Source organism: Streptomyces sp. NPDC088554 (assembly GCF_044752945.1).
In the GTDB taxonomy this organism is placed as follows: Bacteria; Actinomycetota; Actinomycetes; order Streptomycetales; family Streptomycetaceae; genus Streptomyces.
The window spans coordinates 55,103-258,891 of record NZ_JBIVMF010000007.1; the positions used below are offsets into that span (position 1 = coordinate 55,103).

174 protein-coding genes, 8 pseudogenes and 1 riboswitch (1 of these 183 cut by a window edge) are annotated in these 203,789 nt (G+C 71.8%); of the genes and pseudogenes, 90 read left to right on the plus strand and 92 right to left on the minus strand.

Annotated features, from left to right (window positions below; all coding sequences use genetic code 11):
• The 6 genes and pseudogenes from ACIP8W_RS10605 to bioB form a co-directional block, all read right to left on the minus strand.
• Positions 1-756, minus strand: the 5' portion of a protein-coding gene (locus tag ACIP8W_RS10605) for a hemolysin family protein (RefSeq protein WP_401948449.1). The gene continues 258 nt to the left of window position 1, outside the view; only the first 756 of its 1,014 coding nucleotides appear in the window; its start codon is at positions 754-756; the stop codon falls past the left edge of the window.
• The gene (locus tag ACIP8W_RS10610) at positions 756-2,096 is read right to left on the minus strand and encodes a hemolysin family protein (protein WP_401947595.1); all 1,341 of its coding nucleotides are present in this window, start codon (positions 2,094-2,096) and stop codon (positions 756-758) included. The genes ACIP8W_RS10605 and ACIP8W_RS10610 overlap by 1 nt, the downstream gene beginning before the upstream one ends.
• A gap of 72 nt (positions 2,097-2,168) precedes the next feature.
• Positions 2,169-2,645: pseudogene (locus ACIP8W_RS10615) on the minus strand (GNAT family N-acetyltransferase); the annotation flags it as partial.
• A gap of 71 nt (positions 2,646-2,716) precedes the next feature.
• Positions 2,717-3,418: a dethiobiotin synthase gene (gene bioD / locus ACIP8W_RS10620; protein WP_401947598.1), complete on the minus strand. Its 702-nt coding sequence runs from the start codon at positions 3,416-3,418 to the stop codon at positions 2,717-2,719.
• A 1-nt stretch (position 3,419) separates the two neighbouring features.
• Complete coding sequence (locus ACIP8W_RS10625) at positions 3,420-4,709, minus strand: adenosylmethionine--8-amino-7-oxononanoate transaminase (RefSeq protein ID WP_402150784.1); 1,290 nt, start codon at positions 4,707-4,709, stop codon at positions 3,420-3,422.
• On the minus strand, positions 4,702-5,865 hold the full coding sequence (gene bioB, locus ACIP8W_RS10630; RefSeq protein ID WP_401947603.1) for a biotin synthase BioB: 1,164 nt from the start codon (positions 5,863-5,865) through the stop codon (positions 4,702-4,704). Before bioB ends, ACIP8W_RS10625 begins: the two co-directional genes overlap by 8 nt.
• A 148-nt stretch (positions 5,866-6,013) precedes the next feature.
• Here bioB and ACIP8W_RS10635 point away from each other — a divergent pair, with 148 nt between their 5' ends.
• Both ACIP8W_RS10635 and ACIP8W_RS10640 read left to right on the plus strand, forming a co-directional pair.
• Positions 6,014-7,261 carry an 8-amino-7-oxononanoate synthase gene (locus ACIP8W_RS10635; RefSeq protein ID WP_402202663.1) on the plus strand — a complete coding sequence of 416 codons (1,248 nt, stop codon included), beginning with the start codon at positions 6,014-6,016 and terminating at the stop codon, positions 7,259-7,261.
• 403 nt (positions 7,262-7,664) lie between these two features.
• Positions 7,665-8,105 carry an ATP-binding protein gene (locus ACIP8W_RS10640; protein ID WP_401947609.1) on the plus strand — a complete coding sequence of 147 codons (441 nt, stop codon included), beginning with the start codon at positions 7,665-7,667 and terminating at the stop codon, positions 8,103-8,105.
• Between the two features lie 176 nt (positions 8,106-8,281).
• Here ACIP8W_RS10640 and ACIP8W_RS10645 read toward each other — a convergent pair whose 3' ends face one another.
• The 3 genes from ACIP8W_RS10645 to ACIP8W_RS10655 form a co-directional block, all read right to left on the minus strand.
• Positions 8,282-8,755: a C40 family peptidase gene (locus ACIP8W_RS10645; protein WP_401947611.1), complete on the minus strand. Its 474-nt coding sequence runs from the start codon at positions 8,753-8,755 to the stop codon at positions 8,282-8,284.
• A gap of 2 nt (positions 8,756-8,757) precedes the next feature.
• Positions 8,758-8,961, minus strand: a riboswitch (cyclic di-AMP (ydaO/yuaA leader).
• Positions 8,962-9,279: 318 nt separating this feature from the next.
• Positions 9,280-9,585 (minus strand): hypothetical protein, encoded by a 306-nt coding sequence (locus ACIP8W_RS10650; RefSeq protein WP_401947613.1) that lies wholly within the window; start codon positions 9,583-9,585, stop codon positions 9,280-9,282.
• A gap of 7 nt (positions 9,586-9,592) precedes the next feature.
• The gene (locus ACIP8W_RS10655; RefSeq protein ID WP_401947616.1) at positions 9,593-10,216 is read right to left on the minus strand and encodes an ATP-dependent Clp protease proteolytic subunit; all 624 of its coding nucleotides are present in this window, start codon (positions 10,214-10,216) and stop codon (positions 9,593-9,595) included.
• Positions 10,217-10,322: 106 nt separating this feature from the next.
• Between ACIP8W_RS10655 and ACIP8W_RS10660 the strand changes: the two genes are divergently transcribed.
• From ACIP8W_RS10660 to ACIP8W_RS10695, 8 genes are all read left to right on the plus strand, one after another.
• Positions 10,323-10,628: a type II toxin-antitoxin system Phd/YefM family antitoxin gene (locus ACIP8W_RS10660; RefSeq protein WP_401947619.1), complete on the plus strand. Its 306-nt coding sequence runs from the start codon at positions 10,323-10,325 to the stop codon at positions 10,626-10,628.
• A 288-nt stretch (positions 10,629-10,916) separates the two neighbouring features.
• Positions 10,917-11,219 (plus strand): urease subunit gamma, encoded by a 303-nt coding sequence (locus ACIP8W_RS10665; protein ID WP_401947621.1) that lies wholly within the window; start codon positions 10,917-10,919, stop codon positions 11,217-11,219.
• Between the two features lie 16 nt (positions 11,220-11,235).
• Complete coding sequence (locus ACIP8W_RS10670; protein ID WP_401947623.1) at positions 11,236-11,547, plus strand: urease subunit beta; 312 nt, start codon at positions 11,236-11,238, stop codon at positions 11,545-11,547.
• Entirely contained in the window at positions 11,540-13,261 is a 1,722-nt protein-coding gene (locus tag ACIP8W_RS10675) for an urease subunit alpha (protein ID WP_402202666.1), read from the plus strand. Before ACIP8W_RS10670 ends, ACIP8W_RS10675 begins: the two co-directional genes overlap by 8 nt.
• Positions 13,261-13,977, plus strand: a complete 717-nt coding sequence (locus tag ACIP8W_RS10680) for an urease accessory protein UreF (RefSeq protein ID WP_402202668.1) — start codon at positions 13,261-13,263, stop codon at positions 13,975-13,977. The genes ACIP8W_RS10675 and ACIP8W_RS10680 overlap by 1 nt, the downstream gene beginning before the upstream one ends.
• 54 nt (positions 13,978-14,031) lie before the next feature.
• Positions 14,032-14,709, plus strand: coding sequence for an urease accessory protein UreG (gene ureG, locus ACIP8W_RS10685; RefSeq protein WP_401947631.1), 678 nt, complete (start codon positions 14,032-14,034; stop codon positions 14,707-14,709).
• On the plus strand, positions 14,706-15,440 hold the full coding sequence (locus ACIP8W_RS10690) for an urease accessory protein UreD (RefSeq protein ID WP_402202671.1): 735 nt from the start codon (positions 14,706-14,708) through the stop codon (positions 15,438-15,440). Before ureG ends, ACIP8W_RS10690 begins: the two co-directional genes overlap by 4 nt.
• Positions 15,441-15,640: 200 nt before the next feature.
• Positions 15,641-17,218, plus strand: coding sequence for an alpha/beta hydrolase (locus ACIP8W_RS10695; RefSeq protein WP_401947636.1), 1,578 nt, complete (start codon positions 15,641-15,643; stop codon positions 17,216-17,218).
• A 78-nt stretch (positions 17,219-17,296) separates the two neighbouring features.
• Here ACIP8W_RS10695 and ACIP8W_RS10700 read toward each other — a convergent pair whose 3' ends face one another.
• The 5 genes and pseudogenes from ACIP8W_RS10700 to ACIP8W_RS10720 all read right to left on the minus strand — a co-directional run bounded on the left by ACIP8W_RS10700 (position 17,297) and on the right by ACIP8W_RS10720 (position 20,038).
• The gene (locus ACIP8W_RS10700) at positions 17,297-18,340 is read right to left on the minus strand and encodes an NAD-dependent epimerase/dehydratase family protein (protein ID WP_402202770.1); all 1,044 of its coding nucleotides are present in this window, start codon (positions 18,338-18,340) and stop codon (positions 17,297-17,299) included.
• An 85-nt stretch (positions 18,341-18,425) separates the two neighbouring features.
• Positions 18,426-18,599: pseudogene (locus tag ACIP8W_RS10705) on the minus strand (1-acyl-sn-glycerol-3-phosphate acyltransferase); the annotation flags it as partial.
• Positions 18,595-18,708: pseudogene (locus tag ACIP8W_RS10710) on the minus strand (1-acyl-sn-glycerol-3-phosphate acyltransferase); the annotation flags it as partial. The pseudogenes ACIP8W_RS10710 and ACIP8W_RS10705, both read right to left, overlap by 5 nt.
• Before the next feature lie 122 nt (positions 18,709-18,830).
• Complete coding sequence (locus tag ACIP8W_RS10715; RefSeq protein WP_401947639.1) at positions 18,831-19,232, minus strand: DUF6221 family protein; 402 nt, start codon at positions 19,230-19,232, stop codon at positions 18,831-18,833.
• Between the two features lie 173 nt (positions 19,233-19,405).
• Positions 19,406-20,038 carry a class I SAM-dependent methyltransferase gene (locus ACIP8W_RS10720; RefSeq protein WP_401947641.1) on the minus strand — a complete coding sequence of 211 codons (633 nt, stop codon included), beginning with the start codon at positions 20,036-20,038 and terminating at the stop codon, positions 19,406-19,408.
• 612 nt (positions 20,039-20,650) lie between these two features.
• Here ACIP8W_RS10720 and ACIP8W_RS10725 point away from each other — a divergent pair.
• From ACIP8W_RS10725 to ACIP8W_RS10755, 7 genes are all read left to right on the plus strand, one after another.
• A complete protein-coding gene (locus ACIP8W_RS10725; RefSeq protein WP_401947644.1) occupies positions 20,651-21,850 on the plus strand; it encodes an SfnB family sulfur acquisition oxidoreductase in 1,200 nt (399 codons plus the stop codon).
• A gap of 13 nt (positions 21,851-21,863) precedes the next feature.
• Positions 21,864-23,057, plus strand: coding sequence for an acyl-CoA dehydrogenase family protein (locus ACIP8W_RS10730; protein WP_401947646.1), 1,194 nt, complete (start codon positions 21,864-21,866; stop codon positions 23,055-23,057).
• A 44-nt stretch (positions 23,058-23,101) separates the two neighbouring features.
• Positions 23,102-24,448, plus strand: a complete 1,347-nt coding sequence (locus ACIP8W_RS10735; protein WP_401947649.1) for an ABC transporter substrate-binding protein — start codon at positions 23,102-23,104, stop codon at positions 24,446-24,448.
• Positions 24,445-25,335, plus strand: a complete 891-nt coding sequence (locus tag ACIP8W_RS10740) for a carbohydrate ABC transporter permease (protein WP_401947651.1) — start codon at positions 24,445-24,447, stop codon at positions 25,333-25,335. Before ACIP8W_RS10735 ends, ACIP8W_RS10740 begins: the two co-directional genes overlap by 4 nt.
• The gene (locus ACIP8W_RS10745; RefSeq protein WP_401947654.1) at positions 25,332-26,204 is read left to right on the plus strand and encodes a carbohydrate ABC transporter permease; all 873 of its coding nucleotides are present in this window, start codon (positions 25,332-25,334) and stop codon (positions 26,202-26,204) included. The genes ACIP8W_RS10740 and ACIP8W_RS10745 overlap by 4 nt, the downstream gene beginning before the upstream one ends.
• A complete protein-coding gene (locus ACIP8W_RS10750; protein WP_401947657.1) occupies positions 26,201-27,634 on the plus strand; it encodes an LLM class flavin-dependent oxidoreductase in 1,434 nt (477 codons plus the stop codon). Before ACIP8W_RS10745 ends, ACIP8W_RS10750 begins: the two co-directional genes overlap by 4 nt.
• A 113-nt stretch (positions 27,635-27,747) precedes the next feature.
• The gene (locus tag ACIP8W_RS10755; protein ID WP_401947660.1) at positions 27,748-28,002 is read left to right on the plus strand and encodes a DUF5133 domain-containing protein; all 255 of its coding nucleotides are present in this window, start codon (positions 27,748-27,750) and stop codon (positions 28,000-28,002) included.
• Here the strand turns inward: ACIP8W_RS10755 and ACIP8W_RS10760 are convergent.
• The 5 genes from ACIP8W_RS10760 to ACIP8W_RS10780 all read right to left on the minus strand — a co-directional run bounded on the left by ACIP8W_RS10760 (position 27,996) and on the right by ACIP8W_RS10780 (position 32,594).
• The gene (locus ACIP8W_RS10760; RefSeq protein WP_401947662.1) at positions 27,996-28,154 is read right to left on the minus strand and encodes a hypothetical protein; all 159 of its coding nucleotides are present in this window, start codon (positions 28,152-28,154) and stop codon (positions 27,996-27,998) included. The two genes, ACIP8W_RS10755 and ACIP8W_RS10760, sit on opposite strands and share 7 nt — an antisense overlap.
• A gap of 58 nt (positions 28,155-28,212) precedes the next feature.
• Positions 28,213-29,166, minus strand: coding sequence for a cytochrome c oxidase assembly protein (locus tag ACIP8W_RS10765; protein ID WP_401947664.1), 954 nt, complete (start codon positions 29,164-29,166; stop codon positions 28,213-28,215).
• A gap of 223 nt (positions 29,167-29,389) precedes the next feature.
• A complete protein-coding gene (locus ACIP8W_RS10770; RefSeq protein ID WP_401947667.1) occupies positions 29,390-30,415 on the minus strand; it encodes a 6-phosphofructokinase in 1,026 nt (341 codons plus the stop codon).
• Positions 30,416-30,577: 162 nt separating this feature from the next.
• Positions 30,578-31,306 (minus strand): type 1 glutamine amidotransferase, encoded by a 729-nt coding sequence (locus ACIP8W_RS10775; protein WP_401947670.1) that lies wholly within the window; start codon positions 31,304-31,306, stop codon positions 30,578-30,580.
• 49 nt (positions 31,307-31,355) lie between these two features.
• A complete protein-coding gene (locus tag ACIP8W_RS10780; protein WP_401947672.1) occupies positions 31,356-32,594 on the minus strand; it encodes a MurT ligase domain-containing protein in 1,239 nt (412 codons plus the stop codon).
• A 277-nt stretch (positions 32,595-32,871) separates the two neighbouring features.
• Between ACIP8W_RS10780 and def the strand changes: the two genes are divergently transcribed.
• Complete coding sequence (gene def / locus ACIP8W_RS10785) at positions 32,872-33,444, plus strand: peptide deformylase (RefSeq protein ID WP_401947675.1); 573 nt, start codon at positions 32,872-32,874, stop codon at positions 33,442-33,444.
• A 58-nt stretch (positions 33,445-33,502) separates the two neighbouring features.
• Here def and ACIP8W_RS10790 read toward each other — a convergent pair whose 3' ends face one another.
• Entirely contained in the window at positions 33,503-34,147 is a 645-nt protein-coding gene (locus ACIP8W_RS10790) for a TetR family transcriptional regulator (RefSeq protein ID WP_401947677.1), read from the minus strand.
• Positions 34,148-34,311: 164 nt separating this feature from the next.
• On the opposite strand from ACIP8W_RS10790, the gene ACIP8W_RS10795 reads away from it, so the two are divergent.
• Complete coding sequence (locus tag ACIP8W_RS10795) at positions 34,312-35,541, plus strand: acyl-CoA dehydrogenase family protein (protein WP_401947680.1); 1,230 nt, start codon at positions 34,312-34,314, stop codon at positions 35,539-35,541.
• Positions 35,542-35,735: 194 nt separating this feature from the next.
• On the opposite strand, the gene ACIP8W_RS10800 is transcribed toward ACIP8W_RS10795, so the two are convergent.
• The 3 genes from ACIP8W_RS10800 to ACIP8W_RS10810 all read right to left on the minus strand — a co-directional run bounded on the left by ACIP8W_RS10800 (position 35,736) and on the right by ACIP8W_RS10810 (position 37,963).
• Complete coding sequence (locus ACIP8W_RS10800) at positions 35,736-36,380, minus strand: PASTA domain-containing protein (protein WP_402202677.1); 645 nt, start codon at positions 36,378-36,380, stop codon at positions 35,736-35,738.
• 144 nt (positions 36,381-36,524) lie between these two features.
• Positions 36,525-37,079: a class IV adenylate cyclase gene (gene cyaB / locus ACIP8W_RS10805; protein WP_401947686.1), complete on the minus strand. Its 555-nt coding sequence runs from the start codon at positions 37,077-37,079 to the stop codon at positions 36,525-36,527.
• Between the two features lie 14 nt (positions 37,080-37,093).
• Positions 37,094-37,963: a helix-turn-helix domain-containing protein gene (locus tag ACIP8W_RS10810; protein WP_401947689.1), complete on the minus strand. Its 870-nt coding sequence runs from the start codon at positions 37,961-37,963 to the stop codon at positions 37,094-37,096.
• Positions 37,964-38,044: 81 nt separating this feature from the next.
• Between ACIP8W_RS10810 and ACIP8W_RS10815 the strand changes: the two genes are divergently transcribed.
• The 3 genes from ACIP8W_RS10815 to ACIP8W_RS10825 all read left to right on the plus strand — a co-directional run bounded on the left by ACIP8W_RS10815 (position 38,045) and on the right by ACIP8W_RS10825 (position 39,241).
• Positions 38,045-38,518, plus strand: a complete 474-nt coding sequence (locus ACIP8W_RS10815) for a hypothetical protein (RefSeq protein ID WP_401947692.1) — start codon at positions 38,045-38,047, stop codon at positions 38,516-38,518.
• A gap of 211 nt (positions 38,519-38,729) precedes the next feature.
• Positions 38,730-39,077, plus strand: a complete 348-nt coding sequence (locus ACIP8W_RS10820) for a DUF6415 family natural product biosynthesis protein (protein ID WP_402202679.1) — start codon at positions 38,730-38,732, stop codon at positions 39,075-39,077.
• The gene (locus ACIP8W_RS10825) at positions 39,077-39,241 is read left to right on the plus strand and encodes a hypothetical protein (protein WP_401947698.1); all 165 of its coding nucleotides are present in this window, start codon (positions 39,077-39,079) and stop codon (positions 39,239-39,241) included. Before ACIP8W_RS10820 ends, ACIP8W_RS10825 begins: the two co-directional genes overlap by 1 nt.
• 130 nt (positions 39,242-39,371) lie before the next feature.
• On the opposite strand, the gene ACIP8W_RS10830 is transcribed toward ACIP8W_RS10825, so the two are convergent.
• Complete coding sequence (locus ACIP8W_RS10830) at positions 39,372-39,860, minus strand: glutathione peroxidase (RefSeq protein WP_402202681.1); 489 nt, start codon at positions 39,858-39,860, stop codon at positions 39,372-39,374.
• A 59-nt stretch (positions 39,861-39,919) separates the two neighbouring features.
• On the opposite strand from ACIP8W_RS10830, the gene ACIP8W_RS10835 reads away from it, so the two are divergent.
• Positions 39,920-40,135 carry a DUF6011 domain-containing protein gene (locus tag ACIP8W_RS10835; RefSeq protein WP_401947702.1) on the plus strand — a complete coding sequence of 72 codons (216 nt, stop codon included), beginning with the start codon at positions 39,920-39,922 and terminating at the stop codon, positions 40,133-40,135.
• Between the two features lie 9 nt (positions 40,136-40,144).
• Here ACIP8W_RS10835 and ACIP8W_RS10840 read toward each other — a convergent pair whose 3' ends face one another.
• A complete protein-coding gene (locus ACIP8W_RS10840) occupies positions 40,145-41,932 on the minus strand; it encodes an FAD-binding dehydrogenase (protein WP_401947705.1) in 1,788 nt (595 codons plus the stop codon).
• Between the two features lie 182 nt (positions 41,933-42,114).
• On the opposite strand from ACIP8W_RS10840, the gene ACIP8W_RS10845 reads away from it, so the two are divergent.
• Positions 42,115-43,281, plus strand: coding sequence for a helix-turn-helix domain-containing protein (locus tag ACIP8W_RS10845; RefSeq protein ID WP_402202683.1), 1,167 nt, complete (start codon positions 42,115-42,117; stop codon positions 43,279-43,281).
• 14 nt (positions 43,282-43,295) lie between these two features.
• Here the strand turns inward: ACIP8W_RS10845 and ACIP8W_RS10850 are convergent, their stop codons facing one another.
• Positions 43,296-44,171, minus strand: a complete 876-nt coding sequence (locus tag ACIP8W_RS10850; protein ID WP_401947711.1) for an acyl-CoA thioesterase — start codon at positions 44,169-44,171, stop codon at positions 43,296-43,298.
• A gap of 31 nt (positions 44,172-44,202) precedes the next feature.
• A complete protein-coding gene (locus ACIP8W_RS10855; RefSeq protein ID WP_401947714.1) occupies positions 44,203-46,716 on the minus strand; it encodes a DEAD/DEAH box helicase in 2,514 nt (837 codons plus the stop codon).
• A 158-nt stretch (positions 46,717-46,874) separates the two neighbouring features.
• Between ACIP8W_RS10855 and ACIP8W_RS10860 the strand changes: the two genes are divergently transcribed.
• Positions 46,875-47,666 carry a metal-dependent hydrolase gene (locus ACIP8W_RS10860; protein WP_401947716.1) on the plus strand — a complete coding sequence of 264 codons (792 nt, stop codon included), beginning with the start codon at positions 46,875-46,877 and terminating at the stop codon, positions 47,664-47,666.
• A 47-nt stretch (positions 47,667-47,713) separates the two neighbouring features.
• On the opposite strand, the gene ACIP8W_RS10865 is transcribed toward ACIP8W_RS10860, so the two are convergent.
• The 3 genes from ACIP8W_RS10865 to ACIP8W_RS10875 form a co-directional block, all read right to left on the minus strand.
• The gene (locus ACIP8W_RS10865) at positions 47,714-49,495 is read right to left on the minus strand and encodes an ABC transporter ATP-binding protein (protein ID WP_402202686.1); all 1,782 of its coding nucleotides are present in this window, start codon (positions 49,493-49,495) and stop codon (positions 47,714-47,716) included.
• Complete coding sequence (locus tag ACIP8W_RS10870; protein WP_402202688.1) at positions 49,492-51,318, minus strand: ABC transporter transmembrane domain-containing protein; 1,827 nt, start codon at positions 51,316-51,318, stop codon at positions 49,492-49,494. The genes ACIP8W_RS10865 and ACIP8W_RS10870 overlap by 4 nt, the downstream gene beginning before the upstream one ends.
• 132 nt (positions 51,319-51,450) lie before the next feature.
• The gene (locus tag ACIP8W_RS10875) at positions 51,451-51,894 is read right to left on the minus strand and encodes a MarR family winged helix-turn-helix transcriptional regulator (protein ID WP_401947722.1); all 444 of its coding nucleotides are present in this window, start codon (positions 51,892-51,894) and stop codon (positions 51,451-51,453) included.
• A gap of 139 nt (positions 51,895-52,033) precedes the next feature.
• Between ACIP8W_RS10875 and ACIP8W_RS10880 the strand changes: the two genes are divergently transcribed.
• Positions 52,034-53,887, plus strand: coding sequence for an ABC transporter ATP-binding protein (locus ACIP8W_RS10880; protein WP_401947725.1), 1,854 nt, complete (start codon positions 52,034-52,036; stop codon positions 53,885-53,887).
• 172 nt (positions 53,888-54,059) lie between these two features.
• On the plus strand, positions 54,060-54,905 hold the full coding sequence (gene mltG / locus ACIP8W_RS10885; RefSeq protein ID WP_401947727.1) for an endolytic transglycosylase MltG: 846 nt from the start codon (positions 54,060-54,062) through the stop codon (positions 54,903-54,905).
• Between the two features lie 33 nt (positions 54,906-54,938).
• Here mltG and ACIP8W_RS10890 read toward each other — a convergent pair whose 3' ends face one another.
• Positions 54,939-56,048, minus strand: coding sequence for an NAD(P)-binding domain-containing protein (locus ACIP8W_RS10890; RefSeq protein WP_402202690.1), 1,110 nt, complete (start codon positions 56,046-56,048; stop codon positions 54,939-54,941).
• Between the two features lie 24 nt (positions 56,049-56,072).
• On the opposite strand from ACIP8W_RS10890, the gene ACIP8W_RS10895 reads away from it, so the two are divergent.
• A complete protein-coding gene (locus tag ACIP8W_RS10895; protein ID WP_402202692.1) occupies positions 56,073-57,749 on the plus strand; it encodes an ABC transporter permease subunit in 1,677 nt (558 codons plus the stop codon).
• 11 nt (positions 57,750-57,760) lie between these two features.
• On the opposite strand, the gene ACIP8W_RS10900 is transcribed toward ACIP8W_RS10895, so the two are convergent.
• Together ACIP8W_RS10900 and ACIP8W_RS10905 are read right to left on the minus strand one after the other, a co-directional pair.
• Positions 57,761-60,586 (minus strand): beta-L-arabinofuranosidase domain-containing protein, encoded by a 2,826-nt coding sequence (locus ACIP8W_RS10900; protein WP_401947736.1) that lies wholly within the window; start codon positions 60,584-60,586, stop codon positions 57,761-57,763.
• Between the two features lie 59 nt (positions 60,587-60,645).
• Positions 60,646-62,052 (minus strand): family 43 glycosylhydrolase, encoded by a 1,407-nt coding sequence (locus ACIP8W_RS10905; RefSeq protein ID WP_402202771.1) that lies wholly within the window; start codon positions 62,050-62,052, stop codon positions 60,646-60,648.
• Positions 62,053-62,379: 327 nt separating this feature from the next.
• On the opposite strand from ACIP8W_RS10905, the pseudogene ACIP8W_RS10910 reads away from it, so the two are divergent.
• Positions 62,380-62,682 (plus strand): annotated as a pseudogene (locus ACIP8W_RS10910) (MFS transporter); the annotation flags it as partial.
• 159 nt (positions 62,683-62,841) lie between these two features.
• On the plus strand, positions 62,842-63,906 hold the full coding sequence (locus tag ACIP8W_RS10915) for a LacI family DNA-binding transcriptional regulator (RefSeq protein ID WP_401947739.1): 1,065 nt from the start codon (positions 62,842-62,844) through the stop codon (positions 63,904-63,906).
• 25 nt (positions 63,907-63,931) lie between these two features.
• Here the strand turns inward: ACIP8W_RS10915 and ACIP8W_RS10920 are convergent, their stop codons facing one another.
• Positions 63,932-65,389 (minus strand): amino acid permease, encoded by a 1,458-nt coding sequence (locus ACIP8W_RS10920; RefSeq protein WP_402202694.1) that lies wholly within the window; start codon positions 65,387-65,389, stop codon positions 63,932-63,934.
• Positions 65,390-65,584: 195 nt separating this feature from the next.
• On the opposite strand from ACIP8W_RS10920, the gene ACIP8W_RS10925 reads away from it, so the two are divergent.
• Positions 65,585-66,061 carry a VOC family protein gene (locus ACIP8W_RS10925; RefSeq protein ID WP_401947745.1) on the plus strand — a complete coding sequence of 159 codons (477 nt, stop codon included), beginning with the start codon at positions 65,585-65,587 and terminating at the stop codon, positions 66,059-66,061.
• Between the two features lie 129 nt (positions 66,062-66,190).
• Here the strand turns inward: ACIP8W_RS10925 and ACIP8W_RS10930 are convergent.
• Together ACIP8W_RS10930 and ACIP8W_RS10935 are read right to left on the minus strand one after the other, a co-directional pair.
• Positions 66,191-66,417, minus strand: a pseudogene (locus tag ACIP8W_RS10930) (histidinol-phosphatase); the annotation flags it as partial.
• Positions 66,418-66,997: 580 nt separating this feature from the next.
• Positions 66,998-68,917, minus strand: a complete 1,920-nt coding sequence (locus ACIP8W_RS10935; protein ID WP_401947748.1) for a LamG-like jellyroll fold domain-containing protein — start codon at positions 68,915-68,917, stop codon at positions 66,998-67,000.
• Between the two features lie 477 nt (positions 68,918-69,394).
• On the opposite strand from ACIP8W_RS10935, the gene ACIP8W_RS10940 reads away from it, so the two are divergent.
• Positions 69,395-70,495 (plus strand): trypsin-like serine peptidase, encoded by a 1,101-nt coding sequence (locus ACIP8W_RS10940; RefSeq protein ID WP_401947751.1) that lies wholly within the window; start codon positions 69,395-69,397, stop codon positions 70,493-70,495.
• A 48-nt stretch (positions 70,496-70,543) separates the two neighbouring features.
• Here the strand turns inward: ACIP8W_RS10940 and ACIP8W_RS10945 are convergent, their stop codons facing one another.
• The gene (locus ACIP8W_RS10945; RefSeq protein ID WP_401947754.1) at positions 70,544-71,227 is read right to left on the minus strand and encodes an HAD family hydrolase; all 684 of its coding nucleotides are present in this window, start codon (positions 71,225-71,227) and stop codon (positions 70,544-70,546) included.
• 36 nt (positions 71,228-71,263) lie between these two features.
• Positions 71,264-72,769: a SulP family inorganic anion transporter gene (locus ACIP8W_RS10950; RefSeq protein ID WP_402202697.1), complete on the minus strand. Its 1,506-nt coding sequence runs from the start codon at positions 72,767-72,769 to the stop codon at positions 71,264-71,266.
• Positions 72,770-72,993: 224 nt separating this feature from the next.
• Between ACIP8W_RS10950 and ACIP8W_RS10955 the strand changes: the two genes are divergently transcribed.
• Complete coding sequence (locus tag ACIP8W_RS10955) at positions 72,994-73,416, plus strand: MerR family transcriptional regulator (RefSeq protein ID WP_401947759.1); 423 nt, start codon at positions 72,994-72,996, stop codon at positions 73,414-73,416.
• Positions 73,417-73,556: 140 nt separating this feature from the next.
• Here the strand turns inward: ACIP8W_RS10955 and ACIP8W_RS10960 are convergent, their stop codons facing one another.
• The 4 genes from ACIP8W_RS10960 to ACIP8W_RS10975 all read right to left on the minus strand — a co-directional run bounded on the left by ACIP8W_RS10960 (position 73,557) and on the right by ACIP8W_RS10975 (position 77,230).
• The gene (locus ACIP8W_RS10960) at positions 73,557-74,477 is read right to left on the minus strand and encodes a sirohydrochlorin chelatase (protein ID WP_401947762.1); all 921 of its coding nucleotides are present in this window, start codon (positions 74,475-74,477) and stop codon (positions 73,557-73,559) included.
• Between the two features lie 95 nt (positions 74,478-74,572).
• The gene (locus tag ACIP8W_RS10965) at positions 74,573-75,565 is read right to left on the minus strand and encodes a BadF/BadG/BcrA/BcrD ATPase family protein (RefSeq protein WP_401947764.1); all 993 of its coding nucleotides are present in this window, start codon (positions 75,563-75,565) and stop codon (positions 74,573-74,575) included.
• A 48-nt stretch (positions 75,566-75,613) separates the two neighbouring features.
• Positions 75,614-76,291, minus strand: coding sequence for a uracil-DNA glycosylase (locus ACIP8W_RS10970; RefSeq protein ID WP_401947767.1), 678 nt, complete (start codon positions 76,289-76,291; stop codon positions 75,614-75,616).
• Positions 76,292-76,387: 96 nt separating this feature from the next.
• Positions 76,388-77,230: a (2Fe-2S)-binding protein gene (locus tag ACIP8W_RS10975; RefSeq protein WP_401947769.1), complete on the minus strand. Its 843-nt coding sequence runs from the start codon at positions 77,228-77,230 to the stop codon at positions 76,388-76,390.
• A gap of 371 nt (positions 77,231-77,601) precedes the next feature.
• Between ACIP8W_RS10975 and ACIP8W_RS10980 the strand changes: the two genes are divergently transcribed.
• The 8 genes from ACIP8W_RS10980 (at position 77,602) to ACIP8W_RS11015 (ending at position 86,757) form a co-directional block, all read left to right on the plus strand.
• The gene (locus ACIP8W_RS10980) at positions 77,602-77,787 is read left to right on the plus strand and encodes a hypothetical protein (RefSeq protein WP_402202700.1); all 186 of its coding nucleotides are present in this window, start codon (positions 77,602-77,604) and stop codon (positions 77,785-77,787) included.
• A gap of 82 nt (positions 77,788-77,869) precedes the next feature.
• On the plus strand, positions 77,870-79,042 hold the full coding sequence (locus ACIP8W_RS10985; RefSeq protein WP_401947775.1) for an acetyl-CoA carboxylase biotin carboxylase subunit family protein: 1,173 nt from the start codon (positions 77,870-77,872) through the stop codon (positions 79,040-79,042).
• Positions 79,039-80,823, plus strand: a complete 1,785-nt coding sequence (locus ACIP8W_RS10990) for an IucA/IucC family protein (protein ID WP_401947777.1) — start codon at positions 79,039-79,041, stop codon at positions 80,821-80,823. The genes ACIP8W_RS10985 and ACIP8W_RS10990 overlap by 4 nt, the downstream gene beginning before the upstream one ends.
• Complete coding sequence (locus ACIP8W_RS10995; protein ID WP_402202702.1) at positions 80,820-82,076, plus strand: MFS transporter; 1,257 nt, start codon at positions 80,820-80,822, stop codon at positions 82,074-82,076. The genes ACIP8W_RS10990 and ACIP8W_RS10995 overlap by 4 nt, the downstream gene beginning before the upstream one ends.
• Positions 82,076-83,821, plus strand: coding sequence for an IucA/IucC family protein (locus tag ACIP8W_RS11000; protein WP_402202704.1), 1,746 nt, complete (start codon positions 82,076-82,078; stop codon positions 83,819-83,821). Before ACIP8W_RS10995 ends, ACIP8W_RS11000 begins: the two co-directional genes overlap by 1 nt.
• The gene (locus ACIP8W_RS11005; protein WP_401947785.1) at positions 83,818-85,068 is read left to right on the plus strand and encodes a type III PLP-dependent enzyme; all 1,251 of its coding nucleotides are present in this window, start codon (positions 83,818-83,820) and stop codon (positions 85,066-85,068) included. The genes ACIP8W_RS11000 and ACIP8W_RS11005 overlap by 4 nt, the downstream gene beginning before the upstream one ends.
• Before the next feature lie 160 nt (positions 85,069-85,228).
• Positions 85,229-85,777 carry a DUF402 domain-containing protein gene (locus tag ACIP8W_RS11010; protein WP_402202706.1) on the plus strand — a complete coding sequence of 183 codons (549 nt, stop codon included), beginning with the start codon at positions 85,229-85,231 and terminating at the stop codon, positions 85,775-85,777.
• Between the two features lie 209 nt (positions 85,778-85,986).
• Complete coding sequence (locus ACIP8W_RS11015; RefSeq protein WP_402202708.1) at positions 85,987-86,757, plus strand: DUF6214 family protein; 771 nt, start codon at positions 85,987-85,989, stop codon at positions 86,755-86,757.
• A 40-nt stretch (positions 86,758-86,797) separates the two neighbouring features.
• Here the strand turns inward: ACIP8W_RS11015 and ACIP8W_RS11020 are convergent, their stop codons facing one another.
• Complete coding sequence (locus tag ACIP8W_RS11020; protein ID WP_402202710.1) at positions 86,798-87,475, minus strand: DUF305 domain-containing protein; 678 nt, start codon at positions 87,473-87,475, stop codon at positions 86,798-86,800.
• Positions 87,476-87,652: 177 nt separating this feature from the next.
• Here ACIP8W_RS11020 and ACIP8W_RS11025 point away from each other — a divergent pair, with 177 nt between their 5' ends.
• A complete protein-coding gene (locus ACIP8W_RS11025) occupies positions 87,653-89,149 on the plus strand; it encodes an LVIVD repeat-containing protein (RefSeq protein ID WP_402202712.1) in 1,497 nt (498 codons plus the stop codon).
• A gap of 103 nt (positions 89,150-89,252) precedes the next feature.
• Here the strand turns inward: ACIP8W_RS11025 and ACIP8W_RS11030 are convergent, their stop codons facing one another.
• The 7 genes from ACIP8W_RS11030 to ACIP8W_RS11060 form a co-directional block, all read right to left on the minus strand.
• A complete protein-coding gene (locus ACIP8W_RS11030; RefSeq protein ID WP_402154605.1) occupies positions 89,253-89,963 on the minus strand; it encodes an HAD family hydrolase in 711 nt (236 codons plus the stop codon).
• Positions 89,964-89,982: 19 nt separating this feature from the next.
• Positions 89,983-90,672, minus strand: a complete 690-nt coding sequence (locus ACIP8W_RS11035; protein WP_401947800.1) for a phosphatase PAP2 family protein — start codon at positions 90,670-90,672, stop codon at positions 89,983-89,985.
• A gap of 135 nt (positions 90,673-90,807) precedes the next feature.
• Positions 90,808-91,743, minus strand: coding sequence for a M56 family metallopeptidase (locus ACIP8W_RS11040; RefSeq protein WP_401947802.1), 936 nt, complete (start codon positions 91,741-91,743; stop codon positions 90,808-90,810).
• Positions 91,744-91,841: 98 nt separating this feature from the next.
• Positions 91,842-92,399, minus strand: coding sequence for a DUF5134 domain-containing protein (locus ACIP8W_RS11045; RefSeq protein ID WP_401947804.1), 558 nt, complete (start codon positions 92,397-92,399; stop codon positions 91,842-91,844).
• Between the two features lie 222 nt (positions 92,400-92,621).
• Positions 92,622-93,713 (minus strand): Gfo/Idh/MocA family protein, encoded by a 1,092-nt coding sequence (locus tag ACIP8W_RS11050; RefSeq protein ID WP_401947806.1) that lies wholly within the window; start codon positions 93,711-93,713, stop codon positions 92,622-92,624.
• Positions 93,698-94,363 carry a ThuA domain-containing protein gene (locus tag ACIP8W_RS11055; RefSeq protein ID WP_401947808.1) on the minus strand — a complete coding sequence of 222 codons (666 nt, stop codon included), beginning with the start codon at positions 94,361-94,363 and terminating at the stop codon, positions 93,698-93,700. The genes ACIP8W_RS11050 and ACIP8W_RS11055 overlap by 16 nt, the downstream gene beginning before the upstream one ends.
• 123 nt (positions 94,364-94,486) lie before the next feature.
• Positions 94,487-95,137, minus strand: a complete 651-nt coding sequence (locus ACIP8W_RS11060) for a glycerophosphodiester phosphodiesterase (protein WP_401948457.1) — start codon at positions 95,135-95,137, stop codon at positions 94,487-94,489.
• Positions 95,138-95,427: 290 nt separating this feature from the next.
• Between ACIP8W_RS11060 and ACIP8W_RS11065 the strand changes: the two genes are divergently transcribed.
• The 4 genes from ACIP8W_RS11065 to ACIP8W_RS11080 all read left to right on the plus strand — a co-directional run bounded on the left by ACIP8W_RS11065 (position 95,428) and on the right by ACIP8W_RS11080 (position 99,383).
• Positions 95,428-96,822: a DUF6421 family protein gene (locus ACIP8W_RS11065; RefSeq protein ID WP_401947810.1), complete on the plus strand. Its 1,395-nt coding sequence runs from the start codon at positions 95,428-95,430 to the stop codon at positions 96,820-96,822.
• Between the two features lie 26 nt (positions 96,823-96,848).
• Positions 96,849-97,607 carry an SDR family NAD(P)-dependent oxidoreductase gene (locus ACIP8W_RS11070; protein WP_401947812.1) on the plus strand — a complete coding sequence of 253 codons (759 nt, stop codon included), beginning with the start codon at positions 96,849-96,851 and terminating at the stop codon, positions 97,605-97,607.
• The gene (locus ACIP8W_RS11075) at positions 97,586-98,677 is read left to right on the plus strand and encodes a threonine aldolase family protein (RefSeq protein WP_401947815.1); all 1,092 of its coding nucleotides are present in this window, start codon (positions 97,586-97,588) and stop codon (positions 98,675-98,677) included. The genes ACIP8W_RS11070 and ACIP8W_RS11075 overlap by 22 nt, the downstream gene beginning before the upstream one ends.
• Positions 98,678-98,768: 91 nt before the next feature.
• Positions 98,769-99,383, plus strand: coding sequence for a transglutaminase family protein (locus ACIP8W_RS11080; RefSeq protein WP_402202773.1), 615 nt, complete (start codon positions 98,769-98,771; stop codon positions 99,381-99,383).
• A gap of 206 nt (positions 99,384-99,589) precedes the next feature.
• Here the strand turns inward: ACIP8W_RS11080 and ACIP8W_RS11085 are convergent, their stop codons facing one another.
• Both ACIP8W_RS11085 and ACIP8W_RS11090 read right to left on the minus strand, forming a co-directional pair.
• Positions 99,590-100,318, minus strand: coding sequence for a lysophospholipid acyltransferase family protein (locus ACIP8W_RS11085; RefSeq protein WP_401947818.1), 729 nt, complete (start codon positions 100,316-100,318; stop codon positions 99,590-99,592).
• 136 nt (positions 100,319-100,454) lie between these two features.
• Positions 100,455-100,934 carry a DUF4395 domain-containing protein gene (locus tag ACIP8W_RS11090; RefSeq protein ID WP_401947821.1) on the minus strand — a complete coding sequence of 160 codons (480 nt, stop codon included), beginning with the start codon at positions 100,932-100,934 and terminating at the stop codon, positions 100,455-100,457.
• Positions 100,935-100,990: 56 nt separating this feature from the next.
• Between ACIP8W_RS11090 and ACIP8W_RS11095 the strand changes: the two genes are divergently transcribed.
• The 5 genes from ACIP8W_RS11095 (at position 100,991) to ACIP8W_RS11115 (ending at position 105,847) form a co-directional block, all read left to right on the plus strand.
• Complete coding sequence (locus ACIP8W_RS11095) at positions 100,991-101,425, plus strand: TlpA family protein disulfide reductase (protein WP_401947823.1); 435 nt, start codon at positions 100,991-100,993, stop codon at positions 101,423-101,425.
• Positions 101,426-101,595: 170 nt separating this feature from the next.
• Complete coding sequence (locus tag ACIP8W_RS11100) at positions 101,596-102,141, plus strand: flavin reductase family protein (protein ID WP_401947826.1); 546 nt, start codon at positions 101,596-101,598, stop codon at positions 102,139-102,141.
• 194 nt (positions 102,142-102,335) lie between these two features.
• Positions 102,336-103,121 (plus strand): electron transfer flavoprotein subunit beta/FixA family protein, encoded by a 786-nt coding sequence (locus ACIP8W_RS11105; protein WP_401947829.1) that lies wholly within the window; start codon positions 102,336-102,338, stop codon positions 103,119-103,121.
• Between the two features lie 84 nt (positions 103,122-103,205).
• Positions 103,206-104,168 (plus strand): electron transfer flavoprotein subunit alpha/FixB family protein, encoded by a 963-nt coding sequence (locus ACIP8W_RS11110; protein WP_401947832.1) that lies wholly within the window; start codon positions 103,206-103,208, stop codon positions 104,166-104,168.
• 398 nt (positions 104,169-104,566) lie between these two features.
• Entirely contained in the window at positions 104,567-105,847 is a 1,281-nt protein-coding gene (locus ACIP8W_RS11115) for a DUF6986 family protein (RefSeq protein WP_401947835.1), read from the plus strand.
• 7 nt (positions 105,848-105,854) lie between these two features.
• Here the strand turns inward: ACIP8W_RS11115 and ACIP8W_RS11120 are convergent, their stop codons facing one another.
• On the minus strand, positions 105,855-106,898 hold the full coding sequence (locus ACIP8W_RS11120; protein ID WP_401947837.1) for a LacI family DNA-binding transcriptional regulator: 1,044 nt from the start codon (positions 106,896-106,898) through the stop codon (positions 105,855-105,857).
• Positions 106,899-107,099: 201 nt separating this feature from the next.
• On the opposite strand from ACIP8W_RS11120, the gene ACIP8W_RS11125 reads away from it, so the two are divergent.
• Positions 107,100-108,059 carry an ROK family protein gene (locus tag ACIP8W_RS11125; RefSeq protein WP_402202718.1) on the plus strand — a complete coding sequence of 320 codons (960 nt, stop codon included), beginning with the start codon at positions 107,100-107,102 and terminating at the stop codon, positions 108,057-108,059.
• Positions 108,060-108,100: 41 nt separating this feature from the next.
• On the opposite strand, the gene ACIP8W_RS11130 is transcribed toward ACIP8W_RS11125, so the two are convergent.
• A complete protein-coding gene (locus ACIP8W_RS11130) occupies positions 108,101-108,517 on the minus strand; it encodes a hypothetical protein (RefSeq protein WP_401947843.1) in 417 nt (138 codons plus the stop codon).
• 188 nt (positions 108,518-108,705) lie between these two features.
• Between ACIP8W_RS11130 and ACIP8W_RS11135 the strand changes: the two genes are divergently transcribed.
• Positions 108,706-109,743, plus strand: coding sequence for an NUDIX domain-containing protein (locus tag ACIP8W_RS11135; protein ID WP_402202720.1), 1,038 nt, complete (start codon positions 108,706-108,708; stop codon positions 109,741-109,743).
• Between the two features lie 17 nt (positions 109,744-109,760).
• Here the strand turns inward: ACIP8W_RS11135 and ACIP8W_RS11140 are convergent, their stop codons facing one another.
• Positions 109,761-111,125 (minus strand): dipeptidase, encoded by a 1,365-nt coding sequence (locus ACIP8W_RS11140; RefSeq protein WP_402202722.1) that lies wholly within the window; start codon positions 111,123-111,125, stop codon positions 109,761-109,763.
• Between the two features lie 149 nt (positions 111,126-111,274).
• Between ACIP8W_RS11140 and ACIP8W_RS11145 the strand changes: the two genes are divergently transcribed.
• On the plus strand, positions 111,275-112,609 hold the full coding sequence (locus ACIP8W_RS11145) for a geranylgeranyl reductase family protein (RefSeq protein ID WP_401947851.1): 1,335 nt from the start codon (positions 111,275-111,277) through the stop codon (positions 112,607-112,609).
• Positions 112,610-112,678: 69 nt separating this feature from the next.
• Here the strand turns inward: ACIP8W_RS11145 and ACIP8W_RS11150 are convergent, their stop codons facing one another.
• Positions 112,679-113,128 carry a nitroreductase family deazaflavin-dependent oxidoreductase gene (locus tag ACIP8W_RS11150; RefSeq protein WP_402153762.1) on the minus strand — a complete coding sequence of 150 codons (450 nt, stop codon included), beginning with the start codon at positions 113,126-113,128 and terminating at the stop codon, positions 112,679-112,681.
• Between the two features lie 177 nt (positions 113,129-113,305).
• Between ACIP8W_RS11150 and ACIP8W_RS11155 the strand changes: the two genes are divergently transcribed.
• The 3 genes from ACIP8W_RS11155 (at position 113,306) to ACIP8W_RS11165 (ending at position 116,227) form a co-directional block, all read left to right on the plus strand.
• Entirely contained in the window at positions 113,306-114,007 is a 702-nt protein-coding gene (locus tag ACIP8W_RS11155) for a TetR/AcrR family transcriptional regulator (RefSeq protein WP_401947857.1), read from the plus strand.
• 316 nt (positions 114,008-114,323) lie between these two features.
• Positions 114,324-115,526 carry a sensor histidine kinase gene (locus ACIP8W_RS11160; RefSeq protein WP_401947860.1) on the plus strand — a complete coding sequence of 401 codons (1,203 nt, stop codon included), beginning with the start codon at positions 114,324-114,326 and terminating at the stop codon, positions 115,524-115,526.
• A 35-nt stretch (positions 115,527-115,561) separates the two neighbouring features.
• Entirely contained in the window at positions 115,562-116,227 is a 666-nt protein-coding gene (locus ACIP8W_RS11165; RefSeq protein ID WP_402202725.1) for a response regulator, read from the plus strand.
• Here the strand turns inward: ACIP8W_RS11165 and ACIP8W_RS11170 are convergent.
• Positions 116,188-116,451: a DUF6332 family protein gene (locus ACIP8W_RS11170; protein WP_401947865.1), complete on the minus strand. Its 264-nt coding sequence runs from the start codon at positions 116,449-116,451 to the stop codon at positions 116,188-116,190. The genes ACIP8W_RS11165 and ACIP8W_RS11170 overlap by 40 nt on opposite strands.
• 58 nt (positions 116,452-116,509) lie before the next feature.
• Positions 116,510-117,724: an MFS transporter gene (locus ACIP8W_RS11175; RefSeq protein WP_401947868.1), complete on the minus strand. Its 1,215-nt coding sequence runs from the start codon at positions 117,722-117,724 to the stop codon at positions 116,510-116,512.
• A 166-nt stretch (positions 117,725-117,890) separates the two neighbouring features.
• On the opposite strand from ACIP8W_RS11175, the gene ACIP8W_RS11180 reads away from it, so the two are divergent.
• Positions 117,891-119,117 carry an ROK family protein gene (locus tag ACIP8W_RS11180; RefSeq protein ID WP_402202727.1) on the plus strand — a complete coding sequence of 409 codons (1,227 nt, stop codon included), beginning with the start codon at positions 117,891-117,893 and terminating at the stop codon, positions 119,115-119,117.
• 32 nt (positions 119,118-119,149) lie between these two features.
• On the opposite strand, the gene ACIP8W_RS11185 is transcribed toward ACIP8W_RS11180, so the two are convergent.
• Positions 119,150-119,650: an ATP-binding protein gene (locus tag ACIP8W_RS11185; protein ID WP_401947873.1), complete on the minus strand. Its 501-nt coding sequence runs from the start codon at positions 119,648-119,650 to the stop codon at positions 119,150-119,152.
• 247 nt (positions 119,651-119,897) lie between these two features.
• Positions 119,898-120,215: a hypothetical protein gene (locus tag ACIP8W_RS11190; protein ID WP_401947875.1), complete on the minus strand. Its 318-nt coding sequence runs from the start codon at positions 120,213-120,215 to the stop codon at positions 119,898-119,900.
• 273 nt (positions 120,216-120,488) lie between these two features.
• Here ACIP8W_RS11190 and ACIP8W_RS11195 point away from each other — a divergent pair, with 273 nt between their 5' ends.
• Positions 120,489-121,631: a PLP-dependent cysteine synthase family protein gene (locus tag ACIP8W_RS11195; RefSeq protein ID WP_401948460.1), complete on the plus strand. Its 1,143-nt coding sequence runs from the start codon at positions 120,489-120,491 to the stop codon at positions 121,629-121,631.
• A gap of 201 nt (positions 121,632-121,832) precedes the next feature.
• On the opposite strand, the gene ACIP8W_RS11200 is transcribed toward ACIP8W_RS11195, so the two are convergent.
• Complete coding sequence (locus tag ACIP8W_RS11200) at positions 121,833-122,651, minus strand: DeoR/GlpR family DNA-binding transcription regulator (protein ID WP_402202730.1); 819 nt, start codon at positions 122,649-122,651, stop codon at positions 121,833-121,835.
• A gap of 217 nt (positions 122,652-122,868) precedes the next feature.
• Here ACIP8W_RS11200 and ACIP8W_RS11205 point away from each other — a divergent pair, with 217 nt between their 5' ends.
• Entirely contained in the window at positions 122,869-125,253 is a 2,385-nt protein-coding gene (locus ACIP8W_RS11205) for a hypothetical protein (protein WP_401947880.1), read from the plus strand.
• Here the strand turns inward: ACIP8W_RS11205 and ACIP8W_RS11210 are convergent.
• The 4 genes from ACIP8W_RS11210 to ACIP8W_RS11225 form a co-directional block, all read right to left on the minus strand.
• Positions 125,223-127,676, minus strand: coding sequence for a right-handed parallel beta-helix repeat-containing protein (locus ACIP8W_RS11210; RefSeq protein WP_401947882.1), 2,454 nt, complete (start codon positions 127,674-127,676; stop codon positions 125,223-125,225). The two genes, ACIP8W_RS11205 and ACIP8W_RS11210, sit on opposite strands and share 31 nt — an antisense overlap.
• Positions 127,677-127,831: 155 nt before the next feature.
• Positions 127,832-128,431: a hypothetical protein gene (locus ACIP8W_RS11215; RefSeq protein WP_402149924.1), complete on the minus strand. Its 600-nt coding sequence runs from the start codon at positions 128,429-128,431 to the stop codon at positions 127,832-127,834.
• A gap of 176 nt (positions 128,432-128,607) precedes the next feature.
• Positions 128,608-129,465: an MOSC domain-containing protein gene (locus ACIP8W_RS11220; protein ID WP_402202732.1), complete on the minus strand. Its 858-nt coding sequence runs from the start codon at positions 129,463-129,465 to the stop codon at positions 128,608-128,610.
• A gap of 51 nt (positions 129,466-129,516) precedes the next feature.
• Complete coding sequence (locus ACIP8W_RS11225; RefSeq protein ID WP_401947890.1) at positions 129,517-130,008, minus strand: DUF6643 family protein; 492 nt, start codon at positions 130,006-130,008, stop codon at positions 129,517-129,519.
• Between the two features lie 237 nt (positions 130,009-130,245).
• On the opposite strand from ACIP8W_RS11225, the gene ACIP8W_RS11230 reads away from it, so the two are divergent.
• Positions 130,246-131,514 carry a TerD family protein gene (locus ACIP8W_RS11230; RefSeq protein ID WP_402149922.1) on the plus strand — a complete coding sequence of 423 codons (1,269 nt, stop codon included), beginning with the start codon at positions 130,246-130,248 and terminating at the stop codon, positions 131,512-131,514.
• A 17-nt stretch (positions 131,515-131,531) separates the two neighbouring features.
• On the opposite strand, the gene ACIP8W_RS11235 is transcribed toward ACIP8W_RS11230, so the two are convergent.
• On the minus strand, positions 131,532-132,761 hold the full coding sequence (locus ACIP8W_RS11235) for a glycosyltransferase (RefSeq protein ID WP_401947897.1): 1,230 nt from the start codon (positions 132,759-132,761) through the stop codon (positions 131,532-131,534).
• Between the two features lie 58 nt (positions 132,762-132,819).
• Here ACIP8W_RS11235 and ACIP8W_RS11240 point away from each other — a divergent pair, with 58 nt between their 5' ends.
• Positions 132,820-133,617 (plus strand): glutamate racemase, encoded by a 798-nt coding sequence (locus ACIP8W_RS11240; protein WP_402149919.1) that lies wholly within the window; start codon positions 132,820-132,822, stop codon positions 133,615-133,617.
• A gap of 78 nt (positions 133,618-133,695) precedes the next feature.
• Entirely contained in the window at positions 133,696-134,274 is a 579-nt protein-coding gene (locus tag ACIP8W_RS11245; RefSeq protein WP_402149917.1) for a hypothetical protein, read from the plus strand.
• Positions 134,275-134,299: 25 nt separating this feature from the next.
• Here the strand turns inward: ACIP8W_RS11245 and ACIP8W_RS11250 are convergent, their stop codons facing one another.
• Positions 134,300-135,391 (minus strand): O-antigen ligase family protein, encoded by a 1,092-nt coding sequence (locus tag ACIP8W_RS11250; protein WP_402202735.1) that lies wholly within the window; start codon positions 135,389-135,391, stop codon positions 134,300-134,302.
• Positions 135,392-135,668: 277 nt separating this feature from the next.
• On the opposite strand from ACIP8W_RS11250, the gene lnt reads away from it, so the two are divergent.
• Complete coding sequence (gene lnt, locus ACIP8W_RS11255; RefSeq protein WP_401947906.1) at positions 135,669-137,273, plus strand: apolipoprotein N-acyltransferase; 1,605 nt, start codon at positions 135,669-135,671, stop codon at positions 137,271-137,273.
• A 10-nt stretch (positions 137,274-137,283) separates the two neighbouring features.
• Positions 137,284-137,760, plus strand: coding sequence for an NUDIX hydrolase (locus tag ACIP8W_RS11260; protein WP_401947908.1), 477 nt, complete (start codon positions 137,284-137,286; stop codon positions 137,758-137,760).
• Positions 137,761-137,826: 66 nt separating this feature from the next.
• Here the strand turns inward: ACIP8W_RS11260 and ACIP8W_RS11265 are convergent, their stop codons facing one another.
• A complete protein-coding gene (locus ACIP8W_RS11265; RefSeq protein ID WP_402202737.1) occupies positions 137,827-138,696 on the minus strand; it encodes a hypothetical protein in 870 nt (289 codons plus the stop codon).
• Positions 138,697-139,023: 327 nt separating this feature from the next.
• On the opposite strand from ACIP8W_RS11265, the gene ACIP8W_RS11270 reads away from it, so the two are divergent.
• Complete coding sequence (locus ACIP8W_RS11270) at positions 139,024-141,108, plus strand: beta-galactosidase (RefSeq protein WP_402149909.1); 2,085 nt, start codon at positions 139,024-139,026, stop codon at positions 141,106-141,108.
• A 30-nt stretch (positions 141,109-141,138) separates the two neighbouring features.
• Here the strand turns inward: ACIP8W_RS11270 and ACIP8W_RS11275 are convergent, their stop codons facing one another.
• Genes ACIP8W_RS11275 through ACIP8W_RS11285 form a run of 3 tightly spaced genes read right to left on the minus strand, consistent with a single transcriptional unit; the run spans position 141,139 to position 143,675 of the window.
• Positions 141,139-142,146, minus strand: a complete 1,008-nt coding sequence (locus ACIP8W_RS11275) for a 1-aminocyclopropane-1-carboxylate deaminase (protein ID WP_401947916.1) — start codon at positions 142,144-142,146, stop codon at positions 141,139-141,141.
• A gap of 54 nt (positions 142,147-142,200) precedes the next feature.
• Positions 142,201-142,920 (minus strand): GntR family transcriptional regulator, encoded by a 720-nt coding sequence (locus ACIP8W_RS11280; protein ID WP_401947918.1) that lies wholly within the window; start codon positions 142,918-142,920, stop codon positions 142,201-142,203.
• A gap of 32 nt (positions 142,921-142,952) precedes the next feature.
• On the minus strand, positions 142,953-143,675 hold the full coding sequence (locus ACIP8W_RS11285) for a helix-turn-helix transcriptional regulator (protein ID WP_402202739.1): 723 nt from the start codon (positions 143,673-143,675) through the stop codon (positions 142,953-142,955).
• Between the two features lie 182 nt (positions 143,676-143,857).
• Between ACIP8W_RS11285 and ACIP8W_RS11290 the strand changes: the two genes are divergently transcribed.
• From ACIP8W_RS11290 to ACIP8W_RS11325, 8 genes are all read left to right on the plus strand, one after another.
• A complete protein-coding gene (locus ACIP8W_RS11290; RefSeq protein WP_402202741.1) occupies positions 143,858-147,106 on the plus strand; it encodes a bifunctional cytochrome P450/NADPH--P450 reductase in 3,249 nt (1,082 codons plus the stop codon).
• A gap of 195 nt (positions 147,107-147,301) precedes the next feature.
• Positions 147,302-147,766, plus strand: a complete 465-nt coding sequence (locus tag ACIP8W_RS11295; RefSeq protein WP_401947927.1) for an SPW repeat protein — start codon at positions 147,302-147,304, stop codon at positions 147,764-147,766.
• 160 nt (positions 147,767-147,926) lie between these two features.
• Positions 147,927-148,571 (plus strand): peptide deformylase, encoded by a 645-nt coding sequence (locus ACIP8W_RS11300; RefSeq protein WP_401947929.1) that lies wholly within the window; start codon positions 147,927-147,929, stop codon positions 148,569-148,571.
• A gap of 216 nt (positions 148,572-148,787) precedes the next feature.
• Positions 148,788-149,537 carry a FadR/GntR family transcriptional regulator gene (locus ACIP8W_RS11305; RefSeq protein ID WP_401947931.1) on the plus strand — a complete coding sequence of 250 codons (750 nt, stop codon included), beginning with the start codon at positions 148,788-148,790 and terminating at the stop codon, positions 149,535-149,537.
• On the plus strand, positions 149,534-151,024 hold the full coding sequence (locus ACIP8W_RS11310; RefSeq protein WP_401947933.1) for an amino acid permease: 1,491 nt from the start codon (positions 149,534-149,536) through the stop codon (positions 151,022-151,024). Before ACIP8W_RS11305 ends, ACIP8W_RS11310 begins: the two co-directional genes overlap by 4 nt.
• Before the next feature lie 3 nt (positions 151,025-151,027).
• A complete protein-coding gene (locus tag ACIP8W_RS11315; RefSeq protein ID WP_402202744.1) occupies positions 151,028-152,146 on the plus strand; it encodes an asparaginase in 1,119 nt (372 codons plus the stop codon).
• Positions 152,147-152,164: 18 nt separating this feature from the next.
• Positions 152,165-152,548 carry a DUF5060 domain-containing protein gene (locus tag ACIP8W_RS11320; protein ID WP_401947939.1) on the plus strand — a complete coding sequence of 128 codons (384 nt, stop codon included), beginning with the start codon at positions 152,165-152,167 and terminating at the stop codon, positions 152,546-152,548.
• Positions 152,506-152,859: a hypothetical protein gene (locus ACIP8W_RS11325; protein ID WP_402202746.1), complete on the plus strand. Its 354-nt coding sequence runs from the start codon at positions 152,506-152,508 to the stop codon at positions 152,857-152,859. Before ACIP8W_RS11320 ends, ACIP8W_RS11325 begins: the two co-directional genes overlap by 43 nt.
• Here the strand turns inward: ACIP8W_RS11325 and ACIP8W_RS11330 are convergent.
• On the minus strand, positions 152,822-154,417 hold the full coding sequence (locus ACIP8W_RS11330; protein ID WP_402202748.1) for an alkaline phosphatase D family protein: 1,596 nt from the start codon (positions 154,415-154,417) through the stop codon (positions 152,822-152,824). The two genes, ACIP8W_RS11325 and ACIP8W_RS11330, sit on opposite strands and share 38 nt — an antisense overlap.
• A gap of 424 nt (positions 154,418-154,841) precedes the next feature.
• Here ACIP8W_RS11330 and ACIP8W_RS11335 point away from each other — a divergent pair, with 424 nt between their 5' ends.
• The 5 genes from ACIP8W_RS11335 to ACIP8W_RS11355 are packed head-to-tail and all read left to right on the plus strand — an operon-like array spanning position 154,842 to position 164,817.
• Positions 154,842-157,649 (plus strand): family 78 glycoside hydrolase catalytic domain, encoded by a 2,808-nt coding sequence (locus tag ACIP8W_RS11335; RefSeq protein ID WP_401947946.1) that lies wholly within the window; start codon positions 154,842-154,844, stop codon positions 157,647-157,649.
• Positions 157,646-158,953, plus strand: coding sequence for an extracellular solute-binding protein (locus ACIP8W_RS11340; RefSeq protein WP_401947948.1), 1,308 nt, complete (start codon positions 157,646-157,648; stop codon positions 158,951-158,953). The genes ACIP8W_RS11335 and ACIP8W_RS11340 overlap by 4 nt, the downstream gene beginning before the upstream one ends.
• Positions 158,950-159,927 carry a carbohydrate ABC transporter permease gene (locus tag ACIP8W_RS11345; RefSeq protein WP_401947950.1) on the plus strand — a complete coding sequence of 326 codons (978 nt, stop codon included), beginning with the start codon at positions 158,950-158,952 and terminating at the stop codon, positions 159,925-159,927. The genes ACIP8W_RS11340 and ACIP8W_RS11345 overlap by 4 nt, the downstream gene beginning before the upstream one ends.
• Positions 159,924-160,748, plus strand: a complete 825-nt coding sequence (locus tag ACIP8W_RS11350; RefSeq protein ID WP_401947953.1) for a carbohydrate ABC transporter permease — start codon at positions 159,924-159,926, stop codon at positions 160,746-160,748. Before ACIP8W_RS11345 ends, ACIP8W_RS11350 begins: the two co-directional genes overlap by 4 nt.
• Before the next feature lie 10 nt (positions 160,749-160,758).
• Positions 160,759-164,817, plus strand: coding sequence for a hypothetical protein (locus ACIP8W_RS11355; protein ID WP_402152604.1), 4,059 nt, complete (start codon positions 160,759-160,761; stop codon positions 164,815-164,817).
• Here ACIP8W_RS11355 and ACIP8W_RS11360 read toward each other — a convergent pair.
• The 3 genes from ACIP8W_RS11360 to ACIP8W_RS11370 are packed head-to-tail and all read right to left on the minus strand — an operon-like array spanning position 164,797 to position 168,197.
• Positions 164,797-166,269, minus strand: coding sequence for an FGGY family carbohydrate kinase (locus ACIP8W_RS11360; protein ID WP_401947958.1), 1,473 nt, complete (start codon positions 166,267-166,269; stop codon positions 164,797-164,799). The genes ACIP8W_RS11355 and ACIP8W_RS11360 overlap by 21 nt on opposite strands.
• A gap of 55 nt (positions 166,270-166,324) precedes the next feature.
• A complete protein-coding gene (locus ACIP8W_RS11365; RefSeq protein WP_401947961.1) occupies positions 166,325-167,341 on the minus strand; it encodes a 2-hydroxyacid dehydrogenase in 1,017 nt (338 codons plus the stop codon).
• Positions 167,342-167,378: 37 nt separating this feature from the next.
• Positions 167,379-168,197 carry a DeoR/GlpR family DNA-binding transcription regulator gene (locus tag ACIP8W_RS11370; RefSeq protein WP_402152608.1) on the minus strand — a complete coding sequence of 273 codons (819 nt, stop codon included), beginning with the start codon at positions 168,195-168,197 and terminating at the stop codon, positions 167,379-167,381.
• Between the two features lie 259 nt (positions 168,198-168,456).
• On the opposite strand from ACIP8W_RS11370, the gene ACIP8W_RS11375 reads away from it, so the two are divergent.
• The 4 genes from ACIP8W_RS11375 to ACIP8W_RS11390 all read left to right on the plus strand — a co-directional run bounded on the left by ACIP8W_RS11375 (position 168,457) and on the right by ACIP8W_RS11390 (position 171,984).
• A complete protein-coding gene (locus tag ACIP8W_RS11375; RefSeq protein WP_402202775.1) occupies positions 168,457-169,923 on the plus strand; it encodes an FGGY-family carbohydrate kinase in 1,467 nt (488 codons plus the stop codon).
• Complete coding sequence (locus ACIP8W_RS11380) at positions 169,920-170,534, plus strand: histidine phosphatase family protein (RefSeq protein WP_401947965.1); 615 nt, start codon at positions 169,920-169,922, stop codon at positions 170,532-170,534. Before ACIP8W_RS11375 ends, ACIP8W_RS11380 begins: the two co-directional genes overlap by 4 nt.
• 57 nt (positions 170,535-170,591) lie before the next feature.
• Positions 170,592-170,858, plus strand: a complete 267-nt coding sequence (locus tag ACIP8W_RS11385; protein WP_401947967.1) for a hypothetical protein — start codon at positions 170,592-170,594, stop codon at positions 170,856-170,858.
• 244 nt (positions 170,859-171,102) lie between these two features.
• Positions 171,103-171,984: a trypsin-like serine peptidase gene (locus ACIP8W_RS11390; RefSeq protein ID WP_401947970.1), complete on the plus strand. Its 882-nt coding sequence runs from the start codon at positions 171,103-171,105 to the stop codon at positions 171,982-171,984.
• 97 nt (positions 171,985-172,081) lie between these two features.
• Here ACIP8W_RS11390 and ACIP8W_RS11395 read toward each other — a convergent pair.
• From ACIP8W_RS11395 to ACIP8W_RS11420, 6 genes and pseudogenes are all read right to left on the minus strand, one after another.
• Positions 172,082-173,296, minus strand: a pseudogene (locus tag ACIP8W_RS11395) (immunoglobulin-like domain-containing protein); the annotation flags it as partial.
• A 420-nt stretch (positions 173,297-173,716) separates the two neighbouring features.
• Positions 173,717-175,783 carry an RICIN domain-containing protein gene (locus ACIP8W_RS11400; protein WP_401947973.1) on the minus strand — a complete coding sequence of 689 codons (2,067 nt, stop codon included), beginning with the start codon at positions 175,781-175,783 and terminating at the stop codon, positions 173,717-173,719.
• 87 nt (positions 175,784-175,870) lie between these two features.
• The gene (locus ACIP8W_RS11405; RefSeq protein WP_402202753.1) at positions 175,871-177,901 is read right to left on the minus strand and encodes a beta-galactosidase; all 2,031 of its coding nucleotides are present in this window, start codon (positions 177,899-177,901) and stop codon (positions 175,871-175,873) included.
• A gap of 115 nt (positions 177,902-178,016) precedes the next feature.
• Positions 178,017-179,363, minus strand: coding sequence for an ABC transporter substrate-binding protein (locus tag ACIP8W_RS11410; protein WP_401947977.1), 1,347 nt, complete (start codon positions 179,361-179,363; stop codon positions 178,017-178,019).
• 92 nt (positions 179,364-179,455) lie between these two features.
• Positions 179,456-180,400: a carbohydrate ABC transporter permease gene (locus ACIP8W_RS11415; RefSeq protein WP_401947980.1), complete on the minus strand. Its 945-nt coding sequence runs from the start codon at positions 180,398-180,400 to the stop codon at positions 179,456-179,458.
• A 2-nt stretch (positions 180,401-180,402) separates the two neighbouring features.
• Positions 180,403-181,326, minus strand: a complete 924-nt coding sequence (locus tag ACIP8W_RS11420; RefSeq protein WP_401947983.1) for a carbohydrate ABC transporter permease — start codon at positions 181,324-181,326, stop codon at positions 180,403-180,405.
• 314 nt (positions 181,327-181,640) lie between these two features.
• Between ACIP8W_RS11420 and ACIP8W_RS11425 the strand changes: the two genes are divergently transcribed.
• Positions 181,641-182,630: a LacI family DNA-binding transcriptional regulator gene (locus tag ACIP8W_RS11425; RefSeq protein WP_401947986.1), complete on the plus strand. Its 990-nt coding sequence runs from the start codon at positions 181,641-181,643 to the stop codon at positions 182,628-182,630.
• Positions 182,631-182,696: 66 nt separating this feature from the next.
• Here ACIP8W_RS11425 and ACIP8W_RS11430 read toward each other — a convergent pair whose 3' ends face one another.
• Genes ACIP8W_RS11430 through ACIP8W_RS11445 form a run of 4 tightly spaced genes read right to left on the minus strand, consistent with a single transcriptional unit; the run spans position 182,697 to position 185,415 of the window.
• Positions 182,697-182,900: a hypothetical protein gene (locus ACIP8W_RS11430; RefSeq protein ID WP_401947989.1), complete on the minus strand. Its 204-nt coding sequence runs from the start codon at positions 182,898-182,900 to the stop codon at positions 182,697-182,699.
• A gap of 34 nt (positions 182,901-182,934) precedes the next feature.
• A complete protein-coding gene (locus ACIP8W_RS11435) occupies positions 182,935-183,240 on the minus strand; it encodes a hypothetical protein (protein ID WP_402152894.1) in 306 nt (101 codons plus the stop codon).
• A gap of 53 nt (positions 183,241-183,293) precedes the next feature.
• Entirely contained in the window at positions 183,294-183,926 is a 633-nt protein-coding gene (locus ACIP8W_RS11440) for a methyltransferase domain-containing protein (RefSeq protein ID WP_402152892.1), read from the minus strand.
• Positions 183,927-183,951: 25 nt separating this feature from the next.
• Positions 183,952-185,415 carry an MFS transporter gene (locus ACIP8W_RS11445; protein WP_402202757.1) on the minus strand — a complete coding sequence of 488 codons (1,464 nt, stop codon included), beginning with the start codon at positions 185,413-185,415 and terminating at the stop codon, positions 183,952-183,954.
• A gap of 142 nt (positions 185,416-185,557) precedes the next feature.
• Between ACIP8W_RS11445 and ACIP8W_RS11450 the strand changes: the two genes are divergently transcribed.
• Positions 185,558-186,142 (plus strand): helix-turn-helix domain-containing protein, encoded by a 585-nt coding sequence (locus ACIP8W_RS11450; RefSeq protein WP_402202758.1) that lies wholly within the window; start codon positions 185,558-185,560, stop codon positions 186,140-186,142.
• Between the two features lie 29 nt (positions 186,143-186,171).
• Here the strand turns inward: ACIP8W_RS11450 and ACIP8W_RS11455 are convergent, their stop codons facing one another.
• Complete coding sequence (locus ACIP8W_RS11455) at positions 186,172-187,242, minus strand: NAD(P)/FAD-dependent oxidoreductase (protein WP_402202759.1); 1,071 nt, start codon at positions 187,240-187,242, stop codon at positions 186,172-186,174.
• A 492-nt stretch (positions 187,243-187,734) separates the two neighbouring features.
• On the opposite strand from ACIP8W_RS11455, the gene ACIP8W_RS11460 reads away from it, so the two are divergent.
• Positions 187,735-188,403 carry a recombinase family protein gene (locus ACIP8W_RS11460; RefSeq protein WP_402202761.1) on the plus strand — a complete coding sequence of 223 codons (669 nt, stop codon included), beginning with the start codon at positions 187,735-187,737 and terminating at the stop codon, positions 188,401-188,403.
• Here ACIP8W_RS11460 and ACIP8W_RS11465 read toward each other — a convergent pair.
• Entirely contained in the window at positions 188,397-188,711 is a 315-nt protein-coding gene (locus tag ACIP8W_RS11465; RefSeq protein WP_402152882.1) for a hypothetical protein, read from the minus strand. The two genes, ACIP8W_RS11460 and ACIP8W_RS11465, sit on opposite strands and share 7 nt — an antisense overlap.
• A 23-nt stretch (positions 188,712-188,734) precedes the next feature.
• Positions 188,735-194,947 (minus strand): DNRLRE domain-containing protein, encoded by a 6,213-nt coding sequence (locus tag ACIP8W_RS11470; protein ID WP_402202763.1) that lies wholly within the window; start codon positions 194,945-194,947, stop codon positions 188,735-188,737.
• 467 nt (positions 194,948-195,414) lie between these two features.
• Here ACIP8W_RS11470 and ACIP8W_RS11475 point away from each other — a divergent pair.
• From ACIP8W_RS11475 to ACIP8W_RS11485, 3 genes and pseudogenes are all read left to right on the plus strand, one after another.
• Positions 195,415-195,600: pseudogene (locus ACIP8W_RS11475) on the plus strand (short-chain dehydrogenase); the annotation flags it as partial.
• Between the two features lie 616 nt (positions 195,601-196,216).
• Positions 196,217-197,158 carry a phospholipase D-like domain-containing protein gene (locus tag ACIP8W_RS11480; RefSeq protein ID WP_402151775.1) on the plus strand — a complete coding sequence of 314 codons (942 nt, stop codon included), beginning with the start codon at positions 196,217-196,219 and terminating at the stop codon, positions 197,156-197,158.
• Between the two features lie 107 nt (positions 197,159-197,265).
• Positions 197,266-198,519, plus strand: a complete 1,254-nt coding sequence (locus ACIP8W_RS11485) for an IS256 family transposase (RefSeq protein ID WP_402151772.1) — start codon at positions 197,266-197,268, stop codon at positions 198,517-198,519.
• A 52-nt stretch (positions 198,520-198,571) separates the two neighbouring features.
• Here ACIP8W_RS11485 and ACIP8W_RS11490 read toward each other — a convergent pair whose 3' ends face one another.
• Positions 198,572-199,084: an AAA family ATPase gene (locus ACIP8W_RS11490; RefSeq protein WP_402151768.1), complete on the minus strand. Its 513-nt coding sequence runs from the start codon at positions 199,082-199,084 to the stop codon at positions 198,572-198,574.
• A 407-nt stretch (positions 199,085-199,491) separates the two neighbouring features.
• Between ACIP8W_RS11490 and ACIP8W_RS11495 the strand changes: the two genes are divergently transcribed.
• The gene (locus tag ACIP8W_RS11495) at positions 199,492-200,349 is read left to right on the plus strand and encodes an SMP-30/gluconolactonase/LRE family protein (protein ID WP_402202766.1); all 858 of its coding nucleotides are present in this window, start codon (positions 199,492-199,494) and stop codon (positions 200,347-200,349) included.
• On the opposite strand, the gene ACIP8W_RS11500 is transcribed toward ACIP8W_RS11495, so the two are convergent.
• The 3 genes and pseudogenes from ACIP8W_RS11500 to ACIP8W_RS11510 form a co-directional block, all read right to left on the minus strand.
• Entirely contained in the window at positions 200,346-200,624 is a 279-nt protein-coding gene (locus ACIP8W_RS11500) for a hypothetical protein (protein WP_402202768.1), read from the minus strand. The genes ACIP8W_RS11495 and ACIP8W_RS11500 overlap by 4 nt on opposite strands.
• Positions 200,625-200,662: 38 nt before the next feature.
• The gene (ltrA, locus tag ACIP8W_RS11505; protein ID WP_402202777.1) at positions 200,663-202,375 is read right to left on the minus strand and encodes a group II intron reverse transcriptase/maturase; all 1,713 of its coding nucleotides are present in this window, start codon (positions 202,373-202,375) and stop codon (positions 200,663-200,665) included.
• A gap of 723 nt (positions 202,376-203,098) precedes the next feature.
• A pseudogene (locus ACIP8W_RS11510) lies at positions 203,099-203,701 on the minus strand (IS630 family transposase); the annotation flags it as partial.
• Positions 203,702-203,789: the final 88 nt, after the last annotated feature.

The window sequence follows — 203,789 nt, forward strand, 5'->3', positions numbered from 1 at the left end:
CACCGGGAAGCGCGAGAAACCCGACTCGGCCGACAGCCGCTCCAGCCCCTCCGGGGTGATCCCGAGCCCGGTGGACACCACCCGTTCCAGCGGCAGCACCACATCGCGCACCGGACGGCGCCCCAGCTCCAGGGCGTCGTGCAGCCGCGCCGCCGCGCGGTCGTCGAGCAGCCCCGCGTGGCCCGCGTCCGTGACCAGCCGGGCCAGCTCGTCGTCGGAGAACGTGGCGGATACCTCGTCCTTCGTCTCGACCCGGAGCAGCCGCAGCAGCGTGTTGGCGAAGGCGTTCACCGTGAAGATCACCGGACGCAGCGCGCGGGCCACGGCCACCAGCGGCGGCCCGAACCGCAGCGCGGTACGGACCGGACCGGCCAGCGCCACGTTCTTCGGCACCATCTCGCCCAGCAGCATGTGCAGATACGTCGCCACGGCCAGCGCGATCACGAAGGAGATCGGATGCACCAGCCCGCGCGCCACCCCCACGGCGTCGAACAGCGGCTCCAGCAGATGCGCGAGCGCCGGCTCGGCGACGATCCCCAGCACCAGCGTGCACAGGGTGATACCCAGCTGCGCCGCCGCCAGCAGCGCCGACACATGCTCAAGCCCCCAGAGCACACTGCGCGCCCGCCGGTCGCCCGCCTCGGCCTCCGGCTCGATCTGGCTGCGGCGCACCGAGATCAGCGCGAACTCCGCCGCCACGAAGAACGCGTTGACGACCAGGGTCAGCAACGCCACGAACAGCTGGACCGCGATGATCATCCGGCCTCCCCCCGGTCCGGGGAACCGGTGGGCCCGGTGGGCGCCCGCAGCAGCAGCCGCGCCGCCCGCCGGCCCGTGGCGTCCACGACCTCCAGCTCCCACCCGGCCAGGGTGATCCGGTCGCCCTCGACGGGGATCCGGCCCAGCCGCGCGGCGACCAGCCCGGCGAGCGTCTCGTACGGCCCCTCGGGCATCCGCACCCCCGCCGCCAGCAGCTGATCGGCGCGCGCGGCGCCGTCCGCCGACCACAGCGCCCGGCCCGCCGCGTCCGTCCCCACGGGGGCGAGATCGGACATCTCGTGCGGATCGTGCTCGTCCCGTACCTCGCCGACGACCTCCTCGACGATGTCCTCCAGCGTCACCACCCCCGCCGTACCGCCGTACTCGTCGATCACGACGGCCATCGTGGACCGGCCGGACAGCCGGTCCAGCAGCACGTCCACCATCAGGGACTCCGGCACCAGCAGTGGTTCGCGCAGCAGCGAGGCCACCGGATACCGGAGCCGCTCCGCGGCGGGCAGCGCCAGGACGTCCTTGATGTGCACGACACCGACGACCGAGTCGAGACCGCCCCGGTACACGGGGAAGCGCGACAGCCCGGAGGCGCGGGTGGCGTTGGCGACGTCCTGGGCCGTCGCCCGTACGTCGAGGGCCATCACCTGCACCCGGGGCGTCATCACGTTCTCCGCCGTCAGCTCCGACAGGCTCAGCGTGCGGACGAACAGCTCGGCGGTGTCCGCCTCCAGCGCGCCCTCCTTCGCCGAGTGGCGTGCCAGCGCGACCAGCTCCTGCGGACCGCGCGCGGACGCCAGCTCCTCGGTGGGCTCCAGCCCGAGACCGCGGACGATCCGGTTCGCCGTGCTGTTGAGATGGCCGATGAACGGGCGGAAGGCCGCGGTGAACCACCGCTGGGGCGTCGCCACCACCTTGGCCACGGCCAGCGGTGACGAGATCGCCCAGTTCTTCGGCACCAGCTCGCCCACCACCATCAGTACGACGGTCGACAGCGCCGTACCGATCACCAGCGCCACCGAGGACGCCACGGAGGGCGAGAGCCCCAGCGCCTCCACCGGGCCACGGATCAGCTTCCCGATGGACGGCTCGGAGAGCATGCCCACGACCAGATTGGTCACGGTGATCCCGAGCTGTGCCCCCGAGAGCTGGAACGTCAGACTCCGTACCGCCTTCAGAGCGCTCGGGGCACCCCGTTCCCCGCGCTCGACCGCCCGCTCCAGCTCGCCCCGCTCGACGGTGGTCAGGGAGAACTCCGCCGCGACGAAGACACCGCACACGAGCGACAGCAATACCGCCACGACGAGCAGCAGCACCTCGGTCATCGGCTCACCTCGGGTCCCATGATCGGGCATCCGGGGCGGGACCGCGCGGCATCGGCCGGCGCCGCGTCGTGTTCAGCGCCCCGCCGCGCCCGTACGCAAGGACTTCACCCAGCGCCGCCAGTGGTCCTCGCGGTGGTACCCGGCCGAGGCCCAGGTGTGGCGCGCCTGCTCGTTGGCCTCCAGGACCATGGCGTCGACCCGGCGCCCGCCCAGCGCGGCGAACCGCTGCTCCGCCGCTTCCATCAGGGCCGAGGCGATGCCCCGGCGACGGTGGTCCGGATGGACGGCCAGCCGGTAGGCGGAGCACCGCCAGCCGTCGAAACCGGCGATGACGGTGCCCACCGGACGGCCGTCCCGCTCCGCGAGCAGCAGGGCGCCGGGGTCCCGGGAGAGGAGCAGGGTCATCCCCTCGCGGTCGTCGCTGATGCTCGTGCCTTCCGCGGCTTCGCGCCAGAACCGCAGCACGGCGTCGATGTCGGAGGGCTCGGCACAGCGGATGGGGAGATCGCTCATGAGGACGAGCCAAACAGATCGGCGGCGTCTTCGGCCAACGGTTTTCCGGCCGGCACCGGCGAAGGGCCGAGGAGTACGGCACCGGCGAACGGCATCCGCGAACCCGCTCACCCCAGCGCCGCCACCTCCCACCGCCCGCCCAGCGACGGCGCGGTCCAGCCCGGCGCCCGCTCCCGGAACACCCCCGGCGCCAGCGCGCCCGCGCCCTCGGGGACCGCGCCCAGCAGGGGCGCGCCCGCCGCCTCCGGAAGGTCCGCCAGATTGCAGCGGGCGGCCAGGTCCGGCGCGGTGGGCCAGCTGCCGATCACCACGCCGAGGAGCGCCAGCGACCGGGCGCGCAGGGCCTCGGCGGTGAGCGCGGTCGCGTTGAGGGTGCCGAGTCCGGCGGGGGCCACCACCAGGACCGGCGCCGCCAGCAGCCGCGCGGCGTCCGCGAGGGTGGCACCGGTGTCGTCGAACCGTACGAGCAGCCCGCCCGCTCCCTCGACCAGCACCAGATCGTGTTCGGCGGCCAGCTTCCCGGCGGCGTCCGCGATCTCCTCGGGTCCCACCGGCGCGGCCCCGGCCCGCCGCGCCGCCGTCGCGGGCGCCAACGGGTCGGGGAACCGGGCGAGTTCGACGGCGGTCACCGGACCGGCCAGCCGCGCGGCTTCCGCCGCGTCCCCGGGCTCGCCGGGGGCCAGCCCGGTCTGGGCGGGTTTGAGCACGGCGACGCTGCGGCCCCCGGCCAGCGCCGTCGCGGCGAGCGCCGCCGTGACGACGGTCTTGCCGATCTCCGTACCGGTGCCCGTGACCACGATGACCGGCATCTCAGCCCTCCCTCGACGCGGCGACGACCGCGCGGCAGATGGCGGCGAGATCGTCGTCGCCCGTCACATACGGTGGCATCGTGTAGACGAGGTCGCGGAACGGCCGCAGCCAGACGCCCTCGCGCACCGCCGCCGCGGTCGCGGCCGCCATGTCCACCTCGTGGTCGAGCTGGACGACGCCGATGGCGCCCAGGACCCGGACCTCCCGTACCCCCGGCAGACCGGCGGCCTCGGCGAGCCCCCGGGACAGGCCACCGGATATCCGCTCGATCTCCCGCGCCCAGTCCTGGTCGAGCAGCAGGTCGATCGAGGCGCAGGCGACCGCGGCGGCCAGCGGATTGCCCATGAAGGTCGGCCCGTGCGCGAGGACGGGGACCTCGCCCCGGGAGATGCCGTCCGCGACCCGCGAGGTGCACAGCGTCGCCGCCATACTGAGATAACCGCCGGTCAGGGCCTTGCCGATACACATCACATCGGGCGCCACCGCCGCGTGCTCCGCCGCGAACAGGGTGCCCGTACGGCCGAAGCCGGTGGCGATCTCGTCGAAGATCAGCAGGACGCCGTACGCGTCGCACGCCTCGCGCAGGACCCGCAGATACGCGGGGGAGTGGAAGCGCATGCCGCCCGCGCCCTGGACCACCGGCTCGACCACGACCGCCGCGAGTTCGTCGGCGTGCCGGGCTATCAGGGCGCGCAGCCCGTCCGCGTACGTCTCCTCGTACGCGACCGGCGGCGCGTCCGCGAAGATCTGGCGCGGCAGCACCCCCGACCACAGGTCGTGCATCCCGCCGTCCGGGTCGCACACCGACATCGGCTGCCAGGTGTCGCCGTGGTAGCCGCCGCGCCAGGTCAGCAGCCGCTGCTTGGCGGGGCGGCCGACCGAGCGCCAGTACTGGAGGCACATCTTGACCGCGACCTCGACGGAGACCGAGCCCGAGTCGGAGAGGAAGACATGGCGCAGCGGCTCGGGGGTGATCTCGACGAGCCGGGCCGCGAGCCGTACGGCGGGCTCATGGGTGAGCCCGCCGAACATCACATGGCTCATCCGGCCGAGCTGGTCGGTCGCCGCCTCGTTGAGCACCGGGTGGTTGTAGCCGTGGACCGCCGACCACCAGGACGACATGCCGTCGATCAACTCGCGGTGTCCGTGGGCGGGTTCGGCCAGCCGCAGCCGTACCCCGGACGCGGACTCGACGACCAGCGGTTCGGCGCGGCCCGGCATGGGCCCGTACGGATGCCAGACATGGGCCCGGTCCAGGGCCAGCAGTCCGGCGGTGGCCCGCTCAGGCATTGGGGGCGAGATCGGTGCCGGCGCCGCGCCGGCGTACGGAGACCAGGTCCGTACGGGGGGAGGGAAGCTCGGCGGCGACGGGCTCGGCCGGTGCGGATTCGGCCGGTACGGGCTCCGCGTCGGCGCAGCCACCGCCGCCTCCGCACCCGCCGGCCCGGTGCTCGGGCAGCGTCGTGGTGTCCGCGCCCTCCACCTCGAAACCGGCGTCCGCGATCATGTCCAGGTCGGCCCGGCCCTCCTGGCCCTCGCTGGTGAGGTAGTCGCCGAGGAAGATCGAGTTGACCAGGTGGAGGGCGAGCGGCTGCATCGAGCGCAGATGCACCTCACGGCCGCCCGCGAGCCTGACCTCGATGTCCGGGCAGACGAACCGCGTCATCGCGAGGATCCGCAGACAGCGCTGCGGGGTGAGGTTCCACTCCTTGGCGAGCGGTGTGCCCTCGAACGGGATCAGGAAGTTGACCGGCACCGAGTCCGGGTCCAGCTCGCGCAGCGAGAAGACCACGTCGACCAGGTCCGCGTCGCTCTCGCCCATGCCCGCGATCAGCCCCGAGCAGGCGGAGAGCCCGGCGGCCTGCGCCTGACGCACGGTGTCGACGCGGTCGTCGTAGGTGTGGGTGGTGGTGATGGCGCCGTAGGTCGCCTCGGAGGTGTTGAGATTGTGGTTGTACGCGTCGGCGCCCGCGGCCCGCAACCGCTCCGCCTGCCCGTTCGAGAGCAGCCCGAGACAGGCGCAGACCTCGACGCCCTCGTTCTCCTCCTTGATCGCCTCGATGGTCCGCGAGACCCGGTCGACGTCCCGGTCCGTCGGCCCCCGGCCGCTCGCGACCAGACAGACCCGCTTCGCCCCGCCCGCCACTCCGGCGGCGGCGGCCTTCGACGCCTCGTCGGGCTTCAGCCAGGTGTACTTGAGGATCCCTGCCGTGGAACCGAGCCGCTGCGAGCAGTACGAGCAGTCCTCGGGGCACAGGCCCGACTTCAGATTGACCAGATAGTTCAGCTTCACCCGCCGCCCGAACCACTGACGGCGCACCTTCCCGGCAGCGGCCACCACGTCGAGCAACTCGTCGTCGGAGGTCGCCAGCACGGCGAGCGCTTCTTCGCGGGTCGGCAGCTCACGCCGCAGACCCTTTTCCACCAGTGTGCTCAGCAGGTCCATGCTGCCGATCCTGACTCACGGGGGACCCCGGGGCAAAGGAGGAACCCCACAAGACCGCTCGATCGAGGTGTGTGCATGGCCACACTTCGACCGGGCTGGTCCACGGTTAAGGTCTGTGCGCTGCCTACAAAACCAAAGGACCGGGCCCATGGAGCAGGATCCCCCCGACCCGACTTCTCCCGACGGGTTTTCCCCCAACAGGGCTTCCGCCAAAGGGACTTCTGGCAACGGGACTTCTCCCGACCGGACCGCGCCCGGCTGGTCGCCCTTCGACTGGACCGACGAGGAGGTGCGCCACCGCGAGCGGTCCGGTCTGGTCCGTACGATCCGGCCGCGCCCGGCCGATTCCGGTCTGCTGGATCTGGCGGGCAACGACTATCTGGGCCTGACCCGGCATCCCGCCGTGACCGGCGCCGCGGCGGACGCGGCCCGCCGCTGGGGCGCGGGCGCCACCGGTTCCCGGCTGGTCACGGGCAGCACCGAGCTGCACGCGGAGCTGGAGCGCGAACTCGCCGCGTTCTGCGGCTTCGAGGCGGCGCTCGTCCTGTCGTCCGGTTACGCGGCCAACCTCGCGGCCCTCACCGCGCTCACGGCCCGGGGCTCGCTGCTGGTGTCCGACGCGGGCAACCACGCCTCGATCGTGGACGGTTGCCGGCTCTCCCGGGCCGAGACCGTCGTCGTACCGCACGCGGATCCGGACGCCGTCGCCAAGGCCCTCGACGCGCACGCCGGGCGGCGGGCGCTGGTGGTGAGCGACGCGGTGTTCTCGGTGGACGGCGACGCGGCGCCGCTGGCGCAGCTGGCCGGGGTCTGCCGTCCCCGGGGCGCGGCGCTCCTCGTCGACGACGCGCACGGCCTCGGGGTGCTCGGCGCGGGCGGCCGGGGCACGCTCGACGCGGCCGGGCTCGCGGGGGCGCCCGGGGTGGTGGCCACGCTCACCCTCTCCAAGGCCCTGGGCAGCCAGGGCGGCGCGATCCTCGGCCCGGCGCGGGTCATCGGCCATCTGGCCAACACCGCGCGGACGTTCATCTTCGACACCGGGCTGGCCCCGGCCGCCGTGGGCGGCGCGCTGGCGGCGTTGCGGCTGCTGCGCGGGGAGCCCGCGCGGGCTCTGCGGGCGCGGGAGGTCGCCGCCGCGCTGCACCGGCTGCTGACCGGGGCGGGGCTGACCGCCGTACGGCCGGACGCCGCCGTGGTCTCCGTACAGGCGCCGTCGCCGGAGGCGGCCGTGCGCTGGGCGGCGGACTGCCGGGCGGCGGGGCTGGCCGTGGGGTGCTTCCGGCCGCCGTCGGTGCCGGACGGGATCTCCCGGATCCGGCTGACCGCGCGTGCCGATCTGACGGATGACCAGATCGGCACGGCGGTACGTACGGTGGTGGCGGCCGCCCCACGGTGAGCCGGGGCGGTGGGGCGGCAGCGGCCGGGGTGGTCCGGCCGCCGGTCGCTCCCGTACTCCGGTGGCGGCCCGCGCCGTCTGCACCGGGCCCGCGTCGACGGACCGCTGGAATATGCCATGGACCGCCGGAATATGCCGCATGGCCGGATCCTCATCTCCGGATTTCTCCGTCACGCTTGTCCCCCCCGGGCGTCGCGGCGGAGAAGATGTCTTTCCGGCGGCCAAATACGGTCTCGCGTTGCAGAGTTCACCGCTTCGAGCGACAGATATATGCAGATCTCGATGGATCGGGCTGTGCCCGGCGCGATCGGTGGCAGTGTGTCGCGAAGCACAGTCCGAGCCGGCCGCGCAGTCATCCGCTCTCTGTCGGAGTGCGGTCCGGTGGGAAAGGGACGGCATCGTCATGGCAGACCATCAGGAAGCATCCATCACCCTGCCGAGCGATCCCGCGTCGGTACCGACGGCGCGAAGATATGTCGCGGACCTCCTGGCCGAGTGGGGGCTGCCCGGCGAGGCGGACATGGCGGACACGGTCCGGCTCATCGTCTCCGAGCTGGTCACCAACGCCGTCCAGCACACCTTCGGCCGGTCTCCCACCTTCACGGTGGAGGTCCGGCTGGAGCGCGAGGAACTGCTGCGGCTGGGGGTGACCGACAGCCATCCGCGGTGGCCGCAGCGGCTGCCGGCGGCCGTCCAGCAGGACAACGGCCGGGGGATGGTCATCATCCGCTCGCTGACCGCCGAACACGGCGGGCGGCTGGCCATCACACCGACGCCGGAGGGCGGCAAGACGGTGTGGATCACACTGCCCTGGAGGGCGCCGACGGCTCCGGTCCGGAGCTGAGTTCATCCGTACGTACGGGGTACGGGCCCGAGGCCCCGTCAGAAGCCCCGGAGGCGGCAGGGAGCGGCCGGCCCGGCCCGGCCTGCATCCCCGCCTGGTCCCACGGTGTAGCGCGCTTTCACTCGGACGTACCCTCGGCACCCGCCCGCTCCGGGCCTACGGGCGGGGCGCGGTCGCTACTTCACCCGTCCGTACCAGACGCTCTTCGACCAGATCTTCTCCAGCCGCACCAGGGATCCGGTCTTCGGCGAGTGCCAGATCTTGCCCGCGCCGGCGTAGATGCCGACGTGGTAGACGTTGCTGCCCGAGTGGAAGAACACCAGGTCTCCCTTGCGTCGTTGGGACGACGAGACATGCTTCGTCTTGTTGTACTGCTGCTGGGCCGTGCGGGGGAGCTTCTTACCCGCTTTCTTGAACGAGTACACCGTCAGCCCCGAGCAGTCGAAGCGGGACGGTCCCGTGGCTCCGTACTTGTACGGTGAGCCCTTCTTCGACGCGGCGACCTTCAGCGCCTTCACCCCGTGCGTAGCGGCTTCGGCCTCCGACGCGGCGCCAGGCACCAGCATCGTGCTGCCTATCGCGGCGAGCGTGAGGACCGATACGGCTCCGGTCCGGGACAGCAAAGACGGGACATATGTCTGCGCAGACATGCGCAACCCTTCGTCAGCCGCCTGTGAAGGATGACCTGTCGGGTTCGGGCTGGCGAAGTTGCCCGGCCATGAGGTCCTGTCACAGACCCCGTGGCTTCACCCCAAGGGACGATCACCGTCACGTGTCATCCCGTACTGCTTGGGTCCTCCACTCCTGCCGATCCACTCCTGTCGACTCAGTCATCCGGATACAGCGGCAGGACTCGGCGTCCGTCCGGACCGCCCCGCCGTGGGTGGCGGGGGCTTGTCGTCCCAGGGATCTTGACATCAGCCGGCCGTGGATTTCCGACTGAAACGACGATATGTGAACTTACTCACGGCTGGCCCGTATGAGTGGCGAGCGGGATTTTCATACCGGTTCACGGGGGCGGGGTGAGGGCCGTACCTGCGGGGAATTCGAGGCGCGCCATACGGGTTCGGGCGCTCCGCGCAACTCGACTCCCCGTGTCTGTCCAGCGAGTTCATCCACCGATCGGGTGAGGCGTTCCCGTACGGACGCGTCCATTCGAGAGCGCCTCGCTGCCTCAAGTCCGTTCCTCGGGAGGCATGGTGACCCTCCCAGCACGCCTCTCGCCGTCGAGCACCCGGAGCGCGCGGGCCAGCGTCGCCGAGTGCAGTTCGGTCTCGCCCCGGGAGTGCATCGCCGTCAGGGCGGCGCGGAGCGCGAGCGCCTGGGCGGGCAGCGCCTGCGCGGCCCGCAGCGCGTCATAGGTGTCCGTGCCCCTGGCCGGATTGATACGGCCCAGCAGGTCGACGATCCGAAGATAGGTGTCGACAACGTCACACTCGGCGCGGGTCAGCGCGGGCAGCGGTGGCAGCTCCGGAATCATCGGCCCCTCACCGCCCGCCGGATGCCCCGCGGCTCCGGATCACATGGTCGACCAGCCCGAACGCCTGCGCCCCGGCCGCGTCGAAGACCGTGTCCCGCTCGATGGCCCCGGCGATCCGCTCCGGGCTCCGCCCGGTGTGCCGCGTCAGCATCGACGCGACCAGCGAGCGCTGCCGCGGCAGCTCCTCCGCGTGGATCAGCAGATCGGACGGCTGTCCCTGTACGCCCCGGTCGAGAGCGGGCTGCCGGAGTACGACCCGGGCGCCGGGCAGCGCCATCCGCTTGCCCGGGGTGCCGCCCGCCAGCAGGACGGCGGCGGTGGAGACCGCCTGGCCGAGAACGGTCGTCTCCACGTCGCACATGACGAGCTGCATGGTGTCGTAGATCGCGGTCATGGCGTCGATCGGACCGCCGGGGGAGTTGATGTAGACCCGGATGTCCTGATCGGGCGCGGCGTATTCGAGATGGACGAACTGCGCGATCACATCGTTGGCCGTGGTCTCGTCCACGGCGGTGCCGAGAAAGATGATCCGGTCCTCGAAGAGCTTGGAGTACGGATCGAGACTCCGGGTCCCGTGGGACGTCCGCTCGGTGAATTCGGGCAGGACGTAGCGGGCCGAAGGACGGTTCATGGGCGTACCTCTCCTCATACGGGTGCGAGCTCCGCGCACGGTTCCGCCGCGAGCTCTGTGCGCTCCGTAAAAAATGTACAGGACGTACAGACTTAGAATGGTGGTCATGGCGTACGAGATTCCGGTGACGCAAGCCCGGGCAGAGCTGGCCGAACTGATCAACCGCGTGGTCTACGGCGGTGAACGAGTGGTCGTGACCCGGCACGGCAAACCCCTGGTCGCCCTGGTCTCCGCCGCCGACCTGGAACGGCTCGAAGCGGACCGGGAGCCGGCCGAGGAGCGGGTGATCAGCACGGTCTCGGGGGCGGCGGGGCCGGTGACGTCCGCGGCGGGCGAACGGCGGAGGTTCGGGATCGCGGCCGAGCACCTGCCCCCGGGGCATCCGCCCGACGGGCGCGTACGGCGCGAGTGAGCGCGGCCCCCGGGGATCGCGCCCCGGCCGCTCCGTATACGACCCGCCCCCCGGCCACCGGGCGGACCTTTCCCTGTGGAGCGGGACAAGGCGCCCCCATATTCAAAGGCGCAGTTAACGTCCCGGAAAAACTTCCGTCCTAACGTGCGACGCCAGTGCGTGTCCCGGTGGGGCCGCGGTCACGGATGCCCGACCGTTGGTTCGGCGTTCCGCCGATGCCGGCCGGGCGCGCACCCGCGCCCGGTCGCCATCGGGCCGTGGGATGTTCCGGAGACGAGAGGTGGAAGTGTGCAACTGACCCCGCACGAACAGGAGCGCCTGCTCATCCATGTGGCCGCGGATGTGGCGGCCAGGCGCAGGGCGCGGGGGCTGAGGCTCAATCACCCCGAGGCCATCGCGCTGATCACCTCGCACCTCCTCGAAGGCGCCAGGGACGGCCGTACCGTCGCCGAACTCATGGCCTCGGGACGGCGGGTCCTCGGCCGGGACGAGGTCATGGAGGGCATCCCGGAGATGATCCACGACGTGCAGGTCGAGGCCACCTTCCCGGACGGCACCAAGCTCGTCACCGTCCATGACCCGATCGTCTGACAGGGAGCGGGCCACGATGATTCCCGGAGAGATCCTGTACGCCGAGGAGCCGGTCCCCCTCAACGAGGGGCGCCCGGTGACCCGGCTGACCGCGCTCAACACCGCCGACCGGCCCATCCAGGTCGGCTCCCACTACCACTTCGCCGAGGTCAACCCCGGGCTGGAGTTCGACCGTGCCGCCGCCCGGGGCCGGCGGCTGCACATCGCCGCCGGCACCTCCGTACGCTTCGAGCCCGGCATCCCCGTCGACATCGCACTCGTCCCCCTCGCCGGTCTGCGCGTCGTCCCGGGCCTGCGGGGAGAGACCGGAGGAGCCCTCGATGACTGAACTGTCCCGCGCCCGGTACGCCGACCTCTTCGGCCCCACCACCGGCGACCGGATCCGGCTCGCCGACACCGCGCTGCTCGTCGAGATCGAGGAGGACCGCTCCGGCGGGCCCGGACGCGCCGGGGACGAGGCGGTGTTCGGCGGCGGCAAGGTGATCCGCGAGTCGATGGGCCAGGCCCGTACGACCAGGGCGGAGGGCGCGCCCGACACCGTGATCACCGGTGTGGTGATCATCGACCACTGGGGCATCGTCAAGGCCGACCTCGGCATCCGGGACGGCCGGATCGCCGCGATCGGCAAGGCCGGCAACCCCGACACGATGGACGGCGTCCACCCCGCGCTGGTCATCGGCCCCGAGACCGAGATCATCGCGGGCAACGGGAAGATCGTCACCGCCGGCGCGGTCGACGCGCATGTGCACTTCATCTCGCCGACCATCATCGACCAGGCGCTCTCGGCCGGGATCACCACGATCGTCGGCGGTGGTACGGGACCGGCCGAGGGGACCAAGGCCACCACCGTCACCCCCGGCTCCTGGCATCTCGCCCGGATGTTCGAGGCGTTGGAGACCTTCCCCGTCAACATCGGTCTGCTCGGCAAGGGCAACACGATGTCGCGCGAGGCGATGTACGCCCAACTCCGGGGCGGAGCACTGGGATTCAAGATTCACGAGGACTGGGGCGCCACCCCCGCCGTCATCGACGCCTGCCTCGGTGTCTGTGACGAGACCGGTGCCCAGCTCGCCATTCACACCGACACACTGAACGAGGCGGGCTTCGTCGGTGACACCCTCGCCGCCGTCGCCGGGCGCACCCTGCACGCGTATCACACCGAAGGCGCGGGCGGCGGGCACGCTCCGGACATCATCACCGTCGTCTCGGAGCCGTATGTACTGCCCAGCTCCACCAACCCGACCCGGCCGCACACCGTCAACACCATCGAGGAACACCTCGACATGCTGATGGTGTGCCACCACCTCAACCCGTCGGTGCCCGAGGACCTCGCCTTCGCGGAGTCCCGGATCCGGCCCTCCACGATCGCGGCCGAGGACATCCTGCACGACCTCGGGGCCATCTCCATCATCTCCTCGGACTCCCAGGCCATGGGGCGCGTCGGCGAGGTGATCATGCGGACCTGGCAGACCGCGCACGTGATGAAGAAGCGCCGGGGCGCACTGCCCGGCGACGGCCACGCCGACAACCACCGCGTCCGCCGTTATGTCGCCAAGTACACCATCAACCCGGCGGTCGCCCAGGGCCTCGACCAGGAGATCGGCTCCGTCGAACCCGGCAAGCTCGCCGATCTGGTGCTCTGGGACCCGGCGTTCTTCGGGGTGAAACCCCAACTCGTCATCAAGGGCGGGCAGATCGCGTACGCGCAGATGGGCGACGCCAACGCCTCCATCCCCACGCCCCAGCCGGTCATGCCCCGGCCGATGTTCGGCGCGCTCGGCAGGGCCGCCGCGTCCGGCTCGTTCAACTTCGTGACACGGACGGCGCTCGACGACGGGCTGCCCGAACGCCTCGGGCTGGCGAAGAAGTTCGTCCCGATCACCTCCACCCGCCGGATCACCAAGGCGGACATGCGGGAGAACGACGCGCTGCCCCGGGTCGAGGTCGACGCCGACACCTTCACCGTGACCATCGACGGCGAACCGGTCGAGCCCGCGCCCGCCGTCGAACTCCCGCTGGCCCAGCGCTACTTCCTCTTCTGATGAGCGGATTCCGAGAGGAGGAGCGGACTGTGCCGAGCGGTACGGGCCGGGCGGCCCTGCTCGTCCTCGCCGACGGCCGGTTCCCGGCCGGCGGCCACGCGCACTCGGGCGGCGCCGAACCGGCCGTCCGGGCCGGCCGGATCCGCGACGCCGGGGAGCTGGCCGCCTTCTGCCGGGGCCGGCTGCACACCACCGGGCTCACCGCGGCGGCGCTGGCCGCCGCGGCGGCCCGGGGGCTGGACCCGCTGGAACTCGACGCGGCGGCCGACGCCCGTACCGCGTCGCCCGCGCTGCGCGCCACCGCCCGCAAGCTCGGCCGGCAGCTGATGCGGGCCGCGCGGGCCACCTGGCCCAGCGCGGAGCTGGCCGCGCTCGCCGCGGCCCGGCCGCGCGGCGCCCACCAGCCGGTGGTGCTCGGCCTCACCGCGCGCTCGGCGGGCCTGACCCCCGGGGACGCCGCGCACTGCGTGGTGTACGAGACGGTCAGCGGCCCGGCGACCGCCGCCGTCCGGCTGCTCAGCCTCGACCCCTTCGAGGCCACCGCCGTCCTCGCCCGCCTCGCGCCCGAGATGGACGCCGTCGCGCAGCGCGCCGCCGATGCGGCCGGGCGGGCGGCGCACGAGGGGACCGACGCGCTGCCCGCCGCCTCCGCCCCGCTGCTCGACATCATGGCCGAGACGCACGCCGCCTGGCCGGTACGGCTGTTCGCCTCGTAACACCGCTTTTCCCCCGGGCGCTCCCGCCCTCCCGCACCGACAGGAGCCGCACCCATGCATCTCGACCACAGCCACGAAGGGCCCGCCGCCGTCAGCGCCGATGCCGTACGCCCCGACGGCAGACGGCGTGCCCTGCGGATCGGCCTGGGCGGTCCGGTCGGCTCCGGCAAGACCGCGACCGTCGCCGCGCTCTGCGCCACCCTGCGCGACCGGCTCTCCCTCGCCGTCGTCACCAACGACATCTACACCCGCGAGGACGCCGAATTCCTGCTCCGGCACGCCGTCCTGCCGCCCGAGCGGATCCAGGCCGTCGAGACCGGGGCCTGTCCGCACACCGCGATCCGCGACGACATCTCCGCCAACCTCGAAGCCGTCGAGGACCTGGAGGACGCCGTGGGGCCGCTCGACCTGATCCTCGTCGAGTCGGGCGGCGACAACCTCACCGCCACCTTCTCCAAGGGGCTGGTCGACGCCCAGATCTTCGTCATCGACGTGGCGGGCGGCGACGACATCCCGCGCAAGGGCGGCCCCGGGGTCACCACCGCCGACCTGCTCGTGATCAACAAGACGGACCTCGCGCCGTACGTCGGCTCCGACCTCGGCCGGATGGCCCGCGACGCCAAGGAGCAGCGCGGCGAACTCCCCGTCGTGCTGACCTCCTTGAAGGGCGAGGGCGGAGTGGAGCCGGTCACCTCCTGGGTGCTGGCCCGGCTCGCCGACTGGACCGCATGAGCGTCCACGCCACCGCCCGGATCGTCGCCACCCCCGCCGGACTCCCGGTCCTGGCGGGCGAGGGCCCCCTCGCGCTGCGCCGTACCCGGGCGGCCGGACCGGGCAGCCGGGTCACCGTCGTCGGCGCGATGAGCGCACCGCTCGGTGGCGACCGGCTCGCCATCGAGGCGACGGCAGAGGACGGGGCCACCCTGACCGTGGACGCCGCCGCCGCGACCGTCGCGCTGCCCGGCCGTATCCCGGAACCGTCCCACTACGACGTCCGCCTGACCGTCGGCGAGAACGCCACACTGAACTGGCTGCCCGAGCAGCTCATCTCGGCGTACGGCAGCGAGCTGCGCATGCGCACCCGCGTCGCACTCGCCGCCACCGCCCGGCTGGTGCTGCGCGAGGAACAGATCCTCGGCCGGTACGGCGAGGAGCCCGGCACCCTGCTCAGCCGGCTCACCGTCCACCGCGCGGGCCGCCAGCTCCTCGACCAGGAGCTGGGGTACGGGCCCGGCGCACCCGGTGGCTGGGACGGCGGGGCGGTTCTCGGCGGACACCGGTCCGTGGGACAACTGCTCTGCGTGGGAGCCGAGTTCGAGGAGAAGCCCGCGCGCGTGGAGCTGCTGGGCGACACCGCCGTACTCACTCCGCTCGCCGGAGCCGGGCTGCTGGTCACGGCGGTCGCCCCGGACGCGCTGCTGCTGCGGCGGGTGCTGGACGGAGTGCTGGAAAGGCTGTCATAAGCTCCTCGGGCAGAGGCCGCGGGGGAGCGGTGCCGCTGAGCGGTACCGAACTCTCCGGTTATGGGTTGGGCAAAGAAAGACCCGCCCGGCCTGTTCACCGGAGCCTCACAGCGACAAGGATCATGCGGGGTCCGACCGGACCCCCACATCGGACACATCGCCGTGCTGTCACAAGCGGCGCGGAAGCAAGGGGGGCTCAGATGAGACGTACCGCAGTGCTCGGCTCGGCCGGCACTCTGGTCGCGGGCGCGCTCATAGCGGGCGCGATAGCGGCTCCGGTCGCGAACGCCGACATCCGCACCGGGACCGACCGGGCCGCGCGCGGTGCGGCGGTCGCCGCCGAGCGGGCCGCGAAGCAGGGCATCGACTGGCAGGACTGCCCGGCGGACTGGGCGTTGGCCAAGCCCATCCAGTGCGGCTTCGTGACGGTCCCGCTCGACTACACCAAGCCGAACGGCAGGCAGATCGAGATAGCCGTGGACCGGATCGGCTCCACCGGCACCCCGGGCGAGCGCCAAGGCTCCCTGCTCTACAACCCGGGCGGCCCCGGCGGCTCCGGACTCTCCTTCCCGCGCCGGGTCGTCACCAAGAACGCGATCTGGGCCGACGCGGCCAAGGCGTACGACTTCGTGGGCTTCGACCCGCGCGGGGTCGGCCACTCGACGCCCATCTCCTGTATCGACCCGCAGGAGTTCGTCAAGGCCCCGAAGGCCGACCCGGTCCCCGACAGCGAGGCCGACAAGCGCGCCCAGCGCAAGCTGGCGGCCGCGTACGCGGACGGCTGCAAGAAGCGCAGCGGCTGGATGCTGCCGCACATGACCACCCCGAACACCGCCCGCGACCTGGATGTCGTCCGGGCCGCGCTCGGCGACCGGAAGCTCAACTTCGTGGGCGTCTCCTACGGCACCTACCTCGGCGCGGTCTACGCCACCCTCTTCCCGACGCATGTGCGGCGCATGGTCGTCGACAGTGTGGTCAACCCGTCGAAGAAGAAGATCTGGTACCAGGCCAACCTGGACCAGGACATCGCCTTCGAGACCCGCTTCCAGGACTGGATGAAGTGGGTCGCCGACAACGACGCGACGTTCCACATCGGGAACACCGTCGCCGCGGTCGAGAAGCAGTGGGACACCCTCCGCGCCACCGCCAAGAAGGCGCCGCTGGGCGGGGTCGTCGGACCGTCCGAGCTGCTCGGTGTGTTCCAGAGCGCCCCGTACTACGACTCCTCGTGGGTGCCCACCGCCACCCTCTGGAGCAAGTACCTCGCGGGTGACCCCCAGCCGCTCATCGACGCCGGGTCCCCCGACCTCTCCGACCTCGCGGGCAACGCCAAGTCGGAGAACAGCAACGCGGTCTACACCGCCGTCGAGTGCGTCGACGCCAAGTGGCCGACCAGCTGGCAGCGCTGGGACCGGGACAGCACCCGGCTCCACCGCGACCACCCGTTCCTGACCTGGTCCAACACCTGGATGAACCTGCCCTGCGCCACCTGGGGCGTCAAGCAGCAGACCCCCGTCGAGGTGAAGACCGGCAAGGGCCTGCCGCCGGTGCTGATCGCCCAGTCCACCCGGGACGCGGCCACGCCGTACGAGGGCGCCGTCGAACTGCACAAGCGGCTCAAGGGCTCGCGGCTGATCACCGAGAAGGACGCCGGTTCGCACGGCATCACCAACCTGGCCAACCCGTGTATCAACGACCGGGTGAAGACCTACCTGCTGACCGGCGCGCTGGACAGCGCCGATGTGACCTGCGGCCCGCACGCCACACCCAAGCCGTAGGGTCGGCAGAAGTTACGGTACGGGGGGCGGCCGGAGTCAACGGCCGCCCCCTTCCCGCTGGTTGGGTCGAGGGGGCGGTCAGCCGGTGGCCCCGCCCCGGTCGTACCGCTCCAGCCAGGCGTCCTCCGCCGCGTACCCGAAGAGCGCGTCCGCGCCGTAACTCGCGACCATCTCGGGGAAGCTCTCCTCCCAACTCCGCCCGTGCAGCCGCCGGGTGAGATCCTCGACGGTCGCGGGCAGCGATTCGACGTATCCGGTGACCGGCCGATATCCCAACTCCCGCTCCGCCGCGGTCATGTCCAGGACGGCCGGGTGCTCGATCGCCCAGGGATGGTCCCCGATCCCCCCGTCCGGCGGCGCGCCGTCCACCAGCACCGTCTCGGTCTCCCGGCCCATCACCGCGTCGATCGCCGCCCCGATCTCCGCGACCGTCGGAGCCTGCGGATCCCCGGCATTGAGGACCCGTACGCCCGGCTTCCGGGCCGCCAGTCTGATCAGCTCGGCGAGGTTGGACACATGCACCGGATGGAACCTGCTGAGCCCGCCGAACGCCAGCACCCTCCGCCGCCGCCCGTCCACCAGCCGCTTCACGAAGTACAGTTCGCGCGGTGTACGGCTGTACGGGCCATGGACCGCGCCCGCCCGCAGCAGGGTCACCGGCGGCGCGCCCCCGCCCGCCGCCAGCAACTCCCGCTCCAGCAGGGCCTTTCGCCGGGCGTAGGTCGTGTCGCCGGGCTCCACCGTCCGCTGGCTCTCCGGCAGCGGCACGGGATAGCGCGGCGCGCCGTCGGGTTCGCCCTGGGTGTCGGAACCACGGCCCCGGTCGTCCTCGTACACCGCCGCCGAGGAGATGACGACCGCCGATCCGATCCGGTCCGTGAGTCCGGCGAGCTGCCGGGCGTGCGACCGCTCGAAGGCGACCAGGTCCACCAGCACCTCGCACCCGTCGCCCACCACGGCGGCCAGCGCGGCGTCGTCCTCCCTGGCCAGCGGCGCCGCCCGCACCTCCGCGGGCCACCGCCCGTCCCGCCCGCCGCCCCGCGAGGCAGCGCACACCTCCCAGCCGTCCTCGGCGAGCGCCCGCACCGCGGCCCGCCCGATCTGCCCCGTGGCCCCGATCACCACTGCTCTTCCCTTGGTCATACAGGGGAAGTTAGAGGGACGGGGACGGCGCGCCCAGCGGTTTTCGCCGGTGGCGGATCCGCTCTCAGCGACGCGGCCGGGGGAACTTTCCCGGCCGGGCCCGCGTCCGTCCGGCCTTCGCCTCGGCCGCGTAGCGGTCCACGTACTCCTGCCCGGACAGCTCCAGGATCGCGTACATGATCTCGTCGGTGACCGCGCGGACCGCCGCCTTCTGGCCCTCCAGCCCGGCGTACCGCGACGATCGCCGCGCCCCGCGCCGCAACGTGTTCGAGCCCCTCGATCCGGGGCCGGAACACCAGCCGCAGCACCGGCCCCCGCAGGACGAATTTGAGCACGTAGGAGAACACGCGGAACGCTCCTCACTGGCCTGCCCGGCTCCAGGGACCCCGTTGTCCCAGGTGAACCGGCGTCCCGGTGGGTGCCAGCGCAAGCGCGGCCCGGCCCGCGGGCCCGGCCGCGACGGCCCGGGTCACCGCGAGAACCTCGGCAGCCAGCTCGCCCTGTACGCGGGGTGGCCCGCGTGTTCGGCGGCCAGCTGCCGGACGACGAACCCGAGCCCCACGGCGCGCCCCGACGCGAAGTCGTGCACGGGCCGGTCGGTGTCCAGGCCGGCCACCTCCGTGTACTCGTCGAGCAGCACCCGGCTGGTCTCGATCCGGCGGAGGACACGCGTCGGGTGCTGGTGCGCGATATGGCCGTCGTAGCCGAAGCCCTTCATCGTGAACGCGACCGCGCCCCCGGCGTCGTGGATCTCCCCCGGCAGGCCGGACGGGCACCGCCAGGTGTCCCCGCCCGCCGCTCGCGCGAGGCTCTCCTCCTCGTCGAGGCGGGCGCGTACGAAGGCCACGAGGGCGGCGTTCTGGTCTGTCATCAGGGGTGCGGTCCTTTGCGCGCTCACCGGCCGCCGGGAGCCGGTTTCCGTTCGTCGTGCTCAGGATGCCGTACGGCGACGGGGTGCCGCCTCCCCGGACCGGCCACGGGCACGGGGTACGCGGGCGCGGGGCCGGATAGGACCGGGCGGCGGACCGAGGAGACCGGGCGGTGTCAACGGCCCGCGCCGTTGCGGAACACCAGCAGGAAGCGCCAGAACAGCAGCCGGCGGACGGCGGCCCCGGGCAGCAGCGCGGCCGCTTCCCGCCGTACCTCGGCCAACGGCATGTACGGCTCCCGCACCGGCGCCCGGACAACTCCCCGCCGGGCGGCCCGGGTTCCGCGCGCCGTCTCCCGCGCGGCGACCACGAGCCGCGCGACGGTGTTCGCCGGGACGGCCGCCAGCTCCCACGCCAGGTCGACGGGTGTCCGCCGCGGGTAGCAGCCCAGCACGACCAGCACACCGCCGGGCGCCAGGGCGTCCCGCAGCCGTTCCACCGTGGCGAACGGCATGTGGTGGAGGCTGGCCAGACACGAGACGAAGTCGTAGTGCCCGCGCGGCAGTTCGGTCCGGGTGAGGTCCGCGTGCCAAAAGCGCGGTGGCGTACTCCCGGCGGATACGGCCATGGCGCGGGCCGCCGCGATCGCCTCCCGGGCCGGATCGACCGCGTCGACCTCGATCCCGCGCTCCGCCAGCAGCCGCGCGAAGCGGCCCGTCCCGCAGCCCACGTCCAGCGCCGTCCGGCAGTCCGGGGGGAGGTGGCGCAGCAGGAGCCGGTGGTAGTGGTCGTTGTGGTCGAAGGACATGACGGGACCCTGCCACACACCGGGCCGCCGCACCCTCCGCCCCTGCTCAGGGCGGGGGACCGGCCGGGAGCGCCGATACGGAACGTCTCGCTCCGGTGCAAGGGCAACCCTATCGGGGCGTCGCGGATGCCGACTCCCCCCGGGGCGGCCGGGCTGGCTATCCTCCGAGCAGCGGAACCGTCGTCCGACGGTTCCCAGGACGGGACTCCAGGCCGCCTCCGGCCGGACTCCCCGGTGCGGGGACGGGCGGTGTGAAGATGCGGCAGGACCTCACGCGACGGCGCCATGTCGACTTCGGCCATGTCTCCAGCGCCTTCTGTCGCGATTCCGCCTGACGGTACGCGCGGTTCCCCCGTACTCCCCGTCGGCCCCGTGAACCATCCGGGCCCGGCGTGTCCCCGTGGCCGCCATGGCCCGGTGTCCGCGCGTACCGCCCGCCCCGGATCCCTCGGCTGACAGCCCGGCCCCGCCCTGTCGCACCGCCCTGTCACGCGGTGCCGTCACCGCACGCCGGCCGCAGCCTTCCCGGCACCCCCTCACCCCCCGGGCACCGACGACGCCGCCCGAGCGCCCGCACCTGTCCGGCCGTACCGCGCCGATCGGAGAATCCGTATGCCCCTTTCCTCCCCCGCGCATGTGATCACCAGCGACGCCGAGGCGATCGAGACCGCCGCCGCGCTGGGCGCCTCGTTCGCCCATGGCTCCGTCGCACGGGACGCCGGGCGGATCCTGCCCCACGCCGAGCTGGACGAGCTGTCCGGCTCGGGGCTGCTGGGCATCACCGTGCCCCGCGCGTACGGTGGCGCCGAGGTGAGCGCCCGTACGCTCGGCGAGGTGGTCCGGCTGCTGTCGGCGGGCGACTCCAGCATCGGCCAGATCCCGCAGAACCACTTCTTCTTCGTCGAGGTCCTCAAGGAGAACGGCACCCCCGAGCAGCGGGAGTTCTTCGCCGCCGAGCTGCTCGCCGGCAAGCGCTTCGGCAACGCCCTCGCCGAGAAGGGCGCCACCCACGCCCTGGAGTTCGCCACCCGCCTGGTGCCCCACCCCGACGGCGGCTACCTGCTGACCGGCACCAAGAACTACGCCACCGGCGCCCTCTTCGCCCACTGGATCCCGGTGTTCGCCCGCGGCGAGGAGGACAGGATCACGGCCGCCTTCCTGCCGCGCGACGCGCCGGGGCTCACGGTCGTCGACGACTGGGACGGCATCGGCCAGCGCACCACCGCCAGCGGCACGGTGCTCCTGGACGGTGTACGGGTGGCGGCGGACCGGGTCGTACCGCACCACCTCACCTTCGAGCGGCCCGAGGTCTTCGGCGCCTTCGGCCAGTTCATCCACGCGGCCGTGGACACCGGGATCGCCCGTGCCGCGCTGGAGGAGGGCGGCGAGCTGGTCCGTACCCTCGCCAGACCCTGGGGCGAGGCCGGCGTCGAGCGGGCGAACGACGAGCCCGACGTGATCCAGAAGTACGGCGAACTGGCCCTCCTGGTCCGCTCCGCCGAGGCCCTGCTCGCCCACGCGGGCGACGCCGTCGACGCGGCCCGCGCCCGGCCGGGCGACCCGTCGGCCGCCGCCGAGGCGTCGCTCGCCGTCGCCGCCGCCCGCGCCCAGGCGGACACCGCCGCGCTCACCGTCGCCGGCGAGGTCTTCGCCCTCATCGGCGCCCGGTCGGCGCTGCGCTCCCAGGGCCTCGACCGGCACTGGCGCAACGCCCGTACCCACACCCTCCACGACCCGCGCCGCTGGAAGGTGCGGCACCTCGGCAACCACGCGCTCAACGGCGTCACCCCGCCCGCCAACGGCATCGTGTAAGGACACCCCACCCATGACCACATCCGTTCACCCCGGCCACGACCGCTGGGTGGCGACCGCCAGGACCGTCGCCGCCGGCCTGGCCGAGGACGCCGTCGCCCGCGACCGGGCCAACCTGCCGCCCTTCGACGAGATCGCCCGCCTCCGCGAGGCCGGGCTCCTCACCCTGCTGATCCCCGCCGACCGGGGCGGCGCGGGCGCCGACTGGCGTACCGCCTACGCCGTGATCCGCGAGATCGCCGCCGGGGACGGCTCCATCGGCCAGCTCCTCGGCTACCACTACCTGCTGTCCTGGAACGTCCGCTTCTTCGGGGACGCGGCACACACCGAACGGCTGGAGCGCGCCGCCGCCGAGGGGCGATGGCTGTGGGGCGGCGCCTTCAACCCCCGCGACCCCGATGTCCTGCTCACCCCGGACGGCGACGGCTTCCTGCTCGAAGGGCGCAAGAGCTTCGCCACCGGAGCCCGGGTCGCCGACCGGCTGGTCGTCGGCGCCACCCGCGCGGACACCGGCGAGCCGCTCGTCGTCCTCGTGGACCCCGGCCACCCCGGCGTCGTACGCCACGACGACTGGGACAGCTTCGGCCAGCGGCTCTCCGCCAGCGGCAGTATCGAGTTCCACGCCGTGCCGGTCGCCGCCGACGCCGTCATCGGCTCGCTCTCCCAGGAGGAGGGCGCGCTCTCCCCGTTCGCCACCCTGGTCACCCCGACCATCCAGCTGATCTTCGTCCACTTCTATCTGGGCATCGCCGAAGGGGCGCTGGCCGCCGCCCGCGACTACACCAGGACCACCACCCGGCCCTGGGCGCTCTCCGACGTCGAGGCGGCCGTCCAGGACCCGTACACCCTTGCGGCCTACGGCGAGCTGACCGTCGCCGCCCGCGCCACCGCCGCGCTGGCCGACGTGGCCGCCGCGGCCGTCCAGCGCGGACTGGACCTCGGCCCCGCCCTGACCGAGGAGGAACGCGGCGAGATCGCCGTCACCGTCGCCACCGCCAAGGTCTCCGCCACCCGCTCCGCCCTGGACGTCACCAGCCGGATCCTCGAACTCACCGGAGCCCGCTCCACCGCCTCGCACCTGGGCTTCGACCGCTTCTGGCGCAACGCGCGCGTCCACACCCTGCACGACCCGGTCGCCTACAAGCTCCGCGAGGTCGGCGACCACTTCCTCAACGGCGCCCACCCGCCCTTCACCCTCTACACCTGATCCGCGCCCACCACCGCCGTACCCGATCCCCGGAGAGTCCCGACATGTCCCCGCTTTCCCGCAGACAACTCCTTCGCGCGACCACCGGCGCCGCCGCCCTGGCTGCCGCCGGGCCGCTCCTGACCGCCTGCGGCTCCTCCGAGGGATCCGCGCTCGACCCCACCGCCAAGCCCGACCTGGAGGGCGTCACCCTCAAGATCCTGGCCAACCAGCCCAACGCCCTGTCGTTCCAGTACCTCAGCGAGCCCTTCCGCCAGGCGACCGGTGCCAAGATCGACGTCACCCCGGTGCCGTACGACAAACTCACCGCCAAGGCCGTCCTCGATGTCCAGTCGGGCGCGGGCCAGTTCGATGTCTTCATGTACTGGTACGCGGCCGTCGGCACCCTCGCCCAGGGCGGCGTCATCGAGGACCTCACCGCGTACATCAAGGCGCACAAGGACATCGAGGAGTCCGACTTCCTGCCCTCGCTCTACGACACCTACACGCGCTACGACGGGAAGCGCTGGGGACTGCCGTACGACGGCGACACGCACATCCTCTTCTACAACACCGAGATCTTCGAACGCCACAAGGTCGAACCGCCCACCACCTGGGACGACTACAACGAGATCGCCAAGAAGATCACCCAGGACGCCGGAGGAAAGTACTACGGCGCCATCATCGAGGCCCAGCAGGTGCCGGTGATCCTCGGCTGCGCCTTCGCCAACCGTCTCGCCGGATACGGCGGCACCTTCCTCGACAAGGGGGCCTCCGGCGTCCCCACCCTGGACACCCCCGAGGCGCTCGCCGCCGCCCAGGCGCTCTTCGACGGCGCGCCCTACGCCCTGCCGACCCCGCTCCAGGTCGGCTTCGACCAGGCGACGCCCGCCTTCCTCGACGGCAAGGGCGCCATGCTCGACTTCTGGACGGACTTCGCCAAGCGAGCCGAGGACCCCCAGCAGTCCAAGATCGTGGGCAAGTGGGGCGTGACGACCCTGCCGGTCGGCGGCGACAACACCAAGCCCCGCACCTCGCTGGACGCGGGCTTCGGCCTCGCCGTCTCCACCGCCTCCAAGAAGAAGGAGGCCGCCGCCGCGTTCATCGCGTGGGCCACCGCCGCGCGGCAGAACCTGCTGGTGCTCGGCAAGCCCGACGCGGGAGCCGACCCGATCCGTACCAGCACCCTGAACGCGCCGGGCTTCCGGAAGGCGTCGCCCGCGTCGTACGACGTCGTACGCACCGGGCTCGCCGGTGACCCGCTGCCCTGGCCGACCGTGCCCAAGGCGCCCCAGCTCCTCCAGACCCTCGTGGACGAACTGGCGCTCGGCCTCCAGGGCAAGCAGACGGCGAAGCGGTCGCTGGAGAACACCCAGCGGTCCTGGACCGCGGCCCTCAAGGAGACCGGGTGAAAGCCGCCCCCCACGGGCGGGGGCCCTCCCGGGTCCCCGCCCTGCTCGCCGCGCCGTCGGTCGCCTTCCTGCTGGTCTTCGCCGCGTACCCGCTCGTCTACCTGGTGGGCCTGGCCTTCACCAGCTCCACCCTGGCCAGACCGCTCCAGCGCTGGACCGGATTCGACAACTTCCGTGCCGCGCTGGAGAGCCAGTCCTTCGGCGGTTCGCTGTGGCGCTCCGCTCTCTTCGCCCTGCTCACCTCCGCCGTCCAACTGGTGCTGGGGGTCGCGCTCGCCCTGCTGCTGCGGGCGCGGGCCCGGGGACTCGGCGGCCTCGGCGCGCTGCTGCTGCTCCCGCTGATCACCCCGCCCGTCATGGTCGGGGTGGCCTGGAAGCTGCTGCTCGCCCCGGTCGGCGGCGCCCTCAACGGCGCGCTGCACCTGGCCGGGCTGAGCGGTGTCAACCCGCTGGGCAGCTCCACGGGCGCGTTCACCACCCTGGTGCTGATCGACAGCTGGCAGTGGACCCCGTTCGTGGCGATCCTGGTGTACGCGGCGCTCCTCGGCGTCCCCGAGGAGCTGCGCGAGGCCGCGACCGTCGACGGCGCGAGCCGCTGGCGGACCGTCCGCTCGGTGGTCCTGCCCTTCATCGAACCGACCCTGCTGTCCGTGCTGGTGCTCAAGCTGGTGATCGGCTTCAAGGTGTTCGACATCGTGTACGTCGTGACTTCGGGCGGCCCCGGCTTCGCCACCACGACCAGCACCTTCGACATCCAGCGCACCGCCCTGCAGAACTTCGACGTCGGCACCGCCGCCGCCGAGACGATCCTCTTCTCCCTGCTCATCGGGGTGGTCACCACCCTGGTCACCCTGCGCGGGCGACGGACCGAGGAGGCAGCCGTATGAGTACGGCCCAACCGATCCGCCGCACCGATCGCGCCGCCCCCACCGGCCCCGCCGCGCCGGGCCGCCGCCGCTCCCGGGCCCTCACCGCGCTGCTGGCCGTCGTCGTCGCCGTACTGGCCCTGCCGATCGCGTACGTCGTCTCGCTGTCCCTGCGCTCGCGCGACGACGTCCTCAACGGCGGGCTGCTGCCCTCCGCCCTCTTCTGGCGGAACTGGCCGGACGCCTTCCACGCCATCGACCTGGGCCGCTACATCGCCAACTCCTGGATCGTGGCGTCCGGTTCGGTCGTCCTGACCCTGCTGATCGCGCTGCCGGGCGCCTACTACACCGCCCGCGCCGGACGCCGGGGCAAGCGGCTCGCCTCACTCGTGCTGGCCGCCTACTGCGCGCCGCCCGTCGTCGCGATCCTGCCGCTGTTCTTCCTGCTGCGGAACCTGGAGCTGAACAACACCCTCACCGGACTCGTGCTGGTGGACGGGCTGGCCAATGTGCCGGTGGCGATCTGGCTGCTCGACGGATTCGTCCGCCGGGTCCCGCGCGAGATCGAGGAGGCCGCCTGGCTCGACGGGCTCGGCAGCTGGGCCTCACTGCGCCGGATCGTCCTGCCGCTGGTGGCGCCCGGCCTGGTCGCGGCGGCGCTGATCTGCTTCTTCCTCAGCTACAACGAGTTCCTGTTCGCACTCAGTTTCGCGCAGGACAACTCCTCCCAGACCCTGCCGGTCGCCCTCTCCCTCTTCCAGGGCGACAAGAACGTCGAGTTCGGCCAGCAGGCCGTCGTCTCGCTGATCGGCATCGCCCCCGTGTACGTCCTCGCCGTCGTCGCCCAGCGCCGGCTGGTGGCCGGCCTCTCCTCCGGAGCAGTCAAATGACCCAGACCCCGCCCGACCCCCGGGGACCTGCCCGGCGCATCCACCTCAACGCCTTCGACATGGCCTGCGTGGGCCACCAGTCGCCCGGACTCTGGCGCCACCCGGACGACCAGGCACACCGCTACACCGATCTGGAGTACTGGACCGGACTGGCCAGGCTGCTCGAACGCGGGCGCTTCGACGCGCTGTTCATCGCCGATGTGCTCGGGGTGTACGACGTCTACCAGGGATCCCGCGACGCAGCCGTCCGCCAGGGCGCGCAGATCCCGCTCTCCGACCCGCTGCCCGCCGTGTCCGCGATGGCCGCCGTCACCGAACACCTCGGCTTCGGGGTCACCGTGTCCCTGACGTACGAGCAGCCGTACAAACTGGCCCGCACCCTCACCACGCTGGACCATCTCACCAAGGGCCGGGTCGCCTGGAACGTCGTCACCTCCTATCTGGAGAGCGCCGCCCGCAACCTCGGCCTCCCCGAACAGCTGCGCCACGACGACCGGTACGCGGTCGCCGAGGAGTTCCTGGAGGTCTGCTACAAGCTCTGGGAGTACTCCTGGGACGACGACGCGGTGGTCCGCGACCCCGAGCGCGGGCTCTACACCGACCCGTCCCGGATCCGCGACATCGCCCACAAGGGCGCCCACTTCGAGGTGCCCGGGGTCTTCCTCAGCGAACCCTCCCCGCAGCGCACCCCGGTGGTCTTCCAGGCCGGGGCCTCCCCGCGCGGACGCGCCTTCGCGGCCCGGCACGGCGAAGGCGTCTTCATCAACGCCGTCACCCCCGCCGCCACCCGCCGGGTCGTCGACGACATCCGGGCCAGGGCCGCCGAGCAGGGCCGGGACCCGGCCAGTGTCAAGATCTTCATCCTGCTCACCGCGATCACCGCGCCCACCGACGAGGAGGCACGGGCCAAACACGCCGACCTGCTCTCGTACGCCTCGTACGAGGGAGCGCTCGCGCTGTACGGCGGCTGGAGCGGGCTCGACCTCTCCGCGCTCGATCCGGACCAGCCGCTGGAGTACGTCGACACCGACGCCGTACGGTCCGCGCTGGAGATCTTCTCCACCGCCGACCCCACCCGCCGCTGGACCCCGGACCAGGTCGCCCAGTACCTCGGCATCGGAGGGATCGGACCGGTCGTCGTCGGCTCCCCGGCCACCGTCGCCGACGAACTCGAACGCTGGGTGGAGGAGGCCGACATCGACGGCTTCAACCTGGCGTACGCGACCACCCCCGGCACCTTCACCGACTTCGTCGACCTGGTGGTCCCCGAACTCCAGGCGCGCGGCCGGGTCCCGTACGCGTACGAGGGCGCCACCCTGCGCGAACGGCTGGGCGGCCCCGGTGACGCGAGGCCGCGCGAGGACCACCCGGCGGCCCACTACCGCAGGCTGCGGCAGGAGGCGGCCGGGCGCGGCGAGGCGGCCGGGTGACCCGTTCAGAGGCGGCCGGGTGACCCGTTTCACAGACGGGCACCCCCGGCCGGGGCGCATGGGCCGACGGATCGCGGGAAGGCGTTCACTACCCTCCGCGTGCCACCCCCCGCGTGTACAGCCCGATCGTCGCCCCGACCCCCGTAAGGGAGCTTGCCGTGCTGATGGCCCACCCCGTGACCCTGCGCAGACTGGTGGAGCGGTACGAAACACTCCGGGCGCTCCACGCCGAACAGGACTCCGCCGGAACACGGCGCAGGCTGGAGGACGTCACGTACACCCTCTGTGTCTCGACGGGCACCAGGACGGCCGACGAGGCCCTCCACACCGCCCGCCGGCAGATCGGCGGCGCCCCGGGAGGTCAGTGACCCTTCGAGGCCGCCAGTACGAGCGTGATCAGCCCCAGCACCACCCAGCCGAACCACAGCCAGCCGTTGCTGCCGAGCGCCGCCGTGTAGCCCGTCACCACGATCAGCGCACCGACGGTCGTGACACCCATGGTCTTGGTGGAATCGGACATCCGCGTCTCCTCCGGGCCGGGCCTCGAATCCCATCGTCGCCCCGGACCGGCGGTTTGGCTACCGGCCCCCGGTCCGGAGCGAGGCCAGATAGGCGTTGTACTCCGCCAGCTCCTTGTCCCCGTCCCGGTCGGCGGCCCGGTCGACGCGCCGCGCCTGGCGCTGGTCCGAGTGGTACCACTGGTAGACCAGCGCCACCAGCACCAGCACCGAGGGGATCTCGCTGAACGCCCAGGCGATCCCGCCCGCCATGTTCTGGTCCGCGAGCACGTCGATACCGAGCGAGGCCGGCGGGTCGCGGTACGCGTCGACCATGGGCTCGCTCGCCATCATCAGGGCGATCCCGAAGAAGGCGTGGAACGGCATCCCGGCGAACAGCTCCAGCATCCGCATCAGATACCCGGGACGCTTGGGCCCCGGGTCGACGCCCATGATCGGCCAGAAGAAGACCAGCCCGACCAGGAGGAAGTGCGTCATCATCGCGAGATGCCCGACCGTGGACCCCATCAGGGAGTCGAAGATCGGGGTGAAGTAGAGCCCGTACAGGCTCGCGATGAAGAGCGGGATCGTGAACGCGGGGTGCGTGACGATCTGTACGTACCGGCTGTGCAGCAGCGCCAGCAGCAGCTCGCGAGGGCCCTTGCGGCCCCGCTCGGCGGAGGTCGGCAGCGCGCGCAGGGCGAGTGTCACCGGAGCGCCGAGCAGCAGCAGGATGGGGGAGACCATGCTGATCACCATGTGCTGGACCATGTGCACGCTGAACATGACCATGCCGTAGTCGTTCAGCCCGGTGCACGTCACCAGTGCCACGGTCAGCACCCCGAGCGCGAACGCGACCACGCGCCCCGTCGGCCAGCTGTCACCGCGCCGGCGCAGCCGCGCCACGCCCCAGCCGTACAGCGCGAGCGCCGCCAGGCAGCCGAAGAGGAAGAAGAGATCCGGAGAGAACTCCAGCGCCCGTCCCAGTGTGAACGGCGGCAGATCCATGGTCGTGCCGTGCTCGCCGTGGTCCATCCGTGTGCTCCTGGTGCGCCCCGGGGGGACGCCTGTGACCCGTCCCCGCCCGACCGGCGATTCGCGCCGGTTGTCCGCACCAGACTAGCCAGGGCGCGTCACGCGGCTGAACCGAGGGGTTCCTACGGCGTCACGCCCGTACGAATGAGGAGGAAGCGGAGACGGAACAGAACCGCCCCCGGCCGCGACGGCGACCGGGGGCGGTTCTGGTGGAGCTCGAGGATCAGAGCACGCACTCCGCCTCGGCGTAGCGCTCGGCGGGCACCGTCTTGAGCGTCTGGACCGCCTCGCCCAGCGGCACCATCACGATGTCCGTACCGCGCAGCGCCGTCAGCATCCCGAACTCGCCGCGGTGCGCCGCCTCGACGGCGTGCCAGCCGAAGCGGGTCGCCAGGACCCTGTCGTACGCCGTGGGGGTGCCACCGCGCTGGACATGGCCGAGTATCACCGGCCTGGCCTCCTTGCCGAGGCGCTCCTCCAGCTCGGTGGAGAGCTGCCGGGCGACGCCCGCGAAGCGCTCGTGGCCGTAGATGTCCTTGCCGCCGACATCGAACTCCATGGAGCCCTCGCGCGGCTTCGCGCCCTCCGCCACCACCACGATCGCGAACCGCTTGCCCGCCGAGAAACGCCGCCCGACCAGCTCCGTCAGCTCGCCGATGTCGAAGGGCCGCTCCGGTACGACGATGGCGTGGGCGCCCGCCGCCATGCCGGAGTGCAGGGCGATCCAGCCGGTGTGCCGGCCCATGACCTCGACGATCAGCACCCGCTGGTGCGACTCGGCGGTGGTCTTCAGCCGGTCCAGGGCCTCGGTGGCCACACCGACGGCCGTGTCGAAGCCGAAGGTGACATCCGTCGAGGCGATGTCGTTGTCGATGGTCTTCGGTACACCGACGATCGGCAGCCCGGCCTCGGAGAGCAGGTGGGCGGCCTTGAGGGTGCCCTCACCGCCGATCGGGATGATCGCGTCGAGGCCCAGGTCGGCGACGTGGCCCCGGGCGCGCTCCACACCGTCGCGCAGATGCGCGGGCTGGACGCGGGACGAGCCCAGGATGGTCCCGCCCCGGGCCAGGATGCCGGCCACCGCGTCCAGGTCGAGCTTGCGGTAGTCACACTCCAGCAGGCCCTTCCAGCCGTCGTGGAAGCCGATCACCTCGTCGCCGTGGTCGACGACGGCACGGTGCACGACGGACCTGATCACGGCGTTGAGGCCGGGACAGTCGCCGCCTGAAGTGAGCACACCAATTCTCATAGCCCGGATTACCTTTGCAACGTGGGCCGACGGCCGGACACCGTTGTCCCGCCAGATCGCCGCCACCCTACCGGCGGGCAGTGGGGGGACCGAAACCCCGCGTCCGCCTGCTGGACACACCACAGGCAGCCGCGGGAGCTCATCGGACCACGTCAGAGCCGGTCAGGCGGGCTGGACAGCCGCCGCGACGCGTTCCGCGCGCAGCGCGTCGTACCACCGGTCGTCGGTCGGCGGCAGCGCGTTCACATCGAGGGCCAGCTTGAGCAGCAGGTCCGCGATCTGCGGGTTGCGGGCCATCACGGGGCCGTGCATGTACGTACCGAAGACGGTGCCGTTGTACGCGCCCTCCGTGCCGTCCCCCGTGCCGTTGCCCCGGCCGAGCCGGACCCGGGCGAAGGGCCGGGCCGTCTGGCCCAGATGCGTGATGCCCTGGTGGTTCTCGAACCCGGTCAGCTGCGGCAGGTTCAGCTGCGGGTCGATGTCGGCCAGTACGTCGCCGACGCACCGCGCGCCCTCGCCGCGGGTGGAGACCACATCAAGCAGCCCGAGCCCGGCCTCGCGCTCGCCGAGGTCGTTGATGAACTCGTGGCCCAGGATCTGGTAGCCCGCGCAGACCGAGAACACGATGGCGCCGTTGGACACCGCGCGGCTGAGCCCGCCGTCGCGGCGCAGCCGCTCCGCCGCCAGCCGCTGCGGCCGGTCCTCACCGCCGCCGATCAGATAGATGTCGCCCGAGGTCGGCACCGGCTGGTCGCTGCGTACATCCACCCGGGTGACGCCCAGGCCGCGCTGGCGGGCCCGGCGCTCCACCACCAGGGCGTTGCCCTGGTCGCCGTAGGTGCTCAGCAGGTCGGGGTAGATCCACACCAGACGCAGGCTGTTGTCGCTCATTCTCTCTCGTCCTCCGGGGGTCCGAGGGGTCCAGGATTCAGACATGGCGTCAGTTCCCCACTCTGCGGCGCAGGTCCTGGAAGGAGGTGTAGTTGGCGATGGCCTCGATCCGTCCCGGCGGCGCCAGTTGTACGGCCTCGTCGGCGGTCTCGCAGACCCGGAACTCCAGACCCGCGACCTCCAGGCGTACGGCGAGGTCCATCTTCCGGTCCCCGATGACGAAGATCGGATGACCGGCCAGCCGGGTGTAGTCGACGTCCCAGAGCCAGGAGGTGTCCGTGCCGTCCGCGCCGCGCGCGTTGACCGCCAGGATCACCGGGGCGGGCGCCGGATCGATCAGGGAGAACGTCTCCAGCCAGCCCGCGGGGTTCTTCGCGAGCAGCAGCCGCAGATCCCGGCCGAGGAACGACACCACGTCGTACCGCCCGGCCACCGCCTGCACTTGGTACATCCGCTCCAGCGCCACCTGCGGCGGCACCCCGAAGGTCGCCACGACGGCGGCCGAGGTGGCCGCGTTCGCCTTGTTGGCGCGCCCCGGCAGCTGGAGGTGGATCGGCCAGGCCGAGCCGTGCGGGTCGAGGACGTGGTCGCCGTGGAGCGCCCAGCTCGGCGGGGGCCTGCGGAAGCCGCACTCGCCGCAGAACCAGTCGTCGCCGGGGCGCTGCATCACACCGCCGCAGGACGGGCAGGACCAGGCGTCGTCCTTCCACTCCTGGCCCGCCGCCACCCACACCACATTGGGTGAGGAGGAGGCGGCCCAGACGATCAGTGGGTCGTCGGCGTTGGCGATGACGACGGCCTTCGTGCCGGCCAGGCCCTCACGCCAGGTCTCGGCGAGCATCCGGGTCTCCGCCGCGCGGTCGAGCTGGTCGCGGGAGAGGTTGAGCAGCGCGATGGCCTTGGGCGTGGTGTCCCTGGCCACTCCGGCGAGGTACTTCTCGTCCACCTCGATCACGCCGTACTTGGCGTCGGAACCGCCCGCGAGGGCCGAGGTGATCCCGGCCGGCATGTTGGCGCCGAGCGCGTTCGAGACGACGGGTCCCGCGGCCCGCAGGGCCTCGGCGATCAGCCGGGTGGTGGTGGTCTTGCCGTTGGTCGCCGACACGAGGATGACGTCCAGGTGTTGCGCGAGCCGTCCCAGCAGATCCGGGTCGAGCTTGAGCGCCACCTTCCCGCCGATCACCGATCCGCTGCCGCGGCCTGCCGCGCGCGACACCGCCGCGGCGGCTCTGCCCGCCGTCACGGCCAGCTTGGCCCGTGGCGTCAGCGGGTCCGTGTTGCCTGACATCGCCTTGATCCTCCTTGCGTCGGTCCGTGGGTCAGCCTATCGAGATCCGGCCAGGGGCCCGAACCGTGGCACTGGACAGAAGGCGGTGGGTGCGCGGCCGGGCGCGCGGACGGGGTGCTGCGACGGGTCGAGGGGCGCCGTCCGGCGGCGTCGCCGAGGGCAGACGGCCCGTCGAGCCGCCTGCCTCCTCCGCCTTGCCGGACTTGTCCCTCGTCCGTCCGTTCACCCGCCCCGCCTGCGCGCGTGGCCTCGTACCGTGGACCGTACCCTGATCGTTATGCGAAACCGTTCGATCCCCGGCAGTTCCGGGCGAGTACGAGCCATGAGGCTGCTCGGCGATCCCGGGCTGCACGCCCCCTGCGAGCCCGTCACCGACTTCGGTCCCGGCCTGGGCGAACTGATCGAGGATCTGTACGCGACGATGTACGCGGCCCGGGGCGTCGGTCTCGCGGCCAACCAGATCGGTGTGCCGCTGCGGGTGTTCGTGTACGACTGCCCGGACGACGACGAGGTCCGCCACCTCGGACACCTCGTCAACCCCCGGCTGGCGACGGCGGACGACGACATCGTGCTGCGCGGCCCGGAGGGCTGTCTCTCGCTGCCGGGGATCGAGGCGGGGACGGAGCGGTACGACCGCGCGGTGGTGGAGGGCGTCGACCGGCACGGCGAGCCCGTACGCGTCGAGGGGAGCGGGTTCTTCGCGCGCTGTCTCCAGCACGAGTGCGACCATCTGGAGGGCCTGGTGTACCCCGACCGGCTGACCGGCCGGCGGCGCGCCAAGGCGCTGCGGGAGGCCGGCCGGGCGTCCTGGGCCGGGCTGCGTTCCCGCGTACCGGACACGTACTCCTGACGCGCCGCCGATCCGTACCCGCTCCTGATCCCGTCCCCGTTCAGGAGCCTCAGGAACCTCAGAAGCCCGGGCCGCCCGCGCGGTCGTCGGCGGCGGCCAGCCTGCCCCAGAGCAGGTCCGCCAGGCTGCGGACCAACTGGGCGCGGGGGCAGGGGCGTTCGCCGAGCCACCAGTCGCCGGCGCCGTGCATCATGCCGACGATGCCGTGGCCCCAGACCCGGGCGAGCTGCTCGCTGTCCGGGCCGAGATCGACGCGTTCCTCTATGACTTTGGCGAGTTCCTCACCCAGCCGGCGCAGCAGGGGGGCCGAGTGGCGGCCGACGTCGAAGCCCTGCTCGGGCAGCTGGGTGTCCTCGGCGGGGTGCATCAGGAAGCGGTAGACCTGCGGCCGCGCCTCGATCGCGGCGAGATACGTGTCGAGGGTGGCCTCCACCCGTTCGCGCCGGCCGGCGGGGGCGTCCAGCGCCGCCCGCAGCGCGTCCAGCAGCGCGTCGGTGTGGCGCTTGGCGAGCGCCCGGTACAGCCCGCCCTTGTCGCCGAAGTGGCGGTAGAGGATCGGCTTGGTGATGCCGGCCTCCGCCGCGATGGCGTTCATGGAGGCGTGCGGGCCGTCCCGGAGCACCACCCTGTCGGCGGCTTCCAGCAACTGGCGGCGGCGCTGCCGCGCGGACCGCTGCTGCTCGGCCTGCTGTGTGCTCTCCATCGGTGTTTCTCCCCGCCCGTGCGATTGCCTCACGCTCCGGCAACGTAACACCCCGGCCGCTGTCAATGCTGATCGGAAGGTGGCTGGTTGACATCTCCTACTTACGAGTAACAGACTGCTGTTACCGCAAGTAACAATGGGTCGACGCCATGCCGGAGGGAAACATGACCGAGTTCACGCTCGATCTCAACGAGGACCAGAAGCAGGTCCGTGACTGGCTGCACGGCTTCGCCGCGGACGTCATCCGTCCTGCCGCCGCCGAGTGGGACGAGCGTGAGGAGACACCCTGGCCGGTGATCCAGGAGGCCGCCAAGACCGGCATCTACTCCCTCGACTTCTACGCCCAGCAGTACTTCGACCCCACGGGCCTCTCCATCCCGATGGTGATGGAGGAGTTGTTCTGGGGCGACGCCGGCATCGCGCTGTCGATCGTCGGTACGGGCCTGGCGGCCGTCGGCGTGCTCGCCAACGGTACCGACGAGCAGATCGGCACCTGGATTCCGCAGATGTACGGCGACGCGGGCGATGTGAAGCTCGCCGCCTTCTGTTCGTCCGAACCCGACGCGGGCTCCGACGTGTCGGCCATGCGCACCCGCGCGGTCTACGACGGGGCCAAGGACGAGTGGGTGCTCAACGGCACCAAGACCTGGGCGACCAACGGCGGTATCGCCAACGTCCATGTGGTGGTCGCCGTCGTGGACGCGGACCTGGGTTCGAAGGGGCACGCCTCCTTCATCGTGCCGCCCGCCACCCCCGGGCTCTCCCAGGGCCAGAAGTTCAAGAAGCACGGCATCCGCGCCTCCCACACCGCCGAGGTCGTCCTCGACGACGTCCGGATCCCCGGCCACTGCCTGCTCGGCGGCAAGCAGAAGCTGGACGAGCGCCTCGCTCGCGCCCGCGAGCGAGCGAGGACGGGCGGTGGCGAGCGCGTCAAGAACGCGGCCATGGCCACCTTCGAGGCATCGCGCCCGGCGGTCGGCGCCATGGCGGTGGGCACGGCCCGCGCGGCGTACGAGGTCGCCCTCGACTACGCCGTCACCCGCAGCCAGTTCGGCCGCCCGATCATCGACAACCAGGGCATCGCCTTCCAGCTGGCCGACATGCGCACCCGGATCGACGCCTCCCGGCTGCTCGTGTGGCGCGCCTCCTGGATGGCCGCCACGGGCAAGCCGTTCACCGCCGCGGAGGGCTCCATGTCCAAGCTCTTCGCCAGCGAGACGGCCAAACAGGTCACCGCCCAGGCCGTACAGATACTCGGCGGCAACGGCTTCACCCGGGAGTACCCGGTCGAGCGCATGCACCGGGACGCCGCGATCTACACGATCTTCGAGGGCACGAGCGAGATCCAGCGCCTGGTGATAGCCCGCGCCCTGTCCGGCGTACCGATCCGCTGATCATTCACGCAGGCGAGGGGCGGTTTTCCCGGCATGACGACGCCCTCAACGCAGAGTGCCGAGGGCGTCGGGGGCGAGCTTGGGCTTTTCCGGACGGCAGCCCCGTCGGGAACCTCCGCCGCATCCGGCGAGCGTGACCGCCGGCAGAGCGACAGCGGGTATTACTCGACGGGAGGCGACGGGAGATGACGAGACTACGGGCAGCTCTCCTCGAACTTGACCGCGGTCAGCTCGACCGGCTGCCCGTTGAGGGCCTTGCCCGGCGCGGGATCCTGCGTGCACACCTGCCAGTTGCTCTCCATCAGCACCATCCGGCTGTCGGCGCTCGCGTCGGTCACCGTGATCGACGTGCTCGGCTCCAGTGCACCGCGGGCCGCCTTCACCGACGTGCCGCCAAGGTCGGGCATCTTCCCGCCCTCGGCCTCGGGCTCCTTCTCGTCGGCCGCAGGGCAGTCCTCCGCCAGCTTGACGGTGCCGAAGTCGAGTGTCGTGTCGACGGGCACGGTGGTGCCGGCCCGTACGTTCTGGCCGCACACCTTCCAGTTCCGGTCGAATGCCTGGAGACGCGCCCGGCCGGTGCTGTCGTGGGACTTCAGGCTGTGGAAGCCCTTGGCCTGCGCGGCGTCCTGTGCGGACTGGAGGCCCATGCCGACGAAGTCGGGCAGAACGGCCGACTTGGCTTCCTCGCTCTCCGTGGCGCCAGGAGCTGGGCTGGTCGCTTCTACGGATGGTGCCTCGACGGCGGCACCTTTGCTGTCGTCGACGACTTGCGGGTTGCAGCCGGCGAGCGTGAGGCCTGCGGCGCAGACGAGTACGGCGATGCCGATTCCGGTCTTCATGTTCCCCCCTGGGCGGTACGTGAGTGATGACCGTAACGGGCGATGTAGGGGGAGCGTCGCGGGTGTGCGCGGTCGGTAACCGAGTTGTGACCGGAGCGGGGATCCGGGGTCGGATTGGTTACCGGCCGGGCGAGGTCCCGTTCGTCATGTCCGGGCGCTCCGGACGGCGTCTGTGTACTTCTCGCGTGTCAGATCCTCGTCCGTGATGCCGAGACCGGCCAGGACGGCCCGCACGTCGGACAGTGCTGAGTCGATGTCGGGCTCCTCTGCGAGGGTCTCCAGCTCGATGAACGTGCCGCGGAGCTCGGGCACACGGGCGAGGGTGGCGAGCATCTGCCGCCCCCTGGCCTCGAAGCTGTAGTTGCGGCATCGCTTCTCGAACGCGATCACGGGAACGTACCCGAGCCCTCGCATGATTGCGTGTACGGCCTCGGCATTGTCGACGTGTGTCTCATACTCCGGCTTCGACCCCGAGTCCTCGTCAACCGGCGCGTCCTTGAACGTGAGGACGGTTCGGGTGTCGTCCTGCCCGTGGACGGTCCGCACGCGCAGCTCCTGGTCCCCATCCTCCAGTGCTCCGGCCGGGCGGTCGTAATACGTGTCCCGATAGACCTCGGCCCGCGCGGTGGCCAGACGGTCCAAGGCACGCAGCACAGCCTCGGGTTCATGGACACGGGCTTTCAGCTCCGCCTCGATCATGCTGATCCTCTCTCTCAGACGGTGCGGTCCGCCGTCTCGATGATCGCTTCGAACATGCGGCGGAATCCCCGGAAAAGGGGGCCACTGGCAGTCTCCATCACCTTGTACGTCGCCGACTCGTGCCCTTCCCAGCCTGCGTCGAACGCCCCGACGAACATGGTGTCGTCGGTGCGGATGATCCGCCACGTCGGCAGCATGCCGTACCGGTACACCCGCACGTCGGCGCTATCCGCGATCTCCCGCAGCCGAGCCTCGGCCAGCCGCACACCACCAGCCAGCGACTCGGCCGACTCGCCGATCTCCGCCGCGCGGCGAGCGAGCACCGCCGAGTCCGGATCCAGCAGCAACACCCTGAGCCTCAGCCCTTTTCCGCCCTGCTCGCGCGACAGGCAGGTCCGCAACAGCGAGTCGTTGAGGCCGATGAGCCCGAGGCCACGCACAGCGAGGATGTCCAGTTCGGTGGCGGCACATGCTTGTTGCCGGATCTCGTCCCGTGCCGCTGCCTGTGCAGAGTAGACACGGACCACCTCGGGGAACGCCGCCAGGTCGAAGGCGGCCCCGCCCGAGTGCTTCTCCCGGCCGGCCGCCAGCCCGAGCAGGTGCCGCGCGTCATCGGGCATGCCGAGGCCGTCAGCGATCCTCTCGTACACATCCAGTCGGGATACTTCCCGGCGCCGGTTGATGATCTCGTTGACGCGGGACTGCGTCATATCGACCGCCGCCGCGATCCGCGCCTGGCTGACACCGCCGTACTGCTGGACGTGGCGGAAGACAGCCGCGATATCCCGGGCCCGCAGCGCCTGGCGGATATCGGCACGTTCCCATGCCCGGTCGGACAGTTCGATCGATGGCACCATCGACATCGTGCGGCCCCCGGGATCCACGAACGGGATGGAACTTCATCTCACGGTGAGATTACCGGGTGGGTATCGAATCTCAATGCCGTGTAGCAAGAGCCTGGCGGAATGACGACGCCTATTACAGAGAACACCTCTCCCCGATGGCTGATCTCAGCCGCCGATGATCCCGATGAGGCCCGGCGGGACTGGCAGGCCGGCCGCCCTGCTGTCCTCCGTACCGGGATCATCTTCGACGCGGTGAAAATCCACCCGACCGTCATCCACGCGGCCGTCCGCAGCACCACCGAGACGGCCGTCTCCACCACCCTGGCCGAGACCCTCGACGGCCCGGTCGTCTGCCACTACGGCCACTGGTACTACGCGCTCGTACCCCCACAGACCACGGAGACGTGGATGTCCCCGCACGCGACCGTCCGGGGCCGGGGTGCCTGGGTCGGCGTACCCCCGATCGAGATCACCGCACGGGAGCTCCTCCACTGGTCGGTCCCCGTCGTCCGGGCCGGCAAACTCTGCGCGCCGGGCGACGTCGCCGAGGTACTGCGCATCGGCGCCGCCCGCCTCGAAGGGATCCTCCTGTGATGCCGGTCCGCCCCACCAACGGCACCCAGCACCCCACGCCCGGCCCCACCCCGTCCGGCTGGTGCCACTGGCATCGCGGGCCGGCCGATACCGCCCTCCCCGTACGAACCATCACCCGACCCTCCGCCCCCGAAGGCCCGGCAGCCAAGCTGTACGCCTGCGCGCCATGCAGGGAACACCGCCACCTGGCCCCGCTCACAGGTGAAGTCCGGTGAACGCCCCCACCGACACCACAGCCGCGATCCAGGCCGCCATCGACGAGGCCACGGCACTCGCCGGCCAACGGCCGTCGCTCGCCGAACTGGCGGAAGTCACCGACCGACTGCGCGCCCATATCGAGACGCTGCTCCCGGCCGCCGAGGCAGCCGCCGCCGGCATGTGGCAGGGCAGCAGGGAATGGTCAGCGCTCCGGTGGCACCTGGACGGGGTACGCGAACGCGCCGCCACCGACATAGAGCCACGCCCGTTCACCGCGCACGTCCATGTCGATGCCCTCCGCCGCGACTGCGCGTGGCTGCTGGAACGGTACGGCCCCGGCCACGAACGGGAGGACCACTGATGCTCTGCGCCCACTGCGACCACCAGATCCTGCCCGGCCAGCCGTACACCACCGACACCGTCGAGACCGGTACGGGCGCCGCCCCGGACGTACACCGCCACCTGGCCTGCCGCCAGGACCCCGGAGCCCAGCCCAACCGGACCCCGGTCCCCGCGTGCCACTGAGACTCCCGTACGCCGCTGCCGTCGTCACCCGCGGCGTACGGGCCGGGCGCGCCCCGGCGTTGCGTCGCCGGGGCGCGCACCAGGCCCCGTCCACTGCCGGCGGCGAACCGTAGTGGACGGGCGGAAGGCGTCAGACGGGGAGCTGGGCCTCGATCGCGGCCACGACCGCCGGGTCCTCCGGCTCGGTGCGCGGCCGGATGCGGGCGACGACCTCGCCCTGGGGGGAGATCAGGAACTTCTCGAAGTTCCACTGCACATCACCGGCCGTGCCCTCCGCGTCCGCGCTCTTCGTCAGCTCCGCGTAGAGCGGGTGCCTGGCCTCCCCGTTCACCTCCGTCTTCTCCAGCATCGGGAAGCTGATCCCGTAGGTCGCCGAGCAGAAGGTCCGGATCTCCTCGGGGTCGCCGGGCTCCTGCCCCGCGAACTGGTTGGAGGGGACGCCGAGGACGGTGAACCCCCGGTCGCCGTAGCTCTGCTGGAGGCGCTCCAGGCCGGTGTACTGCGGGGTGAGACCGCACCTGGACGCGACGTTCACGAGCAGGACGGCCTTGCCCTCGTACGCGCCCAGGGAAGTGGGCTCACCGGTCAGGGTCTTCAGCGGAATGTCGTACAGAGTCATCGGGATCTCCGTAAGTCGTCGGGAGGGTCGGGTCCGGATTCTTCTGTCATTGTGGACCCGTGGGAGATCACCCCGGCGACCGGCTGCCCGGTCCCGAACCCGACGGCACCTCCCTGCGAGAGGTCCGGTGCCGGATGTGCGGCAGAGCGCTGACCGGTACGGCCTCGCGCCGTACCGGCCTCGGGCCCGCCTGCGACGCCAAGCTCCATCCGCCCGCGCCGGAGATCAGGACCCGGCGGCGCGAGGCCGACCAGGAGCCGATCCCCGGCATCTGACGGGCCGCGTCAGCTCCCGGTGGCCGCCGCGGCCGCGCGGCCCGCCGCGCGGCCGGAGAAGAGGCAGCCGCCCAGGAAGGTGCCCTCCAGCGACCGGTATCCGTGCATCCCGCCGCCGCCGAACCCGGAGACCTCCCCGGCCGCGTACAGCCCGGGGACCGGGGTGCCCGACACGTCCAGGACCCGTCCCGAGAGATCGGTCTGGAGCCCGCCGAGGGTCTTGCGGGTCAGGATGTTGAGCCGTACGGCGATCATCGGCCCGGCGCCCGGGTCCGTGATCCTGTGTACGGAGGCGGTACGGCTCAGGAAGTCCCCCGGGTAGGCGAGCGCGTTGCGGATACCCATCACCTGGGCGTCCTTGGTGTACGGGTTGGCGATCTCGCGGTCCCTGGCGTCGATCTGCCGCTTCAGACCGGCGAGGTCGATCAGGCTGGTGCCGGTCAGCCGGTTCATCCCGGCGACCAGCTCGGGCAGGGTCGTGGCGACGACGAAGTCGACACCGTTCTTCTTGAACCTCTCGACCGGCTCGGGGGTCTGCCAGATCCGCGAGAGGGTCAGCGGGATGTCCTTGTTGGTGAGATCCGGGTTCTGCTCGGAGCCCGACAGCGCGAACTCCTTCGCCATGATCTTCTGCGTCGTGACGAACCAGGAGTAGTCGTACCCGGTGTCGGTGATCGCCTTCAGGGTGCTCAGGGTGTCGTATCCGGGGATATCCGGGGCCGCGAAGCGTTTACCGGTGGCGTCGAACCAGAGCGACGAGGGACCGGGCAGGATGCGGATGCCGTGCTTGTCCCAGATCGGCGCGTAGTTCCGCAGCCCCTCGGTGTAGTGCCACATCCGGTCGGGGTTGACGATCCGCCCGCCCGCCCGCTCGGTGATCGCGAGCATCCGGCCGTCCACGTACTCGGGCACACCGGTGATCATGTTCGCGGGCGCCAGGCCGAGCCGGGCGGGCCAGTTCCGCCGGATCAGCTCGTGGTTGGCGCCGATGCCCCCCGAGGTGACGATCACGACCGGGGCGCGCAGCTCGAAGTCGCCGACGACCGTACGCGAACTGCGCTTGCCGCGCGCCGCGTCGCTCGGCTCCAGGACCGCGCCGCGCACCCCGGTGATGGCGCCGCCCGTCCGTACCAGCTCGTCCACGCGGTGCCGGAACTTGAACGTCACCCTCCCCCGGGCGACCGCCGCCCGTACCCGCTTCTCGAACGGCTCCATCACGGCCGGGCCGGTGCCCCAGGTGACATGGAAACGCGGGACCGAGTTGCCGTGGCCGTCCGCCAGCCCGCCGCCGCGCTCGGCCCAGCCGACGATCGGGAACCAGCGCACCCCCTGCTGATAGAGCCAGGACCGTTTCTCCCCGGCGGCGAAGTCGACATACGCCTCGGCCCACTTGTACGCCCAGTAGTCCTGGCCGCCCGGTTCGGCGGTGCCCCGGTCGAAGCCCGCCGCGCCCTGCCAGTCCTGCCAGGCCAGCTCGCGGGTGTCCTTGACACCCATGAGCCGCTGCTCGGCGGAGTCCACCAGGAACAGCCCGCCGAACGACCAGAACGCCTGACCGCCCAGATTGCTCTCCGGTTCCTGGTCCAGCAGAAGCACCTTGCGCCCCGCGTCCGCCAGTTCGGCCGTCGCGACCAGGCCGGCCAGTCCGCCGCCGACGACGATCGCATCCGCGTCGGACGACCCGGCGGCGAACGCCGGTGGGATATGGGGGAGCGCGGTCGCGCCGGCAAGGGCGCCTCCCGCCACCGTCAGCGCGCGGCGTCGGCTGAACAGGGCCGGATCTGCGGGCTTTTCCATCGGTTACCTTCCGAGGGGGAGTGCGGGCATGAGGGTGCCATCCCGAAAGCGCTGCTGTTACTGTGCGGTAGCTCACATCTCATCAGATCGACACAGGACCGCGGTAGTGGCCGGACGCCAACACGTCCGCCCCGCCGTTGTACGCCGGTAACAGCGCTCGGCCGGAAAGGACGGGGCCCGCGATGACGGTCACGCACCACCGCGAGCCGGTCGCCGAGATCCTGCGGGCCATGGCCGTCGACCCGGAGGTCTGCGGCGAACTGGTCCGTACCGCCGGGGCCCACTCGCCCGCGGCGGCCCCGCTCCCCGAACCGGAGTGCCGCCGCCAGGTCGCCGCGATGATCACCGCGGCCGGGGAGTGGTTCGCCACCTTCGGCGGGGTCGAGGAACAGGACTTCGCCGCCGCGCGGCTGCTCGGCGCCGACCGGGCCGGCCGGGGCGTTCCGATGACCGCCCTGCTCCGCGGCGTACAGGCGGCCCTCACCCGCGCGGCGGAGATCACCGTCGACCGCTGCCGGTCCGCCGGCGTCCCCGACGGGGCGCTGATCACCGCCGTACTGCGCCTCAAGGAGTACGGCGACGCCCTCGAACGCCAGGTGATCAGCGGATACCGCGCCGCCGAACGGGGCACACCGCACACCCCGGACGCGATCCGGACCCGGCTGCTCCGGCGATTACTGGTGGACGGCGCGCCCCCGGCCACCGAGGACATGGCGAGCGCCGGGATCCGCCAGGACGGGCCGCGCCACTGCTTCGTCTCGGACATCGCCGACCCGGCGCGCACCCGCTTCCTCGCCCGCGGGCTCTCGTCCCCCGACGGGATCTTCGGACCGGTCGACGGACGGCTGGCGGGCCTGTGTCTCCGGGTCCCCGGGGACGAGGAGATCGGCCCCGGCGCCCTCGCCGTGCTCTCCCCGCCCACCCCGCCGGGCGAACTGCGCCCGGTCTACCGGCTCTGTCTGCGCGCCCTGGACATCGGCGGCCGGCGCGGCCTGCGTGGAGTGCGCGACCTCACCGACTTCGCCGCCGAGATCGCCCTCGCGGGCCAGCCGCTGCTCGGCTCGTACCTGAGCGGCAGACTGCTCGGCTCCCTCGACCGGACGGACGGCTTCCACCAGCAGCTCGCCCTGACCGCGCTGGCCTTCCTCGACCACGGGCGGCGCCTCGACCAGACCGCCGCGAGCCTGTTCACCCACCCCAACACCGTCCGCTACCGGCTCGGCAGGCTCCACCAGATCACCGGGGAATCCCTGCCCGACGCGCCCTCGGGCCCGCTGGGCACCCTGCACTGGTGGTGGGCGCTCACCACCTGGTTACGGCAGGACACGGAGCCGGCCGCCCCCGGATGACAGCCGGGACGGCCTCAGCCGGTGGGCAGCTTGCGGAAGAGGCCCTCCTGCACCACCGACACCAGGAGCGTGCCCGCCCGGTCGTAGATCCGGCCCCGCGCCAGCCCCCGGCCGCCGGTCGCGATGGGGGACTCCAGGTCGTACAGGAACCACTCGTCCGCCCGGAACGGGTGGTGGAACCACATCGCGTGGTCCAGCGACGCCATGTCGAAGCCCCGCGGCCCCCACAGCGGCTCGACCGGGATCCGTACCGCGTCCAGCAGGGTCATGTCGCTCGCGTACGTCAGCGCGCAGGTGTGCACCAGAGGGTCGTCGCCCAGCGGGCCCACCGCGCGCATCCACACCGCGCTGCGCGCGTCCGTGCCCCGGACCTCCTCCCGCGTCCAGCGCAGCCGGTCGACATAGCGGATGTCGAAGGGCTGCCGCCGGGCCATCCGCTCCAGGGACTCCGGCAGCGCGCCCAGATGCTCGCGCACCTCGTCGGAGACCGTGGGCAGCGACTCCGGGTCGGGGAACTCCAGCCTCGGCGGCAGCTGGTGCTCGAAGCCGCCCTCCTCCGGACGGTGGAAGGAGGCCGTCAGATTGAAGATGGTGCGGCCCTGCTGGACCGCCGTGACCCGGCGGGTGGTGAACGACCGCCCGTCCCTGACCCGCTCGACCTGATAGACGATCGGCACACCGGGCCGGCCCGGCCGCAGGAAGTAGGCGTGCAGCGAGTGGACCGGACGCTCCCCGTCGGTCGTACGGCCCGCCGCCACCAGCGCCTGGCCCGCCACCTGGCCGCCGAAGACCCGTTGCAGGGACTCCTCGGGGCTGAGCCCCCGGAAGATGTCGACCTCGATCCGCTCCAGATCGAGCAGATCGACCAGTCTCTCGGCGGGGTTCGTCATGTGCGTGCTCACTCTCGTTCGTGCTTCCTGCTCAGAGCTGGCCCACGGCCGTGAGCCGTACGACGGCCAGCCCCTCCTCGTCGGAGGCGGCGAGATCGACCTCCGCGCTGATGCCCCAGTCATGGTCGCCGTTCGGGTCGGCGAACGCCTGCCTGACCCGCCACAGACCGTGCGCCGGATCCTCCTCGATGGAGAGCAGCTTCGGCCCCCGGGCGTCGGGACCGGTGCCCAGGTCCTCGTACTCGTCCCAGTACGCGTCCATCGCCTCGCCCCAGCGGTCCGCGTCCCAGCCCGAGTCGCCGTCCAGCTCGCCCAGGTCGTAGAACCTGTCCAGCGCGGCCAGCTCGACCCGGCGGAACATCGCGTTGCGCACCAGGACCCGGAAGGCGCGGGCATTGGCCGTGACCGGCCTGACCTGGTCGGCCTTCTCCTGCGCCTGCTCGGCGGTCTCCACCTCGGGGTTGGCCAGCTGCTCCCACTCGTCGAGCAGACTGGAGTCGACCTGACGGACCATCTCGCCGAGCCAGGCCGTGAGGTCCTCCAGGTCCTCCGACTTGAGGTCGTCCGGAATGGTGTGTTCCAGCGCCTTGTACGCCCCCGCCAGATAGCGCAGCACGATCCCCTCGGTGCGCGCCAGCTCGTAGTGCGAGGTGAACTCGGTGAAGGACAGCGCCCGTTCGTACATGTCACGGATCACGGACTTCGGCGAGACGGGGTGGTCCCCGACCCACGGATGGCTCGTGCGGTAGACGTTGTACGCGTGGACGAGCAGCTCCTCCAGTGGCTTGGGGTAGCTGACCTCCTGGAGCCGCTCCATCCGCTCCTCGTACTCGATCCCGTCCGCCTTCATCGCGCCGACCGCCTCGCCGCGCGCCTTGTTCTGCTGGGCGGCGAGGATCTGGCGCGGATCGTCCAGCGTGGACTCCACGACCGAGACCATGTCCAGCGCGTACGACGGGGACTCGGGATCCAGCAGCTCGAACGAGGCCAGCGCGAAGGTGGACAGCGGCTGGTTGAGCGCGAAGTCCTGCTGGAGGTCGACGGTCAGCCGGACGATACGGCCCTCCGCGTCCGGTGTCGCCAGCCGCTCCACCACCCCGCCGTCCAGCAGCGAGCGGTAGATGGCGATGGCGCGCCGGATGTGCCGCAGCTGCTGTCTGCGCGGCTCGTGGTTGTCCTCCAGCAGATGGCGCATCGCCTCGAAGGCGTTGCCCGGCCGGGCGATGACCGACAGCAGCATGGTGTGGGTCACCCGGAAACGCGAGGTCAGCGGCTCGGGATCGGAATCGATCAGCTTGTCGAACGTGGTCTCCGACCAGGCGACAAAACCCTCGGGTGCCTTCTTGCGCACCACCTTGCGACGCTTCTTGGGATCGTCGCCCGCCTTGGCGAGCGCCTTCTCGTTCTCCACGACGTGCTCCGGCGCCTGCGCGACGACCAGCCCCGCCGTGTCGAACCCGGCCCGGCCCGCCCGGCCCGCGATCTGGTGGAACTCCCGGGCGCGCAGGGTGCGTACCCGTGTGCCGTCGTACTTGCTGAGCGCGGTGAACAGCACCGTGCGGATCGGTACGTTGACCCCGACCCCGAGGGTGTCCGTACCGCAGATGACCTTCAGCAGACCGGCCTGGGCCAGCTTCTCCACCAGCCGACGGTACTTGGGCAGCATGCCCGCGTGGTGCACACCGATCCCGTGCCGTACATAACGTGAGAGATTGCGGCCGAACTTGGTGGTGAAACGGAAGTTGCCGATCAGGTCGGCGATCTTGTCCTTCTCCTCGCGCGAGCACATGTTGATGCTCATCAGCGACTGCGCCCGCTCCACCGCGGCGGCCTGCGTGAAGTGCACGATGTAGACGGGCGCCTGCCGGGTCTCCAGCAGCTCGGTCAGCGTCTCGGTGATCGGCGTCAGCCGGTACTCGTAGCTGAGCGGCACCGGACGGGTCGCGGAGCGGACGACCGAGGTCGGCCGGCCCGTGCGCCGGGTCAGGTCGTCCTCGAAGCGGGAGACATCGCCGAGGGTCGCCGACATCAGGACGAACTGCGCCTGCGGCAGCTCCAGGATGGGGATCTGCCAGGCCCAGCCCCGGTCCGGCTCCGCGTAGAAGTGGAACTCGTCCATCACGACCTGGCCGATGTCGGCGTGCTTGCCGTCGCGCAGCGCGATCGAGGCCAGCACCTCCGCCGTACAGCAGATCACCGGCGCGTCGGCGTTCACGGAGGCGTCGCCGGTCAGCATGCCGACGTTCTCGGTGCCGAAGAGCTTGCACAGGTCGAAGAACTTCTCCGAGACCAGCGCCTTGATCGGCGCGGTGTAGAAGGTGACCTTGTCCTGCGCCAGCGCGGTGAAGTGCGCACCCGCCGCGACCAGACTCTTTCCCGAACCGGTCGGGGTGGACAGAATCACGTTGGCCCCGGAGACCACCTCGATCAGCGCCTCCTCCTGAGCCGGATAGAGCGTGATGCCCTGGCCCTCGGCCCAGGAGGAGAAAGCCTCGAAGAGGGCATCGGGGTCGGCATCCGGCGGCAGCTGATCAATAAGGGTCACGCCCCCCATCTTGCCTGTCTTCCGGCCGGATCAGGGAACCGGACAGCCGGACGAAGATCATGGGCGATACGCTGCCCTGTCAACTGGCGTCAGGACACCGGGCTTCCGGGCACGCGGGGCACTGGCTCCACCACCACCGCAAGAGGACGGGTACGACCATGATGGGACCGGCACACTCTCTGTCAGGGGCAGCGGCCTGGCTGGGGGTGGGCGGCGCCGCCGCGGCCGCCGGCCATGCCATGCCCTGGCCCGTCCTGGTCGCCGGCGCCCTGATCTGCGCGGGAGCCGCGCTCGCCCCCGACCTCGACCACAAGGCCGCGACGATAAGCCGTGCCTTCGGCCCGGTCTCCAAGACGCTCTGCGAGGTCGTCGACAAGCTCTCGTACGCCGTCTACAAGGCGACCAGGAAACCCGGTGACCCGCGCAGGACCGGCGGCCACCGCACCCTCACCCACACCTGGGTCTGGGCGGTCATGATCGGCGCGGCCGCCTCCGGGGTGGCGTACGCGGGCGGGCGCTGGGGGGCGCTCGCCATCCTCTTCGTCCATATGGTCCTCGCGGTGGAGGGGCTGCTGTGGAAGGCCGCCCGGGTCTCCAGCGATGTCCTCGTCTGGCTGCTCGGCGCCAGCAGCGCCTGGATGCTGGCGGGCGTCCTGGACCAGCCGGGCAACGGCTCGAACTGGCTGTTCACCGACCCCGGACAGGAGTACCTCTGGCTCGGCCTGCCGATCCTCCTGGGCGCGCTGGTCCACGACATCGGCGATGCCCTGACGGTGTCCGGCTGCCCGGTGCTCTGGCCCATCCCCATCGGCCGCAAGCGCTGGTACCCGATCGGCCCGCCGAAGGCGATGCGCTTCCGGGCCGGCGCCTGGGTCGAGGTGAAGGTGCTGATGCCGGTCTTCATGCTGCTCGGCGGGGTCGGCGCGCTGTTCGCGCTCAACCTGGTGTGACGGTGGTACGGGTACGGGGGCGGCGCCCCCGTACCCGTACCACCGCGCTATCCGTGCCAGGACCGCCACAGGGCCGCGTACGCGCCGTCCGCCGCCACCAGCTCGTCGTGGCTGCCCAGTTCGCTGATCCGGCCCCGCTCGACCACCGCGATCACATCCGCGTCGTGCGCGGTGTGCAGCCGGTGGGCGATGGCCACGACCGTACGGCCGTCGAGGACCCGGGCGAGCGAGCGCTCCAGATGGCGGGCCGCCCTCGGGTCCAGCAGGGACGTCGCCTCGTCCAGCACCAGGGTGTGCGGATCGGCCAGCACCAGCCGGGCCAGCGCGATCTGCTGCGCCTGGGCCGGGGTGAGCGCCGTACCGCCGGAGCCCACCGCGGTGTCCAGGCCGTCGTCCAGCGCCCGCGACCAGCCGTCCGCGTCGACCGCCCCGAGGGCCGCCCACAGCTCGGCGTCGTCCGCGCCCGCGCGGGCCAGCAGCAGATTGTCGCGCAGCGACCCCACGAAGACATGGTGCTCCTGATTGACCAGGGCGACCTGCTCCCGTACCCGCTCGGCGGGCATCCGGGACAGCTCGGCCCCGCCCAGGGTGACGCTGCCCCGCCGGGGACCGTGGATCCCCGCGAGCAGCCGGCCCAGCGTCGACTTTCCGGCACCGGACGGGCCGACCAGCGCCAGCCGGGTGCCGGGGGCGACCGCGAGGGTGACCCCGTGCAGCACGTCGACCCCCTCGCGGTAGCCGAAGGCGACCCCGTCCGCGCCGACCTCCCGGCCGTCCGGGACGACCGACGGGTCCCCCGCGTCCGGCTCGATGTCGCGCACCCCGACGAGCCGGGCGATGGACACCTGGGCGACCTGCAACTCGTCGTACCAGCGCAGGATCAGACCGACCGGGTCCACCAGCATCTGCGCCAGCAGCGAGCCCGTCGTCAGCTGCCCCACCGTGATCCAGCCCTGGAGCGCGAACGCGCCGCCCATCACCAGCACCGACAGGAAGACCGTCACATGGGTGATGTTGACGACGGGGAACAGGACCGACCGCAGGAACAGCGTGTACCGCTCCCAGCGGACCCACTGGAGGATCCGCCGCTCCGAGAGCGCCACCCGACGCCCGCCCAGCCGGTGCGCCTCCACCGTCCGGCCCGCGTCGACCGTCTCGGCGAGCATCGCGGCGACGGCCGCGTACCCGGCGGCCTCCGAGCGGTACGCCGAGGGCGCCCGCTCGAAGTACCAGCGGCAGCCGAGGATCAGCAGCGGCAGCGCCACCAGCACCGCGAGCGCCAGCGGCGGCGCGGTCACCGTCAGCGCGCCGAGCAGCAGCACCACCCAGACGACGCCGATCGCGAGCTGCGGCACGGCCTCGCGCATCGCGTTGGCCAGCCGGTCGATGTCCGTGGTGATCCTGGACAGCAGATCGCCGGTGCCCGCCCGCTCCAGCACCCCGGGCGGCAGCCCCACCGCCCTGACGAGGAAGTCCTCCCGCAGATCCGCGAGCATCTCCTCGCCGAGCATCGCCCCGCGCAGCCGCACCATCCGTACGAACACGGTCTGGACGACCAGCGCGATCGTGAACAGCAGCGCGACCCGTTCGAGACGCGGCTCGCGCGCGCCGGAGGACAGGTCCTCGACGATGCCGCCGAGCAGATAGGGGCCGACCATCGAGGCGATCACCGAGACCGCGTTGACGGCGACGAGCACGACGAACGCCCGCCGGTGCCGGGCCAGCAGCTCGCGCACATAGGCCCGTACGGTCGCGGGGGTGCCGACGGGCAGGGTCGTCGCCGACTCCGGGGCCGCCGGGTCGTACTCCGGGGGCGCTACGCCGATCATGCTGATTCCTCGCTCTCTTCCCGGGCCGCCGCCGAAGCCATGACCTGTTCCTTCGCGGTCTCTTCCGCTTCCCGCTCGTCCTCCGTCTCACGGGTGACGACCGCCCGGTAGGCCGGGTCGGCGCCGAGCAGCTCGCGGTGCGAACCCACCGCCACGACCGTGCCCCCATGGACGAACGCCACCCGGTCCGCGTGGTCCAGCAGCAGCGGCGACGAGGCGAACACCACGGTCGTACGCCCGGCCCGCAGCTCCTTGACGCCCTGGGCGATCCGCGCCTCCGTGTGCGAGTCCACCGCGGACGTCGGCTCGTCGAGCACCAGCACCTGCGGATCGGCGACCAGCGACCGCGCCAGCGCGAGCCGTTGCCGCTGCCCGCCGGAGAGCGACCGGCCGCGCTCGGTGATCCGGGACCGCATCGGGTCGCCGCCGCCGTCCACCGACGCCTGGACGAGCGCGTCGAGCACATCCCCGCACTCCGCCGCCGCCAGCGCCTTCCCCGGATCGACGGCGCCCGAGGCGGGGACGTCCAACAGCTCCTCCAGGGTCCCGGACAGCAGCACCGGATCCTTGTCCTGTACGAGCACACAGGCGCGCGCCGCGTCCAGCGGGAGATCGTCCAGGGCCACCCCGCCGAGCAGCACGGACGGGCTCTTCTCCGCCTCCGCCGCATGCCCGCCGAGCCGCTCCGCCAGCCGGCCCGCCGCGTCCGGATCGCCGCACACCACGGCGGTCAGCCGCCCCGCCCGTACCCGCAGCCCGGTGGCCGGGTCGTACAGATCGCCGGTCGGCCGGGCGTCCGCGAGGCCGCCGCGCTCGTCCTCGTACGCCGTCCTGCGCAGGGCCAGTACCCGGGCCGCGCGCTTGGCGGACGGCCGGGAGAAGGAGTACGCCATGGCGATCTCCTCGAAGCGCTGCAACGGGACCATCAGCAGGGTCACCGTGCTGTAGACGGTCACCAGCGAGCCGACCTCGATCCGGCCGTCCAGGGCGAGCCGGGCCCCGTACCAGATGACCGAGATCAGCAGGGCGCCCGGCAGCAGCACCTGTATCGCCGAGATCAGCGCCCACATCCTGGCGCTGCGCACGGCCGCCCGGCGCACCTCCTGCGAGGCGGCGCGGTAGCGGTCGAGGAACAGCTCCTCGCCGCCGATCCCGCGCAGCACCCGCAGTCCGGCGACGGTGTCCGAGGCCAGCTCGGTGGCCCGGCCCGCCTTCTCGCGCTGGATGTCGGCCCGCCGGGTGGCGCGGGGGAGCAGCGGCAGCACGGAGAGGGCGAGCACCGGTACGGCGACGGCGATCAGCGTCCCCAGCTCCGGCAGATAGAGGACCAGCCCGACACAGATCAGGACGACCGCGATGAGCGCGGCCAGGAAGCGCGAGAGCGCCTCCACGAACCAGCCGATCTTCTCGACGTCACCGGTGGACACCGCCACGACTTCCCCGGCGGCCACCCGCTGGGTCAGCGCGGAGCCCAGCTCGGCGGTCCGGCGTGCGAGCAGCTGCTGTACGCGCGCGGCGGCGGTGATCCAGTTGGTGATGGCGGCGCGGTGCATCATGGTGTCGCCGACGGTGATGGCGGCGCCGAACAGGGCGATCAGCCCGCCGGCGAGTGCGAGCCGGCCGCCCGAACGGTCGACGACCGCCTGGACGGCGAGCCCGGCGCCCACCGGAAGCCCGGCGATCCCGCTGTGCTGGAGCAGGCCCCAGCACAGCGCCTTGAACTGGCCGCCCAGCTGGTGACGGCCGAGCCACAGCAGGAACCGGGGGCCCGACCGAGTATCGGGAACCCCGGGATCGGGGTAGGGAAGGTCGCGGATCTGCATGATGCCCCATGACTCGTGGAGTGGCTCAAACCGTGCAAGGTTCGCTCTGTCCACGGGTCGGGGGCAACGGGTTTTCCGCGAGGAGAGCCGGTTCGAGCCGGCGGAGCCGTGTTCGGGGACCGGGCGGCGGGCTCAGCGGGGAGGCTCGGCGCCCGGGGCGAACAGCACCGCGAGCAGCCCGCCCAGCGTCTCGCGCTGATCCGCGGTCAGCGGCGCGAGAACATCCTCGGCGGCCGATCTGCGCGCCCCGCGCAGCGCCCGCAGGATGCCCCGGCCGGTGTCGGTCAGCTCGATGCGGACGACCCTGCGGTTGGTGGGATCCGGCGCGCGGCGCACCCGGCCGCTCGCCTCCAGCCCGTCGACCAGGGTGGTCACGGCGCGGGGGACCACTTCGAGCCGGGCGGCGAGATCCGCCATGCGCGGCGGGGTGTCGTACAGCGCGACGGTACGCAACAGCCTGGCCTGCGCGGGGGTGATGCCGATCGGCTCCAGCTGGCGCTGCTGGACGCGGTGGAGCCGTCGGGTCAGCCGCAGGAGCTGCTCGGCCAGCAGGCCGTCGGCGTCGGGGGTGCTCATGTCGGAATAATATCAGGACAAAGTTCATTGTGAGTGTAGGTAACAGTGAGCTATGCTCTTCGATGTTCACCGGTCACTTCTCCGATCGCCCGACCAATCCGATCGCGCGACGGAATCCGATCGCCCAACGAAGGAGCCCATGAGACCCGAACAAGCCATCTGGACGCCCTCGCCCCGCCCCGAGGGGCCGGAGCCGCCCGCCCAACTGCGGCGTATCCTCGCCCTCTTCCGCCCCTACCGGAGCCGGCTCGCCGTCGTCGGACTGCTGGTCGGCGCGTCGTCGCTGGTGACGGTCGCCTCGCCCTTCATGCTCCGCGAGATCCTCGACACCGCGATCCCCCAGGGCCGTACCGGACTGCTCACCCTGCTCGCGCTCGGCATGATCCTCACCGCCGTCGTCAACAGCGTCTTCGGTGTGCTCCAGACCCTGATCTCCACGACGGTCGGCCAGCGCGTCATGCACGATCTGCGCACCGGTGTGTACACCCAGCTCCAGCGTATGCCGCTCGCCTTCTTCACCCGGACCAGGACCGGGGAGGTGCAGTCCCGGATCGCCAACGACATCGGCGGTATGCAGGCGACCGTCACCTCCACCGCCACCTCCCTGGTCTCCAACCTCACGGCCGTGATCGCCTCGGTCGTCGCGATGCTCGCCCTGGACTGGCGGCTCACCGCCGTCTCGCTGCTCCTGCTGCCGGTGTTCGTCTGGATCAGCCGCCGGGTCGGCCGCGAGCGCAAGAAGATCACCACGGAGCGCCAGCGCCAGATGGCCACGATGGCCGCGACCGTCACCGAGTCGCTCTCGGTGAGCGGCATCCTCCTCGGCCGTACGATGGGCCGCGCCGACTCGCTCACCACATCCTTCGCCGACGAGTCCGAGCGGCTGGTCGATCTGGAAGTGCGCTCCAACATGGCGGGACGATGGCGCCTGTCGACCATCGGAATCGTCATGGCAGCCATGCCCGCCGTCATCTACTGGGCCGCGGGCATCGCGCTGGGCGCCGGCGGTACGGCGGTCTCGATCGGGACGCTGGTCGCCTTCGTCTCGCTCCAGCAGGGTCTGTTCCGGCCCGCGGTGAGCCTGCTCTCCACCGGGGTGCAGATGCAGACCTCGCTCGCGCTCTTCCAGCGCATCTTCGAGTATCTGGACCTGCCCGTCGACATCGCGGAGTCCGAGCACCCGGTCAGGCTCGACCGGATCCGTGGCGAAGTGCGGTTCGACGGAGTCGACTTCAGCTACGAGGGCAAGGCCGTCGAGGCCGACAAGGACGGCCGGGACGACCGGACGCTCCGGGGGATCGATCTGACGGTCCCGCCCGGCGGCAGCCTCGCCGTCGTCGGGCCCACGGGTTCCGGCAAGTCGACGCTGAGCTATCTCGTCCCCCGGCTGTACGACGTGACCGGCGGCCGGGTCCTGCTCGACGGGGTGGACGTACGCGACCTGGACTTCGACACCCTCGCGCGCGCGGTCGGCGTGGTCTCCCAGGAGACCTATCTGTTCCACGCCTCGGTCGCGGACAATCTGCGCTTCGCCAAGCCGGACGCCACCGACGAGGAGTTGGAGCAGGCCGCCAGGACCGCCCAGATCCACGACCACATAGCCGCCCTCCCCGACGGCTACGACACCCTGGTCGGCGAGCGCGGATACCGCTTCTCCGGTGGGGAGAAGCAGCGGCTGGCGATAGCCCGCACGATTCTGCGCGACCCGCCCGTGCTGATCCTCGACGAGGCGACCAGCGCGCTGGACACCCGCACCGAACACGCCGTCCAGCAGGCCATCGACGCGCTCTCCGAGGGCCGCACCACGATCACCATCGCGCACCGGCTCTCCACCGTCCGGGACGCCGACCGGATCGTGGTCCTCGACGCGGGCAGCGTCGCCGAGAGCGGCACCCATGAGGAGCTGATCGGGGCGGACGGCCGCTATGCCGCGCTCGTCCGCAGGGACAGCCGCCCGGCGGGCGCGGACGGCCTGGTGCCGGTTCCGATGTGAGCCGCCGCTGTGCGTCCTGTGCGTACGGGTGGGGTCCGTACCGTACGTCCGTACCGCGTCCGCATCCCGCGCGTACCCCGTTCGTATGCCGTTCGTATGGTCCCCGGGGGCTGTCCGTGTCGCTGGGCCTCGGCTACCCGGATAGGCGATCACTCCGGGTTAGCGTGCCCGCATGAGCAGACCCCGCCTGACCCGCCGCGGCCGGCTTGTCGTGATGGTGACCGGAGCCCTCGCCGCGGTGTCCGCGGTCCTGGTGCCGGTGTCCGTGCTGACCGGAGGGGACGGCGGCGGACGGCCGACGGCGCTGACCATCCCCGAGGGGCTGCGCGCGGTCCAGGTGTACGAGTCCGTCGACCGGATCCTGGACGTCCCCGCCGGGACCACCCGCGATACGGTCGCCGCCGCCCGGCTCGGACTGCCGAAGAGCGCCCGGGGCAACCCCGAGGGCTTTCTCTTCCCGGCCACCTATCCGATCGACGCCACCACGACCCCGGCCGGTCTGCTGACGTACATGGTCACCACCGCGCATCAGCGGTTCGCTCCCGGTGGCGGCACGGCGGCCCCGGACGCGAAGTCCGGCGGTGCCCCGGCAGGTACCGCCGATCCGGCGCTCTACCGGACCATCACCATCGCGAGCATCGTCCAGGCCGAGGCCGCTACGGCCGCCGACATGGGCAAGGTCGCCCGGGTCGTGCACAACCGGCTCGCGCTGGACATGCCGCTCCAGATGGACTCGACCGTCAACTACGCGCTGAACCGCTCCACGCTGGACACCAGCCACGCCGACACGAAGACCAACAGCCCGTACAACACCTATGAGCACAAGGGCCTGCCGCCCACACCGATCGGCAACCCGGGGGAGGAGGCGATGAAGGCGGCGCTCCACCCCACCCCCGGGGACTGGCTGTACTTCGTCACGGTGAAGCCCGGGGACACCCGCTTCACCCACCGGTACGCCGAACACCACGAGAACGTCCAGGAGTTCAATCGCAACCGTGGCGGCGACGCGAAAAGCTGACCCCCGGCCCACCCCCCCGGCCCACCCCTCGGCTCAGCCCGAGGGCACCGCGGCCGGATCGCGCTCCAGCAGCCGTACGATCTCCCGCGCCGCCGCCCGCCCGGCCCGGTTGGCGCCGATGGTGGAGGCCGAAGGCCCGTACCCGACCAGATGGATCCGCTCGTCCCGTACGGCACGGGTCCCCTCGACCCGGATGCCGCCGCCCCGCTCCCGCAGCCCCAGGGGCGCCAGATGGCCGATGGCCGGGCGGAACCCGGTCGCCCAGAGGATCACATCGGCCGCCACCGCCCGCCCGTCGTCCCAGGCCACGCCCTCCGGGGTGATCCGGTTGAACATCGGCAGCCGGTCGAGCACCCCCGCCGCGCGGGCCCGCGCGATGTCCTCGGTCACCGGCAGCCCGGTCACGGAGACCACGCTGCGCGGCGGCAGGCCCTTGCGGACGCGTTCCTCGACGAGGGCGACGGCCGCCCGGCCCAGCTCCTCGTCGAACGGCCCCTCGCGGTAGACCGGGGGCCTGCGGGTCACCCAGGTGGTGCCGGCCGCCACCCGCTCGATCTCCATCAGATGCTGGATGCCGGAGGCCCCACCGCCCACCACGACCACCCGCAGCCCGGCGAACTCCCCTGGCCCCGGATAGTCCGCCGTGTGCAACTGACGGCCCCGGAAGGTCTCCTGCCCGGGACAGCGCGGCCAGAACGGCCGGTCCCAGGTGCCCGTCGCGTTGATCAGCGCCCGCGCCGACCAGGCCCCGGCGGACGTCCCGACCAGCAGCCGCCCGGCGGCGCCCTCCCGTACCGTACGGACATCGACCGGCCGCCGGACACGGAGGCCGAAGCGCTTCTCGTACGCCGTGAAGTACCCGCCGATGACCTCGGCGGACGGCCGCGCGTCGTCGGCCCGCACCGTGGTCAGCTCCATGCCGGGCAGCGCGTGCATGCCGTGGACCGCGCCGTAGGTCAGCGAGGGCCAGCGGAACTGCCAGGCGCCGCCGGGGCGTGGCGCGTGGTCGAGTACGACGAAATCGCGGTCGGGCCCGAGCCCCAGCCGCCGCAGATGGTAGGCGCCGGACAGCCCCGCCTGCCCGGCGCCGATGACCACCACATCGATGTCCCGCACCCCGTCTCGCGCCCCAAAGTCGTTCACGGTTCTACTAACGGCCCTGGCGAGGTGAATCTTCTGCCCCGGCTGTCCGGGACCGACCCCGCGCTGACGGTGCTGCGGGCCCGCTCCGCCGACCAGGACCCGACCCCCGAGCAACTCGCCGCCGTACGGGAACAACTGGGCCTGGAACAAGGGGCGTTCACGCATTTCGCGCAGTGGCTCGGCGGACTGCCGCGCGGTGACGCGGGCACCTCCTGGGTGTCGGGCGAACCGGTCCTGCCCCAGGTGGCGGACGCCTTCGCGGTCTCCCTCACCCTGATGTCCGGCGCCCTCGCCGTGACGATCGCCGTGGCCGCGCTGGTCTGCGCCCGCACCCTCCACCTCGGCTCCCGGCGGCGGCTGCGGCGGACCCGCGCGGGCACGGGGGCCGCCGTCCTCGCCGCGCTGCCCAAGTTCCTGCTCGCCTCGCTGCTCGCCACCGTGTGCGGGGTATGGCTGGGCTGGTTCCCCTCCAGCGGCTGGGAGGGGCCGCGGTCCATGGTGCTGCCCGCGCTCGCCCTCGGCGTACCGTCCGGGGCGATGCTCGGCGGCCTCCTCGACCAGGCGCTGCCCGCCGCTTTCCACGAACCGTGGGCGCGGACCTGGCACGCCTTCGGTTTCTCGCCCGGCCTCACCGCCCGCAACGCGCTGCGCCGCACACTGCCCGGGGTGCTCCCGCAGCTCCTGCCGACCGTCGTGGCCCTGGTCGGCGGCGCGGTCGCGGTCGAGAAGATCTTCAACATCCCGGGCCTCGGCCGGCTCGCCCTGGACGCCGCCATGACCCAGGACCTCCCACCGCTCCAGACCGCGACCCTGGTCCTCGTCCTGCTCGGCATCGTCGTCGGGATGCTCCTCCAGGCCCTGCGCCATGTCCTCCTCGGCCCCGCGCTGAGGGACGGCGCCCTGCCCGCGCTCCACGCGCCGGCCCTCCCGCGCCGCCGCTCTCTGCTCCCGGTCGCCGTACTCTGCGCCGCCGCCCTGCTCGCACTGGTCGTGGCAGGACTGCTGCGCGACCCCTTGTACGTGGACACCGCGGCGCGGCTGCTGCCGCCCTCGGCCGCACACCCGCTGGGCACCGACCCGCTCGGCCGCGATCTGCTGGCCCGCCTCGGCCACGGCGCGCTGCGCACCGCGGGGGTGGCCCTCGCGGTGACGGCGGTCTGCGCCGTCACCGGGCTGCTGCTCGGCATGTCGGCACGGGTGGGTCTGGGGCTGACCGAAGTGGTGTCGACCCTGCCCGCAGTCCTCGCCGGACTGCTGACGACCGCGGTGACCGGGCCGTCGGTCTGGGGCGCCGCCTGCGCGGTGTGTCTGGTCGGCTGGACCCCCTACGCCGCCCAGACCGCGGCGCTGCTCGAACAGGAACGGGCGAGCGGCCATATGCTCGCGTCGATCCTGTTCGGCGCCGACCGGTGGTATCTGCTGCGCCGCCATCTGCTGCCCGCGGTGCTGCCCGCCGTACTGCGCAACGCGCTGCTGCGGCTGCCCACCACCGTCCTCGTCCTGGCCTCCCTCGGCTTCCTCGGGCTGGGCGAGCAGCCGCCCACCCCGGAGTGGGGCCGCCTCCTGTCGGAGAACCAGCCGTACGCGGAGCTGGCGCCCTGGACCGTACTCGGCCCGGCCTGCGCGCTGGTCCTGCTCTCCGTTCTCGCCGTGTCCGGCGCGGCGTCGGGACGGAACCGGTCCCGACGCCGTATGGCCTGAGCGGTGTGCGCTCAGGCCGCGTACGAGGCGGCGCGCGCCGTGTCCACCACCGTCCGGCCGTTGGCCGCGCCGAGCAGCCCCGCCGACACCCACGCGTCCACCGTGCTCCGTACCCGGGCGACCAGCGCGTCCTTGGTGGCGAAGGGGGCCGCCGCCCAGATCTCGTCGAGCAGGGTGGTGCCGTCCGCCTTCGCCGGGTTCGCGACACCGGAGTCGGTGCCGCCGAAGACCACCCGCGGCTCGGTCCGCCGGAAGTACGCGTGGGTCGGGTCCTCGGTGCCTTCGAAGAAGGGGGCGAACTCGGTGCCGTCCAGTGTGAAGTGGAGCGGTTTGCCGGCGACCGGGGTGAGGGTCGGCAGCAGATCGCCGGAGAGGGCCGCGTTGCGGTGGAGCCCGAACGGCAGCTGGCTCCGGGACGCGTTGCGGGCGACCAGGTTGACCGGCCCGTAGAACAGGGTCTGGAGCCCCCGGTCGTCGAGGGCGCTCTCGGTACGCAGACGGAACGGCAGGGCGATCCGCACGGTGTCCCCCGCGCGCCAGGTCCGGGAGACGCCGAAGTAACTGCCGGGGACCGGAGTCCCGGACACCGCACGGCCGTTGACCGTCACCTGGAAGCCCCGGGTCGCCCAGGACGGCACCCGCAGCCGTAGCTCGAATCCGCCCTCCCGGCCCCCGAAGGTGAGCGTCGAGCCCTGCTCCCTCGGGTAGTCGGTGGTCTGGGTGACGGTGACACCCTTCTCCCGCCAGTTCAGTGTGGTCGGGCTGTACAGGTTGACGTACAGCGCGCTCCCGTCCGACTCCGTGAAGTACACCGAGTCCTGGTACTTGGTGGCGCTCTCCATGCCCGTGCCCTCGCAGCAGGTGGTGCCCGCCTTGGGGGTGTAGTCGCGGACATGGCCGGGCGTCAGCCCGATGAAGTACGTGACCAGCGGCTTCTCGGCGTCGGCCCGGTCCTGCTTCGAGCCGAGGACCTGGTTGTACAGGGTCCGTTCGTAGTAGTCCATGTACGCCGGGTCCTGCTCGTGCCAGAAGAGCATCCGGCTGAGCTTGAGCATGTTGTACGCGCAGCAGGTCTCGGCGGCGGTGTCGCCGATCGACCCGGCGATCACACCGCGGGCCTTCCAGAACTCGTTGGTGCTGGTGCCGCCGATCCCGTACATCCGGGTCGGGACGACCATGGACCAGAAGTTCCGGGTGGCGTCCAGATAGCGCCGCTCGCCCGTCTCGTCGTACAGCCGCAGCAGTCCGGTGAAGATGGGGATGTGCTGGTTGGCGTGGAGCCCGTCGAGGATGTCGGTGCCCGCCGCGCAGGAGTCGATGAGCCGGTCGAGGTCGAAGAGGCGGGCCAGCGCGAGGTGTTCGGCCTTGCCGGTGAGCGCGTACAGATCACAGATCGCCTCGACGATGCCGCCGAACTCGCCGCTGGAGAAGATGCCCCACATGCGCTGCCGGGTCGAGTCGGGCAGTACGGAGAGCCGGGAGTGCATCCAGTCGCACATCCCGGAGGCCAGATCGAGGGCGCGCGCGTCCTCGGTGTGGAGATACGCGTCCAGCAGACCCCGGAGGATCTTGTGCGCGGTGTAGTACGGCGCCCACACCTTGGTGTAGTCGGCGCCGGTCATCGACTCCAGCGCGATGAACTGCGTCTCCGGATAGGCCGCGAGGAACCCGGGATGGCTCGGCCTGCCCCAGGTGCGGCGCAGTGTGGCGTGCAGGCCACGGCCGGAGGCGTCGGCGAAGGTGGAGCCGGTGGTCTCACCGAAGGCGTACGACACGAGGTTGCCCGTGCCCGCGGGGGAGCCGGCGGCCCGGGTGGTGCGCAGCGCCGCGATCTCGGTGGCGGTCAGCACCCGCGACCAGATGTTGAACTCGCCGAAGGCTCCCGCGAACACCGGGTCGCTGTCGAAGTTCGAGCGGCCGAGCCAGTGGTTCCTGAGTGTGCCCAGCGCCGCCGGGGTGAGGTTCATCGCGGTGTTCCGCGCCACCTCGGTGCCGTTGACGTAGAGGATGCCGGTGGTGCCCGAGAGGGTCACCGCCAGATGGCTCCACCGGTTCAGCGGCAGCGCGGCGGTGCCGTTGAGGCCCTGCTCGCCGCCGGGGCCCCCGGTGGTGAGGGCGAAGCGCGGGACGCCGTCCGCGTTGCGGGCGGCCAGATAGAGATAGCGGGTGGTGTCGTTCCCGAAGTCGAGGATCCGGCTCCAGAGGGCGTCGTGGGTGGGCTTCACCCAGGTCGACAGGGTGATCGCCGAGGCGCCGCCGAGCACCCCGGCCGGCAGGTCGGCGTACTGGTAGGAGCCCCGGACGTTTTCCACGGCGGTGCCACCGAACACACCGGGGACACCGAGCGCGGACGGCTCGCGGCGCAGTGTTTCGCGCACCTCGGCCAGCGCCCCGACCATGTACCGGATCCGGTCGGCGTACACCTGCTCGCCGGTGGAGCCGTACGCCTGGGCGAGCATGCTCAGGAAGTGGCCGGTGTAGTGGCCGCGCAGATTGCCGTTGGCCTCACCGTCGAGGCCCTCCCAGCCGCCGGGGGCGACCGCGCCACGGGTGGAGAGCCCGGCGTTGGCGCGGAAGACCTGGAGCAGCCGGTCGACATCGTAGCCACGGCCGTGATCGAGCATCAGAGCGCTTTTGTCGGCGAAGAGACCCTTGCCGAGGGAGACGTCCTTGAGCGGGAACGGCCGGAGTTTTCCGGTGGCCAGAGCAGCCCGAGCGGTTGGCAGGGAGGGTGCGGCGGCGGCCGGTCGGCCGGTGGCCGCGTACGCGAATCCCGGTGCGGACAGGGCGAGTATCGAGGTCCGGAGAAGAGCGCGTCTGGACAGGGGCGGAGCCATGGGCCGGGGTTCCTTGTCTCTGTGGGGTGACAGGCGGGACGGTGGTGCCATGGGGCGTGTTACTGGGTGTGGAACGTCGCGTCCGCCCGTGCGGTCGCCGTGGTGACCGGCTGCACGAACATCTCGTACGCGTAGTGCCGGAGATAGCGGCCGGGCGAGCCGTACGACTCGAAGGAGACCCCGGCGGCCGTGTCGGCCAGCCCCGCCCGCTGCTGGAAGCTCGCGGCGGTCCGGAAGACGGCGGATCCGTCGTCCTTCTCCACCCACACCTCGTCGCCTCGGTCGTGGAGGTAGTAACCGGGGTAGTTCGCGGATTCCAGCGAGACCGTGCCACTGCCCGCGAGCCCCGGGACCACACGGAACTGCGAGTCGGCGAGGTTGGTGACATCCGGTTCGAGCTTCGCCCGGAACTCCCAGTGGCGGAGGTAGCGGTCCGGGTAGTTGTACGAGGAGAGGCGGACCGGTGTGACACCGTCGGCGACGGGGATGCCGAAGTTGGGGGTGCCGTCGGCGTTCCAGTACAGCTTCTGGTAACGGGTGCGGCGGTTGGGGTCGTTGAGCGGATCGCCGCTGATGTCCTTGTAGCCGCGGTCGTGGTACACGAGGATGTCGCTCGCGCCGTCCTCGGAGACCGTGAAGGAGTTGTGTCCGGGACCGTACTGCGAGGTCGCGGCGTTGCTCCGGAAGACGGGCTGGGGGTTCTTCACCCAGGAGGCGGGGTCGAGCAGATCGGCCGAGGCGGAGGCGGTGAGCAGACCGAGGCAGTAGTTGCTGTCGGTGGCGCTGGCCGAGAAGGACATGAAGACCTTCCCGTTGCGCTGGATCACCGCGGGTCCCTCGTTGACGGTGTGACCGATCTTCTCCCAGGCGTTGGTGGGCCGGGAGATCATCACGGGCGCGGTGCCGATGGTCCAGGGGTTGGACATCTTGGCGAGATAGAGGTTGGTGCCGTCACCGACGGCCGGGTCGTTCTGGGCCCAGCTGAGATAGCGGGTCCCGTTCACCACGAAGGTGGTGGCGTCGAGGGAGAAGGAGGACAGCGGGGTGGCGATCCGCCCCTTCTCGGTCCAGGTACCGGTGAGGGGGTTGGCGGCGTCGGTCTCCAGGACGTACATCCGGATCGCCCACACGTCGTTGGTGGCACCGGCGGCGAAGTAGACGTACCACTTGCCGTCGATGAAGTGGATCTCCGGGGCCCAGATGTGGGCACCCATCTCCCCGCTGGTGTGCTTGGACCAGATGGTGGTCTCGGGGGCGCTGGACAGGCCCTGGAGGGTGGTGGCCCGGCGCATCACGATCCGGTCGTACGCGGGCACGGTCGCGGTGAAGTAGTAGAAGCCGTCGGTGTGTTTGAAGATGTGCGGATCGGCGCGCTGTTCGGCGACGGGGTTGGTGAACAGCGCGGCGGGCGAGGCCGGGGCGGCCGCGTGGGCGGGTGCCCCGGACACCGTCACGAGCACACTCATCGCGACGAGTACGGCCAGCGCGGCCCGGATCAGGAGCGGCCCGAGCAGGGCCGGAAGGGCCGTTCCCGGGACGGACCGGTGACGAACACGGAGCATGGCGAGTCCCCTTTGACGGCCATCGGTTGTTCGGAGTATCGAACGCTGTGCGGAGCTTCGACCAGAAGATAAGTTTCGGGCAGGGGCACGTCAATGTTTCCGGCATGTTCCACGGCGACCGGTTTCCCGGTGCGGCGTCGGCCCGGGATCTTGACGGGGTGGATGTTACCGGTAACATTCCCGGTCGTGTCCTTGCCCGCGAGTCGCGGGCCGTCCTCCGGGAGAGCGTGTGTCGCGCCCTACGCGTACGCCGGTGTCGGCCTGTTCATCGCGCCGGTCTTTCCCACCGGACTTACCTGGCTCAACCGGGCCGCCCCCAGGGCCCGTCGGGCCGGGGCGCTGGTCATCGCCGCGTCGATGGTGGGCGGTGTGGTGGCGGGCCCGGCGCTCGGCAAGGCCATCGAGTGGTCCGGGATCCGCGCGGTGCCGCTCCTGCTCTGCGGTGTGTCCGCGCTCTGTCTGGCGGCGACCCTCTGGCTGATCCGCGCCACCCGCCCCGCCCCGGCGGGCCGGCCCGCCGCCGTACGTACGTAACACACTGCCCGTTCGCCGGCCCCGGCCCCGGCCCCGGACCGGGGCTGCCCGAGGGCGCCCGGTGTATCCGCCGGGGCCGGTCCCCCCGGCCCTGGGCCTATCCTGTGGGCTGCCGGGCGGCGCAGGACCGCCGGGGCCGGGCCGGAGGAAGCGCACGCCATGACACGAAGCACCGCCGGGGGCGCTGTCTCCCCCGGACGCAGCCGGCGCGGCTTCGCGGGATCGCGCCCGGTGATGGACGATGTGGCCCAACTGGCCGGTGTCTCCAAGCAGACCGTGTCCCGGGTGCTCAACGAGCATCCGGCGGTCCGTCCCGCGACCCGCGAGGCGGTTCTCGACGCCATCAGGACCCTCGGCTACCACCCGAGCCGCAGTGCGCGGTCCCTCGCCAGCGGCCGGACCCGGATGCTCGGTGTGATCTCCTTCGACGCGGCGCGCTACGGCCCCGCCTCCACCCTGACCGCCATCAACACCGCGGCCAGGGAAGCCGGTTACCTGGTCAGCTCGATCGCCGTCGACACGGCCGACCGGGACACCGTGGTACGCGCCACGGACCGGCTGTCGGCCGAGGGCGTCGACGGTGTGATCGCCATCGCCCCGCAGAGCCGGGTGGGGAAACCCCTGGCGGCGGCGCGGCTCGGGATCCCCCTGGTGGTGCTGGAGAACGACCTTGAGGACGGCACCCCGCGCATCACCACGGACTCCCCGGCCGGGGCCCGTATCGCCACCGAACACCTTCTGGCCCTGGGCCATGCCACCGTCCACCACATCGCGGGCCCCACGGGCTGGACGCCCGCCGACCGGCGACTGGCGGGGTGGCGGGCGGCGCTGGAGGCGGCGGGCCGGGAGGTCCCCGTGCCGCTCATCGGTGACTGGAGCGCCGACTCCGGGTACGCGCTGGGCCGGCGGCTGGCCCGGCGCGCGGAGGTCACCGCCGTCTTCGCCTCCAACGACCAGATGGCCCTGGGCGCGCTGCGCGCCTTCCACGAAGCCGGCCGTCCCGTCCCCGGCGAGGTCAGTGTCATCGGCTACGACGACATCCCCGAGGCCGCCCACCTGCTGCCCCCGCTCACCACCGTACGTACCGACTTCGTCGACATCGGCAGGCGCTCCGTGTGGCTCCTGCTGTCCCGCATCGACGGGCCGACGGGCCCCCCGGTCGAGCCGGTGGTCCCCGTCGAACTCATCGTCCGTGACAGCACCGGCCCGGCCCCCCGCACCTGAGCGCATGGGCCGGGCTCAGCCGCGCTTACGCGCGCCGGGCGCGCAGCTCCCGTACCCCCGCCACCGCCAGTACGAGCACGGTGGCGCCCAGGGACCACAGCAGCTGCGGGCGGGCCGTGTCGTCGGTCAGCATTAGGACGACCACGGCGGCGATGGCGGCGAGCGTCGCCCAGGTCAGGCCGGGGAAGAGCCACATGCGCAGCACGAGAAGCTGCGGGGTCTCCCGTTCGAGCTGGGGGCGCAGCCGGAGCTGGGAGACGGCGATCAGGGCCCAGACGAAGAGAAGGACCGCGCCCACCGCGTTGAGCATGTACAGGAAGATCGAGTCGGGCCATTTGAGATTGAGCAGCACCGAGACGAATCCGAACGCCACGGACGCCAGGACCGCGCGCCTCGGCACGCCCCCGGGACCCACGGCCAGCAGGGACTTCGGGGCCTCGCCGCGCTCGGCCAGGGAGAAGATCATGCGGGACGAGCCGTAGAGGTTGGCATTGAGCGCGGACAGCAGGGCGACGAACACCACGATGTTCATGATCTGCCCGGCGGACGGGATGCCGATCGCGTCGAGGACGGTGACATACGGGCTCAGACCGGCCTGCTGGGCCGTCCACGGCAGGACCGTCACCACGATCAGCATGGAGCCGACGTAGAAGAAGATGATCCGGAACACAGCACTCCGTACGGCCCGTGCCACCGAACGCGCCGGGTCGTCGGACTCGGCCGCCGCGATCGTGACGACCTCCAGTCCGCCGAAGGCGAAGACCACGGCCAGCAGCCCGGAGATCACGCCCTGCCAGCCGCCCGGCAGGAAGCCGCCCGCCTGGCCGGTGAGGTTGGTGAGACCGACGGGGTCGGTGTCGGGCAGCAGCCCGAAGACCGCGAGCAGCCCGAGGACCAGGAACGCGATGATCGCGAAGACCTTCAGCGCGGCGAACCAGAACTCGGTCTCGCCGAAGTTCTTCACCGCGGCGAGGTTCGTGCCGGTGAAGACCAGCATGAAGAGCAGCACCCACGCCCACTGCGGGACGCCCGGCACCCAGCCGTTCGCGATCCGCGCCGCGCCCGTCGCCTCCACGGCGAGCACGACGACCAGCAGGAACCAGTACAGCCAGCCCGCCGTGAACCCGGCCCACCGGCCGAGCGCCCGCTCCGCGTGCACGGAGAACGACCCCGACGCGGGCATCGCGGCCGACATCTCGCCCAGCATCCGCATCACACACAGGGCGAGCACACCCGCGATCAGATACGAGAGGACGATGCCGGGCCCGGCCACCGCGATCCCGGCCCCCGACCCGACGAAGAGCCCGGCCCCGATGACCCCGCCGAGGCCGAGCATGGTCAGATGCCGCTGTTTGAGCCCTCCGGCGAGCGGCTCCCCGGCTGTTCCTGCCTGTGGTGGTGTGCCGGATGCGCCGGGTACGTCCGGCGCGCCCTTCGGTAGGGATATGCCGGGAGAAGCGTCGGGTGGAAGCTGGTCACTCATGGGCGATTCAGACTGCTTTCGGGGTCGATGGGGGGCGCCGGGCCCCCACAGTCTCCACAGCGGGCCCCTTCCAGGCAAAAAGATTCCCGGGTTGTCGCGCGGGCGACGATGAGTTTCGGTGGAGGGAACGGTCGGTACAGACGGCAGGGCCAACAGCGGACAGCGGGCCACCGCAGCGACGTACAGGAGGCAGTGATGCCCCGGATCACCCCCAATCTCTGGTTCGACACCGAGAGCGAGGAAGCCGCCGAGTTCTATGTGTCGGTCTTCCCGAACTCGAAGGTCAGGAACATTTCCTACTACGGCGAGGCCGGACCGCGTGCGGCCGGGACCGTGCTGACCGTCGACTTCGTGCTCGACGGCCAGGAGTACACGGCGATCAACGGCGGTCCCCAGTTCACCTTCAGCGAGGCGGTCTCGCTGCTCGTCAGCTGCGCCGACCAGAAGGAGGTCGACTACTACTGGAACGCGCTCTCCAAAGGCGGCGAAGAAGGCCCCTGCGGCTGGCTCAAGGACCGCTACGGACTGTCCTGGCAGGTCGTCCCCCTGGGGATGGGCGAGCTGATGAGCGACCCGGACCCGGAGCGGGCCCAGCGGGCGATGGCGGCGATGCTCGGCATGAAGAAGATCGACGTGGCGGCGCTGTACGCCGCCGCCGACCGGACCTCCTGAGGGGACACGGGGACACGGGAAACACCGTGCCCGGCCGGGCCAACCGTTCCCCGCCTCACCTGAACGGGTGAGCATGGGCAGGTGAACGGCGCGCCCGCCGGGTCGGCGGGGCGGGCGGCGGGCGGAGTGTCAGCGGACCACGTCCACGAAGACCGGGTTGGTGCAGAGCCAGGTGTCGACCCACGGGTCCCCGTTCCCCGGCTGGTGCGGGATCGGCCCGTGCGGTCGATGTCCGCGCCGAGGAAACCGGCGCCGTTGCGTCTGCCGTCGCTGCCGCGCAGCCGCAGGTAGCAGGACTCCTCGGCCCGCCCGATCGGGATCCGCAGTGTGTACCGGCCCAGGCGGTCGTGTACGTCCCAGCTGGGAGAGGTGTATTTCGGCGTCGTGGCTGTAGACCGCGTGCACATGGTGGTCGCCGACCGGACACGACGGCGGCGGGTCGCTCCGTCCCCGGCCCAGGGCCTCGGCCCCGGACGGCGCGAGCGCGGCGGACCCGCCGGCGAACGCGGCGCCTAACAGCCCCGCCGGCGAACGCGGCGCCGAACAGCCCCGCCGTACGCGGCAGTTCACGCCGGGAGAGCCCTTGCGCGTCGAGTGACGCGGCGGGTCGCTCCGTCCCCGGCCCAGGGCCTCGGCCCCGGACGGCGCGAGCGCGGCGGACCCGCCGGCGAACGCGGCGCCGAACAGCCGCGCCGTACGCGGCAGTTCACGCCGGGAGAGCCCTTGCGCGTCGAGTGGCGCGGCGGGTGCGGCGGGGTCGGCCCGGAGCGGTGGCCGCTGGGTGTCGTCATGCATGGGGTGGGGCTCCTGACCGCTCGGGATGCTCATGAAGTGGCCTACCGGACCGGGGAGTTCCGGGCTCGGGCGTACCGGTGATCCAGGTGAGCCGGATCGAGGTGCGCCGGATTCGGTGTGCCGGATTCAGGTGTACCCGGCTCAGGCGTTCATGAAGTCGCTCACGGGCAGTGCCCGTTCGGTGATGCGGAGGTCGCCGACCCAGCCCTGGAGGAGCTGGTCGAGCTTGCCCCCGTACTCGTAGGCGCCGAGCAGCCAGGGCAGCCCGAGAGTGGCGAGCCCGGTGGTGCGGGTGGTGGGGTTACGGGCGACGGGGCAGCCGTCGACGTACATCGTGGTGTGCCGCGTGTCATTGACGACGGCGACGTGCCACCAGGTCTCCCGGTCCAGCTCATGGCCCCAATTGGTCACCGCGGAGGGCTGGTTCAGCGGCGCGGCGGCCCACTGGAACCCCGGTCCGTCGGAGATCGAGAGGGTGGCCACCGGTTCGTCCGGGTCGCCCACGGTCCTGCCCGCGCCGCCGATCGTGCCCCGGCGGCTGAGGATCGACGACCAGGCGTTGTGGGCCACGTCCCAGTCTGCGGGCAGCTTGAGGAACGCCTCGATGGTGTAACCGGCCCGGAACGTCTGCGTGTTGAGGGGCGCTCCGTCGACCGTACGCAGATAACCGCCCCGTAGTGGGGACTTGCCGCCGTCGAAGTACAGGCTGCCGTGTCCCGGCTGGTCGGGGTGGTGGCTGTCGGACCAGCGCAGCGCGGACGGCGCGGCGCCGGGCACGGCCGCCCTGATCAGATCGTTGCCGCGGCCGGACAGATCGGGCACCCGCAGCGCGGCGTCGGCGGCGGAGCCGTCCTGGTGCGCTCCGTCGAAGCGCCAGTACGCGACGGTCCCCGGCACCAGCATCCGCGCGGCGGGGCGCGGGGCGCGCGCGGGAACGGGCGCGAAGCCGGCGAACCGCGCGGTGAAGTCGATCGGTACGGAGAAACTGTCCTGCGGCCCGGTCAGTTCGATCTCGCGGCGGTCCAGCTCGCCCAGCCGGTCGGCCGCCCTGCCGAGGATCCACGGGGAGATGGTCTCCACGTCGATGGTGTTCCTGGCGAGGTCGAACCGGTAGAGCCGGATCATCGCGCTGCCGCCGTAGTAGCGGTTCTGGTAGTTGGTGATGTGCAGATGGACGTCATGGCCCGCGTCGTTGTGCCGGGTGGTGCGGGCGGGCGGCCAGTAGTGCCCGTTCAGGGTGAGGAAGATCTGGTCGCTGCCGGAGATCAGCTCGTCCCACAGCCACTGACCGTGCGCCGAGAACCGGGCCTCGTCACCGGACTTGTCCGCGTACACCAGCTCGTGGGTGGTGAGGACGACCGGTGTCCTCGGATGGTCCGCGATGACCTTCTTCGCCCAGGCGATGCCCGCGGCCGAGGGCCGCCAGTCGAGCGCCAGCACCAGCCACTCCCGGCCCGCCGCGCGGAACAGGTGGTAGGTGTTGTAGCCGTCCGGTGTGGCCCCGCCGAAGGTGGGCAGCGCCCGCAGCCGCTGTGGCCCGAAGGCGTCCAGGTACGGGGTGCGGCCGCGCCGGTCGTCGGTGGAGGAGTCGATGTCGTGGTTCCCGGTCACCACGCTGTAGCCGACGCGTTGCCGGTCGAGGACCTTGAACGCGTCGCTCAGCGGCCCGTACTCCTGCGCCGTGCCGTGCTCCGTCAGATCCCCGAGGTGGGACAGGAAGACGATGTTCTCGTCGCGGCGGTGGTCCAGGACATAGCGCAGCGACGCCTCGACGGGCGCGGAGTGCAGGCTGTCGCCGTCGAACAGATACTGGGTGTCCGGCATGACGACGAGGGTGAACCGGGGACTGTCGGTGTCGGGCCGCCGCGACTCGGCCGCCACGGCGGGCACTTCGCGCGTCCGGGCCTCGGCGGCGGACACACCGGTGAGCCCCACCGCCGCGGTGGCGCCCGCGAGCGCGGTGGCTCTGAGGAACGTACGCCGGCCCGCGTCGGAGAAGGCGGCATCGGGAGAAGCGGCGTCGGGACAGGCGCCGTCGGGCTGGTGGAGCGGGCTGCACATTGCTTCTCCGCGTAGTTCGCCGGGAATGACCGAATGGGCTGACTGATCGTGTGCAAGGTATGCGGGGCCGAGGGGCCCGCCGGAATCACGCCGGTGGTGGGCAGGGGAAGAGATCGTGAACGGCGGATGATCGGCTCCGGGCCCGGCGACTTCGGTGAACGCGGCGCCTTCCGCGTGCTGCGGACCCTGGCCGACCGGAACGTGGCGCCGCTCGTGGTGCCGCCCGGCCCGCCGACGCCCGCGCACCGGCCACGCGTCCGTGGGGCGCCGCGCCGCTCCGTACCGGCTCGGAGCGGGACCTCCGCACCCCGGGCCGGGGATCTTTGAACCGGGCCGGTCGAAATCCCGTACTAGCTCTGCGACGGGCCATTGTCGCGTTCGCGCGCGCATCCGCGGGACCCGTCGCCGCTGATCGCGCGGGCGGTGTCGAGAAGAGGCGCCGCACGGGCATTGCTCCAAGGACCGGAGGAACGATCCATGCGCTCCAGGCAACGCCCGGTGACAGCCATGGCCTGTGTGCTCGCCCTGCTGTCGGTCTTCGCTACCTCCTGCGGGGTGTACGGCGGCGGCATCTCGCGGACCGGCTCCGTCGGGGCGGACGGATCGAAGAGCTGGAACGAGGGCGGCTGGCAGGACTGGGACTCCTCGAAGTGGCTCAGAGACGCCGCCGACTTCGTCAACCCGGTGATCGACGGGCTCTGGAAACCGGACCGGATGCGGGAGGGCGTCAGTACGGACCAGCCCGTGCCCGGGGGCATCGGCGACCAGGGCATCTCGGACCCCGAACCCGCCGCCGTGTTCGCCGAGCCGGTGCCGGTGGCGTACCGCGACAGCGCCCCCGTCGTCGGCAAGCTCTTCTTCGACACCCCCGAGGGCCCCTCGGTGTGCTCCGCGACCGCGGTGGCCGACCCGGCCCGGCCCGGCGCGTCCGATCTGGTCTGGACGGCCGGGCACTGTGTGCACGCCGGGGCCAAGGGCGGCTGGTTCCGCAATATCGTCTTCGTCCCCTCCTACAACGACGAGGGCCTGACGAGCGTGGCCCGGCAGGACGCGACCAAGGACCAGCTCTCCCCGTTCGGCATCTGGTGGGCCGACTGGGCGCAGACCTCGCCCGAGTGGATCGAGCAGGGCTCCTCGACGGGCGGCAAGGGCTCCCCGTACGACTTCGCCGTTCTGCACGTCAAGCCGCCGGCCGGCTCGGACTTCACCACCCTGGAGGCGACCGTGGGCGGCGCGGCGGCCATCGACTTCGGCGTGGAGTCGGCCGCCCGGATCAAGACGGTCGGCATCTGGGGATACCCGGCGGACACGCCCTTCGACGGAGAACTCATGTTCACCTGCGAGGGCCGTCCCGGCAGGCTCTCGATCCGGGCCGACCAGCCCTCGCTGTACCGCATCGGCTGCACCATGACCGGTGGCTCCTCCGGCGGCGGCTGGTTCGTCCAGGACTCCAACGGCCTTCCCGTCCTGGTCAGCAACACCTCCATCGGCCCGACCGCGCAGACCTGGCTCGCCGGGCCGAGACTCGGCGAGGGGGCCAGAACGATCTACGACGCGGTCAGCGGCAAGTTCGCCTGACCGCGCCGGCGTTGGTACGGGCCCCGGCCGGGAGCGCGGCCGGGGCCGTCAGCCCGCGACGATCCACGCGTACGCGGCCCGCGCCGTGAACTCGCCCTGGCCGCCCGGGAAGAGCAGCCCCGCCGTACCGAACGCCGGATCGTCCGCCGAGCCGGGAACGTACGGTACGGCGACGCAGCGCATCCCGGCCGCGTGCGCCGCCCGCGCGCCCGGGGCGGCGTCCTCCAGGACCACGCAGTCGGCGGGGGCCGCGGACAGCCGGCGCGCCGCCTCCAGGAAGACATCGGGTTCCGGCTTGCCGCGCGCGACCTCCTCGGCGGAGACGGTCACCGGGAAGAACGTCTCCAGACCGGTGACGCGCAGCGCCAGATCGATGGCGGCGCGCGACGAGCCGGACGCCACGGCCATCGGCATCCCCTCCGCGTACAGCCGCTCCACCAGCTTCCGCATCTGCGGGAACACCTCCGTGGCGGCGCGCACCCGCTCCAGATAGAGCCGGTTCTTCTCGGCCAGCAGGGTGTCGAGCGGCGCGTCGATCCCGTACTCCTCGCGCAGCGCCGCCAGCGTCTCGCGGGTGCCGATCCCGATGAACCGGCTGTGCTGCTCCCAGCTGAAGTCCGGTACGCCGTACTGGGCCAGCAACCGGCGCCCGGCTTCGTAATAGTGGGGTTCGCTGTCGACGAGTGTCCCGTCGAGATCGAAGATGACCGCGGGGGTACGCGAAGTGTTCATGGGACCCAGCATGCACGGGCCGTTCCGCGACCGGCTCTAGGACGTGCCGGTCAGCTCGCCGCTCAGTGTCCGGTGGAGACGTGCGCCGGTCCCGTGCAGGCCGGTGATCTCCACGCTCTTGCCGCGCCCCGCGTACTTCTCCCCGATCGTGTCCAGGGCCGCGACGGACGAGGCGTCCCAGACCCGGGCGGCCGAGAGGTCGATGACGACGCTGCCGGGGTCGTTCGCGTAGTCGAACCGATGGGCCAGCTCGTGGGCGGAGGCGAAGAACAGCTCGCCCGTCACGGAGTACACCACCCGGTCGCCGTCCGGGTCGGTGACGGCGGTGACATCGGTGACCCGGGCGACATGCCGGGCGAAGAAGGCCATCGCGACGATGGAGCCCACCACGACACCGATGGCGAGATTGCCGGTGGCGACCACACAGATCACGGTGATCACCATGACGGCGATCTCGCCGCGCGGCATCCGCCGGAGCGTCCTCGGCGCGACGGAGTGCCAGTCGAAGGTCGCGAACGACACCATCACCATGACGGCCACCAGCGCGGCCATCGGAATCCCGGAGACCACCGGACCGAAGACCACGCACAGCACCATCAGGAACGCCCCGGCCAGAAAGGTCGACAGCCGGGTGCGGGCCCCGGAGACCCGTACGTTGATCATGGTCTGGCCGATCATCGCGCAGCCGCCCATCCCGCCGAAGAACCCCGTGACGACATTGGCGATGCCCTGGCCTATGGACTCGCGGGTCTTGCTGGAGCGGGTGTCGGTGATGTCGTCGACCAGCTGGGCCGTCATCAGCGACTCCATCAGCCCCACCAGTGCCATGGCGAGCGCGTACGGCGCGACGGTGGCCAGGGTGTCCATCGTGAACGGTACGTCCGGCAGCCCCGGCACCGGCAGCGAGGACGGCAGTTCGCCCTTGTCGCCCACGGTCGGAACGGCGATGCCCGCCGCGACGGTGATCACGGTCAGGATGACGATGGACACCAGCGGAGCCGGGACCACGGTGGTGACCCTCGGGAAGAACACCATCAGGGCCAGCCCCGCGACGACCAGCGGATAGACGGCCCAGGGCACATCGCGCAGCTCCGGCACCTGGGCCAGGAAGATCAGGATCGCCAGTGAGTTGACGAAGCCGACCATGACCGGCCGGGGCACGAACCGCATGAGTCGCGCGACACCGAGCGCCCCCAGCACGATCTGGATCACCCCGCCGAGGATCACGGCGCAGACCAGATAACCGAACCCGTGCTCCCGGTTGAGCGGCGCGATCACCAGCGCCACGGCGCCGGTCGCGGCCGAGATCATCGCGGGCCTGCCGCCCACGACGGAGATCACCACGGCCATGGTGAAGGAGGCGAACAGCCCGACCGCGGGCTCGACCCCGGCGATGATCGAGAAGGAGATCGCCTCGGGGATCAGCGCGAGGGCGACCACCAGACCGGCCAGCACCTCCGTACGGAGAACCCTGGGCGACAGCCGGGGCGGCCGGAAGACGCCCCATCGGGCCGTGGGGGACAGCGGGGAAGCGGAGGACACGGGAGGCAGCCTTGTCGGCTCGGGCGCCCCGGACAACGGCCGGGTGGCGCGGGTATCGGTCGGGGCCTGGGACTTCGTCGGCCCGGCATGGCGCGGACCGTCGGACGATCTAAGGTCTCGGGAGGGAATCCGCCTCCGAGCGCCCCGAACTCTACCCTGACGTAACGGTAGAGATGGGTCCGGGGGCGGAGCGGGAACACGAAGAGAACGAGGACGGGCAGCGCGTGGGCAGCGAGCACCTACAGATCGGCGAGGTCGCCGCGCGTACCGAACTGTCGCTGCGCACGATCCGGCATTACGAGGAGACCGGGCTGGTCATCCCCTCCGCCCGCTCCCAGGGCGGCTTCCGCCTCTACACCGAGGCCGATGTCGCCCGGCTGATGGTCATCCGGCGCATGAAGCCGCTCGGGTTCAGCCTCGACCAGATGCGCGAGCTGCTCGACGCCACCGACCGCCTCGACTCCGCGGAGGAGCTGACGGCCGGTGACCGCGAGGCGCTGCTGGAACGCGTACGCGAGTACGAACAGGCCGCCGCCGAGCAGGTCGCCAGGCTCCGGGTCCAGCTGGCGCGGGCCGAGGAGTTCGCCGGGGCGCTGCGCGGGCGCCTGACGTCCCCGCCCGCCGCCGACGGGCCGGCCTCCGGCTGAGCACGGGCTTCCGGCCAGGGCTTCTCGTCGGCTGTTCCCGTCGGTTCTTCTCGCCGGGGCGCGCGGAAGGGCCCGTGCCGGCAGATCCGGTACGGGCCCTTTCCTCGGTGCGGGGTGTGTCCGGCGCGCGGACCCGGTGTTCAGTGCGCCGAGGTTCCCTGCGGCTGGGTGGAGATGCCCAGAGCCGTCGCGTACTGCGACAGGACGAGCTTGCCGATCGCCGGGTACGCGCCGAGCGGGTCGGCGGCGGCGCAGTCGGCCTCCTTGAGCGCGGCGTCGAGCAGCCCCTCGGGCAGCTCGGGCCCGACCAGGTACGGCGCGAGCGCGAGCTGCGTCGAACCGGCCTCGCGCAGCTGCTCGGCGATGGCGGAGACCGATCCGTCCTCGTCGAGCGCGGCGGCCATCACCGGTACGGCGAGCCGCGCGGCCAGCAGCATTCCGGTGATCCCGGCGGTCTGGACCGACTCCGTGCCGCCCACCGTGCCCAGGATGATCCCGTCGGCCGCCGTGGCGACCGTGAACAGCCTGGCACGGTCGGCGCGGGCCAGCCCGGCCTCCGAAAGGCGTACGTGCAGACCCTCGGCCAGCAGCGGGTGCGGACCGAGGACGTCGGTCACCTCCGCGGCCGTGCCACTGTCCGCGACAGCCTCGCCTATCCGCGTGATCATCCCACTGTCCGGACCCGCGAGCAGCGGTACGACGACGGCGGCCGGACCCTGTGGCTCGGACACCTCGCGGCCCGCGGCCTTCGCCAGCTCGTAACGGTCGTTGCGCAGCGCCGCCGTACCGGCCAGCACGTCGCGCAGCGCGGGGAACTCGGCCCCTTCGCCGTCCAGATAGCCGATGGCCGCGTCGAGCCCCGGCAGTTCGGAGCGGGCGATGCTGATGACTTCCTCGGCCAGGCCGCGCACGGCCGCCGAAGGGGTGCCGGGAACGGCGAGAACAAGCGCGGGCGCACCTTCGGGGGCCGCCACCGGTTCGGGTCGGCGGTGGCGCCCCGACTGGCGGGGTCGCGGCATTCGTACAGGCAGGCCGGATGCGGGCCCAGTGGGGGTGCTCATGGCGTCGAATGCTACTGGTTTTGTGGGCGCGGCTGTTCGGGGAGGGGCAGGTCGCGAACCATCTGTCCTTATATATCCGTTAGGTATTTTTCCCCTCATCTGTCCTGTTCTGTCGGTGCGTTGAGCAGCCGTGCGTCACGGGGCAGCCGCAGCCGGTCCCCGGCGAGCGCCCTTGCGAGGAGCAGCGCGCCACCGAGCGGACCGGTCGCGGCGGGCACGGTCCTGGCATGCGGGAGCTGCTCCGCCAGCTCGCCGCGCAGCGGTGCGAGCAGTGGCTCGCCGAGCTTGAACAGCCCTCCGGTAAGGGCGACTTCGCAGTCACCGGACGCCGGGCAGACCGCGGCGGCGGCCTCCGCGATCCGGCGCGCGGCCACCGTGAGGATCTCCGCGGCGACCGGGTCATCGGCCGCGCAGCGGGCCACCTCGGGGGCGAAGGAGGCGAGCACGGCGGGCCGGTCGGTCCGTGGGTAGAGCAGCCCCGGCAGCTCGGCGGCCGGCCCGAAAACCGCTTCCATCCTGGACAGCAGTACGGGTGAACCACCGCGCCGTCCGTCGTGCGCGCGCAGCGCCGCTTCGAGTCCGGCCCGGCCGATCCAGGCGCCGCCGCCGTGGTCCCCGAGCAGATGGCCCCAGCCGTCCGCCCGCCGCCAGCCCGCCAGGTCCGTACCGAGCGCGATCATGCCCGTGCCGGCCGCGACGACCGCTCCGGGCCGCTGCCCGAGCGCTCCCGCGTACGCGGTGACCGCGTCGGCGGCGAGCACGAGGCGCCGTACCCCGAGATGGCGTTCCAGCGCGCCGGGCAACTCCGCGCGGAGCCCGTCCCCGAGCGTGGCCATCCCGGCCGCGCCGATCGCGACCGCCGCCAGGGTGCCCGCCGACGGGGCGTCCGCCCGTGCCAGCAGGGTGGCCGTCGCGGTGAGCAGCCGGTCGAGCAGTGGGCCCGGATCGATACCGGACGGGCCGGTGCGCAGGGGTTCGGCGGAACCGGTGGTGAGGACGGAGCCGGGGTCGTCGCCGCCCACGGCCGGGGCGAGGGCGAACCGCAGCCCCGAGCCGCCCGAGTCCACGCCCAGGACCCACGCGCTCATCCCGTTGTCCTCATGGTGCAGGGGCCGTCGCGCCCGGCCCTGTCCCGCTCACGGCAGCTGCCAGTCCACGGGCCGGGCGCCCTGGCCGGTCAGCAGTTCGTTGGCCCGGCTGAACGGGCGCGAGCCGAAGAAGCCGCGGTCCGCGGACATGGGGGAGGGGTGGGCCGACTCGATCGCCGGGTAGTCGCCGAGCAGTGGACGGCAGTTGCGCGCGTCCCGCCCCCACAGGATGGACACCAGCGGCGTTCCCCGGGCGACCAGGGCGCGGATGGCCTGCTCGGTCACCTCTTCCCAGCCCTTGCCCCGGTGCGCGGCGGGCTTGCGGGGCGCGGTGGTCAGCGCGCGGTTCAGCAGCAGGACCCCCTGACGCGTCCAGGGCGTCAGATCGCCGTTGGAGGGGCGGGGATGGCCCAGGTCGGCGTGCATCTCCCGGAAGATGTTGTCCAGGCTGCCCGGCACCGGCCGCACCTCCGGCGCCACCGAGAAACTCAGCCCCACCGCGTGGCCGGGGGTCGGGTAGGGGTCCTGGCCGACTATCAGGACCCGGACCTCCTCGAAGGGCTGCTGGAAGGCGCGCAGCACATTCGCCCCGGCGGGCAGATAGGTGCGGCCCGCCGCGACCTCCGCGCGCAGGAAGTCGCCCATCGCGGCGATGCGTCCGGCGACGGGGCCCAACGCCTGGGCCCAGCCCGGCTCAACCACTTCACTCAACGGTCTCGCTGTCACGGGACATCACTCTACTTACATACGAACCACGGGCCCAACGGACCGGCGCACCCCGGCCGTCGGCCCGTACGTCCCGACGGGGTCCGAACGGGAGAGCTACGCCTCCAGCCGGCGCAGCCGCTCCGCGTCGGGCGTCCGGGGGCAGGTGACACACGCCTCGGCCGCGCGAACGGTGTAGTAGAGACAGCAGCCCATACGGGTGCGGGTCGGATACCGCCGCCCGTCGTCGCCGGTGAGCCTGCGGAAGTCCGCGCCGCCGGGGAACGGCCCCCGGGCCGAGGGCAGGACCGCGGTGGCCGCGCGGACCGCCGCCTCCTCCTGGCCCAGGACGCGGCCGACGTACCAGATCCCGGAGACGAGGTCGTCGGCGACCATGCCCCACAGCGCGCGCGGTCCGCGCCGGAGCTGCGGGCCGAGCGCGGCCAGCAGGGGGCCCATGTGGTCGGCGACCGCGGAGCGCAACTCCGTGCGCAGCGCATCCGGGTGGGGGAGCGGGACCGCGCCGGGGAGCGCGGCGGCCGGGTCGTCGGCCAGACAGGCGAAACCGGTGCCGGGGGTGAGTCGGTACGTACCCGACGCGAGGTCCAGCCGGATGTCCTCGGGCCGGATGCGCGGCACCCGCGCTTCCAGGTACCAGACGCCGCTCATCAGCAGGCTCAGCGACCACACGTAGTCGTGGAGCGCGCGGGTGGCGGCGACGTCCCGGCGCGGGACGCTCCCGTGGCGGTCCCGGAGGCGGTCCGCCTCCGCCGTGACGAAGGCGTCGAGGGCGTACGGGTTTTCGGTCAGTTCGTCCCCGCGCACGCCGGTCCTGTCCCGGTGCGCGCCGGGGGGCGTGACCACGACGGTCAGCGCCTCGCACGCCTCGGTCAGCCGCCGGTAGGTGGCCGTGAGGAGCTCCGGCGCACCGGTCTGCGGGGTCTCCAGGGCCACGGTCATCGGTACCTCCTGTGCAGGGGGGTGGCGTTGAGCAAGCGAAAGGTAAGGCTTACCTTATTCGAGATAACGCCAGGTAGGTGCGGGGGCTGGTTATTGATGGCCGAGAGTTACCCATGTCACAGCGAGGGCGTAGATTGTTGATAGCTAAAGCATGCCTAACCTAAGCTCACCATTCGTGACTGCGACCGAACGGGCCGTACCCAGGGGTATGTCCTTCCGTGCCCTCGGGCACATCCCCCTTGGTCGCCTCCCTGTATGCAGAGGCGGGCCGGCGCACCACCGCGCACCCGGCGCCGGGATGGACCGCCCCCGGCCGGCGCCACGACAGACCACGCCTCACCCGCACGAGCACAAGAGAGATGAACCCGCTCATGTCGATACGAACCATTCCGCGCGCGACCGGTCGGCCCGCCGCCGGGCCGCTCGCCGTCCTCCTCGTTCCCGGTGTCTTCGAGGCTCCCGGCCGGACCGGGGTGTCCGGCGGCGAAGTCCGGGCCGCGGAGCGGGTTCTTGCCGATGTGGTCACGGCCGGCGGCGCGGAACCCCCGAAGAGATAGCGCCTCCCGCTCCTCCGGAGCCGGGCCGCCACCCGGTGCTCCGTCCCGCACCCCCATTCTCCGAGCGGAAGCTTTCCCACTCATGCGCCTGTATCTGCTTGCCCTCAACCCCACCGACTCCGTCACCGAGGGGTTTCTGCCCGCCGCCGCCCGGCTCGGTCTGGACATCACCGTTCTGACCGACCATCCGGACGCCCACCGGAACGTCTACCCCGGGATCGAGATCCTGGAGTGCGACGTACGCGATTTCCACGCCGTCATCACCCGGATCGCGACCCACCACACACCGGACGCCGTCTTCACCAACAGCGACCACCTCCAGACCCAGGCGGCCCTGGCCGCCCACTACTTCGGGCTCCCCGCCAAGGACTGGCGGGCCACCCTGCGCACCAAGAACAAGGCGGAGACCCGCCGCAGGCTCGCCGCCGCCGGGGTGGACACCGTGTGGTCCGCCGAGCTGACCGAACCGGCCGCCCTTGACGCGCCGTACCCCTGTGTGGTGAAGCCCCGCGAGGGTGTGGCCAGCGAGGACGTGGTCCTGGTCGACGGCCCCGAGGAGTTGGTGGCGCGCTGCGAGGAGATCCTGGCCCGCCGCCCCGGCGTCGCCCTGGTCGTCGAGGAGTATCTGCCGGGCGAGCTGTACACCCTGGAGACCCTCGGCGACGGCCGCATCCGCCATGTCCTGGGCGGCTTCCACACCGAGCTGTCACCGCCGCCGTACTTCATCGAGGAACGTCTCACCTTCGTGCCGGAGCACCCGGCGTCGGTCGTCGGCCAGATCCTGGACCAACTCGACGCGCTCGGAGTGGGGTTCGGTGCCTGTCACACCGAATTCGTGGTGCACGAGGGCCGGGCGAGGATCATCGAGGTCAACTACCGCGCCATCGGCGACCAGTGTGATCTGCTGCTGGCGCGGCTGCTGGGGATCCCGCTCTTCGAGCACATCCTCCGTACGCATCTGGGCGAGCCGCTCCCCGCGGAGCTGGGCATCCGCCAGGGCGGCGCCGCCCTGCTGGAGTACCCCTGCGCGGAGCGGGCCGGCACCCTGGTCGCCGCCCCGGACGCCACCGAACTCTCCATAGCCGGTGTGGAACTGACGTACCGTCCGCTCAGGGAGACCGGCGAGCGGCACGATCTGTACCGCACCAACCGCGATTATCTCGGAGTGCTCAGGGCCATCGGCCCGGATCGGCACAGTGTGGACAAGGCGGTCGAGGAGTTCCTGGCCGCGCAGAGCTGGGAGATCCAGCCGTGACCGCCCCCGTCGCCACCACCACCGACCCGGCCGAGGCCGAACTGCTGACCCGCGTCCTCGGCACACTGCTCCGCGAGGACGTCGTCGGACTGCGCTCCCGGAGCACCCTCGTCCACCGGCCGGACGGCCGCTGGCTGCGGCTGGCCGCCGGCGAGGCGGACGCCCTGCTGCTGCCGGTCACCGAGGACGGCTTCCAGGGCCAGTACGCGGCCCGGCTCCCCCTGCTGCTGCGGGAGCCGGACGGCCGCGAACTGACCTCGTACGCCACCGTCCTCGCCGCACTGCGCGCACAGGCCGAACCCGCCGACCGCGACGGTTTCGACGCCTTCGCCGAGGAGTGCCGCCAGACCCTGGCCACCGTACGGCTGCACACCGCCACCCGGGAGGAGTGCGCCGAGCGGCTGACCTCGCGTCACGGCACCGACCCGGCCCACTGGACCGGCCTCGCCGGCGGCCTGGGCCATGACACCCTCGCCGCCCGCCTCGACCACCCCGTGTACCCGACCGCACGCGGTCGCACCGGGCTCACCGAGGACCAACTGCGGTCGTACGCACCCGAGTTCCACCCGCGCTTCGCGCTGCGCTGGCTCGCCGTGCCCCGGGAGGCGCTCACCCTCGCGGGCGGCGCTCTCCCCCTGCCCACCCCGGCCGAGGTCGGCCTCCCCGCCCTCGACCGCACCCACGCGCTCCTGCCCGTCCACCCGCTGACCCTCGGCGCCGCCCTGGACGGCGCCCTGCGCGAAACCGGCCTGGCGGGCCGCGCGGTACTCGCCGACGCCCCCCTCCTCGACGCCGTACCGACCCTGTCGATGCGTACCGTCGCCCTGGCCGACGACCCGTCCCTGCACCTCAAACTGCCGCTGGCCACCGCCACCCTGGGCCTGCGCAACCGGCGCACCATCAAGCCCGGCACACTCGTCGACGGCGCGGCGGGCCAGCGGCTGCTGGAGACGGTGATCGCCCGCGAGCCACGCTTCCGGGACACCGTCCTGCACGCCGACGAGACGGGATACGCGCACGCCGGGCACGAACTGCTCGCCACGCTCTGCCGCCGCTACCCGGCCGGACTGGAGGACGCGGTCGTCCTCCCGATGGCCGCCCTGCTCGCCGAGGCCCCCGGCAGAGGGCTGGTCGTCGACCGGCTCGCCGACCGCTTCCACGGCGGCGACCCGATCGCCCTGCTGGACGCCTGTCTGACCCTGCTGTTCGACTGGCAGACCACACTCTTCGGGTACGGCATCGCCCTGGAGTCCCACCAGCAGAACATCTCCCTGGTCCTGGACCGGCGGGCCGACGGCACCACCCGGCTGCGGCTGCTCCTCAAGGACAACGACGGCCCGCGCGTCAACATCCACCGGCTGCGGGAACGGCTCGGCGGTGACACCCCCGACCCCGGCGACTTCGACGACGCCCGGATCTTCGGCCCGGACGACACGGCTCCGGCCGACCTCTTCACCACGATCACCGTCCATCTCTGCGCGGGCTCCTACGCGTTCGGGCTCGCCCGGCACGGGCGCGCCCCGCTTCCCGTACTGCTCCGGCTGGTACGCGACCGCCTCGACGAGGCCCTGGAGCGGCTCGGCGGCGAACCGGCGGCCGTGCTCCGCGCCCGGGTGCTGGACGCTCCGGAGCTGCCGGTCAAGGCGATGGTCACCGCCGGAACACTGCTCACCAAGCAGCGGTCCGGCGCGGCCGACATCAACAAGCACTACACCACCGGCCCCAACTACCTTCGAAACGGCGCCTGGAGCGGCTTCTCGACCGTGGGGGAGCGGGCATGAGCGCCGGCGTTCTCCCCGCCCAACGCCCCGCCTTCGGGCGCAGCCATGTGCACGCGGTGGCCGGCTGCTACTTCGTGGCGTCCTTCGCCGCGCTGGGGCTGCCGCCCTATCTGACCCAGATTCTCCCGGAGTTCGGCCCCGGGGCCGCCCGCTGGGCCGGGCTGCTGTACGTCGTCCCCACGGTGTTCGGCGCGCTCGGCGCCCCGCTGTGGGGGCGGCTCGCCGACCGGTTCGGCCGCAAACGGCTCCTGCTGCGGGCCCAGTTGGGGCTGGCCCTGGCCTTCCTGCTGGCGGGGTGGGCCGACTCGCTCGCCACCTTCACGGCGGCCCTGGTCCTCCAGGGCATCCTCGGCGGCACCTTCGCCGCGTCCAACGGCTACCTCGGCGCCGCCCTGGACGGGCCGAGCCTGTCCAGAGCGCTCACCCTGATGCAGGGCAGCGCCCGCGCGGCCCTGGTCGTGGCCCCGATCGTGGTCGGCTCGCTCTCCTCCTGGCTGTCGCCGCACCGCCAGTACGCCCTGCTGGCCGTACTCCCGCTCACCGCCGCCCTGTTGCTCGCCGCGCTCCCCGAACCGGGCGACGGGCGGTCGGCGGCGGGCGCGGAACCGGCCCGCTCACCGGAGGGCCCGGACCCCGCCGGGGCCCCGGCGGTCACGGCGGCCACGTCGGCTCCGGCGGCCAAGACCGTAGGGCCCCGGGTGTCCCTGCGTACCCTCTACGCCCTCGAGTTCGCCTTCGTCTTCTCCACCGTCATCTCCTTCCCCTATCTGATCTCGCTCGTCGAGGACCGGGTCCCGCACGCGTCCCCGACCCTGTCGGGACTGCTCTTCGCCCTGCCCCACCTGTGCTACCTGGTGGCCGCCCTGGCCGTGCACCGCGCGTTCCAGGACCGGCCCAGGGCCGGGATCACCCTGGGCTTCCTCCTGATCGCCCTCGGCCTGGCCGGGCACGGGGTGGCCGACTCGCTGACCACCCTGATCGCCGTACGACTGGTGCTCGGCGCCGGAATGACCCTGGGCCTGGTGTGTCTGTCGGTGCTGGCCGCCGACTGCGCCGAGGGCCGCGCACCCGGTGGGCTCTTCGGCTCGCTGGAGTTCTTCTCCAAGGCCGGCGCCGTCGCCGCCGGCGTGGCCGCGGCCGCGGGCAGTGCCCGTTTCGGCCAGGCCGCACCCGTACTGGTCGGCGGCGCCGCGGCGCTGCTCACCGTATGCGCGACCACCTTCCTCTCTCTTCGCACGCGCTGGAGCCGCTGATGTCCCCGTCGGCCGATTCGCTCGGTACCACGACCAGCCCCCTGCCCACCACGCTGCCCAGCAGCGGGGAGGCGGTGGCCCACACACTCCTCAACTGCCTGCTGCGCGAAGTGTCGGGCCCCGAACGCCAGACCGCGGTCACCGGCGGCCGGCTGCTGCTGCGGCTGCCCCGCCGCGACGTACTGCTGCGGATCGGTCTGCGCCGCACCTCCCTGCTCGGCGCGCACCGGTTCACCGGGCCCGTCGGCGAACAGCGCGACGGCGGCTGGACGGAGATCGGCTGGCGCAGGCTGGCCGAGTACGTCCACGACGAGCTGTCCCTGCGTACCGGCGTGCGCAACGAGGAGTTCCTGGAGCAGATCGACTCCAGCCACGGCGCCGTCGCCTCGGTGCTCGCCGCCCGCCCCGCCCCGGCTGCCCTGCTGACCGGGGACCGGCTCGCGGACTACCTCCTGTCCGAGCAGTCGCTGGTCCTCGGCCACCGCTTCCACCCCACCCCCAAGGCCCGTACGGGGGACGCGGAATCCTGGTCGGCGTACGCGCCGGAGACCGGGGCGTCCTTCGCGCTGCGGCAGCTCGCCGTACGCGAGGACCTGATCGCGCAGGAGTGTGCCGCGCCCGGCGCGGCCGACCCGCTGGACCGCCCGCACCCGGGCGTCCCGGACGGTTACCGGCTGCTGCCCGCCCACCCCTGGCAGTACGAGATGCTGCGCGACCACCCGGTCCTGCGCGCCGCCCTGGACCGGGGCGATGTCCTCGACCTCGGCAGCGGCGGAGAGCCCTTCGCCGCCACCGCGTCCGTCCGCACGCTCTACGACGGCGAGACGTTCCTCAAGTTCAGCCTGAACGTCCGCATCACCAACTGCCTCCGCAAGAACTCCAGTTACGAACTTTCCGGTGCGGTCGCCCTCACCCGGGTGCTGGCACCCGCCCTGGAGGACCTGGCCCACCGCTTCCCGGGCAGTGCCGTGCTCCGCGAACCCGCCTACCGGTCGCTCGCCCTGCCCGGTCCCGACGGCACCCCCGACCGCGAACTCCTCGAAGGGTTCGGTGTCATCGTCCGGGAGGGCCTGCCCCAGCGGCTCCTGCCCGGCACCACACCACTGCTCGCGGCCGCCGTCGCCGACGAGTACCCGACGAGCCCCGCGCATATCTCCCGGCTGCTGGCCGGAACGGGCCCCGAGGCCGCCGCCGACTGGTGGGCCGCCTATCTGCGGCTGCTCGTCCCGCCGGTGCTGGCCGCCTACTTCGACCACGGACTGGTCCTGGAACCACACCTGCAGAACGTGCTGATCTGTGTCGACGGCGACGGTATGCCCGCCCAGGTCCTCTTCCGCGACCTGGAGGGCACCAAGCTCGTCCCCGAACACCACGCCGACACACTCGCCGCGCTGCCGCCCGAGGTCGCGGGACCGATGACCTACGACGCACAGCGCGGCTGGGACCGCGTCCTGTACTGCCTGCTGGTCAATCACGTCGCCGAACTGCTCGCCGCCCTCGCCGATCTGCACCCGCACACCGAGGGCGCGCTGTGGGCACAGGTCCGCGCCACCCTGCGGAGCCACGCCGACCGGTACGGCTGCCCGCCGCGTCTGGCCGCGCTGCTCGCCGGGGTACCCCTGCCCGCCAAGACGAACCTGCTCACCCGCTGGGAGCGCAAGGCCGACCGGGAGGCCGGATACGTACGCCTGCCCTCCCCGCTCGCCGAGGACATCCTGCACCACGCCACCTGGAGCGCCCCGTGACCACCCCCGCACCGACCCCCACACCGGCGGTACGCGACCGCGTACTGTCCCTGCCCTCCGGTGAACTGCCCGCGTACGTCTACGACATGGCGGCCCTGCGCGCCCACGCGGCGGCCGTGCGGGCCGCCCTGCCGGAGCGGGTCGAGCTGTACTACGCGGCCAAGGCCAACCCGGAACCGGAGATCCTGGCCGCGCTCGGCCCGTACGTCGACGGGTACGAGGTCTCGTCGGGCGGCGAACTCACCCATGTCGCCAAGGCGGTCCCGGAACACCCGCTGGCGTTCGGCGGCCCCGGCAAGACACCGGCGGAGATCACCACCGCGCTGGAACACGGTGTGGCGCGCTTCCACATCGAGAGCGAGCACGAACTGCGCGTGCTGGCCGAGCTGGCCCGGCACGTCGTCCCCGGCACCCGGATCGCGGTCCTGCCGCGCTTCAACCTCCCGGTGGCCGACGACGCGCTGGCCGCGAGCGCGCTCGCGATGGGTGGCCGCCCGACCCCCTTCGGCCTCGATCCGTCCCGGGCCGACACGGTGTTCGGGCTGCTCACCGACGGTACGTACCCCCAGCTCGAACTCCGTGGCCTGCACGCCCATCTGGGCAGCGGCCTGGAGGCCCCCGCGCAGCTGGCACTCGCCGAATCGATCGTGGCCTGGGCGACACGGCTGGCCGCACACCACGGGGTGCGCCTGGCCGAGGTGAACATCGGGGGCGGGATGACGGTCGACTACGCCCGCCCGGAGTCCCGCTTCGACTGGACCGGGTACGGCGAGGGGCTGGCCCGGCTCACTGAGGCGTACCCCGGCCCGGTCCTGCGCATCGAACCGGGCCGCGCGCTCACCGCGTACTGCGGCTGGTACGCGACCGAGGTACTGGACGTGAAGGAGAGCCACGGCGAGGAGTTCGCCGTGGTCCGGGGCGGCACACACCATCTGCGCACCCCGGCGACCAAGGGCCACGACCAGCCCTGCGCGGTCCTGCCGGTGGCAGCCTGGCCCCACCCCTGGCCCCGGCCGACGGCCCAGGGCGAACAGGTCACACTCGCCGGGCAGTTGTGCACCCCGAAGGACGTCCTGGCCCGGCGGGTCCCGGCGCCGGGACTCCGGGCGGGCGACCGCGTCGCGTTCGCGCTCGCGGGCGCCTACGCGTGGAACATCTCGCACCACGAGTTCCTGATGCACCCGAGGCCGGGGTTCCACTTCCTGGACACCGGGACGGCTCCGGAGCCCGGCACGCGACAGCGGTAGCGGTAGCGGCAGGGGTAGAGGCAGGGGATGGGGCCGGGGACGAGGCCCCATCCCCTGCCGCTTGGCCGGTCGGGGACGCTGGATATTCTCGCGAGATGGCGGAGCACAGGTTCACCCCCGGAGACGTCATCGTCCGCCGGGAGATGCTGGACGAACGCGAATGGATGGTCTACCCGGTCCGTGTCGTCGCGCACGACGACACGGCGCTCGCCGTGTACGCGGCCCAGGGCACACCCCTGACCTTCGGCACCGGGGAGTTCGCCCGGGGACCGCATCCAGGACGCGGATCGGTTCGACCTGGCAGTCGGAAGGGGTTCTCCAACTCCAGCGCCCCGGTGAGGGATACGCGGTCTGGTCCCGGCTGCGGGATGGTCGTTTCGGCGGCTGGTACGTCAACTTCCAGCGTCCGATGCGGTGTACGGAGCGGGGCTTCGACACCCTCGACCAGGAGTTGGACCTGCTGATCCCGGACGCCGACGGATCGCCGGAGGCGCCGTACCGGTGGAAGGACGAGGACGAGTTCGAACACCGCGTCTCCACCGGGGGGTTCGCCCCCGGCGAGGCCGAGTCGGTGCGGGCCGCGGCGGCCCAGGTGGCCGGGCTGGTGGAGCGGGGCGAGGGCTGGTGGGACGCGTGGCGTGACTGGAGGGCGCCGCACGACTGGGCCGTACCGCCGAGGGTGCCGCTCTCCGGCCGGCCGGAGAGCTGAGCGATGGCGAGGGGGGAGCCCCGGGCCTGCCCGGGGCATCCGGGCGCTGGGTCTCCGGGCCCCGGCGCTGTCGTGGCCGTACTGCGGGCGGCCGCGCGCGGGGGGCTCGCTCGGATGGCGGACCGGTGCGATGAGCCGACAGGGTGCCGTACGGGATGGCGCGTGCGCGCCATGACATGAAGGACGGATTGCCTGATTAAGTTGTGAATGTGTCGGAACATACAGTGATTTCCGCCCAGGAACCCCACGAGCGGGAACCCCATGACCGCGACGTGTGCGACTGGCCTCTCTGGGAGGTGCAGGGACACGGCACCGTCACCGGAGCCGGTGACTCCCGCGACGGCACGGGGCGGTGCGAGGTCCTGCCGCCCTGGGTCGATGTCCGGCTGACCTTCGAGGACGGCGCCCGGATCGATGTGCTGGCGGTCGTACGGGACGGCCGTATCGCCATCGAGGACGCACAGGCCGATCCACCACTGGCCCTGGAGGGCTTCGCCGCCCTCGCCGAGGCGATCGGGGCGCCGCTCCAGAACGCCTGCCAGGTCGTCGCGGACCGGCACCGGCCGCCCGTACCGGAACCGCCCGCGGCGCAGCCGCCCCCCGAGTCCGAGTCCGAGTCCGAGGCCGCCGGGCCCCCGCCCGTACCGGAACCTCCTGCCGTGGAAGCTTCCGTACCGGAAATCGGTCCCGTACCGGAAATCGGTCCCGCGTCGGTCGAGGAACCCGCCGAACCGGAAGCCGAGCCAGTCGCGGAACCCGCGGCCGAACCCACCGGCCGGCGGCGCGCCCGGCCCTCCCTTCCCCGGGGCGCCGCCGCCCGGCGGCGGGTCGCGGAGCTCTACCGCGCGGCCCAGCGTGAGGGCCGTGACCCCGTGCTCGCGGTGATGTCGGCCACCGGGTTCAGCCGCCGCAAGGCGCTGCGGCTGATCGCGGGCGCCCGCGACGAAGGGCATCTGACCCCACGTCACCACCGGCGCTGACCGGGGCGGGCCGACCGGAACGGGCCGGGACCGCGCCGGCTCACATCGAGCGCATCCGGTTGATCTCGACGGACTGCTGGGCGATGACGTCCTTGGCCATCTCGCCGATCTGGATGTTCCGGCCGTCGGAGAGCGCGTCGGTGGCCATGGTCACCGCCCCCTGGTGGTGCACGACCATCAGCTTGAGGAACAGTTCGTCGAAGGCCGGGCCCTTCGCCGCCCGCAACTGGGCCAGCTGGGCCTCGGTGGCCATTCCGGGCATGGCCCCGTGGCCGTGGTGCTCCTGATCCGGCTTCTGCCGCGTGCCGCCGTTGTTCTCCAGCCAGCCTTCCATCGCGCCGATCTCGGGCTTCTGCGCGGCGGCGATCCGCGCCGCCAGCCGCTTCACCGCGTCGGATTCCGCGCGGTCCTGGACCAGACCGGTCATCACCAGGGCCTGCCCGTGATGGGTGATCATCAGTCGCGCGTAGGTGAAATCCGCCGCGTTGGGGGTGTTGTCGGGTACGGCCTTCCGTGCTTCCTCGGCCGAGAGTGTCCGGGCGGGCTCGCCCGGCTTGCCGGGTGCCACCACCACACCGGTCGCCCGGTCGGCCGGGGACTTCGCCCCGGCGCCCTCGTCGTCCCCCGAGTCGCAGGCCCCCAGGGCGAGTACGGCGACGGCCGCCGCCACCGCGACGGCGGACCGGCGGATACGCGGACTCCTGCGACGGACCAACACGGTGACCTCCTGTGGCAGATGGGAGTGGTGGAACACGTTCCTAGCACGCTTCCGTATGCGAATGATCGAAAACTTTCATTACGTGTTTGTTGCCATCTATTGATATGTACATGGGAAGGACGATACTGCCGAGGTCCGTGACCCGTTCGAGCCGAACGGATACCGAGGGAGGACGTAGTGAGTTCGTTGCACACCACCCGCGTGCGGCGCAGACGTCTGGGCGTGGCGGCAGCCGCGGCCGGGCTCTTCGCCACTCTGCTGGTCGCCGGACCGGCGGCCGCGACACCCGATCCCGGCGACAGCCCGGTCCAGGAGAAGATCTCCAGTGGCCTGGCCGCCGAAGTGAAGGCCGCCATCAACAGCGGTGACATACCCGGGGTGGACGAGGTGGTCCACAGCCCGAACATCGAGCATCTCGCCAATGTCCCCAAGGACCTCATCACGGGGACCAACTCGGACCTGGCCTTCCAGGGCAAGTACGCCTTCTCGGGCAACTACGACGGCTTCCGGATCTTCGACATCAGCAACCCGAAGGCCCCGAAGACGGTCGCGCAGGTGCTCTGTCCCGGATCGCAGAACGACATCTCCGTCTCCGGGAACCTGCTCTTCCTCTCCACCGACTCCTCGCGCAGCGACAACTCCTGCAACAGCGTCGCGCAGTCCGCGACGATCAAGGAGTCGTGGGAGGGCATGAAGATCTTCGACATCAGCGACAAGCGCAACCCCCAGTACGTCGCCGCCGTCGAGACCGCGTGCGGATCGCACACCCACACGCTGGTACCGAAGGCCAAGGACGTCTACGTCTACGTCTCCTCGTACTCACCCAGCACGTCCTTCCCGGACTGCCAGCCGCCGCACGACGGCATCTCCATCATCAAGGTGCCGCGCAAGGCACCCGAGAAGGCCGCACTGGTGAAGTTCGAGGTGCTGTTCCCGGAGGGCGGCAACCCGGGCGCGCCCACCAATCCCGGTGTCGCCGTGACCACGGGCTGCCACGACATCACCGTGCTGCCCTCCAAGGACCTGGCCGCCGGTGCCTGCATGGGTGACGGCATCCTGTTCGACATCAAGGACCCCGAGCGCCCGCGGGTGATCGACCAGGTCCAGGACAACGTCAACTTCGCCTTCTGGCACTCGGCCACCTTCAACCAGAAGGCCGACAAGGTCGTCTTCACCGACGAGCTGGGCGGCGGTGGCGCGGCCACCTGCAACGAGGCGACCGGACCGAACCGGGGCGCCGACGGCATCTACGACATCGTCGGCAAGGGCGACCAGCGCGAGCTGGTCTTCCGCAGCTACTACAAGATCCCCCGCCACCAGGCGGACACCGAGAACTGCGTCGCCCACAACGGCTCGCTGATCCCGGTCAAGGGCCGCGACATCATGGTCCAGTCCTGGTACCAGGGCGGTGTCTCCGTATGGGACTTCACCGACTCCTCGAAGCCCAAGGAGATCGCCTACTTCGAGCGCGGTCCGATCTCGGCCACCTCCCTGGTGGGCGGCGGCACCTGGTCGTCGTACTACTACAACGGTCACATCTACTCGAACGACATGGTCAAGGGCTTCGACGTGCTGAAGCTCGACGACCGGCTGACCAACCCGGCGAAGCGGGTGCGGATGCATGAGCTGAACGCGCAGACGCAGCCGGACTACTTCGCGGACTTCCGCCACTGAGGAACACCGCTCCGACCGTTCCGCCGGGCGGTCTCCCGCCCGGCGGAACGTGCGCTTCCACCACGGGTTTCCGGCCGGCACGGCTTCGCGCCGCCGGCACGGGTCAGGTCAGTGGACCCGCGCCCGCCAGCGAGATGACGGGCCGCAGCCCGGTGGGGCGCTCCTCCACCGGCAGATGGTCCACGAAGTGGACCGCGCAGCCCAGCTCCGCCGCCCCGCCGTCGGCGCGCCGGTCGTCCCCCACCATCAGCACATCGTGCGGATCCTGGCCGAGGGCCTCGCAGGCGACCCGGAAGAGCCGCGCGTCGGGTTTCTGGATGCGGTGTTCGTACGAGAGGACGTACGCGTCCACGAAGGCGTCCAGGCCATGGGCGCGGAAGACGGGCCGCAGGTCCCAGCCGATATTGCTGACCACCGCGATGCCGACGCCCGCCCGCCGCAGCGTGGAGAGAACTTCGGCGGCGTCGGGGTAGGGCCGCCAGGCGGCCGGTGTCATATGGCGGTCGTAGAGGGCGTCGTACAGTCCGGGAGCGGGCAGCTCCACCTGGCGGGCGAGCCCGGTGTACGCGGCGCGGTGCAGCTCGGCGCTCTCGTCCCGGGTGGCCCACGCCTCGGCCAGCTCCGGTGGTACCCGCTCGGGCACCGAGCCGCCGGGCAGCGCGCCCGCCACCGCCAGCGTCATCGCGTACCGCCGCACTTCGTCGGGGGGTACGGCGATCCCCGCCTCGTCGAGCACGGAACGCAGCCAGGAGCCCGCGGACTCGATACGGAAGAGGGTCCCGGAGAAGTCGAAAAGCACAGCCTTGAACGTCATGGGTCCGATCCTCGTCGGGTCACCGCCTCCGCGACAAGGCCGGATGGTCGTACGACGCGACCGCGAGCGCGACCAGACAGCCGCCGAGGAGCCAGCCGCCCAGCACGTCCGAGCCCCAGTGCACCCCCAGCCACAGCCGGGTGAACCCCACCCCGGCCACCGATACGGCGGCGATCACCACGGCCGTACGCCACACCCGGGGGCCCACGCCCCGGCGCCGCAGCAGCCACAGGAGCAGCCCGCAGGTCACCGTGGCCGTCATCGCGTGCCCGGACGGATACGCGGCGAAGTGGGCGGAGTCGACCGGGTCGGGCCACTGCGGGCGCTCCCGCCCCACGGCCCACTTCAGCCCCTGCGATACGGCGGCGCCCAGCACGCTCGTCGCGGTCACCCACAGGGCGAGCCGCCGTTCGTTCCGCAGCCAGAGCAGCACCACGGCCACCGCCGTCAGCAGCCGCATCGTCCAGGGGTCCCAGAACCAGTCGGTGAGGATCCGGTTGGTCCGGGTGAGGGCGGGCTCCGCCACCGCCCGGCGGTGCAGCGCGTCGGCGACCTCGCGGTCGAAGGAGAGCAGCGGTCCCCAGCGGGCCGCGACGCATACGGTGACCACCGCCGCCAGCACCGCGAGAACGGCGGCGACCAGCAGGGCGGTACGGCCCGGCGGGCGGGGCGGGGCCGGTGGGGACGGGGGAGTCGACGGGGGGCGCATACGGCGATCCTCGCGGACGGGGGATCCCGCGGGCCAACCGGGTGCGTTCTCGGGCCGGCCGGGCCGGGCTCGGTGCCGGCCCAGCACGCTCCGTGCCGACCTGCGCACACCGTGCCGACCGGGCGCGTTTGGGCCCTAGCCCAGTGCGCGGAGCGCCGGGACGAACGCGATCAGCACCGGCACCACCGGCACCAGCGCGGCGGCCGCGGTCAGCCGCAGCCGACGGCCCGCGGTGAGCCTCGGAACCGGGGACAGCAGCCGGTTGACCCGCTGCCGGAGCCCCGCGCCGGGGGCGGCGCCGGGCCCGAACACCCCACGGTCCTCGTTGAGTTCGACCAGCGCGAGCGCGATCGTCAGCCGGCCGAACCGCCGTGAGGCCACATCGTCGGCGGCCAACTCGACCAGCCGGTGCATCTCGTCACGGAACGCCGCGAACACCGGCACCTGCGGGAAGCCGTTGGCCAGCGCCCCCGAGCAGTGCAGCAGCCAGTCGTGCCGGGCGCGCGCGTGGCCCTGCTCGTGCGCGAGCAGGGCGTCGAGCTGGCGCCCCTTCAGCCGTTGCAACGCGGCCGTGGTGATGGCCAGTTGGGGCGCGGTCCCGGGCAGCCACCAGGCGCCGGGGCGCTCGCCCTCCAGGACGACGAGCGGCTGGCGGCCCGGCTCCTCGCCGGGCATCACGGGGGAACGTACGAGCAGCTCCTCGCGCCGCCGCGCGCGTCGGCGGCGGGCCCGGTGGATCTCCCGGGTGAGCATCGCCGCCGTCCACAGACCGCCGCTCGCCAGCAGGATGGTGAGCACGGTCGACCACGGCCGGTGCGAACCGAACGCGTACGCCTCCACCACCCCGCTCGGCGCGGGCGCGAAGACATGTCCGCGTACGGCCAGCCAGGAGGCCGCCGCGCTGAACACCATGGAGAGCGCGAAACTCAGCAGAACGGTCGCCACCGCGCACTGCCACACCCAGAGCGCCACCACCGGCTCCCGCTCCGGCCACTCGGCGCGCGACAGGAGCCGCGGCGCCACGACAGCGGCCAGCGCGCCGAGCAGCAGCAGTGCCAGGGAGACCAACATGCGCCCAGAGTATGAGGGGGAGACCACCCAGGGGTATTGCCTTGCCCCGCATGTGACCCAGGACACGTTTCGCGGCGGGCCGGGCCGGTCCCGTACGTTCAGAGCGCGAGCAGCATCGCCAGCGTGGCGATCCCCATGGAGAGCCGGCAGGCCAGCGACAGTTCGGGCCGGTCGCCCCAGCCGAGGGGAGCCGTGCCACCGGCCACCGCCGCGCCGCCGCTCGCGGGGAGAGGCATCAGCCGGGTGCCCGTCCACAGCACATAGCCCGTGAAGTAGACCAGCAGCGCCCCGGTGACCAGCGGCGCGCCGCCCGCCGTGTGCGCGCCGTGCGCGGTGTCCGGCCCGGCGGCCATGGCGGCGGCCATATAGGCCATGGCGAGCGTGGAGAGCAGATGGTGGGCCCGATGGCCCGTGCCCCGGCCGGATATGAGGGTGTGCGCCGCCGCGCCGCCGAACACCAGGACGTACACCATCCAGATCCACCCGGGCCCGGCGGCGGGCACCGCCATGGCCGCCATCCCGAACCCCATCAGCGCCTCGGCGCCCGCCGAACCGCGCTGCTCGGCCACACCGCTGCGCAGCCGGAGCAGGCAGTAGCCCCCGGCCACCGCGCAGAGCGCGACGAGCAGCCAGCTCGTGGCCGCCGGTCCATGCATCGAGCACCCCCCCACGACGGAACGACGAGCCGCCCTCCGATCCTCAACCGATCGGCGGCGTCGGCCAGTTCCTGCCCAGCGGGGAGGGCGCGCATACGGGCGCGTTCGCGCACGGGGGCACACCCGGCGGGCGCACTTCGGCGGACCGGCGTACGGGCCGACGTACCGGACGGCCTACGCGCCGACGTACCGGACGGCCTACGGGCCGACGTACCGGACGGCCTACGCGCCGACGTACGGGCCGACCGGTTCCGGCCGGTCGCAGCCGCTCCCCACCGGCAGCGTCCGGCCCGCCCGCGCCGCATCGAGCAGCGTCAGCATGATGTCCAGGACATGGCGCGCCAGTTCGGCCGAGGCGCGGTGCGGGCGGCCCTCCGCGAGCGCCCGAGCCAGATCCGCGAGCCCGGTGCCGCGCCCCGCGCCGGGGTATCCGGCCGCGACCGGGAGGGTCTCCCACTCCCCGTCGGCGCGGTGGAGTTCGACGGGTCCGTCGAAGTGGTTCGGGTCGGGGACGGAGAGCGAGCCCGCGCTGCCGTGCACCTCGATGCGCGGCAGCCGGGCCGCGTGGACGTCGAAGCTCATCACCAGCGTGGTGAGCGCGCCGTTCGTGTGCCGCAGCACCCCGGTGACATGGGTGTCCACCTCCACCGCGAACCGCTCGCCCGCGCGCGGCCCGCCGCCGATCTCCCGCTCGGCCCGGGGCCGCGAGACCGCCCCGCCGACCTCGGCCACCGGCCCCAGCAGATGGACCAGGGCGGAGAGGTAGTAGGGGCCCATGTCGAGCAGCGGCCCGCCGCCCGGCCGGTAGTAGAACTCCGGGTCGGGGTGCCAGCGTTCGTGCCCCGCCGTCGTCATGAACGCCGTCGCGGCGACCGGGGTGCCGATCAGCCCGCCGTCCACCGCCGCGCGCGCCGTCTGGACGCCCGTGCCCAGGACGGTGTCGGGCGCGCAGCCGAGCCGCAGCCCGGCGGCGTCCGCCGCGGCCAGCAGCCGGTCGGCCGCCGCGCGGGTGGTGGCGAGCGGCTTCTCCCCGTACACATGCCTGCCCGCGGCGAGCGCGGCCAGGGCCACTTCGGCGTGGACCGCGGGGACGGTCAGATTGAGCACGGCGTCGACATCGGGGCGTACGACCAGCTCGGCGACCGATCCGGCGACGCCCACCCCGGGCATCCGCGCGGCGACGGCCCGTGCCCGGCCGGGATCGAGATCGGTGACGGCCGTGAGCCGTACGCCGTCCAGCCGCTCCAGCGTCTCCAGATAGGCGCCGCTGATCCTCCCGGCCCCGACCATGCCGACTCTCAGCGGCTCGCCCACAGCAGTCCCCTCTCGGTCAGCGTCCGTACCTCGGGCACGTCGAAGTCGTCCGGCTTGTGGCCGATCGCGGAGACGAAGACCCGTCCCGCGCCCCACCGCCTGGTCCATACGGCGGGCATGGTCACCGGCCGGGAGCGCTCCTCGTCCGCCGCGAACTCCACCGTCGCCAGGACGTCGATCAGCGGGTCCGTGGCCACCCAGTACTTCTCCGTGTGGACGCGGAAGTCGCCGAGACCGGCGGTCACCGGATGGCCGTCGCGCTCCTCGACCAGGGTCACCCCGTGGTCGGAGAAGCCGGGCGGATGCGCCAGGAACTGGCCGCCGGTCAGCAGCTGGTAGCCGAGGTCGCCGCGGAAGGAGTCGACGATGCCGCCGTGCCACCCGGCCAGCCCGGTGCCCGCCCGGACTGCGGCGGCCAGCCCCGCGCTCTGCTCCGGGGTGATCGAGCCCATCGTCCAGCACTGCACCACCAGATCGGTGGCGGCCAGCAGTGCGGCGTCGGTGTAGACGTCCAGGCTGTCGGAGACCTGGACGGTGTAGCCCCGGTCACGGAGGAACGGCAGGAACAGCTCCGTCGTCCGCACGGGCTCGTGTCCCTCCCAGCCACCACGGACCACCAGGGCCCGGCGGGTTTCGGATGTCACGGTCATCGCACACTCCCCACGGCGTCGATGCCGGTGCCGTACGCACCGGAGGACCCTGCGGCCCCCCGGTGACCCTGCCCCACCCGGTCCCCGACTACGCGGCCAGCCGCCGAAGCAGCCGCCCTTCGGTCAGGCGGTGAACCGGCCGGTCCGCCGGATCTCCGGCAGGTCCGTGGTCACCGCGTCCAGCTCGAAGGCGCGCGCGAGCCGCAGCTGCTCCTGGGTGTTGACCACCCAGCCGATGATCCCCAGCCCCTCGGCGTGCGCGCGCTCCACGACCTCCAGGGTCAGTCTGCGGATGTTCAGTGCCACCCGGGCGGCGCCCACCGCCGTGGCCCGGTCCACGATGTCGGCCTTCCAGCGGCTGGCGATCAGTACGGTACGTACGCCCGGCACCAGCGAGGCGATCTCGGCGACCGCCTCGTCGTGGAACGACGACACCTCGACCCGCTCGACGAGCCCCCGCTCCCGCATCACCTCTGCCAGCGCCCGCGCGGCGGCGACGTCCTTGATCTCGGCCTGGAGGGGCGACCGTACGGCGTCCAGCACCTCCTCGAAGACCGGCACCCGCTCGCCCCCGCCCGCGTCCAGCTCCCTCAGCTCGGCGAGGGTCCGCTCCACGATGGCGCCCGTGCCATCGGTCGTACGGTCCACCGAGGTGTCGTGCATGACGACGAGCGCGCCGTCCTTGCTCAGATGCAGATCCAGCTCGATGGCGTCCATTCCGGCCCGCTCGGCGTGCAGAAAGGAGCGCAGGGTGTTCTCCGGCTCGACACCCATCACTCCGCGATGACCGATGATCTGGAAACTCAAGACACTCTCGCTTCCGTTCGGCGGCGACTCCCGCGCGAAAGCCTAGCCGTCTCCCGGCGCACTTCACCCTTGTGATGCGGGTGCCGGACGGAGTCCCCGGTTCTACGATGGATATGTGTGTCCGGCCCTTGTCCCGCAGGAAAATTCGCGGTTACCAAGGGGGTCGTACGGGAGGATCTCTCCCGCCTCTGCTTGTAGAAAGGATCTAGCGGCCTATACGGTGTCTTTACGCCAGGTTCTACGGTGAAGGAAGTGACATGACGGAAATCCTTACGCAGGAAGCCGCTGTATCCGGTATATCCGCTGACGCCCGGGTGGTCGACCACCCGGCATGGCCGGAGCTGAGGACCGCCGTCGAGGAGATCCGCCCCTGGCAGTCCAAGGACGGAGCCATCGACTTCGACGCTCCGACCGCCCCCACGCGCGCCTTCGCCGGGGCGACGCTCGACCGGGTGATCGCCGCGGTCGAGAAGCTCGCCCCGCTGCTCCCGCACGACGCCGCGTACCACACGGCGCTCGTCGCCGATCTGCGCGGCTGGGCCGACGGCGGCTTCGGCGTCCCCGACTTCCTGGACTCGCTGCTCGCCTTCCGGCCCGCCGCCGACCGGACGGACGGCCGCCAGCATCTGGCCGTCTTCCCCATGTACACGCAGAACGGCAACCCGGACCGCAACCTCGAAGCGGTCGTCCTGCGCATGGTCTGGCCCGACTGGCTGGCCGAGCTGGAGCGCACCCGCTACGACAACCCGCTCTTCTGCGGCATCACCTTCGAGGGCTTCACCTCCGGGTACGACACCAACTCGGCGGTGTTCTTCCCGGAGACCATCGCCGTGCGCGAGGCCCCCGACCGGTTCAGCTGGGGCGGCATCTTCTGCGACCGCGAGGCCGCCCGCTTCCGCCGGGTCACCGAGGCGGCCGTCGCCACCCTCGGCGTCGAACTGCCCGACGACCTCCGCGACATGGTCGGCGACCAGGACCGCTGTCAGCAGGCATTCGTCCTCTGGGACATGATCCACGACCGTACGCACAGCCATGGCGACCTGCCCTTCGACCCCTTCATGATCAAGCAGCGCCAGCCGTTCTGGATGTACGGGCTCGAAGAGCTGCGCTGCGACCTCACCGCGTTCCGCGAGGCCGTACGGCTGACCGGTGACGGCTTCCCGCAGGGCCGCGACGTGCAGTTCGCCGTGCTCTTCGACCGGATGTTCCGCTTCCCGGTCACCGGCGCCCGGGAGAAGAACTACGACGGCCTCGGCGGCCAGCTGCTCTTCGCCTACCTCCACCAGCACGAGGTGGTGCGCTGGACCGACAACACCCTGCGCATCGACTGGGAGCGCGCCCCGCAGGTCACCAACCAGCTCTGCGCGGAGATCGAGGAGCTGTACCGGGCCGGGATCGACCGCCCGAAGCTGGTCCACTGGTTCGCCGCGTACGACCTGGTCTCGACCTATCTGGCCCCGCACCCGGGCTCCCGCTGGGCCAAGGGCCCCGACGCGCTGGACCTCTCCCTGCCGCCCCGGAAACTGGTCGACGACGTGCTGCCGGACGAGTTTCCGCTCAGCATGTTCTACGAGGCGCTCTCCAAGAAGCTGAAGAACGTGATCGCCTCCACCAAGGGCATCACCGCGGACTCCGCGCGGATCGCCGCGTGAGTCACCCGGAACGAGAGGCGACAGCCATGACCGCGAACGGTACGGGCGGACCGCTGGACGGTGCCGTGGTCGCGGTCGCCGGAGCGGCCGGGCCCGCGGGCCGGGCCGCCCTGCTGCGGCTCGCCGAGGCCGGCGCGACCGTCGTCGGCGCGGACGCGGACGCCGCCCGGCTGGCCGAGGCGGTCGACGCCGCGCGGTACGCGCACGGCGGGGCCACCGTCGTCGGGGCCACCGTCGACCTGCTCGACCCCGCCGCCACCCGGGCGTGGGCGGAGCGGACCGAGAAGGAGTTCGGGCGGATCGACGGACTGGTCCACCTCGTCGGCGGCTGGCGCGGCGGCCGCTCCTTCGCCGAGACCGATCCGGCCGACTGGGACCTGCTGGAGAAGCTGCTGATCCGTACCGTCCAGCACACCTCGCTCGCCTTCCAGCCGGCGCTGTCCCGCAGCGACCGGGGCCGGTACGTGCTGATCAGCGCGGCGGGCGCGACGAAGCCCACCGAGGGCAACGCCGCCTACTCCGCCGCCAAGGCCGCCGCCGAGGCGTGGACGCTGGCACTCGCCGACGCCTTCCGCAAGGCGGGGGGCGACCAGGGGCCGCGGGCGGCGGCTGTCATTGTGGTGGTCAAGGCACTGGTGCACGACGCGATGCGCGCCGAGCGCCCGAACGCGAGATTCGCGGGCTTCACGGACGTCACGGACCTGGCCGAGGCCATCGCCGGAGTCTGGGACCGGCCCGCCCGGGAAGTGAATGGAAACCGCCTGTGGCTGACGCCCGAGCCGTGAGATCCCGTACGACGGACGCCGCCCGCCACCACGACCCCGGCGTGCGCGGCTTCGCCAGCGACAACTACGCGGGCGTCCACCCCGAGATCCTCGCGGCGCTGGCCGTCGCCAACGGCGGCCACCAGACCGCCTACGGCGAGGACGAGTACACCGGCCACCTCCAGCGGGTCATGCACCGCCACTTCGGCCCCACGGCGGAGGCGTTCCCGGTCTTCAACGGGACCGGCGCCAACGTGGTCGCGCTCCAGGCGCTCACCGACCGCTGGGGCGCGGTCATCTGCGCCGAGTCCGCGCACATCAACGTCGACGAGGGCGGCGCCCCCGAGCGGGTCGCCGGCCTCAAGCTGCTGACCGTACCGACACCCGACGGCAAGCTCACCCCCGAGCTGATCGACCGGGAGGCGTACGGCTGGGACGACGAGCACCGGGCCATGCCCCAGGCCGTGTCGATCACCCAGAGCACCGAGCTGGGCACGGTCTACACCCCCGCCGAGATCCGCGCCATCTGCGAACACGCCCACGCGCTGGGCATGAAGGTCCACCTCGACGGAGCCCGGATAGCCAACGCCGCCGCCTCGCTGGACGTCCCGATGCGGACCTTCACCAATACGGTCGGGGTCGACATCCTGTCGTACGGCGGCACCAAGAACGGCATGCTCTTCGGCGAGGCGGTCGTCGTCCTCGACCCGGAGGTGCGGGCCATGAAGCATCTGCGGAAGCTGTCCATGCAGCTCCCGTCCAAGATGCGGTTCGTCTCCGTGCAGCTGGAGGCGCTGCTCGCGGGCGATCTCTGGCTGCGCAACGCACGGCACGGCAACACGATGGCCCGGCGGCTCGCGGAGGGCGTCCGCGGGGTGGACGGTGTGGAGATCCTCTACCCGGTCCAGGCCAACGCGGTCTTCGCCCGGCTGCCGCACGCGGTGAGCGAGCGCCTCCAGCGGCGTTTCCGGTTCTACTTCTGGGACGAGAAGGCCGGGGACGTCCGCTGGATGTGCTCCTTCGACACCACCGAGGACGATGTGGACGCGTTCGTCCAGGCGCTCAAGGAAGAGATGGCCGCCGCCGGATAGCCCACACGCCCCTCCTGCGAAGTGTGCATGTTTATGTGGCCGACCGGAAATCCATTGCGCTCCAGTCGGCCGCTTCTCTACGGTGACAGCCATCCAGCTGATGCAGCGGAACCCCGATCTCGCCGCCTATCTCGCCGCCGACGAGGTCACCGGTCATGAACACCCGCTGGTACGGGAGACGGCCACCCGGCTCCGTGCGGAGACCGCCGACGCATACTCATACGTCAGGGCGGCCTATGAGTTCGTCCGCGACACCATCCCGCACTCGTTCGACGTGAACGATCCCCGGGTCACCTGGCGCGCCTCCGACGTCCTCGGGCTGCGTACCGGCATCTGCTACGCCAAGTCCCACGCGCTGGTCGCCCTGCTCCGCGCGGAGTCCCTGCCGGCCGGCCTCTGCTACCAGCTCCTCGCCGCCGCCGACGGGACCGGTCCGATGGTGGTCCACGGGCTGATCGCCGTCCGGCTGCCCGGCCGGACGGACTGGTCCCGGCTGGATCCGCGCGGCAACAGGCCCGGCGTCGACGCCCGGTTCGCACCGGAGAGCGAGCGGCTGGCCTTCCCCCTACGCCCGGAGTTCCACGAGAGGGACCACGAGGTGCTTTACGACGTACCGCATCCCGCCGTGCTCAGCGCCCTGAAGGCGGCTCCCGACGCGGACCGTCTCCGGCGGGCGCTGCCCACGGAGCTGTCCGCGACAGCGTGAAGGCTCACCGTGCCGGACGAGGCACGCACCCTCGCCCCCCGCGCGGCCGGTGCCGAACTCGCGGAGTCGCTGGAGAAGCTCAGCTCCGGGGCGGGGGTCACGGTCGGCGCGGTGACGGGCTGAGGAGGCGCGAACCCGCACGGGTGGTACGGCCCGGCGCGGGCGGGGACGCTGTGGTGTCGCCGTGCGCGCCGGGCCGCCGGGGCTCAGCGGGTCTCGGCCTCGCGGGCCTCGTCCGGGGTCGGCGCGGTGCCCCCGAGGTGGGCCGGGACCCACCAGGTGTCGCCGGCGTCCTTGGGGCGTACGGGATAGGCGCGCTGCGCCGCCTCCAGCAGCTCCTGCACCCGGTCGCGCACCCGCCGGGTGATCGCGCCCGCGTACTGGTCGGGGGAGGCTTCCACCGGCTCGCCGACCCGGATCGTCACCGGGATGTGGCTGCGCTTGAAGTTGCGCGGACGGCCCTTGGTCCACACCCGCTGGGTGCCCCACAGGGCGACCGGGATCAGCGGGACCCCGGCCTCCTGTGCCATCCGTGCCGCACCCGACTTGAAGCTCTTGAGGGTGAAGGACTGCGAGATCGTCGCCTCGGGGAAGACCCCGACGATCTCGCCCGCCCGCAGCGAGGCCAGCGCGTGCGCGTACGCCTGCTCACCCTGCTTGCGGTCCACCGGGATGTGCTTCATGCCGCGCATGAGCGGCCCCGAGACCTTGTGCCGGAAGACCTGCTCCTTCGCCATGAAGCGCACCAGCCGCTTCTGGGGGAGCGCCGCGAGTCCCGCGAAGATGAAGTCCAGATAGCTGATGTGGTTGCTGACGAGCACGGCGCCGCCGGTGCGCGGGATGTGCTCGGAACCCTGCGTGTCGATCTTCAGGTCCAGCGCCTTGAACATCGTGAGAGCAGCGCCGATGACCGGCCGATAGACGAGCTCTGCCATCTGGGGAGGACCCTTCTGTTCCGGGGAGGTTCTCCCGGCGGAAGTTACGCAGCCGTAGGTTTTCGGCATTCCGCCGATGGTGCCCCATGTGGGGCCCGGTGGCCAGTCCTGGTCTGCGCGCGGGGCGAGATTCTCGTCACGTCGTCCTTTCCCGGCCCGGGTGCCGGCCCAGGGCCGCCGTCGCGCGCCGGACCAGCGGGTATAGCTCGCAGCCGAGGCAGAAGCCGAAGGCCGCGTTGAGGAACGCGGCGGCCAGCGCGGCTCCGGTGGCCGCCAGCCCCAGCCACTCGGGGCCCCAGAGGTAGCCGACCAGTCCGGCCAGCGCGAACACCAGCCCGACGCCCTGGGCGAAGCGCGCCGGGGCCGGGGACTCGTACTCCGTGGGCGGGCCGAGGCGGGGCCGTACCGCCGTACGGAAGAGCAGACCGTACGGCGAGCGCGGTACGCCGGCCACGGCGCCCACCGCGAAGCACAGCGCCTGCCAGCCGAGCGGGGCGGGGCTGCCGGTGATCAGGGCGGTGGCCAGTACGGCGGTGGTGAGGGCCGCCGCGAACCGGGGCCCTCTGATGTCTATGTCGCCGGCGGCGCTGCGGCCGGCGGTGTCGTGGGAGTTCATGACACAAGAATCCCTTGCGTCACTCGTTTCACTGACCAGGAATATTTTGCGGTCGTATGAACGCTGCATCGGCGATGGAGACGACCGGACTTGTGGTGTGTGTGGCGGTGCTCGCCGTGGCGGGGGTGTTCGGGCTGCTGCGGCGGCGCGGTGACGGGAGGCTGAAGGTGCGGGACGAGGGGGAGCGCCGGCTCGGCCCGGCGGAGCTGGGCATGGAACTGGGGGAGCGGGCCACGCTCGTGCAGTTCTCCAGCGCCTTCTGCCAGCCCTGCCGGGCCACCAGACGGATCCTCGCTGACGTCGCGGGCATGGTCGAGGGCGTCGCGCATGTGGAGCTGGACGCCGAGGAGCGGCTCGAACTCGTCCGTGAGCTGGGCATCCTGAGGACCCCGACCGTGCTCGTCCTGGACGCCCGGGGCCGGGTCGTCCGCAGGGCGGCGGGACAGCCCCGCACAGCGGATGTGATCGCCGCGCTGGGCGAGGCGGTGTGAGCACGCGCACTTGACGACGCCCGCCGCTTGTCGTCACCCTGACAAGGTGCCCCAGGAACTCCTTCTCCATGGGCGGGCCGATGTGGACCTGGCCCGCAACGCGAGTGCGCGCTGTCCGGGTTGCTGAGCAGCCACGGACCCGTTCGCCTCTTCGCAGAAGGATTTATCCGATGACGGCCTCACCCGATGTGTCGACCTCTCTCCGCGCCCCCTCCCCGGCCCCCGCGGCACACTCCGCCCGTCCGGCCCCGCCCGACCTGCTCCGCTCGGTGTTCCGGCAGCACGCGGCGGGCGTCGCGGTCATCACGGCGCGCGGAGAGCGGCCGGTCGGCTTCACCGCGACCTCGCTCAACTCCGTCGCCGCCGAGCCCCCGTTGGTCTCCTTCGGCGTCGGGGTCTCGTCCTCCAGCTGGCCGGTGCTGGCCGAGGCGGAGCATGTCGGTGTCCACATACTCGGCGAGGACCAGCGGGAGCTGGCCGCGACCTTCGCGCGCAGCGGCGCCGACCGGTTCGCCCGGCCCACCGTCTGGAGCGCGGGCCCCGAGGGCGTGCCCGTACTGGACGGTGTGCTGGCCTGGCTGGTCTGCCGCGTCGTCGCCCGGATACCCGTCGCCGACCACCGGCTGATCATCGCCGAGGCCGTCACCGGCGACCCCGGGGGCGCGGGCGCGCCGCTCCTGTACCACCAGGGGCGCTTCAACGCGCTGCGCGACTGAGAGTTCCCGCGCCGCCCCCTCCCCACGCGTTGGCAACGTCACAGGTCCGCGCGCTTGCCCGACGGGAACACACTGGGTCTACTGGTGAGTAATATTTACTCCGGTGCCCCGGTCCCCGACCGGAAACCGATCGGTTGAGGCGCCTATGCTGCGTACCACAAGGCAGCCCATGACGATGCAGTAGGAGAGCCGGCGTGAGCCTGAGGATCGTTGTCTGTGTGAAGTACGTGCCCGATGCCACTGGCGATCGGCACTTCGCCGACGACCTGACCGTCGACCGTGACGATGTGGACGGTCTGCTGTCGGAGCTGGACGAGTACGCGGTGGAGCAGGCGCTCCAGATCGCGGACGAGGCCGACGACGCGGAGATCACCGTACTGACCGTCGGGCCGGAGGACGCCAAGGACGCGCTGCGCAAGGCGCTGTCGATGGGCGCGGACAAGGCCGTTCACGTCGAGGACGACGATCTGCACGGCACCGACGTCATGGGCACCTCGCTGGTGCTCGCCAAGGCGATCGAGAAGACGGGTTACGACCTGGTCATCACCGGTATGGCGTCCACGGACGGGGTGATGGGTGTGCTCCCCGCGCTGCTCGCCGAGCGGCTGGGCGTCCCGCAGGTCACGCTGTTGTCCGAGGTCAAGGTCGAGGACGGCGTGGTCACGGGCCGCCGCGACGGCGACGCGGCCAGCGAGCAGCTGGAGGCGTCCCTGCCGGCCGTGGTCTCGGTGACGGACCAGTCGGGCGAGGCGCGCTACCCGTCCTTCAAGGGCATCATGGCGGCCAAGAAGAAGCCGGTCGAGTCGCTGGACCTGGAGGACCTGGAGATCGACGCCGACACCGTCGGCCTCGAAGGCTCCTGGACCGTGGTCGACGAGGCGGCCGCGCGCCCGGCCCGTACGGCGGGCACGATCGTCAAGGACGAGGGCGAGGGCGGCAAGCGGCTCGCGGAGTTCCTCGCGGGCCAGAAGTTCATCTGAGACCCGGACCCGGCAGTCCGCCGGTCCACGGTCCGTACGCCCCACCGCCCTCCCGACACTTCGCATTCGCAGGAGACGCATTCCATGGCTGAAGTTCTCGTCTATGTCGACCACGTGGACGGTGCCGTCCGCAAGCCCACCCTGGAGCTGCTCACGCTGGCCCGCCGGATCGGCGAGCCCGTCGCCGTCGCGCTGGGCGCCGGCGCGGCGGACACCGCGTCCGTACTCGCCGAGCACGGCGCGGTGAAGGTCCTCACCGCCGACGCCGCCGAGTTCGCCGACTACCTCGTCGTACCGAAGGTGGACGCGCTCCAGGCCGCGTACGACGCCGTCTCCCCGGCGGCCGTGCTGTTCCCGTCCTCCGCCGAGACCAAGGAGATCGCCGCCCGCCTCGCGGTGCGCGTCGGCTCCGGCCTCATCACCGACGCCGTCGACCTGGAGGCCGGCGCCGAGGGGCCGGTGGCCACGCAGGCGGTGTTCGCCGCCTCCTTCACCACCAAGTCCCGTGTCTCCAAGGGCGTTCCGGTCATCACCGTCAAGCCCAACTCCGCCCCGGTCGAGGCCGCCCCGGCCGCCGGTACGGTCGAGGCCCTCGCGGTGACCTTCGGCGCCGCCGCCACCGGGACGAAGGTCGTCTCCCGCACCCCGCGCGAGTCGACCGGCCGCCCGGAGCTGACCGAGGCCGCGATCGTGGTCTCCGGCGGCCGCGGGGTCAACGGCGCGGAGAACTTCGCGATCATCGAGGCGCTTGCCGACTCCCTCGGCGCGGCCGTCGGCGCCTCGCGCGCCGCCGTCGACGCGGGCTGGTACCCGCACGCCAGCCAGGTCGGCCAGACCGGCAAGAGCGTCTCCCCGCAGCTCTACATCGCCTCCGGTATCTCCGGTGCCATCCAGCACCGGGCCGGCATGCAGACGTCCAAGACCATCGTGGCCGTCAACAAGGACGCCGAGGCGCCCATCTTCGACCTGGTCGACTACGGCGTGGTCGGCGACCTCTTCGAGGTCGTCCCCCAGCTCACCGAAGAGATCAAGTCCCGCAAGGGCTGAGACTCTGCCGGGTGGACGCGGTCCGGTGCGCCGCACTCGCTCCGCCTCGGCGCCCGGATTCGTCCTCCGGATGCCGAGCGCGCTTCCGAGGCGGAGGAGGGAGTCGACGCGGAGCGTCGGTGACCGACGACAACACCGGCCGGGGCACCCCCGGCCGGCGGCTGAGGGAGTGTCCGTCGGGCAGTGGACCCGCCGCCCGATCAGAGGTCACCCGGCAGGCTCTCGGCCGTCGCCCGCCGTACGGAGGTACGGCGGGCGCGGCCCCGGGGCCGCGTGGTGGAAGTCCACCGCGCGGCCCCGCGGCGTACCCTGGCGGCCATTGACGCGGCTCGGGCCCGCCGATTACCTTCCCTCGACGGATTATTGATTCCGCACAGCGGAAAACGGGAAGGTGTCGCATGGGCCAGCAGGAGCAGGTGTCCAGGAGTCTCCCGGGCGCGGTCACCGACGCCATCGGCACGCTGCTCGCGCCCGTCGACGCGGAACTCGCCCGGCGCTACCCGGGCGACCCCGGCACCCGCCAGCCCGTCCACACCGTCTACGTGCCCGGCGACGCCTTCGCCGCCGCCACCATCCGCTCCTGGGGCGACCGGGCGCTCGCCGCCCTCGACGAACACGCCCCGGACGCCGCCTCGCTGGCCCGCGTCCTCGGCCTCCCCGACGAGCTGGCGGGCCCGGTCCACGACCGCGTACGGGCCAAGCTCCGCGAGGAGCCCGTGGAGGACCTGCGGATCGACTTCGAGGACGGCTACGGCCCCCGCCCCGACGCCGAGGAGGACGAGACCGCGGCCCGCGCCGCCCGGCTCGTCCACGAGGCGTACGCCGCGGGCACCGCCGCGCCGTACATGGGCATCCGGATGAAGTGCCTGGAAGCGGCCGTACGGGAGCGGGGCATCCGGACCCTCGACATCTTCCTCAGCGGGCTGATGGCGGCCGGCGGGCTGCCCGAGGGGCTGGTGCTGACCCTCCCCAAGGTCACGTACGCCGAACAGGTCGCCGCGATGGCGCGGCTGGCCGAGGAGTTCGAGCGGGTGCACGGTCTGCCGCCGGGGCGCATCGGCTTCGAGATCCAGATCGAGACCAGCCAGGCCATCCTGGCGGCGGACGGCACCGCCACCGTGGCCCGCATGATCGACGCGGCCGGCGGCCGGGCGACCGGACTGCACTACGGCACCTTCGACTACAGCGCCGGGGTCGGAGTCAGCGCCGCGTACCAGTCGAGCGACCACCCGGCCGCCGACCACGCCAAGGCCGTCATGCAGGTCGCCGCCGCCGGGACGGGCGTCCGCGTCTGCGACGGCTCCACCAACGTCCTGCCCGTCGGCCCGACCGCCCAGGTCCACGACGCCTGGCGGCTGCACTACGGACTGACCCGGCGCGCCCTCGCCCGCGCCTACTACCAGGGCTGGGACATGCACCCGGGCCATCTGCCCACCCGTTACGCCGCCGTGTACGCCTTCTACCGCGAGGGGCTGGAGCCCGCCGCCGCCCGGCTGGCCGCCTATGTGGCCAAGGCGGGCGGGGACGTCATGGACGAACCAGCCACCGCCAAGGCCCTCAGCGGCTATCTGCTGCGCGGACTCGACTGCGGCGCCCTCGACGACACCGAGGTCGCCCGGCTCACCGGCCTGTCCCGCGCCGACCTGGAGGGCTTCGCGATCCCGCACCGTCCCGCCTGACGGACGGTCAGCCGTCCGCCGGCGGCCGGATCTCGCCCGAGCCACGGGCGATCAGCCGGGTCGGCAGGACCGTTCGCACCGGCGCGTCGGCCGCGCCGTCCAGCCGGTCGAAGAGCCGGCGCGCGGCCGTACGGCCCAGGGCGGCCGCGTCCTGCGCGATGACGGTGACCCCCGGGTCCAGCAGATCGGCCAGCTCGATGTCGTCGAAGCCGACCAGGGCGACCGGCCGGTGGTGCGCCGCGAGTATCCGTACGACCGTCACCGTCACGCGGTTGTTGCCGGTGAGGATCGCGGTGACCGGCTCGGGGGCGCCGAGCATCGCCCGGACCGCCTCGCGCACCCGCTCCGGCACGGTCGTACCGAGCGAGACCCAGCCGTCGTCCATGACCAGGCCCGCGTCGGTCATCGCCGTACGGTAGCCGCGCAGCCGCTCGCTCGCGGTGTGGATGCGGGGCTGGTCGCCGACGAAGCCGATCCTGCGGTGGCCGTGCGCGATCAGGTGCGCGGCGCCCGCTCGGGCGCCGCCGAAGCTGTCGGAGAGCACCGCGTCCGCGTCGATCCGGCCGGCGGGCCGGTCCACGAAGACCGTCGCCACCCCGGCCTTGATCTCGGGCTCCAGATAGCGGTGGTCGTGTCCGGCGGGGATCACGATCAACCCGTCCACCCGGCGTGCGCAGAGCGCCAGCGCCAGCTCCTGCTCGCGGCCCGGGTCCTCGGCGCTCGATCCGTTGATCAGCAGCGCGCCATGGGCGCGGGCGACCTCCTCCACCGCGCGGTTCAGCGGACCGTAGAAGGGGTCGGCCAGATCCTCCAGGACCAGTCCGATGCTCGACGTACGGCCCTTGCGCAGCACCCGCGCCGAGTCGTTGCGGCGGAAACCCAGCGCGTCGATGGCCTCCTGCACCCGGCGTTCGGTGTCGGCGGTGACACCGGCCTCGCCGTTGACCACGCGGGAGACCGTTTTGAGTCCCACTCCGGCGCGGGCGGCCACGTCCTTCATCGTGGGCCTGGTGCCGTAGCGGGGCTCGGGTCGGCGGGCGGTATCGGCCACGGCGCGCTGTCCTGTCGTCGGTGTTTCTGCGGTGTTTTCGGAGCGGACCGCCGGCGGACGGTCACCCCCCGGCGATGGCGTTGAGCATAGGGCCTGGACAACGTTGTCAGGGGAATGGAGACTGTCCGATGAAGTCATAGGTTCCGTACATCCCCCTCAGCGCCTGTCGGGGGTGCCTCATCGCCGGGAGATCCCACACCGATGCATACCGAATCCGTCGTCGCGCTCGACATCGGCGGTACCAAGATCGCCGGTGCGCTGGTGGACGGCAGCGGCAGGATCCTGCTCCGGGTCCAGCGGCCCACGCCCGCCCAGGAGGACGGCGAGACGGTGATGCGCGCCGTCGAGGAGGTCCTCGCCGAGGTGTCCGCGTCCCCGCTCAGGGCCTCCGCCACGGCGGTCGGGATCGGCAGCGCGGGTCCCGTCGACGCCTCGGCCGGCACGGTCAGCCCGGTCAACGTCCCGGGCTGGCGCGGATTCCCGCTGGTCGAGCGGGTGTGCTCGGCCACCGGCGGGCTGCCCGTCACCCTGGTCGGCGACGGTGTCGCGATCACCGCGGCGGAACACTGGCAGGGCGCGGCCCGCGGCTATGACAACGCGCTGTGCATGGTGGTCTCCACCGGGGTCGGCGGCGGGCTCGTCCTCAACGGAAAACTCCACTCGGGACCCACGGGCAACGCGGGCCACATCGGCCACATCTGTGTGGACCTCGACGGCGATCCCTGCGCGTGCGGTGCCCGGGGCTGTGTGGAGCGCATCGCCAGCGGGCCCAATATCGCCCGCAGGGCGCTGGAGGACGGCTGGCTGCCGGGCCCCGACGGGGACGCGTCGGCCGCCGCCGTGGCCGCCGCCGCGCGCGCCGGGCACCCGGTCGCCCTCGCCTCCTTCGAACGGGCCGCGCAGGCGCTGGCGGCGGGGATCGCCGCGACGGCCACCCTGGTCGAGATCGGCATCGTGGTCATCGGCGGCGGGGTGGGCAACGCGGGCGAGGTGCTCTTCGCGCCGCTGCGCCGCTCCCTGCGGGACTACGCGACGCTCTCGTACGTACAGGGGCTGACCGTCGCCCCCGCCGTCATGGGCACGGACGCGGGGCTGGTGGGCGCCGCCGCGGCCGCCCTGCTGGCGAGCCGGGACGGCGCGACGGCGACGGCCGGCGGCTGACCGGAGCCGGGGGCGGGCGATGATCCCTCTCCCGGCGGCGGTCACCGGGTGGTCTGGCAGGCCAGCCGTCTGCTGCCCCGGAACTTCACGCACAGCTCGGTATCGGTGCCGGTGTCCGCGATCGGCCAGCTGTACGTCAGCGCCCGGCCCGAGCGGGTGGCGGTCGCCGTATCGACGAGCCGTCCGTCGCGGTAGAGCGACACCGCGCGGGAGGCGAGGCCGGCCGGCGGATTGGTCCAGATCCCGGTGACCGCGTTCCGCCCGCCCCGGCCGTCCAGCTGGATGCAGATCTGCGGCCCCGAGAAGTGGTGCGTACAGGCGCTGCTGTCGGCCACCGCCGGGGCGGCCGCCAGGACGACGGCGAGGCCCGCCAGGACCAGGGCCGACGCGGAGCGCCGTCCGCGGCCGTGTGGCCCCGGCCCCTCCCCGGGAAACTGTTCGGACACCGTACGGCGCATGTGAACCCCCTTGCCCAGTCGTCCCCTCAACGAGCCTCCGGGCCCCGTGTTACGGCCGGGGATCCGCCGGGCCGGCCACGGGATCCGCATATCGGCCGAATGTCCGGGCAGATGCTCTGATCCGGCCGGGTGTTTCCGTGGCAGGGTGTTGAGGGCAGTCCTCAGGGGGCTACGGAAGAGGGGGAACCGTGATCGTCTGGATCAACGGTGCGTTCGGAGCGGGCAAGAGAAGCACCGCGCGCGAACTGATCGACCTGCTCCCGCACTGCACTCTGTACGACCCCGAGCTGATCGGCGGCGAGCTGACGCGATTGCTCCCGCTGAAACGGCTCGCCGAGGTCACCGACTTCCAGGACCTGCCGATCTGGCGGCGGCTGGTGGTCGATACCGCGGCGGCGCTGCTGGCCGAGGTCGGCGGGGTGCTCGCCGTTCCGATGACCCTGCTGCGCCAGGAGTACCGGGACGAGATCTTCGGCGGGCTCGCGGCTCGTCGCATTCCGGTGCGGCATGTGCTGCTGTCAACAGACGAAACGATACTGCGCAGGCGTATCGCGGCCCGTGAGGTCGAGGCCGACGATCCCGAGGCCAACGAGCGCGACCGGCGGTGGTGCGAGGAGCACATCGAGCCGTACCAGGCCGCCCTCGGCTGGCTCACGGGCGACGCCCATGTCATCGACAACACCGCGCTGACGCCACGGGAGACCGCCGTCCGGCTCGCGGAGGCGGTGCGCTCGGGCACGGCCGGGGTCTGCGAGATCGTACAGACACCGGAGCCGACGGCCGAGACCGTCGCGGCGGGCGTGCTGCTCTTCGACGAACGGGACAGGGTGCTTCTCGTGGACCCCACCTACAAGCCGGGCTGGGAGTTCCCCGGCGGCGTGGTGGAGCGGGGCGAGGCGCCCGCGCGCGCGGGCATGCGCGAGGTCGCCGAGGAGATCGGCATAGAACTCACCGAGGTGCCCGGGCTGCTGGTCGTCGACTGGGAGCCGCCGCGCCCGCCGGGATACGGCGGGCTGCGGCTGCTGTTCGACGGCGGCACCCTCTCCGGCCGGGACGCCGGACGGCTGCTGCTGCCCGGTCCCGAACTGCGCGGCTGGCGCTTCGTCGACGAGGCGGAGGCGGCCGTACTGCTGCCGCCCGCCCGCTACGCGCGCCTGCGCTGGGCCCTGCGCGCCCGTGAGCGCGGGGTGGTGCTCAACCTGGAGGACGGGATACCGGTGGGGTGAGACAGCGCCACCGGGCCTCATGCCCCCTTGGAGCGCGCGTAGTTCACCAGGAAATGCGCCTCCGCCACGGAGAGCCGCTCCAGCTCCTCGGGCGAGACGCTCTCGTTCACCGCGTGGATCCGCGCCTCGGGCTCGCTCAGCCCGATCAGCAGGATCTCCGCCTTCGGATACAGCTCGGCCAGCGTGTTGCAGAGCGGGATGGAGCCGCCCATCCCGGCGGACTGCATCTCCTCGCCCGGATACGCCACCCGCATCGCCTCGGCCATCGCGGTGTACGCGGGGCTGGCGGTGTCCGCGCGGAACGGCTGGCCCTGGCCCACCGGTTCGACCGCGACCCGCGCGCCCCACGGGGTGTGCTTCCGGAGGTGCGCGGTCAGCAGCGCGGTCGCCCCCACCGCGTCCTGCCCCGGCGGCACCCGCAGACTGACCGTCGCCCGCGCGCTCGCCTGGACGGACGGCGTGGCCCCCACCACCGGCGGGCAGTCGATGCCCAGTACGGTGACGGCGGGCCGCGCCCAGAGCCGGTCCGCGACCGTACCGCCGCCGATCAGCCCCACACCGTCGAGCACCTTGGCGTCCTGGCGGAAGTCCGCCTCCGGGTAGGCGAGCCCGTCCCAACGGCCGTCCGCGGCCAGCCCGTCCACGGTGGTGGAGCCGTCCTCGGCGCGCAGCGAGTCGAGGACCCTGATCAGCGCGGCGAGCGCGTCGGGCGCCGCCCCGCCGAACTGGCCCGAGTGCAGGTTGCCCTCGAGGGTGTCCACCGCGACCCGGACCATGGTCATCCCGCGCAGGGTCGCGGTGACGGTCGGCACCCCGATCCGGAAGTTGCCCGTGTCGCCGATCACCACCGCGTCGGCGGCGAGCAGCTCCGGGTGCGCCTCCGCGTACCGCTCCAGCCCTCCGGTGCCCTGCTCCTCGGAGCCCTCGACGACGACCTTGACGCCCACCGGCACCCCGCCGTTCGCCTTGAGGGCGCGCAGCGCGAGCAGATGCATCAGGAAGCCGCCCTTGCAGTCGGCGGCCCCGCGTCCGTACCAGCGTCCCGCACGCTCCGTCAGTTCGAACGGCGGCGTCAGCCAGGCGTCCTCGTCCAGCGGCGGCTGGACGTCGTAGTGGGCGTAGAGCAGTACGATCGGGGCGCCCTCGGGGCCGGGCAGCAGGCCGTAGACGGACTGGGTGCCGTCGGGGGTGTCCAGCAGCGCGACGTCCTGGAACCCCTCGGCGCGCAGCGCATCGGCCACCCAGCCCGCGGCGGCCTCGCACTCGCTCCTGGGGAACACCGCGGGGTCCGCCACCGACCGGAACGCGACCAGCTCCGCCAGCTCCGTACGGGCACGGGGCATCAGGGACGCGACGGTCCCGGCGATCGGATTGGCGGTCATGGGCACGCTCCAGGTGGATACAACGTTGTCTCAGTCAGGTGTACATCGAAGGCATTGTCGATCCTCCCACAGCGGGTGCGGGGCACCAGCGCCGTAGGATGCCGTTCGACAGCAGGGGCCACTGGTCGGATCAGGAGCAGAAGCACATCGTGAGCAGCGAGAACGCAGACGCCGGAAGCGTGCACGACCAGCCGGTGTGGGATGTCGTCGTGGTCGGCGCAGGACCGGCGGGAGCCTCCGCGGCGTACGCGGCGGCGGTCGCGGGCCGTCAGGTGCTGCTGCTGGAGAAGGCCGAGTTGCCCCGCTACAAGACCTGCGGGGGCGGGATCATAGGTCCCACGCGCGACTCGCTGCCCCCGGGCTTCGAGCTGCCGCTCAAGGAACGTGTGCACGCGGTGACCTTCTCGCTCAACGGGAAGCTCAGCCGGACCCGCCGCTCCAAGCGCATGCTCTTCGGGCTCATCAACCGCCCGGAGTTCGACGCGAGTCTGGTGGAGCACGCCCAGAAGGCCGGAGCGGTGCTGCGTACGGGCGCGACGGTCTCCCGGGTCGAACAGCACGGGCCCGCCGTGCCCGACCGGCGCACGGTCGCCGTCGTCCTCTCGGACGGCGAGACGGTGCTGGCGCGGGCCGTGGTCGGCGCGGACGGCAGCGCGAGCCGGATCGGCGCCCATGTCGGCGTGAAGATGGACCAGGTGGATCTGGGCCTGGAGCTGGAGATCCCGGTCCCGCCCACGGTCGCGGAGGACTGGGCGGGGCGGGCGCAGATCGACTGGGGCCCGCTGCCCGGCAGTTACGGCTGGGTGTTCCCCAAGGGCGACACCCTCACGGTCGGAGTGATCTCGGCGCGGGGCGAGGGCTCGGCGACCAAGCGCTATCTGGAGGACTTCGTCGCCCGGCTCGGGCTCGCCGGGTTCGAGCCCGCCGTCTCGTCCGGCCATCTGACCCGGTGCCGCAGCGAGGACTCGCCGCTGTCGCGCGGCCGGGTGCTGGTGTGCGGGGACGCGGCGGGGCTGCTGGAGCCGTGGACCCGGGAGGGCATCTCCTTCGCGCTGCGCTCCGGCCGGCTGGCGGGGGAGTGGGCGGTGCGGATCTCGGAGTCGCACGACGCGGTGGACGCCCGCAGACAGGCGCTGAACTACACGTTCGCTATCAAGGCCGGTCTCGGCGTCGAGATGAGCGTCGGCCGCCGGATGCTCGGCATCTTCGCGCGCCGGCCCGGCGTGGTGCACGCGGCCATAACAGGGCTGCGGCCCGCCTGGAAGGCGTTCGCGGACATCACCCGGGGGTCGACCACCCTGGCCGGGATCGTACGGACCCACCCGATGGCCCGGCGCGCGCTCGATGTGCTGGACCGCAAGCAGGCGGCCGCGGCGAAGGACGAGACGGCCGATGCGGCGGGCCCCGCCGGTGAGCGGGACGGGTCGGCTCCCGAGGCGGGCGTGGCGTCCCGCTCCCCGGAGGAGCCGGGCGCCCGGGACTGACCGGGCCGGGCGCCCGGGACCGACCGGGCGGCGGGTGGTACGGATGCCGGGGCGCGGGCCGGCGGCCGATCAGGACTCCGTCCTGATCAGGAAGACCGGGTGGTCGGGGGCGGCCGCGATGATCTCCGCGTCGCCGGACTTCGCGGTGACCCCCTGGAAGTACTGGTCGACCTCCCAGCCCCAGCGCTCCAGATAGGTGCGCAGCACCGCGAGCTTCTCGCTGTCGGGCAGTTCCGTCGCGGTGAAGGCACGGACCTTCCGGCCGACCTGGAGTTCACCGCCGCCGGCGGCGCGCATGTTGCGTACCCACTGCGAGTGGCCGCGGGCCGAGACCAGGTACTGCTTGCCCTCGTACGTATGCGGGTTGACGGGGACGCGCTGGAGGGTGCCGCTCCTGCGGCCGCGTACGGAGAGCTCGGCGGTGCCGAGCATGCTGACGCCGTGGCGGGCGAGCCAGCCGATGGCGCTGTTCAAGCGGACGGCGAACGGGCTGCCCTTGAGGTAGTACGGCTGGGACATGGGGATCCTCCTGGGGTCGGGCCCGGGCGGGGCGTGCCTGGGGCCGCGGGCCGGGTTTCGAGAGCACTTCGAGAGCACTGCTCTCACTTAAGAGCAGTGTGTACCCGTTCGCCGATCCAAAGCAAGAGCAGCGCTCTCTTTTCGGATCGCTGATCCGGGTTGATTACACTGCTCCCCATGACGACCATCCGTGGAGCCAGGGAACGGGCCCGCACCGAAGTCACCGCGGCGATCAAGGACGAGGCCCGCAGACAACTCGCCGACCAGGGCGCGCCCAAGCTCTCCCTGCGCGCGGTCGCCCGTGAGCTGGGCATGGTCTCGTCCGCCCTCTACCGTTACTTCCCCAGCCGGGACGAGCTGCTGACCGCCCTGATCGTCGACGCCTACAACGCGGTCGGCGCCGAAGCCGAAGCCGCCCTGGCCGCCGCGGACCCCGCCGACCCCCCGGCCCGCTGGGTCGCCGTCTGCGCGGCGGTGCGCGACTGGGCCCTCGCCCACCCCCATGAGTACGCGCTCATCTACGGCTCCCCGGTCCCCGGGTACACGGCGCCCCGGCTCACCGTCGAACCGGCCGCCCGGGTCGGTCTCGTCCTGATCGCCGTGGCCCGGGACGCCCACCGCACGGACCGCCTCTCGATCCCGCCCCTCGCAGCCGATCTCCGCCCGGAGGCCCGGCGGCTGGCCGACGAATTCGCCCCCGGCCTTCCGCCGGAGGTGACGGCGGCTCTGGTCGCGGCCTGGGCACAGCTCTTCGGGCTGGTCTCCTTCGAACTCTTCGGCCAGTTCACCAGGGTGGTCGAGGCCCGCGACGAACTGTTCGCCCACGCCACTCGCCGCCTCGCGTACGAGGTGGGCCTGCTCGACGCCCCCGGGCGCTGAGCCCCGCGCGCCGGGCCACGCGCCGGGCGGGCCGGGTCGCGGGGCCCGGCCCCGTACCCCCCCGGGGGGGTACGCGCGGTCACGCCGCCCGGCCGGCGCCCGGACGGGGCCGTCGGTCCAATGCCGTGACCGGCGACGTGTGCCCCATGAGGAGCGTTGTCCGGTGCGTGCGATCGCAGGGCGGCCGGGAGCCCTCGGTGTGGGGCACCTCTGGGAGTGCCCCCCCGGACGGAGTCCGGGGGAGGTGGCCGGGGGAGGGCGTGATGGGCGGCGCGACGGGGCAAAGCTTGCCGGGAGGGGCACTAGCGTGGCCGGTATGGAAGAGCGGTACGGACGGCGGCCCGGCGGCGGTCCCCCCGGGGAGCAGGACGCGCCGCCCCGGGCGCGCGGGCGGCTGCCCTGGCGGTCGACCGCCGTGCTCGCCGGGTTCGTCCTGATGGGCACCGCGCTCGTCGCCCCGGGCCAGGACGACCGGGCCGGACTCGACGCCCTCGGCTGGCTGTTGCTGCTCGCGGGCCCCGCCCTGCTGCTTCTGCGCAGACGCCGGCCCGTCCGCTGCGTGCTCGGTGTCTCGGCGCTCACCCTGCTGTATCTGGGCGCGGGTTACCCGTACGGGCCGGTCTTCCTCACCGCCGCCGTCGCCTGTTTCGCCGCGACCGTCGCCGGCCACCGGCGGGCGGCCTGGTGGGCGGTGGGCGTGCTCTGGGTGGGGCATCTGCTGCTCGGGCACTGGCTCTACCGGATGCTGCCGCCCGCCCACGACCGGGCCGCGCCCTGGGGGCAGGAGCTGGTGATCGCCGCCTTCGTGGCCGCGGTCTGCGCGGCCTCGGAACTCGCCAGGGTACGGCGGGAACAGTGGGCCGGGGAGGGCGCCGAGCGCGCGGCGGCCAAGCGGCGCCGGGAGAGCGAGGAACGGCTGCGGATCGCCCGCGAACTCCACGACGTCCTGGCCCACTCCCTCTCCGTCATCAACGTCCAGGCGGGTGCCGGGCTCGCCCTGCTCGACTCCGACCGCGAGCAGGCCCGTACCGCGCTCACCACCATCAAGGCGGCGAGCAAGGAGGCGCTCGGCGAGGTGCGCCAGGTCCTGGACACCCTCAGAACCCCCGGCGACGCCCCGCGCGCCCCCGCCCCCGGGCTCGACCGGCTGCCGGAACTCGTCGAACAGGCCGCGCACGCGGGGCTCACCGTCGAGGTCCTGCGCGAGGGGAAGCGGCCCGCGCTGCCACCCGGCGTCGATCTGGCCGCCTTCCGGATCGTCCAGGAGGCGCTGACCAATGTGGTGCGCCACTCCGGCTCCCGTACCGCCCGGGTCCTGATCGGCTGTGAACCCGGGCTGCTCCGTCTCCGTATCGACGACGAGGGACCGCCGACCGGTTCGGAGGCGGGCGGCAGCGGCAACGGGCTCGTCGGCATGCGGGAGCGGGCCGCCGCGCTCGGCGGCACGGCCGAGGCCGCGCCACGGCCGGACGGCGGCTACCGTGTCCGGGCCGCGCTCCCCCTGAAGACCGGGGCCTGACCGGCCCGTCCCGTATCGAGAGAAGGTAGGACACCGTGATCCGCGTACTGCTCGCCGACGACCAGTCGCTGGTACGGGCGGGCTTCCGCGCCCTGCTCGACGCGCAGCCCGACATCGAGGTCGTGGGCGAGGCCGCGGACGGCGAGGAGGCGCTGCGCCGGGTGCGCGAACTGGGCCCCGATGTGGTGCTGATGGACATCCGGATGCCCCTGCTCGACGGGCTCGCCGCCACCCGCCGGATCACCGGGGACACCCTGCTCGCCTCGGTGAAGGTCGTCATCCTGACCACCTTCGAACTCGACGAGTACGTTTTCGAGGCGATCCGCTCGGGCGCCTCCGGCTTTCTCGTCAAACACACCGAACCGGCGGAGCTGGTGCGCGCCATCAGGGCCGTGCGGGAGGGCGACGCGCTGCTGTCGCCGGGGGTCACCCGCCGGCTCATCGCGGAGTTCGCGTCCCGCTCCAAGGAACCGGCGGACCTGCTCGGTCTCGGTGAACTCACCGAGCGGGAACGGGAGGTGATGACACTGGTCGGGATCGGTCTGTCCAACGACGAGATAGCCCGCAGGCTGGTCGTCAGCCCGCTCACCGCCAAGACGCACGTCAGCAGGACGATGGTGAAGCTCGGCGCCCGCGACCGGGCCCAACTGGTCGTCCTGGCCTATGAGTCCGGGCTGGTACGGCCCGGCTGGCTCGGCTGAGCCACCCGCTGCGGGAACCGCCACAGCACCTGGACGACCCGGGCCACGAAGACCAGCCCCGCGACCGCCCCGGCGAGCGGCACGAGGAACCGGGGGAGGCCGAAGTACCAGGCGGGGCCGGCGAGCGCGCCGAACACCAGGGCCGCCGCGAAGCCGCCCGTGAGCAGCGCGAAGCCGATCTCGACCGTGATGGCGTCCCGCTCCGCACCGCTGCGTCTCTCCATGCGCCCCAGTCTCGCCAACGGCGGCCGTCCGGGGCAAGCCGCCCGCCCCCGGTGGCGGTTACCCGCGCGCCGGGGCGCCCCGGGCCGCGTACCCGAGCAGCGCCGCGGCGGCGGCCAGCACGGCCACCGTGGTCAGGGCGAGGGGCAGCGAGAACCAGTCGGCGAGGAAGCCGATCGCGGGCGGCCCCAGCAGCATCCCGCCGTACCCCAGGGTGGACGCGGTGGCGACCCCGGAGGGACCGGCCAGCGCGCCCGCCCGGCCGATGGCCACGGGGAAGATGTTGGCGAGGCCGAGACCGGCCACGGCGAAGCCCGTCAGGGCCAGCCAGAGCGTCGGCGCGAGGGAGCCGAGCAGCATGCCGAGCGCGGCGGTGGCACCGCCCACGACCAGGGCGCGCGTCTGCCCCAGGCGCTCCAGCAGCGCCGTACCGGAGAGCCGTCCCGCCGTCATGGTCAGGGCGAAGAGCGAGAATCCGGCGGCGGCGGCCCCCGGGGAGGCGCCGAGGTCCTGGGTGAGGTGGAGCGCGCTCCAGTCGGCCATCGCGCCTTCGCCGTACGCCGTGCAGCCCGCGATCACGCCGAAGAGCAGGACGAGGCGCCGGGTCCGCCCGTCGAGCCGCCGGGCGTGTGGGGTGTGTTCCGTACGGGCCGGTACGGGAACGGAGTGGCGCAGCAGTGTGGGGGCGGTGGCCGCGGTGACCAGCAGACCGATCACGGTCAGCAGGGCGAGGTGGACGGCGGGGGAGAGCCGGTCCGCGACCAGCCCGCCGAGGCCCGCCCCGACCATGCCGCCGAGGCTGAACGCGGCGTGGAAGCTGGAGATCACCGGGCGCCGCAGGGCCGCGACCAGTTCGACGGCCGCGCTGTTCATGGCCACGTTCAATCCGCCGTAGGCCGAGCCGAACAGCAGCAGCACCAGCCCGAGGGTGAGCGCGGAGTGGGTCTGCGGCGGCAGCAGGATGCTCAGCGAGAGCAGGACGGCGCAGGCCACCGTCACCGGGCGGCTGCCGAACACACGGCAGAGCCGGCCGGTGAGCGTCATCGTCGCGACGGCGCCCGCCGACACACAGAGCAGGGCGAGGCCGAGGTCGCTGGCCGAGGAACCGGTCTGCTGCTTGATGGCCGGGATACGGACCACCCACCCGGCGAACACGAAGCCGTCGAGGGCGAAGAAGACGGTCACGGCGGTACGGAGGCGGGACAGCGAGCGGGTGCAGGGATCGCCGGAGCGCCTTCCCGCGAGGGCCGTCCGTATTTTGTTTAAGTTCGGCACAAAGTGAGGATAGGGGCGGCTCCCCTCCCGGGCAAGGGCATCGGCCGCTCGGTACGCGGGCCATCCGGCGCTCCGTACAGGGCGTCGGGGCGCTCGGTACGCGGGTCATCGACCGCTCCGTACAAGGGCGTCGGCCGCGCCTTCGGATCATGGGAGACTCGCCTCCATGGACGGCAAGGGGACCACCACCCGGGCAAGGCTGGAGAGAGGCCGCGGTGCGCTCGGCCCAGCACTGGAACTGGTTCACACGGGCCGCGCGCCCACCCGCGCCGTCCTCACGGCGGAGCTGGGCGTCACCCGCGCCACGGCCGGGGCCGTCGCCGCGGAGCTGGAGGCCCTCGGCCTGATCCGGGTCGACTCCCGGCCCGGGGCGGCGGCCGGTTCCCAGGGCAGACCCTCGCACCGGCTGTCCGTCGACGAGCGGGGCCCCGTCGCGCTCGCCGCCCAGATCCACGCGGACGGCTTCCGGGCCGCGCTGGTCGGGCTCGGCGGCCGGATCGTCGCCACGGTCCCCGGCTGCGGTACGGTCACGGCCGACCCCGCACAGGTGCTCGGAGAGGTGGTCGAGGCCGGGGCCGGGCTGCTGCGGGCCGGCGGACTGCGGTGTGTGGGCGCGGGCCTGGCCGTACCGTCGGCGGTCGCGGAACCGGAGGGCACCGCCCTCAACCCGCTCCATCTCGCCTGGCCCGCCGGGGCGCCGGTCCGGGAGATCTTCGCCGAACGGGTCCGCGCGGCCGGTCTCGAAGGCCCCGCGTTCACCGGTAACGATGTCAATCTCGCCGCGCTCGCCGAACACCGGCACGGCGCGGGCCGGGGCGCGCGGCATCTGCTCTGCGTCGCCACCGGACACCGGGGCGTGGGCGGCGCGCTCGTCCTCGACGGCCGTCTGCACAGCGGCAGTTCGGGGCTGGCCCTGGAGGTCGGCCATCTCACGGTCAACCCCGAGGGACGCCCCTGCTACTGCGGCGGCAAGGGCTGCCTCGACGTCGAGGCCGACCCGCTCGCCTTCCTCGCGACGGCGGGCCGCGCCCCCGGCCCCGAGGTCTCGCTGCTCCAGCAGTCCCGGGACCTGCTCCGTTCGGAGTACGCCGACCCCTCCGTCCGGAGAGCCGCCGAGGAGCTGATCGACCGGCTGGGCCTGGGCCTCGCGGGACTGGTCAACATCCTCAACCCCGACCGGATCATCCTCGGCGGACTCCACCAGGAGCTGCTCGACGCCGACCCGGACCGGCTGCGTGCCGTCGTCGCCGACCGCAGCCTGTGGGGCCGCAGCGGGGGCGTCCCCATCCTGCCCTGCACGCTCGCCCACAACAGCCTGGTCGGCGCCGCCGAGCTGGCCTGGCAGCCGGTGCTCGACGACCCGCTCGGCGCGCTCACCCGCCAGGAGGCGTGAGCCCCGCGCCGGCTCCCCCACGTACCCAGGTCCTAATAGGTACAGAAGCGGTTTCCGGACCCCGTCGCCGGGAACGGGGCGTCGGCGGGGAAGGGGCCGTCGGTCGTCGCGCCGTACACCGGGCGGAGCGGCAGGGTCAGCGCGACGGGCGGGGCGGGGAGCGTGAACCAGATGCTCTTTCCCGTATCGCCCCTGGGACGGATGCCCCAGCTCTCGCTGACCGCCGCGATCAGCGCGAGACCGCGTCCGGTGGTGTCGAAGAGGCTGGCGTCGTTGACGGCGGGCACCCGGGGGTCGTGGTCGCTGACCGAGACCGTGAGCCGTTCGAGCAGCAGCTCGATGTCGACGGTGCACCGCTTGTCGGGCTGCGCGTGCCGGTGGACATTGGTCAGCAGCTCGGTGACGCCGAGTTCCGCCTGGTCGATCAGCGGATCGAGATGCCAGTAGCGCAGTTGCGCCGAGATGATTCTGCGGACCTGTCCGATCCGCGACGGCAGGGCGTGGAGCTCTACCGTGCAGTGCCTGCTGATCACGGCTGCGACTCCCCGAATGAGGTCCGGAAGAAGACGAGATCGGATCCAGTGGCTGGCGTGCCGCTGTCCCGCCCGGCGGGGCTGGATCGCAGCGTTACCGCCGATTAACCCTGTGTGATATGTGACCAGAGTGAACCATGGGGCAGGACTTCGCAACTCGCGAAGGGACCGGCCGTCTCGCGGAGGGGCCGGTCGTCCTCGGAGGGGCCGGTCGTCCTCGGAGGGGCCGCGGGGGCGACGGAACCGGTCAGGTCTTCGGACGGCCCGCCCCGCGCACGGCGTCCATGAACCGCCCGGCCAGCGCCGTCGCGTCGGGCTTGCGCCCGCGCTGGCCCATGGTCAGCCGGTAGCGGATGCCGTTGACGGTGGCGACCGCGCTGCCGCTGCCCGCGAACCAGGGCCGCGCCGCCGAGACGGCCCGCAGCGGGGCGCTGTCGATCACCCGGCCGTAGCTGGTCAGCAGCGCCAGTCTGCCGTCCTGGATCAGGACCTGTCCGGCCCTGGTGAGCGAGCGCGGCCACCGCTCGATCCGTACCCCGCGCGCGTCGAACTCCGGCTCAGCCATGGCCTTTCAGCCCCCTCCATGCCATTTGCTCGTGCCATTCCCCAAAAGTCCCCTCCCTGGAAGTGTGCACAACTCGGCGGCCCGGCACCAGAGCGCGGTTCCGGCCGCGCCCCCGAAGAGCTGACGTAACCGCCCAAAAATATCGTCAGTGCAGGTGGATAGGGGTACGGTTCGCATGTGATCCAGGGGTCGGAAAGTACCGAACAGCGAGGAGTGTCGGGCGTGACGGAGACAGACGGGGTGCGCGGGAACGCGGCGCGCGGAAGCGCACCGCTGCGGGAAGCGGCCGGCCGGAGCGACGGGCCGGGCCGTACAGCCGCGGTGACCGCCGATGTCGACCGCAGTGATCCGGCGTACCGGGCCTGGCTCAAAGAAGCCGTACGCAAGGTCCAGGCGGACGCCAACCGCTCCGCGGACACGCATCTGCTGCGCTTTCCGCTGCCCGAGCGGTGGGGCATCGACCTGTATCTGAAGGACGAGTCGACGCATCCGACCGGCAGCCTCAAACACCGGCTCGCCCGTTCGCTGTTCCTCTACGGCCTGTGCAATGGCTGGATCAGACCGGGGAAGCCCGTAATCGAGGCGTCCAGCGGATCGACCGCCGTCTCCGAGGCGTACTTCGCGAAACTGATCGGCGTGCCGTTCATCGCCGTCATGCCGCGCACCACCAGCCCCGAAAAGTGCCGGCTGATCGAATTCCACGGTGGGCGGTGCCACTTCGCCGACGACGCCGGCAGGATCTACGAGGAGTCGGCGGCGCTGGCCGCGACCACCGGCGGCCACTACATGGACCAGTTCACCTACGCGGAACGCGCCACCGACTGGCGCGGCAACAACAACATCGCCGAATCGGTCTACCAGCAGCTCAAGCTGGAGCGCTATCCGGAGCCCGCCTGGATCGTCGCCACGGCCGGGACGGGCGGCACCTCGGCGACCATTGCTCGGTATGTCCATTACATGCAGTTCGATACGAAGATCTGTGTCCCCGACCCGGAGAACTCCTGTTTCTTCGACGGCTGGACCCACGACGACCCCCAGGCGCGCAGCGAGCGCGGTTCCCGGATCGAGGGCATCGGCCGCCCCCGGATGGAGCCGAGCTTCCTCCCCGGCGCCATCGACCGGATGATGAAGGTGCCCGACGCGGCGAGCGTCGCCGCCGTACGTGTCCTGGAGCGCGCCATCGGCCGCAAGGCGGGCGGCTCCACCGGCACCGGGCTGTGGAGCGCGCTGCGGATCATCGCCGGAATGGTCGCCGACGGCGATACGGGCAGCGTGGTCACCCTGCTGTGCGACCCGGGCGAGCGCTATCTCGACAAGTACTACTCGGACGACTGGCTGGCCGCCCAGGGCCTCGACATCGCCCCGTACACCGCCACGCTCGACCGGTTCCTCATGACGGGCGTCTGGCCGGACTGAGCCCCTCCCGCCGTCACCGCGGCAGCCGGTCGACGGCGCGGCCGAACACCACCCGCCCGGCGCGCGTGGTCAACGGGGCCAGGGCCCCGGGCCGGCCCGGAGATCCGCGTCAGCGGCACCCCCGCCCGCCGCGTCGCGGGCGGTCGGCCGCCGCCAGGTCCTGTCGACGCCGAGGCGGGTGAGGTTCGACCCGGAAGCCGCTCACCCGCCCGCGACCACCAGTTCCCGCAGCAGCCCGGTGATCTCCTCGCGGGCGGGCGCGGGCAGCCCCGCGTCCGTCACCAGCGTGTCGACCTGATCCAGCGTCGCGAAGGAACTCAGCCCCACCGTGCCCCACTTGGTGTGGTCGGCGACCACCACCACCCGGCGCGCGGACCGGATGAACCGCCGGTTGGTCTCCGCCTCCGCGAGGTTCGGCGTGGAGAGACCGGCCTCGGCCGAGATGCCGTGCACCCCGAGGAAGAGCAGATCGAAGTGGAGCGAGCGGATCGCCTGGTCGGCCACCGGCCCGACCAGCGAGTCCGACGGCGTACGCACCCCGCCCGTGAGCACGACCGTGGCCGCCCCGGGACGCGGGGCGCCCCCCGGGCCCGGGGGCTGCGCCGAGTGGAACACATCGGCGACCCGGGGCGAGTTGGTCACCACCGTCAGCTCCGGTACGTCCAGCAGCAGATGGGCCAGCGCGTAGGTCGTGGTCCCGCCGGAGAGCGCGATGGCGCTGCCGGGCAGCACCAGGGCCGCCGCCGCCCGAGCGATGTCCTGCTTGGCGGTCGGCTCCAGCGACGACTTGGCCTCGAACCCCGGCTCGTGCGTGCTCGCCTCGACCACCGGCACCGCCCCGCCGTGCACCTTCTCGACGACCCCCTGCCGGGCCAGCGCGTCCAGGTCCCTGCGTACCGTCATGTCGGAGACATTGAGCGTGCGCGTCAGCTCGTTGACCCGGACCCCGCCGCGCCGGCGCACCTCGTCCAGGATCAGGGCGCGGCGCTGCTCCGCGAGAAGGTTCTGGTTGTCGCTCACCGCAGGGCGGATCCTTACTCTCGTCGTAATTGGTTCATCCTGCCACGGCACCGGTCCCGGCGGCCGGTGACGGTGGAGGTCCGGGGAGATTAGGTGAGAACCGTGCGGGGCATGTCCCCTCGGCCGGATTCCCGGGCAGTTACCCTGCACCCCCCTGTACCGGCCGGGCGGCCCCGTTCCCCGGCCGGGCCGGTCGCCCGGAGAGCGAGTCACCGAAGTGCCCCCAGAGACCCCGGATCCGCACGGCGCCGGACCCGCGCTCGAACTGCTCGTCCACGGAGTGGGCGGCGCCACCCCGCAGAAGATGCTCGACGATCCCCGTACGGTCAGGATCACCGGCGACGAGACGGCCGCCGTCCACCGCCGCGCCGATGACGTCGACGCCGAACTCCACCCCGAGCGCTACCGCGACCGCCCGGTCCCCGAGGCGTACTGCTGGTCCAACCTCACCTCCGGCAACGGCTCCCGCGCCCTGTGGCTGCTGCTGCTCCCCTTCATGGTGGTCAACCTCGCCCACTGGATGCGGCCCGCCACCACGGGACTCGGCAGCTCGCAGCGGGTGTACGGAGTGCTCGTACGGCTGGTCGCGCTCACGCTCACCGTGCTGCTGACGGCCGCCGCCTGCGAGGTCGCGCTCGATCTGACGGCATGGCAGTGCGCGGGCTCGGCCCGCTGTGTCGACCGGCGGTCCTGGCTCGGCTTCCTGTCGCCCGAGCAGGGCGGCTGGTGGTCGCAGCCCGGCCGTCGGCTCGCCCTCGCCGCCGTGGTGCCCATGGCGCTGGTGACGCTGCTCTGGTACCTCTCCCACCGGACCTGGAGCGCGTACGAGGCACAGCGCCCGCCCACCGACGATCAGCCCGCCACGACCGGTACCGACTCCGACCCCGCTGTGGACGACGGCCCGCCGACGGTACGGCCCGCGCTCGGCAGGCCAGGCTTCTGGTACGGGCGCCGGCTCGTCGCCCGGCTCCGCGCCGCGCACACCGCCGCGGGCTTCCTCACCGTCGCCGCCGTGCTCACCACCGCGGCGGCCGGGTACGACCGGAGCGCGCACCACCCGGTGGCGGCGCTGCTCGGCGGGGCGCTCCAGACGGCGCTGGTGGGGTGCGCGGCCGCGGTCCTGTGGGCGGTGTGCGGCCGGGGCCGCAGCGAGCGCAGGCGCGACGGCTCCCTCGACGAGCTGCTGACCGGCCGGCTGGCCACGGGCGCGCTCGTGCTGCTCGCCCTGTCCGTCCTGTACGCGGGCTGGTCCCGGCCCGGCTGGGTCTCCACCGGCGCCCTGCCCGGCGATCCGGCCTTCCGCGTCCTCGTACTGACCCAGCTCGCGCTGGTCGTCGCGCTCGTCGTCACCGCCCGCCGGCTCCACCGCCGCGCGCCCCAGCCCAGGACCGCGATGCGCGGCCTCGGCGGGCCCGCCGTCGCGATGCTCTCCTGCGCTCTGGGCGGGGTGATGACCGGCGGCATCGCCCAACGGGTCGCCGACTGGCTGGACGGGGGCGCCACCCCGGGCATGGGCGGGGCCATCCCCGGCCCGCCCGTCCTGCTGAGCTGGCAGGCCGCGGTCATCCCCGTCCTGCTCGTGCTGCTGCTCGTCCCGGCCGCCCTGCTGACCCTGCGGACGGTGCGCACGGCCCGCGCGCTGGCCCCGGTGATCGAGGGGGAGTACGGCAAGGTGAAGGGCGACGCGCTGCGCACCCGGCAAGTGGCCGGGGCACGGGCCAGGGCGGCGCTCACCGACGCCGCGCCCCGGCTCGTCGGGCTGGTCTCCGGGGCCGCCCTGCTGCTCGGCGCGGTCGCCGTCACCGGGTCCTGGGCCAGCGGCGAGGTGCCGGGCCGGGCGGCCATGGGCACCGACTCGCTCATCGAGTCCGCGGCCGCCACCGCGCAGGCCATCGGCTCCTGGCTGATCGGCCTCGGCTTCCTGCTGTTCGTCACCTGGGGCCGCCGCGCCTACCGGGACGCCTCGGCCCGCCGTACCGTCGGCATCCTCTGGGACGTCGGTACCTTCTGGCCGCGCGCCGCCCACCCCTTCGCGCCGCCCTGCTACGCCGAGCGCGCCGTCCCCGACCTGACCTGGCGGATCGTCGCCTGGACCGGCCGCACCGGCGGCCGGCTCGTCCTGTCGGGACACTCGCAGGGCAGTGTGCTGGCCGCCGCCACCATCTGGCAGCTGCCGGCCGCCACCCGCCACCGGGTCGCGCTGCTGACGTACGGTTCCCCGCTGGAGCGGCTGTACGGCCGGTGGTTCCCCGCGTACTTCGGCGCCGGACAGCTCGAACAGCTGGGCCGGGAGGTGCACTGCTGGCGCAATCTGTGGCGGGCCACCGACCCGATCGGCGGGCCCGTCCGGGTCCCCGCCGAGGGCGCGCGCCCCGAGGTCGACCGGGGACCGCTGATGGATCCGCTCGCCTACAGCCGTACGGCGCAGCACCCGCTGCCCGAACCGATCCTCGGCCACTCCGACTACCGGTCCGACCCGGTCTTCGCGGCGGAACGCGCCCTGCTGCTCGACCGGTTGCCGCCGCCGTCACTGCCGCCGCAGCGCGGCGACAGCCATGACGGCGGGCGGACTCAGGGCAGTTCGGGCAGATCGTCCGGGTAGAGCAGGGTCAGGTCGTCCGTGCTGGTCTCCGGGAGCTGGGCGACCCGGCCCGCGTGCCGCTCCACCATCGACTCGAACGTCTGGCGCGCGGTACGGCCGTTGCCGAAGGCGGGCCCCTTGGGCAGGGCGGTGAAGTACGTCAGCAGCGCCTCGGCCGTCCCCTTGCCGAGCCGGTACTCCTGCTCGTCGGACTGCTGCTCCACGATGCGCAGCAGCTCGTCCGGCTCGTAGTCGCTGAAACTGATGGTCCGTGAGAAACGGGACGCCACACCGGGGTTGACGGTCAGGAACCGCTCCATCTCGGCGGTGTACCCGGCGACGATCACCACCACCGCGTCCCGGTGGTCCTCCATCAGCTTGACCAGGGTGTCGATGGCCTCCTTGCCGAAGTCCCGCCCGGAGTCCTCGGGGGACAGGGCGTACGCCTCGTCGATGAACAGCACCCCGCCGCGCGCCCGGTCGAACGCCTCCTGGGTCCGGATCGCGGTCGAGCCGATGTGCTCGCCGACGAGATCGACCCGGGACACCTCGACGAGATGGCCGCGCTCCAGCACCTTCAGGGAGTGCAGGATCTCGCCGTACAGCCGGGCGACGGTCGTCTTGCCGGTGCCGGGGTTGCCCGTGAAGACCAGATGGCGGCGGACCGAGGCCGCCTTCAGCCCGGCCACCTTGCGGCGGCGGCCCACCTCGATCATGTCGGTGAGGGCCCGCACCTCGCGCTTGACGCTGTCGAGGCCGACCAGCGCGTCCAACTCCCCGAGGACATCGTCGGAGGCGCGCGCCACGGTCGCCACGGGGGCCGTGTCCGGTACGGGAACGGCCGCGGGCAGCGCCGGAAGCACGCCCCGGGGGACGGGGGCGGGCTGGGTGGCGGTCAGCGCGGCCGGCGGCCGGAGGACGGCCGGTGACAGCGACAGCGCCGGGGACAGCGCCGGGGACAGCGTGGCCGGCATGCCGCTCTCGTCGCTGGTGCAGTCCTCGACGGTCGCGTCGCCGTCCTCCGCGAAGTCGTAACCACCGCGCGCGCAGCGCTCCGTACGGCAGCGGGTGAGCGTGGTGCGGCAGCCGTCCATCACATGGAAGCCGTAGCCGCCGCTGCCCGTCACCCGGCAGCCGTGGAAGGTGCCGCGGCCCTCGGCGGAGACGTAGAACCCGGCCTCGGCGGGCGAGGTGACCGTACAGCGCTCGATGGTGGGATCGGCGCCCTTGGTGACGATGACCCCGGTCTGGACGGCGTCGATGGTGCAGGCGTTGAGGGTGCCGCCGCTGCCGTGGTCACGGAACCAGGCGCCGGTGGACGCCTCCCTGATCCGGCAGTCGTCGAGCTGCGCGGTCGCGCCGTCGCTCACGGACACCGCCGTGTTGCGGACCTGGAAGATGTCGCTGTCGACCACATCGGCGCGCGAGCCCCGGTCGAGGACGAAGAGCGCGTCCGGTACGTCGTGGACCCGGCAGGAGTCGAGGACGACGGTCGCGCCGTCGCTGACCCAGACGGCCGGATAGTCGCCCGTACTGTCGTGGATCTCGCACTGGTTGGCGTCCACCCGGGTGCCCGGGTCCCAGACGGAGAGGCCGTTGCGGCCGAAGCGGCGGACCGTGGACCGGGTCAGGGTGAGCACCGAACGCGACCGCAGATCGACCGCGTTCTCCGGGATGTCGTGGATATCGCAGTCGGAGAGGGTCAGTACGGCGTCGGTGTCGAGGGTTATCCCGTCCGCCGTGGTGCGGTGCACGGAGGAGTCGGTCAGATGGGCGGCGGCCCGGGACGCGATCTGCACACCGGTGCCCCTGATCTCGTACACCTCGCAGCCGATCGCCTCCAGCCCGCTGCCCTCACCGGTCACCGAGAGACCGGCGCCCGAGGAGTGGTGGACCCGGCAGCGCTCCAGACGCGGATGGGCGCCGCCGCGTACGGAGACCCCGGCCTGTCCGGCCGCGACGATCTCGCACTCCTCGAACACCCCGCCCGCGCCGTCGAGTACGCCGATACCGACCCCGGCCGGATTGTCGACGGTGCAGCGCCGGACGGTGGGCCGTGCCGCGCCGCGTACCTCTATCCCGGCCGCCGAGCGGGTCACGATCCGCAGGTCCGCCAGCTCGGGGGTGCCGTCCTCGACGAGCAGCGCGGGGGCCGTCGCGTCCTGGCCCTCCACATGGAGGTCGCTGACGGTCGCCGAGGCGCGCACGGTCAGCGGCACCCCGTCGACGGGGGCGATCCGTACCGAACCGAGCGAACTCTCCGGGCCGCGCAGTGTCACCGCGCGGGTGACGACGAGATTCTCCCGGTACGTACCGGGGGCGATGGTGAGTATGTCGCCGTCCCCGGCGGCCTCCAGGGCTGCGGCGAGGGAGGCGTACTCGCCTGTGCGGCGCCGCCAACGCGATGTGCCGGTGTGCGTCACCTGGACCGTGCCCTGTGCCATGGTGTTGCTCTGCCCCCACCTCGTGCGACTGCCCGTGCTGTGCCGTCCCGGGCGCCGGCCCCGGACCCCGGCCGCAACGGCGGACCGGGCCGCACCACCGTAGCGCGCGCCACAGCGCCGAGTTGACGCAAGAGGCGGGACTTTCGCGACACGTGCTAGCTTCCCGCGCCCGTACGCCCCCAGTCGGGACCGGCTCTGGCCCAGGCGCGGTCGAGCCGCTCGTACCGCCGCTGTACCAGTCGCCATACGATCAGCCGCCGCCCGCACTCCACCAGCGCGGCGGCCAGCGTGGCCGCCAGGACGCCGGCCACCACCGCGTGGAACCGGGCTGTCACGAGATCCATCGGCGGCCGGACCGGGTTGCCCTGCCGGTCGGTCCAGAGGAGGAAGGTGTCACCGGGGCGCGGATCGGTGAGCGGGGCGGAGACCGTGCCGGTCCGCCCGGTGCCGTCCGCGAGGTGCCAGGTGGCGATCGTCCGGCGGCCCGTCTCGGGCCCGGTGGCCGACTCGGTGTCGTACACGAGGGAGTCGCGCTCCTTGGCGAGCGAGACGACCTCGGCGGTCGTCGGACGGCGCTGCTCGTGCTGGCTCCGTACGCTCTCGCGCAGCGCCGTGTCGAGCGCGCCGCCGCAGAGCCGGCCGGCGGCCGGGACGGCCAGTGCCAGCAGCAGGAGGGCCGCCAGCGCGACCCACGCCTCCGTCAGATCGGTTCTCCGGCGCAGGGGGTTGCGCCGCCAGCGCCAGAGTCCCACCATGGTGCGCACAGTGCCGCACCCCCTTCCCGTCCGTTACTGGCCAGGAGCGGCGGGGCGTACGCGCGACGGCAGCGAAGAGAGAGCAAGCTCACCTCCGGGCGCCCGCGCGGCTGCCCCGCGCTCCCGACAGGCTTACCACCGTGTGGTGTTTCCCGGCGGTCGGGTGGCCGGAACGGTCAGTCGAGTACGGTCACCGCGTCGCCCACCCGGAGCGTGCCGGTGGACTCCGGGACGAGGTTCTGGCCGAAGACCAGTCGGCCGTCGAGGCGGCGGTGGCGGCCGAGGGTGCGCAGCGGCTCCCTGCCGCGCTCCGCCGTGCGCTGGTCGGTGGTGGTGATGACACACCGGCCGCAGGGTTTGGCGACCCGGAAGGTGACCTCCCCGACGGCGAGGCGGCGCCAGCCGTCCTCCTCCCAGGGCGTCGTGCCGGCCACCACCAGATTCGGCCGGAACCGGTCCATGGGGAGCGGCCCCTCCTCCGGGTGATCGCCTTGCGACACCAGGGAGTTGAGGGCGTCGAGCGAGGCGAGCGTGGTGACGAGCAGCGGAAAGCCGTCCGCGAAACCGACCGTCTCCCCGGGCAGCGCGAACGCCGGATCGACCGGCCGGCTCCTGGCCGGGTCGTCGAGATGGACGAGCCGGACCTCCGCCCCGAGGTATCCGCTCAGCCTCCGGTGCACCCCGTCCGCGTCCCGCTCCCCGGAGCCGGGACGCGCGAGCACCGCGTCGACCTCGGTCCCGAAAATCTCCGCGACGACCCTGTCACCCGTCTCCGGCACACCGACCGTCAGCGCTCCGAGACCGGGCGCGGACAGCCGGACCCCGCCGTCCGGCCCCGGCTCGGCCCCGACCAGCGCCAGCCGCGGCTGCTGGCGCTGGGTGACCACCTTCCCCGTCGTGTCGATCAGCGTCCAGCGCCGGTCCCCGGCGAGACCCCAGGGCTCCACGGCGGCGCTGTCGGGCGCGTATCCGGCCATCGATTTGACCGGATGGACCCGCAGGGCGTGCAGAACGGCGTGGAACGGCTGTGGCATGGAACCATCCTGTCAGCAGCCTCTGACCTCCGGCCGCTCCCTACCCGCGGATCAGTACCCCCGATTCTGGTACGGCCTGTTGTACGGGTCGTCGTACGGGGCGGCCGGCGCGGGCGCCGGACGGGGAGCCGCCGGACGCATCGCCTCGTACCCCGTGCCGGGCATCATCGGACGCTGCTGCTGCGCCTGCTGCATCGGGACCTGCTGCTGCGGCTGGCCCTGGTACCCCCGGGGCGCGGCCTGCTGCGGGAGGTACGGCGCGGGCGCCTGCTGGAGCGGCATGGGCTGCTGCGCCGGCTGCATCTGCTGCTGCGGATAGCCGCCGTACGCCGGAACCGGCTGGGAGGGACCGGCGGGGAGGGCGGGCAGCGCGGAAGGCAGCGCGGGCAGATAGCTGTTGTTCGTGTCATACGCGGCGGGCACTCGGATCGGCGCGATCTGAGGCGTGCCCCGCTCCGCGACCAGGGAGTCGTAGATAGGGGTGTCCGGGAAGGACGGCGCGGTGTAGTAGCCGCCGCCGTAGGTGGAGCGGGGGGAGGTCATGGCACCTAAGTTAAGCCCTCGGCGGACTGGATGGGGAGTCGGATAAGAGGGTTGTTTCGGGAGTTGTGGGCGACTTCGGATCCCCAATGCGAGCGAACATGGGAAAATCGGTCGTTCACAGGTGTTCGGATCGTGTAAAGGGCATGCTGACGGGGGTTACCGGCGAGTCCCACGGGTCCCGCAGGGGGGTCCGCGATGAGGTGGACGGGATGGAATCCTGGGACACCGCGACGACTGATGGGGGCGAGCATGTCCATGCTTAAAGGAGCCAATCTTCCGGTGTCCGCACCGGCGGTCCGGGTGGAATTGGGATGGAGTTCGGGACCGGGGGTGCCGGACGTCGATGCCTCGGCGCTCCTCCTTGTGTCGGGAAAAGTCCGTTCGGACGCGGATTTCGTCTTCTACAACCAGCCGGAACACGCGTCGGGAACCGTCCGCCACGAGGGTAAAAAGCCCGGTGGCGCCGGTATCACGGACACTCTCGCCGTCGATCTCACCCGGGTCGAACCCGCCGTCGAGCGGATTGTCCTGGCCGCCTCGGCCGACGGCGGCACCTTCGGCCGGGTACCGGAGCTGCGGGTGCGGCTCCTGGACGCGGTCTCGGGCGCCGAGATCGCGCGGTACGAGAGCCGGGACGCGACCGTCGAGACGGCGTTCGTCCTCGGCGAGCTGTACCGGCGTCAGGGCGGCTGGAAGTTCCGGGCGGTCGGCCAGGGGTACGGCAGCGGACTGGCGGGCCTGGCGACGGACTTCGGCATCTCCGTCGACGAACCCGTACCGGCCCCGGCCCCCGCGCCCCCGGCACCGGCCCGGGTGATCCCTCCGGCACCGGCCGCCGCGCCCGTCGTACCGCCGGCGCCCGCGCCCGTACGGCTGAGCAAGGTGACCCTGACGAAGGACGCGCCCTCCGTCTCCCTGGCGAAACAGGGCGGCACCTCGGGCGCGATGCGGGTCAACCTCAACTGGCAGGTGCGCAAACAGGTCAAGGGCTGGGGCGCCAAACTCGGCCGGGCCGTCGCCCTGCACGGCGATCTCGATCTCGACCTGTGCGCTCTCTACGAACTGACGGACGGCCGCAAAGGAGTTGTCCAGGCACTCGGCAATGCCTTCGGATCCGTCCACCAGCCGCCGTACATCCAACTCGACGGCGACGACCGCACCGGCGCGGTCTCCAGCGGTGAGAACCTCACCATCAACCTGGACCACAAGGACCGGCTGCGCCGCATTGTCATCTTCGTCACCATCTATGAAGGCGCCCGCAGTTTCGCGGATCTTGACGCGACGGTCACTCTTCAGCCACAGCACGGTGCCCCGATCGACTTCTCGCTCGGGGAATGCGCCGTTCCCTCGACGGTCTGCTCGCTGGCGCTGATCACCAATACCGGTTCGGATCTCGTCGTCCAGCGCGAAGCGCGTTTTCTCGTACCGGAACGAGGCGTCAGTCCGCAGCGCACCATCGATTACGCCTATGGCTGGGGCATGAACTGGACGCCCGGCAGGAAGTGACCTACGCCGTCCGGCCGTCAGCGGTCCGGCGCCGCCCGGGGACGCGCGTACGTCCGTCCTTTCCAGGCGGCGCCGCGGCCCCGGTAGTGCTGGACCGCCGAGCCGACCGTCATCAGCAGATAGAGCAGCGCCGTGAACGGCAGCAGCGGAGCCGTCCACGGCGAGAGCCGGTAGTAGCGCAGCATCGGGAGATACGTCCCCGTCATCACCGCCCACGCGGCGAGCCCCGGCCACCCCGCGCCCGCGTCCCCGTCGAACACCCAGACGCCCACCGCGACGGGCGGCGCCAGGTAGACCACGGCCAGCCCCACCACCGTCAGCAGGAGCACCAGCGGATTGTGGCCGAGCTGCGCGTACGCGCTGCGCGAGACCATCCGCCACAGATGGGCCAGCCGGGGGTACGGGCGCACACTGTCCACCCGGTCCGCCAGCCCCAGCCAGATCCGGCCCCCGCTCCGGCGTACCGCCCCGGCCAGCGACACGTCGTCGATCACGGCCTGATGGATCGACTCGGGCACCCGCGCCCGCTCGGCGGCCGTCGTACGCAGCAGTACGCAGCCACCGGCCGCCGCCGAGGTCCGTGCCCCGGGCCGGTTGATCCGGCGGAACGGGTAGAGCTGCGCGAAGAAGTACACGAACGCGGGGACGACGAGCTTCTCCCAGAAGCTGACCACCCGCAGCCGCGCCATCTGCGAGACCAGGTCGAGCCCGTGCGTCTCGGCGGCGGCCACCAGCTCCCGCAGGCTGTCCGGCTCATGGGCGATATCGGCGTCCGTGAGCAGCAGATACCGGGGGTCGTGCGCGCGGGCCAGCGCGATCCCGTGCCGCAGCGCCCACAGCTTCCCGGTCCAGCCGGGCCCCGGCTCCCCGGGCGAGGACACCGTCAGCGGCAGCCCGCCGTACCGCGCGGACAGTTCACGCGCCAGCGCGCCCGTACCGTCCCGGCTGCCGTCGTCCACGAGGAAGATCTCGGCCCGGCCCGGATAGACCTGCGCCAGCAGGGACGGCAGGGAGACGGGCAGCATGTCCGCCTCGTCCCGGGCGGGCACCACGACGGCGACGGACGGCCAGCACACCTCCGGCCCGTCCCGGTCGGGGCCGGCCGGCCGCCGCCCGCTCTCGTACGCGGCGCGCGCCGCGTCCCACCGGGGCAGCCGCTGGTCCGTGCGCCAGAAGAACCCCTGACCCAGCAACAGCCAGCCCCAGGCGGCCAGCGAACCGATGGCGATCCAGGCAATGGCGCTCATTCGCCGCAGTCTGCCCCACATCGGCGGGACCGCAAGGGCTGTCGACTATGGTGACCGGGTGAAGATCGCGCTCATGGACTCCGGAATCGGTCTGCTCGCGGCGGCCCACGAGGTCCGGCTGCTGAGCCCCGGTGCCGATCTCGTCCTCTCCTCCGACCCCGACGGGATGCCCTGGGGTCCCCGTACCCCGCAGGACGTCACCGGGCGCGCGCTGGCCGTCGCGCGGGCCGCCGCCGCGCACCGGCCGGACGCGCTGATCATCGCCTGCAACACCGCGACCGTCCACGCCCTGCCCACGCTCCGCGCCGTGCTGGAACCGGGGCTGCCGGTCATCGGCACGGTCCCGGCGATCAAGCCCGCGGCGGCCGAGGGGGAGCCCTTCGCGATCTGGGCGACCCCGGCCACCACCGGCAGCCCCTACCAGCGCGGGCTGATCCGGGACTTCGCCGCGTCCGCCGAGGTCACCGAAGTGCCGTGCCCCGGTCTCGCCGACGCCGTCGACCGCGCCGACGACGTGGCGATCGGCCGGGCGGTCGCCGCGGCGGCGGCGCTCACCCCGCCCGGGGTGAGGACCGTCGTCCTGGGCTGCACCCATTACGAACTGGTCGAGGAGCGCATCCGCGACGCCCTGCGGCGGCGCCCCGGATCGGCCGAGCCCGTCCTGCACGGCTCGGCGGGCGCGGTCGCCGCGCAGGCGCTGCGCCGCGCCGCGGGAAGCGCCCCCGCCGGCGCCCCCGACGCCCCGGCGGGCGGGCGGCTCACGGTGCTGCTCAGCGGGCGTGGGTCCACGCTCCCGGAGGCCGCGCTCGCGTACGCGCAGGGGCGGCTGCTCGCCACGGTCGGCCAGCCGCACTGACGGCGCCGTACGGCGGCGGGTGCCCGTCCGGCTCTTCCGGGGCCACCCCTCGCGCCGGATCCGATTACGCTGCTCGACATGAGGGAGCACCCCCGGCAGGAGGGCCAGGACGCCGAGCCCCTGCCCGAGACCTGGACCGGACGGGCCACCAACCGCGCGCAGTGGCTGCTCGCCACGGCGGGCGCGGCCTGTATCGCGCTCGGTGTCGAGCTGGCCGTCGAGTCGAGCTGGACGTCCGGGATCGCCGCCCTGCTGATGTCCGTCGTGGGCTGTGTCGCCGCGGGCCTGCTCATCCTCTTCGGCACCCTCGCCTTCGTCCATGTCGCGGTGGTCGTCGAGGGCGACTGTCTGGAGGTGCGCTGCGGTCATATGGGCCTGCCGCGCCGCCGTATCGAGCTGGACCAGGTCGTGGACGCCGACTTCGCCCCCCGGGTCACCCCCCGCCAGTGGGGAGGCTACGGCTACCGCTGGCGGCCCGAGAGGGGGACGGCCGTGGTGGTACGACGTGGGGAGGCCCTGGTCCTCACCCTGGGCGACGGCCGGACCTTCACGGTCACGGTGGACGACGCGGAGGCCGCGGTACGGATCATTCGCGACCGGCTGTCCCTCCGTACCGCACCCGGTGGCCGTACCGGACCCGGTGGCGCGGGCGTCTGAGCGCCGCCCGGCCGATCGGCCCCCGTCAGCCCGGCCGGGCCCGCAGCGGCCACTGCTCCCCGTGCTCCGCCGGGGTGGGGACGGTGGGGCGGCCGGGGGTGGGGCGGGCGGTGACCAGTCCGGCGAGCAGGCCCGCCCCCGCCGTCACCGTGGTGAAGCTCAGCGCGTTGCCCACACAGGCCAGCGCGGCCAGCGCCGTCAGCGCCGCCCCGGCCGTGAGGACCACCTGAGTGGAGCAGCGGGAGCGCCCGAGCGCGTACAGCAGCCAGCCGTAGACCGCGCCGAGCAGCGCCACCCCCACCATCCCCTGCTCGGCGGCGAACTGGAGCGGGGCCGAGTGCGGCTTGCCGTCGTTGTCGAGGGACTGCGCGGCGGCCTGGCTCAGCTCGCCGAAGCGGTCGGGGCCGACGCCCAGCAGCGGATGGTCCTTGGCCAGTTCGGCCGCGTCGTGCCACAGCAGCACCCGGTGCGGGGTGAGCTGGCCCGCCAGCGAGACGGCGAGCCCCTCCGGCAGCGCCTGCTCGGCCACCGCCCAGGAGGCGCCCGCCACCAGGGCCGTCACCAGCGCGAACCCGGCGAGCGCGGCCGGCCGCCGATGCATCCGGGCGGCGGCCAGCGAGCACAGCAGCACCCCGAGCGACGCGATGAGGCCGGTGCCGGAACCGAGGAGGGGAGCGGCGCCCGCGATCACCAGCGCCAGCAGCCGCAGCGCCGACCGGGTCCGCGGGCGCCGGGCCCCGGTGGCGGCGCAGCAGGCCGCGCCCGCCGCCAGCACCAGCAGCGCGGCGATCGCGCCCGAGTCGCCCGGCGGTGTGGCGACCGTCATGGCGGAGCCGAAATCCTCCCAGCTGGACGCGAACGCCCCGGCGAGCCCGGCGACCGCCAGGACCGACGCGGTGGCGACCGGCGCCAGGGAGCCGCCGATCCGGCCGCAGACGTACCCGGTGAGCGCGGCGAGCACCGCCAGCAGGACGCCCTCGGGCCGGCCGCCGCCGCTCGCCGCGCTGATCAGCGCCCAGAGCGCGCAGCAGCCGAGGAGCAGCGCGCCGGTGACGCCGGGGGCCCTGCCCCGTCCCCGGACTGTGCGGACTGCGGACCGTTCCGCCGGTGCGGCCACGGGATCGACCCCTCCGAGCTGTGACGTGCCCTGTCGCACAACGGCCGGATTCAGCCAGGTGGCAAGGTTTCACGCATACGGTATCGGCCGCGACGGGTGTTTGTGGAGGGAATGCGGAGAAACGTTTGCTCTGGGTGTGGGGACGCCGTGGCCGGATACCGGACGCGGTACGGACCGGCCGCGCGGCCGGTCCGTACCGCGGTGGAGCCCGGACGACCCGCGAAGAGGGGCCGTATGGCCTCTCCGTCACGCAGGTTCCCACCGTAGACTCCGCCAGGTGAGCGCCACGATCATCACCGTCGACACCCCTCCGTCCGCCCCCGGGCCCAGCGGCGGGCAGCGGCTGCCGAGACGGCTCGCCAGGCCGGCCGGGGCCGTCCTGTCCGGTGTGCTGCTCTACGCGAGCTTCCCGCCCCGCCCCCTGTGGTGGCTGGCCCTGCCCGGCTTCGCGCTGCTCGGCTGGAGCCTGTACGGGCGCCGGCTGCGCGCGGGCTTCGGCCTCGGCTACCTCGCCGGACTGGGGTTCCTGCTGCCGCTGCTGGTCTGGACGGGCGCCGAGGTGGGCCCCGTGCCCTGGCTCGGTCTGGTCGTCCTCGAATCGTTCTTCATCGCCCTGGCGGGCCTCGGTATCGCGGCCGTGTCCCGGCTGCCCGCGTGGCCGGTCTGGGCGGCGGCGGTCTGGATCGTCGGCGAGGCCGCCCGCTCCCGGGTGCCGTTCGGCGGCTTCCCCTGGGGCAAGATCGCCTTCGGCCAGGCGGACAGCTTCTTCCTGCCGCTCGCCGCGGTCGGCGGCACCCCGGTGCTCGGCTTCGCCGTCGTCCTGTGCGGCTTCGGGCTGTACGAGGCGGGGCGCCAGTTCCGCGCGTACCGGAGCACCGGCCGGGTGGCGCGGGGGGCCGTGGCCGCCGCGGCGGCCACCGTCCTGGTCCCCGTCGCGGGGGCGCTCGCCGCGCTGCCGCTGGTGAGCGACGAGGCGGAGAACGGCACCGCGACCGTCGCCGCGATCCAGGGCAACGTGCCGCGCGCCGGGCTCGACTTCAACTCCCAGCGCCGCGCGGTCCTCGACAACCACGTCCGGGTGACCGAGCGGCTCGCCGCCGAGGTGAAGGCGGGCAAGGAGCCCCAGCCGGACTTCGTCCTGTGGCCGGAGAACTCCTCCGATCTCGACCCGTACCGCAACCCCGACGCCCGGCTGGTGATCGACCGGGCCGTCAAGGCGATCGGCGTGCCCACCGTGGTCGGTACGGTGCTGTCGCCCGACACGGGCAAGCTGCGCAACACCCTGATCCAGTGGGACCCCGAGCGGGGCCCGGTGAACACGTACGACAAACGGCACGTCCAGCCGTTCGGCGAGTACATCCCGATGCGCTCCTTCGTCCGGCTCTTCAGCTCCGACGTCGACCGGGTCCGGCGCGACTTCGGGCCGGGGCACAAGGTGGGCGTCTTCGACCTCGCGGGCACCCGCGTCGGTCTGGTCACCTGCTTCGAGGCGGCCTTCGACAGCGATGTGCGGGACCCGGTCGACGCCGGTGCCGAACTCATCGCCGTCCCCAGCAACAACGCGACCTTCGACCGCAGCGAGATGACGTACCAGCAGCTGGCGATGTCGCGGGTCCGGGCGGTCGAGCACAGCAGGTCCGTGATCGTCCCGGCGACCAGCGGGGTCAGCGCGGTGATCCGTCCCGACGGGACGGTCGTACGGCAGACGGAGATGTTCACCCCGGCGGCGCTCGTCGAGAAGGTGCCGCTGCGCACCTCGCTCACCCCGGCCACCCGCCTCGGCGCACTGCCGGAGGCCCTGCTGGTGGCGGTCGCGTTCGGCGGGCTCGGCTGGGTGACGGCCCTCGTGGTACGCAACCGGCGCAGGTCCGCGGCCGGTTAGGGTCGGGGTCATGGGTACTCCTGACTTCATCAGCCGGATCCGGGCCACCGCGGGGCAGCAACTGCTCTGTCTGCCGGGGGTCAGCGCGATCGTGTTCGACGACGAGGGGCGTGTCCTGCTGGGGCGCCGGGCCGACACCGGACGCTGGTCGATCGTCGGCGGGATCCCCGACCCGGGGGAACAGCCCGCGGTCGCGGCGGTGCGCGAGGTGTACGAGGAGACCGCCGTGCACTGTGTGGCGGAGCGGGTCGTGCTGGTCCAGACACTGGACCCGATCACCTACCCCAACGGCGACGTGTGCCAGTTCACGGACACCACCTTCCGCTGCCGCGCGACCGGCGGCGAGGCACGGGTCAACGACGAGGAGTCGCTGGACGTGGGCTGGTTCCCGGTGGACGGGCTGCCCGAGCTGGAGGAGTTCGCGCTCTTCCGGATCAAGCAGGCGCTGACCGGGGGACCCGCCTGGTTCGAGCCCGCCTCGGGGTGACCGCCAGCGGACGAAGGCCGGTTCCGTCGTACGGAACCGGCCTTCGTCCGCTGGCGGCGGCGGGGGTCAGTGGTAGCGGACCGGGGGCTCCCAGGAGGGGGCCTGCGACGCCGCGTTCCAGTGGTTCATGATGCCGTTCCAGTCCATGTGCGCCGTGGTGGTGTTGTCCCACGGCGGGGTGTGCGGCGGGGCCTGCTGCCAGGACACATCGTCGTTGGGGCGCGGGTAGGGCACGCCCTGGGCCGTGGAGCCCCCGGGGGAGTGCGTCCCCTGATCCATCGGGGTGCCGTCGAGACGGCGGTGCCGGCCGGCCCGGTCCTCGTGCGGCGTGGGCTGGTTGAGCCGGCCCTCGGCGGACAGCTTCTGGGCGCGGGCGACCAGCTGGGACAGTTCGAGGCCGAACTCGGCCGCCAGCGCGGTCAGATCCAGCCCGGTGTGCCAGCCGCCCACCAGGACCGCGTCCAGCGCGATCGACCAGGCCGAGTCGGGGGCGGGCAGGGCGGCGGGCTGCGGGGGCTGGGCCGGGTGGGGCGGGTGGGGCGGGCCCTGCTGCGCGGCCCGCTCCGGCTGGACGGGCGGGCCCTGCTGCGCCGGCCGGTCGGTGCGCCCGTCCTCGGGCGGCCCGGCCGGGGTCTCCCGTACCTCGGTGGTGGCCGGGGGGTCGCCCGGTTCGACGGTGAGGAGGCATTCGGCGACCGTGCGGGCGTCGTCCTTGCCGACGGTACGCCGGGCGAGCCGCACCTCTCGTTCAGTGAGCCCGAGGAGATCCGCGACGGCTCCGTCGCTGCCGACGGTCACGGCGAAGGCGGCCAGCATCCGGGTCCTCGCCGCCTGCGCCTCATCGAGAACGCCCTGGGCGTCCCGCACTTGGTCGTCACTGCCACAGAACGCCACCGCAAGCACGGCGTGACGCTCCCACAGCTCTCTGGGTTCCATAACGGGCTCAACGTTCATTCGAGCCTTATGGGTTGTTTTACTTCCATACATCACTGGATTGGCTGTAATTGTCTATGATAGTCACTCTTGAAAATCACCCGGCACGCTGTCTTGACGTGCGTTTCCGGTGCGCGGAGACTCACGATCCACGGAGTCGGAGAGCGTCGGGCCGGAGCGTTGGAGAGCCGCGCGGTGGATACGCCGAGAGGTGGTGGCTCGTCCGTACCCCCGGGGTGAGCGCGGTGTTCGTGGCCGACGGCGGGACGGCCGGCGGTGCGCCACGGGCCGGAACACACCGACACACCGCACGCGGAGATACGGAGAATCATGTACGAGCTGCCCGGCCGGGTCCTCTTCGGTGCCGCCTACTACCACGAGTACCAGCCGTACGAGCGGCTCAAGGCCGACCTCGACCTCATGGCGGAGGCACACTTCTCGGTGATCCGTGTCGGCGAGTCCGTCTGGTCCACCTGGGAGCCCGAGAACGGCCGCTTCGACCTCGACTGGCTGGAGCCCGTCCTCGACGGCGCGCACGCCCGGGGGATCTCGGTGATCCTCGGCACCCCCACCTACGCGGTACCGCCGTGGCTCGCCCGGCTCTACCCGGAGATCGCGGGGGAGCGGAGAACGGGACAGCGCATCGGCTGGGGCGCCCGCCAGGAGGTCGACTTCACCCACGCGGCCTTCCGTTTCCACGCGGAGCGGGTCATCCGGAACGTCATCGGGCGCTACGCCGCCCACCCGGCGGTGATCGGCTTCCAGGTCGACAACGAACCCGGCGGTGAACTCCTGCACAACCACGGCGTCTTCCAGCGCTTCGTGGACGAACTGCGCGGCCAGTACGGCGATGTGGAGACCCTCAACCGCGCCTGGGGCCTGGTCTACTGGTCCCACCGGCTCGCCACCTGGGCCGATCTGTGGACCCCCGACAACAACATGCAGCCGCAGTACGACCTCGCCTGGCGGCGCTTCCAGGCGCGGCTGGTCACGGAGTTCATCGGCTGGCAGGCGGACATCGTCCGGGAGTACGCGAGCCGGGAGCAGTTCGTCACCACCTGCCTCTCCTACAGCAGGCCCGCCGTGGAGGACGACGCGCTGACCCGGCGCCTGGACATCACGGCGGGCAATCCGTACTACACGATGCAGGACGCGCTGGCCCTGCCCGAGGACGGCGATGCCGCCCGGCAGGACTGGACCAGCGAGGGCACCTGGGCGCTCTACCGCAGTGCCGACCGCATGTACTCCTCCCGCCAGGAGCCGTATCTCGTCACCGAGACCGACGCCCAGGCGATCAGCTATCCGTGGAACAACCGGCCCGCCTACGACGGCCAGTGGCGTCAGGCCGCCTGGGCGCTGGTCTCCCGGGGTGCCTCGATGATCGAGTACTGGCACTGGCACACACTGCACTACGGTACGGAGACCTACTGGGGCGGCATCCTCCCGCACAGCGGCAAGCCGGGCCGGATCTACCGCGAACTGGCCCGGATCGGCGCCGAGTTCGAGCGGGCGGGCGATCTCGTGGCCGCGCTCACCCCCGACGCCGACCTCGGTTTCCTCTATTCCCACCCCAGCAAGTGGGCGCTCCAGGCGCAGGTCCCGCTCGCCTCCCCGAGCGGTGACGGAGGCCCCGACCCCCGGGCGTACCAGGGGATCTTCGACCCGTTCTACCGGGGCGCCTTCGACGCCGGGCTCCAGGCGCGGATCCTGCACACCGGTCAGCTCGATGACGTCACACCGCCCTCGGTGCTGGTGGTCCCGGGCCACTACGTCTGCGACGACGCCACCCTCGACCGGCTTGCCGGCTACGCGGCGGCGGGCGGCCACCTCGTCCTCGGCCCCCGTACGGGCTACGCCGACGAGGAGGCCAGGGCCCGTACGGAGGTCCAGCCCGCGCGGCTCGCGGAGGCCGCCGGGGTGTCGTACGACGAGTTCAGCAATCTGGTCGAGCCGCTGCCGGTCGGCGGCGCGGGGACGCTGACGCTGGGGCCGGGCGCGCGGGCGACCCGCTGGGCGGACGGACTGACGGTGGCGGGCGCGGAGGTGCTCGCCGCCTACGCGCACCCGCACTTCGGCCGCTGGCCCGCCGTCACGACCCACCGCCACGGCGAGGGCCGGATCACCTGCGTCGGCACCGTCCCCGACCCGGCGTTCGCGAAGGCGCTGCTGCGCTGGGCCGTGTCGGTGGACGGTGCGGCGGACGGCCCCTGGCGGCTGCCGCACCCGAGCGTCACCTCGACCGGCGCGACCGCCAGGGACGGCCGCCGGGTCCGCTTCCTGCACAACTGGTCGTGGGACGAGGTGCCCGTGTCGCTGCCCGCCCCGGTCCATGACGCCCTGTCGGGGACGGAGCACCCGGCGGGCGAGGAGATACGGCTCGGCCCCTGGGACGTACGGGTGCTGGAGGAGCGCTGACGGCGGCGGGCGGCCGACGGGGCGCGCGGGTCAGCCGAAGGCGCCGCTGTACGCGTTGAGGGCGGGCTGGCCGCCCAGATGCGCGTACAGCACCGTGGAGTCCTCGCCGATCCCGCCGGTACGGACCAGATCCATCAGCCCGGCCATCGACTTGCCCTCGTACACCGGGTCGATGATCATCCCCTCCAGCCCGCCGGTCAGCCGGATCGCGTCCAGCGTCGACTGGACGGGGATGCCGTACGTGTCCCCGGCCCAACCCTCCAGCACGGTGATCTCGTCGTCGCGCAGCTCACGGCCGAGGCCGATCAGCTCGGCGGTGTGCCGGGCTATCCGGCCGACCTGGTCGCGGGTCTCCTCGATGGTGGCGGACGCGTCGATGCCGATGACCCGGCGCGGACGGTCCTGCCCGGCGAATCCGGCGATCATCCCGGCGTGGGTGGAGCCGGTGACCGTACAGACGACGACGGTGTCGAAGAAGACACCGAGCTCGGCCTCCTGGCGCTCCACCTCGTACGCCCAGTTGGCGAAGCCGAGCCCGCCGAGCCGGTGTTCGGAGGCGCCGGCCGGGATCGCGTAGGGCGTGCCGCCCTCGGCGCGCACCTCGTCCAGCGCCTGCTGCCAGGAGTCCTTGATCCCGATGCCGAAACCGGCCGGGTCGAGCCGTACGTCGGCGCCCATGATGCGGGACAGCAGGATGTTGCCGACCTTGTCGTTCACCGAGTCCGGCCAGTCGACCCACTTCTCCTGGACGAGCCGGGCCTTGAGGCCGAGATGGGCGGCGACGGCGGCGACCTGGCGGGTGTGGTTCGACTGGTAGCCGCCGATCGACACGAGCGTGTCCGCGCCCTGGGCGAGGATGTCGGGGACGATGTACTCCAGCTTGCGGGTCTTGTTGCCGCCGTAGGCGAGCCCGGAGTTGCAGTCCTCGCGCTTGGCCCAGATCCGGGCGCCGCCGAGATGGTCGGAGAGCCGGTCCAGCGGGTGCACCGGGCTGGGGCCGAAGAGCAGCGGATAGCGGTCGAAGTCCTGGATGGCCACGGGGGTCCTTGTCTGTCGGGGCTGTCGCTCCCCGGGGCTGTCCCCGGAGGCTTCTCAGAGAGGCTTTCGCGGGGAGGGGTTTTCCCGGTGGGTGTGGACCAGTCCGTGGCCACCGGAGACGGTCGGCTCCGGGTCCTCGTCGGCCAGGGTCATCCAGGTCGTGTGCGCCACCCGCGCGGCGGTCTCGGCCTCACCCGCCACACAGGCGTCGATCATCCGGTGGTGCAGCAGGACGGAGTCGAGCCCCGCCTCGGAGGAGAACCGCAGCAGCTCGACCCGGCGCAGCAGCGGGGAGTACTGCTCCAGGACCTCGGTGACCACGGTGTTCGCCGCGGCCGTCACATACACCTGGTGCAGCGCGTCGTCGGCCGCCAGCGCCGCCGCCGTGTCCCCGCGCTCCAGCGCCTCGGCGAACGCCTCGTTGTACGCGCGCATCGCCGCGATCCGGTCCGGGGTGAGTACGGGCGTGGCCAGCTGGACGGCGAGTGCGTGCACCGCCGCCACCACGGGCTGGGCGTCCCGGACGACCCGCGCGTCCAGCGCGCTGACGGTGGTGGACTGCCCGGGACGGGTGACCACCAGACCGCTGCGCTCCAGCCGCATCAGCGCCTCGCGGATCGGGGTCCGGCTCACCCCGATCCAGCTCTGCAACTCGCTCTCGCGCAGCTGCTCGCCGGGGCGCAACGTTCCGTCGACGATGGCGTCCCGCAGGGCGATGAAGGCGCGGTCCCGCAACAGGACCCGGGCGGTGAGCGGGGCGGTGGGTACAGGCATGCAATATATTGCATGGCTGGGCGCGGGTTCTGTCAAGAGCCCGTGGCACCCGCTCGGCCGGACTCCGGGGGCCAGACTCCCGCCGCCAGCACGCCCGTTGCGTACGCGCGGGCCACCAGCGCCGTCCTGTTGCGCACGCCCCAGCGCCGGGACAGCCGCCGCAGGTGGTAGTTGACCCCGTCGACGCCGAGCCCGACCTCCCGGGCGGTCTGCGCGGTGGTGGAGCCGCCCGCCAGCAGCGCGAGGATCCGCTTCTCGGTCGCGCCGACCTCCCGCGCGCCGGTGGCCGGCGGCTCCTGGCTCTCCCGCTCCTCCCGTACCCGCAGGAACAGCAGGAGTACGGGGAGGTCGTCCGGCCCGTCGCCGAGCAGATCGATCGTCAGCTCGCCGTGCCGCTCCCCGCCGCCCGCCGCCGACCAGGACACCTCGACCGGATACCGGGACCTGCGGCCGTGCCGTACCGCCTCGGCGATCGGCCGCAGCCGCTCCCGGCCCGCCGTACGGAAGAGACCGAGCGCGCGCTCCCCGCGCAGCCGCGAGGGGAGCGCGCCCCACTCGGAGGCCATCGCCGGGTTCGCCATCAGGACGACGCCCTCCTGATCGCAGAGCGCGACCGGTATCGGAAGCCGGTCGAACAGCAGGAACGCGCGGTTGCGCCAGGCGACCGTGTCGCCCTGCCAGAGCTCGGGCGGCGCCTTCCGCCGGGGAAGCGGGTTGTCGTCCGGCTCGTCCGGCTCGTTCGTCCGGGGGTTCATGGGCGCCGCTCCTGTCCGTTCCGGGGCCGTCGTGTCCTGCCACACGGAGCCTCCCGGTGCAAGGCTCACGCGCGGTCGGACACTACAGAAACATGTAGTGGTGGTGCTGCCCAAGGCTCCTCGGCGGGGTCAGGGTTGAAGGAGCCTCGCTCCTCACAGCACAGCGAAAGGTGATCATCCGTATGACCGAGACCCTGCTCCCCGCATGGACCGGAACCCCCGACGCGGACCTCGGAGCCGCCCCCGCCCCCGCCCCCGTACCCGTCATCGACATCTCGGACAGCGATCCGGACGCCGTGCCCATCGTGTTCCAGATGGAGCTGCTCCGGCGTCACGGCTCCCCCCTCGTGCTGCGCCGGTACGGACGGGATCTCACCCTGGTCGGCGACCTCGGCCTGGTCACGGAACTCGCGGACGAACAGAGGTTCGGCAAGCTGGTCGGCTCCGCGCTGGAGAACGTCAGGGAGTTCGTCGCGGACGGCCTGTTCACCGCGTACCACCACGAACCCAACTGGCGCAAGGCGCACGACATCCTGCTGCCCGCGTTCTCGCTGGGCGCCATGCGCACCTACCACCCGGTGATGCTGAAGGTCGCCCGCCGGGTGCTCGACTCCTGGGACCGGGGCGCCGCCTCGGCCACCCCGGTGGACGTCGCCGACGACATGACCCGGATGACCCTGGACACCATCGGACTGGCCGGATTCGGGTTCGACTTCGGCTCCTTCGAGCAGGAGGGCACCCACCCCTTCGTCGCCGCCATGGTCCGCTGTCTGGACTGGGCCATGACCAAGCTCGGCCGCGCGCCGGGCACCGACCACACCGCGCGCGACGAGGCGTTCCGCGCGGACGCCGCCCATCTCGCCTCGGTGGTCGACGAGGTCATCGCAGCCCGTACGGCCACGGGCACCGCCCCCGGCGAGGAGGTCCAGGACCTGTTGGGGCTGATGCTCACCGAGACGCACCCCTCGGACGGCTCCCCGCTCGACCTGGAGAACATCCGCAACCAGGTCATCACCTTTCTGATCGCCGGTCATGAGACCACCTCGGGCGCGCTGTCCTTCGCCCTGTACCACCTGCTCAAGAACCCCGCCGCGCTGCGGCTGGTCCAGCGCGAGACGGACGAGCTGTGGGGGGACACCGCCGACCCCGAGCCCAGCTACGAGGACGTCGGCCGACTGCGCTACACCCGGCAGGTGCTGAGCGAGGCGCTGCGGCTGTCGCCCACGGCGCCGGGCTTCCAGCGCCAGGCGCGCGAGGACACCGTCCTGGGCGGCCGGATTCCGCTGCGCGCGGGCGAGGGCGTCCTGGTCGTACCGGAGATGCTGCACCGCGACCCGGTCTGGGGCGACAACCCCGACCTGTTCGACCCCGCCCGCTTCGGCCCCGAGGCGGAGGCGGCCCGCCCGCCGCACGCGTACAAGCCGTTCGGCACCGGTGAACGTGCCTGCATCGGGCGGCAGTTCGCGCTGCACGAGGCCACCATGCTGCTGGGCATGCTGGCCCACCGCTACCGGCTGATCGACCAGGACGACTACCGGCTGAGGATCAAGCAGACGCTCACCATCAAGCCCGAGGGCTTCACCCTCACACCGGTCCGCCGCACCCCCGAGGACCGGGCCGCCAACCGCTCCGCGCTGCCCGCCGCCGTGGCGCGGTCCGCGCCCGAGGCCGTCCAGGACGGGGACGACCGGCTGCCCGTCCGGGTGCGGCGCGCCACCGGGCTGCTGCTCCTGCACGGCTCCAACTACGGGACCTGCCGCGACTTCGCGGGCCGGCTCGGGGCGATGGCCACCGGGATCGGCTGCGCCACCGCCGTCGCGCCCCTCGACGACCACGCGGGCGCGCTGCCCACCGACCGGCCCGTCGTCATCGTCGCCGCCTCCTACAACGGCCAGCCCACCGACGACGCGGTGGCCTTCCTGCGCTGGCTGGAGAGCGCGGAACCGGGCGCGGCGGCCGGGGTCGGCTACGCCGTACTCGGGGTCGGGGACCGCAACTGGCCCGCCACCTACCAGCGCGTCCCCACCCTCATCGACGACCGGCTCGCCGCGCTCGGCGCGACCCGGCTCACGGAGCGCGCCGAGGCCGACGCCTCCGGGGACCTGCCCGCCGCCGTGGCCGCCTTCACCACCGCGCTGCGCGGGGCGCTCCTGGCGCGGTACGGAGACCCCGAGGCCGTCGCGGACGCGGCGGACGGCGCGGAGCCCGCGTACACCGTCACCGAGATCACCGGCGGCCCGCTCGACGCGTCGGCCGCCCGCCACGGCATGGTCCCGATGACCGTCACGGAGAGCGCCGACCTCACCGGGCCCGGCCATCCGCGCGTCAAGCGCTTCGTACGTCTCGCCCTGCCCGAGGGGACGGAGTACCGCACCGGCGACCATCTCACCGTGCTCCCGGCCAACGACGCCCGGCTCGTCGACCGCGCCGCCGCGCTCCTCGGCGCCGACCCGGACACCGTCCTGAACATCACGCCCGGCAGGACCGGCGGCGCGCGCGGGATCCCCGTCGACCGGCCCCTGACGGTACGCGAACTCCTCACCCGCCACGTCGAACTCCAGGACCGGCCCACCGCCGGGCAGTTCGCCGCGCTGGCCCGGCTCAACCCCTGCCCGCCCGAGCGCCACGCCCTGCTCGCGCTCGCCGAGGACGCGGCGGCGCGCGCCGCCGACCACCGCACCCTGCTCGACCTCGTCGAGGACCACCCCGCCCTGCGGACGGCCCTGACCTGGCCCGTACTGCTGGAGCTGCTGCCCGCGACCCGGCCCCGGCACTACTCCGTCTCGTCGACGCCGGTGACCGCCCCGCGCCACGCCGACCTGATGGTCTCCGTGCCGGCCGGCCCCGCGCGGGGCACCGGCTCGGGGTACCTCGCCTCCGTACGGCCCGGGGACACCGTGCTCGGCCGTGTCCAGCCGTGCCGTGAGGCGTTCCGGGTCGTCCACGACGCCACCACCCCGGTCGTCATGATCGCCGCGGGCACCGGTCTCGCCCCCTTCCGGGGCGCCGTCGCGGAGCGCCGCGCGCTGGCCGACGCGGGGCACCGGCTCGCGCCCGCGCTGCTCTACTTCGGCTGCGAGGCCCCGGACGTGGACTATCTGTACGCCGACGAGCTGCGCGCGGCCGAGCGGGCCGGGGCCGTCCGGCTGCGGCCGGTCTTCAGCGCCGCCCCCGTCGACGGCCACCGGTACGTCCAGCACCGGGTGGCCGCCGAGGCCGACGAGCTGTGGGGCCTGCTGGAGTCGGGCGCCCGCGTCCATGTCTGCGGCGACGGGGCCGGGATGGCCCCCGGGGTCCGCGCGGCCTTCCGGGCGCTCCACGTACGCAACACCCCGGGCGCCGACGACACCGCCGCCCACGACTGGCTCCAGGAGCTGGCCGCGGGGGGCCGGTACGTCGAGGACGTCTACGCGGGCCGGGACAGCGGGTGATGTACGCGTAAAACTTTATCCGGTATCTACACAAAAGCCTGGAAAGCGGGCAGACTGGGGAGGGTACGGATCGATTCCGGCGGATCGGTTTTCCGCTTCCGCGCTGACACGCTTCCGGGCTTCCGGGCTTCCGCGACGGATCGATCTCCGTACGACAACGCGGTCGGACTTGCGTGAACGAAGGAGGCGAGTCGTATGGCCGACGTCTCACACAGCAGGGGGACCAGAGGAGATCTCTCCGGCCACCCCGACGTTCCCGAGATGCGCGAGCGTTACGCGCGCATGCTCGGCGGACGCGACATGACGGCGATGGCGGGACCGGTCTTCCTGGTCGGTCTGTTCTGTGCCCTGTCGCCCTGGATCATCCACTTCACCGGCAGCCAGCCGGCCCTGGCGACCCACAACCTGATCATGGGAGTCGCGCTCACCGTCCTGGCGCTCGGTTTCACCTTCGCCCCGGCCAGGATGGTCGGCCTGAGCGCCGCCATGTGCGCCATGGGCGTATGGATGATCATCGCGCCATGGATCGTGGGCAGCGGCCCCGACAAGGGCGTCATCTGGAGCAACGCCATCATCGGCGGGCTCACCTTCCTGCTGGGCCTGGCCTGTGCGGGAGCGGCGGTCAGAAGCGGCAGAAGGAGTGTGAACCGGGCAGTGTGAACCCGGGCGTCCGATCCGGGCAGTGTGATCCCGGAACCATCCCCTGCGAAAGAGCGTGAGTCGAAGCGCGCGAGACCGGCGGCCGGTCCGTCCCGAGCGGACCGGCCGCCCCCTGCCCGGTCGGCCCCTGCCGGGCGGTGATCTCTGACAGGGTGGGGGCATGCAGGAAGTAACGACCACCGAACTCACCGATCTCGTCGACGCGTTCCTCGACGGACCCCGCCCCCTGCCCATCGTCCAGGCCGGTGACCCGGTGCTGCGGCGCCGCTCCGTCGGGTACGAGGGACAGCTGGGCGACGCCCGGCTGGCGCGCCTGATCGAGGCCATGCGCGAGACGATGCGCGCCGCCCCCGGGGTGGGGCTGGCGGCGCCGCAGGTGGGGATCCCGCTGCGGCTCGCGGTGCTGGAGGATCCGGCCGAGGTCCCCGAGGAGGTGGCCCGCGCGCGCGGCCGGGTCCCGGTGGCCTTCCGCGTCCTGGTCAACCCGTCGTACGAGCCGGTGGGGGAGGGGCGGGCCGCGTTCTTCGAGGGCTGCCTCAGCGTTTCCGGCTGGCAGGCGGTGGTGGCCCGGCACGCGAGGATCCGGCTGCGCGCGCGGGACGAGCGGGGGCGGGAGCTGGACGAGGAGTTCGCGGGGTGGCCCGCGCGGATCGTCCAGCACGAGACGGACCATCTCGACGGCACACTCTATCTGGACCTGGCCGAGACCCGGTCGCTGTCCGCCGCGCGTCATATGGCCGAGCGCTGGTCGCAGCCCAGCCCGGTGAAGGCGGCCGAGGAGCTGGGTTTCCCGCTCCCGGGGTGACCGGCGGGCGGCAGCCCGTACCGTACCGCATCCGGAACACACCGACAGCACACCGACAACGCGTGCGCACACCGACAGTGCCGCCCGGGGCATCGCAGGCCATGGGCGGTGTTCGCTGTTCACCGTCGATTTTGCCGGTGGGTGAGGTGTGAGCAGCCTGTTTGTATCTCTTCACCCCTCTTGACAGTGTTCCCCCGGGGGAATCAGGATGCCCGGGTGAACCTGTCAGACAGCCAGACAGCTGGCGAGGTGCCCCGACGGATCAGCGCCATGGAAGCGGTGCTGAACCATCTGCGTGGCGCGATCGAGCGGGGCGAGTACGCGGTCGGGGCGAAACTGCCCTCGGAGGCGGAGCTCTGCCGCCGCCTGGAAGTGAGCCGTCCCGTACTCCGGGAGTCGCTGCGTGCTCTGCAGACGATGGGACTCACGGTATCGCGGACCGGAAAGGGCACGTTCGTCGTGTCCAACGGTCCGGTGGAGAATCCGACCTTCGGCGGCTACACTGCGCGCGACCTCCTGGAGGTCCGTCGGCACGTGGAGATCCCGGTGGCCGGTTACGCGGCGGTGCGCCGTACCCCCGAGGACCTCGACGGGCTGGCACATCTGATGGAGCGGATGGAGCGGGAGACCGACACCACCGCGTGGGTGGCGATGGACACCCTCTTCCATCTGGCTGTCGCCAAAGCGGCCCAGAACCCTGTCTTCCGCAGGGTCATCGAGGAGATCCGCGACGCGCTGGCCAGCCAGTCCGCGTTCCTCAACGAGCTGGGCAACGAACGCGGCGGACGGCGTGAGCAGTCCAACCAGGAACACCGGGCGATCGTCGACGCCCTGGTCGACCGGTCCGAGCGGGACGCGGTGGGGGCCATGACCCACCACCTCGCACGCGTCGAGTCGACGCTGACCACCATCGTGCGGTCCCAGCACTGCACGAACACCCCCCGAGAAGGCGAAGACCAGGCGTGAGCGAGATCCTCCAGCAGACCGGGCCCGAGAAACCACAGCACGGCCAGGACGCCGCGCATGTGGACGCCGGTGACGTCGGCTACAGCAAGACCCTGAAGTCCCGGCACGTCAACATGATCGCCATCGGCGGAGCCATCGGTACCGGGCTCTTCCTCGGCGCCGGCGGCCGGCTCGCCAGCGCCGGTCCCTCCCTCGCCATCGCCTACGCGGTCTGCGGTCTCTTCGCCTTCCTCGTGGTGCGGGCGCTGGGCGAGCTGGTACTGCACCGGCCGTCCTCCGGGGCGTTCGTCAGCTACGCCCGTGAGTTCATGGGGGAGAAAGGCGCGTTCGTCGCGGGCTGGATGTACTTCCTGAACTGGGCGACCACCGGAATCGCCGACATCACGGCGGTGGCGGTGTACACCCACTACTGGGGCATGTTCACCGATGTCCCGCAGTGGGTGATCGCGCTGGTCGCGCTCGCGGTCGTGCTGACCGTCAACCTGATCTCCGTGCGGATCTTCGGCGAACTCGAGTTCTGGTTCGCGATCATCAAGGTCGGCGCACTGGTCCTGTTCATGCTGATCGGTATCTTCCTGCTGGTCACCCAGCACCCGATCGACGGCCACACCCCCGGCCCCGCGCTGATCACCGACAACGGCGGTATCTTCCCGTCGGGTCTCTTCCCGATGCTGCTGGTCATCCAGGGTGTCGTCTTCGCGTACGCCTCCGTCGAGCTGGTCGGTGTCACGGCGGGCGAGACCGCCGAGCCCGAGAAGATCATGCCGAAGGCGATCAACTCGATCATGTGGCGTGTGGCGCTCTTCTACGTCGGCTCGGTCATCCTGCTGACGATGCTGCTGCCCTGGAACAAGTACTCGGGCGACGAGAGCCCCTTCGTGACCGTGCTCTCCAACATCGGGGTCCCCGCCGCCGGCGGTGTGATGAACCTCGTCGTCCTCACCGCGGCGATGTCCAGCCTCAACTCCGGGCTCTACTCCACCGGACGCATCCTGCGCTCCATGTCGATGTCCGGATCCGCGCCCAAGTTCACCGGTGTGATGAGCCGCAGCCAGGTCCCCTACGGCGGCATCCTGCTGACGTCCTCGATCTGTGTGCTCGGCGTGGGCCTCAACTTCGTCGTCCCCAAGGACGCGTTCGAGATCGTCCTCAACTTCGCGGCGATCGGCATCCTGTGCACCTGGGGCATGATCATGCTCTGCCACCTGCTCTTCTGGCGCAGGACCCAGGAGGGCAAGCTCTCCCGCCCCGGCTACCAGCTGCCCGGCTCGCCGTGGACCGAGATCATCACGCTGATCTTCCTCTCCTCCGTACTGGTGCTGATGTACGCGGACGGCGGCGCGGGCCGTACGACCATCCTGTCCCTGCCGGTGATCATCGCGGCCCTGGTCGGCGGCTGGTTCCTGGTCCGGGGCCGGGTCGGGACCATCCGGGACGAGGCGGCGCGCGACCGGGCCGGCCGTCCTTCCGAGAACACCGAGAGCTGATACATGACCGACATCGTCACCACCCCGCCGCGCCGCACCCCGGGCACACCGCCCGTCGTCCGCGAACCGGCCCATGTCCCGCTCGCCCATGTCGTACGGGGCGGCGTCGTCGAAGGCGTCCACCACGGCTCGGTCGTGGTGCTGGCGGCGGACGGTGGGGTGGAGTTCCGGGCGGGCGACATCGAGGCCGCCTTCTACCCGCGCTCCGCGCTCAAGCCGCTCCAGGCGGTCGGGCTGCTGCGCGCGGGTCTGCCGGAACTCGACGATGAGGCGCTGGCGCTCACCGCCGCCAGCCACTCCGGCGAGGAGCGCCACCTGATCACGGCCAGGCGCATCCTGGACGCCGCCGGACTGACCGAGGACGATCTGCGCAACGTCCCCGATCTGCCGTACGGCGAGGCGCAGCGCGAGGAGTGGCTGCGCCGCGGCCTCGGCCGTACCCGGCTCGTCCAGAACTGCTCGGGCAAGCACGCCGCCATGCTGATGACGGCGCGGGCCCGGGGCTGGGCGCTGGACAGCTACCTCGACGCGGGCCACCCGCTCCAGCGGGCACTCGCCGCCACGGTGGAGGACCTCACCGGGCAGCGCGTCGCCCGGGTCACGGTCGACGGCTGCGGCGCCCCGCTCTACTCGGTGTCCCTGCACGGGCTGACCCGGGCCGTCGCCCGGCTCGCGACGGCGGGGCCCGACACCGAGGAGGGCCGGGTGGCGCGGGCCATGCGCGCCCACCCGGAGACGGTCTCCGGTACCGGCCGGGACGTCGCCCGGCTGATGCGGGCGATCCCCGGTCTGCTCGCCAAGGACGGCTTCGAGGGCGTGCAGGTCGCGGCGCTCCCGGACGGCCGGGCCGTCGGGGTGAAGATCGCCGACGGCGCCGACCGGGCCCGGATGCCGGTGACGGCCGCCGCGCTCGCGCGGTGCGGGGTCGACCCGGAGATCCTGGCCGGGTTCGCCCGTACCCCGGTCATCGGGGGCGGCGTGGAGGTCGGGAGCCTGCGGGCGGCGGGGGCGCTGGCGCCCTTCGGCGCCGGTCCGGATCGGCCCGCCACGAACGGCGCCGGCGGGCGCCGGCCCGTCGAGAGGAGCGGGTGCGGTGGCGCGGAATCGAACGCCCCGAAGTGACGCTGACGAGCCACGGCCATGAGCGTCCGGATACACCCCTGGCGGCAGACCGGGATCACCCTGACCGCCACGCGCGACCACCCCGACCCGTACGGATCCGTCGAGGTGTGGGCCGACTTCACCCATGACTCCGGTACGGTGCTGCGCGGCCCCGCCTTCCGGGACGGTGGCCGCGACTGGCGGAGCCGCTTCGCCTCGCCGCTCGCCACCGGGGGCTGGAGCCGGCGTACCGGGAGGGGCCGGGCCACGAGCCCTGGTTCCCCGCCGAGGACGCGGGCCGGCGCGAGGCCCTGGAGTGCGAGGGCTCGGCCTATGCGGGGCTGGTCGCCCGGATCCTCGACGGTCTGCCGACCACCGGCATGGTCCCCGACCGGCGGGCGGCCCTCGCGCCGCGCGGGCTGATCGTGCCCGGCACGCTCTTCGTCAACTACAGCGAGTACGGCGGCGATCTGGTCCTCAACCCGGGCCGGCTGGGCCGGGTGCCCCGCCCGTACCGGATCATCGATCCCCGTACGGGCGGAACCACCGGCGAGGGGATCCTCGCCGACTCGGACGGACCGCTGGTCGTCCCCGAACCGGGCGGCGCGCCGCGCGTCTTCGTCCTCTGGGACGGATGGGGCGGACAGCCCCGGGGTGGAGGGGGCGGTCGGGGTGGCCGGGAGAAGTGGGGGGCTCTCAGACCCGCTGCGCGCCCGGCCGGCCCGCCTCGGTGAGGAAGGAGGCGCGGGTCGAGACCGGCGCGCCCGGCGTGGTGACATAGGGCAGCACCCGGAAGTCCGCGCGGCAGCTCTCCGGGGTGGCGGTGCAGCGGACGTAACCGCGCTGGTAGTTGGTGAACTTGAGGTGCTGGTTGGCCTGGAGCAGATTCGCCCCCGAGGCGTCGAGGTCCTCCCCGTTCATCTTGGTGGAGATGGACGTGCCCACGAACTCGACCCCGATGGTCGGCGAGTCGGGCTTGTCGAAGTCCCGCTTGAGATCGGCGACCAGATGGCGGTGCATATCGCCGGTGAGCACCACGGGGTTGCTGACGTCCCGTTTGACGATCTCGTCGAAGAGCCGCTGCCGGGAGGCCGCGTAGCCGTCCCAGAAGTCCATGACGAAGGACTGGCCGGGACCGGGGTCGGTGTCGACCTGGCCCATGGCGATCTGCTGGGGGATCAGGTTCCAGGTGCTGTCCGAGCGTCCGAGCCCCCGGTAGAGCCAGCGCTCCTGCTCCGCGCCGAGGATGGTGCGCCCGGGGTCCAGCCGTGCGTCGCAGCCGGTCTTCGTCCCGTCGCCGCAGGCCTGGTCGTCGCGGAAGAGCCGGGTGTCGAGGATGTGGAAGGTGGCCATCCTGCCGTAGCGCAGACTGCGGTACATCCGGGTGTCGTACCCCTTGGGCTTGTTGGGCAGCCGCAGCGGCAGATGCTCGTAGTACGCCTGGAACGCGGCGGTGGCCCGGACCCGGAAGACCGCCGGGTCCACGTCCGGGTACTTGGAGTGGTCGGCGGCCCAGTTGTCCTCGACCTCGTGGTCGTCCCAGACGACGGCGAACGGATGGGCCCGGTGGGCCGCGATGAGATCGGCGTCGAAGCGGTGCAGGGCGTGCCGGTTGCGGTATTGCGCGAGAGTCGTCGGTACGGGGCGCAACTCGGCGGCGACCGGGGTCCTGCGTACCCCGCCCATCGCGTCGATGGCGTTCTCGTAGATGTAGTCGCCCAGATGCAGGACGAGATCGACGTCCTCCTCGGAGAGGTGCCGGTAGGCGGTGTAGAAGCCCTCGAACCAGGCCTGGCAGGAGACGAAGGCGAAGTTGAGCGACTTGGGGCTGGAGAACGGGGAGGGCGCGGTGCGGGTACGGCCCACGGGGCTGACCACCCCGCCCGCGAGGAAGCGGTAGAAGTACTGGCGGCCGGGTCTCAGCCCGCTCACCTCGACATGGACCGAGTGGGCGAGTTCGGCCACGGCGCGGGTCCAGCCCCGGCTGACGACACGCTGGAAGCGTTCGTCGTCGGCGACCTCCCAGAGGACCTTGACCGCGCGGGGCGACATGCCGCCCGCGCCGTCGGGGGCGAGCGGCTGGGGGGCGAGGCGGGTCCACAGCACGAAACCGTCCGGCCATGGATCGCCGGAGGCGACCCCGAGGGCGAAGGGGTCCTCCCGGAAACGTTCGGCGGCGCCCGCCCGCCCGGCCGACAGGTTGCCCGCGGCGACTGCCATCGCGACCGTGCCGCCGGCGCCGAGCAGCGCCCGCCGTCCGAAGCCCGGAGCGCCGGTGGTTCCGCTGGTCATCCCACTGTTCGTACGCATGAATCCTGGTCCGTCCGTCGTGCGGGTCCCCTCCGGTCCGGTGGACCGGGGCGGGATCGACGCGTGATTTAACGTCAGTTCATGTTGTAATCACACGGTGAATATCACATCGGAATCGCGCGTCACAAGAGCACCCGCCGTCGGGGTTAATTCGCTTGTCCCGGGCGACTCTACGGCGGCTCCGAAGGAAGATCGATTGCGCCATGAGGTGGTGAACGGACACTTCGGCGGTGCCCCGTTCACACCCTTGACACTCCTCAACGGTGGCTCATAGTCTCCACGCCACAGTTTTGGCGTTAGATTTCACATTCAGGAGTGGTCGTCTTCACGTTGAGTTCACGTCAGGTGCGTGCGACGGACGGCCACCGGTGACGCGCCTCTCCCGGCGCCAAGGAAGGACGTGCTCGTGTCCGGTCCCTCGGCAGCGGACGAAGCCCCTCTCCCTCTGCGCCCCTACGCCTTGCGCTGCGACCACCGCACCACCCCGCTGGGCATCGACGACCCCGCGCCGCTGCTCGGCTGGCGACTCGCCGCCGACCGGCGCGGCGACGACCCCGTCGCCCACCGGGTACGGCTCGCCGAGCGCCCCGAGGACCTGGACGCCTGCCCCCTGTGGGACACCGGCCGCGTCGTGGACCCCGGCGCGGTCGCCGCCCGCTACACCGGGCCCGCGCTGCGCCCCCGTACGCGCTACCACTGGCGGGTCACCGTCTGGGGCGCCGACACCTCGTCGGAGGCCACCTCCTGGTTCGAGACCGGATACACCGGCGCGGACGAGTGGACCGCCTCCTGGATCACCCACGACCCCCGCCCCCTCGACGTCATGGACGCCCCGACCGAGGGCGAACGCGCCCTCGACGACCACGGACTCGCCCCCTGCCCCCTCCTGCGCCGCGCCTTCCCCCGCCCCGGCCCCGTCACCCGCGCCCGCCTCCACGTCAGCGCCCGCGGACTGTACGAGATCCACCTCAACGGCGCCCGGGTCGGCACCGCGGAACTCGCCCCCGGCTGGACCGACTACACCCGGCGCGTCCAGTACCAGACGTACGACGTGACCGACCTGGTCCGCGACGGCGAGAACGTCCTCGCGGCGACCGTCGCGGACGGCTGGTGGAGCGGCTTCGTCGGCTTCGAACCCCGCAGGGCCGGGGCGCACTACGGCGCGTTCCCCCAGCTCCTGGCCGAACTCCGGCTCACCGGCGCGGACGGCCGTACGACCACGATCGTGACCGACTCCGGCTGGCACACCGCCACCGGAGCGGTCCGCCACGCCGATCTGCTGATGGGCGAGTGCCACGACCTGCGCCACGCCGCCGACGGCTGGCGGCTCCCCGGCTTCGACGCCGCCGGCTGGCGGCCCGCCCTGGTCACCGACGCCGACCACCGGCTGCTGGCGGCCTCCGTGGACGAACCCGTACGGGCCATGGCCGAGCTGCCGCCGCGCTCCCTCACCCGGATCTCCGAGGACACCCACCTCGTCGACTTCGGCCAGAACCTCGCGGGCCGGGTCCGGATCTGCGTCCGGGACCTGGCCGCGGGCGCCCGGATGACCGTCCGGCACGGCGAGGCCCTCGACGCCGCCCACCGCCTCTACACCGCCAATCTGCGCACCGCCGCCGCCACCGACGTACTGATCGGCGACGGCCGCGAACACACCGTGTTCGAACCGGGCTTCACCTACCACGGCTTCCGGTACGCCGAGATCAGCGGCGTCCGGGAGCTGCGCGCGTCCGATGTCGTCGCCGTGGCACTGCACAGCGACACCCCCTGGGCCGGCTCCTTCGACTGCTCCGACCCCGACATCAACAGACTCCACGACTGCGTCGGATGGGGCCAGCGCTCCAACTTCGTCAGCGTGCCCACCGACTGCCCGCAGCGCGACGAACGGCTCGGCTGGCTCGCCGACGCCCAGGTCTTCCTGCCCACGGCCGCGCTCAACGCGGACGTCGCCGCCTTCTTCACCAAATGGCTGCGCGACATCGACGACGCGCGCACCCCGGACGGCGGCTTCACCAACGTCGCCCCGCGCCTCGTCGGAGTCGCCGACGAAGGAGCGCCCGGCTGGGGCGACGCCGGGGTGATCATCCCCTGGCAGCTGTACCGGACGTACGACGACCCCCGCTTCCTGTCCCGCGCGCTGCCCGCCATGCGGGCCTGGGTCGAGCTGATCGCCGGTCACAACCCCGACCTGATCTGGCGCCACCGGGTGGGCCCGCACTTCTCCGACTGGCTCGCCCCCGGCGTCCCCACCCCGCGCGAGGTCATCGCCACCGCCCACTTCGCCCACAGCGCGCGGCTGACCGCCGAGGCCGCCCGGGTGCTGGGGGAGCGGGACACCGCCGACGCCTGCCACCGGCTGGCCGCCGGCATCCGTACCGCCTTCACCGAACGGTTCACCACCTTCGACGGACACACCCTGCGCGTCGAGGGCGACACCCAGACCGGATATCTCGTCGCGCTCGCCTACGGGCTGCTGCCCGAGGACCGCAGGGAAGCCGCCGCGCGCCGGCTCGCCGAGCTGATCGAGTCGGCGGGACCCGCGCTGCGCACCGGCTTCCTGGGCGTCGCGCTCGCCGCGCCCGTACTCGACGCCCACGGCAGGGACGACCTCGCCCACGCCCTGCTGCGCCGGACCGAGGTGCCCTCCTGGCTGTTCCCGCTGCGCCACGGCGCCACCACCATCTGGGAGCGCTGGGACGGCTGGACGCCCGAGAGCGGGTTCCGGGCCCCCGCGATGAACTCCTTCAACCACTACGCGCTCGGCTCCATCGGCGAATGGCTCTACCGGGGCGTCGCCGGTCTCGACCAGAGTCCCGGCTCCACCGGATACCGGCGGCTGACGATCCGGCCGCGCCCCGGCCCGCTCACCCACGCGGGCGCCCGCCACGAGTCGGTGCGCGGCACCGTCTCCGTACGCTGGGAGCGCCGGGGCGGCCGGCTCGACCTGCGCGTCCTGGTGCCGCCCGGGGCCACCGCCGAGGTCCATGTGCCCACCGCGGACCCCCACTCGGTCCGCGAGTCGGGCGCCGCACCGGCGGACGGCGCCCACCTCGAACTCCTCGCCACCACCGCGGGCCACGCCGTCTACCGGGTCGGCTCGGGGACGTACCACTTCACCGCGACGGCCCCGGTGGAACCCGTACGCGACCTGTCGCACCCCCGCACCCAGGCGGAGCCGGCGCTCGTCGGCTCCCACGAGGAGGGCACGCCATGACCACAGGTTTCCCCGCTCCGTCAGGCCCCGTCCGGTCCACGGTCAGCCGCCGGGGGCTGCTGCGGACCGGCGGCGGGGCCATGGCCGCCGCCGCGCTGGCCCCGCTGCTCGGCGCGTGTGCGGACGCCGGCTCCGGTACGGCGCGGCTGGTCGGCGTCGCCGACCAGCAGAAGCCCGTCGAGGAACTCCTCGCGCTGTACCGCGCACACCACCCCGACGACCGGTTCTCCACCTCCTTCGCCCCCACCGACCAGGTGCAGACCGTCGTCCGCACCCAACTCGCCGGTGGCAACGCCCCCGACGTCCATGTGCTGTTCCCCGGCAGCGGCAGCGCGATGTCCATGGTCGAGCTGGCGCGGGCCGGACTCCTCACCGATCTCGGCGGACAGAAGTGGACCGAGGGCATCCCCGAGAACTTCGACGCCGCCTACCGGCACGACGGCAAGACCTATCTGTACTCGGCGGGCAGCAGTGTCATCGGCGCCGTCTACAACAAGAGGACCTTCGCACGGGCCGGGGTCGAACCCCCCGCCACCTGGAGCCAGTTGCTCGACATCTGCGCCGGGCTCAAGGCGAAGGGCATCATCCCGATCGCACTCGGCGCGCAGACCCCCTGGGTGACCCAGCTGATCAGCTACGCGCTGGTGCCGAACGCCGTCTACGCCAACTCCCCCGGGTTCGACGCCGACATGGCCGCCGGACGTACCACCTTCGCCGACTCCGGATGGGCCGACGCGCTCGGCAAGTACCAGGAACTGCAACGCCGGGGCTTCTTCAACGACAACCCCAACGGCACCACCTTCGAACAGCAGACCGCACTGGTCGCGAGCGGCCGGGCCGCCATGGCCGTCCAGGTGTCCGCCGTGCTCTCCACCTTCCGCCAGGCCACCCGCACCCCCGACGACCTGGGCATGTTCCCCTTCCCCGGCGGCGAGGACCCCGCGCGGAACTGGATCCCCGCGGGCATCGTCGTGGGTCTCGGCGTCGCCGCCCACGCCAAGCACCCCGACCAAGCGAAACGGTTCATCGCATTCCTCGGACAGCAGGAGAACATCGACCGCTGGGCGACCGCCGTCTCGGCGATCCCGTTCAAACGGTCCGCGTCCACCCGGACCGATCCCGTACTGGCGGGCTTCCTGCCCATCATCGACGGGGGCCGCGCCGTCCCCTTCATGGACCAGAGCTGGCCCAACGCCGAAGTGCAGCCCGCCCACTTCGCCGCCGTACAGGAACTCCTCGCGGGCACCGAGGACGTCAAGGGAGCGCTGGGAAAGATGGACACCGCCTACGGGAAGAAGCAGTGAACTCACCGGCCGACACCGCCACTTCGGACGCCCCGGCCCCCGCACCCGGCGCCCGCGCCGGGGCCGTCCGCCGGGACCGTACCGGCGCGGCCCGGCTCCGCCGCGATCCCACCGTGCCACCGTGGGTCTTCGTCGTCCCCGCCCTCGCCGTCTACGCCGTCGTCGTCCTCTACCCGAGCCTCGCCGGAGTGGCCTACGCCTTCACCGACTGGTCGGGCATCGGCGACTTCTCCTTCGTCGGACTGGACAACTTCCGTACGCTGCTCCACGACGACCGCGCGCTGGAGTCCGTCACCAACACCCTGCTGCTGACCGTCGCCGTGGTCGTCGTCCAGAACCTCGTCGGCCTGCTCCTCGCCCTCGGCGTCCACGCGCGGATCAGGAGCCGCGCGCTGCTCCGGACGATCTTCTTCGCGCCCGCCGTCGTCAGCCCCGTCATGGTCGCTTTCCTCTGGAAGTACGTCTACAACCCCGAGGACGGCGCCGGACTCAACGGCGTCCTCGGCGCGCTCGGCCTCGGCGGACTGCGCCAGGACTGGCTGGGCGACCCCTCCCTCGCGCTGTGGTCGGTGGCCGTGATGGTCATCTGGCAGTACGCCGGATACTCGATGGTCATCTTCCTCGCCGGACTCCAGGGCGTCCCCGCCGAACTCCACGAGGCCGCCACCATCGACGGCGCGGGCACCTGGCAGCGCTTCCGCTATGTCACCTGGCCCCTGCTGGCACCCGCCCTGACCATCAACCTGATGCTCTCGACCATCGGCGGTCTCAAACTCTTCGACCAGGTGTACGCGGCGACCAACGGCGGCCCCGGCACATCGAGCGAGACCCTCTCCACCGTGCTGTACAAGGAAGCCTTCGTCTACGGCAAGTTCGGCTACAGCACCGCCGTCGCCCTGGTCCTCGCCCTGTTCGTCGCGGCGGTCTCCCTGGTCCAGCTCCGCTGTCTGCGCGCCCGGGAGGTCACCGCGTGAACCCCACGAAGTACCGGGGCTACGGCCTCGAACTCCTCATGGCCGGGGTCGCGCTGGCCTTTCTGTTCCCGGTGTACGCCCTGATCACCCTGGCCCTGAAGGACCCCCGGCAGATCGCCGACTCGCCCCTGGCCCCACCCGCCCCGCCCACCCTGGCCAACTTCGGCAACGCCTGGACCTCCGCCTCGCTCGGCCCGGCCCTGCTCCACAGCACGGTCATCACCGTCACCAGCCTGCTGCTGCTGATCGTCCTCGGCTCCACCGGCGCCTACTACCTCGCACGCCGCGCCCGGGGGCTCGGCTACGGGCTCTACCTCCTGTTCCTGCTGGGCATCGTGCTGCCCTTCCAGCTCGGCATGATCCCGCTGTACAAACTCGTCGACGGCCTCGGCTGGCTCGGCACGTACCAGGGCATGGTCCTCTTCTACACCGGCATCCAGCTGCCCTTCACCGTCTTCCTCTACACCGGGTTCATCCGCGCCCTCCCGGTGGACTACGCGCAGGCCGCGCTCATCGACGGCTGCGACCACCGGCAGGCGTTCACCCGGATCGTCTTCCCGCTGCTGCGGCCCGTCACCGGCACCGTGATCATCCTCAACACGGTCTTCATCTGGAACGACTTCTTCACCCCACTGCTGTATCTGGGCGGTTCGGGCAAGGAGACCGTCCCCGTGGGCGTGTTCTCGTTCGTCGGCCAGTACGTCTCCGACTACGGTCTGGTCTTCGCCGGGCTCGTACTGGCGGGACTCCCCGTCCTGGTGGTGTTCCTGCTGCTCCAGCGGTACGTGATCAAGGGCTTCGCCGGCGGCCTGAAGGGCTGAGGAACCTCGTATGGACAGCACGCTCCCGCCGGGTGTCGCGGCGGCCCTGGCGCAGCCGCCGCCCGCCTGCTCACCCACCGCGCTGTGGTGGTGGAGCGGCGAACCGCTCGACCGGGAGCGGCTCCGCGACCAGCTGCGGCACTTCGCGCGGGGCGGGGTGTTCAACCTCGTACCGATCGATCTCGCCCCGTCCGGGCCGCTGTTCGGCTCCGACGCCGACGACCCGCCGTTCCAGTCCGACGCCTGGTGGGAGCTGCTCGCCGGGGTCTGCGATGACGCGCGCGCCCTGGGGATCCGGATCTGGTTCTACGACCAGCTCGGCTTCTCCGGCGCCGACCTCCAGGCCCGGCTGGTCGACGAACGGCCCGCGTTCGGGGGCCGCAGCCTCGCCCGGCTGCGTACGGTGGTGGACGGCCCCGGCGAACTGCGCTGCCCACCACGGGGGGTGGTGCTCGCCGCGTACGCCGAACCGGCCGACGGGGACGGCCGCCCGGCCGGGCCCGCGCTCCCGCTGCTCGCCGAGGACGGCCGGACCGTACGCGCGCCGGGGGCCGGGCGGTGGCTGCTGACGCTCCACCACCATGTGCCGCTCGGCTTCGACTACCTGGGCACGGGCGCGTGCGAGGCGCTGCTCGACCAGGTGCACGGCGCGTTCGAGCGCCGCCTCGGGGACCGGCTCGGGACGGTCGTCGCCGGATCGTTCCAGGACGAACTGCCGTCCCTGCCCACCTGGTCCGCCCCGTTCGCCGACGCGTTCCTCAAACAGCGCGGCTACGACCTCGTCCCGCATCTCGACGCCCTGTACGAGGACGGCGCGGGCCACCCCGAGGCGGCCAGGATCCGGCGCGACTACCAGCTGACCCGAGCCGTCCTCGCCGAGGAGGCGTTCTTCCGGCCGCTGGCCGCGTGGCACGGGCGCCACGGGCTGCTGGTCGGCTGCGACCAGCAGGACCCCGCCCGCGCCGGACACCCGGTCGGGGGAGTGGAGCTGTACGCCGACTACGCCCGCACCCACCGCTGGTTCTCCGCGCCGGGCTCCGACCACCACGGCGACGCCCGTATCCACTCCTCGCTCGCGCATCTGTACGGCGGCTCCCGCACCTGGATCGAGGCGTTCCACTCCACCGGCTGGGGCGGCACCCTGGAGGAGACCTTCGACTGGCTGCTGCCCTGGCTGCGCGCGGGCGCCACCCTGTACAACCCGCACGCCGTCTACTACACGACCAAGGGCGGCTGGTGGGAGTGGGCGCCGCCGGGCACCGACTGGCGCCAGCCGTACTGGCGCCACCACCGGGTCTTCGCGGACGCCGTCACCCGGCTCTGCGCGGTCCTGGGCCTCGGCAGCCACCTGTGCGACCTCGCGGTCCTGCTGCCCACGACCACCGCGCAGGCGGGCACCTCCCTCGACGGAGCCCCCACCCCGTCCGCCGCCCGCGCCCAGGACCTCTATCTCCGCCTCGTCGGCGACATGACCTGGTTCCGTACCCGCCCCGGCATCCTCGACCGGCTCGGCCGCGACGCCGATGTCATCGACGACAGCTCGCTCGTACGGGCCGAGGTGGCCCGGGACGGCGACGGGCGGGCCCGGCTCCGGGTCGCGGACGAGTCCTACGCGGCGGTCGTCCTGCCCGCGTGCACGGTGCTGGAACAGGACACCGCCCGCAGGCTGGTGGAGTTCGCCTCGGCGGGCGGCACGGTGATCGCGCTCGGCGCGCTGCCCGAGTCGGTCATCGGCGCCTACACGGCGGCGGACGAGGGCCGGGACACGGTACGGGACGCGCTGCGCGCCTGCTTCGCGGACGGCCGGGCGGTGTTCGTGCCCACGCCCGAAGACGGCGGCGCGGACGAGGCGCTGGCCGGGGCGTTGGAGCAGGCGCTCGCCGGGGCGCCGCTCCCGGTCGTGCGCGCCACGGTCCCCGTGCTGGCCCGGCGGGTGGACGGCGCCACGGTGGTGTTCCTGACGGCCGGTTCCCCGCGCGCCACCCGGGCCTCGGTGGCCGCCCCCGACGGGCGGGGCGCCGCGCAGGGCTGGCTCGACGCCCGCTACGACTTCGACCCCGCCCGGTACGCGCCCGCCGCCCGGGTCCGGGTCCGGGACGCCGGAGGCCGGGCGGTCCTGCTCGACCCCTTCGGCGGGCCGCCCCGGACGCTCCCGGTCACGCCCGCCGCCGACGACGACCGGGCGGTGGACATCGACGTACCGTTCGACACCGGACCGGCGGCGCTGCTGGTGCTGCCGGCGGGACCGGCGGCGGTGGCGGCCGAGGCGGCGGTGGCGGCCCGGCCGGGGGGCGCGCGGACCGTGGCCGAGATCCCGCAGGACGCCGAGTGGGAGATGGCACTCGTCCCGACCCTCGACAACACCTGGGGCGACTTCGCGCGCCCGGCCGCCCGGCCGGACGGGCGCGGGGACGCCCTCACGGTGACCGAATGCCGCACGTTCCGCGCGGGCGGCCCGGACGGGCCGCCCGTCCACGCGACCTTCGGGCCGCGCGCGGTCCTGACCGATGTCCGCACCGGTACGGAGACGGCCCTCGTCTGGTCCGACACCCTGGGCATCCACAAGGATCCGGTCCACCGCGATGTGCTCGGCCCCAAGGGCCATGTACCGGAGGAGTTCCTGCGGCTCGGCCCGGCGGTCGCCGGGACGCCCGTGCGCGTACGGACCGAACTGCTGCTGGACGAGGACTTCGACGGGCACCTGGCGATCGGCGCCGCCGCAGCGAAGACGGCGAGCGTCGACGGCGTACCGGTCGCACTGGAGGACCGGGGCCATCTCGCCATGGGGCCGGTCTCGATCGGCGCGGGTCGGCATCTCCTCGTACTCGACCTGACGCCCACTCAGGACATCGACCTGCGCGCCCATATGGCCCTCGTCCGCGACCCGGAGCGCTACCGCCGTCCGGAGTGGATCCTCGCGCCGGGACCCCGCCAAGCGGGCGGCCCGGGGGCCGTGGGCACCACACTGACCCTGCCCGCGCGCCCTGTCCGGGCCGTCGTCCAGATCGCCTCGCGGGGGCGGTGCGTGCTCCGGGTCAACGGCGAAGTGGTGGGCAGGCAGGGCGGGTTCGACCCGTACGCCGACCACGCCGTGGAGCGGGTGCGGCTCCACGAGATCGCGGCGGCCCTGCGCGCCGGTGACAACGACCTGGTGGTCGAACCGGCGGACGACGGCGATCCGGCCGTGCTGGTGGACCTGGTGGCGCACGGCGACGGTACGGAGCCGATGGCGCGCCTGCACAGCGACGCGGGGTGGTGGGCCGAGCGCGGCGGGCTGCGGGTGGCGGCCGAGGTCCGGCGCGCCCCGGTCGGGGACCCGGCCGCGCTGTATCTGCGCCGCCGCCCGCATCCGCTGCCCGGCGCGGCCTGGCTGGATCCGGAGGCCGACGACGGCACGGTGGTCCCGGTCCGGTTCGCGGTCCCGGGCGACGGGCCCGGGGTGGACCGACTGTGGTGCGAACTACCGCCGGGAGCGCGGGAGATGACCTTCGACGTCCATGGCACCGCGACCGTCCTCCTCGACGGCCGGGAGCGGCCCGCCCACTCCCGGCCCGGCCCCGGGGGGACCCGCACCGTCACGGTCGGCCTGCCGGCCGACGCGCCGTGCGGCCCGCGCGCCGCCGTCCTGCTGCTGACGACCGGCCCCGGCCGCCGCGCGGGCGCCGCGCTGGCGGGGCCCGTACGGTGTGCGGTCGGCCCGGGGCTGATCCGTACCGGCGACTGGGAGACCCACGGGCTGGCCGGGTACAGCGGCGGGGTGCGCTACCGCCGGGTCGTGGTGTGTCCCAGGTCCGGCGTCACCGGCCCCGGGCGGATGGTGCTGGACCTGGGGCGGGTGCGGGGCACGGCGGAGGTGTCGGTGGACGGGGTCGCGGCCGGGGTGCGGGTGTGCTCCCCGTACACCTTCGATGTGACGGACGCCGGACCGGGCGCGCATACGGTCGAGGTCACCGTGTTCGGGACGCTCGCACCGTATCTGGACGAGGCGGGCCCGACCCACTTCGTCTTCCCGGGGCAGCGGGTCAGCGGTCTGCTGGGGCCCGTACGGCTAGTGATGGTCCCCGGCTGAGCGGAGGCCGGCGGGCAGTCCGTGCCACCGGGACCGCGCGCCCCCGACCCGGAACAGGTAGTCCGCGTAGGCCTGTTCGTAGAACGCGACCCCGGCCGGGTCCGGGTCGACCACGGCCTCGGGGGCCGTCCACACCACGGGGTCCGGGCCGGGGCCGAGCTCCTCGCCCAGGGTCGCGACCGCCGCCAGCACGGCGCCGCGCGCGCCCGGTTCGGGGCCCCGGGCCACCCGGAGCGGCCGGCCGAGCACCTCGGCGAACAGCCGCAGCCACGCGGGGTTGCGCGCGCCGCCCCCGCAGACGGCCAACTGCCCGGTGAGACCCGCCGTTTCCAGACAGTGCCGGGCCGCGAAGGCGATGGCCTCGCACATGGCCCGGACCAGATCGGCGCGCGAGGCCCGCAGATCGAGACCGGTGAACTCCGCCCGCGCGGCGGGATCGACGAACGGCACCCGCTCACCGGAGGGCGACAGATACGGCAGCGCGGCGACGCCCCGGGCGCCGCGCGGGGACTCCGCCAGCATCCCGGCGACCTGGTCGTGCGCGCAGCCGACCAGCCCGAGCACCCAGTCGAGCGCGACCGTCCCGGTCATCGCGGGCAGGGCGCGCATATGGCGGTCGGGCCTGGCGAGGGCGAGATGGAACCCGACGGGGTCCTCGTCGTACGCCACCCGCTCCACGACGACCTGGCACGCCAGTGTCGTACCGACGATGAGCAGCCCGTCGCCCGGCTCGGTCACCCCCGCGCCGATCGCGCTCGCCGGCAGGTCGTACGGCCCGGAGGTGACCGGTGTCCCGTCCGGCAGCCCCGGGACGCCGCCGCGCGCCGTTCCGTACGGCAGGGCGGGCGCGATGGGCGGCAGCAGCCCGGCCCGGTGGCCGACCCCGAGGTCCGCGAGCGCGCCGGGGCAGTAGGTACGGGTGCGCGGGTCGAGGAAGGGCACCGACGCGTCGGAGAGGTCGGTGGAGCGCTCGCCGGTGAGCCGCAGATGGACGATGTCCTTGCAGCAGGCGGCGGTGGCGGCGGCGTCCAGCGAGCGCGGTTCGTTCCGGTCCAGCCAGGCCAGCAGGGGGCCGGGGGAGCCGGGAAACAGGACGTTCCCGGTGCGCCGGTAGACGCGCTCCGCGGTGCCGTCGGCCAGCCACCCCTCGACGAGGGCGGACGCCCGGCCGTCCATCCAGGACAGCGCGGGACGTACCGCCCTGCCCGCGCCGTCGACCAGCCACAGGCCGTCGCCCTGGCCGGTGACGGCGACCAGCGCGGGCGCCCGTCCGCCGGTCACCGCGGACAGGACGCCGGTGGCGGCCCGTACCACCTCCTCGATGTCCTGCTCGATCCGCTCGCCCCGGCCGCCGAGGGCGAGCGGGGTCGATTCCACGTTCAGCGCCGTGCCGTCCTCGGCGAAGGCCACGGCCTTGACGATCGAGGTTCCCAGATCCAGTCCGACGAACATGTCTCTCTCCTCCGCTGGTGGTGGTCGGGCGACACGGTTGAGCTGGGCGGGGTGTTCAGACGACGCGGTGGGCGAGCGGCTCCCCGCGCAGGAACCGGCCCACCTCGGCGGCGGCGATCCGTGCCGCGTTGTGCGCGACCGCGATGTTCGCGCCCGCCAGATGGGGGGTCATCACCAGCCGGGGGGCGGTGCGCAGCCGGGAGTCCGGCGGCGGGGGCTCGACGGTGAACACATCGAGCGCGGCCGCCGCCAGCCGCCCCGACTCCAGCGCGTCGCACAGCGCGTCCTCGTCCAGCAGCGCGCCGCGCGCGCAGTTGACGACGACCGCGCCCTCGGGGAGCAGGGCCAGCTCCCGCGCGCCCAGCAGCCCGCGCGTGGCGGGGGTCAGCCGGGCGTGCAGCGAGACGATGTCGGAGCGCCGCAGCAGGTCGTCCAGGTCGGCGACGGGCGTACCCACCGCGCGCAGCAGCTCCGGGTCGGCGTACGGGTCGTACAGACAGACCCGGGCGCCGAGCGCGGTCAGCGCGCGGGCCACCCGGCTGCCGACGGCGCCGCAGCCGATCAGTCCGACGGTCGCGCCGTCCACTCCGGGGCCGCAGTTGTCGTACGTATAGAACTCGCCGGCCCAGCGGCCCGCGGCGAGCGCGGCGGAGGTCTCCGGGATCCGGCGCGTCGCGGCCAGCAGCAGCCCGACGGTGTACTCGGCGGTGGCCGCCGCGTTGCGCCCGGGGGTGTTGCAGACCTGGACCCCGCGCTCCTTCGCCGCGTCGAGGCTGACGTTGACGGGCCCGCCCCGGCCGACGACGACCAGCCGCAGATCGGGGGAGCCGTCGAGGACCGCGCGGGTCACCGGCGCCATCTGGGTGACACACACGCTCACCCCGCTCAACGCGGTGAGCAGGGTGTCCTCGTCGCCGGAGGCCTCGTCGACCTCGGCGACCGGGCCGAACGGGGTCAGTGGCCAGGGCAGTCGCAGCTCGTCGACCGTATGACCGGGGCCGATCTCGGCCGTCAGCTCCCGGGTGAAGAGGTCGGGGGCGACGAAGTGGTCGCCCGCGGCGAGGATTCTCATCGGCGGGTCCTCCTTGGCGGTGGGGGGCGTACGGACCTCAGGTCGGGGCGAGCTCGTAGCGGACGCCGCTCTCGTCGAGGGAGCGCAGGACGTCCGGCGGGGTGCGGTCGTCGATCAGTATCAGGTCGAACGCGGTGAGCGGGATGAGCCGGTGCAGCGCGGTGCGGCCGAGTTTCGAATGGTCGATCATCAGGACGCTGCGGCCCGCGGCCCGTACCATCGCGCGTTTGACGGCGACTATGCGCTGTTCCTGGTGGAAGGCGTAGTCGCCGTACACGGACGAGGTCGAGACGAAGCACAGGTCGACGCGGAGCGCCTCGACGGCCTCCACACAGGCGACCCCGAGGAACGAGTCGTGCAGCGGGTCGTAGTCGCCGCCCAGGGCCATCAGCTGGAGACCGCGCTCGTCCGCGAGGAGGTTCAGCGCCTCCAGGAAGTTGGTGACGACGGTCAGCGGCTCGACGCGCGGCAGCAGTCTGGCCAGCTCCAGCGCGGTCGTCGAGTCGTCGATCATCACCGACATACCGGGCTCGATCAGTGTCGCGGCCTTCTCGGCGAGCGCCTCCTTCTCCCGCCGCATGGACATCTTGCGGTAGGCGACATTGCTCTCGAACACGCCGGTGGGCCGGGCTGTCACCCCGCCGCGGAACTTGCGCAGCACGCCCTCGCGTTCGAGTTCGTCGATGTCGCGGTAGATCGTCATCACGCTCACGCCGAACCGCTCCGCCAGGTCCGCGGCGGAGACCTGGCCCTCCGTCAGCACATGGTCGGAGATCTCCCGGCGGCGCTGCTGCGGGCCCGGCCGGGCCGTGTCCCGCGGGGCTTCGCGGTCCGATGACATTGCTCGCTCTGACATTCCTCGGTCCTGTCCGCACCTCAGTAACATCAAGTTCTGAGGATATAACATAGTTTTTGATGTACCGTCGGCAGTGTTCACCACCGGAGCGACCGGGTCAACCCGTCGGCCACCGCATCGAGCCCTTCCCCACCGGGCGGGACCAGGGGGAATCCGGCCCATGGCCGACCTCCGGCGGATGTGAAAAGCTCCGTGAGATCACCGGACTGCGATGTGAAGGCGGGAGCCCGTGACGGACACACACGACCAGGACGTGTGGATGGGAATCGACCTCGGAACCCAGAGCGTGCGCGCCCTGGCCGTCACCGGCGACGGCCAGGTCCTCGGCCGGGGCGCGGCCCCGCTCACCGGCCACCGCGACGGGGACCGCCACGAACAGCTGCCCGCCCACTGGTGGGAGGGCAGCTGCCAGGCGCTGCGCCGGACCCTGCGCACCCTCCCCGCCACCCGGGTGCGCGGCGTCGCGGTGTGCGGCACGTCCGGCACCGTCCTGCTGACCTCCCCGCGCGGCGAACCGCTGACCCCCGCGCTCATGTACGACGACGGCCGGGCCGGGGCCGAGGCGCGCCGCGCCCAGGAGGCCGGCGCCGAGGTGTGGCAGGCGCTCGGCCACCGTATCCAGCCCAGCTGGGCCCTCGCCAAGCTGCTGTGGCTCACCGGGGAGGGCGCGCCCCCGGGCCGGGACGGCGGCGCGCCGGACCTCAAGGGGGCCAGGGTCTGCCACCAGCCGGACTACGTCACCACCCGGCTCGTGGGACACCCCGTGCCGACCGACTCCAGCCACGCCCTGAAGACCGGCTACGACCTGAACGCCCGCGCCTGGCCCACCGCCGTCCACGCCGCGCTCGGCCTGTCCGGCCTCGACTTCCCCGACGTGGTCGCCCCCGGCACCACGCTCGGTACGGTGTGCGCCGAGGCCGCCGACCGTACGGGCCTCGCCGAGGGCACCCCGGTCATCGCGGGCATGACGGACGGCTGCGCGGCCCAACTCGGCTCGGGGGCCTGGGGGGTGGGGGAGTGGAACACCGTCCTCGGCACCACCCTCGTCCTCAAGGGAGTCACGGAGAGACCGCTCCACGACCCCGCCGGGGTGCTCTACAACCATCTCTCGCCCGACGGACACTGGCTCCCCGGCGGCGCCTCCAGCGTCGGCGCGGGCGCCCTGACCCAGGCGTTCCCCGGGGCCGACCTCGGCCACCTCGACCGGCTGGCCGCCCACCGCGAACCGGCGGGCGCCGTCGCGTACCCCCTCCTCGCGCGCGGCGAGCGCTTCCCCTTCCTGGCCGCGGAGGCGGAGCCCTTCACCCTCGGCACCCCCACCGACGACGCCGACCGCTACGCCTCGCTCCTCCAGGGCGTCGCCCTGGTCGAACGGCTCTGCCTCGCCTACGTCCGGCAGCTGGGCGGCCCCGTCGACGGTTCGGTCACCTTCACCGGCGGCGCCACCCGCAGCGGCTACTGGAACCAGCTGCGCGCGGACATCCTCGGCCGGCCGGCCAGGATCCCCGCGCACACCGAATCGGCCCTCGGCATGGCGGTGCTCGCCGCCCGGGGGGTGACGGGCGCCGCCGCGCCCCGGGCCATGGTCCGTATCCGTACGCTCCTGCAGCCGCGCCCCCGGGTGGGCGCGCGGTTCGACGAGCCCTTCGGCGCGCTGGTCGACGCGCTCGAACAACGCGGCTGGCTGCCCGCCGAGACAGCCGCCTACGCACGGGAGCACGGATGACGGCCACCACGCTCTTCCTCGCCCGGCACGGCGAGACCGTCTGGCACGACGAGAACCGCTACGCCGGGGCCAGCGACATCGGGCTGACCCCGCGCGGTGCCGCCCAGGCCGAGGCGCTCGGCGTCTGGGCGGCGGGCGCCCGGCTCGACGCCCTCGTCACCTCGCCGCTCTCCCGCGCCCGGCGCACCGCGGCGCCTGCCGCCCGCGCGACGGGGCTGACCGCCGTCGTCGAACCCGACCTGGCCGAACTCGACTTCGGGATCGCCGAGGGCCGGACCCTCGCCGAACTCCGCGTCTCGCATCCGCGCGAGTGCGCCGACTTCCTGCGCGACCCGTCCGCCCACCCGCTCCCCGGCGGCGAGGACCCGGTGGCCGCCGCGGCCCGGGGCGCCGCCGCGCTGCTCCGGATCGCCGACCGCCATCCGGGCGGCCGGGTCCTGGCCGTCGCGCACAACAGCCTGTTCCGGCTCGTCCTGTGCCGGCTGCTCTCCATCCCCGGGAGCGAGTACCGCAGGGTGCTCCCGGGGCTGCGCAACTGCGCGATCACCGAGCTGCGGGCCGCCCCCGGCCAGGTCTCGCTCATGGCGTACAACGTGCCGACGACGCCGTAGGTCCCGGGCCCGCTCCTTGGCGCGTGCCCTATCCCGTCCCCGCTCGTTGTATCCGGCATGAACGTGCAACGCATTCTCACCGCCGTCGCGGCGGGTTCCGCGCTCCTCGCCGCCGCCGCTCCCGCGGCCCAGGCCGCCCCGGCCTTCGACCTCGGAGGGACCCTGGTCAGTACGGCACAGACGGCCGCAGCAGTCGGCAGCGAGGCTGCCCCGGTGCTCGAAGGGGTCACCGGTGGCAAGGTGGCCAGGAAGGTCGGCGCGGTGAAGGACGTCGTGCAGGCCGGAGCCGACGCGGCGAAGGCCACACACGATCTCGTCAGCTGATCTGGCAGGCAGCTGACGGCAGACAGGTGATCTGACCGACCGAGCGGGACAGCGGGGGCGGAGCCCATCAGGGTGACGCCCCCGGGGTCCCGCTCTTTTCGTTGTGCCCGCACGCCGTGTTGTGCCCGTACGCAGCCTTGTGTCCCGTACGACCCGCCAAGGCATGGTTGCCCCCTGACGCTCATGAGCCAACAATGCCCATGACAAAGCACCGAAGGGACTTCGGTCACAGAGGGGACCCCGCATGAGAAAGCCTCTCCTTGGCGCGTTTCTCGCCGTCCTGCTCCTCGGGGCAGGGGCGGCACCCGCGATGGCCACCGGCCATGACGCGGGCGCGCCCACCGCCGCCACGCCTGTGGCGGTCGCACCGGTCGCGGCCCAGGAACAGATCCAGGCGGTCGACTTCGCCGGAACGGTCGCGCTCAGCAACTGTTCCGGCTCCGTTGTCCGTACGCCCACCTCACAGCCCGGCGACCCGGCGCTCGTCCTGTCCAACGGCCACTGCCTGGAGACCGGCTTTCCCGCCGCCGGACAGGTCGTCGTCGACCGGGCGTCCACCCGTTCCTTCACCCTGCTGAACTCGGCGGGCACCGGTGTCGGGACCCTGCGCGCCTCCAAGATCGCGTACGGCACGATGACCGACACCGATGTCGCGCTGTACCAACTCACCAGTACCTATGCCCAGATCCAGAGCGCGTACGGGATATCCGCGCTGGAGCTCAATGCCACCCGCCCGGTGCAGGGCACCGCGATCAAGGTGGTCTCCGGTTACTGGAAGCGTATCTACAGCTGCGACATCGACGGCTTCGCCCATCTGCTGAAAGAAGGATCCTGGACCTGGAAGGACTCGGTCCGCTACACCTCCTCCTGCAACACGATCGGCGGCACCTCGGGGTCGCCCGTCATCGACGATGCCACCGGCAAGGTCGTCGCCGTCAACAACACCGGCAACGAGAGCGGTGCGCGCTGCACCCTCAACAACCCGTGCGAGGTCGACGAGAACGGTACGGTCACCGTGCGCCAGGGCATCAACTACGCCCAGGAGACCTACGGGATCGTGGCGTGTGTCGGCGCGGGCAACAAGATCGACCTGAGCCGCGCGGGCTGCACCCTGCCCAAGCCATGACCGTCGCGCCGTAGACAACAGGACGGCGCCGCCGGGGTTCCGTCCCCCGGCGGCGCCGTCCCGCACGAATCGAATGCGGTGTGTTACGTCAGTGCGCGTACGCGTCGAGCAGCCGGTCGTACTCGGCGGCGGTCACCGGGAGTACGGTGCCGTGCCGGGGGCTGGCCGGGAGCTCGAAGTTCTCCGAGAGGGTCCACGTGCCCGAGTCGAGGTCGGTGGTCTCGAAGGGGATGTAGCCGCGTCCGCCGAACTCGTCGATGAACAGGTACCACTTCTCCTCGGTGTTGGACTTGAAGACCGTCGGCCCCTCACCCTGGTTGACGGTGCCCTTGCCGATGCAGTCGGCGACGAAGTCGTACGACGGCGAGCGCAGGTCGGTGGACTTCTCCGCGGTGATGAACTTCGAGCACGGGGTGGTCGAGGTGTTGTCCCGCTCGTCCTTGGTGAACCGGTAGTAGGTGCCGTTGTGCTGGATCACCGTCGAGTCGATCACCGAGTAGCCGGGGTCGTTCCACACCGTGGCCTCGCTGAAGGTGCGGAAGTCCCGGGTGGTGGCGTACATCATCTTGTTGTAGGTGGAGCCGGTGTGCTGCGGGTCGTCGTCGGCGTAGATCTTCGAGGCCCAGAACACCACGTACGCGGCGAGCTTCTCGTCGTAGTACGCCTCGGGAGCCCAGGTGTTGCCGGCCGTGTCCGGGGCGACTTCGACCAGTCGCTGGTCGGTCCAGTTGACCAGGTCGGTGGATTCCCAGACCATGATCGACTTACTGCCGGTGCGCTGCGCCCGGTCCCAGTCGCCGTTCCCGTACATCTTGAGGTCGGTGGCGATCTGGTAGAACTTGTCGCCCTCGGGCGAGCGGATGATGAACGGGTCCCGCAGCCCCTTGGTGCCCAGGTCCGAGGAGAGTACGGGCTTGCCGCCGTTCAACTCCCGCCAGTGCAGAGGGTCGTTGCCCCGGCTGAGCGCGGTACGGATCTGCTCGCCGTCCGAGGTGCCCTCCCCGGTGAAGTAGCTGAAGGCATAGCCGGTGTAGGGCTGTTCGGCGGGCAGCGCGGGCACGGTGGCGGCGAACGCCTTGGAGGTACGGGCCTTGCCGCGGGTGACCGTCGCGGTCAGGCGCACACTCACCGGATCGGCGCCGGGCCGGGGCCGGTGGACGACACCGGTGGTGTCGATCACCTTGGGCCTGCTGGAGTGCCAGCTGACGGCGGTGGACCCGGTGCCCGTCGTGGGCAGGGTCAGGGAGCCGCGTACATCGTCGAGTCCGGGCACGGTGAGCGTCTCGGCCGCTGTCTTCGTGGCGGCCTTGTCGGGGTTTCCGGCGGGCGCGGCGTGGGCGCCGGGGACGACGAGCAGGCCGATGAAGAGCGACAGCAGGGGGACGAAGGCTCTTCGTGCGGTGCGGGGGCGCATGGAGGTCCTCCCGGGAGGGTTCCTGTGGGGTATTGCGCGCTCCTGTTGGAACGGCCGTTTCGAAGTGTTGTCAGTTGTTCGACGCAACGTCAACTGTTCTGCACAGAAGAACTTTCACGAAACCCGGTGAACCCCGGGACGGCGATCCGCCGCATCGCACACCGAACACACTGAACACACCGAGGGCCGGCCCGAAAACGGGCCCGCCCTCGGCTGTCGTACGGAACGGAACGGAGCGAACAACGAAACAGAGTGGAACAACGGAACAGAGTGGAACAACGGAACAGGGCGGATCGGCTCGGATCGCTCGGAGCCGGATCAGCTCAGGTCGGTGACCGTCCAGCGCTGGTTGGTACCGGAGTTGGGCAGCCAGACGGAGACGCGTGCGCCGTCCGTGGTGGACTGACCCGGGACCTCGAGCAGTCGGCCGGTCCCCGCGTTGACGAAGGTGTACGAGCCGTCACCGGTCGTGGAGAGGATCCACTGGGCCGCCGCGGACGGCTTCCCCTCGTTCTTCTCCAGCACCGCCGTGCCGCCCGCGACCGCGAGACGGGTGTTGTCCGTCGCGTTGCGCACCACATAGCGCTCGCGGTTGCTCACGCCCGTGACGGACTTCGTGGACGTCGCCTTCGACGTCACCTTCTCGACCAGCCACCGCTGACCGGCGTCGGCCGCGTCGGTGGTGCGGATGACCGTACCGGTGGAGTCGTCCGAGACATCCAGCGACTTGCCACTGCCCACACCGGTCAGCCGGTAGGAGTGGCCGGGCTTGATGGGCGACGCGTCCTTCGCGACCCCGGACACCCCGGTGACCAGCAGACTGGTCACCGACTGGGCCGGTACGGTGACGGTGGCGCTGCCGTTCTTCACCGCGACCGGGGCCTGCTCGACCAGGGCCCCACCGGCATCGGTCACCACGGGGGTGACCTTCGCGCCCCTGGCGACCTTGGCGAAGCCGGACAGGTCGACGGTCACCTCGCGCGGGGCGTCGGTGTCATTGACGTGGACCACGGTGGCGTCGCGCCCCTTGGCGCCCACGGCCGCCGCGCTCGCGGTGTCGTTCACCTTCACCAGCCGGTCGCCCGGACGGATGAAGTGGGTGAAGTTCCTGGCGGTGTCGAACTTGGTGTTGGTGAAGACCGGGCAGGTCTTCAGGGTGTCCTTCGAGGTGCAGCTGAACGGCACCTGGATGGAGCCCCAGTTGCCGCCCTTGGCGCTCTCGCCGCCCGGCTTCATGTTGTCGTAGTCCTCCACCGGCTGCCAGAACAGCCAGGCCGAGGGCTCCAGTTCACGCAGGTCGTCCACGATGTGCTTGGCCAGCCCGAGGCCGGGCTTCATGCTGGTGAAGTCCTGGCCGTCGCCCCAGTCGCCGTCGACCTCGCTCATCCACAGCGGCTTGTCGGCGGCCTTGGCGATGTCCCGGGGGGTGGTCCGGCTGCCGGTGCCGTAGGTGTGCACATTGAGCTGGGAGACCAGGTCCCGTACATCCTGCGGGTAGGACTCCCAGTTACGGGCGAAGGTCGTCGGGTTGGTCTCGTCCATCGCGGAGATCACCGCGTCGGTCTTCGACTTCCCGAGCTTGGCGGCCAGTGCCCTGATGACCCGCTGCTGCATCTCGGGGCCGATGTGCGCGCCCTCCTGACGGCCGCCGACGGGCTCGCCGTCCGGGCCGAGGGTGGTGCCCCAGTAGGAGGTGTTGGGCTCGTTGAACGGGTCGATGGTGTCGACCTTGATGTGGCTGGACTTCTCCAGCCGCTCCACCGCACCGGTCAGATAGGCCGCGAAGTCGTCCACCTTGTCGGCGCGCAACTGGTCCTGGCCGGCGTCGAAGTTGCCGGACACATAACCGCTCTCGGTCATGAAGTAGGGCGGCGAGTTGCTGAACGCCTCCCAGTGGGTGATGTCCTTGGCGATCCGGTTCACCCACCAGCGCTGGGTGGCGTCGGCCTTGGGGTTCCAGTGGGCGGGGTTGTCCGCCGACCACCAGTCGGTGTCATGACGGGTGGTGCCGGCCGGAGCCTTCCACCAGCCCTCCACGGCGCCGCCCGCCCGCAGATAGTCCTTGACGTCGGGGGCGTTGCCACCCCCGACGTTGTAGCGGGCGATGTTCAGCGCGAGGCCGTCGTCGCCGAAGACCAGCTTGGCCAGCCGCTCGCGTATCTCCTTGGGGTAGCCGCCGGTCGCGTTGGCGAACCAGACGAGACTGGTGCCCCAGCCCTCGAACTTCTGCCCCTGGTAGGAGGGGTCGGGCCGTACGGTGACGGCACTGGCCGGCTCGTCGGCGGCCGCGGCCGTGGGCAGCGGCCCGGTGGCCAGGGCGCCGCCCGTGGCGAGAACGACGGCCAGAGCCGCCGGCAGGTACCGGGAAGTGCGTGGTCTCTTCATCGTGAGGTATTCCTTGTCCGTGTCGCGTCATCGGGACAGAACTGCCGAGGTGCCTGGTGATGAACCCCCTCTCCACGGGGCGTACGTTCAGCGGCGTACCACGGCCACACCGCGCGGTCCGAGGACGAGCGGGCCCTCGGCGGCCGGTGTGAGAGGTGTGCCGGTCACACCGGCGAGACCGACGGTTTCGTCGGTGCGGTTCACGAGGAACCAGTACTCGGCCTCGCCATGGGCGCGTACCGCCAGCTCGACCCGGCCCCGGAGCGGCTCGGGCAGTTCGCTGGTGATACCGGCGCCCGCCAGCAGCCGGGCGAGCACACCGCGCAGCCCCTCGGTGCCGAGCCGGGTGGAGACGTACGCGGCCGAGCCGGTGCCCACCGTACGGCGGGTGATCGCGGGCAGACCCGCGCGGTCGCCGCCATTGTAGGCGGCGAGCACCTCGACGGCGTCGTCGGTCACGGTGATCCGGTCGGTCCACAGGGTGCCGGTCGTACCGTCGTCGAGTGGCACGCTCTCGCCGTCGAGCAGCGGGGCGAACTCCTCGATCCTGATGCCGAGCAGCTCCCGCAGCGCGCCGGGGTAACCGCCCAGCCAGGCGTGGTCGTTCTCGTCGACCACACCGGAGAAGTACGTGGTGACCAGGTGGCCGCCGCTCTCGGCGTAGTTGGCCAGCTCCTTGGCGAGCGCCCGCGGCACCACGTGCAGGACCGGCGCTACCACCAGGTCGTAGCCGTCGAGCGGCGCGCCCTGGTGGATCACATCGGCGCGTACGCCCAGGGCGAGGAAGGCGGAGTACCAGTCGAGTGCCTCCTGCCGGTAGCGCAGCAGCGAGGTCGGGTGGGAGTCCTGCTCACTGGCCCACCACGACTCCCAGTCGAAGAGGATCGCCGCGCGGGCGGGGCGGCGGGCGGACCCGGCGACCTCCGCGAGGTCGCCCAGCAGACCGCCGAGCGCGGCCACCGAGCGGAACACCTCGCTGTCGGCACCGGCGTGCGGGACCATCGCCGAGTGGTACTTCTCGGCGCCGGCCGCCGACTGGCGCCACTGGAAGAAGCAGACGGCGTCCGCGCCGTGGGCCACGTGCAGCAGCGAGTCGCGGGCCAGCTCCCCGGCGCGCTTGGCGACGTTGACGGCCTGCCAGTTGACGGCGCTGGTGGAGTGCTCCATCAGGAACCACGGGCGTCCGCCGGCGAGGGAGCCGGTGAGGTTCGCGGAGAACGACAGCTCGTCCAGGCCCTGCGGCCCAGGGTGGACGTAGTGGTCGTTGGAGACGAAGTCCACCTCCTGGGCCCAGTCCGCGTAGTGCATGCCCTTGGTCTCGCCCATCACCATGAAGTTGGTGGTGACCGGTACGTCCGGGGTGATGCCGTACAACAGATCGCGTTCGGCCCGCAGATGGTCCTTGAGCGCGTCCGAGGAGAACCGCTTGAAGTCGAGCTGCTGGGTCGGATTGGGGTGCGAGGCGGCCAGCCGGGGCGGCAGGATCTGCTCCCACTCCGTGTAGCGCTGGGACCAGAATGCGGTGCCCCAGGCGTGGTTGAGCGCCTCGACGGTGCCGTAGCGCTCGGTCAGCCAGACGCGGAAGGCGCGGGCCGCGTCGTCGGAGTAGTCATAGATGTTGTGACAGCCCAGCTCGTTGGAGACGTGCCAGGCGGTGAGCGCGGGGTGGTCGGCGTACCGCTCGGCCATCTTCTCGACCAGGCGCAGCGCGTACTCACGGAAGACGGGGGAGGTGGGCCGCCAGTGCTGGCGGGCGCCCGGCCAGAGTGTCTCGCCGGACTGGGTGACCGGCAGGACCTCGGGGTGCAGTGTGGTCAGCCAGGGCGGCGGGGAGGCGGTGGCGGTGGCCAGGTCGACGGCTATGCCGCCCTGGTGCAGGAGATCCATGATCTCGTCCAGCCAGTCGAAGTCCCAGGTGCCGGGGGCCGGCTGGATGCGCGCCCAGGAGAAGATGGCGAGGGACACGATGTTCACACCGGCTTCGCGCATCAGCCGGACATCTTCGTCCCACACCTCGCGGGGCCACTGCTCCGGGTTGTAGTCGGCGCCGTAGGCGAACCGTGGTGTGGTGTCGTCATCGGGCCAACGCAGCCAGCGGGGCGACGGGGCGCGGGTCATCTTGCTCCTTGTGGGGGAAATGGGGCCGTGGGGCGCGGTCCGGACGGACCGAGGGCACCGGGCGGTGACGGGCGGGCGGAGTGGCCGCGGCCCGTCACCATCCGGTCGGCCGGCGTTACTTGACGGTGAAGCCCTGTTCCTTGCCGTACTCGAGGGACTGCTTCTGCCAGGCGGCGAGACCCTCGGTCAGCGTCGTGCCGGAGACATAGGCCTTGCCGACGGTGTCGTTGAAGATCGAGTTCGCGTAGACCTGGTAGGGGAGGTACGACCAGCCGGACGGGACCTCGGAGGCCGACTGGGCGAAGACCTTGTTGATCTCCTGGCCGCCGAAGTAGTCGAACTTCGTGTCCAGGAACTCCTTGGAGTTCATGTCCGCGGTGGTCGCGGGGTACGCGCCGTCCTTCACCCGGGATTTGACGCCCGCGCCGGCGGCGGCGTACTCGGTGAACGCGTAGGCGAGCGCCTTGTTCTTGCCCGCGGCGGGGATGGCCAGCGAGCTGCCGCCGCTCTCCGCGCTGGACTTCTCGCCCGCCTTCCACTGCGGCAGCGGGGCCACACGCCAGTCGCCGGCCGCGGCGGGCGCGCCCGTCTTGAGGTTGGTGGGCATCCAGGCGCCGGTGGCCAGGGTGGCGATGCTGCCGTCGGCCAGTCCCTTGAACCACTCGTCGGTCCACGAGGTGACGGGCGCCAGCAGCTTGCCGTCGATCAGCTTCTGCCAGGTCTTGGCGAAGGTCACGCTGCCCGGGTCGGTGAAGTCGATGCCGACCTTGGTGCCGTCCACCTTGTACGGGTGGCCGCCGGCCTGCCAGATCAGGCTGGTGGCGAAGCCCGCCTCGCCGGTGTCGGCGGTGATGTAGGCCTTCGGGTCGGCCTTGTGGAGCTTCTGGGCCGCCGTCACGTACTCGTCCCAGGTGGTCGGGACCGCGATCTTGTACTTGTCGAAGACCTTCTTGTTGTAGTACAGCGCCATGGGGCCCGAGTCGACCGGCAGGCCGTAGACCGACTTGCCGGAGGTGACCGCGTTCCACGGGCCGGGCGAGTAGGACTTGGCCAGCTTGTCCGCGCCGAACGCGGAGAGGTCGGCGACGGACTTGGCGAGGGAGAACTGACCCAGGGCGAAGTACTCGATCTGAGCGACGTCGGGGATGCCCTTGCCCGCCGCGATGGCGTTCTGGAGGGCGGTGTACTCGTCCTTCGAGGTACCCGCGTTGACGATCTTGACCTTCACCTTGGGGTGCGCGGCCTCGAACTCCTTCGCGACCTTGGGCATGGTGCTGTCCCAGCTCCAGACCGTGAGGTCGCCGCCCTTGTCGAGGGCCGCCTTCACATCGTCGGCGCTTCCCCCCGCGTCGGTGGAGTTGTTGTCGGAGGACCCGCCACAGGCCGTCATGGTGACGGCGAGGGCCAGTACGGCGGAGGCCAGTCCTGCGCCGCGCACAGTGCGGCGCGCTGTGTTGAACATCAGAGTCATCTCACTTCGTTGTCAGAGAACTGCCGAACAGCTGTGGGGGGAGAACCGTGGGGGAAACACACGGGCCGGAGGGCACGAGCGGCTCACTCCTTGACACTTCCGGCCGCGAGCCCCGACTGCCAGTACCGCTGAAGCAGCAGGAACGCGACGATCAGGGGCACGATGGTGAGCAGGGAACCGGTGATGACCAGGTTGAAGATGGCCTCACCGCCGTTGGTCTGGGCCTGTTCGTTCCAGGAGTTGAGCCCCAGGGTGAGCGGGTACCAGTCCGGGTTCTTGAGCATGATCAGCGGCAGGAAGTAGTTGTTCCAGGTCGCGACCATGGTGAAGAGCAGCACCGTCACGATGCCGGGGGCGAGCAGTGGCAGACTCACGGTGAAGAAGGTACGGATCTCACTGGCGCCGTCGATCCGGGCGGCCTCCAGCAGCTCGGTGGGGATCGCCTCGGCGGCGAAGACCCACATCAGATAGAGGCCGAACGGTGAGATCAGCGAGGGGATGATCACCGCCCAGGGGGTGTCGGTCAGCCCCATCTTGCTGAACATCAGGAAGGTGGGGACCGCCAGTGCCGTACCGGGGACGGCGACGGCACCGATCACCACGGCGAAGACACCGTTCTTGCCGGGGAACCGGAACTTGGCGAGAGCATAGCCGCCGAGCACCGCGAGGAAGGTCGCGCCACCGGCTCCCACCACCACATAGAGCAGAGTGTTCAGCAGCCAGCGGACGAACACACCGTCGTTGTAGGTGAGGGTGTCCGCGATATTGCTGAAGAACGCGAAGTCGCTGTCGAACCAGAGCCCGGAGGAGCTGAGCAGCCCCTTCTGGGTCTTGGTCGAGTTGATGACGAGCCAGACGAGCGGCACCAGCGCGTAGACCAGCACAAGACCGGTCAGCACGGTGAGCAGCACACTGCGGCGCGGATTGTTGACGCTGTCGCGCCGTCCGGGGCGGGGGGTGCGCAGCCCCGTGGCGGAGCGGGCGCGTTCCTTGTCCGGGGTAACGGTGGCCGGGGCGGTGGCTCCCATCGTCACGCTTCCTTTCGCATGCCGCGGAGCTGCACGACATAAGCGATGATCATGGTGAAGATACCCATGATGATCGCCACCGTGGCCGCGTAGTTGTGCTGCTGGCCGGAGAAGGCCAGCGAGTAGGTGTAGAAGTTCGGCGTGAAGTCCGTGGTGATCGTGTTGGGCGCCAGGTTCTTGAGGATGCTCGGCTCGTTGAAGAGCTGGAAGCTGCCGATGATCGAGAAGATGGTGGCGATGACCAGCGCGCCCCGGATGGCGGGGAGCTTGATGGCGCTGATGACGCGCCACTGCCCGGCGCCGTCGATCTCCGCGGCCTCGTAGAGCGAGTGCGGGATCACCCGCAGTGCCGAGTAGAAGATCAGCATGTTGTAGCCGACGAACTCCCAGGTCACGATGTTGCCGATGGAGGCGAGCACCAGACCGGAGGAGAGCGGGTCGGGCAGTGTGATCCCGAACGCCTCGTTGATGTTGCCGACCAGGCCGAAGCGGGTGCCGTACATGAAGCCCCACATCAGGGCGGCGACCACGGCGGGCACGGCGTACGGCAGGAAGATCGCGATCCGGAAGAAGTTCTTGCCGTAGAGCCTGCCGCTGTCGATGGCCAGCGCGACCAGCAGCGCGATGCCGAGCATGACCGGCACCTGGACCGCCAGGAAGAGGGTCACCCGGCCCAGCGCGGCCCAGAAGTTCGGATCCTGGAGTGCGCGCTGGTAGTTGTCGAACCCGACGAACGAGGTGCCGCCGACGAGCTGGGTGCGGAAGACGCTCAGATAGATCGAGTAGATGATCGGCGCGAGGAAGACCAGGGCGAAGACCGCCATGAACGGGCCGATGAAACCCCAGCCGATCAGGGCACGCCTGCGCTGTGGGCCCCTTGGCGGGGCAGGACGTCCCGCTGTGGAAGGCGGTGACAATGCCGTCATGACTGTGTTCCTCGCTGGTCGTCCTGGTCCGTCCGGCACCCGGCAGCCGAAGGGAAGCGTTGTAAACAGGCCACTGCCGGAGAGCGTCCCGGCCCGAAATGTTTACGTAAACATCTGGTGATGGGATGCTTACATTGGCCCAGGGAGGCCGTCAAGATTTTCGGAGGGGGCAGTTTTGAGCCGTTCGGCTCATCCACGCGGGGAAGGTGAGTGCAGGGATGGACGAAAACGTGGGGAGCGCGGGAACGGCCGGTCGGCCGGCGGAGGGAGCGGGCGTGTCGGCCGCGGCGCCGCGGCGCCGGCGCAGAGTGTCCATGGCGGACGTCGCCCGGCGGGCCGGAGTCTCCTCGCAGACCGTCTCCCGGGTCTCCAACGGCCATCCGGGCGTGGTGGAGACGACCAGGCAGCAGGTCCTCGACGCGATGAAGGAGCTGGAGTACCGGCCCAACAGCGCGGCCCGCGCGCTGAAGCGGGGCGAGTTCCGCACCATCGGCATCATCCTGTTCACCCTCTCGACCACCGGTAACGTCCGCACGCTGGAGGCCATCGCCACCTCGGCCGCGCAACACGGATACGCCACCACGCTGCTGCCGGTGGCCGTGCCGACGCAGGGCGAGGTACGCGGCGCCTTCACCCGTCTGGGCGAGCTGGCGGTCGACGCCATCATCGCGATCATGGAAGTCCATCTGCTGGACGCGGCCACCGTCTCGCTGCCGCCCAACGTCGGTGTGGTGGTGGTCGATTCCAACGCGGGCGACCGCTACAGCGTGGTCGACACCGACCAGGCGGGCGGCGCCAGGGAAGCCGTACAGCATCTGCTGGATCTCGGACACACCACGGTCTGGCACCTCGCGGGCCCCGAGTCCTCGTTCGCCGCGCAGCGCCGCGCCGACGCCTGGCGGACCACCCTGCGCGCGGCGGGCCGCGAGGTGCCACCGCCGCTGCGCGGCGACTGGTCGGCCGAGTCGGGGTACCGCGCCGGGCTGCGGCTCGCCAGGGAACCCGGCTGCACCGCGGTCTTCGCGGCCAACGACCAGATGGCGCTGGGCCTGTTGCGCGCCCTGCACGAGTCGGGCCGTACCGTCCCCGGCCAGGTCAGTGTGGTCGGCTTCGACGACATCCCGGACGCGGGCTCCTACGTCCCCCCGCTCACCACCGTCCACCAGGACTTCGCCGAGGTGGGACGGCGGTGTGTCGAGGGCGCGCTGCGTCAGATCGGTGAACACGCCGACGAGCGCGGCACCACACTCGTACCCACCCGGATGGTGATCCGGCAGAGCACGGCCCGCCCGTCCTCGCCGTGAGGCCCCGCCGGGGCGGACACCGTACACCTGCGGGCCGGGGCGGGCACCGTACAAGTGCGGGGAAGATCAGACCTGTTGGGGAAAGCGGCGGCCGCCCTTCTCGATGAGACGGGACGCGTAGCCGGCCCCGATCAGGAGCCTGCCCCGGAAGAGCCCCGCGTGGCCGTGCGAGAGGTCCGTCATGACCGGCCGCGCGAAGCACGCGAACTCGTTGCGCTGCTTCTCCTCCGCCCAGGCCGTCGCGGCCGGGTCGACCCACTCGCTGACCACGGCCTCGGTACTGGTGGGCTCTCGTATTCAACTGTCACCAGTTCTCCGTGGGACCCAGCCTGCCGGTGACCGTGTGTGATCTCCAGCGGCGTATCGGCTCCACGTTCTGCCTGTCTCGTTGAGCAGGCGGGTGGTGGTGTTTGTCGTGGTAGCCGAGAGCATCCGCGACGATGGGAGCGGGCATCTCAAGGAGTTGTTGTCGGATGGCGGCGCCGCGGGCTGCGGCCACCGGGACGCCGATCTCGTTGAGGAGCGCGGACAGGTGGTCGGGGCGGAAGGGCTGGCCGGCCCGGCGTCCGGGGAACAGCCAGGCCGATGCCTGATTGGTGGCGGTGTTCATATGGTCGCGGTCGGCGATGTAGTCCAGCAGCAGGGAAGCGGCCGGTATGCGTGTCAGCCGGTGCGTCGGACGGCGATGACGTTGTCGGTGACGGTCGCGGTTTGTCCTTCGGGGCCGGTGGCGGTGCGCTGGGGTGCGTCGCCTCGTTCGACCGTCCAGGTGTTGTCGAGCCGGAGGGAGGCGATGACGTCGTCGGGGGAGGGGTAGTGAATGTCCTGGCCGGCCTGCCAGGACCAGGGGGCGGTGGAGGCGTGTTCGATCACGATCAGCCGCCCGCCAGGTGCTACGGCCTGGGCGGCTCGTCGCAGGACGGTCTCGCGGGCGATGGTGATGGGGGTGTGGAAGTAGGTTGCGGTGACCAGGTCCCAGGCGCCATCGGGGAACGTCTCGGAGAGGTCGTGCTGCTGGGGGTGGATCCGGTCGGTGAGGCCGGTGGTTGCGGCGCCTGCCGCGACGCGGTCGAGGGCGGTCTGGGAGACGTCGACGGGTGTGACGTCCCAGCCCTGGGTGGCGAGCCAGAGTGCGTCGCCGCCGTGGCCGCAGCCCAGGTCCAGGGCTTTACCCGAGGCAGGGGCAAGGTTGGCGAGCAGGGCGGTCAGGACGGTGTTGGGCTTGGTGCCCCACTGCGCGTCCATGCCGGCGTAGTGCTTGTCCCAGAACGCGGCGGACTCGTTGGCGCTGTTCATGTGCGGGGCCTTTCAGCGGGGGTGGTCAGGAGGCGGTGGTGTGGGTGCGGCGGCTTCGGATGAGGAGGCCGGTGGCGGCGAGGGCGAGGGTGAACAGGGCGGCGCTGGCGAGGAAAGCGACCCGGTAGCCGTGCACGTATCCGTCCAGCCGGACTGCCTGTGTCACGGCGCCGGTGCGGTCGGCGAGGAATCCGGTGAGGGCGGAGACGTACAGGGTGTTGAGGAGGGCGGGGCCGACTGCGCCGCCGACCTGCTGGGTGGTGCTGATCATCGCGCTGGCGACACCGGTGTCGGACGGCGCGATGCCAGCGAGGGCGGTGTTGGGCAGCGTGACGAAGAACGCGCCCAGACCGAGACCGGTCAGGATCATGGCGGGCAGCACGATGGTCAGGTAGCCCTCGGTGGGCTTGAGTAGCGTCAGCACCAGGGCGCCGGCCAGGGTGACGGCCGTGCCCGCCGTCATCAGTGTCTTCGGGCCGAGTCGGGTGACCAGGGGGGCGCCGAGGGTGGCCGCGGCGATGATGCCGGCACTGAAGGGCAGGAACGCCAGCCCTGCGCGCAGCGGCTGGTAGCCGAGGTTGACCTGGAGGTAATAGGTCAGGAACAGCATCAGGCCGAACATGCCCGCCCCGATCAGCAGGGAGGCGAGGAATGCGCCGCCGCGGTCTCGGTCCAAGACGACGCGCAGCGGCAGCAGCGGGTGGGCGGTGCGCTGCTCGACCAGGACAAAGGCGGCCAGCAGAAGGAGTCCGGCGGTAAGCAGGAGCCAGGTCGCCGGGGTGTTCCAGCCCGCTTCCGCGGCGTGGGCGAAGCCCCATACGACGGCGACCAGGCCGGTGGTGACGAGCAGCGCGCCGGGGACGTCGTAGCGGCGGGTGCCCTCGGCGCGGCTCTCCTTGAGCGTGGGCAGGGCGGCCAGGGCAACGGCGAGTGCGATGGGGGTGTTGACGAACAGGCACCAGCGCCAGCTGGTGTATTCGGTCAACAGGCCGCCCGCGATCAGTCCGACCGCGCCGCCCGCGCCCTGCAGGGCGCCGTAGACGCCGAACGCCTTGGCCCGCTCGCGTGCGTCGGTGAAGGTGACCGCGATCAAGGACAGGGCGGCCGGGGCCAGCAGGGCAGCGAATGCGCCCTGCAGGGCGCGTCCGGCGAACAGCGTCGCCCCGTTCGGAGCGACGCCAGCGACCATGGAGGCAGCGGCGAAGCCGACCAGCCCGATGAGGAACACGCGCTTACGGCCGACGAAGTCGACGACGCGCCCGCCGAGCAGCAGCAGACCGCCGAAGGTGAGGGCGTAGGCGGTCACAGCCCACTGCCGGTTCGCGTCACTGATGTCCAAGTCCGCCTGGGCGTGCGGGAGGGCGATGTTGATGATGGAGGCGTCCAGCACCACCATCAGCGTCGCCACCGAGATCACTGTCAGCGCCCACCAGCGCCGCGGGTCAAGAGCATCTTCGCTGCGGTTCACAGCGTCGGATTCCGTCGTCATCGCAGGGCCAATCCTCAAAGAGTTCAGGGAAGGGAGAAGGTCATGGGCGGATCACCGGGCCTGGCCCGGGCCGATGGAAGGACACTGCTCCACCTGCTGCCAGAGTTGCAAAGTCTCATGCCGTTTCAGCATGCTGGTGGATATGGGCACCTCACATCACACCGAGAAGAAGGACCGGCTGGCCGCGGTCGGGCCACGTCTGCGGGACCTACGCCGAGGTCATGGCCTGACACTGGCAGCCCTGGCCGAGCAGACCGGGATCAACGAGAGCACGCTCTCCCGCCTCGAAGGCGGGACCCGCAAACCGACCCTGGAGATGCTCCTGCCGCTCGCCGAGGTCTACGCGGTGCCCCTGGACGAGCTCGTCGGCGCACCGCGCACCGGGGATCCGCGCATCCACCTCAAACCTGTCACCCGCAACGGCATGACCTTCGTGCCGCTGAGCCGGCCCGGCGGCGTTCAGGCCCACAAGCTCCTCATTCCGCCCCGGCCCGACACCCAACCACAGCTCAACACGCATGAGGGATTCGAATGGGTCTACGTCCTCGCCGGCCGCCTGCGCCTGCTGCTCGGCGACAACACCGTGATCCTCAAGCCCGGCGAAGCCGCCGAGTTCGACACCCACGTGCCGCACTGGCTCGGCCCCGACGACGAGCGCACCGTGGAACTTCTGATCCTCTTCGGCACCCAGGGAGAGCGGGCCCATCTCAAGGCCCGCACCATCTGAGTCGCGCCTGCCGAAGACGCCGACGCCGCTCAGTGATCGTCGAGGAGGCCGTCCAGGCCGTGCACGCCCGGGCCCAGCACCCGCCGCGACACTTCGGCCTCCATCGCCCCGTCGAACACGTCGGCGCCCGAGACCGCGGCACGAGAAGCGGCCGCACGGGCGGCGTCGGTCATCAGCAGGCTCATGTTGATCGCCGCTGCCGCGCCGACCCCGGCCGCCATGGCCTGGGGAACGCCCGCCATCACGTCGCCGACATTGCCAGCCGCCCACACCCCCGAGACCCCGGTGAAACCGGAACCATCCACCACCACCTGCTCACCGATCCCCATCGGATGCTCCCGCACCTGAAGGCCAAGACCGTCGAGGAAAGCGGCGCGCGCCACGAATCGCGGCGCCACCACCAGCTCCTCCACCGGCACCACCGCCCCCGACGCCAGACGCACCCCCGCCAGCTGGTCCCGCTCCTCGTCCACGACCAGACCGCCGACCCTGCCCTCGACCACACCGACGCCCAGACCGGCCAGCTGCTCCCACTGCTCCTCGGTCAGCTCCGCGCCCTCGTGCAGGAACAAGGTGACGCCCTTCGACAGCTGCCTGAACAGCAGAGCCTGGTGGAAACTACCCAGCACACCAATCGCCCGATCGCGGACCTCCCAGCCGTGGCAGTACACGCAGTGCAGAACATCGCGCCCCCACCGCTCGGCCAGCCCGGGCACATCCGGTAGCTCATCGACCAGCCCTGTCGTCACCAGCACCCGCCGTGCCCGCACCCGCTGCCGGTCCTCGGTGACCACCGAGAACTCCTCGCCGTCCCGGTGCACCTGCGCCACCCGGCCGGAGACCACCCGGCCACCGTACGAGGTGACCTCCTCCCGGCCCAGCCGCAGCAGTTCCAGCGGCGACATGCCTTCCCGGCCCAGAATGCCGTGCGCGCCGACCCCGACAGCCGGGGCGTTGCGCGGTTCCCCCGCATCGATCACCAGCACCGACCGGCGCACCCGGCCCAGGGTCAGCGCGGCCGAAAGTCCGGCTCCCCCTCCGCCGATCACGACCACGTCCCAGGCCGTACCGTCCACTCGCGTCATCTCTCGCTCGTTCATGACCCCACCTTGCGATCCGCCAACGCAGTACGGCAAAGTCGCATGCCGTTTCGGCAAGCGGACCTGATGTCGCCGTCCGGGTCCTGGCCCCACGGAGCCACAGCGGAGCGCCGAGTGACTCTCTACGGGTCCCTGTCGTCAAACGATCGAATGACGACAGGCGCGGCGAGCGTCCAATGAACCCAGTGATTCCGGGGCCTGACGGCGGCTCCAATCCAATGACATCCGATGAAGACTGACGACAGGGTTAGATGACACCCGAGGTCCGATGCGCCGACAGAAGCGGGGAAACAGCGTGGCCAATCTCGTCTACAAGAGGGTGTCGACCGACCAGCAGTCCACCGCCCGCCAAGACCTCGTCCTGGCCGAGGCGGGGATCGAGGACCCGATCGTCTTCGAGGAGGACCCGGGGACCTCCAGCCGCCTCCACCCGCTTCAGCGGCCGAAGTTCGGCGAACTGCTCACGTACGGTACGCGCGGCCGGGCGACACCGTGCACATCTCCGAGATGTTCCGCCTCGTGCGCGGCAACCAGCACATCCTCGACGTCCTCGAAGTCCTGCACCGCGATCAGGTCGCCCTGCGCATCCACGACGGCGCGTTCTCCGCGATGGACCTCACAGCCCGCCACCCCCACACCGGCGAGCTGCTGTCCACCGTGAAGTTCATGGTGCAGACCCTCGCCGCCGCCGGCGAACTCCAACGCGACCTCCAGCGGGAGCTGACCTACGACGGACTGCGCGCCGCCGAGGCCAAGGGCAACAAGGGCGGACGCCGCCCCGCCGTGGCAGCCGACCTGACCGGCACCGTGCGTGCCGCGTACCTGGAGGGCCGCTCCATCGCCGCCCTCGCCCGCGACCACGGCGTCAGCCGCGGCGCGATCCGCACAGCCGTCGCCGACCTCCTGCCCGACCACACCGCCGCCGTCGAAGACGTTCCGGCACCGGAGCTGCCGGTCACCCTCGACATGCCGGGCAGGGTCGCAGACTTCCTCCGCTCCGCCGACCTGGACCCCACCGAGCGCGCCGCGCTCAACCAGGGCGTGACCGTACGGCGCGGCCAGGGCTATACCCTGCGCGTCACCGCCGTCACCGCCGTCCCCGCCGTCACCGCCGTCCCCGCCGTCACCGCCGTCGTCACGTCAACCTACGAAAACTACTGACGCGTTCTCTTCTTGAGGATCCTCAGGACCAGCCAGGCCAGCAGGACCTGGACGATTCCCGCGACGGCGTGCACGGACGGCGCGTACGAGTCCGCGCCTGGGCTGTACTCGTCGAATCCGAAGGCGACCGCGAGCAGCAGGAACACGATGGTCGTCAGGAAGCCCGACGGGAACGTGATGACCGACACGGCGACGGCCGCCGCGTCAACACCTCGCTCCACGCTCAGATAGTCGAGCCCGAACACGACCACCAGATACGCGAGGGCGATGAGCAGGCCGGCTCTGCGGGACAGGCGGGGGATTTTCATGGTTCCTTCTTCTGGGCCGGCCATCATGCGTCGCCCATGAGGTTGATGTAGTGGGTCAGATCCCTGAGATTGTCGATCAGAGGCTTCCACGTGCTCTTGGCCTTCTTCGTGTAGTTGCTCTTGCCGATGAACCAGGCGTCCGCGCCGGGTGGCACGTTGCCGTGGAGCGTGATGCGCATCTGCCCGCTCTTCAGGTGTGTGAAGTAGAAGGAGATGAATCCGGGGTAGTCCGGGTGTCCCCAACGGGTGTTGAAGCGCCAGCCGTTCGACGTGATGCTCTTCACCACGACCGGGAACGCGATCTTGATCCCGGCGATCTTCACCCAGAGGTCCATTTTCTGACCGACGTGGCTGAGTTTCTTCGCGTGCCCGCCGATCGGGAAGACCCAGTTGAAGTTGTCGCGGAACTTCTTCATGTACCGGCTCGCCGACATGTGAGGGTTGCCGACGTTGTACTTCAGCCAGTATTCCCACGTACCGGCCGTGTCGATGCAGTTGACCGGGTCGCCCGAGCAGTAGCCGTAGGCGTTGTCACCGCCGCCGGCCACCGGGTCGTTTTGGAGGAACATACCCGTCGCCGGGTCGTAGCCGCGCGCGCCCATCAGCAGCAGGCCGCCCGGGGTGTCCCCGGCGCGCACCGCCGTGCCCAGCCAGCCGTAGCGGGCCGTGGCCGTCGAGGCGTCGAGGGCGCCGTACTCGTCGAAACGCTGTACGAGCGGCTGGGACCCTGCCGCGAGCGGCAGTTGGACGCTGACGTCGCCGTGCAGGTTGGACAGTTGCAGGACGGTGTCGCCGCTCGCGTTCGTGACGGCGGCCAGGCCGCTGGCCAGGTCGCCGACGTTGCGGCTGACCGTGGTCGTCGTCCCGGCCGTGGCGCTGCTCCAGGCGGGGGTGTCCGAGCCGGAGCGGTAGTGGTGGGCCGTCGTGGAGGTGGTGCTCCACGTGCCGTCCGTGGCCCTCGTCTCGGCGGCGACGGTCGCCTGGCGGTTCGCCGCGTCGAGTCCGAAGGTCTGCCGGGCGCTGTCCTTGGTGATCTGACGGATCTGCTCGCCGGTGAAGTAGCCGGTGGTGGTGCCTTCCGTGCCGGTGGTGCGGCGCCCGAAGGCGTCGTACACCGCCTTGGCGGTGGTGCCGGCATGGGTGGCGGTGATCAGCCGGTCCGCGCTGTCGTAGGTGTAGTCGGTCTGGTCGGTGGTGGTGGTCGTGGCGGTGGTGCCGCAGGGTGCGTCGGCCGCAGTGGCCGTCAGGCCGGTGCGGTTGCTGCGGCTGTCGCCGAAGGCGTACACACGGGTCGAGCACGTCGAACCGGTGTCGGTTCGTGCGGACGTCAGGTGGCCCTCGTTGTCGTAGCCGTACTGGCTGACGACGGTGCCGCCGTCGGTCTGCGCGTGCCCGACCAGTCGGCCGGAGACGGTGTAGTCGCCGTTGTCGGAGAGGATCGTGGCGTGGTTGGCGTCGGTGTACTCGCGGGCGGTCTCACGGCCGCTGGAGTCGTAGTCGATCGCGAGTGTGGTGCCGCCCGGCAGGGTCTCCTTGATGATTTGTCCGTCACCGTCGTATGTGGCGCCGAACCTGCCCGCGACCGAGTCGGTGACCGAGGTCGGCAGCCCTCGCGGATCGGTGGTGGTGTCGTAGGCGTACGTCGTGGTGGATGGGGCCGAGTCGGAGATCTGCAGGGCCCGGTTCAGGTTGTCGTACGTGGTCTTCGTCGTGCTGCCGGCTCCGTCGTCGTAGGAGATTTCGCGGCCGAGGCGGTCGATCGTCGAGGTGATCGTCTTTCCGCCTGAGGTGACCTTGGTCTCCAGGCCCGAGTCGTTGTACGAGATCGTGGTGGTGGGCAGGGCTGTGCCCGTGCCGCCGGTCACCGTCGTCGAGAGGGGACGGCCCGCGATGTCGTAGCCGGACGTGGTGGTGCGGGTGACGCCGTTCGCGGTCTCCGTGACCGTGGCGGCCTGGCCCCAGCGCCCGTAGGTGAACGACTTCGTCACCAACTGGGCTGGGTTGTCCCCGCTGTTGGTGATCGCGCCGCCCGGCGTGATGGTGCAGACCAGGCCCGCCCACTCGGGGTGCCCGGCGCAGTCGCCGGTGGTCGCCCAGTAGGCCGCAGTCGTCGTACCCGCGCTGCCGTCGGCGGAGCCGGGCAGCGTGGTCTTCACCTGGCGGCCGGCCGAGTCGTAGGAGGCGCTGGTGGTGACGGCCTCGCCGCTCGGGTCTCGGATCTCCTTGAGAGTCAGGCCTGTCGTCCAGTCGAAGACCGTACGCACGGTCTCCGCGTCGGCGTCGGCCGGGTAGCCGTCGATCAGCGCGCCGCTGGTCTCGGTGGTGAGTTCATCGGCGACGGGTGAGCCGGCCGGGCGGCCCTCGTCGTAGCTGAGCACGGTGTGCTGCCGGGCCAGTATCTCGCTGCCGGCCGGCAGGTCGGTGCCTCCGGTGGGCGCGGTGACCTTGTTCTCAAGGGTGACGGTGTGCAGCGGGCCGCTGCTCTCCCGCTCCAGAGATGTGCCACTGGCGCCGGTGGCGAAGACGCTGATGTCGGAGAGCAGCAGGGCCGCCTGGGCAGTGCCCTCCGCCGGGGTGGCGGCCTCGGCGCGGACCTTGTCCAGCTCCGCCGCGAGCCGCGGGTCATGGCTCGTGGCGGAGCCGAGGGCGATCTCGCGGTTGGCCGCGCTCAGATCGCGGACCTGGTTGCCCTCCTCGTCGTACTCACTGGTGGAGATGTGCCCACCGGGCTCGGCGACGTTGACAGTGTTCAGGTCGTCGTCGAGATAGTTGATCGTGGCCCGCCGGTAGTCACCGGAGGCTAGACTCGCGCCGGTGTTGGCGGCGGGCACCTGGTCGGGCGGGAAGACGGCGGTCGCACTGGTGGGCAGGTCTCTCTGTCCCCAAGCCGCCACTGAGGCAGTGTTCAGCTGGTAGGGCGCGGCGGTGCCGGACACGGGTACGCCGTAGACGACCGACGTCGTGGCGGTTCCGTTGGTGCTCTCCGCGGAGCCCGGTGTCAGGGTCGGCCGGGACACCTTGAGCAGCTTGCCCGCCGGCCCGTTGGCGTCACCGCCCGCGCTGTAGCTGAGCGTCCAGGGCAATTCGCCCGCAGGCGTATAGGTGGCGACGCGCTTGGCGCTGTCGTAGGTGTATGTCTCCTTCTGAGTGGTGGCGAGCCGGGGATCCCACGCCTCACGCAGCAGACCGTTGGTGTCGTAGGCGTAGCTGCCGACGACGGTGGCGGTGGCGGCCGAGGCGCCCGGGTCGGTGACCCATACTTTCAGCTGCTTCACCTGGTCCTTGAAGTCGCCGAGAGCGCCGGCGGTGGCGCTGGTCGACGTCGCGTACACGAACTCCAGCACCCGGCAGCCGGCCTTGCTCGGAGTGACCGCGCAGACGGTGTTGTCCTGGTCGACCGCCTTGTTCGGCGAGACGACGTACTTGGGCCGGGCGAGCGTACGGGTGCCGACGGTGACGGACTCCGAGACCACAGTGGTGGTGGAGTCGTCGGTCAGCTGCTGGCTGGTGCGCAGCGTCCAGGCGGCGGCACCGGTCGCGGTCCGCCTGAAGGTGGAGACGGTGCCGGTCGTCGTGTTCTTCAGAGTGAACGTGTCCCCGGCTGCGGCGTCGGTGAGAACGCCGGTCAGCGTCAGCTGCTCGGCACCGGGCTCCGGCGTCCAGCTGGTGCCACCGGCGAACGTGAACGCGACCGAACTGCCGTCCGCGTTCAGGAGAGACACGGAGGTGCCAGAGGTCTTGGTCAGGCTGCTGTAGCCGACCCCGGTGGTGGCCGTCACGGACGACACCCAGCCCGGCCCGAACACCGCGGCCTGGCCCGCGGCGTCGGTGTCGACGGCGCGCGAGGAGAACGTACGGGACACAGCGGCGTCGAACACCGAGGCGTCATCGGCCGTCAACGAGAAGTCGCCGGTCAGCAGGTTGACGCTGCCCGGGCCGATGTTCTGCTGCGGCGCTGAGCCACCGTTCTGGTCAAGGGTGACGGTGACGGGAGCACTGGAGGCGCTGGAACCGCCGCTGTCGGTGAAGACGGCCCGCACCTGTACCGAGCCGTCGCCCTCGGCGGCGAGGGTGTCGTCCAGATGCCAAACGAGCGGCACGGACGCCCCACCGGTCACGGCGACGGGCCAGGAGGCCACGGCGGCCGAACCGTTGGAGACATCGGCGACCGGAACCGGGTGCCAGGAGTCGGCGGAACCTCGCCGGTACTGCCAGCTCGCACCAGTGAACGAGGTGTTACCGGTGGCGGTCAGATCGACGTCGGACACGGTCCAGGCGCCCTCACGGGGAGAGGTCACACCGAGCGATCCGTCCCCCACCCCGAAGGAGTAGGAGGTGGTGGCAGCCGAGAGGTTCCCGCCGGAGTCGATGGTCCGCGCACGCAGCACGTGCGGTCCGTTGCTGGGCGTGATGGTGACGGTCTGGGCGTCGCCCCCGTTCCCGTTGGTGGTGTCGAGCGCCCGCTGCCCGAGCACAGTCGAGTCCAGGCTCCACTGGTACCCGGCGCCGTCGGTGCTGGCAGCGTCGATCGTGCAGGGCACCCCACCGGCCGCCTTAGGCGTCCAGACCCCCGCCGGATAGGCGGCGCAGGTGATCACGGGGGCGTCGGGCAGCGCGGTGTTCAGCACGAACGGGCTGTACGAGGACCACGTCCCGTAGTCCGTCCCGTCGTACCCACGCGCCCGGAACCGCAGGTGCCTGCCGGCGGGCAGCGCTGAGGCGGCGGGTATGGCGAGGGTGGCAACAACACCGGAGGAAACGTTTCCGCTGGTACCGGTGTAGGCGTACGTGGTGTCGGCATAGTCGGGATCAGGGCTGATCTCGAACTGGCCCTTCACGCTGGACCCGTCGGGGTCGGAGACCTTCGCGGACAGGGTCGGGGTGAGCGAGGTGGCGTACCGCACACCGTTGTACGCGTTGACAGTGGAAGGCGACACAGCGGCCGAAGCCGGCTTGGCCGGGTAGGAGTTGTAGGTGACGGTGAGTTTCGGGGCGTAGCCGGTGGTGGTGTAGTTGGCGGAGCGGAAGCGGCGCCAGGTCTTGGAGTCGGTTTCGCTGGTGCCATAGACCATGACGCCGTAGTTGGGGCTGCCGTCGGCCCAGGCCTGGACGATGGCGTCGATGTCCCAGTTGGACCAGGCGGCCGGGCAGTCCGAGGAGTAACCGCGCGGCACCAGGTTGTTCACGGCACCGGTCCCGGACGACGACGGCCGGGTACCCCAGGTCAGCGAGGTCGAGGACCAGTCAGAGGTAATCCGGCGGACAGTGGTGCCCGAACCGTCCGTGGCACAGGTCGAGGAGTAGTAGCTGTACAGAGCGAAGTTGGTGTCGGTGATGTGCTTGCCGGCGAACTTCGACACATCGAACTTCAGGAACGAACGCGCCAGGTCCGCACCACCGTCATAGGTGCCCGACTTCAGCTCCTGCGAGGAAACCTGCGAGTCCGGGTAGTCAGGAGTCTGGATCCAGGTGTCCGTGGTCACCGCGAGGGTGGACGTCGGGTCCACCGTCACCGGATAAGTGAGGGCGGGATCGGCGAGGAAGTCCGCATCAGGGGTCAGGACCAGCGTCTGCGCACCGTCGGCGGCAGTCTCGACCTTCGTGTCGACCCGGGCCTGGTACTCCGGCTCCCCTGAGGAATCGTTTCTGCTGGAGTCCCACATCACGGGCGCCGGAGCCTCGGCGACCAGCTTGCCGCCGGAGTCCTTGAGCAGCAGGTGCCCGGAGGCGACCTGGGACAGCTTCAGCCCTTCCAGGTGCATCGGGATCCGGTAGGACACCGCACTGTCCGGTGCCTGGTCGAGGACCACGTTCTGCGAGAAGCCCTGTGCGAGCGCGCTGACCGTCAGTTCCTGCCCGTCGCCCAGGTCGTAGGAGGCGGTGTTGTCCTTGACCGTGGGGGTGGGGAGCTTGTTCTCCCAGCCTATCCCGAACGACGTTTTCCCCTTCGACACCGACGCCAGCGCCGTGTCGCCGCCGTCCGAGACGGAGATGTCGGCGACCGTGGCCTCCGGGGTCAAACTGTCCCCGGTGTCCGACAGTGACGTATCGATGTCCTGCCACGCCCCGTCCTGCTTCACCCGGACCGGACCGGCGAACGCCTCTGTCTGCAACTCCCCGGACGGCAGCGCGTATGTCGTCGAATCCCCAGCCCGTTCCGACGTCACCTCGATTCTGCGCCCCTGCAATCGGGCCATCAGCAACGCCGCAGCCACCGAATCAGCCGACGATGCCACCGACTTGATCATCGAAACCGCAGGCGCTGGCGATGACACCTCATTAGGGACGGCGGCAAACGCTGCGCCCGACTGCAGTGACAGAAACGCCGTTTCGGCGACCAGAGCCACCGCGATCCCCAAGGCGATGCGTCTCTGCGCACGCCCGGTCGGACGTTCCCCCAGCGGTGACGTTTTCCACCGCGTCTTTCTCGCGCTCACGTGCTCTCTCCCACCCGATTACTTGATCTTCGCCGAAACTCCATAGTTGGCAAAGGTTCTCCATCACACAGGAAGTGATCGACTTCAACAAGTAAAGATTGCAAATGTTTCTTGATCGTGATCAAATCCGGGCACCATGGTTCTGGCCAGGTAAATTTAGTGATATGGAGAAATTGCCGACAACTCAAATACGATTACAGCAAAGGAAGTTGCAACTACTGGGGAGAATCGATTGGCCGGTGAACGCCGATGCCACATGCACTCGGATCGCGACGACGCATGCCGATGAAGCCCGCCGCCCCACCCGCCCCCTCGCTTTGGTCACCGGAGTGGGGCGCACTGCCGGGATCGGTGCTGGAATCGCCCGCAGTTGGCGGCGTGGGGCTGGGACATCGCCTTCACGGACTGGAGCCAGTACGACGCGCGCATGTCCTGGCCCGTGGGGCCCGGAAGCGGCCTCCAGGTGATCCGTGGTCTCCGGAGGGATGAGCGATCACGAGTAGCATCCGGCCCCGCACCGCGACAGACACCTGGAGCAGGACTGTTGTAAAGCCTGACGATCTTGAACCGCTACTGGTCGGGTCAGCCCGAGGAGATCAAGCGGGCGACGGAAGGGCTCGTAGGACATCTCACGGATCCCGACGGCGATGATGTTGGCATGGCCTGCCGCTCGCAGGACGTTGACGGCGAAGCTGCGGAGCGTGGCCATGTTCTGCGGCCCGTATCCGGTGCGAATCTTCGTGGCGAGGTGCCGGTAGCGGCCTCACTCCATGATCCAGTTGCCCGGCAACCCGCAACACCACCGATGCGGCCAATGCGCTTCAACTGCCGCTCGTCTGTGCTCGGGCTGCGCTGCCTGGTCCTGTGTCGCAGTCTGGAGGTATGACTGCGGCAATCGTCGTGCATCCGTACGGACGGGTACCTCGGCACACATACGGCAGCATATTGGTCTTGGTGCCACAGCATTCGAGTTCCTCCGGCGCACTGGCGAGGTGAAGCCTGCGACTGGCCGAGGCGGGAGCGAAGGGTGTTCCAGACGAATGGTCGGGTGAGCGAGGAGGCGTGGGTATGAGGGTGCAGGGCAGTTCCGGACCCCTGCGGGTGCAGGCCATCGCCGGGAGTTATGTGGTGGTGTTGGGGTTCGACCACGATCGCGCTGCCATGGATGGTGTGCTCGGTTTCGGGGTCGAGCAGTTTGATCACACCGAGGGCCAGCACCGTTGGCTCGACAACCGCATCCGGTTTCCGCAGGCGAGGCGTCGGTGGGGGTCGAACTGGAATCCGTTCCAGACCTTCGCGTGGGGTGACTACCGCGCCAAGCCAGGGCACGTCTACACCTACCGCGTGCACACCATGACCGGAACTCCGGGGCAGGAACTCACCCCGGTCTCGACCGTCGAGCTTCAGGTGCAGACCGGGGAGCCGGGCGTGCACGGCGTCTGGTTCAACCGTGGCGTGTATGCCTCGCAGGCCTACGCCGAACGCTTCAGGAACCTCCACCCCCGCGAGGTCGCCAACCGGGAAGCCTGGCGATGGTTGTCGCGCGGTCTCGAGGAGGCGCTGCTCTCCTTCATCGGCACCGCGGACAGCGACCGCTGGCAGCTGCATGCCGCGCTGTATGAGTTCAAGTACCTGCCGGTGCTGGAGGCTTTTCGGGTGGCCGCGAGCACGGGCGTGGACGTTCAGCTCGTCGTGTTCGACCATCCGGACAACCGTGCGGCGGTGACCGCCGCCGGTATCGACGACCTGGTCGTCACTTGGCGGGCCCACGCTCAGATTCCGCACAACAAGTTCGTGATCGCGAGCCGCGACGGTGAACCTCGGGCCGTGTGGACCGGGTCGACCAACATCACTGAGAACGGGATCTTCGGTCAGTCGAACGTCGGACACACCGTCACCGAACCGGCCATCGCCCAGCAGTACCTCGACTACTGGGCGCAGCTCGCCGCCGACCCCACCCCTGGCACCCTCAACAACTGGGTGGACGCCAACAACGAGCAATGCTCATGACCTGTGGATCGGCCTCAGGGTGGACGCGAAGGGCGTACCTTCCCGAGTGATCGACTTCTGGACATCGAGTAGGCCGACGTTGCACCGTCGGTCGGGAAGGCACGCCCGTGCTGAGCGTAGTGAATGCCGATGGAGCGACCGAGACCGGTTCCCTGATCGACGACATTGTCCGCGAGGGCGCGAGGCGGATGCTGGCCGCTGCCCTGGAGGCGGAAGTCAACTCCTATATAGCCGAGTTGACCGATCAGCGTGATGGTCACGGGCGTCGCCTGGTGGTCCGCAACGGCTATCACCAGCCCAGGAAGGTCACCACCGCGGCCGGATCGGTGGAGGTGAAGGCACCGAGGGTGAACGACAAGCGCGTCAACGAATCCACTGGCGAGCGCAAGCGGTTCTCCTCGGCCATCCTGCCGCCCTGGTGCCGCAAGTCCCCGAAGATCAGTGAAGTGCTGCCCCTGCTCTATCTCCATGGCTTGTCCTCCGGCGACTTCGTGCCGGCGCTGGAGCAGTTTCTCGGCTCGACGGCTGGCCTCTCACCCGCGACGGTCACCCGGCTCACCCAGCAATGGCAGGCCGACCACCAGGCGTTCGGCGAGCGCGATCTGTCTGCCAGCGACTACGTCTACGTGTGGGCCGACGGCATCCACCTGCGTATACGCCTGCGGGAGGCGAAGGCGTGCGTGCTCGTGCTGATGGGCGTTCGCGCGGACGGCACCAAGGAGCTGATCGCGATGAGCGACGGCTACCGCGAATCTGCCGACTCCTGGGCGGATCTCCTGCGCGACTGTGCGCGGCGAGGGATGCGCGCTCCCGTTCTCGCGGTCGGCGATGGGGCGCTTGGATTCTGGAAGGCCATGGCCGAGGTCTTCCCCGAGACGCGCCATCAAAGATGCTGGGTTCACAAGATCGCCAATGTCGCGAATGCTCTGCCGAAGTCCGCCCAGCCCGGTGCGAAGAAGGCTCTGCAGGAGATCTACAACGCCGAGGACCGGGAGCACGCCGTGAAGGCGGTCGGGGCGTTCGCCGAGACCTACGGGACGAAGTTCCCCAAGGCCGTCAAGAAGATCACCGACGACGTGGACGAACTGCTGGCGTTCTACGACTTCCCCGCCGAGCACTGGATCCATCTGCGGACCACGAATCCGATCGAGTCGACCTTCGCCACCGTCCGCCTGCGCACGAAGGTCACCAAGGGTGCCGGCAGCGCGGCCGCCGCCCTGGCCATGGTTTTCAAGCTCGTCGAGTCCGCCCAGGCCCGCTGGCGGGCCGTGAACGCACCTCACCTCGTCGCCCTCGTCCGCGCCGGAGCCCGCTTCGAATGCGGCCTCCTCGTCGAACGCCCCGAAGTCCACGCAGCCTGAGCTGTCCCACGATCCAGAGATACCTGACTACTGATCTTGCATCGTTTGAGGTTCAGGCTGGCGCGGAGAGGAATTCAAGGGCCGTCGCGACGTTCGACGACAGGTCGGTCATTGCATCCAGCACCAACCGGTGATCGGCCCACGAGGCGAACTCCTCTCGCAGACGTTCCACGACCTCCCACGCCGGCTCAGCGAAGCCCTCGATCCCTCGGGACCGGCTCTCCAACCGACGGCGGTGCACCACGGGATCCGAACACATCACCTCGATGAACACCACCGGCACACCATGACGAACCGCCAGCGACCGCCACTGCCCCCGCGCCGCCTCTGCGGCGTTGACCGCATCGACGATCACGGTTTGGCCCATGCCGAGCACGCCATCGGCGACGGCCTCGGCCACGACATACGCCGCCAGGCCCGTGGGCTGGTCACGGGCCACCCCAGCACGCCACATCGCCGCCTCGATCGGGTCCACGGACACGACCGGAGCAGCCAGCCTGCGCCCCAGCGCCTCGGCGACCGAACTCTTCCCGGCACCGGGCAGCCCGGCCATCGCGATCAACATGACGCCACCCTCGCACGCCCGACCGACCCGCCGACCATCAACGCCAGAACGGCACAGGCATCCGCACCCCGAGTCATCAAGTCACGCAAGGCATCCACAGGAATTGACAATTACTCCATGCTTTTTTTTTCCCGCGACGGCACCTTCTACGAACCCCGCACGCCCACGGACGTCAAGCTCGCCACATAACCCCAGCAGGCCCGAACCACCCCAAACCCAACCTGGGCGCCTTGACGAAAGACATAGAGGCACCCCCCGGCGGACCGCGCACCCGTCGGCCGTCAGTCGGCTTTTCCCAACCGGTCAGACAGGTATGTGTCGCATCGTTGATCATGGGGGGTGATTGTGTACGGGGCACACGCCCACGTAGAAATGCCAGTACCAGTGGTCTGGCGAGAGGGACGGGCATGCGCGCGCAGGAGTGGACCGGAGTCGTCACGTATCACGGGGAAGGGCCCGGCTGGGACCCGGCGACCGGGCAGTTGAGGATCGTCGACATGCTCGCCGGTGACCTGCTGACCTTCGCCGCCGACGGTTCCGGCGCGTACACCAGGCTCCGGCTCGGATCGGTCGCCGCCGCCTGGCGGCCCCGGCGCTCCGGCGGGATCGTCGCCGCCGTCGAGCGCGGCTTCGCGCTGGTCGGCGCGGACGGCGCGGTGACCGTCGCGGACGAGCTGTGGCAGGACCCGGAGATCCGGATGAACGACGGCGCCTGCGACCCCGCCGGCAACTTCTACTGCGGGACGATGGCGTACGACACCCGCCCCGGCGCCGGTACGGTGTACCGGCTCGCCCCCGACGGCACCACCTCCGTGGCACACACCGGGGTCACCATCTCCAACGGCCTGGTCTGGGCCCCGGACGGCACCTTCGCGTACTACGTCGACACCCCCACCCAGACCGTCGCCCGGGTGACCGTCGACCCGGCGACCGGCCGGTTCACCGCGCTGGAGCCCTGGGTCACCATCGACCCCGCGGACGGCTCCCCCGACGGCATCACCCTGGACGCCGAGGGCGGTGTGTGGGTCGCGCTCTGGGGCGGCTCGGCGGTGCGCCGCTACGCCCCCGACGGCACCCTGGACGAGGTGGTCGAGGTGAACGCCCGCCAGGTCAGCGCCTGCGCGTTCGGCGGGGAGGACTACCGGCGGCTCTACATCACCACCTCGCGCCAGGACCTCCCGGACGGCGAGGACCCGGCGGCGGGCGCGGTGTTCACCGTCGAGCCGGGAGTCTCCGGGGCCGCGCTCCTGCCGTACGCCGGCTAGTGACCTGGTTCGGAGATGCGTGAGCAGTAGCGGCAGATGCGGTCGAGGATCTGGTCGGCGGTCTTGGTCCATTTGAAGGGCCGGGCATCGTCGTTCCAGACCTTGATCCAGCCTTCGAGTGCGGCCTTGAGGTCGTCGAGGGAGCAGAACACTCCGCGCTCAAGGCAGCGCCGTTCCAGCTCGGCGAACCACCGCTCGTCGGGTAGGACCGCTGCATTGCTGCAGCGGTCCCCCCTCAGAACCGGCCGTGCCCGCTTTCCGAGCAACCGGCTCAAGCAAGCCCCTTGGGCTCGCGGGCGAACAGAAGTGCTGGTCACCGGCCGGGGCCAGTGGCCAGCCGACGCTGGCAGCGGGTGTGTATCAGGCGTGAGGCGGCGGGTTTGTCCGGCTTGCCGTTGCCCGCATCGGTAGCGATCGCGTGTTTGCGGATCGCGGTGCGGGTGACCTTGAGCCACTGCTCCCACTGGTCGGTGGTTTGCGGCTCATGGTCGGCGTGCAGCAGCAGCCCTCCGCAGAGCGGGCATCGGCCGTCTTGCATCTGCAGCAGATACAAGGTGCCCTTGCCCAGCGGGAGTTTGCCGCGGCGGCGCCGCTTGGCCCAGAAGTCGGCCAGGGCGGGATCGTCGGTTGACGCCCTCCCTGGCACCATCCGGTGCCGGACGATCGGCGTCCAGGCGAACTTGTAGAGGTAGAAACCGCTGGTGCGGTCCCCGAATACCCATGTGTCCTGCCTGAACGGGTTGAACATGCCGAAGTACCGGGCGGTCACCCAGCGCATCGGCTTGTTCGGGTGGGAGAACTTGGCCCACTTGTAGACCAATCTCCACACGTAGGCGTCCAGCGAGTTGAACGCCCGCTTGGACACCCCGATCCGGTAGTAGGCGGCCCAGCCCTTGATGATCGGGTTGAGCTTGGCAATCACCGCGTCGGCGTTGGCCCCTCGCAGGGCCAGCACTTCGGCGGCAAGCCGTTCCCGGATCCGCCGCAGGGCCGCGTTGCTCGGCTTGGTCAGCAACTTTCCGCGATAGCGTCGGATGTTGAACCCCAGGAAGTCGCAGCCCTCATCGAGGTGGACAATGCGCGTCTTGTCCTCGTTGAAAGCCAGCCCCCGGGGCGCGAGCCACGCGGCCAGCCGCGCCTTGACCTGCTCGGCCTGTTCCCGAGAATGACACAGGGCGAGAAGGTCGTCGGCGTAGACGACCAGAACCGGAGAATCGCGCGCCAGAATCGTGGCATCACTGCCGAGAGCCTGGTAGCGGACTCCAGCGGCCTTTCCCATTCCGTGCAAGGCGATGTTCAACAACGCGGGACTGATCACCCCGCCCTGGGGAGTTCCCTCCACCGTCGGGGTGAACCAACCTTTCTCGACCACACCGGCCTTCAGCCATCCGGCAACCATTCCCCTCGCGGGAAAGTTTCCCAATGACGCGAGCAGGTGATCGTGGTCGATTCGGTCGAATGCCGCTTTCAAGTCAGCGTCGAGCACCCACAGGCGTTTGGCATTCTTGCCGCTCGCCGTCGTGTGGATGGCAACGATCGCGTCATGGCAGCCGCGACCGGGGCGAAAGCCGTAGACCTTCGGCTCCAGCCGTGCCTCCCACTCGGGCTCCAGTGCATTCAGCGTCAGAGCTTCTAGGCATCTGTCTGCGATCACGGGAATTCCGAGTGGGCGCTGTTTTCCATTCGCCTTGGCTATATACACCCGCTTGACGGGCTGGGGCTTCCATGGGGCCGCGTCACGCTGGACCCAGTCGGCCAACTCGGCCTTTCCCTGGGGCAGCAGGACGACTTTCCCGTCGATGCCCGCCGTCTTGCGGCCAGCGTTGACCTCCGTGACCCGCCGCACACTCGCGAGTGTGTTGGCGCGGGAGCGGAGCATCAACTTCTGCAGGTTCCTGACCTTGGCCAGGTCTCCTGCCTGCGATGCCGTAAAGATGCGTTGCCGCAGACGCCGTACGTCGTCCTCGACCTTCCGCCAGTCGATCGACGGCCAGTCGGTGATCTCGTCCTCCGGTCCGTTCGCCATGCCGGCTGCGGTCGCAGCGGCTTGCGCCGCCCCAGCCACGTGTGTCGTCACGGCGTCCAACTTGCCCTTCGGTTCAGGTGTCTTTGGTCATCGTTTCTTCACGGGCTCACCAGACCCACGTCAGCACCCTTTCAGGTCGGGGCATCGGCCCCTATCCGGCCAGTTATGCGGGAACCGCCGACGGAGGTGTGGGCATATGGTTCCCGGTTTCCTGCTGCCTTTCGGCGACCGGCATTCGCTTGCTGGGTCTTCCTGCGCCCGCTGGAGAGTTGGGCCTTCCTCACGGTTGGCTTACCAGGCCAGAACTGCATTGCCTGGACTCCATCGGGGTTGTCACGTTCCGCATGAGAGAGATGCTGCCGGGGAGGGCGCCCTCTGCACCCCGGGGACGGCGGTGCACTCCCGACCGGTCAAGTATCTTCAGTCGGCGCCTGCCGCTTTCCAACGGCCAGTCCCTATCTCCCGCTGAAACAATCCATCGGCGAGAGTGATCATGACGAGGCATCATCAAGGGTTCATTTGCATTCACCCGTCCGGCATTTCCCAGCCTGTAACCCCCGGATGGAACGAGGATCCTTGGGCATTTCCTCAGGCTTCGCACCCCGCGATTACTCGCAACGCACGCTGAGGCGGGAACGAGCCTTGCACACTGGCTCGGGTCCTACACCTTCGACATCTGCCGAACCTCCTTGGTGATTACCACTCTTCTCAAGCGACTTCGTGTCGCACGACCTGGTTGATCCACGACGAGTAGGTGGGGGTGAAGTGGAGCTGGAAGCGGGGGTGCGCGAGCAGCCACTTGTGCACCACAGGCGCTTTGTGGGCGGAGAGGTTGTCGCAGATCACGTGGACCGCCAGGCCCTTGTCGGTCTGACGGTCGATCTCATCGAGGAAGTCACGGAAGTCCACTGCCCGGTGCTGCGCGGACAGTTTTGTGATCACCTTGCCCGTCGCGGTGTTCAGGGCGGCGAACAGGTCGACGGTGCCGTGCCGGACGTAGTCGAAGCTCCGGCGTTCGGGCACTCCCGGGATCATGGGCAGTACCGGTGCGGTCCGCTCAAGGGCCTGGATCTGCGGTTTCTCGTCCATCGCGAAGACCACGGCGTTGGCCGGCGGAGCGAGGTAGAGACCGACGACGTCACGGATTTTGTCGATCAGGAACGGGTCTGGGGAGATCTTGAACGTTTCCGTCCGCCACGGCTGCAGCCCGAAGGCGTGCCAGATCCGCAGCACACTGGCCGGGGAGATCCCCACAACCTTGGCCAGCTCCCGCTTCGACCAGTGCGTCCCACCCGCGGGTGTTTGTTCGAGGGTGCGGATGTCAACGGCCTCGTAGTGCTCCCCGTGGGCGGCCAGTGATCTTCCCCGCTGGTGGCCTCGTGGGTGTCCCTGGTGGCGGCCAGATAATCTCCCC

Excerpts from the sequence above, each read along its gene's own strand:
- ACIP8W_RS10610 (WP_401947595.1), bottom strand. The coding sequence starts at position 2,096 with ATGACCGAGGTGCTGCTGCTCGTCGTGGCGGTATTGCTGTCGCTCGTG.
- bioD (WP_401947598.1), bottom strand. The coding sequence starts at position 3,418 with ATGCCGGTCATCGTGGTCACGGGCACCGGTACGGAGATCGGCAAGACC.
- ACIP8W_RS10625 (WP_402150784.1), bottom strand. The coding sequence starts at position 4,709 with ATGCCTGAGCGGGCCACCGCCGGACTGCTGGCCCTGGACCGGGCCCAT.
- bioB (WP_401947603.1), bottom strand. The coding sequence starts at position 5,865 with ATGGACCTGCTGAGCACACTGGTGGAAAAGGGTCTGCGGCGTGAGCTG.
- ACIP8W_RS10635 (WP_402202663.1), top strand. The coding sequence starts at position 6,014 with ATGGAGCAGGATCCCCCCGACCCGACTTCTCCCGACGGGTTTTCCCCC.
- ACIP8W_RS10640 (WP_401947609.1), top strand. The coding sequence starts at position 7,665 with ATGGCAGACCATCAGGAAGCATCCATCACCCTGCCGAGCGATCCCGCG.
- ACIP8W_RS10645 (WP_401947611.1), bottom strand. The coding sequence starts at position 8,755 with ATGTCTGCGCAGACATATGTCCCGTCTTTGCTGTCCCGGACCGGAGCC.
- ACIP8W_RS10650 (WP_401947613.1), bottom strand. The coding sequence starts at position 9,585 with ATGATTCCGGAGCTGCCACCGCTGCCCGCGCTGACCCGCGCCGAGTGT.
- ACIP8W_RS10655 (WP_401947616.1), bottom strand. The coding sequence starts at position 10,216 with ATGAACCGTCCTTCGGCCCGCTACGTCCTGCCCGAATTCACCGAGCGG.
- ACIP8W_RS10660 (WP_401947619.1), top strand. The coding sequence starts at position 10,323 with ATGGCGTACGAGATTCCGGTGACGCAAGCCCGGGCAGAGCTGGCCGAA.
- ACIP8W_RS10670 (WP_401947623.1), top strand. The coding sequence starts at position 11,236 with ATGATTCCCGGAGAGATCCTGTACGCCGAGGAGCCGGTCCCCCTCAAC.
- ACIP8W_RS10675 (WP_402202666.1), top strand. The coding sequence starts at position 11,540 with ATGACTGAACTGTCCCGCGCCCGGTACGCCGACCTCTTCGGCCCCACC.
- ACIP8W_RS10680 (WP_402202668.1), top strand. The coding sequence starts at position 13,261 with ATGAGCGGATTCCGAGAGGAGGAGCGGACTGTGCCGAGCGGTACGGGC.
- ureG (WP_401947631.1), top strand. The coding sequence starts at position 14,032 with ATGCATCTCGACCACAGCCACGAAGGGCCCGCCGCCGTCAGCGCCGAT.
- ACIP8W_RS10690 (WP_402202671.1), top strand. The coding sequence starts at position 14,706 with ATGAGCGTCCACGCCACCGCCCGGATCGTCGCCACCCCCGCCGGACTC.
- ACIP8W_RS10695 (WP_401947636.1), top strand. The coding sequence starts at position 15,641 with ATGAGACGTACCGCAGTGCTCGGCTCGGCCGGCACTCTGGTCGCGGGC.
- ACIP8W_RS10715 (WP_401947639.1), bottom strand. The coding sequence starts at position 19,232 with ATGACAGACCAGAACGCCGCCCTCGTGGCCTTCGTACGCGCCCGCCTC.
- ACIP8W_RS10720 (WP_401947641.1), bottom strand. The coding sequence starts at position 20,038 with ATGTCCTTCGACCACAACGACCACTACCACCGGCTCCTGCTGCGCCAC.
- ACIP8W_RS10725 (WP_401947644.1), top strand. The coding sequence starts at position 20,651 with ATGCCCCTTTCCTCCCCCGCGCATGTGATCACCAGCGACGCCGAGGCG.
- ACIP8W_RS10730 (WP_401947646.1), top strand. The coding sequence starts at position 21,864 with ATGACCACATCCGTTCACCCCGGCCACGACCGCTGGGTGGCGACCGCC.
- ACIP8W_RS10735 (WP_401947649.1), top strand. The coding sequence starts at position 23,102 with ATGTCCCCGCTTTCCCGCAGACAACTCCTTCGCGCGACCACCGGCGCC.
- ACIP8W_RS10745 (WP_401947654.1), top strand. The coding sequence starts at position 25,332 with ATGAGTACGGCCCAACCGATCCGCCGCACCGATCGCGCCGCCCCCACC.
- ACIP8W_RS10750 (WP_401947657.1), top strand. The coding sequence starts at position 26,201 with ATGACCCAGACCCCGCCCGACCCCCGGGGACCTGCCCGGCGCATCCAC.
- ACIP8W_RS10760 (WP_401947662.1), bottom strand. The coding sequence starts at position 28,154 with ATGTCCGATTCCACCAAGACCATGGGTGTCACGACCGTCGGTGCGCTG.
- ACIP8W_RS10765 (WP_401947664.1), bottom strand. The coding sequence starts at position 29,166 with ATGGACCACGGCGAGCACGGCACGACCATGGATCTGCCGCCGTTCACA.
- ACIP8W_RS10770 (WP_401947667.1), bottom strand. The coding sequence starts at position 30,415 with ATGAGAATTGGTGTGCTCACTTCAGGCGGCGACTGTCCCGGCCTCAAC.
- ACIP8W_RS10775 (WP_401947670.1), bottom strand. The coding sequence starts at position 31,306 with ATGAGCGACAACAGCCTGCGTCTGGTGTGGATCTACCCCGACCTGCTG.
- ACIP8W_RS10780 (WP_401947672.1), bottom strand. The coding sequence starts at position 32,594 with ATGTCAGGCAACACGGACCCGCTGACGCCACGGGCCAAGCTGGCCGTG.
- def (WP_401947675.1), top strand. The coding sequence starts at position 32,872 with ATGCGAAACCGTTCGATCCCCGGCAGTTCCGGGCGAGTACGAGCCATG.
- ACIP8W_RS10790 (WP_401947677.1), bottom strand. The coding sequence starts at position 34,147 with ATGGAGAGCACACAGCAGGCCGAGCAGCAGCGGTCCGCGCGGCAGCGC.
- ACIP8W_RS10795 (WP_401947680.1), top strand. The coding sequence starts at position 34,312 with ATGACCGAGTTCACGCTCGATCTCAACGAGGACCAGAAGCAGGTCCGT.
- ACIP8W_RS10800 (WP_402202677.1), bottom strand. The coding sequence starts at position 36,380 with ATGAAGACCGGAATCGGCATCGCCGTACTCGTCTGCGCCGCAGGCCTC.
- cyaB (WP_401947686.1), bottom strand. The coding sequence starts at position 37,079 with ATGATCGAGGCGGAGCTGAAAGCCCGTGTCCATGAACCCGAGGCTGTG.
- ACIP8W_RS10815 (WP_401947692.1), top strand. The coding sequence starts at position 38,045 with ATGACGACGCCTATTACAGAGAACACCTCTCCCCGATGGCTGATCTCA.
- ACIP8W_RS10825 (WP_401947698.1), top strand. The coding sequence starts at position 39,077 with ATGCTCTGCGCCCACTGCGACCACCAGATCCTGCCCGGCCAGCCGTAC.
- ACIP8W_RS10830 (WP_402202681.1), bottom strand. The coding sequence starts at position 39,860 with ATGACTCTGTACGACATTCCGCTGAAGACCCTGACCGGTGAGCCCACT.
- ACIP8W_RS10840 (WP_401947705.1), bottom strand. The coding sequence starts at position 41,932 with ATGGAAAAGCCCGCAGATCCGGCCCTGTTCAGCCGACGCCGCGCGCTG.
- ACIP8W_RS10845 (WP_402202683.1), top strand. The coding sequence starts at position 42,115 with ATGACGGTCACGCACCACCGCGAGCCGGTCGCCGAGATCCTGCGGGCC.
- ACIP8W_RS10850 (WP_401947711.1), bottom strand. The coding sequence starts at position 44,171 with ATGACGAACCCCGCCGAGAGACTGGTCGATCTGCTCGATCTGGAGCGG.
- ACIP8W_RS10860 (WP_401947716.1), top strand. The coding sequence starts at position 46,875 with ATGATGGGACCGGCACACTCTCTGTCAGGGGCAGCGGCCTGGCTGGGG.
- ACIP8W_RS10865 (WP_402202686.1), bottom strand. The coding sequence starts at position 49,495 with ATGATCGGCGTAGCGCCCCCGGAGTACGACCCGGCGGCCCCGGAGTCG.
- ACIP8W_RS10870 (WP_402202688.1), bottom strand. The coding sequence starts at position 51,318 with ATGCAGATCCGCGACCTTCCCTACCCCGATCCCGGGGTTCCCGATACT.
- ACIP8W_RS10875 (WP_401947722.1), bottom strand. The coding sequence starts at position 51,894 with ATGAGCACCCCCGACGCCGACGGCCTGCTGGCCGAGCAGCTCCTGCGG.
- ACIP8W_RS10880 (WP_401947725.1), top strand. The coding sequence starts at position 52,034 with ATGAGACCCGAACAAGCCATCTGGACGCCCTCGCCCCGCCCCGAGGGG.
- mltG (WP_401947727.1), top strand. The coding sequence starts at position 54,060 with ATGAGCAGACCCCGCCTGACCCGCCGCGGCCGGCTTGTCGTGATGGTG.
- ACIP8W_RS10900 (WP_401947736.1), bottom strand. The coding sequence starts at position 60,586 with ATGGCTCCGCCCCTGTCCAGACGCGCTCTTCTCCGGACCTCGATACTC.
- ACIP8W_RS10905 (WP_402202771.1), bottom strand. The coding sequence starts at position 62,052 with ATGAGTGTGCTCGTGACGGTGTCCGGGGCACCCGCCCACGCGGCCGCC.
- ACIP8W_RS10915 (WP_401947739.1), top strand. The coding sequence starts at position 62,842 with ATGACACGAAGCACCGCCGGGGGCGCTGTCTCCCCCGGACGCAGCCGG.
- ACIP8W_RS10920 (WP_402202694.1), bottom strand. The coding sequence starts at position 65,389 with ATGAGTGACCAGCTTCCACCCGACGCTTCTCCCGGCATATCCCTACCG.
- ACIP8W_RS10925 (WP_401947745.1), top strand. The coding sequence starts at position 65,585 with ATGCCCCGGATCACCCCCAATCTCTGGTTCGACACCGAGAGCGAGGAA.
- ACIP8W_RS10935 (WP_401947748.1), bottom strand. The coding sequence starts at position 68,917 with ATGTGCAGCCCGCTCCACCAGCCCGACGGCGCCTGTCCCGACGCCGCT.
- ACIP8W_RS10940 (WP_401947751.1), top strand. The coding sequence starts at position 69,395 with ATGCGCTCCAGGCAACGCCCGGTGACAGCCATGGCCTGTGTGCTCGCC.
- ACIP8W_RS10945 (WP_401947754.1), bottom strand. The coding sequence starts at position 71,227 with ATGAACACTTCGCGTACCCCCGCGGTCATCTTCGATCTCGACGGGACA.
- ACIP8W_RS10960 (WP_401947762.1), bottom strand. The coding sequence starts at position 74,477 with ATGAGCACCCCCACTGGGCCCGCATCCGGCCTGCCTGTACGAATGCCG.
- ACIP8W_RS10965 (WP_401947764.1), bottom strand. The coding sequence starts at position 75,565 with ATGAGCGCGTGGGTCCTGGGCGTGGACTCGGGCGGCTCGGGGCTGCGG.
- ACIP8W_RS10975 (WP_401947769.1), bottom strand. The coding sequence starts at position 77,230 with ATGACCGTGGCCCTGGAGACCCCGCAGACCGGTGCGCCGGAGCTCCTC.
- ACIP8W_RS10980 (WP_402202700.1), top strand. The coding sequence starts at position 77,602 with ATGTCGATACGAACCATTCCGCGCGCGACCGGTCGGCCCGCCGCCGGG.
- ACIP8W_RS10985 (WP_401947775.1), top strand. The coding sequence starts at position 77,870 with ATGCGCCTGTATCTGCTTGCCCTCAACCCCACCGACTCCGTCACCGAG.
- ACIP8W_RS10995 (WP_402202702.1), top strand. The coding sequence starts at position 80,820 with ATGAGCGCCGGCGTTCTCCCCGCCCAACGCCCCGCCTTCGGGCGCAGC.
- ACIP8W_RS11000 (WP_402202704.1), top strand. The coding sequence starts at position 82,076 with ATGTCCCCGTCGGCCGATTCGCTCGGTACCACGACCAGCCCCCTGCCC.
- ACIP8W_RS11010 (WP_402202706.1), top strand. The coding sequence starts at position 85,229 with ATGGATGGTCTACCCGGTCCGTGTCGTCGCGCACGACGACACGGCGCT.
- ACIP8W_RS11030 (WP_402154605.1), bottom strand. The coding sequence starts at position 89,963 with ATGACGTTCAAGGCTGTGCTTTTCGACTTCTCCGGGACCCTCTTCCGT.
- ACIP8W_RS11035 (WP_401947800.1), bottom strand. The coding sequence starts at position 90,672 with ATGCGCCCCCCGTCGACTCCCCCGTCCCCACCGGCCCCGCCCCGCCCG.
- ACIP8W_RS11040 (WP_401947802.1), bottom strand. The coding sequence starts at position 91,743 with ATGTTGGTCTCCCTGGCACTGCTGCTGCTCGGCGCGCTGGCCGCTGTC.
- ACIP8W_RS11045 (WP_401947804.1), bottom strand. The coding sequence starts at position 92,399 with ATGCATGGACCGGCGGCCACGAGCTGGCTGCTCGTCGCGCTCTGCGCG.
- ACIP8W_RS11055 (WP_401947808.1), bottom strand. The coding sequence starts at position 94,363 with ATGACCGTGACATCCGAAACCCGCCGGGCCCTGGTGGTCCGTGGTGGC.
- ACIP8W_RS11060 (WP_401948457.1), bottom strand. The coding sequence starts at position 95,137 with ATGGGTGTCGAGCCGGAGAACACCCTGCGCTCCTTTCTGCACGCCGAG.
- ACIP8W_RS11065 (WP_401947810.1), top strand. The coding sequence starts at position 95,428 with ATGACGGAAATCCTTACGCAGGAAGCCGCTGTATCCGGTATATCCGCT.
- ACIP8W_RS11070 (WP_401947812.1), top strand. The coding sequence starts at position 96,849 with ATGACCGCGAACGGTACGGGCGGACCGCTGGACGGTGCCGTGGTCGCG.
- ACIP8W_RS11085 (WP_401947818.1), bottom strand. The coding sequence starts at position 100,318 with ATGGCAGAGCTCGTCTATCGGCCGGTCATCGGCGCTGCTCTCACGATG.
- ACIP8W_RS11090 (WP_401947821.1), bottom strand. The coding sequence starts at position 100,934 with ATGAACTCCCACGACACCGCCGGCCGCAGCGCCGCCGGCGACATAGAC.
- ACIP8W_RS11095 (WP_401947823.1), top strand. The coding sequence starts at position 100,991 with ATGAACGCTGCATCGGCGATGGAGACGACCGGACTTGTGGTGTGTGTG.
- ACIP8W_RS11100 (WP_401947826.1), top strand. The coding sequence starts at position 101,596 with ATGACGGCCTCACCCGATGTGTCGACCTCTCTCCGCGCCCCCTCCCCG.
- ACIP8W_RS11110 (WP_401947832.1), top strand. The coding sequence starts at position 103,206 with ATGGCTGAAGTTCTCGTCTATGTCGACCACGTGGACGGTGCCGTCCGC.
- ACIP8W_RS11115 (WP_401947835.1), top strand. The coding sequence starts at position 104,567 with ATGGGCCAGCAGGAGCAGGTGTCCAGGAGTCTCCCGGGCGCGGTCACC.
- ACIP8W_RS11125 (WP_402202718.1), top strand. The coding sequence starts at position 107,100 with ATGCATACCGAATCCGTCGTCGCGCTCGACATCGGCGGTACCAAGATC.
- ACIP8W_RS11130 (WP_401947843.1), bottom strand. The coding sequence starts at position 108,517 with ATGCGCCGTACGGTGTCCGAACAGTTTCCCGGGGAGGGGCCGGGGCCA.
- ACIP8W_RS11140 (WP_402202722.1), bottom strand. The coding sequence starts at position 111,125 with ATGACCGCCAATCCGATCGCCGGGACCGTCGCGTCCCTGATGCCCCGT.
- ACIP8W_RS11150 (WP_402153762.1), bottom strand. The coding sequence starts at position 113,128 with ATGTCCCAGCCGTACTACCTCAAGGGCAGCCCGTTCGCCGTCCGCTTG.
- ACIP8W_RS11155 (WP_401947857.1), top strand. The coding sequence starts at position 113,306 with ATGACGACCATCCGTGGAGCCAGGGAACGGGCCCGCACCGAAGTCACC.
- ACIP8W_RS11160 (WP_401947860.1), top strand. The coding sequence starts at position 114,324 with ATGGAAGAGCGGTACGGACGGCGGCCCGGCGGCGGTCCCCCCGGGGAG.
- ACIP8W_RS11170 (WP_401947865.1), bottom strand. The coding sequence starts at position 116,451 with ATGGAGAGACGCAGCGGTGCGGAGCGGGACGCCATCACGGTCGAGATC.
- ACIP8W_RS11180 (WP_402202727.1), top strand. The coding sequence starts at position 117,891 with ATGGACGGCAAGGGGACCACCACCCGGGCAAGGCTGGAGAGAGGCCGC.
- ACIP8W_RS11190 (WP_401947875.1), bottom strand. The coding sequence starts at position 120,215 with ATGGCTGAGCCGGAGTTCGACGCGCGCGGGGTACGGATCGAGCGGTGG.
- ACIP8W_RS11210 (WP_401947882.1), bottom strand. The coding sequence starts at position 127,676 with ATGGCACAGGGCACGGTCCAGGTGACGCACACCGGCACATCGCGTTGG.
- ACIP8W_RS11215 (WP_402149924.1), bottom strand. The coding sequence starts at position 128,431 with ATGGTGGGACTCTGGCGCTGGCGGCGCAACCCCCTGCGCCGGAGAACC.
- ACIP8W_RS11220 (WP_402202732.1), bottom strand. The coding sequence starts at position 129,465 with ATGCCACAGCCGTTCCACGCCGTTCTGCACGCCCTGCGGGTCCATCCG.
- ACIP8W_RS11225 (WP_401947890.1), bottom strand. The coding sequence starts at position 130,008 with ATGACCTCCCCCCGCTCCACCTACGGCGGCGGCTACTACACCGCGCCG.
- ACIP8W_RS11230 (WP_402149922.1), top strand. The coding sequence starts at position 130,246 with ATGGGGGCGAGCATGTCCATGCTTAAAGGAGCCAATCTTCCGGTGTCC.
- ACIP8W_RS11235 (WP_401947897.1), bottom strand. The coding sequence starts at position 132,761 with ATGAGCGCCATTGCCTGGATCGCCATCGGTTCGCTGGCCGCCTGGGGC.
- ACIP8W_RS11245 (WP_402149917.1), top strand. The coding sequence starts at position 133,696 with ATGAGGGAGCACCCCCGGCAGGAGGGCCAGGACGCCGAGCCCCTGCCC.
- ACIP8W_RS11260 (WP_401947908.1), top strand. The coding sequence starts at position 137,284 with ATGGGTACTCCTGACTTCATCAGCCGGATCCGGGCCACCGCGGGGCAG.
- ACIP8W_RS11265 (WP_402202737.1), bottom strand. The coding sequence starts at position 138,696 with ATGGAACCCAGAGAGCTGTGGGAGCGTCACGCCGTGCTTGCGGTGGCG.
- ACIP8W_RS11270 (WP_402149909.1), top strand. The coding sequence starts at position 139,024 with ATGTACGAGCTGCCCGGCCGGGTCCTCTTCGGTGCCGCCTACTACCAC.
- ACIP8W_RS11280 (WP_401947918.1), bottom strand. The coding sequence starts at position 142,920 with ATGCCTGTACCCACCGCCCCGCTCACCGCCCGGGTCCTGTTGCGGGAC.
- ACIP8W_RS11285 (WP_402202739.1), bottom strand. The coding sequence starts at position 143,675 with ATGAACCCCCGGACGAACGAGCCGGACGAGCCGGACGACAACCCGCTT.
- ACIP8W_RS11290 (WP_402202741.1), top strand. The coding sequence starts at position 143,858 with ATGACCGAGACCCTGCTCCCCGCATGGACCGGAACCCCCGACGCGGAC.
- ACIP8W_RS11295 (WP_401947927.1), top strand. The coding sequence starts at position 147,302 with ATGGCCGACGTCTCACACAGCAGGGGGACCAGAGGAGATCTCTCCGGC.
- ACIP8W_RS11300 (WP_401947929.1), top strand. The coding sequence starts at position 147,927 with ATGCAGGAAGTAACGACCACCGAACTCACCGATCTCGTCGACGCGTTC.
- ACIP8W_RS11315 (WP_402202744.1), top strand. The coding sequence starts at position 151,028 with ATGACCGACATCGTCACCACCCCGCCGCGCCGCACCCCGGGCACACCG.
- ACIP8W_RS11320 (WP_401947939.1), top strand. The coding sequence starts at position 152,165 with ATGAGCGTCCGGATACACCCCTGGCGGCAGACCGGGATCACCCTGACC.
- ACIP8W_RS11325 (WP_402202746.1), top strand. The coding sequence starts at position 152,506 with ATGGTCCCCGACCGGCGGGCGGCCCTCGCGCCGCGCGGGCTGATCGTG.
- ACIP8W_RS11330 (WP_402202748.1), bottom strand. The coding sequence starts at position 154,417 with ATGACCAGCGGAACCACCGGCGCTCCGGGCTTCGGACGGCGGGCGCTG.
- ACIP8W_RS11340 (WP_401947948.1), top strand. The coding sequence starts at position 157,646 with ATGACCACAGGTTTCCCCGCTCCGTCAGGCCCCGTCCGGTCCACGGTC.
- ACIP8W_RS11355 (WP_402152604.1), top strand. The coding sequence starts at position 160,759 with ATGGACAGCACGCTCCCGCCGGGTGTCGCGGCGGCCCTGGCGCAGCCG.
- ACIP8W_RS11360 (WP_401947958.1), bottom strand. The coding sequence starts at position 166,269 with ATGTTCGTCGGACTGGATCTGGGAACCTCGATCGTCAAGGCCGTGGCC.
- ACIP8W_RS11365 (WP_401947961.1), bottom strand. The coding sequence starts at position 167,341 with ATGAGAATCCTCGCCGCGGGCGACCACTTCGTCGCCCCCGACCTCTTC.
- ACIP8W_RS11370 (WP_402152608.1), bottom strand. The coding sequence starts at position 168,197 with ATGTCAGAGCGAGCAATGTCATCGGACCGCGAAGCCCCGCGGGACACG.
- ACIP8W_RS11375 (WP_402202775.1), top strand. The coding sequence starts at position 168,457 with ATGGGAATCGACCTCGGAACCCAGAGCGTGCGCGCCCTGGCCGTCACC.
- ACIP8W_RS11380 (WP_401947965.1), top strand. The coding sequence starts at position 169,920 with ATGACGGCCACCACGCTCTTCCTCGCCCGGCACGGCGAGACCGTCTGG.
- ACIP8W_RS11385 (WP_401947967.1), top strand. The coding sequence starts at position 170,592 with ATGAACGTGCAACGCATTCTCACCGCCGTCGCGGCGGGTTCCGCGCTC.
- ACIP8W_RS11390 (WP_401947970.1), top strand. The coding sequence starts at position 171,103 with ATGAGAAAGCCTCTCCTTGGCGCGTTTCTCGCCGTCCTGCTCCTCGGG.
- ACIP8W_RS11400 (WP_401947973.1), bottom strand. The coding sequence starts at position 175,783 with ATGAAGAGACCACGCACTTCCCGGTACCTGCCGGCGGCTCTGGCCGTC.
- ACIP8W_RS11405 (WP_402202753.1), bottom strand. The coding sequence starts at position 177,901 with ATGACCCGCGCCCCGTCGCCCCGCTGGCTGCGTTGGCCCGATGACGAC.
- ACIP8W_RS11410 (WP_401947977.1), bottom strand. The coding sequence starts at position 179,363 with ATGTTCAACACAGCGCGCCGCACTGTGCGCGGCGCAGGACTGGCCTCC.
- ACIP8W_RS11415 (WP_401947980.1), bottom strand. The coding sequence starts at position 180,400 with ATGGGAGCCACCGCCCCGGCCACCGTTACCCCGGACAAGGAACGCGCC.
- ACIP8W_RS11420 (WP_401947983.1), bottom strand. The coding sequence starts at position 181,326 with ATGACGGCATTGTCACCGCCTTCCACAGCGGGACGTCCTGCCCCGCCA.
- ACIP8W_RS11425 (WP_401947986.1), top strand. The coding sequence starts at position 181,641 with ATGGCGGACGTCGCCCGGCGGGCCGGAGTCTCCTCGCAGACCGTCTCC.
- ACIP8W_RS11435 (WP_402152894.1), bottom strand. The coding sequence starts at position 183,240 with ATGAACACCGCCACCAATCAGGCATCGGCCTGGCTGTTCCCCGGACGC.
- ACIP8W_RS11440 (WP_402152892.1), bottom strand. The coding sequence starts at position 183,926 with ATGAACAGCGCCAACGAGTCCGCCGCGTTCTGGGACAAGCACTACGCC.
- ACIP8W_RS11445 (WP_402202757.1), bottom strand. The coding sequence starts at position 185,415 with ATGACGACGGAATCCGACGCTGTGAACCGCAGCGAAGATGCTCTTGAC.
- ACIP8W_RS11450 (WP_402202758.1), top strand. The coding sequence starts at position 185,558 with ATGGGCACCTCACATCACACCGAGAAGAAGGACCGGCTGGCCGCGGTC.
- ACIP8W_RS11455 (WP_402202759.1), bottom strand. The coding sequence starts at position 187,242 with ATGAACGAGCGAGAGATGACGCGAGTGGACGGTACGGCCTGGGACGTG.
- ACIP8W_RS11465 (WP_402152882.1), bottom strand. The coding sequence starts at position 188,711 with ATGAAAATCCCCCGCCTGTCCCGCAGAGCCGGCCTGCTCATCGCCCTC.
- ACIP8W_RS11480 (WP_402151775.1), top strand. The coding sequence starts at position 196,217 with ATGAGGGTGCAGGGCAGTTCCGGACCCCTGCGGGTGCAGGCCATCGCC.
- ACIP8W_RS11490 (WP_402151768.1), bottom strand. The coding sequence starts at position 199,084 with ATGTTGATCGCGATGGCCGGGCTGCCCGGTGCCGGGAAGAGTTCGGTC.
- ACIP8W_RS11495 (WP_402202766.1), top strand. The coding sequence starts at position 199,492 with ATGCGCGCGCAGGAGTGGACCGGAGTCGTCACGTATCACGGGGAAGGG.
- ltrA (WP_402202777.1), bottom strand. The coding sequence starts at position 202,375 with ATGGCGAACGGACCGGAGGACGAGATCACCGACTGGCCGTCGATCGAC.